This is a genomic window from Sphingomonas beigongshangi, from assembly GCF_016820445.1.
Classification (GTDB): Bacteria; Pseudomonadota; Alphaproteobacteria; order Sphingomonadales; family Sphingomonadaceae; genus Sphingomonas; species Sphingomonas beigongshangi.
Genome location: NZ_JADHDT010000002.1, coordinates 57672 through 279730, shown reverse-complemented (window position 1 = coordinate 279730; position 222059 = coordinate 57672). Strand labels below are relative to the sequence as shown.

226 protein-coding genes, 4 tRNA genes and 1 riboswitch (2 of these 231 cut by a window edge) are annotated in these 222059 nt (G+C 68.4%); of the genes, 114 read left to right on the top strand and 116 right to left on the bottom strand.

Annotated features, from left to right (window positions below):
* From IQ292_RS04555 to IQ292_RS04535, 5 genes are all read right to left on the bottom strand, one after another.
* Positions 1-404 carry the 5' portion of a helix-turn-helix domain-containing protein gene (locus tag IQ292_RS04555; protein ID WP_203309124.1) on the bottom strand. Its footprint begins 40 nt before the window's first position, so 404 of the gene's 444 nt are visible here — the first part of the coding sequence; its start codon is at positions 402-404; its stop codon lies beyond the left edge, outside the window.
* Between the two features lie 2 nt (positions 405-406).
* Complete coding sequence (locus tag IQ292_RS04550) at positions 407-853, bottom strand: hypothetical protein (RefSeq protein ID WP_203309123.1); 447 nt, start codon at positions 851-853, stop codon at positions 407-409.
* 2 nt (positions 854-855) lie between these two features.
* Positions 856-1224 carry a hypothetical protein gene (locus IQ292_RS04545; protein WP_203309122.1) on the bottom strand — a complete coding sequence of 123 codons (369 nt, stop codon included), beginning with the start codon at positions 1222-1224 and terminating at the stop codon, positions 856-858.
* A gap of 29 nt (positions 1225-1253) precedes the next feature.
* Entirely contained in the window at positions 1254-1826 is a 573-nt protein-coding gene (locus tag IQ292_RS04540; RefSeq protein WP_203309121.1) for a helix-turn-helix domain-containing protein, read from the bottom strand.
* A 146-nt stretch (positions 1827-1972) separates the two neighbouring features.
* Positions 1973-2932 carry a helix-turn-helix domain-containing protein gene (locus tag IQ292_RS04535; protein ID WP_203309120.1) on the bottom strand — a complete coding sequence of 320 codons (960 nt, stop codon included), beginning with the start codon at positions 2930-2932 and terminating at the stop codon, positions 1973-1975.
* 355 nt (positions 2933-3287) lie between these two features.
* On the opposite strand from IQ292_RS04535, the gene IQ292_RS04530 reads away from it, so the two are divergent.
* Positions 3288-3557: a hypothetical protein gene (locus tag IQ292_RS04530; protein ID WP_203309119.1), complete on the top strand. Its 270-nt coding sequence runs from the start codon at positions 3288-3290 to the stop codon at positions 3555-3557.
* A gap of 132 nt (positions 3558-3689) precedes the next feature.
* Here the strand turns inward: IQ292_RS04530 and IQ292_RS04525 are convergent.
* Positions 3690-3763 (bottom strand) — tRNA-Gln (locus IQ292_RS04525).
* A gap of 158 nt (positions 3764-3921) precedes the next feature.
* Here IQ292_RS04525 and IQ292_RS04520 point away from each other — a divergent pair.
* Positions 3922-4968 carry a Ppx/GppA phosphatase family protein gene (locus IQ292_RS04520; protein WP_203309118.1) on the top strand — a complete coding sequence of 349 codons (1047 nt, stop codon included), beginning with the start codon at positions 3922-3924 and terminating at the stop codon, positions 4966-4968.
* Positions 4969-4996: 28 nt separating this feature from the next.
* Positions 4997-5668: an RlmE family RNA methyltransferase gene (locus tag IQ292_RS04515; protein ID WP_203309117.1), complete on the top strand. Its 672-nt coding sequence runs from the start codon at positions 4997-4999 to the stop codon at positions 5666-5668.
* A 215-nt stretch (positions 5669-5883) separates the two neighbouring features.
* Here the strand turns inward: IQ292_RS04515 and rpoZ are convergent, their stop codons facing one another.
* Positions 5884-6228: a DNA-directed RNA polymerase subunit omega gene (gene rpoZ / locus IQ292_RS04510; protein WP_115378194.1), complete on the bottom strand. Its 345-nt coding sequence runs from the start codon at positions 6226-6228 to the stop codon at positions 5884-5886.
* Positions 6229-6500: 272 nt separating this feature from the next.
* Here rpoZ and IQ292_RS04505 point away from each other — a divergent pair, with 272 nt between their 5' ends.
* Positions 6501-7688 (top strand): phospholipase D-like domain-containing protein, encoded by a 1188-nt coding sequence (locus tag IQ292_RS04505; protein ID WP_203309116.1) that lies wholly within the window; start codon positions 6501-6503, stop codon positions 7686-7688.
* Here IQ292_RS04505 and IQ292_RS04500 read toward each other — a convergent pair.
* A complete protein-coding gene (locus IQ292_RS04500) occupies positions 7619-8170 on the bottom strand; it encodes a MarR family winged helix-turn-helix transcriptional regulator (RefSeq protein WP_203309115.1) in 552 nt (183 codons plus the stop codon). The genes IQ292_RS04505 and IQ292_RS04500 overlap by 70 nt on opposite strands.
* 88 nt (positions 8171-8258) lie before the next feature.
* Positions 8259-8873 carry a class I SAM-dependent methyltransferase gene (locus IQ292_RS04495; protein ID WP_203309114.1) on the bottom strand — a complete coding sequence of 205 codons (615 nt, stop codon included), beginning with the start codon at positions 8871-8873 and terminating at the stop codon, positions 8259-8261.
* Positions 8874-9084: 211 nt separating this feature from the next.
* Between IQ292_RS04495 and IQ292_RS04490 the strand changes: the two genes are divergently transcribed.
* Together IQ292_RS04490 and IQ292_RS04485 are read left to right on the top strand one after the other, a co-directional pair.
* Positions 9085-9408: an antibiotic biosynthesis monooxygenase family protein gene (locus IQ292_RS04490; protein ID WP_203309113.1), complete on the top strand. Its 324-nt coding sequence runs from the start codon at positions 9085-9087 to the stop codon at positions 9406-9408.
* On the top strand, positions 9405-10688 hold the full coding sequence (locus IQ292_RS04485; RefSeq protein ID WP_203309112.1) for an MFS transporter: 1284 nt from the start codon (positions 9405-9407) through the stop codon (positions 10686-10688). Before IQ292_RS04490 ends, IQ292_RS04485 begins: the two co-directional genes overlap by 4 nt.
* A 155-nt stretch (positions 10689-10843) precedes the next feature.
* Here the strand turns inward: IQ292_RS04485 and IQ292_RS04480 are convergent, their stop codons facing one another.
* Positions 10844-13117, bottom strand: a complete 2274-nt coding sequence (locus IQ292_RS04480; RefSeq protein WP_203309111.1) for a CDC48 family AAA ATPase — start codon at positions 13115-13117, stop codon at positions 10844-10846.
* A 284-nt stretch (positions 13118-13401) separates the two neighbouring features.
* On the opposite strand from IQ292_RS04480, the gene IQ292_RS04475 reads away from it, so the two are divergent.
* Both IQ292_RS04475 and IQ292_RS04470 read left to right on the top strand, forming a co-directional pair.
* Positions 13402-14295 carry a LysR substrate-binding domain-containing protein gene (locus IQ292_RS04475; RefSeq protein ID WP_203309110.1) on the top strand — a complete coding sequence of 298 codons (894 nt, stop codon included), beginning with the start codon at positions 13402-13404 and terminating at the stop codon, positions 14293-14295.
* 73 nt (positions 14296-14368) lie between these two features.
* Complete coding sequence (locus IQ292_RS04470) at positions 14369-14539, top strand: Flp family type IVb pilin (RefSeq protein WP_238940794.1); 171 nt, start codon at positions 14369-14371, stop codon at positions 14537-14539.
* 45 nt (positions 14540-14584) lie between these two features.
* Here the strand turns inward: IQ292_RS04470 and IQ292_RS04465 are convergent, their stop codons facing one another.
* Entirely contained in the window at positions 14585-15058 is a 474-nt protein-coding gene (locus IQ292_RS04465) for a peptidylprolyl isomerase (RefSeq protein WP_203309109.1), read from the bottom strand.
* A 107-nt stretch (positions 15059-15165) separates the two neighbouring features.
* Between IQ292_RS04465 and mgtE the strand changes: the two genes are divergently transcribed.
* Both mgtE and IQ292_RS04455 read left to right on the top strand, forming a co-directional pair.
* Positions 15166-16572, top strand: a complete 1407-nt coding sequence (gene mgtE, locus IQ292_RS04460) for a magnesium transporter (RefSeq protein WP_203309108.1) — start codon at positions 15166-15168, stop codon at positions 16570-16572.
* A gap of 84 nt (positions 16573-16656) precedes the next feature.
* Positions 16657-17061 (top strand): DUF1489 family protein, encoded by a 405-nt coding sequence (locus tag IQ292_RS04455; RefSeq protein WP_203309107.1) that lies wholly within the window; start codon positions 16657-16659, stop codon positions 17059-17061.
* 4 nt (positions 17062-17065) lie between these two features.
* Here the strand turns inward: IQ292_RS04455 and IQ292_RS04450 are convergent, their stop codons facing one another.
* Entirely contained in the window at positions 17066-18841 is a 1776-nt protein-coding gene (locus IQ292_RS04450) for a thiamine pyrophosphate-requiring protein (protein WP_203309356.1), read from the bottom strand.
* Positions 18842-19060: 219 nt separating this feature from the next.
* On the opposite strand from IQ292_RS04450, the gene IQ292_RS04445 reads away from it, so the two are divergent.
* The 3 genes from IQ292_RS04445 (at position 19061) to IQ292_RS04435 (ending at position 24787) form a co-directional block, all read left to right on the top strand.
* Positions 19061-20161: a serine hydrolase gene (locus tag IQ292_RS04445; protein ID WP_203309355.1), complete on the top strand. Its 1101-nt coding sequence runs from the start codon at positions 19061-19063 to the stop codon at positions 20159-20161.
* 290 nt (positions 20162-20451) lie between these two features.
* The gene (gene polA / locus IQ292_RS04440; protein ID WP_203309106.1) at positions 20452-23217 is read left to right on the top strand and encodes a DNA polymerase I; all 2766 of its coding nucleotides are present in this window, start codon (positions 20452-20454) and stop codon (positions 23215-23217) included.
* A gap of 52 nt (positions 23218-23269) precedes the next feature.
* A complete protein-coding gene (locus IQ292_RS04435; RefSeq protein WP_203309354.1) occupies positions 23270-24787 on the top strand; it encodes a lipopolysaccharide biosynthesis protein in 1518 nt (505 codons plus the stop codon).
* 250 nt (positions 24788-25037) lie between these two features.
* On the opposite strand, the gene IQ292_RS04430 is transcribed toward IQ292_RS04435, so the two are convergent.
* Positions 25038-25760, bottom strand: a complete 723-nt coding sequence (locus tag IQ292_RS04430; RefSeq protein WP_287980108.1) for a hypothetical protein — start codon at positions 25758-25760, stop codon at positions 25038-25040.
* A 203-nt stretch (positions 25761-25963) separates the two neighbouring features.
* On the opposite strand from IQ292_RS04430, the gene IQ292_RS04425 reads away from it, so the two are divergent.
* The 4 genes from IQ292_RS04425 to holA all read left to right on the top strand — a co-directional run bounded on the left by IQ292_RS04425 (position 25964) and on the right by holA (position 30559).
* Positions 25964-26401, top strand: coding sequence for a DUF3576 domain-containing protein (locus IQ292_RS04425; protein ID WP_203309105.1), 438 nt, complete (start codon positions 25964-25966; stop codon positions 26399-26401).
* Positions 26402-26515: 114 nt separating this feature from the next.
* Positions 26516-29026: a leucine--tRNA ligase gene (gene leuS, locus IQ292_RS04420; RefSeq protein WP_203309104.1), complete on the top strand. Its 2511-nt coding sequence runs from the start codon at positions 26516-26518 to the stop codon at positions 29024-29026.
* Positions 29023-29523, top strand: a complete 501-nt coding sequence (lptE, locus tag IQ292_RS04415) for an LPS assembly lipoprotein LptE (protein ID WP_203309103.1) — start codon at positions 29023-29025, stop codon at positions 29521-29523. The genes leuS and lptE overlap by 4 nt, the downstream gene beginning before the upstream one ends.
* 16 nt (positions 29524-29539) lie before the next feature.
* Positions 29540-30559 (top strand): DNA polymerase III subunit delta, encoded by a 1020-nt coding sequence (gene holA, locus IQ292_RS04410; RefSeq protein WP_203309102.1) that lies wholly within the window; start codon positions 29540-29542, stop codon positions 30557-30559.
* A gap of 140 nt (positions 30560-30699) precedes the next feature.
* Here holA and IQ292_RS04405 read toward each other — a convergent pair whose 3' ends face one another.
* The 6 genes from IQ292_RS04405 to IQ292_RS04380 are packed head-to-tail and all read right to left on the bottom strand — an operon-like array spanning position 30700 to position 36387.
* Positions 30700-31605, bottom strand: a complete 906-nt coding sequence (locus IQ292_RS04405) for a ParB/RepB/Spo0J family partition protein (protein ID WP_203309101.1) — start codon at positions 31603-31605, stop codon at positions 30700-30702.
* Complete coding sequence (locus tag IQ292_RS04400; RefSeq protein WP_203309100.1) at positions 31602-32381, bottom strand: AAA family ATPase; 780 nt, start codon at positions 32379-32381, stop codon at positions 31602-31604. Before IQ292_RS04400 ends, IQ292_RS04405 begins: the two co-directional genes overlap by 4 nt.
* A complete protein-coding gene (gene rsmG, locus IQ292_RS04395; RefSeq protein WP_203309099.1) occupies positions 32378-32983 on the bottom strand; it encodes a 16S rRNA (guanine(527)-N(7))-methyltransferase RsmG in 606 nt (201 codons plus the stop codon). The genes IQ292_RS04400 and rsmG overlap by 4 nt, the downstream gene beginning before the upstream one ends.
* The gene (gene mnmG, locus IQ292_RS04390; protein WP_203309098.1) at positions 32980-34815 is read right to left on the bottom strand and encodes a tRNA uridine-5-carboxymethylaminomethyl(34) synthesis enzyme MnmG; all 1836 of its coding nucleotides are present in this window, start codon (positions 34813-34815) and stop codon (positions 32980-32982) included. Before mnmG ends, rsmG begins: the two co-directional genes overlap by 4 nt.
* Before the next feature lie 54 nt (positions 34816-34869).
* A complete protein-coding gene (mnmE, locus tag IQ292_RS04385) occupies positions 34870-36144 on the bottom strand; it encodes a tRNA uridine-5-carboxymethylaminomethyl(34) synthesis GTPase MnmE (protein ID WP_203309097.1) in 1275 nt (424 codons plus the stop codon).
* Positions 36145-36147: 3 nt separating this feature from the next.
* A complete protein-coding gene (locus tag IQ292_RS04380) occupies positions 36148-36387 on the bottom strand; it encodes a DUF6489 family protein (RefSeq protein ID WP_203309096.1) in 240 nt (79 codons plus the stop codon).
* A gap of 71 nt (positions 36388-36458) precedes the next feature.
* On the opposite strand from IQ292_RS04380, the gene IQ292_RS04375 reads away from it, so the two are divergent.
* Positions 36459-37160 (top strand): dienelactone hydrolase family protein, encoded by a 702-nt coding sequence (locus IQ292_RS04375; protein ID WP_203309095.1) that lies wholly within the window; start codon positions 36459-36461, stop codon positions 37158-37160.
* A 36-nt stretch (positions 37161-37196) separates the two neighbouring features.
* On the opposite strand, the gene IQ292_RS04370 is transcribed toward IQ292_RS04375, so the two are convergent.
* The 4 genes from IQ292_RS04370 to hemE form a co-directional block, all read right to left on the bottom strand.
* Positions 37197-37889 carry a TerC family protein gene (locus IQ292_RS04370; protein ID WP_203309352.1) on the bottom strand — a complete coding sequence of 231 codons (693 nt, stop codon included), beginning with the start codon at positions 37887-37889 and terminating at the stop codon, positions 37197-37199.
* 152 nt (positions 37890-38041) lie between these two features.
* Positions 38042-39298 carry a transcription termination factor Rho gene (gene rho / locus IQ292_RS04365; RefSeq protein WP_203309094.1) on the bottom strand — a complete coding sequence of 419 codons (1257 nt, stop codon included), beginning with the start codon at positions 39296-39298 and terminating at the stop codon, positions 38042-38044.
* A 282-nt stretch (positions 39299-39580) separates the two neighbouring features.
* A complete protein-coding gene (locus IQ292_RS04360) occupies positions 39581-40027 on the bottom strand; it encodes a CopD family protein (RefSeq protein ID WP_203309093.1) in 447 nt (148 codons plus the stop codon).
* A gap of 84 nt (positions 40028-40111) precedes the next feature.
* Positions 40112-41131: a uroporphyrinogen decarboxylase gene (gene hemE, locus IQ292_RS04355; protein WP_203309092.1), complete on the bottom strand. Its 1020-nt coding sequence runs from the start codon at positions 41129-41131 to the stop codon at positions 40112-40114.
* Between the two features lie 395 nt (positions 41132-41526).
* Here hemE and IQ292_RS04350 point away from each other — a divergent pair, with 395 nt between their 5' ends.
* From IQ292_RS04350 to IQ292_RS04300, 11 genes are all read left to right on the top strand, one after another.
* Positions 41527-42342 (top strand): pyruvate, water dikinase regulatory protein, encoded by an 816-nt coding sequence (locus IQ292_RS04350; protein ID WP_203309091.1) that lies wholly within the window; start codon positions 41527-41529, stop codon positions 42340-42342.
* 49 nt (positions 42343-42391) lie between these two features.
* Positions 42392-42985: a Maf family protein gene (locus IQ292_RS04345; RefSeq protein ID WP_203309090.1), complete on the top strand. Its 594-nt coding sequence runs from the start codon at positions 42392-42394 to the stop codon at positions 42983-42985.
* Positions 42982-43806 (top strand): shikimate dehydrogenase family protein, encoded by an 825-nt coding sequence (locus tag IQ292_RS04340; RefSeq protein WP_203309089.1) that lies wholly within the window; start codon positions 42982-42984, stop codon positions 43804-43806. Before IQ292_RS04345 ends, IQ292_RS04340 begins: the two co-directional genes overlap by 4 nt.
* On the top strand, positions 43803-44399 hold the full coding sequence (gene coaE, locus IQ292_RS04335; RefSeq protein WP_203309088.1) for a dephospho-CoA kinase: 597 nt from the start codon (positions 43803-43805) through the stop codon (positions 44397-44399). The genes IQ292_RS04340 and coaE overlap by 4 nt, the downstream gene beginning before the upstream one ends.
* Before the next feature lie 7 nt (positions 44400-44406).
* Positions 44407-45099: a DNA polymerase III subunit epsilon gene (dnaQ, locus tag IQ292_RS04330; RefSeq protein WP_203309087.1), complete on the top strand. Its 693-nt coding sequence runs from the start codon at positions 44407-44409 to the stop codon at positions 45097-45099.
* A gap of 52 nt (positions 45100-45151) precedes the next feature.
* Entirely contained in the window at positions 45152-45745 is a 594-nt protein-coding gene (hpf, locus tag IQ292_RS04325) for a ribosome hibernation-promoting factor, HPF/YfiA family (protein ID WP_203309086.1), read from the top strand.
* A 57-nt stretch (positions 45746-45802) separates the two neighbouring features.
* Positions 45803-46267: a PTS sugar transporter subunit IIA gene (locus tag IQ292_RS04320; RefSeq protein ID WP_203309085.1), complete on the top strand. Its 465-nt coding sequence runs from the start codon at positions 45803-45805 to the stop codon at positions 46265-46267.
* A complete protein-coding gene (locus IQ292_RS04315; protein WP_203309084.1) occupies positions 46254-46721 on the top strand; it encodes a PaaI family thioesterase in 468 nt (155 codons plus the stop codon). The genes IQ292_RS04320 and IQ292_RS04315 overlap by 14 nt, the downstream gene beginning before the upstream one ends.
* The gene (locus IQ292_RS04310; RefSeq protein ID WP_203309083.1) at positions 46718-47044 is read left to right on the top strand and encodes a DUF1491 family protein; all 327 of its coding nucleotides are present in this window, start codon (positions 46718-46720) and stop codon (positions 47042-47044) included. The genes IQ292_RS04315 and IQ292_RS04310 overlap by 4 nt, the downstream gene beginning before the upstream one ends.
* A 156-nt stretch (positions 47045-47200) precedes the next feature.
* Positions 47201-47896 (top strand): cell wall hydrolase, encoded by a 696-nt coding sequence (locus tag IQ292_RS04305; RefSeq protein ID WP_203309082.1) that lies wholly within the window; start codon positions 47201-47203, stop codon positions 47894-47896.
* Positions 47897-47948: 52 nt separating this feature from the next.
* Positions 47949-48440, top strand: a complete 492-nt coding sequence (locus tag IQ292_RS04300; RefSeq protein ID WP_203309081.1) for an MmcB family DNA repair protein — start codon at positions 47949-47951, stop codon at positions 48438-48440.
* 73 nt (positions 48441-48513) lie between these two features.
* Here the strand turns inward: IQ292_RS04300 and ribA are convergent, their stop codons facing one another.
* The 4 genes from ribA to IQ292_RS04280 all read right to left on the bottom strand — a co-directional run bounded on the left by ribA (position 48514) and on the right by IQ292_RS04280 (position 53727).
* Entirely contained in the window at positions 48514-49575 is a 1062-nt protein-coding gene (gene ribA, locus IQ292_RS04295; protein ID WP_203309080.1) for a GTP cyclohydrolase II, read from the bottom strand.
* Positions 49572-50354 (bottom strand): exodeoxyribonuclease III, encoded by a 783-nt coding sequence (locus IQ292_RS04290; protein WP_203309079.1) that lies wholly within the window; start codon positions 50352-50354, stop codon positions 49572-49574. The genes ribA and IQ292_RS04290 overlap by 4 nt, the downstream gene beginning before the upstream one ends.
* Positions 50355-50612: 258 nt before the next feature.
* A complete protein-coding gene (locus tag IQ292_RS04285) occupies positions 50613-51224 on the bottom strand; it encodes a LolA family protein (RefSeq protein WP_203309078.1) in 612 nt (203 codons plus the stop codon).
* Between the two features lie 172 nt (positions 51225-51396).
* Positions 51397-53727, bottom strand: coding sequence for an FtsK/SpoIIIE family DNA translocase (locus IQ292_RS04280; protein WP_203309077.1), 2331 nt, complete (start codon positions 53725-53727; stop codon positions 51397-51399).
* A 128-nt stretch (positions 53728-53855) separates the two neighbouring features.
* Between IQ292_RS04280 and IQ292_RS04275 the strand changes: the two genes are divergently transcribed.
* On the top strand, positions 53856-55097 hold the full coding sequence (locus IQ292_RS04275; RefSeq protein ID WP_203309076.1) for a UbiH/UbiF/VisC/COQ6 family ubiquinone biosynthesis hydroxylase: 1242 nt from the start codon (positions 53856-53858) through the stop codon (positions 55095-55097).
* A 16-nt stretch (positions 55098-55113) separates the two neighbouring features.
* On the opposite strand, the gene IQ292_RS04270 is transcribed toward IQ292_RS04275, so the two are convergent.
* The 6 genes from IQ292_RS04270 to IQ292_RS04245 all read right to left on the bottom strand — a co-directional run bounded on the left by IQ292_RS04270 (position 55114) and on the right by IQ292_RS04245 (position 59789).
* Entirely contained in the window at positions 55114-55593 is a 480-nt protein-coding gene (locus IQ292_RS04270) for a hypothetical protein (protein WP_203309075.1), read from the bottom strand.
* Between the two features lie 87 nt (positions 55594-55680).
* Positions 55681-56880 carry a glycerophosphodiester phosphodiesterase family protein gene (locus IQ292_RS04265; RefSeq protein ID WP_203309074.1) on the bottom strand — a complete coding sequence of 400 codons (1200 nt, stop codon included), beginning with the start codon at positions 56878-56880 and terminating at the stop codon, positions 55681-55683.
* A gap of 409 nt (positions 56881-57289) precedes the next feature.
* Positions 57290-57493, bottom strand: coding sequence for a Trm112 family protein (locus IQ292_RS04260; RefSeq protein WP_203309073.1), 204 nt, complete (start codon positions 57491-57493; stop codon positions 57290-57292).
* The gene (locus IQ292_RS04255; protein ID WP_203309072.1) at positions 57490-58101 is read right to left on the bottom strand and encodes an LON peptidase substrate-binding domain-containing protein; all 612 of its coding nucleotides are present in this window, start codon (positions 58099-58101) and stop codon (positions 57490-57492) included. The genes IQ292_RS04260 and IQ292_RS04255 overlap by 4 nt, the downstream gene beginning before the upstream one ends.
* An 8-nt stretch (positions 58102-58109) precedes the next feature.
* Positions 58110-59003, bottom strand: coding sequence for a tetratricopeptide repeat protein (locus tag IQ292_RS04250; RefSeq protein WP_203309351.1), 894 nt, complete (start codon positions 59001-59003; stop codon positions 58110-58112).
* 291 nt (positions 59004-59294) lie between these two features.
* Complete coding sequence (locus IQ292_RS04245) at positions 59295-59789, bottom strand: outer membrane protein assembly factor BamE (RefSeq protein ID WP_203309071.1); 495 nt, start codon at positions 59787-59789, stop codon at positions 59295-59297.
* 144 nt (positions 59790-59933) lie between these two features.
* Here IQ292_RS04245 and IQ292_RS04240 point away from each other — a divergent pair, with 144 nt between their 5' ends.
* Together IQ292_RS04240 and IQ292_RS04235 are read left to right on the top strand one after the other, a co-directional pair.
* Positions 59934-60452, top strand: coding sequence for a ubiquinol-cytochrome C chaperone family protein (locus tag IQ292_RS04240; protein ID WP_338057584.1), 519 nt, complete (start codon positions 59934-59936; stop codon positions 60450-60452).
* Complete coding sequence (locus tag IQ292_RS04235; RefSeq protein WP_203309069.1) at positions 60449-60967, top strand: YceD family protein; 519 nt, start codon at positions 60449-60451, stop codon at positions 60965-60967. Before IQ292_RS04240 ends, IQ292_RS04235 begins: the two co-directional genes overlap by 4 nt.
* Before the next feature lie 51 nt (positions 60968-61018).
* Here the strand turns inward: IQ292_RS04235 and IQ292_RS04230 are convergent, their stop codons facing one another.
* A complete protein-coding gene (locus IQ292_RS04230) occupies positions 61019-61558 on the bottom strand; it encodes a SixA phosphatase family protein (protein WP_203309068.1) in 540 nt (179 codons plus the stop codon).
* Between the two features lie 39 nt (positions 61559-61597).
* A complete protein-coding gene (locus IQ292_RS04225; RefSeq protein WP_203309067.1) occupies positions 61598-64297 on the bottom strand; it encodes a helicase C-terminal domain-containing protein in 2700 nt (899 codons plus the stop codon).
* Between the two features lie 109 nt (positions 64298-64406).
* Between IQ292_RS04225 and IQ292_RS04220 the strand changes: the two genes are divergently transcribed.
* The 5 genes from IQ292_RS04220 to IQ292_RS04200 all read left to right on the top strand — a co-directional run bounded on the left by IQ292_RS04220 (position 64407) and on the right by IQ292_RS04200 (position 69856).
* Positions 64407-64712, top strand: coding sequence for a hypothetical protein (locus IQ292_RS04220; RefSeq protein ID WP_203309066.1), 306 nt, complete (start codon positions 64407-64409; stop codon positions 64710-64712).
* Positions 64713-64771: 59 nt separating this feature from the next.
* Positions 64772-66352: a lysine--tRNA ligase gene (locus IQ292_RS04215; RefSeq protein WP_203309065.1), complete on the top strand. Its 1581-nt coding sequence runs from the start codon at positions 64772-64774 to the stop codon at positions 66350-66352.
* 96 nt (positions 66353-66448) lie between these two features.
* Positions 66449-67648 carry a Na+/H+ antiporter NhaA gene (gene nhaA / locus IQ292_RS04210; protein ID WP_203309064.1) on the top strand — a complete coding sequence of 400 codons (1200 nt, stop codon included), beginning with the start codon at positions 66449-66451 and terminating at the stop codon, positions 67646-67648.
* Positions 67645-68649 (top strand): histone deacetylase family protein, encoded by a 1005-nt coding sequence (locus tag IQ292_RS04205; RefSeq protein WP_203309063.1) that lies wholly within the window; start codon positions 67645-67647, stop codon positions 68647-68649. The genes nhaA and IQ292_RS04205 overlap by 4 nt, the downstream gene beginning before the upstream one ends.
* Entirely contained in the window at positions 68621-69856 is a 1236-nt protein-coding gene (locus tag IQ292_RS04200; protein WP_203309062.1) for an MFS transporter, read from the top strand. The genes IQ292_RS04205 and IQ292_RS04200 overlap by 29 nt, the downstream gene beginning before the upstream one ends.
* 56 nt (positions 69857-69912) lie before the next feature.
* Here the strand turns inward: IQ292_RS04200 and purH are convergent, their stop codons facing one another.
* The 4 genes from purH to IQ292_RS04180 all read right to left on the bottom strand — a co-directional run bounded on the left by purH (position 69913) and on the right by IQ292_RS04180 (position 75414).
* Positions 69913-71475, bottom strand: a complete 1563-nt coding sequence (purH, locus tag IQ292_RS04195; RefSeq protein WP_203309061.1) for a bifunctional phosphoribosylaminoimidazolecarboxamide formyltransferase/IMP cyclohydrolase — start codon at positions 71473-71475, stop codon at positions 69913-69915.
* Positions 71476-71635: 160 nt separating this feature from the next.
* On the bottom strand, positions 71636-73372 hold the full coding sequence (locus IQ292_RS04190; protein WP_203309060.1) for a heparinase II/III family protein: 1737 nt from the start codon (positions 73370-73372) through the stop codon (positions 71636-71638).
* Positions 73369-74025, bottom strand: coding sequence for a ribulose-phosphate 3-epimerase (gene rpe, locus IQ292_RS04185; RefSeq protein WP_203309059.1), 657 nt, complete (start codon positions 74023-74025; stop codon positions 73369-73371). Before rpe ends, IQ292_RS04190 begins: the two co-directional genes overlap by 4 nt.
* Before the next feature lie 69 nt (positions 74026-74094).
* Positions 74095-75414, bottom strand: a complete 1320-nt coding sequence (locus IQ292_RS04180) for an RsmB/NOP family class I SAM-dependent RNA methyltransferase (RefSeq protein ID WP_275298272.1) — start codon at positions 75412-75414, stop codon at positions 74095-74097.
* A 117-nt stretch (positions 75415-75531) separates the two neighbouring features.
* Between IQ292_RS04180 and IQ292_RS04175 the strand changes: the two genes are divergently transcribed.
* Together IQ292_RS04175 and IQ292_RS04170 are read left to right on the top strand one after the other, a co-directional pair.
* A complete protein-coding gene (locus tag IQ292_RS04175; RefSeq protein WP_203309057.1) occupies positions 75532-75693 on the top strand; it encodes a DUF1674 domain-containing protein in 162 nt (53 codons plus the stop codon).
* A 96-nt stretch (positions 75694-75789) separates the two neighbouring features.
* Positions 75790-77622 carry an AsmA family protein gene (locus IQ292_RS04170; protein WP_203309056.1) on the top strand — a complete coding sequence of 611 codons (1833 nt, stop codon included), beginning with the start codon at positions 75790-75792 and terminating at the stop codon, positions 77620-77622.
* Between the two features lie 53 nt (positions 77623-77675).
* On the opposite strand, the gene IQ292_RS04165 is transcribed toward IQ292_RS04170, so the two are convergent.
* Together IQ292_RS04165 and tsaD are read right to left on the bottom strand one after the other, a co-directional pair.
* Positions 77676-78647, bottom strand: coding sequence for an NAD(P)H-dependent glycerol-3-phosphate dehydrogenase (locus tag IQ292_RS04165; RefSeq protein ID WP_203309055.1), 972 nt, complete (start codon positions 78645-78647; stop codon positions 77676-77678).
* The gene (tsaD, locus tag IQ292_RS04160) at positions 78644-79672 is read right to left on the bottom strand and encodes a tRNA (adenosine(37)-N6)-threonylcarbamoyltransferase complex transferase subunit TsaD (protein WP_203309054.1); all 1029 of its coding nucleotides are present in this window, start codon (positions 79670-79672) and stop codon (positions 78644-78646) included. Before tsaD ends, IQ292_RS04165 begins: the two co-directional genes overlap by 4 nt.
* Positions 79673-79758: 86 nt before the next feature.
* On the opposite strand from tsaD, the gene hemC reads away from it, so the two are divergent.
* Genes hemC through IQ292_RS04145 form a run of 3 tightly spaced genes read left to right on the top strand, consistent with a single transcriptional unit; the run spans position 79759 to position 82252 of the window.
* A complete protein-coding gene (gene hemC, locus IQ292_RS04155; protein ID WP_338057583.1) occupies positions 79759-80673 on the top strand; it encodes a hydroxymethylbilane synthase in 915 nt (304 codons plus the stop codon).
* Complete coding sequence (locus IQ292_RS04150) at positions 80673-81353, top strand: uroporphyrinogen-III synthase (protein ID WP_203309052.1); 681 nt, start codon at positions 80673-80675, stop codon at positions 81351-81353. The genes hemC and IQ292_RS04150 overlap by 1 nt, the downstream gene beginning before the upstream one ends.
* A complete protein-coding gene (locus IQ292_RS04145; RefSeq protein ID WP_238940792.1) occupies positions 81350-82252 on the top strand; it encodes a hypothetical protein in 903 nt (300 codons plus the stop codon). Before IQ292_RS04150 ends, IQ292_RS04145 begins: the two co-directional genes overlap by 4 nt.
* 3 nt (positions 82253-82255) lie before the next feature.
* On the opposite strand, the gene IQ292_RS04140 is transcribed toward IQ292_RS04145, so the two are convergent.
* Positions 82256-83044 carry a DUF72 domain-containing protein gene (locus tag IQ292_RS04140; protein WP_203309051.1) on the bottom strand — a complete coding sequence of 263 codons (789 nt, stop codon included), beginning with the start codon at positions 83042-83044 and terminating at the stop codon, positions 82256-82258.
* Positions 83045-83290: 246 nt separating this feature from the next.
* A tRNA-Gly gene (locus tag IQ292_RS04135) sits at positions 83291-83365 on the bottom strand.
* Between the two features lie 140 nt (positions 83366-83505).
* Between IQ292_RS04135 and IQ292_RS04130 the strand changes: the two genes are divergently transcribed.
* The 8 genes from IQ292_RS04130 to IQ292_RS04095 all read left to right on the top strand — a co-directional run bounded on the left by IQ292_RS04130 (position 83506) and on the right by IQ292_RS04095 (position 95118).
* Positions 83506-84267, top strand: coding sequence for an ImuA family protein (locus IQ292_RS04130; RefSeq protein WP_203309050.1), 762 nt, complete (start codon positions 83506-83508; stop codon positions 84265-84267).
* On the top strand, positions 84161-85714 hold the full coding sequence (locus tag IQ292_RS04125; RefSeq protein ID WP_238940791.1) for a Y-family DNA polymerase: 1554 nt from the start codon (positions 84161-84163) through the stop codon (positions 85712-85714). The genes IQ292_RS04130 and IQ292_RS04125 overlap by 107 nt, the downstream gene beginning before the upstream one ends.
* The gene (locus IQ292_RS04120; protein ID WP_203309049.1) at positions 85711-89076 is read left to right on the top strand and encodes an error-prone DNA polymerase; all 3366 of its coding nucleotides are present in this window, start codon (positions 85711-85713) and stop codon (positions 89074-89076) included. The genes IQ292_RS04125 and IQ292_RS04120 overlap by 4 nt, the downstream gene beginning before the upstream one ends.
* A gap of 119 nt (positions 89077-89195) precedes the next feature.
* Entirely contained in the window at positions 89196-90578 is a 1383-nt protein-coding gene (locus IQ292_RS04115) for a glycosyl transferase family protein (protein ID WP_338057582.1), read from the top strand.
* Between the two features lie 509 nt (positions 90579-91087).
* Positions 91088-91615, top strand: a complete 528-nt coding sequence (locus IQ292_RS17595; protein WP_287979224.1) for a hypothetical protein — start codon at positions 91088-91090, stop codon at positions 91613-91615.
* 41 nt (positions 91616-91656) lie between these two features.
* Positions 91657-92571, top strand: a complete 915-nt coding sequence (locus tag IQ292_RS04105) for a sulfite exporter TauE/SafE family protein (protein WP_203309047.1) — start codon at positions 91657-91659, stop codon at positions 92569-92571.
* Positions 92571-93338, top strand: a complete 768-nt coding sequence (locus IQ292_RS04100; RefSeq protein ID WP_203309046.1) for a TIGR02186 family protein — start codon at positions 92571-92573, stop codon at positions 93336-93338. Before IQ292_RS04105 ends, IQ292_RS04100 begins: the two co-directional genes overlap by 1 nt.
* Before the next feature lie 94 nt (positions 93339-93432).
* Entirely contained in the window at positions 93433-95118 is a 1686-nt protein-coding gene (locus IQ292_RS04095) for an ATP-binding protein (RefSeq protein WP_203309045.1), read from the top strand.
* A 145-nt stretch (positions 95119-95263) separates the two neighbouring features.
* Here the strand turns inward: IQ292_RS04095 and IQ292_RS04090 are convergent, their stop codons facing one another.
* On the bottom strand, positions 95264-96796 hold the full coding sequence (locus IQ292_RS04090) for a M23 family metallopeptidase (RefSeq protein WP_203309044.1): 1533 nt from the start codon (positions 96794-96796) through the stop codon (positions 95264-95266).
* Positions 96797-97121: 325 nt separating this feature from the next.
* On the opposite strand from IQ292_RS04090, the gene IQ292_RS04085 reads away from it, so the two are divergent.
* The 7 genes from IQ292_RS04085 (at position 97122) to IQ292_RS04055 (ending at position 103577) form a co-directional block, all read left to right on the top strand.
* Entirely contained in the window at positions 97122-99593 is a 2472-nt protein-coding gene (locus tag IQ292_RS04085) for a helicase-related protein (protein WP_203309043.1), read from the top strand.
* The gene (locus tag IQ292_RS04080) at positions 99586-99906 is read left to right on the top strand and encodes an RNA-binding S4 domain-containing protein (RefSeq protein ID WP_238940790.1); all 321 of its coding nucleotides are present in this window, start codon (positions 99586-99588) and stop codon (positions 99904-99906) included. Before IQ292_RS04085 ends, IQ292_RS04080 begins: the two co-directional genes overlap by 8 nt.
* Positions 99907-99983: 77 nt before the next feature.
* Positions 99984-100325 carry a ferredoxin FdxA gene (gene fdxA / locus IQ292_RS04075; protein ID WP_203309042.1) on the top strand — a complete coding sequence of 114 codons (342 nt, stop codon included), beginning with the start codon at positions 99984-99986 and terminating at the stop codon, positions 100323-100325.
* A 251-nt stretch (positions 100326-100576) separates the two neighbouring features.
* A complete protein-coding gene (locus tag IQ292_RS04070) occupies positions 100577-101110 on the top strand; it encodes a CarD family transcriptional regulator (RefSeq protein WP_115378114.1) in 534 nt (177 codons plus the stop codon).
* A 116-nt stretch (positions 101111-101226) separates the two neighbouring features.
* On the top strand, positions 101227-101976 hold the full coding sequence (locus IQ292_RS04065) for a head GIN domain-containing protein (RefSeq protein WP_203309041.1): 750 nt from the start codon (positions 101227-101229) through the stop codon (positions 101974-101976).
* A gap of 94 nt (positions 101977-102070) precedes the next feature.
* On the top strand, positions 102071-102811 hold the full coding sequence (locus IQ292_RS04060) for a head GIN domain-containing protein (protein ID WP_203309346.1): 741 nt from the start codon (positions 102071-102073) through the stop codon (positions 102809-102811).
* 55 nt (positions 102812-102866) lie between these two features.
* Positions 102867-103577: a GIN domain-containing protein gene (locus IQ292_RS04055; RefSeq protein WP_203309040.1), complete on the top strand. Its 711-nt coding sequence runs from the start codon at positions 102867-102869 to the stop codon at positions 103575-103577.
* A 22-nt stretch (positions 103578-103599) separates the two neighbouring features.
* On the opposite strand, the gene nadB is transcribed toward IQ292_RS04055, so the two are convergent.
* From nadB to IQ292_RS04040, 3 genes are all read right to left on the bottom strand, one after another.
* The gene (nadB, locus tag IQ292_RS04050) at positions 103600-105180 is read right to left on the bottom strand and encodes an L-aspartate oxidase (RefSeq protein ID WP_203309039.1); all 1581 of its coding nucleotides are present in this window, start codon (positions 105178-105180) and stop codon (positions 103600-103602) included.
* A 142-nt stretch (positions 105181-105322) separates the two neighbouring features.
* A complete protein-coding gene (locus IQ292_RS04045) occupies positions 105323-105706 on the bottom strand; it encodes an endonuclease domain-containing protein (RefSeq protein WP_203309038.1) in 384 nt (127 codons plus the stop codon).
* 174 nt (positions 105707-105880) lie between these two features.
* On the bottom strand, positions 105881-106825 hold the full coding sequence (locus IQ292_RS04040) for an ABC transporter ATP-binding protein (protein ID WP_203309037.1): 945 nt from the start codon (positions 106823-106825) through the stop codon (positions 105881-105883).
* Between the two features lie 116 nt (positions 106826-106941).
* Here IQ292_RS04040 and IQ292_RS04035 point away from each other — a divergent pair, with 116 nt between their 5' ends.
* Both IQ292_RS04035 and tldD read left to right on the top strand, forming a co-directional pair.
* Positions 106942-107184: a zinc-finger domain-containing protein gene (locus IQ292_RS04035; protein ID WP_203309036.1), complete on the top strand. Its 243-nt coding sequence runs from the start codon at positions 106942-106944 to the stop codon at positions 107182-107184.
* A 64-nt stretch (positions 107185-107248) separates the two neighbouring features.
* Entirely contained in the window at positions 107249-108676 is a 1428-nt protein-coding gene (gene tldD / locus IQ292_RS04030; RefSeq protein ID WP_203309035.1) for a metalloprotease TldD, read from the top strand.
* A 4-nt stretch (positions 108677-108680) separates the two neighbouring features.
* On the opposite strand, the gene IQ292_RS04025 is transcribed toward tldD, so the two are convergent.
* Positions 108681-108983, bottom strand: a complete 303-nt coding sequence (locus tag IQ292_RS04025; protein ID WP_338057581.1) for a CcdB family protein — start codon at positions 108981-108983, stop codon at positions 108681-108683.
* Entirely contained in the window at positions 108977-109222 is a 246-nt protein-coding gene (locus IQ292_RS04020; RefSeq protein ID WP_203309034.1) for a type II toxin-antitoxin system CcdA family antitoxin, read from the bottom strand. Before IQ292_RS04020 ends, IQ292_RS04025 begins: the two co-directional genes overlap by 7 nt.
* Before the next feature lie 49 nt (positions 109223-109271).
* On the opposite strand from IQ292_RS04020, the gene IQ292_RS04015 reads away from it, so the two are divergent.
* From IQ292_RS04015 to IQ292_RS04000, 4 genes are all read left to right on the top strand, one after another.
* The gene (locus IQ292_RS04015; protein ID WP_203309033.1) at positions 109272-109820 is read left to right on the top strand and encodes a pyridoxamine 5'-phosphate oxidase family protein; all 549 of its coding nucleotides are present in this window, start codon (positions 109272-109274) and stop codon (positions 109818-109820) included.
* Positions 109820-110020, top strand: a complete 201-nt coding sequence (locus IQ292_RS04010) for a putative signal transducing protein (RefSeq protein ID WP_203309032.1) — start codon at positions 109820-109822, stop codon at positions 110018-110020. The genes IQ292_RS04015 and IQ292_RS04010 overlap by 1 nt, the downstream gene beginning before the upstream one ends.
* A 142-nt stretch (positions 110021-110162) precedes the next feature.
* The gene (locus tag IQ292_RS04005) at positions 110163-110501 is read left to right on the top strand and encodes a P-II family nitrogen regulator (RefSeq protein WP_203309031.1); all 339 of its coding nucleotides are present in this window, start codon (positions 110163-110165) and stop codon (positions 110499-110501) included.
* Positions 110502-110512: 11 nt separating this feature from the next.
* Complete coding sequence (locus tag IQ292_RS04000; RefSeq protein WP_203309030.1) at positions 110513-111949, top strand: ammonium transporter; 1437 nt, start codon at positions 110513-110515, stop codon at positions 111947-111949.
* A 238-nt stretch (positions 111950-112187) separates the two neighbouring features.
* Here the strand turns inward: IQ292_RS04000 and IQ292_RS03995 are convergent, their stop codons facing one another.
* The 7 genes from IQ292_RS03995 to IQ292_RS03965 form a co-directional block, all read right to left on the bottom strand.
* Entirely contained in the window at positions 112188-112595 is a 408-nt protein-coding gene (locus IQ292_RS03995) for a hypothetical protein (protein ID WP_203309029.1), read from the bottom strand.
* Positions 112592-113053: a protein tyrosine phosphatase family protein gene (locus tag IQ292_RS03990; protein WP_203309028.1), complete on the bottom strand. Its 462-nt coding sequence runs from the start codon at positions 113051-113053 to the stop codon at positions 112592-112594. The genes IQ292_RS03995 and IQ292_RS03990 overlap by 4 nt, the downstream gene beginning before the upstream one ends.
* Positions 113054-113135: 82 nt before the next feature.
* Complete coding sequence (gene recQ, locus IQ292_RS03985; RefSeq protein WP_203309027.1) at positions 113136-114902, bottom strand: DNA helicase RecQ; 1767 nt, start codon at positions 114900-114902, stop codon at positions 113136-113138.
* Positions 114903-115149: 247 nt separating this feature from the next.
* Entirely contained in the window at positions 115150-115389 is a 240-nt protein-coding gene (locus tag IQ292_RS03980) for a hypothetical protein (protein ID WP_203309026.1), read from the bottom strand.
* Positions 115386-116156 (bottom strand): gamma-glutamyl-gamma-aminobutyrate hydrolase family protein, encoded by a 771-nt coding sequence (locus IQ292_RS03975; RefSeq protein WP_203309025.1) that lies wholly within the window; start codon positions 116154-116156, stop codon positions 115386-115388. The genes IQ292_RS03980 and IQ292_RS03975 overlap by 4 nt, the downstream gene beginning before the upstream one ends.
* The gene (gene epsC / locus IQ292_RS03970) at positions 116153-117124 is read right to left on the bottom strand and encodes a serine O-acetyltransferase EpsC (protein WP_203309024.1); all 972 of its coding nucleotides are present in this window, start codon (positions 117122-117124) and stop codon (positions 116153-116155) included. The genes IQ292_RS03975 and epsC overlap by 4 nt, the downstream gene beginning before the upstream one ends.
* 71 nt (positions 117125-117195) lie before the next feature.
* Positions 117196-117747, bottom strand: coding sequence for a thiamine phosphate synthase (locus IQ292_RS03965; protein WP_287979190.1), 552 nt, complete (start codon positions 117745-117747; stop codon positions 117196-117198).
* Between the two features lie 21 nt (positions 117748-117768).
* Between IQ292_RS03965 and IQ292_RS03960 the strand changes: the two genes are divergently transcribed.
* Both IQ292_RS03960 and IQ292_RS03955 read left to right on the top strand, forming a co-directional pair.
* Positions 117769-118443 carry a YggS family pyridoxal phosphate-dependent enzyme gene (locus tag IQ292_RS03960; protein WP_203309023.1) on the top strand — a complete coding sequence of 225 codons (675 nt, stop codon included), beginning with the start codon at positions 117769-117771 and terminating at the stop codon, positions 118441-118443.
* Positions 118440-119105 (top strand): HAD family hydrolase, encoded by a 666-nt coding sequence (locus IQ292_RS03955; RefSeq protein ID WP_203309022.1) that lies wholly within the window; start codon positions 118440-118442, stop codon positions 119103-119105. Before IQ292_RS03960 ends, IQ292_RS03955 begins: the two co-directional genes overlap by 4 nt.
* A gap of 7 nt (positions 119106-119112) precedes the next feature.
* Here the strand turns inward: IQ292_RS03955 and IQ292_RS03950 are convergent, their stop codons facing one another.
* Positions 119113-119721, bottom strand: a complete 609-nt coding sequence (locus IQ292_RS03950) for an ankyrin repeat domain-containing protein (RefSeq protein WP_203309021.1) — start codon at positions 119719-119721, stop codon at positions 119113-119115.
* Between the two features lie 76 nt (positions 119722-119797).
* Between IQ292_RS03950 and IQ292_RS03945 the strand changes: the two genes are divergently transcribed.
* From IQ292_RS03945 to IQ292_RS03935, 3 genes are read left to right on the top strand one after another with little or no spacing between them, the layout of a single operon-like run.
* Positions 119798-120388, top strand: coding sequence for an SCO family protein (locus IQ292_RS03945; RefSeq protein ID WP_203309020.1), 591 nt, complete (start codon positions 119798-119800; stop codon positions 120386-120388).
* A complete protein-coding gene (locus IQ292_RS03940) occupies positions 120385-120813 on the top strand; it encodes a YcgN family cysteine cluster protein (RefSeq protein ID WP_203309019.1) in 429 nt (142 codons plus the stop codon). The genes IQ292_RS03945 and IQ292_RS03940 overlap by 4 nt, the downstream gene beginning before the upstream one ends.
* 10 nt (positions 120814-120823) lie before the next feature.
* Entirely contained in the window at positions 120824-121498 is a 675-nt protein-coding gene (locus tag IQ292_RS03935) for a YgjP-like metallopeptidase domain-containing protein (protein ID WP_203309018.1), read from the top strand.
* On the opposite strand, the gene IQ292_RS03930 is transcribed toward IQ292_RS03935, so the two are convergent.
* From IQ292_RS03930 to IQ292_RS03910, 5 genes are all read right to left on the bottom strand, one after another.
* Positions 121471-123612, bottom strand: coding sequence for a transglycosylase domain-containing protein (locus IQ292_RS03930; RefSeq protein ID WP_203309017.1), 2142 nt, complete (start codon positions 123610-123612; stop codon positions 121471-121473). The genes IQ292_RS03935 and IQ292_RS03930 overlap by 28 nt on opposite strands.
* A 154-nt stretch (positions 123613-123766) precedes the next feature.
* Positions 123767-124180 carry a peptide-methionine (R)-S-oxide reductase MsrB gene (gene msrB / locus IQ292_RS03925; RefSeq protein ID WP_203309016.1) on the bottom strand — a complete coding sequence of 138 codons (414 nt, stop codon included), beginning with the start codon at positions 124178-124180 and terminating at the stop codon, positions 123767-123769.
* Between the two features lie 31 nt (positions 124181-124211).
* The gene (locus tag IQ292_RS03920; protein WP_203309015.1) at positions 124212-125294 is read right to left on the bottom strand and encodes an NAD(P)/FAD-dependent oxidoreductase; all 1083 of its coding nucleotides are present in this window, start codon (positions 125292-125294) and stop codon (positions 124212-124214) included.
* The gene (locus IQ292_RS03915) at positions 125273-125962 is read right to left on the bottom strand and encodes a methyltransferase domain-containing protein (RefSeq protein WP_203309014.1); all 690 of its coding nucleotides are present in this window, start codon (positions 125960-125962) and stop codon (positions 125273-125275) included. The genes IQ292_RS03920 and IQ292_RS03915 overlap by 22 nt, the downstream gene beginning before the upstream one ends.
* Positions 125959-127002, bottom strand: a complete 1044-nt coding sequence (locus IQ292_RS03910; protein ID WP_238940789.1) for a type III polyketide synthase — start codon at positions 127000-127002, stop codon at positions 125959-125961. The genes IQ292_RS03915 and IQ292_RS03910 overlap by 4 nt, the downstream gene beginning before the upstream one ends.
* 246 nt (positions 127003-127248) lie before the next feature.
* On the opposite strand from IQ292_RS03910, the gene IQ292_RS03905 reads away from it, so the two are divergent.
* Positions 127249-127716, top strand: coding sequence for a helix-turn-helix domain-containing protein (locus tag IQ292_RS03905; RefSeq protein ID WP_203309012.1), 468 nt, complete (start codon positions 127249-127251; stop codon positions 127714-127716).
* A 295-nt stretch (positions 127717-128011) separates the two neighbouring features.
* Complete coding sequence (locus IQ292_RS03900) at positions 128012-128611, top strand: PilZ domain-containing protein (RefSeq protein WP_203309011.1); 600 nt, start codon at positions 128012-128014, stop codon at positions 128609-128611.
* Positions 128612-128648: 37 nt separating this feature from the next.
* Here IQ292_RS03900 and IQ292_RS03895 read toward each other — a convergent pair.
* Positions 128649-128735, bottom strand: a tRNA-Leu gene (locus IQ292_RS03895).
* Between the two features lie 145 nt (positions 128736-128880).
* On the bottom strand, positions 128881-129618 hold the full coding sequence (locus IQ292_RS03890) for an MJ0042-type zinc finger domain-containing protein (protein WP_203309010.1): 738 nt from the start codon (positions 129616-129618) through the stop codon (positions 128881-128883).
* 177 nt (positions 129619-129795) lie between these two features.
* Here IQ292_RS03890 and ftsE point away from each other — a divergent pair, with 177 nt between their 5' ends.
* The 4 genes from ftsE to IQ292_RS03870 are packed head-to-tail and all read left to right on the top strand — an operon-like array spanning position 129796 to position 132624.
* On the top strand, positions 129796-130506 hold the full coding sequence (gene ftsE, locus IQ292_RS03885; protein WP_203309009.1) for a cell division ATP-binding protein FtsE: 711 nt from the start codon (positions 129796-129798) through the stop codon (positions 130504-130506).
* Positions 130503-131408: a cell division protein FtsX gene (locus tag IQ292_RS03880; RefSeq protein ID WP_338057580.1), complete on the top strand. Its 906-nt coding sequence runs from the start codon at positions 130503-130505 to the stop codon at positions 131406-131408. The genes ftsE and IQ292_RS03880 overlap by 4 nt, the downstream gene beginning before the upstream one ends.
* Positions 131405-131941 carry a YdcF family protein gene (locus IQ292_RS03875; protein WP_203309008.1) on the top strand — a complete coding sequence of 179 codons (537 nt, stop codon included), beginning with the start codon at positions 131405-131407 and terminating at the stop codon, positions 131939-131941. The genes IQ292_RS03880 and IQ292_RS03875 overlap by 4 nt, the downstream gene beginning before the upstream one ends.
* Complete coding sequence (locus IQ292_RS03870; protein WP_338057579.1) at positions 131938-132624, top strand: lysophospholipid acyltransferase family protein; 687 nt, start codon at positions 131938-131940, stop codon at positions 132622-132624. Before IQ292_RS03875 ends, IQ292_RS03870 begins: the two co-directional genes overlap by 4 nt.
* Before the next feature lie 36 nt (positions 132625-132660).
* Here the strand turns inward: IQ292_RS03870 and IQ292_RS03865 are convergent, their stop codons facing one another.
* Together IQ292_RS03865 and hisC are read right to left on the bottom strand one after the other, a co-directional pair.
* Positions 132661-133566, bottom strand: coding sequence for a prephenate/arogenate dehydrogenase family protein (locus tag IQ292_RS03865; protein WP_203309006.1), 906 nt, complete (start codon positions 133564-133566; stop codon positions 132661-132663).
* Between the two features lie 2 nt (positions 133567-133568).
* Positions 133569-134660 carry a histidinol-phosphate transaminase gene (hisC, locus tag IQ292_RS03860; protein WP_203309005.1) on the bottom strand — a complete coding sequence of 364 codons (1092 nt, stop codon included), beginning with the start codon at positions 134658-134660 and terminating at the stop codon, positions 133569-133571.
* A gap of 110 nt (positions 134661-134770) precedes the next feature.
* On the opposite strand from hisC, the gene metX reads away from it, so the two are divergent.
* The 3 genes from metX to IQ292_RS03845 all read left to right on the top strand — a co-directional run bounded on the left by metX (position 134771) and on the right by IQ292_RS03845 (position 136961).
* Entirely contained in the window at positions 134771-135889 is a 1119-nt protein-coding gene (gene metX, locus IQ292_RS03855; RefSeq protein ID WP_203309004.1) for a homoserine O-acetyltransferase MetX, read from the top strand.
* Positions 135886-136485 (top strand): methionine biosynthesis protein MetW, encoded by a 600-nt coding sequence (metW, locus tag IQ292_RS03850; RefSeq protein ID WP_203309003.1) that lies wholly within the window; start codon positions 135886-135888, stop codon positions 136483-136485. The genes metX and metW overlap by 4 nt, the downstream gene beginning before the upstream one ends.
* A gap of 71 nt (positions 136486-136556) precedes the next feature.
* Positions 136557-136961 (top strand): response regulator, encoded by a 405-nt coding sequence (locus tag IQ292_RS03845; protein WP_203309002.1) that lies wholly within the window; start codon positions 136557-136559, stop codon positions 136959-136961.
* A gap of 52 nt (positions 136962-137013) precedes the next feature.
* On the opposite strand, the gene IQ292_RS03840 is transcribed toward IQ292_RS03845, so the two are convergent.
* From IQ292_RS03840 to IQ292_RS03815, 6 genes are all read right to left on the bottom strand, one after another.
* Positions 137014-138492 carry a sensor histidine kinase gene (locus IQ292_RS03840; protein ID WP_203309342.1) on the bottom strand — a complete coding sequence of 493 codons (1479 nt, stop codon included), beginning with the start codon at positions 138490-138492 and terminating at the stop codon, positions 137014-137016.
* 65 nt (positions 138493-138557) lie between these two features.
* The gene (ssb, locus tag IQ292_RS03835) at positions 138558-139142 is read right to left on the bottom strand and encodes a single-stranded DNA-binding protein (RefSeq protein ID WP_203309001.1); all 585 of its coding nucleotides are present in this window, start codon (positions 139140-139142) and stop codon (positions 138558-138560) included.
* A gap of 9 nt (positions 139143-139151) precedes the next feature.
* Positions 139152-141017 (bottom strand): ferrous iron transporter B, encoded by a 1866-nt coding sequence (gene feoB / locus IQ292_RS03830; RefSeq protein ID WP_203309000.1) that lies wholly within the window; start codon positions 141015-141017, stop codon positions 139152-139154.
* Between the two features lie 13 nt (positions 141018-141030).
* Positions 141031-141291, bottom strand: coding sequence for a FeoA family protein (locus IQ292_RS03825; protein WP_374758622.1), 261 nt, complete (start codon positions 141289-141291; stop codon positions 141031-141033).
* Positions 141292-141375: 84 nt separating this feature from the next.
* Positions 141376-142029: a COQ9 family protein gene (locus IQ292_RS03820; protein ID WP_203308998.1), complete on the bottom strand. Its 654-nt coding sequence runs from the start codon at positions 142027-142029 to the stop codon at positions 141376-141378.
* On the bottom strand, positions 142026-142880 hold the full coding sequence (locus IQ292_RS03815; protein ID WP_238940820.1) for a DMT family transporter: 855 nt from the start codon (positions 142878-142880) through the stop codon (positions 142026-142028). Before IQ292_RS03815 ends, IQ292_RS03820 begins: the two co-directional genes overlap by 4 nt.
* Before the next feature lie 204 nt (positions 142881-143084).
* Here IQ292_RS03815 and IQ292_RS03810 point away from each other — a divergent pair, with 204 nt between their 5' ends.
* On the top strand, positions 143085-144158 hold the full coding sequence (locus tag IQ292_RS03810) for an alkene reductase (RefSeq protein WP_203308996.1): 1074 nt from the start codon (positions 143085-143087) through the stop codon (positions 144156-144158).
* Positions 144159-144191: 33 nt separating this feature from the next.
* On the opposite strand, the gene IQ292_RS03805 is transcribed toward IQ292_RS03810, so the two are convergent.
* The 10 genes from IQ292_RS03805 to IQ292_RS03760 all read right to left on the bottom strand — a co-directional run bounded on the left by IQ292_RS03805 (position 144192) and on the right by IQ292_RS03760 (position 151489).
* Positions 144192-144623 carry a hypothetical protein gene (locus IQ292_RS03805; protein WP_203308995.1) on the bottom strand — a complete coding sequence of 144 codons (432 nt, stop codon included), beginning with the start codon at positions 144621-144623 and terminating at the stop codon, positions 144192-144194.
* Entirely contained in the window at positions 144620-145159 is a 540-nt protein-coding gene (locus tag IQ292_RS03800; protein ID WP_203308994.1) for a GNAT family N-acetyltransferase, read from the bottom strand. Before IQ292_RS03800 ends, IQ292_RS03805 begins: the two co-directional genes overlap by 4 nt.
* 2 nt (positions 145160-145161) lie before the next feature.
* Complete coding sequence (gene ribH, locus IQ292_RS03795) at positions 145162-145581, bottom strand: 6,7-dimethyl-8-ribityllumazine synthase (protein ID WP_203308993.1); 420 nt, start codon at positions 145579-145581, stop codon at positions 145162-145164.
* A 14-nt stretch (positions 145582-145595) separates the two neighbouring features.
* Entirely contained in the window at positions 145596-146726 is a 1131-nt protein-coding gene (gene ribB / locus IQ292_RS03790; RefSeq protein ID WP_203308992.1) for a 3,4-dihydroxy-2-butanone-4-phosphate synthase, read from the bottom strand.
* Positions 146710-147333 carry a riboflavin synthase gene (locus tag IQ292_RS03785; protein WP_203308991.1) on the bottom strand — a complete coding sequence of 208 codons (624 nt, stop codon included), beginning with the start codon at positions 147331-147333 and terminating at the stop codon, positions 146710-146712. Before IQ292_RS03785 ends, ribB begins: the two co-directional genes overlap by 17 nt.
* Positions 147318-148319, bottom strand: coding sequence for a bifunctional diaminohydroxyphosphoribosylaminopyrimidine deaminase/5-amino-6-(5-phosphoribosylamino)uracil reductase RibD (ribD, locus tag IQ292_RS03780; protein ID WP_203308990.1), 1002 nt, complete (start codon positions 148317-148319; stop codon positions 147318-147320). Before ribD ends, IQ292_RS03785 begins: the two co-directional genes overlap by 16 nt.
* A 41-nt stretch (positions 148320-148360) precedes the next feature.
* Positions 148361-148708 (bottom strand): hypothetical protein, encoded by a 348-nt coding sequence (locus tag IQ292_RS03775; RefSeq protein ID WP_203308989.1) that lies wholly within the window; start codon positions 148706-148708, stop codon positions 148361-148363.
* A gap of 51 nt (positions 148709-148759) precedes the next feature.
* A complete protein-coding gene (locus tag IQ292_RS03770; RefSeq protein WP_203308988.1) occupies positions 148760-149437 on the bottom strand; it encodes an energy transducer TonB in 678 nt (225 codons plus the stop codon).
* Positions 149438-149563: 126 nt separating this feature from the next.
* Positions 149564-150082: a hypothetical protein gene (locus IQ292_RS03765; protein WP_203308987.1), complete on the bottom strand. Its 519-nt coding sequence runs from the start codon at positions 150080-150082 to the stop codon at positions 149564-149566.
* 72 nt (positions 150083-150154) lie between these two features.
* Positions 150155-151489, bottom strand: a complete 1335-nt coding sequence (locus tag IQ292_RS03760; protein WP_203308986.1) for a glutamate--tRNA ligase — start codon at positions 151487-151489, stop codon at positions 150155-150157.
* 101 nt (positions 151490-151590) lie between these two features.
* Between IQ292_RS03760 and IQ292_RS03755 the strand changes: the two genes are divergently transcribed.
* The gene (locus tag IQ292_RS03755) at positions 151591-152526 is read left to right on the top strand and encodes a ribose-phosphate pyrophosphokinase (protein ID WP_203308985.1); all 936 of its coding nucleotides are present in this window, start codon (positions 151591-151593) and stop codon (positions 152524-152526) included.
* A gap of 36 nt (positions 152527-152562) precedes the next feature.
* On the opposite strand, the gene IQ292_RS03750 is transcribed toward IQ292_RS03755, so the two are convergent.
* Together IQ292_RS03750 and IQ292_RS03745 are read right to left on the bottom strand one after the other, a co-directional pair.
* Positions 152563-152895, bottom strand: a complete 333-nt coding sequence (locus IQ292_RS03750; RefSeq protein WP_203308984.1) for a pilus assembly protein PilZ — start codon at positions 152893-152895, stop codon at positions 152563-152565.
* 25 nt (positions 152896-152920) lie between these two features.
* Positions 152921-153448 carry a sterol desaturase family protein gene (locus IQ292_RS03745; protein ID WP_203308983.1) on the bottom strand — a complete coding sequence of 176 codons (528 nt, stop codon included), beginning with the start codon at positions 153446-153448 and terminating at the stop codon, positions 152921-152923.
* A gap of 131 nt (positions 153449-153579) precedes the next feature.
* Here IQ292_RS03745 and sucC point away from each other — a divergent pair, with 131 nt between their 5' ends.
* The 8 genes from sucC to IQ292_RS03705 all read left to right on the top strand — a co-directional run bounded on the left by sucC (position 153580) and on the right by IQ292_RS03705 (position 160221).
* Entirely contained in the window at positions 153580-154779 is a 1200-nt protein-coding gene (gene sucC, locus IQ292_RS03740; protein ID WP_203308982.1) for an ADP-forming succinate--CoA ligase subunit beta, read from the top strand.
* A gap of 198 nt (positions 154780-154977) precedes the next feature.
* Complete coding sequence (locus IQ292_RS03735) at positions 154978-155736, top strand: electron transfer flavoprotein subunit beta/FixA family protein (protein WP_203308981.1); 759 nt, start codon at positions 154978-154980, stop codon at positions 155734-155736.
* Complete coding sequence (locus tag IQ292_RS03730; RefSeq protein WP_203308980.1) at positions 155733-156662, top strand: electron transfer flavoprotein subunit alpha/FixB family protein; 930 nt, start codon at positions 155733-155735, stop codon at positions 156660-156662. The genes IQ292_RS03735 and IQ292_RS03730 overlap by 4 nt, the downstream gene beginning before the upstream one ends.
* A 260-nt stretch (positions 156663-156922) precedes the next feature.
* A complete protein-coding gene (locus IQ292_RS03725; protein ID WP_203308979.1) occupies positions 156923-157216 on the top strand; it encodes a metalloregulator ArsR/SmtB family transcription factor in 294 nt (97 codons plus the stop codon).
* On the top strand, positions 157213-157872 hold the full coding sequence (locus IQ292_RS03720; RefSeq protein WP_203308978.1) for an SdpI family protein: 660 nt from the start codon (positions 157213-157215) through the stop codon (positions 157870-157872). Before IQ292_RS03725 ends, IQ292_RS03720 begins: the two co-directional genes overlap by 4 nt.
* Before the next feature lie 28 nt (positions 157873-157900).
* On the top strand, positions 157901-158839 hold the full coding sequence (locus IQ292_RS03715) for an alpha/beta hydrolase (RefSeq protein ID WP_203308977.1): 939 nt from the start codon (positions 157901-157903) through the stop codon (positions 158837-158839).
* A gap of 61 nt (positions 158840-158900) precedes the next feature.
* Positions 158901-159824: a hypothetical protein gene (locus IQ292_RS03710; protein WP_203308976.1), complete on the top strand. Its 924-nt coding sequence runs from the start codon at positions 158901-158903 to the stop codon at positions 159822-159824.
* 127 nt (positions 159825-159951) lie between these two features.
* Complete coding sequence (locus IQ292_RS03705; protein ID WP_203308975.1) at positions 159952-160221, top strand: GNAT family N-acetyltransferase; 270 nt, start codon at positions 159952-159954, stop codon at positions 160219-160221.
* Positions 160222-160349: 128 nt separating this feature from the next.
* Here the strand turns inward: IQ292_RS03705 and IQ292_RS03700 are convergent, their stop codons facing one another.
* Positions 160350-162170: an ABCB family ABC transporter ATP-binding protein/permease gene (locus tag IQ292_RS03700; protein WP_203308974.1), complete on the bottom strand. Its 1821-nt coding sequence runs from the start codon at positions 162168-162170 to the stop codon at positions 160350-160352.
* A 94-nt stretch (positions 162171-162264) separates the two neighbouring features.
* Between IQ292_RS03700 and IQ292_RS03695 the strand changes: the two genes are divergently transcribed.
* On the top strand, positions 162265-162495 hold the full coding sequence (locus IQ292_RS03695) for a hypothetical protein (RefSeq protein ID WP_203308973.1): 231 nt from the start codon (positions 162265-162267) through the stop codon (positions 162493-162495).
* Positions 162496-162537: 42 nt separating this feature from the next.
* On the opposite strand, the gene IQ292_RS03690 is transcribed toward IQ292_RS03695, so the two are convergent.
* The 6 genes from IQ292_RS03690 to crtY form a co-directional block, all read right to left on the bottom strand.
* A complete protein-coding gene (locus IQ292_RS03690) occupies positions 162538-163485 on the bottom strand; it encodes a phytoene/squalene synthase family protein (protein WP_203308972.1) in 948 nt (315 codons plus the stop codon).
* A complete protein-coding gene (locus IQ292_RS03685; protein WP_203308971.1) occupies positions 163482-164063 on the bottom strand; it encodes an LOG family protein in 582 nt (193 codons plus the stop codon). Before IQ292_RS03685 ends, IQ292_RS03690 begins: the two co-directional genes overlap by 4 nt.
* A 160-nt stretch (positions 164064-164223) precedes the next feature.
* Positions 164224-164673, bottom strand: a complete 450-nt coding sequence (locus IQ292_RS03680) for a VOC family protein (RefSeq protein WP_287979117.1) — start codon at positions 164671-164673, stop codon at positions 164224-164226.
* 82 nt (positions 164674-164755) lie between these two features.
* Positions 164756-165472, bottom strand: coding sequence for an MgtC/SapB family protein (locus IQ292_RS03675; RefSeq protein WP_203308970.1), 717 nt, complete (start codon positions 165470-165472; stop codon positions 164756-164758).
* Between the two features lie 53 nt (positions 165473-165525).
* On the bottom strand, positions 165526-167007 hold the full coding sequence (locus IQ292_RS03670; protein WP_203308969.1) for a phytoene desaturase: 1482 nt from the start codon (positions 167005-167007) through the stop codon (positions 165526-165528).
* On the bottom strand, positions 167007-168170 hold the full coding sequence (gene crtY, locus IQ292_RS03665; RefSeq protein WP_203308968.1) for a lycopene beta-cyclase CrtY: 1164 nt from the start codon (positions 168168-168170) through the stop codon (positions 167007-167009). Before crtY ends, IQ292_RS03670 begins: the two co-directional genes overlap by 1 nt.
* Positions 168171-168436: 266 nt before the next feature.
* On the opposite strand from crtY, the gene IQ292_RS03660 reads away from it, so the two are divergent.
* The 7 genes from IQ292_RS03660 to thiC all read left to right on the top strand — a co-directional run bounded on the left by IQ292_RS03660 (position 168437) and on the right by thiC (position 175492).
* On the top strand, positions 168437-168949 hold the full coding sequence (locus IQ292_RS03660; protein WP_203308967.1) for a GNAT family N-acetyltransferase: 513 nt from the start codon (positions 168437-168439) through the stop codon (positions 168947-168949).
* A gap of 120 nt (positions 168950-169069) precedes the next feature.
* Entirely contained in the window at positions 169070-169873 is an 804-nt protein-coding gene (locus tag IQ292_RS03655) for a sterol desaturase family protein (protein WP_203308966.1), read from the top strand.
* The gene (locus tag IQ292_RS03650) at positions 169842-170228 is read left to right on the top strand and encodes a DUF2141 domain-containing protein (RefSeq protein WP_238940818.1); all 387 of its coding nucleotides are present in this window, start codon (positions 169842-169844) and stop codon (positions 170226-170228) included. The genes IQ292_RS03655 and IQ292_RS03650 overlap by 32 nt, the downstream gene beginning before the upstream one ends.
* Before the next feature lie 67 nt (positions 170229-170295).
* The gene (locus IQ292_RS03645) at positions 170296-171174 is read left to right on the top strand and encodes a MipA/OmpV family protein (protein WP_203308964.1); all 879 of its coding nucleotides are present in this window, start codon (positions 170296-170298) and stop codon (positions 171172-171174) included.
* A 173-nt stretch (positions 171175-171347) separates the two neighbouring features.
* Positions 171348-172382 (top strand): ferritin-like domain-containing protein, encoded by a 1035-nt coding sequence (locus IQ292_RS03640; protein WP_203308963.1) that lies wholly within the window; start codon positions 171348-171350, stop codon positions 172380-172382.
* A 19-nt stretch (positions 172383-172401) separates the two neighbouring features.
* Positions 172402-173382 carry a ferritin-like domain-containing protein gene (locus IQ292_RS03635; RefSeq protein ID WP_203308962.1) on the top strand — a complete coding sequence of 327 codons (981 nt, stop codon included), beginning with the start codon at positions 172402-172404 and terminating at the stop codon, positions 173380-173382.
* Between the two features lie 87 nt (positions 173383-173469).
* A riboswitch (TPP riboswitch) is annotated at positions 173470-173580 on the top strand.
* A 64-nt stretch (positions 173581-173644) separates the two neighbouring features.
* Positions 173645-175492, top strand: a complete 1848-nt coding sequence (gene thiC, locus IQ292_RS03630) for a phosphomethylpyrimidine synthase ThiC (protein WP_203308961.1) — start codon at positions 173645-173647, stop codon at positions 175490-175492.
* Positions 175493-175609: 117 nt separating this feature from the next.
* Here thiC and ung read toward each other — a convergent pair whose 3' ends face one another.
* Both ung and IQ292_RS03620 read right to left on the bottom strand, forming a co-directional pair.
* Positions 175610-176305 (bottom strand): uracil-DNA glycosylase, encoded by a 696-nt coding sequence (gene ung, locus IQ292_RS03625; protein ID WP_203308960.1) that lies wholly within the window; start codon positions 176303-176305, stop codon positions 175610-175612.
* A 144-nt stretch (positions 176306-176449) separates the two neighbouring features.
* Positions 176450-177751, bottom strand: a complete 1302-nt coding sequence (locus IQ292_RS03620) for a S41 family peptidase (RefSeq protein ID WP_238940788.1) — start codon at positions 177749-177751, stop codon at positions 176450-176452.
* Between the two features lie 291 nt (positions 177752-178042).
* Here IQ292_RS03620 and IQ292_RS03615 point away from each other — a divergent pair, with 291 nt between their 5' ends.
* Positions 178043-178558: a YciE/YciF ferroxidase family protein gene (locus IQ292_RS03615; protein ID WP_203308958.1), complete on the top strand. Its 516-nt coding sequence runs from the start codon at positions 178043-178045 to the stop codon at positions 178556-178558.
* Between the two features lie 191 nt (positions 178559-178749).
* Here IQ292_RS03615 and IQ292_RS03610 read toward each other — a convergent pair whose 3' ends face one another.
* The 7 genes from IQ292_RS03610 to IQ292_RS03580 all read right to left on the bottom strand — a co-directional run bounded on the left by IQ292_RS03610 (position 178750) and on the right by IQ292_RS03580 (position 184539).
* Positions 178750-179370: a MarC family protein gene (locus IQ292_RS03610; RefSeq protein WP_203308957.1), complete on the bottom strand. Its 621-nt coding sequence runs from the start codon at positions 179368-179370 to the stop codon at positions 178750-178752.
* On the bottom strand, positions 179367-180254 hold the full coding sequence (gene folD / locus IQ292_RS03605) for a bifunctional methylenetetrahydrofolate dehydrogenase/methenyltetrahydrofolate cyclohydrolase FolD (RefSeq protein WP_203308956.1): 888 nt from the start codon (positions 180252-180254) through the stop codon (positions 179367-179369). The genes IQ292_RS03610 and folD overlap by 4 nt, the downstream gene beginning before the upstream one ends.
* Positions 180251-180553 carry a DUF167 domain-containing protein gene (locus IQ292_RS03600; RefSeq protein ID WP_203308955.1) on the bottom strand — a complete coding sequence of 101 codons (303 nt, stop codon included), beginning with the start codon at positions 180551-180553 and terminating at the stop codon, positions 180251-180253. Before IQ292_RS03600 ends, folD begins: the two co-directional genes overlap by 4 nt.
* 7 nt (positions 180554-180560) lie before the next feature.
* On the bottom strand, positions 180561-180869 hold the full coding sequence (locus IQ292_RS03595) for a YggT family protein (protein WP_203308954.1): 309 nt from the start codon (positions 180867-180869) through the stop codon (positions 180561-180563).
* 82 nt (positions 180870-180951) lie between these two features.
* The gene (locus IQ292_RS03590; protein ID WP_203308953.1) at positions 180952-182793 is read right to left on the bottom strand and encodes an ABC transporter ATP-binding protein; all 1842 of its coding nucleotides are present in this window, start codon (positions 182791-182793) and stop codon (positions 180952-180954) included.
* A 95-nt stretch (positions 182794-182888) separates the two neighbouring features.
* On the bottom strand, positions 182889-183788 hold the full coding sequence (gene argB / locus IQ292_RS03585) for an acetylglutamate kinase (RefSeq protein ID WP_203308952.1): 900 nt from the start codon (positions 183786-183788) through the stop codon (positions 182889-182891).
* 73 nt (positions 183789-183861) lie between these two features.
* Positions 183862-184539 carry a queuosine precursor transporter gene (locus IQ292_RS03580; protein WP_203308951.1) on the bottom strand — a complete coding sequence of 226 codons (678 nt, stop codon included), beginning with the start codon at positions 184537-184539 and terminating at the stop codon, positions 183862-183864.
* A gap of 230 nt (positions 184540-184769) precedes the next feature.
* Between IQ292_RS03580 and IQ292_RS03575 the strand changes: the two genes are divergently transcribed.
* Together IQ292_RS03575 and IQ292_RS03570 are read left to right on the top strand one after the other, a co-directional pair.
* Entirely contained in the window at positions 184770-186104 is a 1335-nt protein-coding gene (locus IQ292_RS03575) for a NupC/NupG family nucleoside CNT transporter (RefSeq protein ID WP_203308950.1), read from the top strand.
* Between the two features lie 16 nt (positions 186105-186120).
* Complete coding sequence (locus tag IQ292_RS03570; RefSeq protein WP_203308949.1) at positions 186121-187461, top strand: amino acid permease; 1341 nt, start codon at positions 186121-186123, stop codon at positions 187459-187461.
* Between the two features lie 30 nt (positions 187462-187491).
* Here the strand turns inward: IQ292_RS03570 and IQ292_RS03565 are convergent, their stop codons facing one another.
* Together IQ292_RS03565 and IQ292_RS03560 are read right to left on the bottom strand one after the other, a co-directional pair.
* A complete protein-coding gene (locus tag IQ292_RS03565) occupies positions 187492-187638 on the bottom strand; it encodes a hypothetical protein (RefSeq protein ID WP_198665907.1) in 147 nt (48 codons plus the stop codon).
* An 11-nt stretch (positions 187639-187649) separates the two neighbouring features.
* Positions 187650-188519, bottom strand: coding sequence for a 3-hydroxybutyryl-CoA dehydrogenase (locus tag IQ292_RS03560; protein ID WP_203308948.1), 870 nt, complete (start codon positions 188517-188519; stop codon positions 187650-187652).
* A gap of 82 nt (positions 188520-188601) precedes the next feature.
* On the opposite strand from IQ292_RS03560, the gene IQ292_RS03555 reads away from it, so the two are divergent.
* The gene (locus IQ292_RS03555; RefSeq protein WP_238940787.1) at positions 188602-189480 is read left to right on the top strand and encodes a CPBP family intramembrane glutamic endopeptidase; all 879 of its coding nucleotides are present in this window, start codon (positions 188602-188604) and stop codon (positions 189478-189480) included.
* Entirely contained in the window at positions 189477-190562 is a 1086-nt protein-coding gene (locus IQ292_RS03550; protein WP_203308947.1) for a DUF1176 domain-containing protein, read from the top strand. Before IQ292_RS03555 ends, IQ292_RS03550 begins: the two co-directional genes overlap by 4 nt.
* Before the next feature lie 30 nt (positions 190563-190592).
* On the opposite strand, the gene egtD is transcribed toward IQ292_RS03550, so the two are convergent.
* The 5 genes from egtD to gluQRS all read right to left on the bottom strand — a co-directional run bounded on the left by egtD (position 190593) and on the right by gluQRS (position 194633).
* Positions 190593-191570: an L-histidine N(alpha)-methyltransferase gene (gene egtD / locus IQ292_RS03545; RefSeq protein ID WP_203308946.1), complete on the bottom strand. Its 978-nt coding sequence runs from the start codon at positions 191568-191570 to the stop codon at positions 190593-190595.
* Complete coding sequence (gene egtB, locus IQ292_RS03540; RefSeq protein WP_203308945.1) at positions 191570-192820, bottom strand: ergothioneine biosynthesis protein EgtB; 1251 nt, start codon at positions 192818-192820, stop codon at positions 191570-191572. The genes egtD and egtB overlap by 1 nt, the downstream gene beginning before the upstream one ends.
* Positions 192821-192954: 134 nt before the next feature.
* Positions 192955-193500 carry a cob(I)yrinic acid a,c-diamide adenosyltransferase gene (locus IQ292_RS03535; protein ID WP_203308944.1) on the bottom strand — a complete coding sequence of 182 codons (546 nt, stop codon included), beginning with the start codon at positions 193498-193500 and terminating at the stop codon, positions 192955-192957.
* 16 nt (positions 193501-193516) lie between these two features.
* Positions 193517-193747: a twin transmembrane helix small protein gene (locus IQ292_RS03530; RefSeq protein WP_203308943.1), complete on the bottom strand. Its 231-nt coding sequence runs from the start codon at positions 193745-193747 to the stop codon at positions 193517-193519.
* A 10-nt stretch (positions 193748-193757) separates the two neighbouring features.
* Positions 193758-194633 carry a tRNA glutamyl-Q(34) synthetase GluQRS gene (gluQRS, locus tag IQ292_RS03525; RefSeq protein ID WP_203308942.1) on the bottom strand — a complete coding sequence of 292 codons (876 nt, stop codon included), beginning with the start codon at positions 194631-194633 and terminating at the stop codon, positions 193758-193760.
* 119 nt (positions 194634-194752) lie between these two features.
* Between gluQRS and IQ292_RS03520 the strand changes: the two genes are divergently transcribed.
* From IQ292_RS03520 to ppc, 3 genes are all read left to right on the top strand, one after another.
* The gene (locus tag IQ292_RS03520) at positions 194753-195319 is read left to right on the top strand and encodes an HNH endonuclease (protein WP_203308941.1); all 567 of its coding nucleotides are present in this window, start codon (positions 194753-194755) and stop codon (positions 195317-195319) included.
* An 11-nt stretch (positions 195320-195330) separates the two neighbouring features.
* Positions 195331-195804 carry an EF-hand domain-containing protein gene (locus IQ292_RS03515; protein WP_238940786.1) on the top strand — a complete coding sequence of 158 codons (474 nt, stop codon included), beginning with the start codon at positions 195331-195333 and terminating at the stop codon, positions 195802-195804.
* Positions 195805-195904: 100 nt separating this feature from the next.
* A complete protein-coding gene (ppc, locus tag IQ292_RS03510) occupies positions 195905-198595 on the top strand; it encodes a phosphoenolpyruvate carboxylase (protein WP_203308940.1) in 2691 nt (896 codons plus the stop codon).
* Between the two features lie 38 nt (positions 198596-198633).
* Here ppc and IQ292_RS03505 read toward each other — a convergent pair whose 3' ends face one another.
* Genes IQ292_RS03505 through IQ292_RS03485 form a run of 5 tightly spaced genes read right to left on the bottom strand, consistent with a single transcriptional unit; the run spans position 198634 to position 203048 of the window.
* Complete coding sequence (locus IQ292_RS03505) at positions 198634-199482, bottom strand: aspartyl protease family protein (protein ID WP_203308939.1); 849 nt, start codon at positions 199480-199482, stop codon at positions 198634-198636.
* Between the two features lie 48 nt (positions 199483-199530).
* Positions 199531-200010: a hypothetical protein gene (locus IQ292_RS03500; RefSeq protein WP_203308938.1), complete on the bottom strand. Its 480-nt coding sequence runs from the start codon at positions 200008-200010 to the stop codon at positions 199531-199533.
* Positions 200007-200411 (bottom strand): acyl-CoA thioesterase, encoded by a 405-nt coding sequence (locus IQ292_RS03495; protein WP_203308937.1) that lies wholly within the window; start codon positions 200409-200411, stop codon positions 200007-200009. The genes IQ292_RS03500 and IQ292_RS03495 overlap by 4 nt, the downstream gene beginning before the upstream one ends.
* Positions 200408-200971: a DedA family protein gene (locus IQ292_RS03490; protein ID WP_203308936.1), complete on the bottom strand. Its 564-nt coding sequence runs from the start codon at positions 200969-200971 to the stop codon at positions 200408-200410. Before IQ292_RS03490 ends, IQ292_RS03495 begins: the two co-directional genes overlap by 4 nt.
* A 7-nt stretch (positions 200972-200978) precedes the next feature.
* Positions 200979-203048 carry a S9 family peptidase gene (locus IQ292_RS03485; RefSeq protein ID WP_203308935.1) on the bottom strand — a complete coding sequence of 690 codons (2070 nt, stop codon included), beginning with the start codon at positions 203046-203048 and terminating at the stop codon, positions 200979-200981.
* An 83-nt stretch (positions 203049-203131) separates the two neighbouring features.
* Here IQ292_RS03485 and IQ292_RS03480 point away from each other — a divergent pair, with 83 nt between their 5' ends.
* Both IQ292_RS03480 and IQ292_RS03475 read left to right on the top strand, forming a co-directional pair.
* Complete coding sequence (locus IQ292_RS03480) at positions 203132-203755, top strand: DUF2238 domain-containing protein (RefSeq protein ID WP_203308934.1); 624 nt, start codon at positions 203132-203134, stop codon at positions 203753-203755.
* 196 nt (positions 203756-203951) lie between these two features.
* Positions 203952-204890 (top strand): DUF808 domain-containing protein, encoded by a 939-nt coding sequence (locus IQ292_RS03475; protein WP_203308933.1) that lies wholly within the window; start codon positions 203952-203954, stop codon positions 204888-204890.
* A 138-nt stretch (positions 204891-205028) separates the two neighbouring features.
* Here the strand turns inward: IQ292_RS03475 and IQ292_RS03470 are convergent, their stop codons facing one another.
* The gene (locus IQ292_RS03470) at positions 205029-206963 is read right to left on the bottom strand and encodes a methyl-accepting chemotaxis protein (RefSeq protein WP_203308932.1); all 1935 of its coding nucleotides are present in this window, start codon (positions 206961-206963) and stop codon (positions 205029-205031) included.
* 258 nt (positions 206964-207221) lie between these two features.
* Between IQ292_RS03470 and IQ292_RS03465 the strand changes: the two genes are divergently transcribed.
* The 4 genes from IQ292_RS03465 to IQ292_RS03450 all read left to right on the top strand — a co-directional run bounded on the left by IQ292_RS03465 (position 207222) and on the right by IQ292_RS03450 (position 210198).
* A complete protein-coding gene (locus tag IQ292_RS03465; protein WP_203308931.1) occupies positions 207222-209045 on the top strand; it encodes an aminopeptidase P family protein in 1824 nt (607 codons plus the stop codon).
* Complete coding sequence (locus IQ292_RS03460) at positions 209012-209149, top strand: hypothetical protein (protein WP_203308930.1); 138 nt, start codon at positions 209012-209014, stop codon at positions 209147-209149. Before IQ292_RS03465 ends, IQ292_RS03460 begins: the two co-directional genes overlap by 34 nt.
* A 196-nt stretch (positions 209150-209345) precedes the next feature.
* Positions 209346-209420, top strand: a tRNA-Thr gene (locus tag IQ292_RS03455).
* A gap of 436 nt (positions 209421-209856) precedes the next feature.
* Complete coding sequence (locus IQ292_RS03450; protein WP_203308929.1) at positions 209857-210198, top strand: DUF5818 domain-containing protein; 342 nt, start codon at positions 209857-209859, stop codon at positions 210196-210198.
* 2 nt (positions 210199-210200) lie between these two features.
* Here the strand turns inward: IQ292_RS03450 and IQ292_RS03445 are convergent, their stop codons facing one another.
* A complete protein-coding gene (locus IQ292_RS03445; protein WP_203308928.1) occupies positions 210201-210560 on the bottom strand; it encodes a hypothetical protein in 360 nt (119 codons plus the stop codon).
* Positions 210561-210667: 107 nt separating this feature from the next.
* Here IQ292_RS03445 and IQ292_RS03440 point away from each other — a divergent pair, with 107 nt between their 5' ends.
* The gene (locus tag IQ292_RS03440; protein ID WP_203308927.1) at positions 210668-211003 is read left to right on the top strand and encodes a hypothetical protein; all 336 of its coding nucleotides are present in this window, start codon (positions 210668-210670) and stop codon (positions 211001-211003) included.
* Between the two features lie 72 nt (positions 211004-211075).
* Here IQ292_RS03440 and IQ292_RS03435 read toward each other — a convergent pair whose 3' ends face one another.
* Positions 211076-211993: a LysR family transcriptional regulator gene (locus IQ292_RS03435; protein WP_203308926.1), complete on the bottom strand. Its 918-nt coding sequence runs from the start codon at positions 211991-211993 to the stop codon at positions 211076-211078.
* Between the two features lie 164 nt (positions 211994-212157).
* Between IQ292_RS03435 and IQ292_RS03430 the strand changes: the two genes are divergently transcribed.
* Together IQ292_RS03430 and IQ292_RS03425 are read left to right on the top strand one after the other, a co-directional pair.
* Positions 212158-213330 carry an MFS transporter gene (locus IQ292_RS03430; RefSeq protein WP_203308925.1) on the top strand — a complete coding sequence of 391 codons (1173 nt, stop codon included), beginning with the start codon at positions 212158-212160 and terminating at the stop codon, positions 213328-213330.
* 160 nt (positions 213331-213490) lie between these two features.
* A complete protein-coding gene (locus IQ292_RS03425) occupies positions 213491-214384 on the top strand; it encodes a Gfo/Idh/MocA family protein (protein ID WP_203308924.1) in 894 nt (297 codons plus the stop codon).
* Between the two features lie 96 nt (positions 214385-214480).
* On the opposite strand, the gene IQ292_RS03420 is transcribed toward IQ292_RS03425, so the two are convergent.
* Entirely contained in the window at positions 214481-217546 is a 3066-nt protein-coding gene (locus IQ292_RS03420; protein ID WP_203308923.1) for a TonB-dependent receptor domain-containing protein, read from the bottom strand.
* A gap of 526 nt (positions 217547-218072) precedes the next feature.
* Between IQ292_RS03420 and IQ292_RS03415 the strand changes: the two genes are divergently transcribed.
* Both IQ292_RS03415 and IQ292_RS03410 read left to right on the top strand, forming a co-directional pair.
* Positions 218073-220532, top strand: coding sequence for a PAS domain-containing protein (locus tag IQ292_RS03415; protein WP_338057578.1), 2460 nt, complete (start codon positions 218073-218075; stop codon positions 220530-220532).
* 174 nt (positions 220533-220706) lie between these two features.
* Positions 220707-222059: the 5' portion of a GH1 family beta-glucosidase gene (locus IQ292_RS03410; protein ID WP_203308921.1), read on the top strand. 78 nt of this gene lie beyond the right edge of the window; the window shows 1353 of its 1431 coding nt (coding positions 1-1353); its start codon is at positions 220707-220709; its stop codon lies beyond the right edge, outside the window.

The following is a 222059-nucleotide window of genomic DNA, read 5'->3' as shown; positions in this document are numbered from 1 at the left end:
GCACTGAGGGTCATCCACCAGCGACGTCGGTCGGTCGTATCAGCCGTACGGACGACGAGCCCACGCTGGTCGAGCATGTTGAGCCAGCGGAGCGCCGTCGCTTGCGGCACGGCGGCGGCGATGCAGGCGTCCGATACGCTGACGCGCCGTCCCGCCCCTTGCGCGACATAGAGGTCGAGCAACATGTCCCAGGCCGGATCCGCGAAGAGATCGCGATGGGCCTCGGCGCCCGTCCGTGCGGCCAGTCGCACCCGCCGCACCATCTGCGCGACGGCCAGCGCATCGGATCGCGGTAGCCCACGTCCCTCGGTTCCGCCGCTCGCGCGCTCCCCCGGCTGCCGCGGCAGGGCCACCTGCGGGCGAGATTCGTCGACCGCCCAATGCCGCGGCTGCTCCATATCCATTGTCACCAACTCCAGTCCCGCTGACGGCCGGAAATCGCGGCGCGGCGCGCATGCCGCACGACGCCGGCAAGCAGGATCAACACGGCCAGCCAACCCGGCGCGGCGAGCGCAATGGCATAGGCCTGGCGCACGATCCCCGGGTCGATCAGCTTGATAAGATGGGTCAGCACCGCGACACCCTGCGCCGCGAAGGCAGCGATCGGCCAGAACCGGTCGGCTCGCAGCAGGACGACCGTCACCCCCACCAATACCGCAATGTCGATTGCGGCGACGTAGGGTTCTATCCGCGCAAAGCGCGCGGGCATTCCCGAATAGCCCGCCATCGTGGCGACATAGGCAAGCGCGAACATGCCCGCGACAATCTTTTCCGGTTGTCCTCCACGCCACCCCGCCAGCACAACCGTCGCCAGCAGCAGCAGCGTGAAGGCGATGACGTTCGGACCGGGCATTGTCAGGCGGCGCGGATCGCGACGACGTTGCCCTGGTTGGCACCCGAACCCGATGGCCGCTGCTCGGGCGGCGGGCAATCCGACGCGTCACCGAACATCGTCGGGTCGAGACCCATGGTCGCAGGCAATTCGGCGGCGAGCTTGTGCGCCATGACGAACTCCTCGCGTGCCTCGATCTGGGCGGCGAGCGACTTGGCGATCTTGCGAATCATCGGCACGCCCGTGCCCATTGCGACACCGGTGGCGGCGCGCTGCTCGAGCACGGTGGCAAGTAGTCGCGCGGTTCGTGCGGCGGCAAGGTCGGCGGCCTGTTCGGCCGGAATGAAAGCGTCACGCACGGTGTGCGCGGCGACGGCGACGTCCTGGCTCATGGTCTGCCTTTCGCGACGGGCCGACCGGTTCAGCGTCGGCCCGAGTGGTTTGTCCCTGATGGCGCGAGGCTGGATCGCCACGCGCTCAATTGTTCGATGGCGGCCCCGAGCCCGGCGATCGCCAGACACAGGAGGATGAGCGAAAGGAGCGCCACGCCCATCCGCTGGAGCGGGTCGAGACGATTGCGCCTCGGCAGCTCCGGCACCGCCACGGCAGGAAGTGGCAGGTCGCCGATCGGTTCGACCAGTCGCGAAAACTCCGTAGGCGATTTCTCCGGAACCGGATCCGCCGGGAGAGCGGGGGGCGGCGCGGCCTGCGGGAACGGTGCGTCGAGAGGCACCGCCGTGACCATACGTGCGGCCTCGCGGCGGCTGGGCGCGCCCAGGATGGTCATCGCGCGCTCGATGTGCGTGTTGACCGTGCTCGGGGAGATGCCGAGTTCCTCGGCGATCTGCTCCGTCTTCTTCAGTTCGGCGACGCGACGCAGGCAGTCGATCTGCCGCTGCGAGAGCTTGGCGAGCGCCTTGTCGCGATCCGAGGAAGACGATGATTCGATCATGAGCCTGCGCGCTTTATGCGATCCGAAACCAGAGGTCTGCAACGTCGGCGGGCTCTTGCGAAAAATGATCCCGGTCTGCCGGGGGCGAGGCGGAGGCAAAGGCGAAGATCGGCTTCGCGCAGACGGGCCAACATGGCGATGCGCCCATGAATGCGGATGCGCGCCTGTCCGCATCCTGACGACGGGTCCTATCGACGCGTCTCTCGCGGCAGGCAGCCGAATCGAGCGCGATATCGGGCGGAGAAGTCGCTCATGTGGACAAAGCCCCAGCGACGGGCGCTGGCGCTGATCGTGTCGCCGTCGTCGACGAGCAGATCGGCATGGACCCGGTCCAGGCGCCGGGCGATCAGATACTGGATCGGGCTACATCCGATCCGGCGCTTGAACGCGGACTGCAGGCCCCTCACGCTCAGTCCGGCGGCCTGCGCGATATCGCGAAGGGTGACGGCACGTTGCAGGTTGCCCTCGATGAAATCGATCGCCCGCCGCACCGCGCGGCCGGTCGGATCCGGCGTACGTTCCGAGCTCGGCCGCCCCAATAGGGGCCAATTGCCGACGAGCTGGTAGAGAAGCACCTCCTGCAGCAGCGGCGTGATCATGTCGAAATCGTCGTTCGCCGCGACCAGACGCTTCTGCAACGACTCGATTGTCGCCCGTACCGACAGAAGGCCCGGGGTCTGGACGTCGACAACGCTTTCGAACACGGGAACGGTGGCGCTATCCGGTCCGAACATCGCACGACAGGCCGCCATCACCGCATCGCGGCCCACGGTCGCGCTGATCGCGCAGAATCCGGGTGTCGCCTGACCTATGCGCATGGCATCGAAAGACGTGAGAATCGCCTGGCTGGGCCCGGCGATCCGATCCCGCCCCTTTCGATCGAACTGTACCATCGCCCCCCGATCGACAAACCGGATCGTGACCAGTTCGGCTTCCATCTTCGGCTTCGTCATGAAGCCCGACCGGCTCTCGGTGCGCCAGACGCTCAGCGTCTTGCTCTGGCTTCCCTCGAACGACAGATGGACGGACTTGCCGGGCGGCGCGAAGCTGACTGCGAGCCCGCCGCCGGCATTGATGGAATCCAGTTGCCCGGTGTCCGTCACGGCATGATGGAACGCCGGCTGGGGCCGCCAGTCGCTTTCTCTCATGCTATCCTGCCGAGCGGCCTTGCCGCATCGCCTTGTCTGCCGAGCATACGCCCTCCTCAGCTCGGTTCATACTTGACATGTGTTATAAGTGCAACACTGGTCGGCCGCGCGGATGCAATTTCCGCGCAGGCACCATGCGCCATCGAGGCTCACGTCCGCTTCAAATCGCTGGAATGATGCAAAGATCACGCAGATGATGCCGGCGAGGCAATGCGCAAGTATCACCCTCTCACCCGGAAATCCGCGTTTCGCGCGTGCGTCCTATAGCCAAGCTTCGAATGTTGACTAAATATTTGGATTTGTGACGCGTCGTGCAGCGAAGCGATGCGACTCCGAACACTTCGAGGGGAGATTCATGATCACGCGCGCCAATGACGCCATTCGTCATCTTCACCTTGCTGCGTCTGTCCTGGACGACGTTGACGTGGGCGCCGCGATTTGCCACATTCAGCTGGCGATCGACTTGATCCAGAGCGAAATCGATGCCGTCGAGACCTATCGCGCCGCACCGGCATGCAGAAATATGCGCGGCGATCACCGGCTCGACGTCACTCCTGCGACCGGGAGAGCCGCTGGCGAACACGTGCCGCAGCATGAGACCCGAGCGAGCCTGATGCGCAATTGATTCAGGGGGGCGGCGACTGGCTGAATGTCGCCGTCACGGGCGCGGCGCAGGGGTCGCAATGGCCGAGCTCGCGCGGAGCGACAGCCGGACGTGGCGAAGCCCGCCTTGCACTATTCTGAGATAACGATGTCCTGGATGCCCCGTGAGGATTCGAACCTCAATTGACGGAGTCAGAGTCCGTAGTCTTACCTTTAGACGACGGGGCAACAGGCAGCGGCCTCTAGTCGGGCCGGTGTCGGCTGTCAACGGGGCCTGTCCGCTCGGCTTGTCGCAAGCGCGCGCGCACGCTACCTAGGGGGCAAGCACCGAACGGGCCACACGTTGCCCGCGACGGCAGAACAGAAATGAAAGAGTCACCACGGCCATGGGGGATCGTTCCGCCCGAGAGCCGTACCGGCAGGCCAGGCCTGCCCGTCCGGCGCCGATCCGGCCGCAACGCGGCCGCTGGTCCGACGCGCAGGCCTTCGCTGCGCTGGATCTCGGCACCAATAATTGCCGCCTGCTGATCGCGCGCCCGCAAGGCGACGGTTTCGCGGTCATCGACGCCTTCTCACGCATCGTGCGGCTGGGCGAGGGTCTTGCCGCGACCGGACGCCTCTCCGATGCCGCGATCGAACGCACGATCGCGGCGCTGCGTGTCTGTTCGGACAAGCTCAAGCGCCGCAACGTGACGCTTGCTCGCTCGGTCGCGACGGAGGCATGTCGCCGCGCTGCCAATGGTCCGGAATTCATCGCCCGCGCCTATCGCGAGACGGGTATCCACCTCGACATCATCTCCGCCGAGGAAGAGGCGCGCCTCGCAGTGCTCGGCTGCCATGCGCTCATCGAGCCGGGCGATGATCCCGCGCTCGTCTTCGACATCGGCGGCGGATCGACCGAGCTCGTGCTGATCGATACGCCGCGCGGCGCGATGCCGCGGGTACTCGACTGGCATTCCGCGCCCTGGGGCGTCGTCTCGCTGACGGAAAGCGCCGGAGGCACCGCGACGGCGGAGGCCGACCGATTGGCCGCCTACGCGCGCATGCGCGCCACGGTTGCGGAAAGTTTCGCCGCTTTCGCATCGCGCCTGCCGAAAACCGTCCGACGGCCGCGGCTGCTCGGTACCAGCGGGACGGTGACGACGTTGGGCAGCGTGCATCTGGGGCTCAGCCATTACGACCGTGCGCAGGTCGATGGTCTGATCGTCCCTGCCGAGGCGATGCGGCGCATCAGCGCCGACCTGTCGCGGATGGCGATCAACGAGCGCGCGCAGCTCGCCTGCATCGGTAGCGAACGTGCCGATCTCGTCGTCGCGGGCTGCGCGATACTGGAGACCATTCTCGACCTCTGGCCTGCAGAACGGCTGGGTATCGCGGACCGCGGTATCCGCGAGGGGATTTTACGCCGTCTGATGGGGAGCCCACGGCCGTGACCGATGTGATGATGACGAGCGCGCCCCGATGAGCCGCGATGGCGGCGGCCTACGCACCCGCGTCAAGACGGCGCGCGGCCGCACGGCGCAGTCGACGCGCTGGCTCGAACGCCAGCTTAACGACCCCTATGTGCGGCGCGCCAAGGCGGAGGGCTATCGCAGCCGCGCCGCGTACAAGCTGATCGAGCTGGACGAACGATTCGGCATCATCCGCCACGCAAAGCGCGTCGTCGACCTCGGCATCGCGCCGGGCGGCTGGAGCCAGGTAATTAAGCGCCGGCTGCCCAAGGCGGAGGTGGTCGGGATCGACCTGCTGCCCGTCGATCCGATCGACGGCGTCACGATTTTCCAGATGGATTTCCTGGACGATGCCGCACCGGGATTGTTGATGGACGCCCTTGGGGGAGCCCCCGATCTGGTCCTGTCCGACATGGCAGCGAATACTGTCGGCCATCCGCAGACCGACGCGCTGCGCACCATGGCGCTGGTCGAAACTGCCCTGGCTTTCGCCCAGGACGTGCTGGCGCCCGGCGGCACGTTCGTCGCCAAGGTCTTCGCGGGGGGCGCGGATTCGACGCTGGTCGCGGAGATGAAGCGCGCATTCGCCACGGTGAAACATGCCAAACCGCCCTCAAGTCGCAAGGGTTCGGTCGAATGGTTCGTCGTCGCGCAGGGTTTCAAGGGCCGTAAGGCGGAATAGCAGCGCCCGCCTATCGCGGAGAACCGCGATGGGGACCCGGGACGCCCGAAGCAACGGTGGCACGCTCAAAACGCAAACGACGCGGCCAGGCCGCGTCGTCAGAAGGGCAGTGGTCAGAAGGGCAGTGCTGGCCCCCGCGTCTAAAAGGACGGCCGTTTTCGCCGGGCGGGGATCGGAGCGGGGTCGGACCCACCCGTGCCCCCCGCCGCCCCGGATCAGCCCTCGTAATCGGCGCCCAGATTCTGGTTACGCGGCGGCGCGGCTGCAGTGAGCCGCAGCGCCTCGGCCGACGCGCTGAGCGAGCCGACCGCATCGACCTCATCATCGTCGTCGATCTGCACGCGCTGCAGGCTGCCGACGACCGATTCCTCGAGGTGATCGGGGCGCACGGTCTCCTCGGCGATCTCGCGCAGCGCGACGACGGGATTCTTGTCGCGATCGCGGTCGAGCGTCAGCTCGGCGCCGCCGGAAATCTGGCGGGCGCGCTGCGCCGCGAACAGCACGAGGTCGAAGCGGTTGGGAACCTTGTCGACGCAATCCTCGACAGTGACGCGCGCCATGGACGCTTTCCTTCGCAAATACCGATGATGGAAAGCCGGGCCTCTAGCAACCCACGCCCGCAAAGTCAAAGAAAGGGCTAGACCCCCTGCTTCCCGGCGCCCCGTCTCTGCGATCCGGACGATTTTGCCGCTGCCCGAGGATGGACGGGCTTCGGCACATGCGCCGCGCCGATACCCCCACCGCCAACAAACAGGATGCGCTGCCTGCAACATCAAGGCGATCCGCTTCGTTGCCCCTTCCCGCGTCCCGAGAGAGGAGCCATCGTCGCATCATGGCAGACCAGCCCGATGCACCCGTCGCACAACCGGTTTTCCGCGTCGCGGGCAACCGACTGACGCTGCTCGATACGGGGCCGCGGCGGCTCGACGCGTTGCTGACGCTGATCGACGAGGCGGCGATCTCGCTGCGCATCCTCTATTACATCTACGCCGACGACGACACGGGACGACGCGTCAACGCCGCCTTGATCGCCGCCGCCCGACGCGGCGTGAAGGTCGCGCTGATCGTCGACGGCTTCGGCAGCGAGGACCGTCCGTCCTTCTTCGCGCCCCTGACGGCGGCCGGCGTGACGTTATGCCGCTTCTCGCCTCGGTTCGGCCGCCGCTATCTGCTCCGCAACCACCAGAAGCTGGCTCTCGCCGACGCGGAGACGGCGCCGCAATCGCGGATCATCGTCGGCGGATTCAATGTCGAGGACGATTATTTCGGCACGCCCGCCGACGCAGCATGGCGCGACCTCGGCCTGCTCGTCGCCGGACCGGCTGCCGCACGGCTGGCAGGCTATTTCGACGCGCTGCTCGACTGGGCCGCCCGTCCCGACGGCAAATTGCGTCAACTCAATCGCGCGCTGGCGCACTGGAGCGAATCGGAAGGCGCGATGCGCTGGCTGATCGGTGGTCCGACGCGACGACTGTCGCCCTGGGCACGTGCCGTTCGCCACGACATGCGCCACGGCCGACGGATCGACGTGATCGCCGCCTATTTCACGCCCTCGCCGACGATGCTGCGACGACTCGACAAGGCCGGGCGGCGGCGCGCGCGCGTCCGCGTCGTCACGGCCGCCAAATCCGACAATGCGGCGACGATCGCCGCAGCGCGCTTCACCTACGCCGGGTTGCTGCGGAAAAACGTCGAGATCTATGAATATCAGCCGACCAAGCTGCACACCAAACTCTACGTCATCGACGACGCGGTCTATATCGGCTCGGCCAATTTCGACATGCGCAGCCTGTTCATCAACCTAGAACTGATGCTGCGCATCGAGGACGCCGCGTTTGCCGACAAGGTTCGCGCCTATGTCGAGGGCGAGGTCGCACGCTCGGTGCATGTCACGCCTGACTGGTACAAGGCGCATACCGGCTGGTTGCAGCGCCTTCGTCAGTTCGCCGCCTATCTGCTGATCGCGGTCGTCGATCCTGGGGTATCGCGCGGGTTGAATTTCGGGATCGAGGACGTCTGACCGTCTAGCGAGGCGAGGCCGTTGCGCGCCGGTTCCGGAATCAAGGATTCCAGAACCTTCCAATATCCTCCGACCGCTTCCTGCCCCGCTTCGATATAGGCGGCCGCCATCCGGTCGCGCTGCTCCTCATAGAGCGTCGCTTCGAGCTGCCGCCCCGCCGCCGTCAGGCGGAGCAGGCGATTGCGCCGGTCGTTTTCCCCATGCCGCACCGCGACGAGCTGCCGCTCGATCAGATCGCGCATGACGCGGCTGAGCGACTGTTTGGTGATCCCCAGGAGCTCGAGCAGTTCACCGACGGTGATGTCCGGCTTGCGGCCGATGAAGTAAAGCGCGCGGTGGTGCGCACGACCGAGACCCATTTCGGCCAGCTTCTCGTCCGCAGTCCGCACGAAACGCGACTGCGCGAACATCATCAGTTCCATGCCGCGGCGGATCGCGGCGTCATGCAGGAAAAGGGCGGGGGTAACGCGGCTTCCATCCATCGGCCGACGCTAGCGCAACCTATGATAGGCGTGAAGCCTCCCCGCCCCTGATTTCGTATTTAAATTTCAATTCATGCGTTGCGAAGGATCAATCCTTCCAAGCCCAATACAGCTGCGCGGGGGGAACGTTCCACCATTCCATGTCGTGATCGATGGTCTGGAAGTGCGGGGTCAGGAAGTCCTTCACCTTGGGTGAGAACTGGTAGACGAGGAACGCACCGCCAGGCCGGATGACACGCTGCGTCGCGGCGGCGATCGCGGGGCCTACCCCGGCGGGCAGGGTAGAAAAGGGAAGCCCGGACAATACATAGTCCGCCTTTTCGTGGCCGTGATCCTGTACGATTCTTTCGACATCTGCGGCCGAGCCGTGCACCGCGAAGAAACGTGAGTCGGTGATGACGTGGTTCAGATAGTTGATGAAGTCGGGATTGGTGTCGATCGCGATCAGGATCGCATCGGGCGCCATCCGGTCGAGGATGGGACGGCAGAAGGTGCCGACACCCGGACCGTATTCCACGAAGACCTTGCACGTCGCCCAATCGACGGGCTTGAGCATCTTTCGGATAAGCTTGTCCGACGACGGTATGATCGAGCCGACCATCACGGGATGCTTCAGGAAGCCCTGAAAGAACATCGCCACCGGGCTGGGAACGCCAGCCGGACGGGTACGTGAGCGCCGGGTGGCGGTGGTCGAACTGGGCATCGTCTTCCTTGGTCTCGTGGTTGTCCCGAAAAGGACGCACAACGGCAATCCCCGTGCCACGAATGTGAAACAGCTGGCAAGACCATGGGTTGCTCGGTCGGGCGCGTTTGACGGCAAAGATGCGGGGTTGCGAGACGGGTGACGCTGCGCCAAGCCTTTGCGACGCGACGCCCGGCCGGGGCGGAAGCGTCTTGCTAGGGGCGCGATCGAGATGGGCGGCACACGCCAGGGACAGGTGGCGGTGATCTTCACGTCCCGGCGTACCCGGGACGACGATGCGGGCTATGAAGAAGCGGCCGCGGCAATGGACGCGCTGGCCGCGCGCCAGCCGGGATATTGCGGCATCGACAGTGCAAGGGGTGCGGACGGCTTCGGCATCACGGTCAGCTACTGGGAGGACGAAGCGGCGGCGCTCGCCTGGCGCGACCATCCCGATCATGCGACGACACGCGCGGCGGGGCGGGCGCTTTGGTATGACGACTATAGCGTCACCGTCTGCACCGTCGCGCGCGACTATCGCTGGCACCGCGCATGAGCCGCGCCGTCTCTTCGCTCGATCGCCGCTTCGCGTTGCTGTTCGTCGTGATGCTGACGATCGCCGCCGGCAATACCGCCCTGCAATCGGTGTTGCCGGCTCTCGGTCGCGCGCTTGGCGTGGCGGACCAAGCGGTCGCGGCCGCCTTTTCGGTATCCGCGTTGCTGTGGGTGATCGCCGCACCCTTCTGGGCGGCTCGATCCGATACGCACGGGCGTCGCGCGATGATCCTGATCGGTCTTGCCGGCTTCGCAACGTCGCTGCTGCTGTGCGGCAGTTTTCTGGCGGCTGGTATCAATGGCTGGATCGGCGGTACCGCCGCGTTCGGGCTCTTCATCCTCGGTCGGCTGATCTACGGAAGCTGCGGTTCGGCAGCCCCTCCGGCGGTGCAGGCGCTGGTCGCGGGAGAGACCGGGCGGGAGGAGCGGACGCGCGCGCTCACGTTGCTCGCGTCCGCCTTCGGGCTCGGTACGATCCTCGGGCCGGCGATCGCGCCCTATCTGTTGCTCGGCCATATCGGCACCATCGAGATCGGGCTTGCGGGGCCGGCCTTCGTCTTCGCCGGCTTCGGCATCGTCGTGGCGCTGGCGGTGCGCGCAATTCTACCAGACGACCACCTGGGTGCGCACCCGGGCCACGGTGCCTCGTCGGCCTATCCGTCCATCGGCGGCGCACCCACGGGCGCCAGTATCGCCGCCGCGACGCAGCCACATGCGGAGGCGGTGCGCTTCGCCGATCCGCGGGTGCGCGCGTGGATGATCGCCGGGCTCGTCGCCGGCCATGCCCAAGCGGTCGCGAGCCAGGTGATCGGCTTTCTCGTTATCGATCGTCTTCACCTCGCGCCGGCCGCCGCGCTGGAGCCGACGGGTATCGTGCTGATGATGGGCGCGGGGGCCGCACTGCTCGTGCAATGGGGAGTGATCCCGCTCCTCGGGCTCAGTCCGCGGCGTCTGGTACTGGTCGGCGCGTTGCTCGCGGCGACCGGGTGTGCGCTAACGGGGCTTGCCACCTCGCTCTACGGCATCGCCACTGCCTACGCGCTGGCGAGCCTCGGATTCGGCTTCACCCGACCCGGTTTCACCGCAGGCGCCAGTCTGGCGGTCGGTCCGGCAGCCCAGGGTTCGGTCGCGGGCAAGGTGACCAGCGTCAATGGCGCCAGCTTCGTGCTCGGCCCTTCGATCGGCATCGGGCTATACGAGTTCGCCCATCCCGCGCCCTACCTCATCGTCGCGGGCGCACTGCTCCTTCTCGCGGGCTACGGCTGGCGCGCCTTGCGCTGAAACGGTGATGGGGCGGCGGCAGAGCCTGGTCCATTTGTGTAAATGCAGCGCCGGCTTTGACCCCCCGTTGAGCCGCCGACACCGTTGATCCGGCATGAGCGGCGTGGTGGGAGCGAGGGCCGCCACCGCCCAATCAAGCCTTGCTCGACCACACCTTAATCGGCCTTGCGCGTCGGCATCGCAAATCCGATCGGCTGGATCGCCGCCGCCTCCTGCTTCAGCCGCGCGGCGATCTGTTCATAGTCCTTTTCCATCTCTGGCGTCACGCTGGCGCGCGCCTCGCCCAGCGCATCCTCGAAGTCGCTCATATAGACCTCCTGCGCCGTCACCGACCGGCGCAACGCGATCAGGCCCGCACGACGGACGACATCTTCCAGATCCGCTCCGGTAAACCGGTCGGTCCGCGTGGCGATCACGTCCAGATCGACGTCCGCCGCGAGCGGCATCTTGCCCGTCTGAATTGCGAGAATGCGTCGCCGACCCTCCTTATCGGGCACGCCGACATAGATAAGCTCATCGAAGCGGCCGGGTCGCAGCAGCGCAGGATCGACGAGGTTGGGGCGGTTCGTCGCGCCGATGACGACGACCGACTGCAACTCCTCCAGCCCGTCCATCTCCGCGAGAATGGTGTTGACGACGCGCTCGGTCACCTGCGGCTCGCCGAGGCCGCCGCCGCGGGCGGGCACGAGGCTATCGAGTTCATCGATGAAGATCACCGTCGGCGCGACCTGGCGCGCGCGCGCGAACAGCCGGCTGATCTGCTGCTCGCTCTCGCCGTACCATTTGCTCAGCAGGTCGCTCGACTTGGTCGCGATGAAGTTCGCCTCCGCCTCGCGGGCCACCGCCTTGGCGAGCAGCGTCTTGCCCGTGCCTGGCGGCCCATAGAGCAGGAAGCCCTTTGCCGGCCGGATCCCGAGGCGCCGGAAAGCATCCGGGTTCTTCAGCGGCAGCTCGACCCCCTCCTTCAGCCGTTCCTGCGCCTTGTCGAGGCCGCCGACGTCCTCCCAGCGGACGCGCGGCGCCTCCACCATCACCTCCCGCATCGCGCTCGGCTGGACGCGCTTCAGTGCCTCGAGGAAATCGTCGCGGGTTACCGACAGCGTGTCGAGCACCTCCGCGGGGATGGTACGCTCCTCGAGGTTGAGGCGCGGCATGATCCGCCGCACCGCCTCGATCGCGGCCTCGCGCGTCAGCGCGGCGAGATCGGCGCCGACGAAGCCATAGGTGGTGCGCGACAGCTCGGCGAGGTCGACGCCATCCGCGAGCGGCATGCCGCGCGTATGGATGCCCAGGATTTCGCGCCGCCCGCGTTCGTCGGGCACGCCCACTACGATCTCGCGGTCGAAGCGGCCGGGTCGGCGCAGGGCCTCGTCGATCGCCTCGGGCCGGTTGGTCGCGGCGATCACGACCAGATTGGCGCGCGCCTCCAGCCCGTCCATCAGCGTCAGCAATTGCGCGACGACCCGCTTCTCCGCCTCCCCCTGCACGTTGCCGCGCTTCGGTGCGATCGAGTCGATCTCGTCGATGAATACGATCGAGGGCGCGCTCTTCGCCGCCTCCTCGAAGATCTCACGCAGTCGACCTTCCGATTCGCCATAGGCCGATCCCATGATCTCCGGACCGTTGATTAGGAAGAATTGCGCGTCGCTCTCGTTGGCGACCGCGCGCGCCAGCCGAGTCTTGCCGGTGCCCGGGGGCCCATAGAGCAACAGGCCCTTGGGCGGCTCGACGCCGAGCCGCTCGAACAATTCGGGATAGCGCAGCGGCAGCTCCACCATCTCGCGCAACTGATCGATCGTCGTCGCCATGCCGCCGATGTCGTCATAGGTGACGTCGGCACGCCGCGCCTGCTGCGGCTCCTCATATTCCGGGCGTAGTTCGACCTCGGTATTCTCGTCGATATGGACGACGCCCTTGGGGCTCGCCGACACGACCGCAAGCCGGATTTCCTGCAAGGCATAGGCGGGCGCGTTCATGAACTGCTGCACGCCCGGCGGCATGTTGGTGACGCGTTGCTGCCCGGCGGTGGCGACGATGTCGCCCTGCGCCAGCGGCCGGCCGAAGAAGGTGCGCTTCAGCGCCTGCACCGATCCCTGCAGGCGCAGGTTCTGCTGCGCCGGCGCGAAGACAACGCGCGTCGCCGGCTTCGATTCGACCCGGCGCACCTCGACGAAGTCGCCCGCGCCCACGCCGGCGTTCGCCCGCTGCAGGCCATCGATGCGCAGCACGTCGATGCCCTCGTCCTCGGGATAGGGACCGACCGCACGCGCGGGCGTCGACTGTTTGCCGACGATCTCGATCACGTCGCCCTCGCCGATGCCCAGGGCCGCCATCAGGCTGCGCGGCAGATGCGCAAGGCCCCGGCCCGAATCCTCCGGGCGTGCGTTCGCCACCTGGATCTTGCGCTGAGGTGCATCGCCTTCGGCCATGATCTGTCCTTCTGCCGTCGAAAATGGAGTTCGAAGCGCGCGAGGTAGGAAGCCGGTTCCGGCGATGCGACCCCGGGAGCCCGGGCTGCAGGACAAAAAAAGGGCCGCGTCCAGAAAGGAGCGGCCCGTGAAAGTTTTTAGGAGAGGATGCCTGAAAGGCCCGGTCCGTTTGCGGCGAGCCCGCCCATGTTGCAAGTGCGAAGAACGCAGGTTATGATTGCATAAGTTGCAATCGTCGTCTGCCTGTCGGTGCGTCCGGCTGGGCGGGCAAGAGGGTAGGAAGCATGCGCAGGCTGCCGCCGCTGGGGGCGATCGAGGCGTTCGTGCAGGTGGCGCGGCTCGGGTCGGTGAAGGCCGCGGCCGCCGAACTCGCCCTGTCGGCGCCCGCGCTCAGCCGTCGCGTCCAGTCGCTTGAGCGGTTCGTCGACAGGCCCCTGTTCGAACGACGACATCAGGCGATGACGCTCAACGTCGACGGCGAGCGGCTGCTCGCCCAACTTGCCCCCCTGCTCGACTCGCTGTCCGACGCGGTCGAATCGCTGACCGGCACGGTCGAGGTGCTTCGCGTGCGGCTGGGCGTGTTGCCATTATTCGCGTCGCAGCGCCTGTTCCCGCACCTCGGCAAATTGCGTCACGAACATCCCGAATTGCATCTCGACATCGACACGGCGGGGCATGGCGTCGTGCGGCTCGGGGAGGGATTGGACGCGGTGATCGCACTCGCGCGGGAGATCGAACCGTCGCTCTATGCCAAGCGGCTCGACCGCAACTCCGTCTATGTCATCGGTGCGCGCACGCTGCTGGAGGGCCCCGACCCGGTGACGCGACCCGAGCAATTGTCGCGGCTGACCGCCCTCATCCACCGCGAAATGCCCGATACCATCTCCGCGTGGCGCGACGCGATCGGCCTGGGCGACGTCGAACCGCTTGCGACCGATTATTTCGATTCGGGCGTACTGATGCTCGAGGCCGCGGCGCAGGGCCTTGGCGTCGCCTTCATGCACGCCAGCCATTTCGAGAATGCCAAGGACCCGCGCCTCGTCCGGCTTTTCGATATCGAGGTCGACAGTCCCTACAGCCATTGGTTCGTCTGCCGCCCACGGGCGTTGCAGCAGCGCCCGGTGCGGCTGTTCCACGACTGGCTCATCCGGACGCTCGGGGAGCACGGATCCGACTGATCGGATGACAGGCTTAACGCAGCGTCAAGAATTCGCCCGCACATGCCCCCCGGCAAACGGGAGCGAAAGTGCAATGATTCGAATTGTCAGGGCGTTGATCGGCAGTCGGCAGGGCGCGACTGCGATCGAATACGGCCTCATCGCGGCGCTGATCGCCATTGCCGCGATCGCGTCGATGAAGGGGCTCGGCGGCAAGCTTCAGACGACCTTCGGCAACGTCACGTCGAACCTGAAGGCCAGCTGACATCGTCGGTGGCGGACCGGCGCGACGACCGGTCCGCCGGCCGCGTCAGGCCGCGCGTGCCTTGACGATCTTGCCGGGATTCGCGGGCGGCTCGCCCTTCGGCAGCGCGTCGACCAGCTCCATGCCGTCGGTCACCTCGCCCCAGACGGTATATTGACCGTCGAGGAAGCGCGCGTCGTCGAAGCAGATGAAGAACTGGCTATTCGCCGAGTTCGGATCCATCGTCCGCGCCATCGAGCAGACGCCGCGCACGTGCGGCTCCTTCGAGAATTCCTGCTTCAGGTTCGGCTTGTCGGAACCCGACATGCCGGTCCCGGTCGGATCACCGCCCTGCGCCATGAAGCCGGGGATGACGCGATGAAAGACGACGCCGTCGTAGAAGCCCTCGTTGGCCAGTTCCGCGATGCGCGCGACGTGGCTCGGCGCCAAGTCCGGACGCAGGCGGATCGTGACGTCGCCGCCCTCGCCGTCGTTGGTGTCGAGCGTGAGCGTCAGCGTCTGATATTCGGTGTCGGCCATGATCGGCTCCTCTTGTTGCTGGCGCGCAGGTAGTGTCGCTTCGTCCCGCTGGCAAATCGCAAAGGCTGCGGGTAAGGCCGGCCCGCGCGAACCGGAGGGAGGTAGCGATGAGCGAGCACGAACTTCCCGAGGTGATCGACGAGGACGGCGAGACCGAGCTCGACGAGGACGACCGCCTGCGCCCCGAATTCGTCGATGCGGTGCTCGAGGCGGTCCGCGACCATAATGACGAGGAAGCGCGCGACCTCGTCGAGCCGCTCCATCCCGCCGATCTTGCCGACCTGTTCGAGATCGTGCCCGAGGACGATCGCGGTCCCCTCGCCCGCGCCGTCGCCGACCAGCTGAACGGCGACGTCTTTGCGGAAATGAACGACTATGTCCGCGAGACGCTGATCGATGCGCTGGAGCCGCATCAGGTCGCGGACATCGCCGCTGCGCTGGATACCGACGACGCGGTCGCGATCATCGAGGACATGGACGAGGACGAGCAGCGCGCGGTACTGCGCGCGCTCGACCCCGATGATCGCGCCGCGATCGAGGAGGCGCTGTCCTACCCCGAGGAATCCGCAGGCCGCCTGATGCAGCGCGAGCTGATCGCGGTGCCCGAGCATTGGACCGTCGGCGACGTTATCGACTTCCTGCGCAGCCACGAGGAACTCACGACCGATTTCTGGGAGATCTTCGTGGTCGATGCGGGCCACCACCCGGTAGGGACCTGCCAGCTGTCGTGGATCCTGCGCACGCCCCGCGGCATCGCCATGTCGGACGTGATGAAGCGCGAGCAGACGCTGATCCCGGTCGACATGGACCAGGAGGAGGTCGCGCTGCGCTTCCAGAAATACGCGCTGATCTCCGCTGCGGTGGTGGACGACGACGAGCGGCTGGTCGGTATGATCACGGTCGACGACATCGTCCACATCATCCAGCAGGAGGCGGGCGAGGACGCGCTGCGCCTGTCCGGCGCGGGCGAGGGCGACATCAACGAGCCGATCCGGCTGACCGTGCGCAGCCGCGTCGCCTGGCTGGTCGTCAACCTCGGCGCGACGATCCTCTCCGCTTCCGTCGTCGGCCTCTTCCAGGGCGAGATCGGCCGCTTCGCGCTGCTTGCTGCGCTCATGCCCATCGTTTCCGCGCTCGGCGGCAATGCCGGCACGCAGACGCTCGCCGTCGTCGTGCGGGCGCTGGCGACCAACCAGCTGACCAGTTCGAACACCGTCCGCATGCTGCTGCGCGAGTTCCGCATCGCCTTGTGCAACGGCGTCGCGCTGGGCCTGGTCGGCGCGCTCGGTAGCTACGTGATCCTCGGCAACGCGCAATTGTCCATCGTCTTCGCGCTCGCGATGATGATCAACAGCCTCGTCGCCGGACTCGTCGGCGTGATCGTGCCCGTCGCCCTCGACAAGGCCAACGTCGACCCCGCCGTGTCCTCGGCGGTGTTCGTGACGACGGCGACCGACGTGATGGGTTTTTTCTCCTTCCTCGGCCTTGCGACACTGTGGGGTCTCGGCGGCTGACCGTCCTATCGCTGCCGGTCTTCTCGACGCACGGGTCGCAGCCCGACTTGCCACTCCTAAGCCCCTGACCCACATGGGCAGCACATGGCCCTGCACCTCACCAAAGTGGCGTTCGGCGCGACCAGCGTCGACCAGCTCGCCGATCGCCTCGCCCTGCGCGCCAAGGATGGTCCGGTCTTCCTGACGACGCGCTACCTGCCCAAGCGGCACGAAGAGGTCGCGGGGCAAGGATCGCTGTTCTGGATCGTCAAGCACCAGCTCGTCGCGCGCTCGCCGATCCTGGCCTTCGGCGAGGCGGAAGGCGGGCGCGTGGCGATCCACATCGACCCGGCGCTGGTCATCGTCCAGTCGCGGCCCAAGCGCGCGCACCAGGGGTGGCGATACCTCGAAGCGGGCGATGCGCCCGCCGACCTGGGCGGCGACGCCACGGGCCTGGCCGGCCTGCCCCCGGCGCTCGTCGGCAAGCTCGCCGAGCTCGCGCTGATCTGAGCCCTCAGCCGGTCAGTTCCTTGAACAGCTGGCGGGCGGTGTCGGCGATCACCTGTCCCGCGCCCCGGTCACCCTTCGCCATCGACGTCATGAAGGCCTTTGCCTGCGCCAGCGTCACGTGCGGCGGCAGCGGCGCGACATTAGGGTCGGTCTTCACTTCCAGCACCACTGGACGATCGGACGCCAGTGCCGCATCCCAGGCCGCGGCCAGGTCGTCCGGATCGTCGACGAATATGCCCCTGAGCCCGATCATCTCGGCGAATCTGGCATAAGGCACGTCGGGCAGGTCCTGCGTCGTCTCGAAACGGGGGTTGCCCTCCATCACGCGCTGTTCCCACGTCACCTCGTTCAGATCCTGGTTGTTGAACACGCAGACGACGAAGCGCGGATCGGACCAGCGCTGCCAGTATTTCTGGACGGTGATCATCTCGGCGAGATTGTTCATCTGCATCGCGCCGTCGCCGACCAGCGCGACGACCGGCCGTTCCGGATAGGCGAACTTCGCCGCAATGGCATAGGGAACCGCCGCGCCCATCGACGCAAGTCCGCCCGACAGCGACGACCGCTGGCCGCGCTTCACCTTGAAATCACGCGCATACCAATTGGCGCAGCTGCCCGAGTCCGACGTCACGATCGCGTTCGCGGGCAGGCGTGGCGACATCTCCCACACCACCCGCTGCGGATTGACCGGATTCGCCGCGGCATGCGCACGCTCCTCCAATGTCTGCCACCATGTCGCGACATTCGCCTCGATCCCGGTCAGCCAGCTGCGATCACCCTTCGCCTCGACCAGCGGGATCAGCGCTTCGAGCGTCTCCTTCGCGCCGCCGTGCAGCGGCACGTCCGCCGGATAGCGCAGCGACAGCATGCCGGCGTCGACATCGATCTGCACGCAGCGCACCTGTCCGTCGGGTGGCAGGAATTCGGCCCAGGGAAAACCGGTGCCGATCATCAACAGCGTGTCGCAGTCCTGCATCATGTCCCAGGACGGCTTGGTACCGAGAAGGCCGATCGCCCCCGTGACAAAGGGCAATTCGTCGCTGAGCACGTCCTTGCCGAGCAACGCCTTGGCGACGCCCGCGCCGAGCAGGCCGGCGATGCGTTCCACCTCGTCCGCGGCATCTCGAGCGCCCGCGCCGATCAGGACGGCGACGCGCTTGCCGGCGTTGAGGATGTCGGCAGCACGGCGCAGCTCGGAGGGTTGCGGCACGATGCGCGGCCGGACGTAGCCGGGTCCGGATCGGGTGAAGCCGTGCGCGACCTTGGGATCGCTGTACGGCTCGTCCTGCACGTCCTTGGGCAGCACGACGACGCCGACGCCGTTGCGCGCCAGGGCACTGCGGATCGACCGGTCGGTGACATGGCGCACCTGCGCGGGTGCCGTCACCTCCTGCACATGATCGGCGACGTCCGCGAAAATGCGGTCGAGGTTGAGCTCCTGCTGGTAGCTGGCGCCGCGGACCGTCGTCTCTGCCTGCCCGGCGATCGCGAAGACCGGGGCATGATCCAGCTTGGCGTCGTACAGGCCGGTCAGCAGGTGCGTCGCGCCTGGCCCGCCGGTCGACAGGCAGACGCCGATCTCGCCGGTGAACTTGGCATGCGCGCTCGCCATGAATGCGGCCATCTCCTCGTGCCGCACCTGGACGAACTCGATGCCTTCGCCCTTGCGCTCGGCGCGCTGCAACGCGCCGAGCACGCCGTTGATGCCATCGCCGGAATAGCCGTAGATACGCGTGACGCCCCAGGCCTTCAGGCGCTCGACGAAAAAGTCGCTGGTCATCTCGGCCACGGGGCATCTCCTTGCGAAAACGGTGGTAATCGCCGGAGAACGGGTGCCTGACGCCATGGTTGCGCCGTGCGGCGGCGGTTGGTCGCTTCCTGCGGTTCGCCGCGCCGCAGCGGCGGCTCGTCGCACCGTGCGCCGTCGCCGGTTTCGCGCGATGATCTGGCGGATATGGATCGGGCTACCGCTCTCGCGATGGGGCCATTCAATATCCGTATGTATGCGTTTGGCCGGTCGGCTCCTCTCCTTCTCCTTTCGCTCGCCGCGGCTTGCGGTTCGACATCGCATCCGGCGGGCAGCACCCGGGCTCCGGTGACGACGCCGCCGGCGGAGATATCGATCCCGATTCCCGCCGCCGCCCCCCCTGCCCGCCGCGTTGCGCCAGCGCAGCTGAGCCAGGCGATCCAGCGGCTTGCCGACGGTTTCGACGGCAAGTTCGGGATTGCCATTCGCGGCGTGGACGAGGGCTGGACCGTCGCCTCGCCCGGCGCGCGCACGCGCATGCCCCAGCAATCGGTGAGCAAATTGTGGGTGGCGATGACGCTGCTCGACCTGCGCGACCAGGGCAAGGCACGTCTGGACGACCCGATCGTCGTCAGAACCGAGGACCTGACGCTCTTCCATCAGCCGATCGCGATGCTGGTGAAGGGCGATGGCTATCACACCACGGTCGGCGAATTGCTCAAACGCGCGCTGACGATGAGCGACAACACCGCCAACGACCGGCTGCTCACCTATGTCGGCGGCCCCGCCGCCGTCCGCGCGATGATCGAGCGCAAGCAGCTCGGCGACATCCGTTTCGGTCCGGGCGAACGTCTGCTTCAAGCGAAGACGGCGGGCCTGACCTGGAACCAGGCGACGATGTCGAAGGGCAACGGCTTCGAACTCGCGCGCTCGCGCCTCGCGCCCGAAGTTCGTGCCGCAGCGCTCGACGCCTATGTCAACGATCCGCCCGACGGCGCGGCGCCGCTCGCGATCGCGGACGCGCTCGCGCGCCTTGCGCGGGGGGAGTTGTTCACCGAGACCTCGACCCGCATCCTGCTCGATACGATGGGGGCTTCGATCACCGGCCGCGCCCGGCTGCGCTCGGCGCTGCCGGCGGGTTGGAAGATCGCACACAAGACCGGGACGGGGCAGGATCTCGGCAGCCGCAACGCCGGCTTCAACGATGTCGGCCTGCTCACCGCACCCGACGGGCGCCGCTATGCGATCGCGGTCATGATCGGCGACAGCCGCCGACCGATCCGCGAACGGCAGCAGCTGATCGCGGGCGTCGCCGCCGCCGTGGCGGACTATGCGGAGGGATCGCGCCGCTGACGGTCGCTGTCGCTGACGAAGCCCGCGTCGACAAGGCGGCGCGGGGCGCTAGGCGCGGATGGGGACGCCAGTCGACGCGGTCCTCTCCCGTGTGCAGTCCGGCGAGGCTGGATCGGCGCGGCACCGCGTCCCCGCAAGGGGATCGGAATCCGGTCGCCTAGTCACCACGCCGCGCCCCGCACATCCAGGGTCGCCGACAGCGACACGAAGGCCACAGTCCCGCGACTTCGGTACGGCCGGCGTCGAGATGGATTGGCCCCCTTCCCGCGATCCGCTAAGCGGCAGGGGCGATGCCCCATCTCTATCTCGTCGACGGCTCGGGCTATATCTTCCGTGCCTATCACCGGCTGCCGCCGCTCACCAACAAGCATGGCGAGCCGGTAGGCGCCGTCTATGGCTATACGACGATGCTGTGGAAGCTCGCCGACGATCTGCACAAGGCGGACGGCCCCACGCACATGGCGGTCATCCTCGACAAGTCGAGCCAGACGTTCCGCAACGAACTCTACGACCAGTACAAGGCGCATCGTCCGCCGCCGCCGGAGGATCTGGTTCCCCAGTTCCCGATGATCCGCGACGCGACGCGCGCCTTCTCGCTTCCCTGTATCGAGGAACAGGGCTGGGAGGCGGACGACCTGATCGCGAGCTATACCAAGGCGGCGCTGGCGCAGGGCTGGCAGGTGACGATCGTCAGTTCCGACAAGGACCTGATGCAATTGATGACCGATCCGTCGGTCGACATGCTCGACACGATGAACAACCGTCGTCTCGGGCCGGAGGCGGTGGTCGAGAAATTCGGTGTCGGGCCGGAGAAGCTCGGCGACGTGCTGGCGTTGATGGGCGACAGCGTCGACAACGTGCCCGGCGTGCCCGGCGTCGGCCCCAAGACGGCGGCAAAGCTCATCCTGGAGCATGGCGACGTCGAGGGCGTGCTCGCCGCGGCGGACGGCATGAAGAAGGGCAAGCTGCGCGAGAATCTCATCGACCATGCCGAGGCGGCGCGGCTGAGCCGCAAGCTGGTCGAACTGGCGTGCGACGTGCCGCTGCCGCAGCCGCTGGAGGAATTGTCGCTGGCGGACGGCATTCCGGACGCACCGTTGCGGGCGTTCCTGGAGCATCACGGTTTCCGCTCCCTCCTGACGCGACTGGGAGAGGTCGCGGATGCGCCGGTGCCCGAATCGGCCACCGACGTCGCGTTCGACGACGAGGAGCCCGCCTGCAACCACGACGGCTATGAGACGGTCGTCGACGTCGCGGCGCTCGACCGGTGGATACAGGTCGCGCGCCATCAGGGCTGGGTCGCGATCGATACCGAGACGACCGCCAAGGACCCGATGCTTGCCGAGCTGGTCGGGGTGTCGATGGCACTCGCGCCCAATCTCGCCTGCTACGTGCCCCTTGCCCATGGGGGGACCGACATGTTCGCCGAACGGCCGCCGCAGCTGGACATAACGGAAGCGCTGGCGAAGCTGAAGCCGCTCCTCGAGGACCCGAGCGTTCTCAAGATCGGGCACAACCTCAAATACGACATGATCGTGCTCGGCCGGCGCGGCATCGGGGTCGCGCCCTATGACGACACGATCGTGATGAGCTTCGACCTGGACGCGGGGCTGCACGGCCACGCCATGGACGAGCTTGCCGCGACGCATCTGTCGCACAGCTGCATCGCCTACAAGGACGTCGTCGGCACGGGCAAAAAGGCGCTGGGGTTCCACGAGGTCGATCTGAAGGCCGCGACGCGTTACGCCGCGGAGGATGCGGACGTCACCTTGCGTCTCTGGCGGCGGTTCGCGGCGCGCCTGCCGGTCGAGGGTGGCACGCGCATCTACCAGATGGTCGATCGCCCGCTCGTCTCCGTGATCGCGCGGATGGAGCAGCGCGGCATCAAGGTCGATCGTGAGACGCTGGCGCAGCTCTCCGGTACGTTCTCGACGCAGATCGCCGCACTGGAGGAAACCGTCCACGCGCTCGCCGGCGGCCCCTTCACGATCGGCAGCCCGAAGCAGCTGGGCGACGTGTTGTTCGAACGCATGGGGCTGAAGGGCGGCCGCAAGGGCAAGAGCGGCGTCTATTCGACCGACGTCACCGAGCTGGAGCGGCTGGCGGCGGACAAGGATTCGCCTGGCGCGGCGATGGCGACGAAGGTGCTCGAGTGGCGTCAGCTCACCAAGCTGAAGAACACCTATACCGATACGCTCCAGGAGCAGATCAATCCGACGACGGGCCGCGTTCACACCAGCTATTCGCTGACCGGCGCCCAGACCGGACGTCTTTCCTCCACCGACCCGAACCTGCAGAACATTCCGATCCGCACCGAGGTCGGGCGGCAGATCCGCGACGCCTTCGTCGCCGAGCCGGGCAACGTCATCCTCGCCGCCGACTATTCGCAGATCGAGTTGCGGCTGGCGGCGCATATGGCGGACGTGCCGCAGCTGCGCGAGGCCTTCGCCCGTGGCGACGACATCCACAGCCTGACCGCGCAGGAGCTTTTCGGCGAAGTGACGCGCGATACGCGCGCCAGCGCCAAGACGATCAACTTCGCGATCCTCTATGGCATCAGCCGCTGGGGCCTCGCCGGCCGCCTCGACATCGGCGCCGACGAGGCGCAGGCGATGATCGACCGCTATTTCGATCGTTTTCCCGGCATCAACCGATATATCGCCGAGACGCTGACGCAGGTGCGCGAGCGCGGTTTCACGGAAACCTTGTTCGGCCGGAAGACCCATTTCCCCCGCATCCGCAGCAAGGTGCAGCACGAGCGGCAGGGCGCGGAACGCGCCGCGATCAACGCTCCGATCCAGGGAACGAGCGCGGACATCATCAAGCGCGCGATGGTGCGGATGGAGCCGGCGCTTGCCGAAGCCGGCCTCTCGCAGGTGCGCATGCTGCTGCAGGTGCATGACGAACTCGTCTTCGAGCTGCCGGAAGGCGATGTCGCACGTGCCAAGCCGGTGATCGAACACGTCATGGCGACGGCCGCGGAGCCGGCGATCCGGCTCAGCGTACCGCTGGGGATCGAGATCGGCGTCGGTCCCAGCTGGGGAGCCGCGCATTGATCGCCCTTACGGACGGCTTTGCCCCCTGCGTTCCGACGGTCCTTCGCCGATGATGTCCAAGAATCAGGATATCGACGCGCTGGCCAAGGGCGGGCGCACCAATATCGCGGGGTTCATCCTGCGTCTTGCCGCACGCATCCCGTTCCTGTTCATCGCGGGCCGCCTCTACGGCGCCGATCTCGTCGGCCGGTTCGCCCTTGCGGTGGTGGTGGTCGAACTTGCCGCCCTGCTCGCGACGCTGGGCCTCAAGCGCGGACTGGCGCAGGCGCTGTCCTCGGCGGACGATCGGTCGCACGTCGACGTCGTCTGGGACGCTCTGGCGGTCGCCTTCCTCGCATCGATCGCCGCAAGCGCGGTGCTGATCGCCTTTCCCGAGGTGATGTACGCCAACACGCAGGTCACGGGGCTCGACCGATTCCTGCCCTGCATCATCGTCGCGGTCGCCTGGTCCGACGTCAGCCTCGCCGCGCTCGCCTATCGTCATGACGTCAAGGCCGCCGTCACGGCGCGTGCGGTGGTGGAACCGTGGACGATCTCGATCGCCGCCTGGGCCTTCTCCTTCGTCACGATCAAGGACGGGCTCGTCCTTTCCTATGTCGCTTCGATGACCGCGGCGCTGATCGCCAGCATCGTGCCGTTCCTGCGCAGCTATGGCCTGCCGCACGACTGGTCGCCGCGTCCGGGCGCCTTGTTCGCGCTGGCCCGCGCCAACGCCCCGCTTGCCGGTGCGGACGCGCTGGAATGGGGAAGCCGCAATGTGGATCGCTTCATCCTGGGCATGGCGTTCGAACCCAAGGTGGTCGGTATCTATTACATGGCCCAGCAGGTCGCGAGCTTGCCGCAGAAGCTCAAGACGAGCTTCGACCCCATCCTGGGGCCCGTCATCACGCAAAGCCTGGCGATCGGCGATCGCGCCGCCATCGCCAACCAGGTGCGGCAGGTCGCCTTCTGGATCATGGCGGCGCAAGGCTGCCTGGCGTTGATGGGTTCGATCCCCGGCGAAGCGGTGATGGGCGTCGTCGGGCCGCAGTTCGTGGCGGGCAGCTATGCCTTGGGCTTTCTGCTCGCCGCGGAAGTGCTCGCCTCCACCGGCGCGGTGTGCGAATCGGCGCTGGTCTATACCGCGCGTCATCGCAATCTGATGATATCCACCGCGATGCTGGGCGTGCAGATCCTGCTCAGCATCGGCTTCATCGTGGCCGCCCGCCGCCTAGGCTGGCCCGAGACATGGCAGGCCGCCGGCCCCGCGCTCGCCCTGATGCTGAGCGTCGGCATGACGTCGCTGATCAAGGCGCGGCTGCTGGGCCGCATCCTCGGGGCGCCCGTGTCGCCGTGGCGCTGGACGCTCGCGGGTGCTGCCGTCGCGGCGATCGTCGTGGGCACCGCATTCACCATGCTGCCGCATCGGCTCGAATGGGCAGAGCTTCTGTTCGGCGAACCCGCGATCGCGGGGACCTATCTGCTGATCCTGTGGAAATTCGCCTTCGGCCCCGGCGACCGTACCCTTTTTGGGAAGATGCCGCGCGCGGAGAATGCCACCTTGCCCAACGTGGGCGCGCCCGTCCCCTGATTGGATCATACATGGCTCGATCAGCGCTGCGAACGGCCCTGGCGTGGCAGGCGTTTGCCGGTTGCGGTCATCCGTCATGCCGTGCCAGCCAAGGCCGCGGTCGGCGTCTGGCTGGTCAGGAAGATCGGGTGGCCGCGAACATGCGATTTTCCGCGACGAGCACGATTTGCGGAGGATTTGGACAGCGCGAACCCCAGCCGCATGTGGCGCCGGCAGTTGGACGCCAAAGGCGAAAGCGCCTCAGATCCGCTTAGAAGCGGAAGGCCGTGCCCACGTATACCGACTGGCTGTCGCGATGATCGTCGTCGCCCAGCCGCGCCAGCCGCTCGCGATCCGACCGATAGCGCATGCCCGCAGTCAGATCGATATGCCGCGTCAGCGAGTAGGAACTCGACAGATCGACCGAATAGCTCGGTGCCTCCTCGACGAGCTTGCTCGTTCCCGCCAGCGGACGATCGGTGGTCGCGGTCAGTCTGCTGCTCGCGCGGCCGGCCTTGTAGGTCAGCGCGACGTCGGTCGTCTCGCGGCTACCCGGCTGCGGGCCCATGTCCAAGTGCGATACGTCGCCGGACAGCGAGAAGCGCTTCCACGCCACGGACGCGCCGAGGCTGTACGCGCTCGGCTGGATGCCCAGGGTGGCAGGCTTGGCCAGGCCGGCGCGGCTGGCATCGGCGGCGGCGAGCGCGACGCGGTTCGAGCGCGCGCGCACGGCCACGGTGATCGCGCGCTTGTCCTGCGTCGATTCCGCCGGCGTGAACCGGAACGCCGTGTCGTCGAGACCGGCACGTGCCATCACGGCCGCAAGGCGCGGATCGGCGGCTGCCGGCGTGAAGGCACCGGAAAAGCGGAGCGGGGCGGCGATACGGCGCACGCCCTGCGCCTTCTCCGCGGCACCGAATGCGGGTGCGACAGCGATGCCGGTGACGACAAGCGCCCCCGCCATCAATGCAGCCATCGCACGCTTCGTGCTCACGAGTCGAACCCCATCAGAATCCCGCAGCAACGCGCCTACCACGATTCGGCCGCACGCCAACATGCCCAACCGTGTCACGGCCGCATCATTTTGTCCGACTGTTGCATCAGACACACAGGTTGTCTCATCGGCACGGCTTCTTGCGGGCGCATCGGCGCGCCTGTAGGGATGAAAGGGATTTCTCGACCAAGGACTACCCGCCCATGATCCGCCCGTTGCGCACCGCCCTCATGGTCGCCGTCGTCGCACTGCCGCTTGCCGCATGCGGCGGCCGCAGCGGCACGGCCCAGGCCGATCTCGCCGCGTCGAAAGTTACGACGATCGGCGTCAATTCCTACCTGTGGCGCGCCAGCCTCGATACCCTGTCGTTCATGCCTCTGGTGCAGACCGACTCGAACGGCGGTGTCATCGTCACCGACTGGTACGTGAATCCGCAGGTGCCGACCGAGCGGATGAAGGTCACCGTGTCCATCCTCGACCAGGATCTGCGCGCGGACGCGGTACGTGTCGCGGCGCTGCGCGAGGTCAATCGCGGCGGTCAGTGGGTATCCGCGCCGGTCGCCGCCGCGACGACCCAGAAGCTCGAGGATATCATCCTGACCAAGGCGCGGGACCTGCGCCGTGCGTCTATCGCCGGCTGAGGCCGGAGGCGATGCCGGGGCCAGGATCGGGCGAGCAGCGCGCGGCGTTGTTTCCCGGACGCCGCCCGGCACCGCATGAAGCGCAGCCGAAAACATGAATGGAGTTCAGCCCACGTGGCATCACGCTTCAACGCACTGAAGGCGGACGCCGCCTGGCAGGCGATCTGGGACGACCGTCGCACGTTCGCGGCGAAGGACGATAGCGGCAAGCCGCAGAGCTATGTGCTGGAGATGTTCCCCTATCCGTCGGGGCGCATCCACATGGGGCATGTCCGCAACTATACGATGGGCGACGTACTGGCCCGCTATCGTCGCATGCGCGGCTATGAAGTGCTGCACCCGATGGGCTGGGACGCATTCGGCATGCCTGCCGAGAATGCCGCCATGGAGAAGGGCGTGCATCCGGGCACCTGGACCCGCGCCAATATCGCGACGATGAAGGCGCAGCTCAAGCGGCTCGGCTTCGCGCTGGACTGGACGCGCGAACTGGCGACGTGCGAGCCCGAGTATTACGGGCACGAGCAGGCGCTGTTCCTCGACATGTTCGCGAACGGACTCGTCTATCGCAAGGAATCCGCGGTCAACTGGGATCCGGTCGACATGACCGTGCTCGCCAACGAGCAAGTGATCGACGGGCGCGGCTGGCGATCCGGCGCACTGGTCGAGAAGCGCAAGCTGAGCCAGTGGTTCCTCAAGATCACGGACTTCGCCGACGAGCTGATCGAGGGGCTTGGCGATCTCAAGGACTGGCCGGACAAGGTCAAGCTGATGCAGGAGAACTGGATCGGCAAGAGCCAGGGCCTGCAATTCCGCTTCGACCTGTCGAACGGCGAATCCGTCGAGGTCTTCTCGACCCGCCCGGACACGATCTTCGGTGCAAGCTTCGTCGCGGTCGCGGCCGATCACCCGATCGCACAGGCTCTGGCTGATCGGCCCGACGTGGCGGCGTTCATCGAGCGCTGCAAACAGGGCGGCACCACCGCCGCGGAGCTCGAGACGCAGGAAAAGCTCGGCTTCGACACCGGTCTGACCGCCGCGCATCCGCTCGACCCCGATTGGCGTCTGCCCGTCTTCATCGCGAATTTCGTGCTGATGGACTATGGAACCGGCGCCGTCTTCGGTGTGCCGGCCCATGACCAGCGCGACCTCGATTTCGCGCGTAAATACGCGCTGCCCGTACGCCGCGTGGTGTCCGAGGGCGAGCGGACGGATCCGGCCTTCGACGGCGACGAAGCCTATACCGGGCCGGGCACGATCGTGAATTCGCGGTTCCTCGACGGCATGGACATCGAGGATGCCAAGCGCGCGGTGATACGCCGCGCCGAAGAGGACGGCTGGGGCAAGGGATCGACCGTCTATCGCCTGCGCGACTGGGGCGTCAGCCGCCAGCGTTACTGGGGTACGCCGATCCCGATCATCCATTGCGCCGCCTGCGGCGCCGTGCCGGTCCCCAAGGAGCAGCTGCCCGTCCGCCTGCCGGAAGATGTGACGTTCGACGTTCCCGGCAATCCGCTCGACCGGCATCCGACGTGGAAGCACGTCCCCTGCCCGTCCTGCGGCGGCGAAGCGCTGCGCGAAACCGACACGCTCGACACGTTCGCCGATTCCAGCTGGTACTTCATCCGCTTCGCCAGCCAGCCCGACGACAAACCCTTCGACCGGGCGGTGGCGGAAAGCTGGCTACCCGTCGGCCAGTATATCGGCGGCGTCGAGCATGCGATTCTCCACCTGCTCTACGCGCGGTTCTGGACCCGCGCGCTCCGGCATATCGGCATGCTCGATATCGCGGAGCCGTTCACCGGCCTGTTCACGCAGGGCATGGTGACGCACGAGACCTATAAATCCTCCGACGGTCGCTGGCTCTCCCCGGCGGAGGTCGAAAACGGCATCGAAATCGCGACCGGTCAGCCGATTCAGGTCGGCCGCGTCGAGAAGATGTCCAAGTCCAAGAAGAACACCGTCGATCCCGAACCGATCGTCGACCAATATGGCGCGGACGCGACGCGTTGGTTCATGCTGTCGGATTCGCCGCCGGAGCGGGACCTGCCCTGGTCGGAAGCGGGCATCGAGGGGTCGTGGCGGTTCGTCCAGCGGCTTTGGCGCTTGTTCGACGCCGATCCGGCAGAACCCGGTGAAGGCGGCGACCCCGCGCTCGACCGCAAGCTTCATCAGACGATCCAGGGCGTCGGCGCAGACATCGAAGCGCTGGCCTTCAACAAGGCCGTCGCCAAATTGTACGAACTGACCAGCGCCATCGAGAAGGCCGCCCCGTCGCCATCGCGCAGCAACGCGATCCATGGGCTGATGCTGCTGGTCGCCCCGATGGTACCGCATATCGCCGAGGAGGCGTGGGCGAAGAAGGGGGCGGAGAACGGCTTCGATGGCCTGATCGCCGACGCATCCTGGCCAGAGGTGGATGCGGCGCTTCTCATAGAGGATGAGATGACGATCGCGGTGCAGGTCAACGGCAAGCTGCGCGACACGCTGACCCTTCCGAAGACCATGGCGAAGGAGGACGTCGAGGCAGCCGCCCTTGCCTCCGACAAGATCGTCCGCACCCTCGAGGGCAAGGCCCCCAAGAAGGTGATCGTCGTTCCGGGCCGGCTGGTGAACATCGTCGCATGATGACTCGGCTCATCCTTCCCCTGCTGCTGCTGGCGCCGCTCACCGCCTGCGGCCTGCATCCGCTCTATGCGGGGGGTGCCGGTGGCAGCGTCGCTCAGACGCTGGCGGCGGTCGACGTTTCGCCGATCCAGGGCAAATCCGGCTGGCTGATGGCAAACGCGCTGCGGGACCGGCTCGCCGCCTCGGGCACTCCGCGCTACCGCCTTGACGTCAAGCTCGACGATTCGATCGCGGGCCTTGGCGTACGGCGTGACGACAGCGTGACCCGCGAGCGACGGACGCTCCGGGCACGGTATCAGCTCGTCGATCTCAGCGATGGCGCGGTGATGCTCGACGCGACGGCCGGGTCGGACGCCGGCATCGATGTCATCGCGTCGTCGGAATATGCGACCATCGCCGCCGAAAATACCGCGCTGGAACGGTTGTCGGGCATCGTCGCCGACCAGATCGTCGCGAAGCTAGCGTTGTACGCCCGGCGCCGTCAGCCGGCGCGCTGATGCGGCTGGCGCGCCCGTGAAGGCCAATGCGCGCGATATCCGCGCCGCGATGGAACGTCCGTCTCCGGACATGCGTCTGTTTCTGCTGCATGGACCGGATGCATCGGCGGCGGCCGAACTCGCCGGCCGACTGGCGCATGCGATGGGCCCGGATGCGGAACGGATCGATCTGGACGGGGCGATGCTGAAGGGCGACCCGGCCCGGCTCGTCGACGAGGCCGCCGCCTTGTCGCTGTTCGGTGGCGCCCGCCATATCCGGATAGCGTCGGTCGGAGAGGAAAGCCTCGACGCCCTGTCGGCCCTGTTGAACGCCGATCATGCCGGCAACCCGGTGGTTGCCCTCGCGCCGACGGTCAAGTCGACGGCGAAGATCGTCAAACTGGCGATCGACAGTCCCCGGGCCATGGCATTCGCCTGCTACGAACCCAGCGCCGCCGATCTGGAGAAGCTGGCGGCGACGCTGCTACGCGACGCTGGCATGCGGCCGCATGGCGCGGTGACGCATCGGCTTGCCGCCGCCTGCGCCGGGGATCGCGCCATCCTTGCCAAGGAAATCGACAAGCTTGCGCTGTTCCTCGATGCGGCGCCCGATCGCCCGAGGGATGCGGATGAGGCCGCGCTCGATGCGATCGGCGCCGACCTCGGGGAAGCCGAGATGGGGAGCGTGATCGAGGCGATCGTGGCCGGGCGGACCGCCGTCCTCGGCGCCGAACTCGTCCGCCTCAACGAGGCGGGCACGTCGCCGATACCATGGCTGCGTCTGCTCGCGCGTCGGCTGATGACCCTGGCCGAGATGCGGGCGGACATCGACGGCGGCGCTACGCAGGACAGCGTCTTCAAGCGTCACCGGATATTCTTCCGCGAGGAGGCGGCGACCGCGCAGGCCTTGCGCCGCTGGACGCCCGCGATGTTGGCGACCGCGTTGATGCGCGTCCGCCACGCCGAGCGCGCGGTGATGGCGAGCGGCAATGCGGGCAGCGTGGTCGCGGACCATGCCATGACCGAACTCACCCGCGGCGTCGAGCGCCGCGGCTAGTGTGCGATCCAGCGAGGCTGGATCAGCGCGGTACCGGTCCTCACCCACCCCCGGATGGTCTTTCACGACAGGCTGCGTAGGCGGCCGGATATGGGTGCGGGCGGGTACCGCTTCCACGTACGTGGATCAAACGCCAGGGTTCAGATCGTGTCGCCCGTCAATCGCTGGCAGATCATGTCGAGCTGGTCGAGCGTCGAATAGCTGAGCGTCAGCGTACCGCCCTTCTCGCCGAACGCGACGCGCACTCCGAGACCGAGAAGGTCGGACAGCTGCCGTTCCAGCGCGGCGATGTCCGCATCGGGTTCCGGCGCGGCGACGCGCGTCGCAGGCCTGCCGCCCGCGCGCTCGGGCTTGGCCCCCTTTGCGAGCTTCTCCGTCTCCCGGACCGAGAGGCCACGGGCTATGACCTGCTCGGCAAGTCCTTCGACATCGCGCGATCCCAGCAGCGCGCGCGCATGTCCCATCGATAGCGATCCATCGGTGACACGCGCCTGGACCGGATCCGGCAATTCGAGCAACCGCAGCAGATTGGCGACGTGGCTACGCGACTTGTGCACGATTTTGGCCAGCGCCTCCTGCGTATGGCCGTATTCTCCCGCGAGCCTTTGATAAGCTTGCGCTTCTTCTATCGCATTGAGATCCTGCCGCTGGATGTTCTCGATCAGCGCGATCTCGAGCGTTTGCGCGTCGTCGAATTCGCGGACGACGACGGGCACTTCGTGCAACCGCGCCCGCTGCGCCGCGCGCCACCGTCGCTCGCCCGCGACGATCTGATAATCGTGCCCATGCGGGCGCACGACGATGGGCTGGATCAATCCGCGGGCGGAGATCGAAGCCGCCAGTTCATCGAGGGCCGCCTCATCGAAATGACGACGCGGCTGGTCCGGATGCGGCGACAGCGCGCTCACCGGCAGCATGCGTACCCCTGACGGTACCGGCGCCGTGCCATCGCGCGAGATTGGCGCCTCGCTCGCCATTTCGCCCAACAGGGCGGAAAGGCCCCTTCCCAACCCTGCCGGTCGTTGCCGCTTTCCCTGCTCGCTCATGCCGCGACCGCCTGTTGCGGCAGACGCGCGATCAGCTCGCGCGCAAGGTCGATATAGGCCTGCGATCCGGAGCAGCGATGATCGTAGATCAACGCGGGCAGTCCGTGGCTCGGCGCCTCCGAAAGGCGGACGTTACGCGGAATGACGGTGTCGAACACGACCCGCCCCAACACCGCGCGGACATCGGCGGCAACCTGTTCGGTCAGCCTGTTGCGACGGTCGTACATGGTGAGCGCGACCCCCAGGATGGCGAGGCCGGGGTTGAACCGCTCGCGGATGCGTTCGACCGTCGTCAGCAATTGCGACAGGCCTTCGAGCGCGAAGAACTCGCATTGTAGCGGCACGAGCAGCTTGTCGGCCGCAACCATCGCGTTGATCGTCAGAAGACCAAGGGAGGGCGGGCAATCGATCAGCACGATGTCCCACGCATTGCTGGCACGCCGCAGAGCATGGTCGAGCCGATGCGTACGCGCATCGAACTCGACCAGCTCGATCTCTGCGCCGGACAGGTCGACGGTCGCCGGGACGAGGTCGAGCCGCGGCACGCGCGTCGCTACCACCGCATCGCCGACCTCGGCCTCGCCGACCAGGACGTGATAGCTGGAGCGGGCGCGCTGCGACTGGCCGATCCCCAGTCCGGTGGAGGCATTTCCCTGGGAATCCAGATCGATCAACAGCACGCGCTTTCCGGTTGCCGCAAGCGCCGTCCCGAGGTTGATCGCACTGGTCGTCTTGCCGACCCCGCCCTTCTGATTAGCGACCGCTATGACCGTCACGCTCTTCGCTCTCCCACCACGATCGACGATCCCGCGTCGGTCAGGCTTTGTTTCACGTGAAACATCCAGTGACGATTCTGCCGCAACGCCGCGAGGTGATCCGCCTCCAATCGCCCGCGCGGCAGGATCCAACGCGTCCCCGCTGTGGCGCAATGCTCGGCCGCATGCAAAAGCTTTTCGACAGACGCGACCGCGCGCGCACTGATGACATCGAACCGGCCGTCGACCTGTTCGACCTTGGCCTGGAGGATCCGTCCCCCCGCGATACCCAGCGTGTCGACGCACTGCTGGAGAAATTCGACACGCCGCCGACGGGGCTCCACCATCGTCACTTTGGCGTCGCTAAGGATGGCGACGACGACCCCGGGGAATCCACCGCCCGTTCCGATATCGAGCCACGAGGTGAACGGCTTCCCCACCAGCTCGATCAGTTGCGCCGAGTCCAATGCATGGCGCACCCAGATCGTATCGATCGTCGATGGCGCGATCAGGTTCTGCTGCGCATTTTCTAGTCTCACGCGATCGAGGAATCGCGCCACCAGATCCGTCTTCGCGTCACCGAAACGGGTGGCGATCCATGTCCGTGCTTCGTCCTCGGTCACGCCGCCATCCTCTGCGCGTGCAAGTAGATCGCAGACAGGGCAGCCGGTGTGATCCCGCGCACCCTACCCGCCGCGCCCAGCGTCTCGGGCCGCGCCAGCCGCAACCGATCCACCATCTCGTTGGACAGGCCAGGGATCGACGCATAGTCGAGCGACGGCGGCAGCGCCACGTGTTCATCCCGGCGCATCCGCGCGATCTCCTCCGCCTGCCGCTCAAGATAGGGCGCATAGCGCGCGTCTTCGACCAGCTCGTTGATCACGTCGAGCGGCGCGATATCGGATAGGGTCGGCAGGAACGCGTCGAGGGCGACACCGGGCAGGCGCATCCACTCGAACAGGCTGCGGCGACTGCCGTCCTGGGCAACGGTCACACCAGCATTCGCCAGCGCCGTGGCGGTGAACGAGGTGGCGAGTTCGGCGCGGACGCGCGCGCGTGCACTCTCCCGCGCCTCCCGATGGGCGATCCTCGCGTCACCCAGGCAATCGAGGGACGATGCGATCGCACCCAGCCGTGTCTCCGCGTTGTCGGCGCGCAACGACAGACGATATTCCGCGCGTGCGGTCAGCATGCGATAGGGTTCCGTCACCCCCTGGAGGACGAGGTCGTCGATCATGACGCCGATGTAGCTCGTCGCGCGGTCGAGCACGCACGGTTGCCGGTCGCAGGCGTCGGCGGCGGCATTCAGTCCGGCGATCAGCCCCTGCCCCGCGGCCTCTTCGTATCCGGTGGTGCCGTTGATCTGGCCGGCGCAATAGACGCCTGGTATCGCGCGCAATGCCAATCGCGGATCGAGGCTGCGCGGGTCGAGATAGTCATATTCCACGGCATAGCCAGGAACCGTGATACGGGTCCGCTCCAGGCCCGGAATGGTCGCGATCAGCGTCGTCTGTACATCGACCGGCAGCGATGTGGAAAGGCCGTTGGGATAAACGGTCGCATCATCAAGGCCCTCAGGCTCCAGGAAAATCTGATGCCCGTCCCGATCGCCGAAACGGTGGATCTTGTCCTCGATCGACGGACAATAGCGCGGCCCCTGCCCCTCGATCGCGCCGCCGAACAACGGCGATCGGTCGAGGCCGGCGCGTATGGCATCGTGCGTCGCGGCGTTGGTACGCGTGACCGCACACGCAACCTGCGGATTGAGCCGGCCCGTCGTCATCGAAGACATTGTCCATGGCTCGGCGTCCGACCTCTGCTCCTCCAATCGCGCCCAATCGATCGTCCTCCCGTCGAGGCGGGGCGGGGTTCCGGTCTTCAACCGTTCCATCGGCAAGCCGAGGGATCGCAACTGGTCAGCAAGCCGCTTCGCGGGTCGTTCGCCAAGGCGACCGCCCTCTTCCCGCTCCTCGCCGCGAAACATCTTGGCGCCGAGGAAGGTACCGGTAGCGAGGACGACGGTCCGGCCCGGTATCCGGCCTCCGTCAGATAGCTCCACACCTGCCGCCCGACCGTGCTCGATCAGGAGCGCTTCGACGTCGCCCTCGACGATCTGCAATGCGGGGAATGCGGCGAGCATGGTTTGTATCGCGCGACTGTACAGCCTTCGATCTGCCTGGACCCTCGGTCCCTGTACGGCCGCTCCCTTGCTGCGGTTGAGCATGCGATAGTGGATTGCGGCGGCATCCGCCGCCCGGGCGATAAGCCCGTCAAACGCGTCGACTTCGCGGACGATATGCCCCTTGCCCAACCCCCCTATCGCAGGGTTGCAGGACATGGCGCCAACCATCGTGGCATCGAAACTGACAAGGGCGGTACGCGCGCCTCGCCGCGCGGCGGCAGCGGCTGCCTCGGTCCCGGCATGTCCGCCGCCGACCACGATCACATCGAACATGACCGACGCCTAGGTTACGCCGCGGCCGAGGTCAAAACTGTTCCACGTGGAACATCACTTACCAATGCAAAACCGTCGGAACAGTGAGTCGAGCATTGCCTCGGTGGCATCGATACCGAGGATCGTACCAAGCGCACGCGTCGCAACCCGGAGGTCCTCCGCAATGAGAAGCGCGTCTAACGGCGGCTCTGCGATGGCCGCCATCGCGACCGATACGGCATTGCGTTCATCCGCGCGTAGCGCAGCCATGTCGCTCCTGGGCACCAGCCGCTCTGCTCGATCGGCGATGAGGTCCCACAAAGCGGCGATGCTCGCGCGATCGTCCCGCGACACCGCCAGGATACGGTGCTCCGGAACCGCTTCACGCCCCCTCTCGTCCGCACGGCTGTGCAGCCAGATCGCATCGGTGCGGGGCGGCACATCATCACCCAGCCAGACCAATATGTCGGCGCCATCAATCGCAGATCCTGCCAGTCCCACACCGATCTTCTCGATGGGATCGTCCGTTGCGGTCAGGCCGGCCGTGTCCGTCAGGACGAAAGCCAAGCCCGCGCGGACGACCTGCACTTCGATGCGATCGCGCGTGGTCCCGGCAATCGGACTGACGATGGCCACCTCGCGCTGGCTGAGCAGGTTGATCAGCGTCGATTTGCCACTGTTCGGTGGGCCGGCCAGAACGACATGAATGCCGTCGCGAAGCCGTTCCACCGGCGGTTCCGAAAGTACCGCGGCGAGTTCCCGGGCCAACGCCGCCATCGCGTCGCGCACGCGGATCAACGGATCGGCTTCGACCGCGACATCGCCCTCATCCGCGAAGTCCAGTTGCGCCTCGACCATCGCGGCCAACATGGCGAGCCGATCGAGCCATCCGTTGACCAATTGACTGACGATCCCCTCGGCCGCGCGCAAAGCCACGACCCGCTGACGTTCCGTATCTGCGGACAGCAGATCGGCGAGACCCCGGGCTTCCGCAAGATCGATACGGCCATTGCCGAGCGCGCGCCGCGTGAACTCCCCGGCCTCGGCCGGGCGCAGGCCATCGATCCGGCCCAGCGCCGTGAGCAAGGCCGCGACGACGGCGCGACCGCCATGACAGTGCAATTCGGCAAGATCCTCGCCGGTCGCACTCTGCGGGCCTGGGAAGCAGACGACCAACGCTCGGTCGAGCAGATTGCCGTCATCGTCACGCAGCGCACGTACGCGCGCCTCCCGGGCGGCGGGCAATGATCCCGCCAGACGCATTACCGCGGCGAATGCCTCGGCGCCGCTGATCCGGATTACCGCGATACCCGCCGGCGGCGCCCCGCTCGACAATGCGAAGATTGTCAACGCTCAGCCCTTCTTGGTGCCGCTCCCGACTTGCTCGAACAGCTGCCGCCACATCGTCATGCCCGCCTCACCCATGGGCGCCCAGCTCTTCATCATATTCTCGAGCAGCTCCGGCCTGACCTGGCCGTTCATCGCCTCGAGTAGCGAGGCGACATAGCGATCGTGGACGGGTGTAAGATCGGGCAATCCCATCGCGCGGCGCGCCTCTTCCGGGGTCAGATCCACGTCCACCGTCACCTTCATCGCATGCATCCCGTTGCAGCCCTGTCGCGTTTGACATAGCCCAGCCGGACCCGGCTTGCGAGAGGACCTCCATGACGAAGACCATCACCATCGATACACTCGATAACGACGGCCAGTTTCCCGCCTATGTCGCCCAACCCGAAGGGGCGCCGAAGGCCGCAATCATCGTGATCCAGGAAATCTTCGGCATCAACGCAGGGATCCGTCGCAAGGCGGACACGCTGGCCGAGGCCGGCTACCTCGCCATTGCCCCCGAATTGTTCTGGCGTTTCGCGCCAGGCGTTGAGCTCGACCCCGATGTTCCGAACGAGATGCAGCAGGCGCTCGAACTGATGGGGAAGTTCGATCAGGACGCAGGGATCCGCGACATCGAGGCGACGATCCGCACTGCCCGCACGATGTTGCCCCACGGCGGCAAGGTAGGCGCCGTAGGCTATTGCCTGGGCGGCCGCCTCGCCTTCATGACCGCCGCACGTACCGATGTCGATGCGTCGGTCGGCTATTACGGGGTCGGCATCGACGGCCTGCTCGGCGAGAAGCATGCGATTGCCAATCCCGTCCTGTTGCATGTGCCGGAGGAGGACCATTTCGTCGACAAGGATGCGCAGAAGCGCATGCACGAGGGGTTGGATGATCACCCGAAGGTGACGCTGTACGACTACCCCGGCGAGGACCACGGCTTCGCGACGGAATTCGGCCAACGTCGCTCCGACGCATCGGCCAAGCTGGCGGACGATCGCACCGCCGCCTTCTTCGCCGAACATCTCGGCTGACACAGAAAGGGGGGCTTATCGCCCCCCTTCCCTACTTCAGAACAATGTCGCCAGTCCGACCTGCGGATCGACGACACCCTCGTAGATCATCTTGCCGGCGACATAGAGGATCACGAGCAAGCCGACATAGGCGATCCAGCGATAGCGCTCGATATAGCGGGCGATGAGGTTCGCGGCGATGCCCATCAGCGCCACCGACAGCAGCAGGCCGATGATGAGGATGCCCGGATGCTCGCGCGCGGCCCCGGCAACGGCGAGGACGTTGTCGAGGCTCATCGACACGTCGGCCACCGCGACGGCCCAGGCCGCACCGATGAACGTCTTGGCGGGACGCACCGCCGCCCCCTCGCCATCGATCTCCTGCGCGCCGCTGTCATGGCGGATTTCCCGCCACATCTTCCAGGCAACCCATAGCAGCAGGATTCCGCCCGCAAAGATCAGCCCGATCAGCCCGAGCAACCAACTGACGACCAGGGCAAAGGCGATGCGCAGCACCAGGGCTGCGATGATGCCGATCAGGATGACCTTCTTGCGCTGGTCGGCGGGCAGCCCTGCCGCAAGTGCCCCGACGACGATCGCATTGTCGCCCGCAAGGACCACGTCGATCATCAGCACCTGCAGGAATGCGGTCAGCGCGGCAGGCGAGGTGATGTTCGAGAAGTCGTTGACGATATGCTGCCAGATCTCGGCAGGCGATCCTGCGCCGGCCGCGGCGGCGGCGCTCAGCATGGCGATGACGGACAAAGGTACGGCTCCCCGGTTGTGATGAGATTTCCATGAACGAAGCGGCGCGCGAAAGCCATCAAGCCTTCGCGCGCCGCTCGGGTTCCACATCGTCGACGCGGCGGGCGGGATACGATGCCCCCGCCAGCCGCGACCGGCTATTGGTTCATGCTGTCGAAGAAATCCTCGTTGGTCTTGGAGTTCTTCATCTTGTCGAGCAGGAACTCCATCGCGTCGATCGTGCCCATCTGCATCAGAATGCGGCGCAGCACCCACTGCTTCGACAGCTTGTCCTTGTCGACGAGCAGCTCTTCCTTGCGGGTGCCGCTCTTGCCCACGTCCAGCGCCGGGAAGACGCGCTTGTCGGCAACCTTGCGGTCGAGCACGATCTCGGAATTGCCGGTGCCCTTGAATTCCTCGAAGATCACCTCGTCCATGCGGCTGCCGGTGTCGATGAGCGCCGTGGCGATGATCGACAGAGAACCGCCTTCCTCGATATTGCGCGCCGCACCGAAGAACCGCTTCGGCCGCTGGAGGGCATTGGCGTCGACACCGCCGGTCAGCACCTTGCCCGACGAAGGCACGACGGTGTTGTAGGCACGGCCGAGACGCGTGATCGAGTCGAGCAGGATCACGACGTCCTTCTTATGCTCGACGAGGCGCTTCGCCTTTTCGATCACCATCTCCGCGACCGCGACGTGGCGTTGCGCCGGCTCGTCAAAGGTCGAGGAGACGACCTCGCCCTTCACGCTGCGCTGCATGTCGGTGACTTCTTCCGGACGCTCGTCGATCAGCAGGACGAGCAGGAACACCTCGGGATGATTGTCGGTGATCGCCTTGGCGATGTTCTGCAGCATCACCGTCTTGCCGACGCGGGGCGGCGCGACGATCAGCGTGCGCTGACCCTTGCCCTGCGGCGAGACGATGTCGATGACGCGCGCCGACTTGTCCTTCTGCGTCGGATCGGCGGGATCGAGCCGCAGCTTCGATTCCGGATAGAGCGGCGTCAGATTGTCGAAATTGACGCGGTGGCGAACCGCATCGGGATCATCGAAGTTGACGCTGGTGAGGCGGGTGATCGCGAAATAGCGCTCGCCGTCCTTGGGCGCGCGGATCTCGCCTTCCACCGTGTCACCGGTGCGCAGACCCCATTTGCGGACCTGATTGGGGGAAACGTAGATATCGTCCGGCCCGGCGAGATAATTCGCCTCGGGCGACCGCAGGAAGCCGAAGCCGTCGGGCAGGACCTCGATCGTGCCGAGACCCATGATCTGGTCGCCGTTTTCCGCCTGAACCTTCAGGATCGCGAAAAGCAGGTCCTGCTTGCGCAGCGTCGAGGCGCTCTCGACCCCAAGCTCCTCGGCCATGCTGACCAGTTCGGCGGGCGTCTTTTTCTTCAAGTCTTTGAGATGCATGGAAGGTTTTTCCGGATGCGGATGCGGGGGGAGAAAGCTTGGCGGGGCGAAGGAACCGCGAACTGTGCCGAAGCTGGAGGGAGGAGGCGCGAAGGACCGGCAGGACGCCGCTCCGCACGCCCGTCAGGAGGTAAGCGCCGGCGCTGGCTGCGTCAAGCGTGGAACAGACGATCCGGGTGGCGCGACCGGCAAGGGGCCCCTGCCCACATCGAGGCCGGGAGGCGCGACCGCGCTACGCTGTCCCGCTCCCTTCGTATTGCCCCCCAGGACCGCGCGTCGCGGTCAGAACGGCTTCACGAAGGCAAGTATGACGATGGCGATGCCGAGCAGCGCGGGAACCTCGTTGACCATGCGCAGTGTCTTGCCGCTCAGCCGCATCTCGCCCCGTCCCAGCCGCTTCGCGTAGCCGACCGCCCAGCCGTGATAGCCCGACAGGATCAGGACGAGCAGCAGCTTGGCGTGCAGCCATCCAGCCCCCCATTGCTGGCTGACGGTCGCCAGGGTCACGCCCAGCAGCCATACGCCGACCATGGCGGGCGTCAGGATGATACCGCGCAGCTTTCCCTCGCGCTCCCGCCACAATGCCGCCTCCGCATCGCGGCCGGCGACCAGCGCCTCCTGATGGTAGACCAGATAGCGCGGCAGCATGAACATGCCCGCCATCCAGAAGATCACCAGGATGACATGGATCGCGACGATCCAGGGGTAATGCGCCTGCAGCCAGTCCATCGAACGGTCCCTTCCTTCAACGGCGCGTCATGCCGGAACATGGTGCGGAAGACGAGGGCGGCGATTGCGCGTGCCGCCCGTCGCTCATCCGCCCCTCACCCGCGCGATCAACCGCTCGACATGCGCGATCGGCGTGTGCTGGCCGATGCCGTGGCCGAGGTTGAAGACGTGCGGACGATCCGGGAAGGCCGCCAGTACGCGATCGATCCCCGCCTCCAGCGCATCGCCCCCGGCAAGAAGGGCGAGCGGGTCGAGATTGCCCTGCACGGCCATGCCCTGCGGCAGCGCGGCGTCCGCCCAGCCGGGATCGACCGTCTCGTCCAGCCCGATCGCATCCACGCCCGTTTCCCGCGCATAGGCCGGCAGCTTGCCGCCGATCCCCTTCGGAAAGCCGATGATGCAGGCGTCGGGGCAGCGCGCGCGCAGGCCCGCGACGATCGCCGCATTGGGTGCGATCACCCACCGCTCGAACTGGTCGGGCGACAGACTGCCCGCCCAGCTGTCGAACAGTTGCACCGCCTCGACACCGCTTTCGATCTGGCGCGCAAGATAGTCGATCGTCGTGGCGACGATCGCGTCGATGATCGCGCCGAAGCCAGCCGGCTCGCGATAGGCGAAGGCGCGGGTTTCGCTCTGGTCCCTCGAGCCCTGTCCGGCGACCATATAGGTCGCGACGGTCCAGGGCGATCCGGCGAACCCCAGGAAGCTGGTCTCGGCCGGCAGCATCGCGGCCACGCGGGCGACCGTGGCATAGACGGGCTCCAGCCGCTCGGGAACGCGCGCGAGTGCCTCGAGCTGCGCATCGATCAGCGGCGGGGCGAGGCGAGGCCCCTCCCCCGGACCGAACGTCAGATCCTGGCCCAGCGCCCAGGGGACCATGAGGATGTCGGAGAAGAGGATCGCGCCGTCGAAGCCGAAGCGGCGGATCGGCTGCATCGTCACCTCCGCCGCCGCGACCGGGTCTGTCGCTAGCGCGAGGAAGCCGCCCTTCTCCGCCCGCAGCGCGCGATATTCCGGCAGATACCGTCCCGCCTGGCGCATGAGCCAGATCGGAGGCACGGATTGGCGAACCCCCTTCAGCGCGGCGAGCAACGGCTTGTTCACAGGGTCGGTCAGGGCCTTCTTCCTATATAAGAAGATTCAAGAAAGAGGATGATGAAGAGGTTGGCACGTGGGTAACGGGATAAAGCGTTTCATCCCGTAATCACCCACAGCTTGACCGGCAAGGATCGGCGGAACGCCGTCGATTCGGGCGCCCGCATTCCCGACTCCCACAGGCTGTGGATAACTTTGCTCCCTGTGGACGCGGATGTGGATGAAATGCGGCTTTTCCACGGGGCGGCGGTCGCTTGGCCGGGTGGCAAAGTTGCCCTATTCGTTGCCCCCATGTTTTCCACAGATCGGTGCCGGGGCGTGGAGCGATCCACCCTCACGAGTCCCACCCTCACGCATCGACGCCCGCGGCGCTGCTCCCCCCGTCCGGCGGAAGGCCGCAGCCGATGATGCGCCTTCATCTGCACCTGCTGTCGGACTCGACGGGCGAGACGCTGGAGAACATCGCCAAGGCGGCGCTGGCCCAATATGACGACGTCGAGACGGTGCGCCATTTCTGGCCGATGGTGCGGACCGAGGCGCATCTGGAGCGCATCCTTCAGGAGATCGCGCAGAACCCCGGCCTCGTCATCTATACGCTGGTCAATCCCGCGACGCGGCGCAATCTGGAGCAACGGTGCCTGGCCCTCGGCCTGCCCGCGGTGGCGCCGCTCGACCCGGTCAACGACGCCCTGTCGGGCCTGCTGGGCCAGCAGGCAAAGGCCCGTCCGGGGCGGCAGCACGCGCTCGACGCCGCCTATTTCGCGCGTGTCGATGCCATCCAGTGGACGATCGCGCATGATGACGGCATCGCCTGGGAGGATTGGGAGGAAGCCGACATCGTGCTGGCCGGCGTATCGCGCTCGTCCAAGACGCCGACCTCCATCTATCTCGCCAACCGCGGCTGGAAGACCGCGAACATTCCGATCGTCGTCGAAAGTCCGCCGCCCAGGACGCTGTTCGATCTCAAGCGGCCGCTGGTCGTCGGCTTGACCACCAGCGCCGATCGCCTGATCCAGATCCGCCGCAATCGCCTGTTGTCGCTCAACCAACAGCCCGACACGCCCTATGTCGAGGAACAGGCGGTGACGCGCGAGATCGCCTATGCGCGTCGGATGTTCGCCGACAATGGCTGGCCGGTGATCGACGTCACCCGCCGTTCGATCGAAGAGACGGCGGCGGCGATCATCGCGCTGGCCAACCAGCGTTCGCTGAAGGATTGATCCGCAGGGCGCCTTCGACAAGTTCGCCGGCGCAACCTAGATGACACGTATGACCCCTCTCCTTCTCGCCTCCCAAAGCGCCTCACGCCGGGCGATGCTGACCGCCGCCGGCGTGCCGTTCGAAGCGACCGCCGCCGGTGTCGACGAAGAGGCGGCCAAGGCGAGCCTCGCCGATCTGAAGGCGCGGGACCTCGCCGATGCCTTGGCCGAACTGAAGGCGATCAAGGTTTCGACCCGTGCGCCGCAGCGGCTGGTGCTGGGCAGCGACAGCGTCGTCGCGCTCGCCGACGGCAGCCTGCTCGACAAGCCGACCAGCCGCGACGAGGCGGCGGACCATCTGTCACGATTGAGCGGCAGCGTGCACCAGCTGTGGAGTGCGGCCGTCATCGCGGAGGATGGCCGCCCGGTATGGCGGCACGTCGAGGCGGCGAAGATGCACGTCCGCCCCCTCTCCCCGGCCTTCATCGACCACTATCTCGACATGGAATGGCCCGCGATCAGCGGCTGCGTCGGCTGCTACCGGATCGAGGGGCCGGGTGCGCAGCTCTTCTCGCGGATCGAGGGCAGCCAGTTCACCGTGCTCGGCCTGCCCTTGCTGGCCGTGCTGGATTATCTGCGCGTGCGAAAGGTGATGCCGTCATGACTGCCAGCCGCCGTCCCTATGCCGAGGTGATCGGCGACCCGATCGCGCAGTCCAAGTCGCCGATCATCCATGGATTCTGGCTCGAAGCGCTCGGCCTGGAGGCGGATTATCGCAAGACGCTGGTCACGGTGGACGAGCTGCCCGCCTTTTTCGCAGAACGCCGTGCCGATCCCGACTGGCGCGGGTGCAACATCACCATGCCGCACAAGCTCGCTGCGCTCGACCATGTCGAGGATCGCGGTGACGTGCGCGGCGGCATTGGCGCGATCAACACGGTCTTCCGCGCGGAGGATGGCGGCGCGGTCGGCACGAATACCGATGCGGGCGGCTTTTACGCACCGCTCGCCGGCTTCGACCTCGTCGGCAAGGCGGTGACGGTGATCGGCGCGGGCGGTGCGGCGCGCGCGGTGCTGTTCGCGCTGGCGCGCATGGGGGTCGGACCCGTCACCGTGATGAACCGCAATAGCTTGAAAGCGGGTGCGTTGCTCGCCGGTTTCGGGCTGAAGGGGCAGGCACGGCCACTCACCCACCCGCTGGCGGCGGATACCGCATTATTGGTCAACGCCAGCACGCTCGGCATGGCCGGCCAGCCGCCGCTCGACGTCGATCTGGCCCCGCTGCGCGAGGATGCGATCGTCTACGACATCGTCTATTCGCCGCTGGAGACCGACCTTCTCGCCCAGGCGAACGATCGTGGACTGGAAACGGTCGACGGTCTGGAAATGCTGATCGGTCAGGCAGCGCTGGCGTTCGAGCTGTTCTTCGGCGCCGAGCCGCCGCGCGACCGGGACGACGCCCTGCGCGAGCTGTTGACGGCATGACGCTGCTGCTCGGCCTGACCGGGTCGATCGGCATGGGCAAGTCGACCGTCGCCGCGATGATGGCGGCGGAGGGCGTGCCCGTGTTCGACGCCGATGCGGCCGTTCATCGGCTGCAGGGGCCCGGCGGTGGCGTGGTGGCGGCGATAGAGGCGGCTTTCCCGGGGACGACTGGACCGGCGGGTGTCGATCGCGCGGCGTTGGGCGCTGCGGTTCTGCACGATGCGGCGGCAATGCGGCGGCTGGAGAACATCGTCCATCCGGCGGTCGCGACGGAGCGTCTGGCGTTCCTCGCTGCCAATGCCGGGGCGCCTGTCGTGATCCTCGACGTGCCCCTGCTGTTCGAAACGGGTGGCGATGCGAAGGTCGATGCGGTGGCGGTGGTTTCCGCCCCCGCCGAGGTGCAGCGCGCCCGCGTGCTCATGCGACCGGGCATGTCGGCGGCGAAGCTCGACGCGATCCTCGCGCGGCAGTTGCCCGATGCGGAGAAACGCGCGCGCGCCGATTTCGTCATCCCGACCGGTGGCTCGCTCGACGCGACGCGGGCGGCGGTGCGCGATGTCCTCGCTTGCATGCGGACGCGCGCGGGCGGATAACGCTGGCATGCGCGAGATCGTGTTCGATACCGAAACCACCGGCCTGAGCTTCGCCGGGGGTGACCGCCTCGTCGAGATCGGCTGCGTCGAGCTGATCAACCGCGTCGAGACGGGGCGCACATTCCACGCTTATTACCATCCCGAGCGGAGCATGCCGGCGGAGGCACAGGCGGTGCACGGCATCTCCGATGCGTTTCTGTCCGACAAGCCGCTGTTCGGCGCGGCGGTGGAGGCGCTTATCGAGTTCCTGGGCGATGCGCCTCTGATCGCCCACAATGCCGGTTTCGACTTCAGCTTCATCAACGGTGAACTCGGCCGCTGCGGACGCGAGCTCATCGGCATGCACCGCATGGTCGATACTCTGGCGATCGCGCGTCAGAAGCATCCCGGTGCCAAGCATACGCTTGATGCGCTCTGCTCGCGCTTCGGCATCGATCGCTCGCACCGCGTGCTGCACGGCGCGCTGCTCGACGCGCAACTGCTCGCGCAGGTCTATGTCGAACTGATGGGCGGTCGCCAGATCGGGCTGGGCCTCGTCAGCGAAAGCGTCGGCGGGGCGGCGGCCGAAATCGTCGCGCGCCGGCCCAGTGTCGTCCGGCCGCCGCGGCGCTTCGTCGCACCCGAGGCGGAACTTGCGGTGCATGCCGCGTTTGTTGCTACGTTGGACGATCCATTGTGGGGGGCAGGATCGTCCGCATGACATCACCCCGGGCGAAGGCCAACAGGTCCGCCCCAACATCATGGAGAACACGATGGATATCCGGATTTCTGGTCACCAGGTCGCCACCGGCGACGCGCTCAAGGATCATGTGAGCGACCGGCTTCAGGGTATCGCCACGAAGTATTTCGCCCGTGCCATTTCATCCGAAGTCACGTTCGGAAAGGGGCCGCACGACGTCGGATTTAAGTGTGATATCGTCATGCACGTGACGCGCGGTCTCGTCCTCAAGGGCCGCCACGAAGCGCAGGACGCGCATCTCGCCTTCGACGGCGCGGCGGAAAAGATCGACAAGCAATTGCGCCGCTATTCGCGCCGCTTGAAGGACCGCAATGCGAGCGAAGTCGTCCAGCTGCAGGAGGACGCCGGCTATGACAATAGCGCGGGCTACACGCTGTTCCAGGAGCCGGCGGAGGACGAGGCGGGCGACGCGCCGCTGATCGTCGCGGAGACGCGGGTCGACGTGCCCGATGCCAGCGTGTCCGACGCGGTGATGATGCTCGACCTGCGCAACACTGCCGCCCTGCTCTTCCGCAATGCCGGCACAGGGGCGTACAACATGGTCTATCGTCGTGGTGACGGCACGATCGGCTGGGTCGAGCCCCAGCGGGTACAGGCCGGCAGCTGACCTTTCCTGCCCCCGCCGGACCCGTTATGGGGCCGGCGGGGCTTCCGACGAGTATGCATGAGCGATTTCAGTGATCTGCTGCGGCCCGATGCCGTCCATACGGACGTGGCCGTCGCCAACAAGAAGACGCTGTTCGCGCAGCTCGCCTCGGCCGCGGGCGCGCTTGGCCTGGACGCGCGGCTGGTCGCCGAGCGGTTGGCGGCGCGCGAGAAGCTCGGATCCACCGGCTTCGGCGGTGGCGTGGCGATCCCGCACGCGCGCCTGCCGGACCTCGATGCCGTTACCGGCGTGTTCCTGCGCTTGCCGCAGCCGATCGAATTCGATGCGGTCGACGATCTGCCGGTGGACCTCGTGTTTCTGCTCCTGTCGCCGGAGGATGCCGGCGCGGACCATCTGAAGGCGCTCGCCCGCGTGTCGCGGCGCCTGCGCGATCGCGCATTCTTGGCAAAGTTGCGCGGCGCAGGGTCCCCGGACGCGCTCTATGCCCTGTTCACGGCAGAACTTGCGCATGGCGCCGCCTGAGCCGGGCAGCGCGGCGCAGGATGCGCATTTCCGCGCGCTCGAATCGCTCTATGCCGCAGCACCGATCAACCGGCTGTTCGATTCCCGCCTGGAGATCGCCGAGCCGGGTATGGCTCGCATCCATTTCACGCTGGGCGAGCAGCATTTCCACGCTGCCGGGGCGGTGCATGGCACCAGCTATTTCAAGATGCTCGACGACGCAGCCTTCTACGCGGCGAACAGCCTCGTCACCGATCGCTTCCTGTTAACCACGGCGTTCAACCTGCTGCTGACCCGGCCGCTGCGCGCGGGTCCGGTGGTGGCGGAGGGGCGCTGGATCAGCGGCAAACGCCGGGTCTATGTCGCGGACGCGCGGCTGATCGATGCCGAGGGCGAGGAAGCCGCACGCGGGACGGGTACCTTCATGCGCTCGCAAATCCCTCTTTCCGGCCTTCCCGGCTATCGTGCGGCATGAGCGGCCGGCTTCCGGCGCACCTCGCGGTCGGTGCCTTGCTACGCCGGGTCAACGATGCCGGCGGATTGGCGGTCGTGCGCGCTAGGGGGGATGCGCAGGCTGGGGGCGTGCTGATCCTCATCGCCGGCCGTGACGGGTCCGAACGGGCGATCGAGCATGGATTCGACCTGGATGGGTCAGCGATACTGCGTGATTCGACTCCATCCGGACCTATCGAGGACTATTGGCGCCGGCGGCGCGAGCGGGACCCCGACCTGTGGGTGATCGAACTGGATATCGCGGACGCTGAACGGTTCGCCGCTGAAACGATCCTGAACGATTGACGAATGACAGCCCTGTGACGCACGCGACGCGCACGTTTTAAGCGCGTTGTGCTGTGCCCGGGTGCGATCCGGGTCGGTTACGCAGTCGGGGGGAAGCCCGGACGATGCCCTTCGGGGGCATCGGGTCCGTGATCCAACCGCACATTGATAGTGTTGATGACCGTTCTCCAGCGCGCCGCCACCTTCGCGGCGATGACTTTCTCCCTGGTCGGGTTGCTTGGCAACAGCTCGCCCGGCCGCGCCACGGACCTCGATCGCAAGGTCCTCTCGGCGCTTCAGACGGCCGCTCCGTCTGCTGCCAACCCCCTCCTCCCCGCCGTTGTTCCCGTCGATGCCGCTGCCGTCGCGCCGCAGGCTCCGGTGAATCAGGCAAAGCCCGCCACCTACTTCGTCCAGCAGCTCCCCACCCAGACCGTCGCGGATGATGGGGCTGACGACGAGTTTGACACGCTGGCCGATGCGGTCGCCGCGCAGGACGGCGCAGACGTCACCGACGCCGAGCGTTGCCTGGCCGGCGCGATCTATTTCGAGGCCAAGGGCGAACCGCTTGCCGGTCAGCTCGCCGTCGCCAACGTGATCATCAACCGCACCAAGTCGGGACGTTTCCCGTCGGACGTCTGCGCCGTCGTGAAGCAGCGCGGCCAATTCGCCTTCGTGCGCGGAGGCCAGATCCCCACGATCGACCAGGCCCGCGCGGCCTATCGCACGGCGATCGCGGTCGCCAAGGTCGCCATGGACGCGGCCTGGGACAGCCCCGCCCCGCAGGCGCTGTACTTCAACACGCCGAACCGTCGCCCGGGCGGCAACCTCACCAAGATCGCTATGATCGGCAACCACGTCTTCTATCGCTGATCGGTACGCTGGCGGGGCTTGCCCCGTTCGTCAAATGTTCTAAGCCGGGGTCATGCTCGACATGGCTCCGGCTTCGTGTTTGGACGGCGGCGATCCTGCGATCTGTGCCGCCGACGTGGCGCGTGGCGTCACGCGCATGCTGCTGCGCCACGATCTCACCACGATGGGCGAGGTCCCGCTCGACGGCGGACGGCGCGCCGACCTGATGGCGATCGACGCCCGCGGGCAACTCGTGATCGTCGAGATCAAGGTGTCGCGTGCGGATCTGCTCGGCGACGGCAAGTGGCCCGATTATCTTGCGCATTGCGACCGTTATTACTGGGCGGTGCCGGCCGGTTTCGATTTGTCGCCGCTGAACGGCCCCGCTTTCCTGCCGGAACGGACGGGCGTGATCGTGGCGGACCGCTACGATGCGGCGATCGTCCGCGAGGCGCACACGACGCCGCTTCCCGCGCATGCGCGCAAGCGGTGCACCTTAGCCTTTGCCCGTCGCGCCGCACGGCGACTGACGGGACTGATCGATCCCGATGCCATCACGGGATAGACGTCGCAAGCCGGTGTCGGGCATCTGATCGACATCGTGGATCAGCTACCGCCGCCGCCCGCTGAATCGCAAATTAGAGCTGGTGCCCGGTGCGATCGCGCTTTGTGGCGAGATACCGGGCGTTGTGCGGATTGGCGGGCAGGGCGTGGGGTACGCGTTCCGTCACCGCCACGCCTGCAGCTTCCAGGCCCGTGACCTTCGAAGGGTTGTTGGTCAGCAACCGCACGCGGTCCTGGCCGAGCAGCACGAGCATCTGCGCCGCCACGCCGAAGTCGCGCGCGTCGATGGCGAAGCCGAGGCGCGTGTTCGCATCGACCGTGTCGAACCCCTGGTCCTGCAAGGCATAGGCGCGCAGCTTGTTGACCAGCCCGATGCCTCGCCCTTCCTGCCGCAGATACAACAGGATGCCCCAGCCGCTCGCCTTGATCGCGCGGATCGCGGCCTGCAGCTGCGGCCCGCAATCGCACTTCAGACTGCCCAGCGCATCACCGGTGAGGCATTCGCTGTGCAGGCGCACCAGGGGCGGCCTGCCGTCCGGTTGCCCGATCAGCAGCGCGACGTGATCGTCCGCGCTCTCGGGCGAGCGGAAGGCGACGATCTCCGCATCTTCCGCCCCGTCGACCGGCAGGCGCGCGCGCGTTGCCAGCGTCAGCCGCCGGGAATCCTCGTGCGCATCGATATCGGCCGGGGTGATCGTGATTTCCGGATCACGCCCGTCGACGAAGAAGGCGGGCAGCAGGCCCGCGATCCGCGCCAGGCGAAGCGCCGCCGCAGCCGCTTGCGGATGGGCAACCGGAAGGCTGCGCCATGGCCCTTTCAGCGGCGTGGCGAGATCAAGGCTGGGATCCGCGAGGGCGGTGGCGCCCGCAAAGTCGAGCCAGGGTGCGCGCTCGATCAGGACCGGCAGGTCGGGATCGGCCGCATCGCGCTGGTTGGCGAGCTTCAGCGTCACCGCCCGTCCGGACGAGATAAGGACCGCCGATCGTCCGTCCGGATCGAAGTCGGCGAGGCGCCCCGCGTCACTCGTCTCGATCGCCAGCAGCGTCAGCCCGTCGATCGCGATCGGCCATCCCCGGCGCAGCGCGTCGACAGCCCGCGCGGCGGCGCGGGGACGTGGCGCGGGCGGAGGCGTCAAAAGGCGAACTCGGTCATGATCGGCACGTGATCCGACGGCTTTTCCCAACTGCGGCAGGACTCGAACACCGTGTGCGCGACGGCCTGGCGCGCGACGTCGCCGGTCGCCCACATATGGTCCAGCCGCCGGCCGCGATCGTTCTTCGTCCAGTCGGGCGAGCGGTAGCTCCACCAGGTGTGGAGCCGTGCCGGCGCCGGATGGAAATGGCGACCGAGGTCGACCCAGTCGTTCGACGTCATGAGGCCATCCAGCGCCTGGACTTCGATCGGCGTGTGGCTGACCACCTTGAGCAAGGCCTTGTGGCTCCACACGTCGCTGGGCAGCGGGGCGATGTTGAAGTCGCCCGTCAGGATCGTCGGACAGGCGAGGCTGCGCGACCATTCGGTCATGCGCGCCACGAAATCGAGCTTCTGGCCGAATTTCGGATTGACCTCCCGATCCGGTTCGTCGCCGCCGGCGGGCACGTAGACGTTCTCCAGCCGCACACCGTTCGACAGGCGGACGCCGACGTGGCGCGCCTCGCGGTTCGCCTGCCAGTCAAGCCGGTCGTCCTCCGCGATCGGCACGCGGCTGACGATCGCGACGCCATGGTGCATCCGCTGCCCGTGGACGACGCGATGGACGTAGCCGTGGCTTTCGAACAGATCGTGCGGGAAGTCTTCGTCGACGACCTTGGTTTCCTGCAGGCACAGGATGTCCGGCGCCGCCTCGGTCAGAAATTGTGCGACGATGGCCGAACGGAATCGGACCGAATTGATGTTCCAGGAGGCGATTTTCACGGCCACGCATCTAGGCCGCGCGGAAGAGGGCGGCAAGGTGCGGGCATATCCGCCGATCCACGCTGTCGCAGCGTCGCCAAAAGCAAAGGCCCCCGCTCCGGGGGCATGGAGCGAGGGCCGACCTGGTGTTGGTCACGCAGGCGGGAAGTGGTCGTTCGGTCCGGGCAACAGGGGGAAAAATCCCGGACACCCCACATCCGCGACCCCTGTTTAGGACCGCAAACCTGTCGCTTGCATGAATGGGTCCGATAAATTCGTTCAGTTTCGCGTCGAGCTGCGCCGCGGATCGTTCCAGCGGAACGTCCCGTCGCTCACCGGCACGCCGAACTTCTGGTTCGACAGGCGGATCGTCGTCCGGTTGTTCTGGCTGTCCAGCGCGACCCAGCCCTGCAGCATCAGTCCTGCGGGGGCGGCACCGTCGCGTTGGAAGATCAGCGTGATCCTGCCATATTCGGGGTGGTTGGGATCGTTCGCCTCGATCGACACGACCTGCGGATTGCCGGTCGGCACCACTTTCGCATAGCGGGATATGTCGCGGCTGGGGTCGAGCAGCACGCCCAGCGGTGAATTCTTGATCGGCCAGCGCTGCACCTGTCGCACCGAATAATCGATGAAGGTCAGTGCCCCGCCCTCCGCGACGATGAGGATCGGCACGCCTTTCTCATATTGGAAGCGCAGCTTGCCCGGCCGCTTCAGCGTGAAGGTGCCGGTCAGCACCTTGCCGTTGCGGTCGGTCTGCGTGAAGTCCGCGGTCATCGTCGTCAGCGCCTGCAAGTGGCGCTGCACCATGGCGAGGTCGCCGGTCGACTGGGCGGCGAGGGCGACTGGCGTGGTGAGCGCGGCGGCAACGGCGAAGGCGTGGCGGATCATGCGGGTCCTGTTGGCAGAGAGGCGTTGAATAGCCGCTTAACCGGTAACGAGCGCTGTGGGTCCGTGCTGCGCGTGTCCGGCGCCGCGGTGCTCCTGTCGACGCGCCAGCGCAGGGTCGCACGCGCGGCCGATTGCCGGTCCTGCGGTTCCGCGCGTACCGGAACGTGGCCGATCAGATCGCATGCCCCTCCGCATCGCGCAGCACCTCGCGTCGGCCGACGTGGTCGGGACGGCCGACGATACCGTCCTTCTCCATCCGCTCGATCAGGCGGGCGGCGGAATTGTAGCCGATGCGCAGCTGCCGCTGCAGCCAGCTGGTCGATGCCTTCTGCGATTCGCAGACGAGCTGGATCGCCTGGCGATATTGCTGATCCTCGGCCGAATCCTCGCCGATCGGCGCACCTTCGAGCGTGTAGCTCTCCTCGGGCTCCTCGGTGACGGAGCTGATATAGTCGGGCTGACCCTGGCCGCGCCAGTGATCCGCGACCGCGCGAACCTCGTCGTCGCTGACGAATGGGCCGTGAACGCGCACGATGCCCTTGCCGCCCGGCATGTACAGCATGTCGCCGCGCCCGAGCAGCTGCTCCGCGCCCTGTTCGCCCAGAATGGTGCGCGAATCGATCTTGCTGGTGACGTGGAAGCTGATCCGCGTCGGCAGATTTGCCTTGATGACGCCGGTGATGACGTCGACGGAGGGGCGCTGCGTCGCCATGATCAGATGGATGCCCGCCGCGCGTGCCTTCTGCGCCAGGCGCTGGATCAAGAACTCCACCTCCTTGCCGGCGGTCATCATCAGGTCGGCGAGCTCGTCGACGATGACGACGATCTGGGGCAGGGGTTCGTAGTCGAGTTGCTCCTCCTCATAGACCGGCTGGCCCGTATCGGGGTGATAGCCGGTCTGGACGCGGCGGCCGAGCCGCTGGCCCTTGGCCTTGGCGGCGCGGACCTTGTCGTTGAAGCCGGCGAGGCTGCGCACGCCGACGGACGACATCTGGCGATACCGGTCCTCCATCGTCTCCACCGCCCATTTGAGGGCGCGCACCGCCTTGGCGGGATCGGTCACGACGGGGGAGAGCAGGTGCGGGATGTCGTCGTAGACGCTCAGTTCCAGCATCTTCGGATCGATCATGATCATGCGGCACTGTTCGGGGGTGAGCCGATAGAGCAACGACATGATCATGCAGTTGAGGCCGACCGACTTGCCCGAGCCGGTGGTACCGGCGACGAGCAGGTGCGGCATCGGCGCGAGATCGGCGATCACCGGATCACCGGCGATGTTCTTGCCCAGGATGATCGGCAGCTGCGCGGCCTGATCCTCGAACGTCTGGCTGCCGACCAATTCGTGCAGGCTGACCATCTCGCGCTTTGCGTTGGGCAGCTCGATGCCGATCACATTGCGACCCGGTATCACCGCGACGCGCGCCGAGACGGCGGACATGTTGCGCGCGATATCGTCGGCGAGCGCGATGACGCGACTGGCCTTGATACCCGGCGCGGGCTCCAGCTCGTACATCGTGACGACGGGCCCGGGCCGCACCTCGGTGATCGCGCCCTGCACCTTGAAATCGTCCAGCACGTTCTCGAGCAGCCGCGCATTGCGCTCCAGCGACGCCTTGTCGATGGCCGCCTTGGGCGCCGGCGGGGCGGGGGTGAGCAGATCGATCTCGGGCAGGGCGTAGCTGTGGTCGAGCGCGAGCTGCGCCTGCTTGGGTTTTGCCGTCGCCGCGGAGGGCGCCAGGTTTCGGTCGGCGATCACCGGCGCGGGACGAGGGTCGGGCGTGGCGACCGCACGGGGCTCGATAGCCTTGCGCTTGAGGTCGAGCGGTTCCTCCTCCTCGTCTTCGTCTGCATCGTCATAGGCATCGAACGGCAGGTCCGCGCCCTCCGCATCGACGCTCGCCCGGCGTCGGCGCAGGCGGAAGCGGCGATCGCCCAGCTCGATCTCCAGGCTCTTCGCCCAGATGACGACACCGGCAACCCCGAACGCCAGGCCGATACCGCGCGCAGCCCAACGCTCGGCGGCGGGATGGTTGATGAACGACAGCGCCCATTCGACGAGGCGCGACACCGACAGGCCGATCACCCCGCCCCAGCCGGCCGGTAGCGCCAGCACCGCGCTGTCGGACACGAAGGCGAGGGCGCTCGCCATCAGCGCGACGCCGATCGTCGCCCCGCGGAGCATCCGCACCCAGCGACCGACGGGCTGGTCTCGCCACAGCCGCATCGCCATCATCGGCAGTACGGGCAGCAACAGCGCGACTGCCGGGCCGAACAAGGTCAGCACCAGATCGGCGAACCAGGCGCCGGGCGGACCCGCCAGATTGGCGACGGGGCTGCCCGATGCGGTATTGAGCGCGGCGTCGCTCGCCCGATAGCTCGCCAGCGCCAGCACCGTCAGCGCGGTGGCCAGGAACAGCGCCAGCGCCGACACCAGCGCGCCGCCGCGCACCGCGCCCGCCTTCACGGTCTCACGCAACAAGCCTGGCTGCGCACGGCTCGCCATTGCCTCAAATCCTTATCACTATGCCGGAATGCCCCCTGGATTCATCGGCCCAAGCAGGGGCGACGTCAAGCAGGCGACGGTGGACCTGGCCGTTGGCACCCGTCGTTTGGACGCGTAGGAGAAGCGCCATGGACACGCCCACACAGCCATCCGCAGCGAAGGCGGACGTCATCATTCTCGGCGGCGGCCTCGTCGGTGCGACGCTCGCGCTGGCGCTCGACGCGCATGGCCTCACCAGCATCGTCGTCGATCCCGCCGATCCCGCGGTGACGCTGGCGCCCGGCTTCGACGGCCGCGCGTCCGCGATCGCGAGCGCGAGCGGGCGAATGCTCGATGCGATCGGTGTCGGCGCGGCACTGGCAGGGCAGGGCTGCGCCATTCGCCAGATCCGCGTCAGCGACGGTCTCAAGCCGGGCAAGCTCGACTTCATTCCGGACGCGACTGACGATGCGCTCGGCACGATGTACGAGAACAAGCTGCTGCGCCGTACGCTGTTCGAGGCGGCGAGCGCGGCAGCGGGGGTAAGCCTGCGCATGAAGACACGCGCGACGGAGGTGCGGCGCGAGGCGGCGGGCGTCACCGCGGTCCTGTCCGACGACAGCGTGGTCACCGCACCCCTGCTCGTCGCGGCGGAAGGGCGACAGTCGCCGACGCGGCAGGCGGCGGGGATTGCGGTCGCACGCTGGCAGTACGATCATGCCGCGATCGTGGGTGCGTTCCATCACGAGCACGATCACGAAAATATCGCCTATGAGATATTCTATCCCGCCGGGCCCTTCGCGCTCCTGCCGCTGCCCGACGACGCGATCGGACACCGCTCCGCGATCGTCTGGTCGGTGACGGCGAAGGACGGCGCGGGACTGGTCAAACTCTCCGACCGCGCTTTCCTGGCCGAGGCGGAAAAGGCCATGGGCGGCTTTCTCGGCGCGTTGTCGGATGCCAGCCCGCGCGCAAGCTATCCGCTTGGCTTCCACCATGCGGCCCGGATCACGGCGGAGCGGCTCGTATTGGTTGGCGACGCCGGGCATGGCATCCACCCGATCGCGGGGCAGGGGCTCAACCTCGGGTTCCGCGATGTCGCCACGCTGGCGGAGGTGCTCGTCGAGGGGAAGCGGCTCGGCCTCGACCTGGGCGATGCGGCGCTCCTCGACCGCTACCAGCGGTGGCGCGGGCTCGACACGTTCATGGTCGCCGCCGCGACGGATGGTCTTACCCGCCTGTTCGGTATCCCGGGCAGGGCCGCGAGTGCGGTCCGTCGCTTCGGCATCAGCGCCGTCGACCGGCTGCCGCCGCTCAAGGACCGTTTCATGGCGGAAGCTCGGGGCGAATCGGGCGACTTGCCGAAGCTGCTGCAAGGCCTGATGATCTAGACGCGGTCGATCGTCGTCATCGCTCTTGCGGGCTTGCCGCCGCCGGTGGTGGGGCGATCGGCACCCGGAGCGACATCTCGCCGTCGGGCGGTTGATCGATCGTCATCGTGCCGAGCGGTTTAAGGCCGTGGCTGGTCAGGAACCGCTCCATGTTGCCGTGATACGGCGTTTCCGCCGCCTGCCACGTCCTGGAAACATTGGCGGGGCCGAAGGTCGCCTGAAAGGTGCACTCGGGTCCGCAGACGATCCGCCCGTTGTACAGCATCGGAAAAGCCTTGGTGGTCGCGTCCGCCAGCTGGCGAGGCCCGGGAAGGGGCAGGGGATGGTCACCGTCGGGGAGAGGCGGCGAGGCCGGCGGTACACCGCGCGCGTCCGACGGGGGCGGGGTGTCGACCACCTCGACGCTGGCCGAACGCCTTTCCGACGACCGTGGCCAGCGCAGGCATGCGATCGTCACGACGGCGCATGCCAGCAGGATCGCCAAAACCATCGTCATCCTTCGACCTTTCGGCACGCTATCCCCCATGAGCCATTGGGCGGGATGGAAGCCGGGCAGGTGGACCGACCCGGCTCCCTCCGATCGTCAGTTGGTGATGACGCTCTCGTTGCGCCGGCCGGCAAAGAACAGTTGCTCCTTCGCGGTCAGGGGGTCGTCGGTGATGATGTAGCTGAACGACTGATTGCCGACGTGCATCTGCCAGTCCAGGCTTTCCCGATTGTCCGCCGTCTCCTGCCCGAAGCCCTTGCTCGACGTCCACAGCCAGAATTGCGGCCCCGTGCAGCAATGACCGTCCAGCGCGTAATACATCTTGTTCGTGGTTTCCGGCACGGGCTGGTAAGAACCGAGGACCTTCACCGGCCCCGGCCGCGTCCGCCACGCCATATAGGTATTGAGGATGTTGTTGAGCGGGTAGCGCAGGGAGGAGTCATATTGCTTCAGCAGCAGTTCGGTCGCGTAGACATACGGCTTGTTGTAGTAGCTCTGCCAGTTCGACAGGCTCGACGCGGGGCCGTTGCTCGCGTCGATATGCGCGGGCGTGAACACCGGAATGAGCCGGAAGCGCGACAGTTCGTTCGTCGGGACGATCAGCTGCGACTCGAACATCCAGGGTGCCTCGCCCAGCGCGCCGGTCTGCATCTTGAAATAGACCCAGCGTTCCGCGGGTGTTCCCCAGGCATTGGTGTAGCGCTTGACGATCGACCAAGCGGCCCGCGCCGTCGTGGCGTCCCGGATGTCGAGGAAGAGCACCATCGAGATCTTATTGTCCTTCATCGCCTGAAGCATCTGGTCGAGCGTCTCGACATAGCTCGACTGGGTGACGGCGCCGTTCAGATCGGGCCGCCGCAGTCGGATGTTCGTGACGGTCCCCGGATAGGAATCGACCGCGGGATTGCTGCCCCGCCCCGAATAGGGGTCGTAAACACCGAAGGGCGACGAATAGGATTCCATCGTCAGCCGGCCGAGGTTGGAATCGTGCATCAATACGACCCTTCCCGACTGGTCGAGGCGGATATCCAGCTCCGAGCATTCGATGCCGCGGGATGCCGCCAGCTTCACCGCGGCGAACGTGTTCTCCGCATAATCCTGCATCCAGCTGTCCGAATTGCGGCCCGTGATGGTCCCATGAAGACCGCGATGTGCGCAGACGATCGTCATGTCGTTACGCGCGTTGAGCAGCAGATTGCCAATCTTGTCCGTATTGTAATATTGCGCATTGGCCGCCGTGCCTGTCACGAGCAGCGTCACCAGCGCCATCAATATTCTGACTATGATCTTTGGCATGACTATAACCCTCCCGAATCTATGGTTGATTTCCGGATCAGGGATTGTGCCTTGCACAGACCGACGTCGGGCGTTGAGGCCGTGAACATCCACCAAGACATTGCAAGACGCGCACAATCTCACGCAAGGGCGTTGACGATGCATTCGTCGGCAGACCAAGTATCGATATGGCGCCTCCGTCCAACCGGTTGGTGACGAATGGAATACGTTTCAGGAAAATAAATCGGATTCCCGAAGCCCTCGGAACCCTGCGCAGAATGATTCTGACTAGCGTATCAAATATTTTGACAAGCGAAATCAGGCCGATGGCTAGTAATAGTCATCAGCGCCGCGGGACTGGGAAATACTAGTCGCGTTGTCGCGTTTTTCCGATGCGCCGCTAGGCGCCATCGGCCCATTCCGTCGTCTCTCAGTCGGGCGTCACCGCCGAGTCGCCGATCGGCCGCGCCTCTTCTGGCAGCATCACCGGCACGCCGTCGCGAATCGGGTAGGCGAGACCCGCCGCAGCGCTGACCAGTTCCCGGCGCTGGGCATCGTAGCGCAAGGGCTGGCGCGTCACCGGACAGACGAGCTTGTCGAGCAGCCAGGGATCGAGAGCCGCCGCTTCGGTCATTGCAGCGTCACCCGGTCCTCGCCGTCGTGGCGCCCGAAGAATTGCATCAATTGGATGATCAGCTCGGCGCGCTGTTCCAGATCCGGCGCCTCGAGCAACGCCTGCTTGGCGGCGGCGTCGAAGGGGGCGATCTGGGCGATGCCGTTGACGAGGCTCTGGTCGTCAAGCCGCGCGACGCCGTCCCAGTCGACGGCATAGCCCTGCAGGTCGGCGAAGCGACGCGACTCGCTCTCCAGGGCGGCGCGGCGACCCAGAGACAACAGGTCGTCCTGTGCGACCGGCAGGATCTCCGCCTCGACCTGGCGGAATGGCGTCGTGACATCGAGTTCGCGCAGCGGTCGGAACAACGCGACGCCCTCCAGCACCAGATTGTAGCGCCCGTCGTCAAGCGCCTCGACCTCGGCGATCCGCCCGACGCAACCCAGGCCGTATAGCGCCGGTCGATCGCCGTCGCCGTTGGGCTGGATCATGCCGATGCGCCGATCGCGCGCCATCGCGTCCGACACCATCGCACGGTAGCGCGGCTCGAAGATGTGCAGCGGCAGGTGCATGCCAGGGAACAGCAGCGCGCCCGGCAGGGGAAAGATCGAGAGGCGGGTGGCGGGCATGGCGTGCCTCAGCCGAAGAGGATCGCCGACAGGCGCCGGCGCTGCGTCGAGACCCATGGGTCCATCATGCCGACCACTTCGAACAGCTTGAGCAATTGCTGACGCGCCGCGCCGTCGTGCCATTCGCGATCGGCGGCGACGATATGGAGCAGATTGTCCGCCGCGCCGTCACGATCGCCAGCCGCCATCTGCGCATTGGCGAGCGCGAACCGGCGCTCGTGGTCGTCCGGGTTTGCCGCGACCTCGGCCTGCAGGCCCGCGAAATCGTCGGCCGGCGGCGCGGACTGCGCGAGCGCGAGCGCCGCCCTGGCCCGGTCGATGCCCGGATCCTTGATCTCCGCCGGCAATGCGTCGATCGCCGCCTGGGCCGCCTCTGTCTGTCCCAGCGCGACGAGCGCACGAATGCGACCCGACAGCACCGCCGGGTGATCGGGCGCCATGTCGGCGATCTGGTCGAAGATGGACAAGGCGCGCTCTGCGTCGCCGCCGGCCAGCACGTCCTCGCCCATCGCGATCAGCGGCTCGATCTCCGCCGCGGCATCCGCCGCCTCCGACTGGATCGGCAATTGCTTGAGCAACTGGTCGAGGATCACGCGCAGCTGCGACTCGGTGCGCGCGCTGGTCAGGTCCGCGACCAGCTGCCCCTGGAACATCGCATAGACGGTGGGAATGGAGCGAATCTGGAATTGGCTGGCGATGAACTGGTTCTTGTCGGTGTCGACCTTGGCGAGCACCACGCCCTTGTCCGCATAGGCGGCGGCGACCTTTTCCAGCACCGGCGCGAGCGCCTTGCATGGCCCGCACCATTCTGCCCAGAAATCCAGGATCACCAGCTTGGTCATCGACGGTTCGACGACGTCGCGGCGGAACTCCTCGACGGCGGTCTTCTCGGCGGGGGACATGCCTAGGGTGGCCAAGGTTTACGCTCCTGTTCGTGATCCGCGCCCATGTGGGGCGGCGGATCGCGAAGGTCAAACCGCGGCCCGTCTTTGAGCCGGCGATCGCATCACGCGACAATCGCGCGCCAGGATCAGAACCAATTGGCGCGACCGGCGTTCTGAGTACCTGATCCCACCCCTTTCGGGATCAGTGCCGTTTCCAAGCGCGGCACGGCCGCGCCGATGCGTAGCAGGCGGCGCGGCCAACGCGCGGGGGACAGACTAGGCGGCGGATGCGTGTGGGCCAATGCCCGATCAGGGGCCGGTCCGACCCCCACCACCGCCGCCGGGACCACCCGCGCCGGTTCCGGCAGCACCCACCGTGCCGATATTGCCGAACAGATCCTCGAAGAAGCCGCGCTTGCGCCCCAGCGTCGGCGTCGTCTTGCCATAGGGGCTGATGCTCGCGACCTCGTCGACGCCGGTCCGCGTGATAGACGTCACCGTGCCGGCCTGGTCGAAGCTGATCTTCAGCGCGATCTGGTCGCGCGCCTTCGGCGTCTGGAAATTCAGGTTCCGGCTGTCGCGTGCGACATAATACCAGTCGTTCGGCGGGAACTGGCTCGCGATCGTCGGCCGGCCGAGGGTGGCGGCGACCGACTGGCGGTTGTCGACGCCGGGCTGGATCGCGTTCACGAGGTCGACGTCGATGATATAGCCCTGGTGCGAACGCAGCGGGACGCACGCGCCGGTCATCAGGGTCAGCCCGAGGCCCGCGACCAGGCACGAACGGGCAAAGGATACGCTCATCACATTCTCCAGCGGCGGCAACGGCCGGCAGCGGCAAGGCCGATTGCATCGCCCGCCGATCGCCTCGATATGCGAGGAACGAAGAGGCATCAAGCACGGGGTTGCGGCAAGGCTTGCCGGCGCCAGGCGGAAGAGGGTGACGGCGTGGGATTGTGGACAAGATTGTTCGGCCGCTCGCGGAACGAGGCGCTGCCGCTCTACAATGCGATCGTGGCGCGCGGGCGCGCCGACCATTGGTATCTGGCGGGGGGCGTGCCCGATACGCTCGACGGCCGGTTCGACATGATCGCCACCGTCCTCGCGGTGGTCCTGCTCCGGCTGGAGGAAGAAGCGCAGGCACCAGAGGTCGCGACGCCGCTTTCGGTGCAACTGACCGAGCGCTTCGTTGACGACATGGACGCGCAATTGCGCCAGATCGGTATCGGCGACCTCGTCGTCGGCAAGCAGATGGGCAAGATGATGAGCCTGCTCGGCGGCCGCCTCGGCGCCTATCGGGACGGTTTCGTGGCCAGCGACCTCGGCCCGGCGCTGGTCCGCAACCTGTATCGCGGCGCGGCGCCGGGTGATGATGCGCTCGCCCATGTGGCGCAGGCGCTGAGCGATTTCAGGGCCCGCCTGGCCGCCACGCCCCTCGACCACCTCGCCGCCGGAGACCTGCCGTGACCCCCGAATTCAGTCGCCCCGAGCGGATCGACACGATCGGCGACCGCGATCGCGACGTCGCGATCGCGGCCAACGAGACCGAGCGCGCGGCATTGGCCGAGCGTTTCGGCCTCATCGCCATCGAGGGGCTGGAAGCACGCTTTGCAATCCGGCGCGAGGCGGCCGGCATCGCCGCACGCGGCCGCGTCACGGCGCGCGTTATCCAGGCCTGTTCGGTGACGGGCGATCCGATCCCGGCGAACGTCGACGAGCCCGTCGCCCTGCTGTTCGTCACCGCGCTGGGCGAGGGCGAAGAGGTGGAGCTCGATGCCGGCGACCTCGACACGGTCGAATATGACGGTGGCGCGGTGGATCTGGGCGAAGCGGCGGCGGAGACGATGGCGCTGGCGCTTGATCCCTTTCCACGCAGCCCGGGCGCGGAGGCGGCGCTGCGCGCGGCCGGCGTGATCAGCGAGGAAGAGGCCGGCCCGTTCGGTGCGCTCTCGGGACTGAAAGCGCAGCTGGAGAAGAAATAGCGGTGCCACCCCTTGCCAGCCCGTCGAACGCCGCGGCGGCGAGATGAGGGGCTATCGTTCGTCCGGCCCCAGCGTCGGATCGAGGTCGCGCGGGCGGACGAACCGTGTCAGCGTCCCGCAGCCGTCGGCGACGTCCGCCCAATGGTCGACCGGGAAGGTCATTTCTGCAAGGGTCGCGGTCGGATATTTGGCCTCGACCGCGCCGCGCAGCGCGCCTGCATCCTCCGGCACCAGCATCAGCACCAGATCCTCCAGCCCCGGATTGTGCCCCACCAGCAGCACGCGCGCCGCCCCGTCGTCGAAACCGTGCACGACGTCGAGCAACGTCGCCGCCGAGGCGAGATAGACGCGCCGATCCCATTCGGGCGCAAGCTTGCGCCCATAGCCCGCCTCGATCGCATCCAGCGTCTCGCCCACCCGGATGGCGGGAGAGGCGACGATATGGTCGAAGGCGAAGCCCGCGTCGCGCATGTGGCGGCCCATCACCTCCGCCGCGCGCCGTCCCTTGGCATTCAGCGGTCGGTCGAAATCACGCGCCACGGGATCGTCCCAGCCCGACTTGGCGTGGCGCAGCAGCGTCAGCGTCTTCATCGCGCGTCTCCCGTCGGCCAGGGGCTGATCCCCCCGGGCTCAGCCGTCATGCGCGGCCTCATGCCCCATGATCGAAGGCAAGGAAAGCCGGGATGCGACCCGCGCGACCGCCTCGTCCAACGTCACCCGGCTGATGGCGACGCCCGGCGGAAAGGCGGTCAGCAACCGCGACGGGCAGGCGGCAGACAGCATGACGAAGGCGCCGCGGTCGTCGGCGCGCCGGATCAGCCGACCGAACGCCTGGGCGAGGCGCGCCCGCACGATCCGGTCGTCATAGGCGCTGCCGCCGCCGGCCAGCCGTCGCGCGGCATGCAGCACGCTCGGCTTGGGCCAGGGCACGCCCTCCATGACGACGAGGCGCAGCGACCGGCCTGGCACGTCGACGCCATCGCGCAGCGCATCGGTGCCGAGCAGCGAGGCGGCGGGATCGTCGCGAAAGATGTCGACCAACGTTCCGGTGTCGATCGGATCGACGTGCTGCGCATGGAGCGGCAGCCCCTCGCGCGCCAGTCGGTCCGCGATGCGTGCATGCACCCCGCGCAGACGGCGGATCGCGGTGAACAGGCCCAGCGTGCCGCCACCCGCCGCGACGATCAGTCGCGCATAGGCGTTGGCAAGTGCCGGCAGGTCGCCGCGCTTGACGTCGGTGACGATCAGCACCTCCGCCTGGTTGGGATAGTCGAAGGGACTTGCCGCCTCGAATCGCGCCGGCGCGCGGGCGAGATGCGGCGCGCCGACCCTGGCTTCCGCCGTCGTCCAGTCGCCGCCGCCCGTCAGCGTCGCGGAGGTGACGAGCGCGCCGTGCGCGGGCTCCAGCACGACTTTCGCGAAGGGCCGCGTCGGGTCGAGCCAGTGGCGGTGCAGCCCCATGTCGTATTCGCGCCCCTCGATACGGTCGACCGCGAGCCAGTCGACGAAATCCGGGTCGACGGGACCGCCGACGCGCGCGAGCAGCGCCAGCCAGCCGGCCACCGTCTCGGCGCGCCATCCGATCGACGCGATCGCGCCCTCGATCCGCGCGCGGGCCGGCGCGTCCATCCAGTCGGGCGCCTCCGCCAGCACCGCCTCCAGCCGCTTGCCAAGCGTGACGAGCGGACGGACCAGCGCGTCGAGCGCGGCGGCGGCGGGCGCGGCCGCCTCGATCAGTTCGGGGGTCGGCTCCGCGATCTCGGTCTCCAGCCCGTATCCGGCGTCGCCCGGCTGCTCGGCGCGGGCATAGGTCAGGCCGCGTACCGCGGCGAGCAGGCGCTCGATCGGTCCGAACGGCGCACCTTCCGCGATCCGCCCGAGCCAGCCGTCGCTGGCGAGATGCCGCGCCGCATCGACCGCATCCTGGATCGCCAGACCACCTTGCTCGTCATAGCTCGCGACGTCGGACAGCCGTGCCTGCAGGCCGCGCCGACGGCCGCGTCCGCCGCTTTCCGGACCGAGGATCCAGCGCCTGAGTTCGATCGTCTCCTGCCCGGTCAGCGCGGCCGCGAACATCGAGTCGGCGGCGTCGAACAGGTGATGCCCCTCGTCGAAGACGTAGCGGGTCGGCCGTGTCGCGGTCTCTCGCCCGCGCGCGGCATTGACCATCACCAGCGCGTGATTGGCGATGACCAGATCGGCATCGGCGGAGGCGCGCGCCGCATGCTCGATGAAGCATTTGCGATAATGCGGACAGCCCGCATAGACGCATTCCCCGCGCCGGTCGGTCAGCGCGGCCGGGCCGTTGCGCCGGAACAGCGTCGGCAGCCAGCCCGGCAGATCGCCGCCGACCATGTCGCCGTCCGCGCTATAGGCGGCCCAGCGCGCGACGAGCTGCGCCAGCACGGCGGCCCGTCCCGCGAAACCGCCCTGTAACGCGTCTTCGAGGTTAAGCAGACACAGGTAATTCTCGCGCCCCTTGCGCGTCACCACCTTTGCCTTGCGCGTCGCGGCGTCGGGAAACAGCCGTACCGTTTCCTGCGCCAACTGGCGCTGCAGCGCCTTGGTATAGGTGGACAGCCACACCGCGCCGCCCGCGCGTTCCGCCCATAGCGAGGCGGGCGCGAGATAGCCCAGGGTCTTGCCGATCCCGGTCCCGGCCTCGGCGAGGACGAGGTTTGGCGCATCGCGTATGGCACGCGGCGCGAAGGCCGCGCTGGCGGCGGCGGCGAAGGCGCGCTGACCCGGGCGTTCCTCCGCGCCATGGCCCGTCAGGTCGACCAGCCGCGCCTCGGCCTCGACGGTGGGAATGGAGACGGAGCGCGGGGCGGGGCGGGGGGCGCCCTCTTCCCATTCGGGCAGCGCGCCGAACAGCCAGCGCTCATGCTCCTTGGGCTTGGCGATCAACGGGGCGAGCGCGGGCGCCCATGGCCAGCGCAGCCTCGTCAGCGCCTGTACCGCGCTCCAGGCGCCTTCGCGTTCCGGCCATTCGCCCGCGGGGACCGCGAGCAGCGCCGCCGCCGCCTCGCGCAGGAAGGCGGCGACATCCTCGTCGCCGTCGGGCGGCGACAGGTCGACCGCGCGCGCCAGTCCCTTCGGGGTAGGCACGGCGAAGCGCGCCGGATGCAGGAAGGCGAACAGCTCGAGCAGGTCGAGCCCCGACAGCTCCGCATAGCCCAGCCTTTGTCCGACGAGAGGCGCGTTCAGCAGGATCACCGGCGTGTCCGCGGCGATACCGATCGCCTCGCCGCGCGACAGCGCGCGCGTCCCCTCCGCGGTCGCGAGCCAGATGCCGCCGTGGCTGGCGTGGAGGGCGGGATAGGGGAGCACGCGCTGGCATGCCTTAACCAGCTGGAACACATTGGCAACCAGCCTGCGTTGAAACCCGTCGGCCCGTCGCTCGTTCGGCACGCACCATCGGTCGGAGGAGGACCTTTTCATGCGTAAGATGTTGCTCGCGCTCAGCGCGGTTTCGCTCACCCTGCCGGCCAGCCTCGTGCTGCCGACCAGCGCCGCGCAGGCGCGCCATCACCATCGCCATTACGAGCGCGGCTATCATCACGTCCGCCGCTGCAGCTATTCGGGCGGCACCACGGGCCTGGTCGCGGGCGGCGTCGGCGGTGCGCTGGTCGGCAATTCCGTGCTCGGCCATGGCGCACTCGGCACGATCGCAGGCGGCGTCGGCGGCGCCCTGGCCGGCCGCGCGATCGACCGCTCGATCACTGCGCATCGCCGCTGCCGCTGAGCGGCTGAAAACTCCGGCGTTGCCGTGACCGCGTCGGGGGCTTAGTCCCCCGGCGCATCATGACCGACGACCTTCGCACCATCGCGCTCGCATCCAAGGCCTGGCCCTATGAAGAGGCGCGCAAGCTTCTCAAGCGGTGGCCGGACGGCAAGCCCGGTGGCGCGCCGATCCTGTTCGAAACCGGCTATGGCCCGTCGGGTCTACCGCACATCGGCACGTTCAACGAAGTCCTGCGCACGACGATGGTGCGCAATGCCTTCAAGGAATTGAGCGACCAGCCGACGCGTCTGATCGCGTTCAGCGACGACATGGACGGGCTGCGCAAGGTGCCCGACAACGTGCCCAACGGCGCGATGCTCGCCGAGCATCTCGGCAAGCCGCTGACGCGCATCCCCGATCCGTTCGGCAAGTTCGACAGCTTCGCCGCGCACAACAACGCGATGTTGCGTGCGTTTCTCGACCGTTACGGCTTCGACTACGAATTCGCCTCGTCGACCGACTATTATACGTCCGGGCGCTTCGACGACGCGCTGAAGGGCGTGCTGCGTCACTATCAGGGCATCATGGACGTGATGCTGCCGACGCTGCGCAGCGAACGGCGCGCCACCTATTCGCCGATCCTGCCGATCAGTCCCGTCACCGGCGTCGTGCTGCAGGTGCCGGTCGAGGTCGTCGACGCCGAAGCCGGCACGATCGCCTTCGTCGACGAGAGCGGCGAGCGGGTCGTCCAGTCGGCGCTGGGCGGGTTGTCGAAGCTGCAGTGGAAGGTCGATTGGGCGATGCGCTGGGTCGCGCTCGACGTCGATTACGAGATGGCGGGCAAGGACCTGATCGATTCGGTCGTCCAGTCGTCCAAGATCGCGCGCGTGCTCGGCGGCCGCCCGCCCGAAGGTTTCAACTACGAGATGTTCCTCGACGAAAAGGGCGAGAAGATCTCCAAGTCGAAGGGCAACGGCCTGTCGATCGACCAGTGGCTGACCTATGGTCCGGAGGAGAGCCTGGCCTTCTTCGCCTATCGCGAGCCGAAGAAGGCGAAGCAGCTGCATTTCGGCGTCATCCCGCGCGCGGTCGACGACTATTGGCAGTTCCGCGGCAACTACCCCAATCAGCCGCTCGCGCAGAAGCTCGGGAATCCGGTGCATCATATCCATGCCGGCGAGGTTCCGGCGGAAGCGCTGCCCGTCACCTTCGGTCTGTTGCTCAACCTCGTCGGCGTGATGGGCGGCGATGCGACTCGCGAGCAGGTTTGGGGCTATCTGGCCAATTACGTCGGCGACGCGACGCCGGAGCGTTATCCCGCGCTCGACCGGCTGATCGGCCATGCGCTGGCCTATGCCCGCGACTTCGTCGCGCCGACGCTGCACCGGCGCGCCCCCGAGGGGATGGAGATCGAGGCGCTGCGCCGGCTCGATGCCGACCTCGCCGCGCTGCCCGAGGGCGCGGGGGCGGAGGACATTCAGAACATCGTGTACGAGATCGGCAAGACGGCGGGCTTCGCCGAGCTGCGCGACTGGTTCAAGGCGCTGTACGAAACGCTGCTAGGCTCCAGCCAGGGTCCGCGCATGGGCAGCTTCATCGCGCTCTATGGCGTCGCGAACAGCCGCAAGCTGATTGCGGAGGCGCTGACCAAAGCGGCCTGACCCGCAGCCGTCGCGCGCGGTTCGGTCGCTTGCGCGGATACGGGCCCGGCGCGGGTTGGACTTGCCTCCGCCCGCGAAGCCGGTACCCGGGGGAAGATGAGCATTCTGCCCCACCGGGCGCGATCGGCGCTGCGCACGTTTCTGTCCAGCGAGGCGGCGGCGGGCATCATCCTGATCGCGGCGGCGGCCATAGCCTTGATCCTGGCCAACGTGCCCGCGACCGCCCCCGGCTATGCCGCTCTGCTCGACCTCAGGACCGGCCCGCTGCTGTCGCCCGAGCACGGGGCGATGACGGTGCATCTCTGGATCAACGACGGGCTGATGGCCGTCTTCTTCCTGCTCGTCGGCCTGGAGATCAAGCGCGAGCTGGTCGACGGCCAGCTCGCCAGCGCCGCCGATCGGCGCCTGCCGTTCCTGGCCGCCGCGGCGGGCATGATCGTGCCTGCGCTCGTGTTTCTGGCGGTGACCGGGTCCGACCGGGCCCTGCAGCCCGGCTGGGCGATTCCCGCCGCGACCGACATAGCCTTCGCGATCGGCGCGCTCGCCTTGCTCGGGCCGCGCGTGCCGCCACAGCTCAAGCTGCTCCTCGCGACGATCGCGATCGTCGATGACATGGGCGCGGTCGCGATCATCGCGGTCGCCTATACCGATCACGTCGATGCGATGGCGCTTGGCGTCGCGGCCGCCACGGTCGCCGGGCTGTACGTCCTGAACCGGCGTGGCGTCCTGACCTTGTGGCCCTATCTGCTCGGCTTCGCGGCGCTGTGGCTCGCGATCTTCATGTCGGGCATCCACGCGACCATCGCGGGCGTCGCGACCGCCGCGCTGATCCCCTTCCGCGCGACGTCCGATGCGGCCGATCATCGCGGGTCGCCGCTGCATCGGCTCGAGCACGCGCTGTCGCCCTGGGTCGCGTTCGTCGTCGTGCCGCTGTTCGGCCTTGCCAATGCCGGCGTGCCGCTCGCGAACACCAGTCTGGCGACGCTTGTCGAGCCGCTCGTGCTCGGCATCGCGCTGGGCCTGTTCGTCGGCAAACAGGCGGGGATCTTCGCCGCGATCTGGCTTGCGGACCGGCTCCGCATCGCGCGCCGCCCGCACGGTGTGTCGTGGCGCCAGCTCTATGGGATGGCGCTGGTTGCAGGCATCGGGTTCACGATGAGCCTGTTCATCGGGGGCCTGGCCTTTACCGACCCGGCGCTGCTCGACCGGGTCAAGGTCGGCGTGCTTGCCGGGTCGATCGCTTCCGCGCTCGCCGGCATGGCGCTGCTCGCCACGGCGCGGAGACGGGACGCATGAAAATCTTCCACCACCCCGACCAGGCGCTCCACGCGCCGACACACGAATTCCACAACGGCGCGCTCGCACCGCATGCCGAGGTTCCCGGGCGGATCGCCAACATCCTCGCCGTCATCGGCCCGACGCAGCAGCCCGACGATGCGGGGATCGATCCGATCCACGCCGTGCATTCGCCCGCCTATTGCGCGATGCTACGCGACGTTCCCCGGCTCTGGCGCGAGGCGGGGCGTGCCGGCGACGCGATCCCCTACGCCTTTCCGGTCGTCGGTCGTCGACCATTGTCGTTGACTCGCGTCGATGCGCTGCTCGGCGCGCATGCGATGGACAGCGTCACGCCGGTGACGCCCGATACCTGGGCCGCCACCTACGGCAGCGCACAGGCCGCGCTGGCCGCGACGCGCGCGGTGCTGGCGGGGGAGCGGGCCGCCTTCGCGCTCTGCCGCCCGCCGGGTCATCATGCCGGTCCGGATTATTGCGGCGGCTATTGCTACCTCAACCACGCCGCGATCGCGGCACAGTCGGCGCGCGATGCGGGGGTTGCGCGCGTGGCGATCCTCGACATCGACTATCATCACGGCAACGGCACGCAGGACATCTTCTGGCGCCGGGGCGACGTCTTCTACGCGTCGCTGCACGCCGATCCCGCGACCGATTTTCCCTTCTACTGGGGGCATGCCGACGAGCACGGGGAAGGCGACGGCTTCGGCACGACGCGCAATCTGCCGTTGCCGCGCGGGACCGACGGAGCGGCGTTTCGCGCCGCGCAGGATCGGGCGCTGAAGGCCATCGCGGACTTCGACCCGGGCTTGCTGATCGTCAGCTTCGGCGCGGACACGTGGGAGGGCGACCCGATCTCCGCCTTCCGCATCGCGACCGGGGACTATCGGGGGATCGCATCGGACATCGCCGCGTTCGGCTGGCCGACGGCGATCATCATGGAGGGCGGATATGCCGTCGACGCGCTCGGCACCAATGTCGCGGCCTTCCTCTCCGGCTTCTGACCTTCATCGCCAGGGCAGCGCCGCCTATCGTCACCTGACCCTGGCGATGCTCTTCGCGGGATTCTCGACCTTTTCGCTGCTCTATGCGGTGCAGCCGCTGCTGCCTTTGTTCGCGCGCGACTATCGGCTGAGCGCGGAGGGCGCGTCGCTCGCCGTATCGCTGGCGACCGGGCCGCTGGCGATCGGCATCCTGTTCGCCGGCATCATCAGCGACCGGGTCGGTCGCCGGCCGATCATGATCGGGGCGATGTTCGCGGCGGGTGCGCTGACGCTCGCCGCCGGGCTCGTACCGGGCTGGCACGGCCTGCTCGCGCTGCGGCTGCTCACCGGTCTTGCGCTCGCCGGCGTGCCGGCGGTGGCGATGGCCTATGTCTCCGAGGAAGTGCATGCCGACTCCGTCGGCGCGGCGATGGGGCTGTACATTGCGGGCAGCGGCATCGGCGGCATGGGCGGGCGGCTGGTCGCCAGCCTGGTTTCCGACGTGGCCGGCTGGCGCTGGGCCCTGGCGGCGGTGGGCATCGCCGGCCTTCTGATGGCGGAGACGTTCCGTCGCCTCGCACCCGCGTCGCGCGGGTTCGTACCGGGTGGGCGGGTCGGCGGCGGGCTGCTTGCGCTCGTCCGCGACGCGGCGCTGCCCGTGCTCTATGCCGAGGCGTTCGTGCTGATGGGCGTGTTCGTCACCGTCTACAATTATGCCGGGTTCCGTCTCGTCGCGCCGCCCTATGCGCTCAGCCAGGCGGCGGTCGGCGCCGTGTTCCTTCTCTACATATTGGGATCGCTGAGCTCGGCCTGGTTCGGCACCCAGGCGGGACGCATCGGCCGGCGGCGGATGTTCTGGATCCCGGTCGTGTTGCTGCTCGCCGGTCTCGCGATCGGGGCGGCGCGCCCGCTACCGCTCGTCGTCGCGGGCATCGCGCTCGTGACGATCGGCTTCTTCGGTGCGCATTCGATCGCCAGCGCCTGGGTCGGCCGCCGCGCGCGCAGCCAGCGCGGCCAGGCGGCGGCCCTCTACCTCTTCTTCTATTATCTCGGCTCGAGCGTGCTGGGGTCGGCGGGCGGCCTCGCCTGGACGCATCGCGGCTGGCCTGGCGTCACGCTGTTCTGCGGCATCCTCGCGCTGCTGGCGCTGGCAGGCGGCGCGTGGCTCGCGCGCGTCCCGCCATTGCCCGATCCCGAGGAGACCGGGGTTTCTCCCGTCGAGGCCTGACGTCCTCCCCGGGCGGGGTGAGGGCCGGTACCGCTTCCGCGTACGTGGATCAAATTCTAGTGGCGGAAGTGCCGCATGCCGGTGAAGACCATCGCCAGGCCCGCCGCATCGGCGGCGGCGATCACCTCGTCGTCGCGGATCGAGCCGCCCGGCTGGATCACCGCGGTCGCGCCCGCCTCCACCGCCGCCATCAACCCATCGGCAAAGGGGAAGAAGGCATCCGACGCCACCGCCGATCCGATCGTGCGCGGTTCGGACCAGCCCGCCTTGTCGGCCGCATCCTTCGCCTTCCATGCGGCGATGCGCGCCGACTCGAGCCGGTTCATCTGGCCGGCACCTATGCCCGCGGTCGCACCATCCTTCGCATAGACGATCGCATTCGACTTGACGTGCTTGGCCACCGTCCAGGCAAAGCGGCAATCGGCCAGTTCCCGCGCGGTCGGCTGCCGCCGGGTGACGACCTTCAGCTCGCCCGGAACACCAGCATCGCGGTCCTGTACCAGCCAGCCGCCCGCGATCGACTTGGCGAACAGTCCCGCGCGCCGCGCGTCGGGCAGGTCGCCGGTCAGCAGCAGGCGGAGGTTCTTCTTGGCCGCGAACAGGGCCAGCGCCTCCTCGTCCGCGTCCGGTGCCACGACGACCTCGGTGAAAATGCCGGTGATCGCCCTGGCCGTCGCGGCGTCGAGCGGGCGATTGACCGCGATGATGCCGCCGAACGCCGACACCGTGTCGCAGGCGAAGGCCTCGGCATAGGCCTGCTCGAGACTTGCCGCGGTCGCCACGCCGCAGGGATTGGCGTGCTTGACGATCACGCAGGTGGGCGCCGCCTCGCGGAACTCGGCGACGAGTTCCAGCGCCGCGTCGGCGTCGTTTAGATTGTTGTAGGAAAGGTCCTTGCCCTGCACCTGCCGGGCCTGGCCGATGCCGGCCACGCCGTCGTTGGCGGTGTAGAAGGCCGCCGACTGGTGCGGGTTCTCGCCATAGCGCAGCGACGCCGCGCGCTTCAGCGTCACGGGCAGGACCGGCGGGAACGCCTCGCCCTGGTCGACCGTGCCGAACCAGCGCGCGATGGCACCGTCATAGGCCGCCGTCGCGGCGAAAGCCTTCGCCGCAAAGACGCGCCGCTGGTCCAACGTCGTCTCCCCCGCCTCCAGGGCGGCATAGTCCGCCGGATCGGTGACTATCGCGACATAGGCATGGTTCTTCGCCGCCGAGCGCACCATGCTCGGGCCGCCGATGTCGATGTTCTCGATCACCGTATCGCGGTCGGCGCCGCGGGCGACCGTCGCCTCGAACGGATAGAGGTTGACCACGACCAGATCGATCGCGCCGATGCCGTGCGCCGCCATCGCCGCGGCATGGTCGGGATCGTCGCGCACCGCGAGCAGGCCGCCATGGACCATCGGGTGCAGCGTCTTGACGCGGCCATCCATCATCTCCGGAAAGCCGGTGAGGTCGCTGACGTCGCGCACGTCCAGACCCGCCTCGCGAAGCGTTTTCGCGGTACCGCCGGTCGAAACCAGCTCGACACCCTTGGCCGCGAGACCGCGTGCCAGATCGACGACGCCCGTCTTGTCGGATACGGACAGCAGGGCGCGGCGGATGCGGATCGTCGACATGAGAGGCCTTCTCGGGGGGAGGAAACGTGCGCGCTCCCCTAGCGGGGGATGGGACGCGGGAACAGATGCGAGTTGCGCCCGACGATCTCCGATCGGCTCTCCGTGGGGCCAGCCGGCATCACCGTCGGTCGGGCCGGACGGGAACCACAGCGCTCGCCGTTCAGATCGCGCGCTTCAGCGCCCAGCTGACGTTGGCGCCGCCAGCGGGCGCTTCGCCCGTCACCACCAGCTGCTGCGTCGTCACCGGCCGCCCGTCGCCGTCGATCCACAGCGAGTCCTCGATGCCGAGCGCGCCGCCGCGGCAGCGGAACTGCCACAGCGCGCCGCCGGGCAGGCGCAGGATCGCCGCCAGGCCGTCTGCGGTCGCTGACGCCTCCACCCCGGCGCCCAGATGAAAGCGGATCGCAAAGCCGGTGTTGCCGCTCTTGCGCTTGCGTCCCTGCGGCAGCAGCGCGTCCTCGCCGCGCAGCTCGCGCCCGTCACCCGTCAGCATGAGCTGGCGGCGATGGACGAAGCCCCAGCGGCGGACATAGCCGTCGTGGCTCGCCTCGATCCGGCTCGCGGTGTCGGATTCCTGCCGGCTCAGCTCGACCTCGGCGACGCCGCGGCCCAGCGTGCCGTCGCTCAGGATCGCGGTCGAGTTGCTGTCGGACAGGGTCAGCGTCGCATGCGCCGCCGTGGTCCGCAGCGCCTCGGCGAGGGATGCCGGCAGCTGCGCCACCGACGCGCGCGCGCCGCCGCAGTTGACCACGATGCGCGCCGGCCCGTCGGAGAATTCGAAGGCAAGCGTGGAGGCGCAGCCCCCCGCCACCATCTTGGCCACCGGCGGCGGCGCGGCATCGACGATCAGCACCGCCGTACCCGCCGCCAGCCGCTGATAGCCCCAGTCGCGCGCCTGGCGCAGGGGGCGGGTGCGCACGCCGCTCGCGTCGATCACCGCCGCGATCTGCTCCGCGGTGGCGGGTCCGCCGCCCTGCCAGCTCGAAAGCGCCCGGTCGCCGTGCATCACCCCGAGCAGCGCGGGCACCATGCGGGTCAGCGCTGCCTCGGCCGGCGCGAACAAGGGTTCCCGGCGCGCGGCATAGACTTCGCGCAGGGTGGCGATCAGCTGGATCGTATCGAGCAGCATCGCGGGGCTGCGCGATACCGAGCCGCCGTCCTCCGTCAGGCCGGTCTGCAGCGCGCGCGCCAATCCCGCTTCGCCGAAATCCTTGCGCGGGTCGCCACCGGGGATCAGCAGCCCCGCCGCGACGACGCCGCACCAGGCGGCGACGCGCGGCGCACCCGGCGCGGCCTTGTCCGCACCGCGGTCGAGATGGCGCGCGCCGCGGGCCAGCGTGTTGAGGACGCTGGAGCGATAGACGAGATCGGTCGACGACAGGATCAGCGGCGCGTGCGCGGTCCAGTAAAGAATGCGCCGTCCCCACAGGTCGGGGCGCCACGCCAGCGCGTCGACCTTGTCCGCATAGTCGGCGAGCCAGCGCCCCATGAGGTGCTCGGCGACGGGAGATCCCTGCGCCCGCGTCGCGACGGTGGACAGGTCACGCAACCAGGCGAAGCTATGCACATATTCCGCGAACGGCTTGCCCCAGTCACGCCGGCGGAAATCGAGCGCGTCGATCGGATGCGCCTCGCCGCGGAAGGCGATCTCGCCGCGCAGCAGCGCCTGGCCGCGCTTCGCGTCGCCCATCACGGGATCGTCGGGCACGGCGATCAGCTTGAGCGGGTAACGCCCCCTCAGCCGCATCGCATGGATCGGCGTGCGCCACGTCAGCCGGTGGAAATGCTCGCTCAGCCGTTCGGCAAGGCTCAGACCCTTGTCGCCGCCGACGCGCATCAGCCGTCGGCCTTCCTGGATCGAGTCGGGCGCCAGGTTCGGCGGCAGCGCGTCGCTCATCCCCGCAGGGCCGCGATATTGGCCGCATAGGCATCGGGTCCGCCGCGGAACACCGCTGTGCCCGCGACCAGCGCATCCGCGCCCGCCTCGATACAGCGCCTGGCGTGGATCGCGTCGACGCCGCCGTCGACCTCCAGGTCGATCGCACGGCCGGTCATGTCGATCATCTTGCGGATCGCGGCGATCTTCTTGAGCTGGCTGTCGATGAAGCTCTGGCCGCCGAAGCCGGGGTTGACGCTCATCACCAGCACCAGATCGACCATGTCGATCAGATAGTCGAGCATCTTGGCGGGCGTCGCGGGGTTGAGTACGACGCCGGCGCGCTTGCCCAGCGACTTGATATGCTGGACGGTACGGTGGATGTGCGGGCCGGCCTCCGGATGCACCGTCAGCGTGTCCGCGCCCGCCTCGGCGAAGGCGTCCAGATAGACGTCGACGGGCGAGATCATCAGGTGGACGTCGAACGGCTTGGCGGTGTGCGGGCGTAGCGCCTTCACCACCGCGGGCCCGATGGTGATGTTGGGGACGAAATGTCCGTCCATGACGTCGATATGGATCCAGTCGGCCCCCGCCGCGTCGATCGCGCGGACTTCCTCGCCCAGCTTGGCGAAATCGGCGGACAGGATCGACGGGGCGATACGGACGGGCTGCATGGTGGCTCTCTAGTCGCAGGGATGGTGATTACAACACCTACTCCCCTTCCGGACGCGGAACGGAAGGGATCATTCCTGCCGCCGCAGGCGCGCGATGAAGAAGCCGTCGCATCCGCCCGCTTGCGCCAGCATGCCCGGCAGCGTGCGGACGTAACCGCCCTGCGCGACCGGCACGCCCTCCGGCAGCAGCGTCGCGTCGGGCGGATCGATCGCATAATCCGGACGGGCCGCGAGGAACCGCTCCAGCTGCATCTCGCCCTCGGCGGGTTCCAGGCTGCACGTCGCATAGACCAGGCTGCCGCCCGGCTTCACCCACTCCGCCGCCCGCGCGAAGATACGCGCCTGCAGCGTGGCCATCTCCGCGATGACGCGATCGTGCGCGCGATACAGCACGTCGGGATGGCGACGGAAGATGCCCGTCGCGCTGCACGGCGCGTCGATCAGCACCGCATCGACCGGTGCGTCTGGCTGCCACAGCAGGACGTCGCCGGCGATCACCTCCGCCTTCAGCCGCGTGCGGTACAGATTCTCCCGCAGCCGCTTGATCCGGCTCGGCGATACGTCCAGCGCCGCGACGCCAAATCCCGCCGCCGCCAGTTGCAGCGTCTTGCCGCCCGGCGCGGCGCAAAGGTCGATCGCACGCGCGCCCTCGCGGCTCGGCCCATTCGCCACGAGCAGCCGCGCAGGGATCGAGGCGGCGATGTCCTGCACCCACCAACGCCCTTCCGCATAGCCGGGCAGCTCGGCGACGGGCGCCGCATCGTGCAGCCGGACATGGCCGGGCATCAGGCTTGTGCCGCCCAGCACCTGCGCCCAATGCGCGGTCTCGCCGGCGTCGGCGAGCGTCAGATCGAGCGGCGGCGGCGCGGCGATCGCGGTTTCGGCGCCCGCGACCATCGCCTCGCCCCAGGCGGTCTGCCATCGCGCCTCGACAGCGGGCGGCAGGGTCGGCGTCTCGGGCAGCAGCACGCCCGCGCGGACGATCGCGCCGAACACGCCATGGACCAGCTTGCGCGGGCCGCCGTCGACCAGCGGCAGGACGGTTGAAATGGCGGCATGATGGGGGGTGCCGAGCACGAGCGCCTGCACCAATGCGATGCGCAGCGCCATGCGCGCCTTGGCATCGTCGGGCAGCGGCCGCTCCGTCACCGAATCGATCATCGCGTCGAGATCGGGCAGGCGGCGCAGCACCTCGGCGGCGATGGCATGGGCCAGGCCCCGGTCGGGGCCGTAGATATGCCGCGTCGCGCTGACGAGCGCCGCCTCCAGCGGTTCGCCGCGGCGCAATACCGCGTCGAGCAGGCGCAGCGCGGCCCGCCGGGTCGCGGTGCCGAGCGGTTCGGCATTGCTGGCCGAGATGGGTTTCTTTCCGGAAGGGGGACGCGCCAAACTTGTGATCCTGGGATGAAATACCGATGTGATGGCCCGCCTTAGCGCTCGTTCGGACATCGTGCCACGCACGTTGTCCGCCGCGCCAAAGAGGCGACGAGAGACCGGAGACGCAAGATGGCCCAGCGCCCCTCGCACGTGAAGCCGCCCGCCTATCTGTCCAAGAGCCCGCCCGTGCCAAAGCCGCAGGCGACCGACCGGCCTGCGGAGGATCCGCTGGGCAAGGATCCCGTGCGCTATGGCGACTGGGAACTGAAGGGCATCGCGATCGACTTCTGACGGAGCCGGTTCCGATCGCGCGCGTCGCTGCGGGAGGAGGGCCGAAGCGGAACCAACGCCAAGGCTCGCGCGTCGCATCGGCATGAGCAGGGGGCAATGAACAGGGCCGGGCGGGTCGCCGCCATCGTCGTCGCGATCGTCGCGGGTCTCCTCTTCCTCGTCGCGCTTTTCCCCTGGGAGATGCTGCACGGGATCGTCGCCGACCGGCTGACCAAGCGCTTCGGGCGTCCGGTGACCATCGGCAGCATGGCGCGCCTCGACACGATCGGCTTCACGCCGACGATCGCGGTGCGCGACGTGCGCATACCACAGGCGGACTGGGCGGGTTCGGGCGATTTCCTGCGTCTGCGCGAGGCGCGCGTGACCTTCCCGGTCTGGCCGTTGCTCTCCGGCACCTTCCAGCCACGGGACATCCGGGTCAGCGGACTCGCACTCGCCCTGGTCCGCGCAGCCGACGGTCGCACGAACTGGTCGCGGCCTGGCGCGGCGGAGAGCGGCGGCGCCTCGACCGACCTGCGCGGGCTCACCGTTCGCGACAGCATGATCAGCTATCGCGACGCCAAGCGCGACCGCGACGCGCGATTGTCCTTCGTCTCCGACACGAATGGCCTGCGCGCCAGCGGCACCGGGACGATCCGGGGCGCGTCCGTACGGCTCGCGTTCGCCGGCGCCGCCGTGACCCAGGCGCGGCCCGGCCCCTGGCCCTTCACCGCGCGGATCGATGGTGCCGCCCTGGCGATGGCGGCGCGCGGCACGATGGATCGGCCGCTCGACACCGACCGGATGACGCTCGACCTCGTCACGCGGGCCGCCGATCTCAAGCTGATCGACGCGGTGATCGAGGCGGGATTGTTCGGCACGCAGCCGGTCGCGCTGCGCGCCCATGTCCGCCACGACGCGCCGGACTGGACCGTCACCGGCCTGACCGGCACGATCGGTCGTTCCGACATTGCGGGCCATGTCACGGTGATGAAGCGGGACGGCCGCACCAGGTTGACCGGCGCCATCGCGTCGCGACGGTTCGATTTCGATGATCTCGCCTCCGACGCCGGGCGCGCGGCGGCCCGTGCGCAGGAGGCGCGGATCGGGCCGCGCGTGATTCCGGATACGCCGATCAGCCTCGCCAACCTGGACTCGACCGACGGCACGATCGACGTCCGCATCGCGCGCGTGGTCAGCGCGGGCGGCGATACCGGGGTCACCGGGCTGAGCGGCACGCTTTCCCTCGACCACCAGACGCTCACCGTCGCGCCGCTCGCCATCCGTCTGGCCGGAGGCAGGGCGTCGGGACGCGCGATCGTCGATCAGCGCGGCGGCGCGGCGCATCCGACGCTTCGCCTCGACCTGGCGATGATCGGCAGCCGCCTCGAATTGCTGGCCGGGCAGGGCGATGTCGCCGGCCGCATTCGAGCCCGTGCCCGGCTGACCGGCCGCGGCGATACGATCCGCAGCGCGATCGCGCATGCGGACGGCCATGTCGGGCTTGTCGTTCAGGACGGCACGCTGCCGGCGAAATATGCCGCCGCGCTCGGTTTCGACGCGGGGCGGGCGCTGACGATCGGCGACGATCGGCAAGCCCGCCTGCGCTGCGTCGTCCTCGGCCTGCCCATCGTGCAAGGGCACGGAACCGTGCGTCCGCTCGTCGTCGACACCAGCCTCAGCCGGATGAACGGCGTCGGCAGCATCGTCTTTCCCGCGGAAGCGATCGCGATCCGCCTGACCGGCGCGCCAAAGCAGCGCAGCCTGTTGCGTCTCCCCGGCAGCGCGTCGCTGTCCGGGACGCTCAGCGCGCCGCAGCTCGTCGTACCCAGGGAAACCAAGTCCGTCGGCAACATCTTCAAGGCGATCGGCCGCGCTATCACCGGCCATCAGGGGCCGCTCGCCAGCGACGCCGATTGCAATGCCCTCGCGAGACAGGCCCTTCGCTGAACGCGCGCGGTGCGGGCTGCGGGGGCGCAGCGCGCCGCCCTTCGCCGGCTGGGTTATTCGCGGCGGAGCGGTCGTGCCAGCAGCGCGCCGATCACATGTTCGCGCGGCTCGCCCTCGAGGAGTCGGCAGACCGCCTCCGTCACAGGCATGTCGACGTGCGCAGCGGCCGCCGCCTCGCGCAGCACCGGCGCGGTGAAGGCGCCTTCCGCGACCGTCCGCCGATCGGCAAGAAGTTCCGTCGCGGAGCGCCCCTTGCCGAGGCCGACGCCGAGCGAGAAGTTGCGGCTGCTCGTCGACGAACAGGTCAGCACCAGATCGCCGAGCCCCGACAGGCCAGCCAGCGTCTCCGCGCGCGCGCCACGCGCCAGTCCGAAGCGCGTCATTTCCGCAAAGCCGCGTGCGATCAATGCGGCGCGCGCGTTCTGGCCCAGGCCCGCGCCCTCGACCACGCCACATGCGATCGCCAGCACGTTCTTGACCGCGCCACCGATCTCGGCGCCGATCACGTCGTCGCTCGCATAGGGCCGGAAATGCGGCGCAGCGAGCCGCGCGGCGAGCGCCTGGCCCAAGGCTTCGTCCGATGCCGCCAGCGTCACCGCGGTGGGCAGCCCCGCAGCCACTTCATGCGCGAAGGTCGGGCCCGAAAGAACGGCGACGGGCGCGCGCGGATGCACCGACCGCGCGACCTCGCCGACCAGCAGGCGCGTCTTGGCCTCGATTCCCTTCGCGCACAGCACCAGGGGCGTCGTCCCTACCGCCGTCTCGGCCAGCACGGCGCGCACGTGCTGCGCCGGCGCGACGACGAGCAGCGCATCGCATTCGGCCAAGGCGCCGAGGCTGCCCGTCGCGCGGATCGAAGGCGACAACGGTACGCCGGCGAGGAACAGGCGATTCTCGTGCGCGTCGTTGATCCCCGCCACCACGTCGGGCTCGCGTGCCCACAGGAGCACGGGCTCGCCGCGGTACGCCGCCACCTGCGCAAGCGCCGTGCCCCATGCGCCGCCGCCGATCACACCGATCTTCATGCCTTCACTCCTGCGCCGCGCACGGCCTCTGCGTCGGGGTCGAGCGGCCAGCGCGCGCGTGCCGGCGTGTCGAGCGGGTCGGTGAGCCCGGCGGCGAACCGCTCTGCGCCCGCCCATGCGATCATCGCCGCATTGTCGGTGCACAGCCACAGCGGCGGCGCGACGAAACGCAGGCCATGGTCTTCGGCCAGTGCCTGCAACGCGGCGCGCACCGCCGTGTTGGCGGCGACGCCGCCCGCCACGACCAAGGCGGTCGCGGGAATGCCGGCGATTCCGCGGCGGGTCCGGTCGATCAGGCAATCGACCACTGCCGCCTGGAAGGAGGCGGCGATATCTTCCGGTGCATGCTGGCCGACGGCGCGCGCCACCGCGCTCTTGAGGCCCGCGAAGCTGAAATGCGGCTCGGCCGATCCCTTCAGCGGGCGCGGCAGGGGTACGACCGGCCGACCGTGCGCGGCCGCGCGCTCGACCGCCGGACCGCCGGGAAATCCCAGGCCGAGCAGTTTGGCGGTCTTGTCGAACGCCTCACCCGCGGCATCGTCGATCGTCGTCGCGATCCGCCGATAGCGGGCGACGCCTTCGACGAGCAGCAGCTGGCAATGGCCGCCCGACACGAGCAGCAGCAGATAGGGAAAGGCGAGGTCGGGGTCGGACAGCCGCGGGCTGAGCGCATGGCCTTCGAGATGATTGACCGCGACCAGCGGCTTGCCGACCGCATGGGCGAGCGCCTTGCCGGTGACGAGGCCGACCATGACCCCGCCGATCAGTCCCGGTCCAGCCGTCGCGGCGATCGCATCGACCTGGTCGAGCCGCAGCCCCGCATCGTCCAGCGCGGCCGCGATCAGCGGCTCCAGCGCCTCGACATGCGCGCGTGCCGCGATTTCAGGCACTACCCCGCCGAACGGCGCATGATGCGCTTCCTGTCCCGCCAGGCGATGCGCCAGCACCCGGCGGTCGCCGGTCACCAGCGCGGCGGCGGTCTCGTCGCACGAGGATTCGAGGCCAAGGATGATCGATGCAGCCATGCTGCAGGCCCTTACGCGCTCGCGCGAAACTTGTCGAAGCCCCGCGCTTTCGCCATGGCGGCCGGGTACGGCAGGAAGGGCAAGGGGTGACCGTCAAGTTCAGGCTCGGCACGCGCGGCTCTCCGCTGGCGCTGACGCAGGCGAGCATGGTGCGCGACGCCCTGTGCGCGCGCCACGGTTGGCCGGTCGACGCGGTCGAGCTGGTCGTCGTCCGCACCACCGGCGATCGGGTGCAGGACCGTGCGCTCGCGGAGATCGGCGGCAAGGCGCTGTGGACGAAGGAGCTCGATCGCGCCCTCCTCGATCGCGAGATCGACGCCTGCGTCCACTCGATGAAGGACGTCGAGACCTTCCGACCCGATGCGATCGCCATCGCCGCGATGCTGCCGCGTGCCGACGTGCGCGATCGCCTGATCGGTGCGGCCGAGATCGCCGCGCTGCCGCCCGCCGCGGTGGTCGGCACCAGCAGTCCGCGCCGTCGCGCGCAGCTGCTCCGCCAGCGGCCGGACCTTCGCATCGTGCTGTTCCGCGGCAACGTGGATACCCGATTGGCCAAGCTGGCGGCGGGGGAGGCGGATGCGACGCTGCTCGCGGCGGCGGGGCTCGACCGGCTGGGTCGCGATACGATCGGCTATGCCATCCCGACGGACGCGATGCTTCCCGCACCGGCACAGGGTGCGGTCGGCATCGAGGTCCGCGCCGCCGACGCCGCCGCGCGGGCGATCGTTGCCGCGATCGACGATGCGGTGACGCACCGCTGCGTCCTGGCGGAGCGTGCGCTGCTCGCCGCGCTGCGTGCCGATTGCCATTCGCCGGTCGCCGCGCTTGCCTCCGTCGCCGGCACGACGCTGTCGCTGCGCGCCGAGTTGCTGGCCGAGGATGGCGGCGCGTTCGTCGAGGGACATGCGGAGGGGATGATCGGCGAGGCGATCGCCGCCGAACTTGCCGGAGACCTGCTGTCGCGCGCGCCCGATCGCGTCCGGCGCCTGTTCGGCGGCTGATGGGCTTCCTCGTCGTCCGACCCGAACCCGGCAATGCGCGGACCCTCGCGCGCCTGCGGGCGGCCGGCGGCGATGCGCTGGGGTGGCCGCTGTTCGCCGTCGAACCGGTCGAATGGGCTCCCCCCGATCCCGCGACGTTCGATTCGCTGCTGGTGACGAGCGCCCAGGCGATCCGGCACGCCGGTCCGCAATTGCGGATGCTGGCGATGATGCCGGTGATCGCGGTCGGACACGCCACGGCGTCGGTGGCGCGTGCGGCCGGGCTGCAAGTCTCGATCACCGGCACGCGCGATGTCGCCGCCGTACTGACGACGGCGGCCGAGGCCGGGCTCGTCCGTCCGCTCCATCTCGCCGGACGGGACCATGTCGCGACCGGGTCGCCCACCGCGATCGTCTATGACAGCGTCGCGCTGCCCGTGGACGCCGCCGCCTTCGCCGCGGCAGCGGCGGGGCGGCTCGTGCTCCTGCATTCCGCCCGCGCGGCCCGACGCGTCGCCGCGTTGATCCCGCAGGGCGAACGGCACGACGCGTCGATCGTGGCGCTGAGCCCCGCGGTCGCGTGCGCGGCGGGATCGGGCTGGCGTGCGGTGGCGGCGGCAGCGCAGCCGGTCGACGCGACGCTCGTCGCGCTTGCACAATCGATTGACCGTGCGGCGGGGGGCGGGGATAAGACGCTATGACCGACCATGTGCCGATCGACGCGATGCGTTCGCGCGCCCCGCGAAACGGCATCCAAGCGGGTGTCGTCATCCTGTTGGCGCTACTCGCTTTTGTCGCAGGCATCGGGCTTGCGGCCTATGCGATGAAGCGAATCGCCTGGTTTGGCGGCGCGCCCGTGCAGGCAAGGCGGCAGGCGGTCGCCGAACCGTCCGGCTTCTCGCCGTCGCAGCCGGTCAACGCCAATGACGAGGGTGCCGCGCCGGACGCAGCCGCGCTTGCGTCGCGGCAGGCGATGCTCGCCGGCCAGCTTTCTTCGATCGAGGCGCGTACCGCCACGGTGACGACGGAAGCGAATGCCGCCGCCGGGCAGGCGGCGCGCGCGGAGGGCGTGCTCGTCGCGGTCGCGACACGACGCGCGCTCGACCGCGGAACCGGGCTCGGGTATCTCGAGGAGCAGCTCCGCACGCGCTTCGGCGCCAGCCAGCCGCGGGCGGTCGCGGAGGTCATCGCGGCCGCGCGCCAGCCGGTGACGCTGGAGGATCTGCGCCAGGGCCTCGATGCGATCGCGCCGCAGATCCAGACGATCGGCAGCAGCGATCTGATCGTGAGCCTTCGCCAGGAGCTCGGCAGCCTCGTCGTCCTGCGTCGTGCCGACACGCCCTCGCCGCGTCCGGCCGACCGGCTGGCGCGCGCCCGCCGGCTGCTCGAGGGCGGGCAGGTCGAGGCGGCGCGGGCGGAGGTGCTGCGCATGCCGGGCGCCCGCAACGCCGGCAACTGGCTCTCCGCAGCGGGCCGCTACGTCGCGGCGCGCCAGGCACTCGACCGGATCGAGACGACGGCGCTCAGCATGCCCGCGCCGACACCCGTGGCACCCGCGCCTCAGCCGACGGCGCCGGCGGTGACCACGGACGGCGTCTGATCGTCAGCCCATCCGCTCGATCAGCGCCATCGCGCCATGGGGGGCGCGGATCTTGGCGCCGTTGATGAAGAAGATGAATGTGTCCCGCGCTTCGCGGGGCGGCGTGTCGGGGCTGGCATAGGGCAGGCCCGGCGGCTGTTCCCCCGCCGCCCAGCCGCGTGCGATCCCGGCCCAGCGATCGAGCGCCGGATCACTGTAGCCGTTCGGCTGCGCGTCCTCGGCCTGTTCCAGTCGCGCGTACACGAAGTCCCCGGTCACGTCGGCGATGGCCGGATAGTCGGCGGAGTCGGCGAAGGCGATCGCCACCCCGGAGTCGCGTGCCATCGCGACGAAGGCCGGATCGGCGAAGCTTTCGTGCCGCACCTGCACCGCATGGCGGAGCGTGACGCCGGCATGGGTTCTAGGCAGCAGCGCAAGGAAGGCGCGCATGTCGTCGGGATCGAAACGCTTGGTCGCCATGAATTGCCACAGGATGGGGCCCAGCCGGTCGCCAAGCTCGACGATGCCCTGTCCGACGAACCGCTCGATTGCTTCGCCGGCGTCCGCCAGCACCTTGCGGTTGGTACAGTATCGCGATGCCTTGAGCGTGAAGACGAAGCCGTCGGGTACGCTTGCCGCCCAGGCGGCGAAACTCTGCGGCTTGAAGCGGGAATAATAGGTGCCGTTGATCTCGATCGCGGTCATCCTGGATGCGGCATATTCCAGCTCGCGCTTTTGCGGCCATCTTTCGGGGTAGAAGCTTCCCCGCCACGGCTCGTAGGTCCAGCCGCCGATCCCGATTCGAATGGTCATGGTCGTGGTATACGCGCAGGGCGCGGTCATGGGTGAGCCGTCGCTATGTCGCGTCGGCGACAGAATGCGTGCCCGAAATTCCCCGGCTGGCGGCTTCGCTGATGTGCGATCCAGCTAAACCGGATCGGGCCGCCGCCGCTTCCACGCACGGGGATCAGACTCTATCCACGCAAAGCAGCGTCCGCGTCGATGGGGAACAGATGGCTTCGCGAGAAGCCCGGCATGTCCGGCAAGTCTTCGAGAGACTGGAGCGGGCGAAGGGATTCGAACCCTCGACCCCAACCTTGGCAAGGTTGTGCTCTACCCCTGAGCTACGCCCGCTCTGGCGCCTTGAGCCGGCGAACCGGCTGGGTGAGGCGCGGCCACTAGCAGGGGGTCCGAGGGTGCGCAAGCATCTTGTGCATGCGCAGCGAAAGATTCCGTCTTGGCGACTCGCTATGTAGAACATTACAAGAACATATATGCCCGACTCGACTGCCTTGATCGCCCGGCTGCGGCGCATTGCCGCGGGTACGGCCATGCTGCAAGCCACATCGGCCAGCCCCGACGGCTGGCTGAAACGTGGCCTGGCGCGTGGGCAACTGCATGAAATCTATGCGGTTCAGGCGGAAGATGGCGCGAGCGGCGCGGGATTCGGCATCGCCACGGCGCTCGCCGCCCGCGCCCTGCCGCTGTTCTGGCTGAGGACGGAGGCGGCGGAGCAGGCCCAGGGTCGGCCGCATGCCGGCGGACTGGCCGAATTGGGGCTCGGCGCCGATTCGCTGGTGTTGGGTATCCTGCCCGACGAATCGGCGTTGCTGCGCGCTTCCGCGGATGCGGCGCGTTGCGCGGGACTCGGCACGCTGTTGGTCGAAACGGTGGGCCCCGCACGCGGGCTGGACCTCACCGCGACCCGGCGGCTGATGTTGGCGGCGGAAGGATCGGGCGTGACCGTGCTGTCGCTGCGCGTCGCGGCGACGCCCGCGCCCAGCGCCGCCGCGACGCGCTGGAGCGTGCGGGCGGCGCCGTCGCGTGCGCTGGAGGCGGATGCGCCCGGCGTACCGGCCTTCGACGTCGAATGCCTGCGTCGCCGCGGCGGCCCGGCGGGCGAGAGTTGGCGTGTGGAATGGGATCGAGATGCCCAGAGTTTCCGTGGCGCGCCGGTATCTGGCGCTGGTCTTTCCGTGGCTGCCGATCGAACGGTTGCGCACCACCCGGCCGCACCTGTTCGCCGGTCGGGATGAGACGCCTGTCGCGTTCACCGAAACGGTCGGCAATGCGACCCGGCTCACCGCGGTGAACCTGGCGGCGGCGCGCCTGGGGTTGGAGCCGGGGCTGACGCTTGCCGACGCCCGGGCGCGCGTGCCCGAGCTCGAAGCGTTTCCCGCCGATCCCCATGCCGATCTGGACTGGCTGGAGCGACTGGCGGAAGGCTGTGCCCGCTACAGTCCTACCGTCGCGCTGGTGCCGCCGTCCGCACTCGTCGTCGACATCGCGGGCTGTACCCATGCTTTCGACGGCGAGCGGCCGCTGGCGGCGGACGTGGAGGGGCGGATGGCAAGGCGCGGCATCCTCGTCCGCCATGCCTTCGGCGACACGCCGGAGATCGCGCTGGCCCTCGCCCGCTATGCCGGAGGTCCCGCGCCGGACGAGAAGAGCGCGGTGCGCCGCCTCCCCGTCGCGGCACTGGAACTCGATCCCGACGATGCGGTCGCGCTCGCGCGCGCCGGCCTGAAGACGGTCGGCGACGTGATGGCGCGGCCGCTTGCCGGCATCGCCGCACGCTTCGGGGCAGACGCCGCGACCGCGGTCCGTCGCCTGTCGGGAGAGGTGCAGACGCCGGTCAAGCCATGGGTCCGCCAGGCGCCGGTGATCGCCGAACGCCGCTTTGCCGAACCGATCGCCCGGACCGAGCATGTGCTGGCGGTGATCGCCGATCTTGCCGGCGAGGCGGCGGCGATGCTCGAGACCCGTCATCAGGGTGGCCGTCGCTGGATCGCGCGATTGTTCCGCGCCGACGGTCACGTCCAGCCGCTCCCCATCGAAACCGGGCAGCCGACCCGCGACGTGCCGTTGTTGATGCGGCTGTTCGCCGAGCGGATCGACGCACTCGCCGATCCGCTCGATCCCGGCTTCGGCTATGACCTCGTCCGTCTCGACGTCGCACTTGCCGAACGCCTCGATGCCGCGCAGCTCCAGCTCGAGGGCGGGGAGGGCGGCACCGAGCAGCTCGCCGGTCTGGTCGATCGACTGTCGACGCGGCTCGGGCGCAACCGGCTGCGCCGTTTCGTGCCCCGCGACAGCCATATTCCCGAACAGGCCGAATTGATGCTGCCCGCCACGGCGCCCGCAGCCGCCGCGGCGGCATGGCCGCAACCCGAGGAGGGAGAGCCGCCGATGCGGCCGATCTATCTGTTCGATCCGCCCCAGCCGATCGAGAGCGTGATGGCCGAAGTGCCCGACGGCCCGCCGCATCGCTTTCGCTGGCGCCGCCGGCTGCACGAGGTCGCGCGCGCCGAAGGGCCCGAGCGGATCGCCGGCGAATGGTGGCGGCGTCACGATGCGACCATCCCGACCCGCGACTATTACCGGGTGGAGGATCGCCGCGGTCGGCGTTTCTGGATATTCCGTCATGGCCTGCATGGAGAAACGGAAGATCCGCGCTGGTATCTACACGGCCTGTTCGCATGATCGGCCCCGTCCGCGCGATGGGTGAGGCGCCGCGCTTCGCCGAACTCGTCGCCGCGACGCATTATTCCTTCCTCCATGGCGCGAGTGCGCCGTCGGACATGGTATCTCGTGCGGTCAAGCTCGGCTTCGCGGGGATCGGAATCGCCGATCGGAATACTGTCGCGGGGGTCGTGCGCGCCTATGACGCGCTGCAGCGCGCGAACAAGGGGCTGCTCGGTGCGCGCCTGCCATCCTACGATTTCAAGCTGGCGGTGGGCGCCAGGCTGGTCTTCGTCGACGGGACGCAGGACATCGTCGCCTATCCCGCCACCCGCCATGGCTGGGGACGGCTGACCCGGCTTCTCACCACGGGCAACCGGCGGGCCGTGAAGGGCGGCTGCATCCTCGGGATCGGCGACCTCGTCCGGCACGCGGACGATCTGTTGCTCATCGTGCTGCCGTACAGCAGCATCGGCGATACGCCCCCGATACCCCATCCGGACGCGGCGCAGGGGCCGCTGCCGCCGCGTCGCGGCGATGCGAGCCTCGCCGCGACGCTGACGCGGCTGCGCGCCGTCGCGGCCGGGCGGCTGTGGCTGGGCGTTTCGATGCCGCGCGGGGGTCGCGACCGGCGCAGTCTGCTGCGCCTGGCGCGCCTTGCCGACACCGCCGGCGTTCCGCTGCTTGCCACCGCGGACGCGCTCTACGCCAGCCCCGACGCGCGTGCGCTTCACGACATCGTGACCTGCATCCGCGAAGGCGTCACGGTGCAGCGCGCCGGGCGGCTGCTCGCCGCCAATGCCGAACGGCACCTGAAGGCGCCGGAGGAGATCGCGCGCCTCTTCGACGGCTGGCCGGCGGCGGTGGCGCAAAGCGGCGTGTTGCTGGACCGGATCGATTTCGACCTTGGCCAACTGCGATACGAATATCCGCACGAACCGGTGCCGATGGGCTGGGATGCGCACGACTGGCTCGAACATCTCGTCTGGCAGACCGCACTCGACCGCTACCAGGACCGCGTTCCCGACAAGATGCTGGGTCTTCTCCGCGACGAGTTCGCGCTGATCCGGGAAAAGGAATATGCCTATTATTTCCTGACCGTTTACGACGTCGTCCGCTACGCGCGCAGCATCGAGCCGCCGATCTTGTGCCAGGGGCGCGGGTCGGCGGCCAATTCGGCGGTCTGCTTTCTGCTGGGCGTCACGTCGGTCGATCCGATGGAGCACGATCTCTTGTTTTCGCGCTTCGTCTCCGCCGAGCGCGACGAACCCCCCGACATCGACGTGGATTTCGAACACGAGCGGCGCGAGGAGGTGATGCAGTACATCTACCGGCGCTACGGCCGTCACCGCGCTGCGATCGCGGCGACGGTGATCCACTATCGGCCGCGCTCCGCGGTACGCGAGGTCGGCAAGGCGCTTGGCCTGACCGAGGATGTGACGCAGCGGCTGACCAGTACCGTCTGGGGCAGCTATGCCGGCAGGTTCGAGGAGAAGCATCTGGCGGAAAGCGGGCTGGACCCGGATTCGCCGGAGATCGTGCGGCTATACGGCCTGGTCGAGCAGCTGCTCGAATTTCCGCGCCACCTGTCGCAGCATGTCGGCGGCTTCGTTCTCACCCAGGGGCGGCTCGACGAGACGGTGCCCATCCACAATGGCGCGATGAAGGACCGTACCTTCATCGAATGGGACAAGGACGACATCGATTGCCTGGGCCTGATGAAGGTCGACGTGCTCGCGCTCGGCATGTTGACCTGCATCCGCAAGGCGTTCGACCTGATGCGCATGCACGGACTGGGCGATCCCGCGCTCGATACGGTGGCGATGGCGGAGGACGACGCGGTCTACGACATGCTGTGCAAGGGGGATAGTATCGGCGTATTCCAGGTGGAAAGCCGGGCGCAGATCAACATGCTGCCCCGCCTCCGCCCGCGCCGGCTCTACGACCTCGTCGTTCAGGTCGCGATCGTCCGGCCCGGCCCGATCGAGGGGGACATGGTGCACCCCTATCTGCGCCGCCGGGCCGGCAAGGAGGCGGCCGACCTGCCTTCGCCGGACCCCCGCTTCGGCCCGGCGGACGAACTGCAGACCCTGCTCAAGGATACGTATGGCGTGCCGCTGTTCCAGGAACAGGCGATGAAGCTCGCCATCGTCGCTGCGGAGTTCACGCCCGAAGAGGCGAACCAGCTGCGGCGTGCGATGGCGACGTTCCGCAACGTCGGCGGCATGCACAATTTCCACGCCAAGCTCGTCGAAGGCATGGCACGCCGGGGGTATCAGCGCGACTTCGCCGAGCGGTGCTTCAAGCAGATCGAGGGGTTCGGCTCCTATGGATTTCCCGAAAGTCATGCACTCAGCTTCGCGCGGCTGGTCTATGTCTCGAGCTGGATCAAATGCTTCCACCCGGCGGTCTTCTGTGCCGCCATCCTGAATTCCCAACCGATGGGCTTCTATGCGCCCGCGCAACTCGTGCAGGATGCGCGCGCGCATGACGTCGTGGTGCGGCCGGTCGACGTCAATGCCAGTGCATGGGACACCGTTTTGGAACGCTGCGAAGACGGCAAGCTCGCGGTGCGGCTCGGCTTTCGCCAGATCGACGGTTTTCGCGAGGATTGGGCGCGTCCGATCGTGACCGCGCGCGTCGACCGTCCTTTCGAGGGCGTGGAGGCGCTTGCCGCACGCGTCGACCTGCCGCCGCGCGCGTTGCGGCTGCTCGCGGACGCCGATGCTTTCCGTTCGATCGCGCTACCGCGACGCGACGCCTTGTGGGAGGTGCGTCGTACGCCGCCCCGTCAACTCGCCCTGTTCGCCGCCGCCGATGCACCGGAAATGGCGGCGGAACCTTGCTCCGCGCTTCCGGCGATGCCGGCCAGCGAGGAGGTGGCGACGGATTATCAGACCACACGTCTGTCGCTCAAGGATCATCCGATGCGCTTCCTGCGCCCGATGTTCGCGGCGGAAGGCGTGCTGTCGAGCGAACAGGCCGCAGGCGCCCGTGACGGCCGGCGGACCCGCGTCGCCGGCGTCGTGCTGGTCCGCCAGCGACCCGGCAAGGGGAATGCGATCTTCGTGACGATCGAGGACGAGACAGGAATCACCAATGCGCTTCTGTGGGCGCGGGATTTCGAGGCGAATCGACGGGTCGTCATGGCCGCGCGGTTGCTGGTCCTGGAGGGCGTCATCCAGCGCAGCGAAGAAGGCGTCGTCCACCTGATGACCACGCGCGCCTACGACCGCACCCACGAATTGGCGCGCCTGTCCCGGGGGGACGTCGATTCGATGATCCGGTCAAAGCCGATCATGGCGCAGGATTCGCGCGGTCAAAGCGGCCGCGGCCACCCGCGCGACGTCAGGATCCTGCCGAAGTCACGGGATTTCCACTGATACCCAAGCGAAGCCAACATGATCCATAATGGACCATAATAATAGGGTCCGCCGGGCCATCTTGGCTTAAGACATTGTCCGAAACGGATGTGATTTCATCTTCGGTATGGGGGCCGCAGGTGTTGAAGCAAAGTCTCGTCGTGATCGACGTGCTTGCGCGCGAGACGATGCTGTTCGCCGCCGCAGGCCTGTTGATCGGCGGCATCGACGATGCGCTGGTCGATCTCTGCTTCCTGGGATGGTATGTCGCCGACACCGCGCGTTGCCGACCTGTTCAGCGCGCATGGTCGGCCCTGCCCGATGCGCAGGGGCCGCTGGTCGTGTTCGTGGCCGCATGGGACGAGGTCGCGGTGATCGGACATATGCTCGCCGCCGCGGTTCAGCGGTTCGAGCATCCCGACTATCGCATCTACGTCGGCCTTTATCCGAACGATCGTCCGACGATCGCCGCTGCCGCGGCGGTTGCTGCGACCGATCCTCGCATCCGGCTGGTCATCGGCGATCTGCCCGGACCGACGACCAAGGCGGGGTGCCTGAACACCGTGTGGCGTGCCTTGTGCGACGACGAACGTCGCCAGGGCTTCCGCGCGCGTGCGGTCGTGCTGCACGATGCGGAAGATGTCGTGCATGCAAGGGAGCTTTCGACATTCGATACGTTGATCGATCGTTATGCCGTCGTCCAACTGCCGGTCCTGCCGCTGATCCGCCGGGGATCGCTGGTCTCGGGCCATTATGCGGACGAGTTCGCCTATGCCCATGGCGTACAGCAGATCGTTCGCAACCGCCTCGGCGCCGCGATGCCGCTCGCCGGGACGGGGTGCGCCATTGCGCGCGATATGCTCGGCCGGCTGGCCGATGAGCGGGGCGGAGATCCCTTCGATGCCGCGAGCCTGACGGAAGATTACGAGATGGGCCTCAGGATCGGCGAACTGCACGGGCGATCGGCTTTCGTGCGCCTGCGCGATCCTGTCGACGGCTCCCTGATCGCGGTGCGAGCCTATTTCCCCGAAACGCTGCAAGCGGCCACCCGACAGAAGGCGCGGTGGATGACGGGCATCGCGCTTGCGGGGTGGGACCGCACCGGATGGGCGCGTCCCCATGCTCTAGGCGACCACTGGATGCGGATGCGCGACCGGCGCGCGTTGCTTTCCGTGCTGGTCCTCGCGATCGCCTATGCCGCGATCCTCCTATGGGGCGCCAGTCTGCTGCTGCATCTGGCGACCGGCCGAGTGGGCGACGCTGCCTATCTGGCGCCTTGGCTGGCGGTCTCCACGACGGGGCTGCTCGGCTGGCGGATCGCGATGCGGATCGTCTGCACCGGCCGAACCTATGGTGGTAGGGAGGCCCTGCGATCGGTGCCGCGGTTCTTCGTCGGCAACGTCGTCGCGCTCGTCGCCGCGCCGCGCGCGCTCGCCCGCTACGTGCGGCTGCTGCGCGGGGGCACCGTCGCCTGGGACAAGACCAGCCATGCCTTTCCGGACGGCACCACGCTACCGAAGTGAAGGGTCGGCCGCTTCGCTTCCTCGCCGGCGCGCTGGCGATATGGGTATTCGCGCGCAGCGCCGCCCTGTGGCCCGTCGGGCACCAGGCGGATGCGGTGGCCCCGCCGGCGCCGATCCCGTCGGCGATCGCCGCGATCGCGTTGCGTACCACGCAGGCGAGGCGGGTCGCGCAAGCGGCCATGACGCCTCGTGCGGACCCGAGGAGCCGCCTTTCCAACAACGAACGTGCAGCACATGGCAAGACGGATCACCGATCACGAGGGGCCGGCACAATCCACGATGCCGTGCCGACGACGTCGCTGACAGAGCAGAAAGTGGCGTCGGGGGAGGATCGCGCCGCGTCTCAAGCCATCTTGCCGATACCGGTCGCGCCACCTCCAGCGGCGAGACCCCCTTCCATCACGGCAAGACGTGGACGGCTGGCCGCCAGCCTTTGGGGCATCGTCCGCGGCGGATCGAGCAGCGCACTGCTGGGCGGTCAATTGGGCGGATCGCAGGCGGGACTGCGCGTGACCTACGCTCTCGACAGGGGGCGGCGCCTCGCGCTGGCGGCTCGATTGTCGACACCGCTGAATGGTGCGGGACGAGAGGCTGCGATCGGCATCGACTGGCAGCCCACCGCCGTTCCCATCCACCTGATCGCCGAGCGCCGCATGGCGCTGGATGGCGGCAGGGGCGGTCCGATGCTGGGCGTGATAGGCGGCTTCGGCCCCACCGCGATCAGGGGCAGTTGGCGGGCGGAAGGATATGCCCAGGCAGGCATCATCCGCCGCGACGCCGCCGAGGGTTTTGCGGACGGCTCCCTCCGGATCACGCGGTCCGTGGTCGATCGCGATGGCGTGCGCGTCGATATCGGCGGCGGCGTCTGGGGCGGCATCCAGCGCGGCGCGCGACGGCTGGATCTCGGACCGACGCTCGGCCTGTCGCTGCCCGCAGGGGCCCGCCGCCTGCGCATCGCCGCGGATTGGCGTCAGCGGATCGCGGGCGAGGCGCGTCCGGGATCGGGTCCCGCGATCAGCCTGGGCAGCGACTTTTAGGGGGTGCGGGCACCCGCCGGCTGCGCCTATAACGCCAGCCCGTGGACCTGTATCTTCCCATCGCCAACCTGTCCGTCAACGCGCTGGTGATCGTGCTGCTGGGTGGCGGCGTCGGTTTGTTGTCGGGAATGTTCGGCGTCGGTGGCGGCTTTCTGACCACGCCGTTGCTGATCATCTATGGCATTCCGCCGACCGTGGCGGCCGCGTCCTCCGCCAGCCAGGTGACGGGCGCCAGCGTCTCGGGCGTCTTCGCCCATTTCCACCGCGGCGGGGTGGATGTGAAGATGGGCGGCGTCCTGGTCGCCGGCGGCGTCCTCGGCAGCTTCGCGGGGGCCTGGATCTTCCGGCTGCTGCAGCGCAGCGGCCAGATCGATACGGTGATCGGCGTCATCTACGTGCTAATGCTGGGTTTCATCGGCTTCACCATGGCGCGCGAGTCGATCGTCGCGATCGGTGTCAGCCGCGGCGGCCTGAAGCCGCGCCCCCGCAAGCGCCGCCATCATCCGCTCGTCGCCGCTCTGCCGCTGCGCACGCGATTCTATGCGTCGGGCCTGTACATTTCGCCGCTCGCCCCCCTGCTGCTCGGGTTCGGTACCGGCATATTGACCATCCTGTTGGGTATCGGCGGCGGCTTCATCCTGGTGCCGGCGATGATCTATCTTCTGGGCATGGCGACCAGCGTCGTGGTGGGGACGAGCCTTTTCCAGACGCTGTTCGTCACCGCCATCGCGACGATGGTCCATGCGACCACGACCAAGGCGGTCGATATCGTGCTCGCCGCCTTGCTGCTGGTCGGTTCGGTGACCGGCGCGCAGCTGGGCGCACGGTTCGCGACCAAGGTGAAGCCGGAATATCTGCGTCTGGCGCTGGCGATCATGGTGCTGCTCGTCGGGCTGCGCATCCTGCTCGGCCTCGTCTGGCGTCCCGAGGACATCTTTTCGGTCGAGCTCACGTGATGCGCGCGGCGCTCGCCGTCCTGGCCCCGCTGCTGATGGCGCAGTCGGTGCCCGACGCCAAACCGGAGCTGGTCCCCGACGTCTCGCAGCGCAATATCGAAATCGCCTACAGCTTCACGGGCGCGGAACTGCTGCTGTTCGGCGCGATCCTCTACCCGGGCGGCCGGCGCCCCGCCGGACAGGCGCCGACCGACATCGTCGTCGTCGTGAAGGGACCGACGCAGTCGATCCTCGTCCGGCAAAAGGAAAAGATCGCCGGCATCTGGGTCAATGCGAAGAGCCAGCGCTACAGTTCGGCACCGTCCTTCTATGCGCTCGCCTCCTCGCGCCCGATCGAGCGGATCGTCGACGAGCGAACGCGCGCGATCTACGAACTGGGGCTAGGCAGCCTGCAGCTATCCCCCGGCGCGGGCACGCTGAGCGACGTACAGGAGCGGTTCCAGCAGGGTCTCGTCGACCTGAAGCGGCGGAGCGGCCTGTATGTCGAGGCACCGCATGCGGTCGAGATCACCGATGGCGTGCTCTATCGCGCGCGCTTGACGATTCCCGCGCGCGTTCCGGTCGGGCGGTTCAGCGCGGAGACGTTCCTGATCCGCGACGGACGGGTGCTGGCGGCGGCGGTACGCGACATCGACATCCGCAAGTCGGGGTTCGAGCGGTTCGTCGCGCGTGCGGCGGACCGGTCGGCTATCCTCTACGGGCTGACCGCCGTCGCGCTGTCGATCGCGCTGGGCTATGCGGCCGGCATGGTCGCACGACGCATGTGAGGATGGCGGAGATTCCGCCGAAATGACCACCTTACGCTATCTTAACCGCTGCGCGGGCATAGCCTAGGTCCGATATGCTTAGAGGCGCGATGTGATGAGTGAGATGCCTGGCCCGCGTGCGTTCGAGAACGCCGTTCCCCTGGGCTATGGCGCGGCGGCGCTACGCGGCGGATCGGGTCCCCTGACTCCCATCGGGTGCGTCACGTCCGTCGGCGGCAGCGGCAGCCGCGTTCTGCTCGATCGGGCGAGCCTCGATCTCGTCAGCGCGGATGGCGATCCGGTCATTGCGGCCGCCGGACAGGTCGGCGGTCAGATCAAGATGCGCGTTGCGGGCGCCTGGCTGATCGCAAATGTCCGCAGCCTGTCGCTGCAACAGGGCGTCGGCCAGGACTGGGTCGCGGCAGACATCGACTTCTTAGGGGAGGGCGACGAGGAGCGCCTGACCGGCAAGCTCTACAATTTCCGGCGCGGCGTCACGCGCTATCCGGTGCCGGGATGCGAGGTGTTCCCGATCAGCACCGCCGACCTGCGCCAGATCTATTCGGCGGCCGATCAACCGCATGTCGAGGTCGGCCACGTCCATCCCACCCGCGACGTGCGGGCGGCGCTGTACATTGATGCCATGCTCGGCAAGCATTTCGCGCTCGTCGGATCGACCGGTACCGGCAAGTCGACCGCGGCCGCGCTGATCCTTCACCGCATCTGCCAGATGGCGCCGCAGGGCCATGTGGTGATGATCGACCCGCATGGCGAATATGCCGCGGCTTTTCGCCACACCGGGGCGATCTTCGATGTCGGCAACCTCGCCATGCCGTACTGGCTGATGAATTTCGAAGAGCATTGCGAGGTCTTCGTCACCAGTGCCGGTGCCGAGCGCCAGATCGATGCCGATATCCTCGCCAAATGCCTGCTGGCCGCCCGCGCCAAGAACCGGCTCGGGCAGGAGATCGCCAAGCTGACCGTGGACGCGCCGATCCCCTATCTTCTTTCCGACCTGACGCAGTTGATCCAGGCCGAGATGGGCAAGCTGGACCGCGCCGGCGATACCGCGCCCTATCTGCGCCTCAAGACCAAGATCGACGAGATCAAGGCCGACCCGCGCTATTCGTTCATGTTCTCGGGCATGCTGGTCGCCGACACGATGGCGGATTTCCTGGCGCGGATCTTCCGGATGCCGGGGGACGGCCGGCCGATCTCCATCGTCGACGTATCGGGCGTACCGTCGGAAATCACCGCCGTCGTCGTCGCGGTGCTCAGCCGCATGACGTTCGACTATGCGATCTGGTCGCGCAACGAGCCGCAACGGCCGATCCTGCTCGTTTGCGAGGAAGCACACCGCTACATTCCCGCCGGGCGCAACGAAAAGGGCACCGCGGTCGGTCGCATCCTCGGTCGCATCGCCAAGGAAGGCCGTAAATATGGCGTCAGCCTGGGGCTGATCACGCAGCGGCCCTCCGATCTCGAGGAGGGCGTGCTGTCGCAATGCGGCACGATCATCGCCATGCGGCTCAACAACGAGCGCGACCAGGCCTTCGTTCGCGCGGCGATGCCGGAGGGCGCACGCGGGTTTCTCGATGCCATTCCGGCGCTGCGCAACCGAGAGTGCATCGTCTGCGGCGAGGGCGTGTCGATACCGATCCGCGTCAGCTTCGACGCCCTGGAGGAAAGCAAGCGTCCGGCATCGGGCGATCCGCTCTTCTCGCAGCTGTGGCGCGATGCGGGCGGCGAGGATTCGATCCTGGAGCGGACGATCCGGCGCTGGCGTGCGCAGGGACGCTAGGGCGGGCACCGTCCCGATCCCGCCTCGCGGGATCGCGCGCTAAACCGTCTCGCGCGACTGCGACGGAAGAAATGTCGGAAGGCTGCAGATCGGTGGCATCGCGATGTGGGCGGCGTCTCGCATACGCCGCCGACCCGATCGCCGATCAGCCGGCGTGGTCGACCCGGACCGAAAGCAGCCCAGCGACCCAGTTGCGGAACCGACGGCGCTCCGGACCCGACAGCGTCTGGGTCGTGGCGAAGGAGATCGATCGCGGATTGATCGTCTGTCCGTTCCGCCACACTTCCCAATGGAGGTGCGGGCCGGTCGACAAGCCCGTCGAGCCGACATAGCCGATCACCTGCCCCTGGCGGACATGCTGGCCGCGCGCCACCGCGATGCGGCTCATATGGCCATAGCCGCTGGCGAGGCCTGCGGGGTGGGCGAGCTTGACGAAATTGCCATAGCCGCCGGAGCGGCCGGCGGATTGCACCGTGCCGTCGAGCACCGCGTAGATCGGGGCGCCATAGGGCGCACCGATGTCCAGCCCCTTGTGCATGCGCATGAAGCCGAGCAACGGATGCATGCGAAGGCCGAAGGAAGAGGTGATGCGTCCGGCGACGGGCATGCCCATCGTACCGTGGCGTTCCGCCTGGCCGTTGGCGTCGAACCAGGTGGGGTGATCCCCGTCGGCGCCATCGTCGTCGCCATTGCCCTGCTGCCAGCGAACGAGCTGTACCGCGCGGCGGCTCTGGTCGATGCCGGCGAACAGCAGCTTGCCGAGCCGCACTTCGCCGGTCGCCGCGCGTTCGCGCTCGACGATCAGGTCGAACGTGTCGGCGGCATGGACGTCGCGTCCGATCGACAGGCGGGTTGCGAGCGCTTTGATGTACGTTTCCACGATACGCGCAGGCACACCGGCGGCGCGCGCCGAACGGTACAGACTTGAGCCAACGAGACCCTGAATCCGCAGCGGCGTGGCGTCGATCGCGATCGGCTGGCGCGTCAGCGCGAGGCCGTCGCCGGCGCGATTGAGGGTGACGTTGAGGTCGAACCGCGCGCGCATCGCGAGCTTGTCGAGCGGGCGCGCGACCGTCCTGTTCGGACGCCGGCCGAGCGTGAGCGCGATGCGCGTGCCGGGCGCGATCGAGTCGAGGTCCGTGGTCTGGCCGATAAGCTCGGCGGCGGCGCGCGCATCCGTACGACCGACGCCGGCCCTGACGAGGACGCGGTCCAGCGCGTCGCCCTCTCCCAGCGTCGCGCTGAGCTCGACCTGCGGCCGCTCCGGCGCCTCGGCAAGCGGCGCGACGAGGTCGCCCGCCGCCATGCGCCGACCGGTGTCACCGCCCCAGGCGAGCGGCGCGATGCCCTGGGCGCGCGTTTCCTCCCACGCGGTGCCGGCGAGCGGCGCGGGCACGGCGCCCACCAACGGACGGTCGAACCCGGGCGACACCATCCACGCCGCAGCGATCAGGCCGCCCAGCGTGCCCAGGCCGCGCCACCATTGGCGGCTGCCGATCTGCGACCCGAGGTCGGGGACCCAATCGACATCGTGCGTCGCATCGAGCACGGCGGCATGAAGGCGGGCGAGCAGCGAGGTCGGCGCCGGGCCACGCGACGCCGACGCCGCGAGGCCTGGCGGCGTGCGCGATGCACCGCCACCGGCAAGTTCCAGACCCTGATCGTTGCGCAGGAACACGCGTGCGACGCCCCAAAAAGCCCTTCGATCGCCGCGCTATCCCCCCGGCGTGGGATGAAGCGTTGTGGGGATGACGTGCTAAAGTCAAATTAACCGGTCGATCCCCGGCGCTTCGCTGCGATGGATTGTGGTCGACCTGCGGCGGTTCGAAACCCCGCGAAAGCGAGCGTCCGGCCTGGCGACACGCGCCTTGCCGCCTGCACCGCCGCCGGCACCGCCGCCGCTCGCCGGCGCGGACGCGTCGATCGTCCCGATCATCCGGACCGGCGGTGACGGGTAGCTTTGCGTTATTGCGTTCGTCCGCGCGAATGCCGATGTTGCGGACATGTCAGGTGGCGTCACCGCGGTCCTGGGACCGACCAATACCGGCAAGACCCACCTGGCGGTCGAGCGGATGTGCGGCCATTCGAGCGGCATCATGGGGTTTCCGCTGCGCCTGCTGGCGCGGGAGGTCTATGACCGGATCGTCGCACAGAAGGGCGCGGACAAGGTCGCGCTGGTGACGGGCGAGGAAAAGATCGTTCCCCCCCATGCGCGCTGGTTTCTCTGCACCGCGGAAAGCATGCCCGAGCACGACGCGGCCTTCGTCGCGCTGGACGAGGCGCAGTTGGGCACCGATCCGGAACGCGGCCACGTCTTCACCGACCGCCTGCTGCGCCGACGCGGGCGCGAGGAGACGATGATCCTCGGGTCGGAAGCGCTGCGGCCGATGGTGCGCGCGCTCGTGCCCGATGCGGAGATCATCGGCCGGCCGCGTTTCTCCAGGCTCACCTACGCCGGGGCCAAGAAGATCAGCCGCCTGCCCAAGCGCTCCGCCATCGTCGCGTTCAGCGCGGAGGAGGTCTATGCCGTCGCGGAGATGCTGCGCCGGTTGCGCGGCGGGGCGGCGGTGGTGATGGGCGCGCTGTCGCCGCGCACGCGCAATGCGCAGGTGGCGATGTTCCAGGCGGGCGAGGTGGATTACCTCGTCGCCACGGACGCGATCGGCATGGGCCTCAACATGGATGTCGCGCATGTCGCCTTCGCCGGCCTGTCCAAGTTCGACGGGCGGCGGCAGCGGCGGCTCACGGTGGCGGAGATGGCGCAGATCGCGGGCCGCGCCGGGCGCCACCAGCGTGACGGCACCTTCGGTGCGATCACCGAGGAAGGCCCCGGTGCCTTCCTGCCCGAAGAGGTGCTGGCGATCGAGGAGCATCGCTTCAAGCCGATCGAGCATATGTACTGGCGCAGCGGCACGCCCGACTTCTCGAGCGTCGATGCGCTGATCGCCAGCCTCGAACGGCGGCCGGAGCCCGGCGTCCTGATCGCGGCCCCGCAGGCGATGGACCTGGCGGTGCTGAAGCGATTGGCGGACGAGACCTGGGTCCGTGACCGCGCGCGCGGCGGCGCGATGGTCAAGCGTCTGTGGGCCGCCTGCGGATTGCCTGATTTCCGCAAGCTCGGCCTCGATCCCCATGCCCGCTTCGTCGCGCGGCTGTTCGGCTATCTGTCCGAGGGGCGCATGGTCGTGCCGCATCAGTGGTTCGCCGACGAGATCGCGCGGCTCGACACGATCGCGGGGGATGTCGAGACGATCGCTGGACGGATCGCGGCGATCCGCACCTATGCCTATATCGCCCATCGCGCCGACTGGCTGGCGGAACCGCAGCTGTGGGCGGAGCGGACGCGGAGCATCGAGGAGCGCCTGTCCGACGGCCTGCACGCGAGCCTGACGCAACGGTTCGTCGACAAGCGCACGACCGCGCTCATCCGCCGGATCGGTGCAGACGCGGGGGTCCTGCCGGTGACGATCGGCCCGGAGGGCGAGGTGCTGGTCGAGGATCATGCGATCGGCCGGCTGGACGGTTTCCGCTTCACCGTCGATCCCGCCGCGCGCGCGGGCGACCGCCGGCTGCTCCTCGCCGCGGCCGAGAAAAGGCTGGTCGGCGAGCGCGGGCGGCGGGCCGAGGCGCTGGTCGCGGCGGAGGATGCCGCCTTCTCCCTGACGGACGACGCGGTGTCGTGGCAGGGTCATGTCGTCGCGCGGCTGGTTGCCGGCCCGTCGCTGGCGCGGCCGCAACTGAAGCTCGACCGCGATCTCGACTGCCTCGACAAGGCGCAGCGTATGGCGGTGCAGGCGCGGCTGCAGACATGGCTTTCGGCGACGCTGGCGAAACGCGTGCCCGCGCTGGTCGCACTGGCGGACATCGCGCGCGACGCGGGCGCGACGCCCCACCTGCGCGTCGTCGCCGGCGAACTGGAGGCGGTCGGCGGCCTGTCGCCCCGCCTCGCGCTGCACGAGCCGCTCGCCGCGCTGTCTTCGGAGGAGCGCAAGCGTTTGCGCAGGGCGGGCGTGACGATCGGCGCGCTCGACCTGTTCGACCCGCGCCTGCTCAAGCCCGCGGCGGCGGGATGGCGGCGGACGCTGCTGGGCCTGCGCGGTGTCCCGCCGGCGCTGGCGCGGGAGGGGGCAACGGTGCTGGCGCGCGGGGCGGCGGGCGCCGTGCCGGCGGCGGGGTTCCGGCCGCTCGGAGCGCAGGCGGTGCGCATCGATCTGGTCGAGCGGATCGCGCGGGCCGCCCATGACGCACGCGAGGGTCGCAAGCCTTTCGCACCCGATCCGGCGCTGGCGACCTCGATGGGGCTTGAATCCGCGACGGTCGCGCGGTTGATGGCGGAACTGGGGTTTCAGCCGGCCCGCGGTGCGGAGCCGGGCTGGGTCTGGCGGGGTCGGCGTGCGCCGCGTGCGGCGGCGCGGCCGACGCCGGTGCCGACCGGCGCGTTCGCTGCGCTGGCGGGATGGCGGCACCATGGTTGACGGCGGGCCAGGCGGCGGCACGATGCGGCTCGACCGCTTCCTGTGGTTCGTCCGGCTCGCCAAGACGCGGGAGCGGGCGCAGGCGATGGCGAGCGACGGCCATCTGCGGATCGACGGGCGTGCGATCGACCGGGCGCATGCGCCGGTGCGTGTCGGCAATATCCTGACCTTCGCGCTGCATGGCGAGGTGCGCGTGCTGCGCGTGGAGGCCCTGCCCGCGCGTCGCGGGCCGGCGCCGGAAGCGCGCTCCTGCTACCAGGATCTCGTCGCCGGCGATGCTGCGAACCTCTCGCAAGCCGCCGCGATCGATTGACGCGGGGCGGAACGCGGCATAGCAGCCGGCCGTTCGTGAACAAGACGCCCGCCATTCGGGCGCGCGAGGGAGTCCCCATGACCTACGTCGTCACCGATGCCTGCATCCGCTGCAAGTATATGGACTGTGTCGAGGTATGTCCGGTCGACTGCTTCTACGAGGGCGAGAACATGCTCGTCATCAACCCGTCGGAATGCATCGATTGCGGCGTGTGCGAACCGGAATGCCCGGCCGAGGCGATCCTGCCCGATACCGAGAGCGGTCTGGAACAGTGGCTGGAACTCAACAGCACCTTCTCCGCGCAATGGCCCAACGTCACGCGCAAGCTCGACCAGACCCCGCCCGATGCGGATGCGATGAAGGGTGTCGAAGGCAAGTACGACAAGTTCTTCTCGCCGGAGCCCGGCAAAGGCGACTGAGCTTGGCCGTGGCGGCACGGAAAGGCTGATTTTTTTATCCGATCCGGCGATCGGACAGGCGATCTGCCTCATCTGCACTGGTAATTTTGTTGCGAGCGTGTTAAATGGTCCGTGACGGGCGCGACCTAGCGCGCCGCCCGCCGGAGACGTTCGTACCAACCATCCTCGCGCCGTTTGGCTCCACGGATCTTTCCTTCGGGGCCGGGCGGCTTTCCTTTGCGGGTGATGGGACTTTGTAGAAAGGCCCGTTCATGGCTGCCAAGGCATTGTCCTTCGATGTCGGTGATTACGTAGTTTATCCGAAGCATGGCGTCGGCCGTGTGATCGAGCTGCAGAAGCAGGAGATCGCCGGGACCAGCCTGGAGCTCTATGTCCTCCGCTTCGAGAAGGAGCGCATGACGCTGCGCGTTCCGACCAACAAGGCCGAGTCGGTCGGCATGCGCAAACTGTCGTCGGACAAGACCATGCGCGAGGCGATGGAGACGCTGAAGGGCAAGCCCAAGGTCAAGCGGACCATGTGGTCGCGCCGGGCGCAGGAATATGAGGCGAAGATCAACTCGGGCGACCTGGCGTCGATCGCCGAAGTCGTGCGCGACCTGTTCCGGGCCGACGACCAGCCCGAGCAGAGCTATTCCGAGCGGCAGATCTTCGAGGCTGCGTGCAGCCGCCTGGCGCGCGAGCTCGCCGCCATGGAGCAGATCGACGAGCCGAAGGCGCAGGAGAAGATCCTCGAGATCCTGCGCGCCGCGGCCGCGATCTACAACAAGGAGAAGGTGCCGGCCTGATCCGGCATCCCTTCTGCCAAGCAGAAAAAGGGCGGTCCCGGTGGGGCCGCCTTTTTTCGTTTACGCACGTAATTGTCGGCTGTATTAGAGAAATACAACAGTTGGAGAGACCGACCATGACGCGTGCCGTGACCTTGCTTCTGTCGATCGCGCTGCCCTTTGCGGCGCCGCTCGCCGGCACCGACGCCGCGGAGCGCGATCGTGGCCCCGGACTTGCCGGCCAGCGCCAGGGTGCCGGTTTCGTCTATCCCGGCGCGCGCGGGTTCGACGGCGTCTCGCTGGGCGGGGCCGCCCGCGTCGAGGTGCGCCATGGTCCGGCCTGGTCGGTCCTGGTCGAGGGACCGGCGGCCGCGCTCGCCAATTTCCGCGTCGCGGTCGAGGGGCACACGCTGCAACTGGGGCGCCGGTACGACGGGCGCGACGACGGCGCGCTGCAGAAGCAGATCGTGGTGCGCGTGACGCTGCCCAGACTGTCCAGTGCGTCGGTCGGCGGATCGGGACAGATGCGGCTCGATCGCGCCGAAGGCGACTCGGTGTCGCTGAGCGTCGGCGGATCCGGCGGCCTGCGCGTCGATCGGCTGGAGGCGCGCAACGCGGACCTGAACGTCGGCGGATCGGGGTCGATCGCCACCGCCGGCCAGGTCGGGGCGCTGACGGCGAACGTCGGCGGATCGGGCGGCGTGGACGCGCCCGGGCTGCGCGCCGCGCGCGCGAGCGTGTCGGTCGGCGGTTCGGGCAATGTGCATGTCGCCGTCGTCGGACCCGCGGACGTCTCGCTGGCGGGCAGCGGCAGCGTCGACCTTGGTCCGCAGGCCCGCTGCTCGATCAGCAAGGTGGGCAGCGGCACAGTGCGCTGCGGCCGCTGAGTACTCAGCGGCACGGTGCGCTGCGGCCGCTGAGTACGCTTGCGCACAATCCCTGCGTGTATTATAAAACCAATACACGCAGGGAGAAACGGTGATGCGGACGGTGGCGATCCTGATGGTGGCGGGCGTGCTGGGCGCCTGTTCGGCGCGTGAGACGGGTGACGAGGTCGCCGCCTCGGGCGGCGGCACGTCGCGCAGCTATGCCGCGCGCGACTTTACCGGACTCCTGCTGAAGGGCGGCGACGATGTCGACGTGCGCGTCGGCACGGGCTTTTCCGTGCGTGCGGAGGGGCCGGGCGGCGAACTCGATACGCTGCGCATCGCGCGCGACGGCGACACGCTGGTGATCGGCCGGCGCCAGCGCACGCTGATCGGGTGGAGCAGCCGCAAGGATGCGGTGAAGGTCTATGTGACGATGCCGCGCCTCGCCGCCGCGACGCTGGCGGGATCGGGAACGATGGCGGTCGACCGTATCGAGGGCGGCAGCTTCGAGGGCACGCTGGCGGGATCGGGCGATCTCAACATCGCCGCGCTCGCGACCGATGCCGCGACGCTGTCGATCGCGGGATCGGGCGACGTCCATGCGGGCGGCGCGATCAAGCAGCTGCGCGTATCGATCGCCGGATCGGGCAGCCTCGACGCGGCCGGGCTGAAGGCGCAGTCCGCGGAGGTGTCGATCGCCGGATCGGGCGACGTGCGTGCATCGGTCGCCGGCGATGCCAAGGTGAACATGATCGGGTCTGGCGACGTCACGCTCGGCGCGTCGGCGCGTTGCAGGGTGTCGAAGCTGGGATCGGGCACGGTGCAATGCGGGAGCATGGCGACCGAACGCTGAAGGCCGGTCGCGGCACGGCTTGTCGGCGGGCGCGCATGATGCGACCGTGGCGGGCATGACCGCCCACACCCTCCTGCCGCTCGTCGTCCTCCTGTCGCTGTCGACCCCCGCGGTTGCGGAGGAGCGGCGCATCGGCCTCGGCAGCTTCGAGCGCGTGCGGGTCGAAGGTCCCTATCGCGTCACGATCGCGACGGGGGCCTCGCCGGGTGCGACGGTGCGCGGTGCGGGAGGCCTCGACGGCGTCGAACTGCGCGCGGACGGCGGCACGCTGGTGCTGCGGCGCGCCGGGGGCACGGACTGGGCGGAACGACGCGCCGATGCGAGCGGGCCGGTGACGGTCGCGCTGACGACGCCCGCGCTCGCATCGGTCTCGGCGAGCGGTGGGGCGGAGGTCAGCGTGACGCGCATGGCGGCCGCGCGCGTCGACGTGGCGCTCGGCGGCGGCGGGCGGATCGCGGTCGATACGGTGACGGCGGACCAATTGGGCGTCCAGCTGATCGGCGACGGACAGATCCGCATCGGGGCCGGCAAGGTGGCGGCGGCGCGGCTGACCGCGAGCGGGACGGGCGCCATCGATGCGGGCGGCGTCGATGCGGGGGACGCCAAGGTCTACCTCGCCGGATCGGGCGCGATCACCGCGCGGGCGCGCTACACGGCGAGCGTGTCCAACGCGGGACTCGGCACGGTCAGCATTGCTGGCCAGCCCAAATGTCGCCTGATCGGACAGCCGGCGGGAACCGTGACGTGCGGCGCGGGGACCCGCTAGCGCGCGGGACGGACGTGGGTCGTCACGGCACGAGCACGGTGTCGACCGCCTCGGGCAGGGTTTCCGGCCAGTCGCGCGTATAGTGCAGGCCGCGGCTTTCGTGGCGGTGCAGCGCCGAGCGGACGATGAGCTCGGCGGTCTGGAGCAGGTTGCGCAGTTCGATAAGGTCGGGCGTCACGCGGAAATGGCCGTAGTAATCGGCGACCTCCTCCGTCAGCATCGCGATCCGGTGCTGCGCGCGCTCCAGCCGCTTGGTGGTGCGCACGATGCCGACGTAATTCCACATGAACCGCCGGATCTCCGTCCAGTTCTGCTTGATCACCACCTCCTCGTCCGAATCGGTGACGCGGCTTTCGTCCCAGGGGCGGATCTTCGGCACCGGGGGCAGCGCGTCCCAATGCGCGGCGATGTGATTGGCGCACGCCTCGCCGAACACGAAACATTCGAGCAGCGAGTTCGAGGCGAGGCGATTGGCGCCGTGCAGCCCGCTCTCGGTGCATTCGCCGGCCGCGTAGAGGCCCGGCAGGTCGGTCCGCCCGTCGCGGTCGATGACGATGCCGCCGCAGGTATAATGCTGCGCCGGGACGACGGGGATCGGCTGCGTCGTCATGTCGATGCCGAGGCCGATCAGCTTTTCGTGGATATTGGGGAAATGGCCGCGCACGAAGTCGGCGGGCATGTGGCTGATGTCGAGGTGAACATAGTCCAGGCCGTATCGCTTGATCTCCGCGTCGATCGCGCGAGCGACGACGTCGCGCGGTGCCAGCTCCATCCTGACCGCGTCATAATACGCCATGAATCGCTTGCCCGTGGTCGGGTTGATCAGCCGGCCGCCCTCGCCGCGTACGGCCTCGGTGATCAGGAAGTTCTTGACCTCGAGGTTGTACAGGCAGGTCGGGTGGAACTGCATCATCTCCATGTTGGAGACGCGGCAGCCCGCCCGCCATGCCATCGCGATCCCATCCCCCGTCGCCCCGCGCGGCGCGGTGGAGAAGAGATAGGTGCGGCCCGCGCCGCCGGTGGCGAGGATCGTCGCCTTGGCGGTATAGAGGTTCACGTCGCCCGTGCGCCGGTCGACCGCATAGACGCCCCAGACATTGCCCGCGCCCGAATAGCGTTCCTCGTGCCGGCTGGTGGCGAGGTCGATCGCGACCTGGTCCGGGACCAGCGTGATGTTGGGATGCGACTCCGCCGCCCGCTGCAGCGCCTCCTGCACGGCCCAGCCGGTGGCGTCGGCGACATGCACGATGCGGCGGTGCGAATGGCCGCCCTCGCGCGTCAGGTGCAAGGCGTTGCCTTCCGTGGCGAAGGGCACGCCGAGCCCGATCAGCCGCTCGATCGCGGCGGGCGCGTGCTCGACGACGAACTCGACGACGTCGCGGTCGTTGAGTCCGGCGCCCGCGACCATCGTGTCCTCGACATGATGGTCGAACGTATCGCCCGGTTCGAGAACCGCGGCGATCCCGCCCTGCGCCCAGGCGGTGGACCCGTCGTTAAGCGCGCCCTTCGCCAGCACGGTGACGCGGAAGCGCGGGGCGAGGGTGAGCGCCGCGGTCAACCCGGCGGCGCCGGAGCCGATGATGAGGATGTCGGACTGGGTCATCGAGGGAACGCTATACACGCCTCTCCGGCCTGCGGGAGAGGGTGGGATCGGGCCTGTCCGCAGGCGCGGTGGTCGGGGGCAGCGGTGATGGCGGAGATGCAGGCGCCCGAGCCGGGAATGGGCGCTGCCGATATGAATCCCGTCATCGGCTCCCCTCCCGCTTGCGGGAGGGGTCGGTGGTGGGCCCGTCGGCAATCGCGGCGACGATGGCGGAGATTACGCCCTCCACATGGCCGAGCACGTCCGCGTTGGTGAAGCGCAGCACGCGATATCCCTGGCCGATCATGTAGCGGTCGCGCCGCAGGTCGTCCTGATCGGATAGGTGCGATTCGCCGTCCAGTTCGACGACCAGCTTCCGTCGCCGGCACAGGAAGTCACAGAAATAGGGCCCCAGTGGCATCTGGCGGCTGAACTTGGCGCCGAGCTTGCCGGCGTCGATTTGCTGCCAGAGCATGCGTTCCGCCGGCGTCGCCTGGTTGCGGAGTTCCCTTGCACGGGCGGTATCGCGGGGCGTCCATTCGGGCATCACTCAGGCCCACCCCCAGCCCCTCCCGCAGGCGGGAGGGGAGAAGAAGAGGAAGCCCCTCCCGCAGGCGGGAGGGGAGAAGAGGAAGCCCCTCCCGCAGCCGCGAGGGGGGAAGAAGGGAGAGCCCCTGTCGCAGACGCGAGGGGTGTTTGGCGCGATCGTTGCCGCCGCGGGTCACCCGTGCGATCGCGTCAGGCTGAGGAACACGTCCTCAAGATCCGCCTCGCGCGTCGTGACGTCGACGATGCCCAGGCCTTCCCGCGTCACCGCCGCCAGGACCTCGCCGGCGTTGACCTTGTCCTTGCTGTAGGTGATCTCCAGCGTCCGCGCGCCCTTCAGCACGATCTTCTCGAAACACGGTGCCGCCGGCGCCTGGGTCAGGTCGCGGTCGACGGTGACCGCGACCAGCTTTTCCTGCGCCTTGCCGACCAGCTCGCGCGTCGGTTCGTTCGCGACCAGACGTCCCTGGTTGATGATCGCGATCCGGTCGCACAGCTCCTCGGCTTCCTCGAGATAGTGCGTGGTCAGCACGACCGTGACACCCGCCTGATTGAGCTGGCGGACATAGGCCCAGAGCTGCTGGCGCAACTCGATGTCGACGCCCGCCGTCGGCTCGTCGAGCACCAGCACCGGCGGCGAATGGACCATCGCCTTGGCGACCATCAGCCGCCGCTTCATGCCGCCCGACAGGGTGCGGGCATAGGCGTTCGCCTTGTCCTCCAGATGCACCGCGCGCAGCAGGTCCATGCTGTGCCGCGCCGCCTTGGGCACGCCATACAGGCCGGCCTGGATCTCCAGCGTCTCGACCGGCGTGAAGAAGGGGTCGAACAGGATCTCCTGATTGACGATCCCGATCGACGCCTTGGCGTTGCGGGGGTGTTCGTCGATGTCGAAGCCCCAGATGCTCGCCGATCCGCTCGTCTTGTTGACCAGACCGGCGAGGATGTTGATCAGCGTCGACTTGCCGGCGCCATTGGGGCCGAGCAGGCCGAAGATCTGGCCGCGCGGCACGTCGAACGTCACTCCGTCGAGCGCCTGCTTGGGCGGGCCACCTTTCACCCCCGCATAGGTCTTGCACATGTCGCGGATCGAGATGGCGGCTTCGAGGGGCTCGGTCATGCCGCATCGCATAGGCGCAAGCGGGGCGAGGTGGAAGCGCAAGGCGTGTCGAATCGGAAAGGGGCGCATCGTCGGGGCTCTTGCGGGGGCATGGGCTAACGCGCTATCGCGCGCCCATGCTGCCGCCGCCCGAAGTCGTCCGTGTCTCCCAACGCCGCGTCGCCTGCGACGGCGCCACCGACATTCCCGACGGGGCCGCACTCGGCCATCCGCGCGTCTTCCTGCAGATCGACGAGCATGGCTATATCGACTGCGGCTATTGCGACCGTCGCTTCGTGCTGATCGGTGGCCCCGCCGACGGCGTCGACCCGGCGACGCTTCCCGATATCTCGGAAGGCGCCAGCCCCAGCGTGCGATAAGCGTCCGGGCGAAGCGGGCCGCGCGCCCGCTAGCCTAAAGGGTATGCATCCCTATATTGGAGGCATGACCGCCTCCGCCGATCCCCGCTCGTTCCTGTACCGCGACCAGCTGACGCCGGAGGCCGCCCAGCGTCTGACCGCCGAGGCGCTCGGCCGTGCCGACGACGGCGAGCTCTACCTGCAATATCGCCGGTCGGAGGCGTTCGGCTTCGACGACGGCCGGCTCAAGACGGCGAGCTATGACACGGGGGCCGGCTTCGGCCTGCGCGCCGTATCGGGGGAAATGACCGCCTTCGCGCATGCCAATGAACTGAGCGAGGCGGCCATCCGGCGCGCCGGCGAGACGATGGCGCTGATCGATCCCTCGACGGCGGCGCGGGCGCCGGCGCCGCAGGGGACCAACCACCGGCTCTATACCGACGCCGATCCGCTCGATCTGGTGCCGTTCGCCGACAAGGTGAACCTGTGCCAGTCGATCGATGCGGCGGCGCGTGCGCGCGACCCGCGCGTCGCGCAGGTCTCCGTCGGCCTGTCGGGCAGCTGGAGCGTGGTCGAGATCGTCCGCCCCGACGGGTTCGTCGCGACCGACGTGCGCCCGCTGGTGCGGCTCAACGTGTCGATCGTCGCGGAGGCGAACGGCCGGCGCGAGACGGGCAGTTTCGGGATCGGCGGCCGCTATCTCTACGATCGGCTGGTCGATCCGGCGACGTGGAACCGCGCGATCGACGAGGCGCTGGCGCAGGCGCTGGTCAATCTCGAATCGGTCGCGGCGCCCGCGGGCGAGATGACCGTGCTGCTCGGGCCGGGCTGGCCCGGCGTCCTGCTGCACGAGGCGATCGGCCACGGGCTGGAGGGCGACTTCAACCGCAAGGGCACCAGCGCCTTCTCGGGCCGTATCGGCGATCGCGTCGCCGCGCCGGGCATCACCATCGTCGACGACGGCTCGATCCCCGACCGGCGCGGGTCGCTGTCGATCGACGACGAGGGAACGCCGACGCGCGAAACGGTGCTGATCGAGGACGGTATCCTCAAGGGCTATATGCAGGACCGGCTGAACGCCCGGCTGATGGGCGTCGCCGCGACGGGCAACGGCCGGCGCGAAAGTTTCGCGCATGCGCCGATGCCGCGGATGACCAACACCTTCATGAAGGCGGGGCGCGACGATCCGGCGGAGCTGCTCGGCCGCGTGAAGTCGGGTATCTTCGCCAAGAGTTTCGGCGGCGGACAGGTCGACATCGTGTCGGGCAAGTTCGTCTTTTCGTGCACCGAGGCCTATCGGATCGAGGACGGCCGGCTCGGCGCGCCGATCAAGGGCGCGACGCTGATCGGCGACGGACCGACCGTGCTGACCAAGGTGACGGGCATCGGCAACGACTTCGCGCTCGACGAGGGCATCGGGGTGTGCGGCAAGGGCGGGCAGAGCGTGCCGGCCGGTGTCGGACAGCCGACGCTGCTGGTTGAGGGGCTGACGGTGGGCGGAACGGCGGCGTGAGGGGTCAGAAGCCGTTCAGCAGAAAATCGAGCGCGGATTTGATCGTCCATTCCTGATCGGCCAACGAACCGACGGGCGTGCGCAGCAGCCGGGCGTCGACCGTCGTCGCGAAGTGCGTCGCGAGAAGCCAGCGCTCCCCGTTCAACGTCACCAGCGGATCGAGACGCTGGACCACGGCGGCGCCGTCCGTTGGTGAGATCAAGGGAAGGACCAGCCGGGTGGCGTGAACAGACGCGAGCGGGGACTGCACGTCGACGACCTGGATGCCATCGGGCAACCGATAGACATCGAATTGCGTGGTCACCACGTGCGATATTTTTCCAACGGGTTGCCGTTCTCTTCGTACCAGCGGTTCCAGCCCTGAATGGCGGTGGCATTATCTTCCTGCCAGCGGGCTGCCTGCGCCTTCCGGGTAGCCTCGCGGATGGCCGCCTCGCTGACCTGAGACAGGTTGATGCCGACCTCCCTCGCCATCGCCACGATGCCCGTGTCGAGCGAGAGGTTGACGGACCTGCGCTTGCCCGAGGGCACCGGATCGTGCTTCATGCGCGCAGAGGCTATGCGCATGGATGATGCGCGTCAATCGGAGCCGGCCATGTCCCAGTTCTTTCCTGCCATCACCGAGGATCACGCTGCCTTCATCGCGCGCCAGCCCGTGTTCTTCGTCGCGACCGCGGCGGAGGGGGCGCGGATCAACCTCAGCCCCAAGGGGATGGACAGCTTTCGAGTCCTTGCGCCTGATCGGGTCGCCTATCTCGATGTCGCGGGGTCGGGGAACGAGACGAACGCCCATCTCGCGGCGGACGGGCGGATCACGATCATGTTCTGCGCCTTCGACAATCCGGCGCTGATCCTGCAGCTGTACGGGCGCGGGCGGGCGGTGCTGCCGCAGGACGTCGACTGGATGGCGACCGCGGCGGCCTTCACGCTGCTGCCCGGCACGCGGCAGATCTTCGTCGTCGAGGTGGAAAGCGTGCAGACCTCGTGCGGCTGGGGCGTGCCCCATATGGCGTTCGAGCGCGAGCGGCAGACACTGTCCAAATATCATGCCGCGCACGACGATGCGGCGCGGTTCGCCAAATATGCGGTGCGCGGGCACAGCATCGACGGCCTGCCGGTGCGCAACCCGACGGCCGCCGCCTGATGGCGCTCGCCGAGCTCGGGCGGTTCGACCGCAACCTCGCCAACATCCTGGTCGGTCGGCTGGCGGCGGAGGGCATTCCGGCGATCGCGTTCGACGGCGGCGCGAGTATCGCGGACGGCAGCTATCTGCTGATCCCGGTGCGGGTGATGGTCGACGCCGACGACCTGGACGCGGCACGGGGGATCGTCGGCGCTGCCTGATTTTCGGGCAGCGGAGCGGGCTTGCCTCTATTTTGACCGCAACGGACCTGTTCCAATGACCTTGATCGGGTTGCTTCCCTCCTGAAGGCCAATTGGCACGCTGTTTGCGACGCGCCCCGTCGGGTCAATCGAGGGGGCATGGATGAAGCTGGTCATTGCCATCATCAAGCCGTTCAAGCTGGACGAGGTGCGCGAGGCGCTCACCACGCTCGGCGTCGCGGGCATGACGGTCACCGAGGTCAAGGGGTTCGGTCGCCAGAAGGGGCAGACCGAAATCTATCGGGGCGCGGAATACAGCACCAACATGGTGCCCAAGATCAAGATCGAGGTGGTCTGTGCCGCCGCGCTCGCCGACCGGGTGGTCGAGGCGATCCAGGCGTCGGCCAACACCGGCGCGATCGGTGACGGAAAGATCTTCGTGCTCGACGTCGGCCAGGCGGTGCGCATCCGCACCGGCGAAACCGACGATTCGGCGCTGTGAAGGGGGAATCGATGAAACTCACGCAAAAGTTCGCGGGTGCGGGCGCGCTTCTCGCCGGCACCCTCGCCGCCGCCCCCGCATGGGCACAGGCCGCCGCGGCGGCCCCGGTCAAGGCGCCCACCGCCGCGCAGATGGCGACGATGGTCAACAAGGGCGATACGACCTGGATGCTGATCTCGTCGGCGCTTGTGCTGATGATGTCGGTGCCCGCGCTCGCGCTGTTCTACGGCGGTCTGGTGCGGACCAAGAACATGCTCAGCGTGCTGATGCAGGTGTTCATGATCGTCAGCGTCGCCAGCCTCGTCTGGGTCTGCTGGGGCTATAGCATCGCCTTCACCTCGGGCGGCGACAACCACTTCTTCGGCGGCCTTTCCAAGGCGTTCCTGATGGGCGTCAGCGGCACGACCTATGCCGCGACCTTCTCCAACAACGTCTACATCCCCGAATTCGCCTATGTCTGCTTCCAGATGACCTTCGCCTGCATCACGCCGGCGCTGATCGTCGGCGCGTTCGCGGAGCGGGTGAAGTTCACGCCGCTGATCCTGTTCGTCGTCGCCTGGCTGACGATCGTCTATTTTCCGATCGCGCACATGGTCTGGTACTGGGCAGGCCCGGACTTCCTGCCCGACGCGAAGACCGATGGCGGCTATCTGTTCAACCTGGGCGCGATCGACTTCGCGGGCGGCACGGTGGTGCACATCAACGCCGGCATCGCGGGCTTCGTCGGCTGCCTGATCATGGGGCCGCGCATGGGCTACAAGAAGGAGCCGATGCCGCCGCACTCGCTGACCATGACGATGATCGGCGCCTCGCTGCTGTGGGTCGGCTGGTTCGGCTTCAACGCCGGCTCCAACCTGGAGGCGAACGGCGTCACCGCGGTGGCCTTCATCAACACCTTCGTCGCCACCGCCGCTGCGGCGGTCGCCTGGGCGGTGATCGAGCAGGTCGTGCACAAGAAGCCGTCGCTGCTGGGCGCGGCGACGGGCGCGGTCGCCGGCCTCGTCGCGATCACCCCGGCGTCCGGCTTCGGCGGCCCGATGACCTCGATCGTGCTCGGCTTCGTCGTGTCGGCGGTCTGCTTCTTCTTCGTCACGACGGTGAAGAACAAGTTCGGCTATGACGATACGCTCGACGTGTTCGGCGTCCACTGCGTCGGCGGCATCGTCGGCGCGCTCGGCACCGCAGTCGTCGCCTCGCCGGCGCTCGGCGGCCAGGGCGTGTTCGACTATACCGTCTTCCCCGCGGCGTTCGATGCGGCCAGCTATCATATCGGCGCTCAGTTCCTGAAGCAGGTCCAGGCGGTGGTCATCACCCTGGTCTGGTCGGGCGGCGTCTCGGCGGTGCTGTTCTACGCGCTGAAGCTGACCACGGGTCTGCGCCCGGCGCCGGAGGTCGAAGCCGAGGGCCTCGACATCAACGAGCATGGCGAGCGCGCCTACAATTACTGATGGATCGGGCGCGGGGGCTTGAGGCCCCCGCCCCCCACGACGTTCCTCCTGCGGACGACCCTGACCCGGTACGGCGACGTACCGGGTCTTTTTTTCCCGATCCGCGCCCGGCGCCATCGCGGCGGACATGACAGGGCCCTCGGGACCGCGAGGGCGGTATGGCCCTCACCGCCGGCGCGCCACGGATGTGCGCCGACGACGCAGCGCCTCCGTCAAGGCGCGCGCGGATCGCGCGATCTCAGCCCTTGCGCAGGTCGCCCGGAGCGAGCCGGCGGATATCCAGTGCGTCGACGCCAGCAACCGTGACCGTGCCGAGTTTGCGGTCGCCCGTCTCGACGACGATGCCCGACGGGGTCGAGCGCAACGCGCCCCAGGCGACCTCGCGCACCATGACCCTCTGTCCCAGTCGGCGCAGCGCCGCGACGCGCCCGCGCGCGTCGACCGCGAGCGCGCCCGCGCCGTCGGCACCCACCACCGCCCCCTGCGTGGCGAAGCCCGCCAGCGCCGCGTCGGCGGCGGCGGCGGCATCCTCCGGACTGTCGATCCGTCCGGGCCGGCTGCGGCGCCATGCCCAGAAGGCACATGCCAGCACCGGCACCGCCGCGCCCGCAGCGGCGGCGGCGATCGGAAGCGCGGCGTCCGTCATGCGTCGTGCGGCGTCTCGGCAGAGGGGGCGGCGCCTGCGAGCGCGTCCAGCGTGGGTCGCATCCCGCCGATGTCGTAGCCGGCGGCACGCGCCTGCATCACGAGCAGTTCGGGATTGCGCCCCGCCTTCGCCGCGGCGAGCGCCCACAGGTTGCAGCTGCGCGTGCCCGATCGGCAATAGGCGAGCACCGGACCGTCGGCCGCGGCGAGCGCCGCTGCCATCGCGTCGAGCTGCGGATGCGAGAAACCGGCGTGCGTCACCGGAATCGCCGCATAGGCGAGCCCCGCCTCTTCCGCGGCGGCACGAATCGTCTCGCCCGAGGGCTGCCCCGGCTCTTCCTCGTCGGGACGGTTGTTGACGATCGCGACGAAGCCGGCGGCCTTGATGGCGGCGATGTCCTCCGGCGTGATCTGCGGTGCCACGCTGACGCGGTCGTTGATGGTGCGAATGTCGGCCATGCGAGGCCTTTACGCGATCGGTCGAGAGGCGTCAGCCCAAATTGGGTGGCTGGAGCCATCCTTTGCGCGGCGCGCGCGTGCGTCAGGCGGCGTCGCGGATCACCTGCAGGAAGGCATCCCCATAGGCATCGAGCTTGCGCGCGCCGATGCCGGACAGCACCGCCAGCTCCGCCCGGCTGGTCGGTCGCCGCGCGGCCATGTCGCGCAGCACCGAATCGTGGAAGATGACATAGGGCGGCACGCCGGCATCCTTGGCGATGTCGCGGCGACGCGCGCGCAAGGCCTCGAACAGCGGATGGTCGGCGGGATTGGCGACGGTCGGCGCCTCGCCGCGCTTCTTCGACCGCAGGCGCTTGGGCGGGATGACGAGCGACAGCCGCTCGCCGCCTTTGAGCAGACCGCGGGCACCCGGTCCGAATTCGAGACCGCCATGCGCGTTGGTCCGCAGGGCATCGCGCAGCAACAGCGCGCGATGGACCGGCTTGACCAGCGCGACCTCGTCGCCGTGCACGATACCCCAGACGGACAGGCCCTCATGTCCGTTCATCAGGCTGCGGTCCGTGGACTGGCCCAGCAGCACCTGCTCGATATAGCCGGCGCCGAACATCTGGCCGGTGCGGAACACCGCGGAGAGGAATTTCTGGGCGGTCGTCGTCGCGTCGACCGCGTCGGGGCTGCCCAGGCAATTGTCGCAATTGCCGCAATCCTCCGCCAGCTCCTCGCCGAAATGGCGCAGCAGGATGCGGCGGCGGCAGCCGGCGGTCTCGACCAATGCGGCGAGCGCGGTCAGGCGCGTGCGCTCACCCGCTTGCCGTTCGGGTTCGACCTCGCCGATCCGCTGGCGGGCGCGGGCGAAATCCTCCGCCCCCCAGAACAGGTGCGCCACCGCAGGATCGCCGTCGCGACCGGCGCGGCCGGTCTCCTGATAATAGGCCTCGATCGACTTGGGCAGGCCGGCATGCGCGACGAAGCGGACGTCGGGCTTGTCGATGCCCATGCCGAAGGCGACAGTGGCGCAGATCACCATGTCCTCCGACGCGACGAAGTCGGCCTGGTTCTTCGCGCGGATGTGCGGCTCCAGCCCGGCGTGATAGGCGCGCGTCGGCCGGCCGGTGCGCGCGAGCGCCTCCGCCAGCTTCTCGGTCGCGGCGCGCGTCTGCGCATAGACGATGCCGGGGCCGGGCGTGGCGGCGATGACGTCGGCGATCTGCTTGTTGGTGTTGGCCTTTGGCGTGATGCTGTAGCGGATGTTGGGCCTGTCGAAGCCCGAGACGATCAGCCCGTCGCGCGGGATGCCGAGCTGTTGCAGGATGTCGGCGCGGGTGTGCGCATCGGCGGTCGCGGTCAGCGCGAGGCGGGGAACGTCCGGAAAGGCGTCCATCAGCGGTTCGAGAAGCCGATAGTCGGGCCGGAAATCATGGCCCCATTCGCTGACGCAATGCGCCTCGTCGATCGCGAACAGGCTGAGCTTCGCGCTGCCCAGCAGCTCACGGAAATGGCCGGACGAGGCACGCTCGGGCGCGACGTAGAGCAGGTCGAGCGCGCCGGCACGGAAGCGCGCGATCGTCTCGGCGCGATTGTCGTCGGCGCTGGTCAGCGTACCGGCCCGGATGCCGACCGCCTCCGCGCTGCGCAACTGGTCGTGCATCAGCGCGATCAGCGGGCTCACCACCACGCAGGTCCCTTCGAGCATCACCGAGGGCAATTGGTAGCAGAGCGACTTGCCCGCGCCCGTCGGCATGACGCCGAGCGTCCGCTCACCCGCGAGCACGCGGGCGACCACGTCCTCCTGCACGCCCCGGAATGCCGGAAAGCCGAAGACGCGCTGCAGGGTGGGGAGGGGATCCATCGCGCGGCGATATAGAGTTTGATCCACGTGCGTGAAAGCGGTACCGGCCCCCGCCCGCACCCGGCCGCCCATCCAAGATAGGCTGATCGGGCGGCCGGGTGCGGGTGGGGGCCGGTACCGCGCCCATCCGGCTATGCTGGATCGCACGGCAGCCACGGCGGGCGGCAGGAAAAAGGCGGCCCGGCACCAGCAATGCCGAGCCGCCAGGAACGCCTAGGGAGCTATCCAGGCGTGTTCGAAAAAAGGATCAGAGCGCGTTCGTCGCGGCGGCGTTGCCGGGGACGTCGGCGGGCAGCGCCTGATTGTCCGCCGGCGCATCGAGATTGCCGCCATCGGTGACGATAGCGTCATTCCCCGCCCCGCCTTCCTCGTTGAGGGTCAGCGTCTCGTCGGCCGCGGCGGCGTTGTTCACGGCGCCGTTGCTGCCGCAGGCGGCGAGGCCGAGCGTCGTGGCGACAGCGAACGGCAGGAGGAAGCGTGTTTTCATTGGTAATCTCCCTGTTGAAAATGATGCCCGCGCACGCCGGCGCCGAGCAGAGTGAAGAAGGCGCGGCTGGCGGGCGATCGCCCGCAATCCCATTCGGGATGCCATTGCACGCCGAGGATCGCGGACCCGCACGGGCAGGCGGACACCGCCTCGATCAGTCCGTCTTCGGCTCCGGTCGCCTCGACCGACAAACCCGCGCCGAGCCGGTCGATGCCCTGTTGGTGAACCGAATTGACGCGCAGCCGCCGTGCCCCGGTCGCGGTGGCGAGCCGGCCGCTCGCGGGAAGCTCGACATCGTGGGCATGATCGAACAGCGCATCATAATCGCCGTCCCAGGCCCCGGGATGGTGCGAGGTGACGGGGCCGAGCGAGCCGCCGAACAGGACGTTGATCTCCTGCAGACCGCGACAGATGCCGAAGACCGGCTTGCCCGCGTCGATCATCCGTCCGGCGAGACCGAGCGCAACCGTGTCGCGATCGCGATCGATCGTCTGACCGTCGGGCAGCGCCGCGCCGCCGTAGCGCTCCGGCGCGACATGCGAGCGCGCACCGGTCAGCAACAGCCCGTCCAGCATCGCGGCGAGACGGGGCAGGTCGACCGCTTCCGGTATCGCTGGGATCAGGAGCACGCTGGCGTCCGCAAGCGCGGTCAGCGGCGCGACGAACCGGCTGGCGACCGCCTGGACCGGTCGTCCGGCCTGTTCATTGCAGCAGACGATGCCGACCAGCGGACGGACGCCGTTCAGCGATCGCTGCTGGCCGGTCATGCGGCAGGTTCCGCGAGCACGCCGAGCAGCGCGTGCGCGGCACCGCGCGGCAGCACCCGGGCTTCGGGCTGGGTCACCACCGCACCCTCCGGGACATCGGTCAACAGCCAGACATTGCCGCCGATCGTCGCGCCGGCGCCGATCGTGACGCGGCCCAGGATCGTCGCGCCGGCATAGATGACGACATCGTCGCCGATGATCGGATGCCGTGCATAGCGGGTGCGGGGCCCGTCGCCACCGAGGCCGAGCGGCGTGCGCGCGCCCAGCGTGACATGCTGGTACAGCCGTACGCGATTCCCGACGATCGCGGTTTCGCCGATCACGACCCCCGTGCCGTGATCGATGAAGAAGCGTTCGCCGATCGTCGCGCCCGGGTGGATGTCGATGCCGGTACGCGCATTGGCGAGTTCCGAGATCAGTCGCGCGACGATCGGCGCGCCGAGTGCGTGGAGCGGATGCGCCAGCCGGTGATGCAGGCTGGCGATCGCGCCCGGATAGCAGAGCAGGATCTCGTCGGTGCTGCGCGCGGCGGGATCGCCGACGAAGGCCGCGTCGATATCGCTGTCGACGAGGCGCCGGATCTCGGCGAGCTGCGCGGCGAACAGGCGCACGATCGTCGCGGGCTGGTCGGCGTCGAAGCGGGCGTCGCTTTCGGCTTGCCAATAGCCGAGCTCGTGCGCGACCTCGCGCTCCAGCTCGGCGAAGGCGGCGGTGATGCGCGCGGCGACGAACCGATCCTCCTCGATCCGCGTGCCGCGGAGCTGCCCGAGCCGGCGCGGGTAGAGCGCTTCGGACAAATGGATGACGATCCGCTCGACGGCGCCGAGCGACGGGAACCGTGCCTGGCGATGCGCTTCGCTTTGCCGCGCGCGCCAGGCGTCGCGTGCGGCGCCGAGCGCCGCGACCGCGTCGCTGATCGACGCCCCGGCAAGGGGGCGCGCGATCCCGAAAGGAAGAGCGTGTCCCATCGCCCGCAAGGTTATCCCATCGGAATAGTGGGAATAGGAAGAAAAGCTTTGTGCCGATCAAGCAGGCCTGGTCAGGCGATGGTCGCCCGGGACGTTGCCCGGGACGTCGCGCCGGACAGGGCGTCGATCGCCGCCCACCCGTCAAAGCCGACGTGACGCAGGCGCAGGAACCGCCGTGGCGTCATGCCGCCGAGCGCGATCGTTGCCACCGGCATGCCCCGCGCGATTGCTGCCGCGCGTCGGCTGCCGAGCGGCCGCGCGCCCGGGTGGGATCGGGTGGGGTAGACAGGAGACACGAACAGATAGCGTGCGCCGGCGCGGGCGCCTGCGACGGCTTGCCTGCGGTCGTGCGCGGCATGCGTCAGCGGTCGACGGCCGCCATGGCCGGGCGCTCCCGGCAGGTCGCCCGCGGCGGAGATGCGCAATCGGCGCGCGGCGGCGATCCGGCGGACGCGCAGGAACAGTGCATGGCGATCGGCGCGCGGCAGATCACGATGGCGGAAGACGACGCCCGCGCCGGGCGGAAGCGCCCGCAGCGCGGCGACCGGGTCGTCCGGCATGCGCGGGTCGGTCATCAGCCAGGCGGCGCGCATCGGGTTCAGATTGCGGTTCAGATCGCGCACGGCGCCGCTATAGCGGCACGCATGACCGAGACCAATTCTCCCCTCGACACGACGCGCGCGCAAATCGCGCAGGCAGCGAAGCTTGCCGGCCGCAAGCCCGGCGACGTCACGCTCATCGCCGTCTCCAAGACGCATGCCGCCGCCGCGATCCGGCCGCTGCTCGACGCCGGCCACCGAGTGTTCGGCGAGAATCGCGTGCAGGAGGCGGCGACGAAATGGCCGGAGCTGCGTGCGGCCTATCCCGGCGTCGAACTGCATCTCGTCGGTCAGCTGCAATCGAACAAGGCCGACGAGGCGGTGGCGCTGTTCGACGCGATCCACAGCGTCGATCGCCCCTCGCTCGTCGACGCGCTGGCGAAGGCGATGGACAAGGCCGGACGCCGTCCCGCCTGCTTCGTCCAGGTCAATATCGGCGAGGAGGCGCAGAAGGGCGGATGTGCGATTCCCGACCTGCCGGCTTTGATCGACCAGGCCAGGGCCGTGGGCCTGCCGGTCGCCGGGCTGATGTGCGTCCCCCCGGCGGACATCGAGCCCGCGCCCTATTTCGCACTGCTCGCCAAGTTGGCGCGCGATCATGGGCTGGACGGGCTCAGCATGGGCATGTCGGCGGACTATTCGACGGCGGTGACGCTGGGCGCGACGCATGTGCGGGTGGGCAGCGCCCTGTTCGGCGCGCGCGCGAGCGCGACGGCGTGAGGTTCGAGGGCATCCTGTTCGATTTCGACGGCGTGCTGATCGAAAGCGAATATGCGGGCAACCGGCACCTCGCCGAACTGCTCACCGCGGCCGGCCATCCGACGACGCCGGAGGATTCGATGGCGCATTTCATGGGACTGTCGGGCGAGGATTTTCGCGACGCGATCCGGCGCTGGATCGGCGGGCCGCTGCCGGCGAACTTCGAGGCGGCGCGCGCCGCCGAGGATGCGCGCGCCATGGCGGAGGGCGTCGGCGCGGTGGAGGGCGCGGTCGCGTTCGTCCGGTCGCTGCCGCGCGACCTGCCGAAGGCGGTCGTCTCGTCCAGCCATACCGCGTGGATCCGCCGCCACCTCGACCATATCGGCCTAGGCGACGCGTTCGGCGATCATGTCTACAGCGGTCGCGAGCATGTCGCGAAGGGCAAGCCGGCGCCCGACCTCTATTGGTACGGCGCGAAGGCGATCGGCGTGCCGATCGAACGCTGCGCGATCCTGGAGGATTCGCCGGTCGGCGCGACGGGGGCGGTCGCCTCCGGCGGCTATGTCATCGGCGTGTGCGCCGGCACGCATTGCGGCATCGGCCACGCCGACCGGCTGCGTGCGATCGGCGTCGATGCGATCGCGGCGGATTTCGCGGCGGTGGCGACGCTGGTGGGGCTGTAAGCCCCGCCTACAGCTTGGGACCCGCCACTGCCGCGCGCGACTTCTTGGGCAGGTCCTTGAACAGCGCGACCAGCGCCGGATTGCGCGCGTCGCGGATCGCGTAGTCACGCGCCGACATGCCGGCAAGATTGTCGGTCTGATCCGGGTCGGCGCCCTTCGCGAGCAGGACGCGGGTGAGTTCGACGTCGCGATTGTTGACCGCCAGGATCAGCGGCGTCTGCCCCTGGCCGTTCGCGAGATTCGGATTGGCCTTGTAGCCGAGCAGCAGTGAGACGAGATCCTCGCGCCCCGCCATCACCGCCAGGATCAGCGGCGTATTGCCCTTTGCGTCGCGGATGTTCGGGTCAGCCTTATGCTGCAGCAGATATTGCATGTAGAGCGTGCCGGCGTGGCTGGTGAGGATGTGCAGCGCGCCCTTGCCGGTGGTCACCTGCTTGGTGTTGATGATCGTGCTGCCCGGCGCCTCGATCATGTCGGTGACCGTCTTGCCGTCCTCCTTGTCGATCGCCGACAGGAATTTGTAGCTTTCCGACTGCTGCTGCGCAGCGACGGGAACGGCGGTGGCGGCAAGAGCGGCGGCGGGGATGGCGGCGGAGAGAAGGCGGCGGGCGTTCATCGATGGTCCCTTGGCAAAGACGGGCGCGCAAGTGGGCTTGCCCGGCCGTCGGTAACAGATCATGGCTGGCGTGGTCATGAACATTCTGCGTCGCCTTCCGCTCGCCGCCGCGCTTCTCCTCGCCGCCTGCCACGGCGGCAGCGCCAAACCCGGGGAGCCGCCGCTCGCCGGCGCGAAGATCGGCGGGGCGTTTTCGCTGACCGATCAGGACGGGCATCAGGTCACCGACCGCAGCTTCGCGGGCAAGTACCGGATCATGTACTTCGGCTACACCTTCTGCCCCGACGTGTGTCCGACCGACATGGCGACGGTCGGACAGGCGATGGCGCTGCTGGCGAAGAAGGACCCGGCTCTCGCGGCGAAGGTCGTGCCGGTCTTCGTCACCGTCGATCCGGAGCGCGACACGCCGGCGGTGCTCAAGCGGTTCGTCGCGGCCTTCTCCCCGACGATGGTCGGACTGACCGGCAGCCCCCAGGCGATCGCCGCGCTGGCGCAGGCTTATGGCGTCTTTTCGGGCAAGGGCGAGACGCAGCCGGGCGGCGGCTATCTGGTGAACCACAGCCGCGCCACCTATCTGATGGATCCGGACGGCAAGCCGCTGGCGCTGCTGCCCGCCGACAAGGGGCCGCAGGCGGTGGCCGACGAGATCGAACGCTGGGCGAAATGACGAAATTCTGGGAGTTGCCGATCGAGCAGCTCGACCGCGGGCAATGGGAAGCCTTGTGCGACGGCTGCGGCAAATGCTGCATCCACAAGCTGGAGGACGAGGAGACGGGCGAGGTCTATCCGACCAACGTCGCCTGCCGACTGCTCGACCGGCGCACCGGCTTCTGCTCCGACTACAAGAATCGGCGCGCCTATGTGCCGGAATGCGTGCGGCTGACCGCGGGCAACGTCCGCGACATCGACTGGCTGCCGTCGACCTGCGCCTATCGGCTGCGCGCCGAGGGGCGGCCGCTGCCTGACTGGCATTATCTGATCTCCGGCGACCGCGAGAGCGTGCATGCGGCGGGACAGTCGGTGCGCGGCTGGACGGTCAGCGAGGACGAGGTCGGCGACCTCGAAAACCACGTCGTCGATCGCGCGCTGTAGGACGGACGGCGTGACGGACATCGAGGTCGTCCGCCACCCGACCGCGCGGCGCATCCGGCTGGTCGTCGATCCGGCGAACGGCACCGTACGACTGGTGCTGCCAAGGCGCGCGGCGATGAAACCGGCCCTCGCCTGGGCACAGGGCAAGGCGGACTGGATCGCCGCCCAGCGCGCGGCCCTGCCGCAGGCGGTGCCCTTCGCACCCGGCGCGGTGCTGAGCGTGGCCGACGAGACGCTGACGATCGGCTGGACGGCGGGCAGCCGGCGGCGCGTCGAGCGGATCGGCGACACGCTGTCGCTGTCCGGCCCGATCGAGACTCTGCCCCGCCGGGTCGAAGCGTGGCTGCGCGCGCGGGCACTCGAGACGCTGTCGGCGGAGACCGCGCATTATGCCGCCAAAGCGGGCGTCACCGTGTCGAAGGTCGCGATCGGGGACGCGCGCGGTCGTTGGGGTAGCTGCGCGGGGGACGGAACGATCCGATACAGCTGGCGGCTGATCCTCGCCCCAGCCTGGGTGCGACGCGCGACCGTCGCGCACGAGGTGGCGCACCGCGTCCACATGGACCATTCGCCCGCCTTCCACGCGGTGGTCGCGCGGCTCTACGAGGGCGATGCGACCGCCGCGCGCGCCTGGCTGCGCGCGCACGGCGCAGCGCTTCACTGGGTCGGGCGATCGTCCGGCTGACGCTGCGGGGGCAGGTCGCCGCGCGGTAGCGGCTGGCGGACCGGCGGCGGCGCGTTGCGGCGGTCGTCGCGGGGAGCGGCGTCGCGGCCCGTGACCCGATCGATCAGGTCGTCGAGCTGCTGTTGCGGCTGTGTCCGCGACGGCGGGCCGGGCTGTGGAGCCGGCGTGCTGCCGTCACCGTCCTGCTCGTCGCCGACCGTCGCCTGGGGGGGAAGCGGGTTGCCGTCCGGATCGACCATCGCGGCGCCATTGTCCGGCTGGCCGAAATAGCTCTCCTCGTCCGGCTCCAGCTGCCATTCCGGCAAGGTCACCTGCGTATCGAACTGTTCGATCGGGCGGTTCGCGACCGCCTGCTTCATATAGTCGGCGAAGGCGCGCGCCGGCGCGGTGCCGCCGTGCAGCCCGGAAACCGGGCGCGCGTCGTCGCGGCCCATCCAAACGCCCGTCGTCAGCCCCGACGAGAAGCCGAGGAACCAGCCGTCCTTCAGCGAGGTCGTCGTGCCCGTCTTACCCGCGACCGGGCGGCCGATCTGCGCGGCGCGGCCGGTGCCGGTGTTCACCGTGGTCTGCAGCAGGTCGATCATCTCGGCCGCGACATAGGGGGCGACCAGCACGTGGCTGCGATCGACCTCGTGCGTGTAGATCGTCTGGCCGTTGGCGGTGACCCGGGTGATGCCATAGGGCGCGATGGCGACGCCCTTCGCGCCGACGCTGGCGAAGGCGCGCGTCATGTCGATCAGCCGCACGTCCGACGTACCGAGCACCATCGCGGGATGGGTGTTGATCGGGGTCGTGATGCCGAAACGCCGGGCCATGTCGGCGACGGTGGTGAAGCCCACCTCCTGCCCCAGCTTGGCCGCCACGGTGTTGAGCGAATAGGCGAATGCGGTGCGCAGGCTGACGGGGCCGGAATTATGGCGCGAATCGTTGCGCGGGCTCCAGCCGTCGATCGTCACGGGCTCGTCGACGATCGTGTCCTCGGGCTTGTGACCGGCTTCCAGCGCCGCGAGGTAGACGAACAGCTTGAACGCCGAGCCCGGCTGGCGCACCGCCTGCGTGGCGCGATTGTAGATCGAGGTGATGTAATCCTTGCCGCCGACCATCGCGCGCACGGCGCCGTCACGGTCGAGGCTGACCAGCGCACCCTGCACGCCGTCGGGCGCATTGGCGCGGATCGCGGCGTCGGCCGCCTTCTGCATCGCCGGGTCGAGCGTCGTCCATACCTCGAGCGGCGCCTGCGTCTCGTCGATCAGCGTATCGAGCTGGGGCAGCGCCCAGTCGGTGAAGTAGCGCGCCGAATTCTGCTGCTTTTCCGGCGTCAGCTTGAGGTCGGCGACGTCCGCCGCGTCCGCTTCCGCCTGGGAGATATCGCCGGCGCGCACCATCTGCTGCAGCACGACCCCGGCGCGGCCCTTGGCCGCATCGACGTCCGCGGTCGGCGAATAGTTGGACGGCGCCTTGACCAGGCCGGCGATCACCGCAGCCTCGCCGAGGCTCAAGCTGTTCGCGCTGTGACCGAAGAATTTGCGGGAGGCCGCGTCGATCCCATAGGTGCCGCCGCCATAGTACATCTTGTTCAGATACAGCTCGAGGATCTCGTCCTTCGAGAATTTGCGCTCGAGCGCCAGCGCGAGGATCCACTCGCGGAACTTGCGGCCGAACTTCTTCTGGTTGTTCAGGAAGACGTTGCGCGCCAGCTGCTGCGTGATGGTCGAGCCGCCCTGCACCCAGTGGCCGCGTTCGTAGCGGACCTGGACCGACCGGAGGATGCCGATCGGGTCGACGCCGGGATGGCTGCGGAAACGGCGATCCTCCACTGCAACGGTCGCCTCGCGCATCACCTGCGGGATCTGGCCATAGGCCAGCCACTCGCCATAGCTCGGCCCGAGCGAGGCGATCACCGTGCCGTCGGCGGCATGGACGCGGATCATCTGGCCGTTGGGCGACGACTTGAGCTGGTCGAAGCTCGGCAGCTGCGAGCGGGCGACATAGACGGCGATGACGAGCGCGCCGAATGCGAGCACGGCAAGGCCGACCAGAAGCTGGAGCGTGACGATCAGCCGGCGGCGCCAGGGGGATCGCGGGGCGGGGCGGGGGGTACGCGCACGGGCCATGAGCAGGCGACGCAGATACGCGCTCGTGTGCGATCCAGCAAGGCTGGATCGAGGCGGTGTCGGCCCTCACCGCCCATCCAGGATACGCTGTGCGGGCGGCCGGCATCGCGTCCGAGCAATCGGATCGGACTCCGACCCGCGCGGCGGCAAGCGATCAGACAGATGTCTCCGGCACCGGACGAGCGCGGAATTCCAGTGCGACGCTGTTGATGCAGTAGCGCCGCCCCGTCGGCGGCGGTCCATCGTCGAATTGATGGCCCAGATGGCTGTCGCAGCGCGCGCAGCGCGTCTCGGTCCGGGTCGTGCCATGGTGCGTATCGCTGTGATCGGTGATCCGGTCGGATGCGACGGGACGGGTAAAGCCTGGCCAGCCGCACCCCGCGTCAAACTTGTCGGCCGAATCGAAGAGGTCGAGGTGGCACGCGACGCAATGGTAAAGCCCGTCGGCCCTGTTGTCGGTGAGCGTGCCGGAATAGGCCGGCTCGGTGCCGGCCTCGCGCAGAACGTGATATTGCGCGGGGGAGAGACGCTTGCGCCACTCTGCCTCTGACACGTTCAGCTGGTCCATACGCTCGTTCTTCCGCCCGATATCCGATGCGTCAAGGTCGCTGGCCGACCCTCGTCATCTGCGCCACCCAGCCGACGAGCGATGTCGGGATGACGGGAAGGAACCTGGCTGCACGGCGGCTTTCGGCCAGTCGACGCGCCGCGCCGGCGATCGCGATGGGGGCGGCGATGCGTCGTGCGAAGCGCGCCTGCCAGTCCGGCGCGCTTTCGCCGCGCAGCCGCGCCTGGCCTGCTCCGATGCCGCTCGCGATCGCGATGCCCATCCCCTCGCCGGCGAGCGAGGGAATGACGCCGGCCTGGTCGCCTAGGCGGTACAGCCCCTGCTCCGTCGTCCGCGCCCGCCAGCCATAGGGAACATTGGCGATGGCATCGACGGGCGGGTCCGCCGTCAGGTCCGCGAGCCGCTCCGCCAGGACGGGTGCCTCGCGCGCCAGTTCGGCGAGCAGCGCGGCGGGGCTTCCGGCCTCGTTCAGGCGCGAGCGATGCACGGCGAGGCACAGGTTCGCGCTGCCATCCTCCTGCAGGACGAGCCCGACATAGCCGCGGTCGAACAGGTGCAGTTCGACCCGGCCCGCCATTGCCGCGCGGTTGGCAGCGGAGGGCGACAGGCGCACGCGCAGGCCGAGCGTCGGATCATCGCCCCGGGCGCCGGCCGGTCGTGCCGATCCGCGCAGGTCGTGCTTGCCGGTGGCGAGGAAGATTGCGTCGCCCGCCATTTCCCCGCCGTCCGCGAGACGCGCGACACCGTTCTCCAGCGTGCGGACCGTGACCCCTATCTCCACCGCCGCGCCCGCGCGCACCGCGGCGTCGCGCAGCAGGCCGTCCAGGCGTCGCCGCGAGACGCCCATGCCGCCGCCGGGCAGCGTCGCGGTGCGACGGTGCCGTCCGGCGAACAGCGCGACGGTATCGATCGGGTCTCCGCCGAGCGTGGCGGGATCCACCCCGAGCGTGGCCAGCCGCTCCAGCGTACGCCAGCTGACGAAGCCGCCGCAGATCGCGTCCGCCGCCGCATGGCGTTCGAGCACGACCGGCCGCACGCCGCCGCGCGCCAGCGTGATCGCCGCCGCACTGCCGGCCGGGCCGCCGCCGACGATCAGCGCAGGCGTTCGACGCATAGCCGGAACGGAAAGGCGCGGAAGACGCGCGCATCGGACACGCCGGCGGCGGCGAGCAGCGGTTGCCACTCCCCGGGCCGATAGCTGCGCGCGATCGACAGGCGCCCGTCGTGGCGGACGATCGGATGCCAGCGGGCGAGGCGGGCGAGCAGCGGGAAGCCGGCATGGGCGAAGGCATGACGATGCAGATCGTTGACGAACCAGCCCGCGCGCGCCTCTTCTTCCATGAAGCGCAGGAACGCGACGAGCTGGTCGCGGGTCATGTGATGCGCAACGAGACTGCTGATGACGACGTCCCAGCCCTGTCCCGAAAGAGCGGCGTAGTCGCCGGTGATATAGCGTATGGGTGCATCGGCGGGCGTATGCCGACGCGCTGCCGCCTCGCTGCGAGGATTGAGGTCGATGCCGACGAGATCGACCGCGATCCGCCGGCGGCGCGCCCAGGCGGCGATCGCGCGCAGCATGTCGCCGTCCCCGAAGCCGACGTCGAGCAGCCGCAGCCGGTCGCGCCCGGCGCTTGCGCGATCGAGGAAGGCGAGCGTCGGACGCCGCGCGAGGGTGACGCTGTTGACGCGCGCCAGATCGGCGACGACGGCGGCATAGACGTCGCCGGGCAGGTCGTCGGCGTCCATGCGCTCTTCTTCCTGGGCGCGATGGGCCAGGTTCATCCGACATGCTCCAGCGCCAGTCCCTCGGCGGCAAGGCCCGGACCGAAGGCGAGCGCGACGCCCTGTCGTTGCGGCGGCGGATCCGCGAGCATCGCCGCCAGCACGGCCATCAGCGTGACCGACGACATGTTGCCCTTTTCGGCGAGCACACGCCGCGACTGGGCCAGTGCGTCGGGCGGCAGCGCCAAGGCATGGCCGACGGCGTCGAGGATGGATCGCCCGCCGGCATGGACCGCCCAGAAAAGCTCTGCCGGCGGCACGCCGCCCGTGACACGCGCGACAAACGCTGGATCCGCGAGCGCGTGGCCGATCCGCCCCGGCACGGCACCGTCCAGATGCATGGCGAAGCCCTGGTCGGTGATCGTCCAGCGGATGAGGTCGGCGCTGTCGGGCAAGGCGGCGGCAAAGGGGGTGCCGAGCGCGATCCCACCGGCTTCGGACGTCACCAGCGCGGCGGCGGCACCGTCTCCGAACTGGAGCATCGCGAGCAGCGGTTCGATCGCATGCGTGTCCTGCAGGTGCAGGGTCGACAACTCCACGGTGACGACGAGCACGCGCGCCATCGGCTCCGACCGGACGATGTGACGTGCCGTGCGTAGGGCCGCGGCCGCGGCGTAGCAGCCCATGAAGCCGATCAGCGTCCGTTCCACGGACGGGGAAAGGCCGAGCGACCGTGCCAGGATCTGGTCGATCCCCGGTGCCACGAACCCGGTACAGCTGGCGACGACGAGATGGGTGATCCCGCCGCAGTCGATCCGCTGCGCCAGGGCTTCGACCGCGTCCCGCGCAAGGGCGGGCGCGCGATCCGCATAGACGGCCATCCGCGCCTCGGTCCCGGGCATGCGGCCCGCGTAGAAGCCCCCCGGCCCGACCGGATCGGCGAGCACGGACCAGCGATGGCCGATCCCCGCCCGCGACGCCATGCGCCGAAAGACGGGCCGCATGGCGGGATCGATCCGCGCCGATGCCCAGTCGATGAAGGCATGGTGGATGTCATGCGGGGGAGTAGCGGTACCGATGGCACGAACGAAGGCGGACAACTTGGGCCTTTCACTAAAAACTGCCCGCGCCGGGCGAGCCCGGGGGACAGCTTTGCATAACGCGCGGCGGCGGCGAACGCCGCATGGTGCCGCCATCCCCCGGTCTTCGCGTACTTATCCCGTCGAATGCCTCCGTTTTGAAGCAAAAGGAACCATAAACCGAATTGGCGATATATCGGAATGAACTTGTTTTTATTCGCTGGCGAATGATAGTTCGCCTATCCGCTGGCAGCCGGGGAGAGCTTCGTGGCGAATGAATCCATCGCAACGCTGGTAAAGGATCTGAGCACGCAATTGTCCGCGATCGCGGTTGAATTTGGCGGGCGTGCGGATCGTCTGGCGCGACAGACATCGCTGTCGGCGCACGCGACGAACCGCGATGCAAGCGACATCGCACGACAGTTGCTCGCACAGCGCAGCGCGCGCTTCGACTATCTGCCGGCCGAATTGTTTCACGAGCCGGCCTGGGACATGCTGCTGGCGCTGTTCGTCGCGCACGAGGAACGGCAGACGATGAACGTCAAGACGCTGGTCGGGAGCGCCAATGCGCCGGTGACGACGTCGCAGCGCTGGATCGATCATCTGCACAAGCTCAAGCTGATCGACCGCGTGATCGACCCGACCGACCGCCGCCGGATGGAGATCTCGCTCAGCGACACGGGCCACGCGGCGGTCCTCGCATATCTTCAGCGGCTCGGCGCGGACGGTCGCTGAGACCGCCGGGTCCGCATCCGACGCCTGCAATCGCATCCGATCCGGAGGATTGATAGGGCCGCTGCCGGAACCGGTTCCACCGAGGGGCGACATCGCACCCGTTCTGGTTCGGTAGCGGTTGATTAACCCCGGCGCCTCATCATCGGCGCCCTGATGAATGCGGGCGCTTTCGCGTGCCGGGGGGCTGTCGGTCACGTCGACCGGCCGGCGCATGCCGGCCTGGAGACGGCAGAAACCGACGATCATGGTCCGCCGGCGCGAACGCGCGATCCGCGGTCGGCGCAAGGGCACCATGATGCAGACTTCTCCAGCCTCTGTCACGCCGCAGGAGGCGCTGGACCGGCGTAGCGGACAGCGCCACGCGCTCGTCCTGCTTATCGGCAAGGTCCGTCATGCCGGTCGGGAGGCGGCCTGTCTCGTCCACGACATATCGGCGGGCGGCATGAAGGTGCGGTTCACCGAACCGCATCGCGTCGACGACCGGCTGGAGATCGAGGTGCGCGGCCTGCCGCCCGTCCGTGGCACCATACGCTGGGTGAATGGATGCAAGGGCGGCGTGGAATTCGACGCGCCGCAGGACCTGGCGCGCGTGTTCCGCCTCCGCGACGACGACGGACATGTCATGCGCACGCCGCGGTTCGCGATGGAGGCGAGCGGCACGCTCCGCCTGCTCGAGCGCCGCTGGGCGGTCGACATCCTCGATATCTCGCCCGGCGGCGCGAAGCTGGAAGGCGAGACGGGCGCGGAAATCGGCCAGGCCGGCAGCATCACTTTGCCCGACCTGCCGACGCCGGTCTTCGGCGTCGTCTGCTGGACGCAGGATAAAAAGCTGGGCTTCCGCTTTTCGAGCCCGCTGACGCTCGACATGCTCGCGCGCGTCCTGGGCTGCTGCTGATCTTTTGAAGCCCTTCTTCACCGCCGGCGAAGAAGGATGGTGCGGTCGAGAAGACTCGAACTTCCACGGCCTTTCGGCCACAACGACCTCAACGTTGCGCGTCTACCAGTTCCGCCACGACCGCACGTGATAAGAACACCGGATCGACCGGCGTCTGGCAGGCGCAGGCCCCTAGCAAAGGCGATCGGGTTGCGCAACGCCCCTTTTGCGGCTGCGGCGAAAACAGGCGAAAAGACCGGCGCGGCGGACGATCGGCCGGCAGGGCGCGATCAGCGCCCGTCCTCGCCCGCGAAGCTTAACTCCAGCCGCTTCGAATTGGACGGCACGTCGAGCTTCGCCGAATTGAAGTCGATCGCGCCGCCAGGGGCGAGCGTGCGCTGCTGCGGCGTGATCGTCCAGCTGTAGACGATCCGCCCCTGCGCATCGCGCAGTTCGGCGCGCACGTCGGGTACGCGCTGTCGCTCGGCCGACGGATTGGTGATCTGTCCGCTCACGGCGAAGAGTTCCGACCCGTTCTCCAGCTCGCGCCGCTCGATCGGATTGTCCTTGATCTTGAGCGGCGATTCGGTGGCGACCGGCAGGCCCGCGCGCGACAGCAGGCCCGGTGCGCCGACCCACACGATCGCCGCGACGCCGGCCAGCATCAGCAGACCCGCGAGGATCGCGATGACCGTCCAGCGCTTCGACGGGTCGCGGCGCGGGCGGAAGGGCGGGCGGTGCGCGAAGGCGTCATAGGCGGGCGCGGTGACGATCGGATCCGGCTCGACGAAGGGCGGCGGAGGCGAGGGGGCGGCAGGCGACGGCGACACCCGATCCGGCTGGTCCGCGTCCGCGGGCGACGCAAGCGGGGCTGCGGCGAGCGGTTGGGCATCGGGGATGGGCGCCGGCGGCGGGTCCTGGAACCAGCTATGGCGGCAGTTCGCGCAGCGCACCGTACGCCCGTCGACGCCAATCGCGCTGTCGGGGACCAGGTAACGCGTTCGGCATTCGGGACATTCGAGGATCATGCGAGCAGCGCTTTACGGGAACCGGCGGCCGCCAGTGGCCACGAACGGTACGAATCTAAGCACGCGTCCGCCTGCCGTGGCAAGCTTGAAGCCGCACGCAGGTCATGCGAAGGCTGATGAAACCGGCAGGACGGCCTGCGACGGCACCTTTTGGAAGAAGCGGTCCCAGCCACGCGCATGGCGAATATCGTCCAGTTCGAGAATGTGGGCCTCCGCTATGGCACCGGGCCGGAGACGCTGTCCGACATCAGCTTCACGCTGGGCAGTGGCGCCTTCTATTTCCTGACCGGCGCCAGCGGCGCGGGCAAGACGTCGCTGCTCAAGCTGCTCTACCTGGCGCAGCGGCCGAGCCGCGGCATCATCAGGCTGTTCGGCGAGGACGCGGTGACGATGCCGCGCGGGCGCCTGCCCGGGTTCCGTCGGCGGATCGGCGTCGTGTTCCAGGATTTCCGGCTGGTGCCGCACCTGTCGGCCTGGGACAATATCGCGCTGCCGCTGCGGGTCGCCGGCATGCCGGAGGAAGACCTGGAGCAGCCTGTGCGCGAGATGCTCGCCTGGGTCGGTCTGGGCGAACGCGCGGGCGCCAAGCCTGCGACGCTGTCGGGCGGCGAACAGCAGCGCGTCGCGATCGCCCGCGCGGTGATCGGGCGGCCGGAAATCCTGGTCGCGGACGAGCCGACGGGCAATGTTGATCCGGACATGGCGGACCGGCTGATCCACCTGTTCGATTCGCTCAATCGTCTCGGCACGACCGTCGTCGTCGCCACGCACGATTTCCAGCTGCTCGCTCGCGTACCGGGCGCGCAGATGATGCGGCTGGACAAGGGACGGCTGCTCGATCCGACGGGAGCGCTGCGGTACCCGCCCCCGCCGCGGGGCGAATCGTGATCGCGTTCGGCACGCGCGGCGGAGAGACCCGGCGCGGCGGCGCGGATCGCCGCGTGCTCGACGAGGCGGGAACGCTGCGCGCGATGACCTGGGTCATGGCCATCATGCTGTTCCTGACCCTGCTCGCCGCGGCAGCGGGGCTCGGCACGCGCCAAGCGGCCACCGCGCTGGAGCGGCAGCTCGCCGGCCGGATGACCGTGCAGGTGGTGGAAGGCAGCCCGGCGAAGCGCGACACGATCGCCGCGCAAATGGTGGCCGCCCTGAAGGCGTTGCCGCAGGTCCGGCGCGTGATGCCGGTCGACCGGGCCGAGCTGACCCGCCTGCTGGCGCCCTGGCTGGGTGCTGCCGGCGCCGATGCGGATCTGCCGATGCCGGCGATGATCGACGTCGACCTCATCGCCGATGCAGACCCGGCGGCCGTCGTCGCGGCGGTCCGGCGGATCGACGCGGCCAGCCGCGTCGACCGGCATGCCAGCTGGATGTCGCCGGTCAGCGGCCTGATGGCGACGGTGACCTGGCTGGCGTTCGGCCTGGTCGCGCTGATGCTGTCGGCGACCGCGGCCGTGGTGGTGCTGGCGGCGCGCGCCGGGCTGGAGACGCATCGCGCGACGATCGAGATCATGCACATGCTCGGCAGCACCGACGTGCAGGTCGCGCGCCTGTTCCAGCGACGGATCGCGCGCGATGCCGCACTTGGCGCCATCGGCGGCGGCGTGCTGGCGATGGGCGTGCTCGCCCTGGTCGCGGCGCGCGTCGCCGCGGTCGGTTCCGACCTGCTGGGCAGCGCCACATTGGCGCCGGCAGACTGGACGATATTGCTGCTGCTCCCCGTCGCATTCGTCCTGCTGGCGACCCTGGCAGCGCGGATCGCCGTGCTCGCAGCCTTGCGGAAGACGTTGTGATCGTCCGCGCGCTCGGCGTCGTCGCACTCGGCTGGTGCCTGGGCTTCGCGGCCTTCATGCTGCTGCTGCCGCGGCCGCTGGAGGGCTATACGACCGACGCGATCGTCGTACCCACGGGTGGCGCAGGCCGGATCGATCGCGGCATCGCGCTGCTCAAGGCGCATCAGGCACACCGGATGCTCGTCACGGGTGTCGCGCCGGGCGTACGCCCCGTCGACCTGGCGCGGGAATACGACACGTCGCCCGCGCTGTTCGCCTGTTGCATCGACCTGGGCGCCGACGCGGTCGACACGCGGACCAACGCGGAAGAGACGAAGGCGTGGGTCGCCGCGCACGGCTATCGGACGATCCGTCTCGTGTCGTCCGACTGGCACGTGCCGCGCGCGAAGATGGAACTGGCCGCGGTGCTGGGGCCGAAGACGACGATCCTCGGCGACGGTGTGCCGAGCAGCCCCAGGATGGGAACGTTGATCAACGAATATAACAAGCTGCTCCTTCGGCGTGTGGCGCTATGGCTGGGTGTCGGCCTGTGAGCGGCTGGTTGCGCACCACGGCGTTCCGGATCGCCTTCTATGGCCTATCGGTGCCGATCGTGCTCGCCTCGCCGATAGCGGCGCTGTTCGGGCGCCGCGCCATGATCGCCCATGCGCATGGCTGGGCGCGGCTCCATCGCGGACTGACACGCCACCTGCTCGGCATCCACGTACGCGTCGAGGGCGTGGTGCCGGCCCGCGCGGTGCTCTACGCGGCGAAGCACGAGGCCATGTTCGAGACGCTGGAGCTCCAGCTGATCCTCGGCGGCCCCGCAATGGTGCTGAAGCGCGAGCTGGCGCGCATCCCGCTATGGGGTTGGGCGGCGCAGCGGTACGGCGCGATCGTCGCAGACCGGGCGGCGTCCGCCTCGGCGCTGCGCAGCATGATGCGCGACGCGCGCGCGCTGACCGCCGAGGGACGATCGATCCTGATCTATCCGGAAGGGACGCGCGTCGCGCCGGGCGCGCGGCCGCCGCTGCAATCGGGTTTCGCGGGCCTGTACCGCACGCTGGGCCTGCCCGTCGTACCCATCGCGCTGGATGCGGGACGCGTGTGGCCGCGGCATGGCGCGAAGCGATCGGGCATTGTGACGATCCTGATCGGCGCGCCCATCCCGCCCGGCCTGCCGCGCGCCGAGATCGAGGCGCAGGTCCATGCCGCGATCAACGTGCTGAACGACTGAGCGCGACGGCCCGCGTCGATCAGGTCGGCGCCAAGCTCAGTGCGCACGCCCGAAATCGGGGGCCGGGTCGTCCTGCCCCTGGTCGATGATCGCGCGGCGGATGGCGCGGGTGCGCGTGAACAGATCGAACAGGGCGTCGCCGTCGCCCCAGCGGATCGCGCGCTGCAGCATCGTGACGTCCTCCGTCAGCCGCTGGAGGATTTCGAGCACCGCCTCCCGGTTGTTCAGGAAGACGTCGCGCCACATCGTCGGGTCCGACGCGGCGATGCGGGTGAAATCGCGGAAACCGCCGGCGGAATAGGCGATCACCTCGCTTTGCGTCACCTGTTCAAGATCGGACGCGGTGCCGACGATCGCATAGGCGATGAGATGCGGCACGTGACTGGTGACGGCGAGGACGCGGTCGTGATGGTCGGCGGACATCTCCTCCACCCTCGCGCCCAGCGCCTCCCAGAAGGCGCGCACGCGGGCGGTGGCGATCGACGGCGTCGTCCCGTCGGGGGTCAGGATGCACCAGCGGCCGCGGAACAGGCTGGCGAACCCCGATTCGGGGCCACTGTGCTCGGTACCGGCGACGGGATGGCCGGGCACGACCGCGGCGTGCGGCAGCGCGGCGCGGATCGCCGCCGCGACGCTGGCCTTGGCACCGCCGACGTCGGTGACGATCGCCTCGGCGGGAAGATCGTCGGCGATCGCCGCCGCGGCGGCGCCGATCGCCCCGACCGGCACGCAAAGCACGACGAGCTCCGCATCGATCACCGCGGTGCCGGCGGTGTTGGCCACATCATCGCACAGGTCGATGCGGATCGCCGTTTCCCGCACCGACGGATCCGCGTCATAGCCCGTCACGCGCACGGTCGGGCTGTAGGCGCGCAGGGCCCGCGCGATCGACGAGCCGATCAGCCCCAGACCGATGACGGTGACCCGCGCGAACGGCACCATGGTTATGCCTTGCCAGCCTCGGTGCGCAGCACCTCGACCACCGCGCGCATGTCCTCCTCCGAACCGATCGTGATGCGCAGGGCGTCCGGAAGGCCCTGGCCGGGCAGCCAGCGCGTCGCATAGCCCGAAGCCATCAACGCCTGATAGGCCGTCTCGGCGCGCAGCGGCCCCGCGAAGGTCACCAGGACGAAATTCGCCTTGGACGGTACGGCGCGCAGGCCGGGAATGCTCTCGACCGCGTGCGCGAACCAGCCACGCCATTCACGATTGTGCTCGCGGCTGCGCGTCACGAAATCCGTGTCGGCGAGCGCCGCGATGGCGGCGCGCTGCGCGCCGATACCGAAGGAGAAGGGCGCGCGGATGCGATGCATCGCGTCGATAATGGCAGGGGCGGCATAGCCCCAGCCGATCCGCTCCGCGGCAAGGCCGAAGATCTTCGAGAAGGTCCGCGTGACGAGGACGTTCGGCTCGGTACGCGCCAGGTCGAGGCCGCCGTCGTCGTCCTCCGGCTCCAGATATTCGGTATAGGCCTGGTCGAGCACCAGCAGGATGTCCTTGCGCAGGCCCGCGTGCAGCCGCGCGATGTCCACCCTTGGCGTATAGGTGCCGGTCGGATTGTTGGGGTTGGCCACGAACACGACGCGCGTGCGGTCGGTCACCGCGGCCAGGATCGCGTCGACGTCGGTCGCATAGTCCGCGTCGGGCGCGATCACCGGCGTCGCGCCGACGCGACGGGTGGCGATCTCGTAGACCGCGAAGCCGTACCGGACGTGGATGATCTCGTCGCCGACCCCGGCGAAGGCGCCAGCCGCGAGGTGCAGCACCTCGTCCGAACCGGTACCATAGACGATCCGGTCCGCTTCGATGCCGTAATGCGCCGCGATCTTGGCGCGCAGTTCGACGGCGGCGGCGTCCGGGTAGCGTTCCAGCTCGGTCGCGGCGCTGCGATAGGCGTCGCGCGCGGACTCGGGCGTGCCGAGCGGATTTTCATTGGAGGACAGCTTGATGACGCGGCGCCCGTCGTCCGCGGTGGCGCGGCCGGGGACATAGGGGGCGATGCCGAGGATCCAGGGCTTGGGAGCAGGTGCGGTCATGGCCGCGTGCTCTAGGCGGGATTGCGGGGCAAGCCAATCCTCGCGGGGCGCTCGCAGCCGCGGCGCGACGCGTCTTGTATTGCCCCGCGCGCCGCCGTAGCGAACCGCGCATGTCTGACGATCAGCGCTTCGGGCTGTCCCGCCGTGCGACGCTGCCCGGGCCGCTGCGGCTCGACGGGGGCGCACTGCTGTCGCCCGTCGACATCGGCTACGAGACCTACGGCACGCTCGCGCCCGACGGCGGGAATGCGGTGCTCGTCTGCCACGCGCTGACCGGCGACCAGCATGTCGCCTCCGTCCACCCGCGCACCGGCAAGCCGGGCTGGTGGACGCGGATGATCGGCCCCGGCCGGCCGATCGATCCGTCGCGGGATTTCGTCATCTGCACCAACGTCATCGGCAGCTGCATGGGCTCGTCCGGCCCGGCGACGGACAATCCCGCGACCGGGCGGCCATGGGCGATGGGCTTCCCGGTCATCACGATCCGCGACATGGTGCGGGCGCAGGCGCTGCTGCTCGATCACCTCGGGGTCGTCACGCTAAAGGCGGTCGTCGGCGGCTCGATGGGCGGGATGCAGGCGCTCAGCTGGGCCGCGACCTTCCCCGATCGCGTGCGCGCCGCGGTGGTGATCGCCTCGACCGCCCGGCACTCGGCGCAGAACATTGCCTTCCACGAAGTGGGCCGGCAGGCGATCATGGCCGACCCCAAATGGAACGGCGGCGACTATTATAGCGGCGAACCGCCCGCGGCGGGCCTCGCCGTGGCACGGATGGCGGCGCATATCACCTACCTGTCCGAGGCGGGACTGACGGAGAAGTTCGGACGGCGGTTGCAGGCGCGCGACGCGAAGAGCTTCGGATTCGACGCGGATTTCCAGGTGGAAAGCTATCTGCGGCATCAGGGGCTCGCCTTCGTCGACCGCTTCGATGCGAACAGCTACCTCTACATCACGCGCGCGCTCGACTATTTCGACCTGGCGGAGGAGCACGGCGGACTGCTCGCCAACGCCTTTCGCCGCACGGCGACGCGGTTCTGCGTGATCAGCTTCGATACGGACTGGCTGTATCCGACGCTGGAATCGCGCAACATCGTGCAGGCGCTCAATGCCGCTGGCGCGGCGGTGAGCTTCGTCGAACTGTCCAGTCCCTATGGCCATGACGCCTTCCTGCTCGACGCGCCGGAGATGAACCGCGTCGTCGACGGCTTCTTGAGGGGCGGCCGCGCATGAGCCTGCGTCCCGATCTCGCGGTGATCGCCGGCCATGTCGCGCGCGGCACGCGGGTCCTGGACGTCGGGTGCGGCGACGGTGCGCTGATGGCGGCGCTGCGGGACGAACGCGGGTGCGACGCGCGGGGGCTGGAGATCGACGCCGGCAACGTCGCCGCAGCCGTGGCGCGCGGACTCTCGGTAATCCAGGGCGACGCCGACGTGGATCTCGCAGGCTATCCCGACGACAGCTTTGACTATGCGATCCTCAGCCAGACGCTGCAGACCGCCCGCGCGCCCGACGTGGTTCTCGACCATCTGTTGCGGATCGGGCGCCGTGCCTTCGTCAGCTTCCCCAATTTCGCGCAATGGCGGGTGCGGCTGTCGCTGCTGTGGGGAGGGCGGATGCCGGTGACGCGGCAGCTGCCGCAGCAATGGTACGATACCCCGAATATCCACCATCTGACGATCGACGATTTTCGCGCCTTTTTGCAGGATCGGGGCATAAGGGTGGAGGGCGCATGGTTCCTCTCGGGGGATCGGCAGCGCAGCTCGGCCGCCGCCAACCTGCTCGCCCAGCACGCCGTGTTCCTGCTGCAACGCGCGCCGGGGAATTGACCGACATTTCCGACCGGCCCGGAACAAAGCGCGCGTAGCGTGGTTTGGCCATGCCAAAGCCGGAAAGAGTGATGACCAAGACCGCCCTGATCGTCGAAGATGAGATTTTCGTCGCGCTCGATCTGGAGCGGATTCTGCTCGACGCCGGCTATCGTGTCGCGGCGATCGCGGCAGACAGCGAGAGCGCGATCGAGGCTGCGCCCGAATGCGGTTTCGCGTTCGTCGACGTCAACCTGCGCGACGGAGCCACTGGGCCGGAGATCGCACGCCGCATCGCGCAGGACTATGGCGTGAAGGTGGTGTTCGTCACCGCCAATCCCGCGCAGATCGACGGCGCGGCCGAATGCGCGCTAGGCTATATCCGCAAGCCGTTCAGCGAGGCGGCGATCCTTGCCGCGGCGGCGCTCGCGACGGACGATCACGAAGCGCACGACGCAGCCAACGACGACGTCGTGATGCTGAGATCTAGTGTGTGATCCAGCACCGCTGGATCGGCGCGGTGCCGATTCCACGCACGTTGATCAGACTCTAGCCACGGCTGAAGGACGGCAGCGGCACCGTCACAGTTGCTGACAGCCCGTCTTCGTTCCAGCGCCGCGCGACCGTCCCGCCAAGCTGGCGGACCGCCGACAGTTCGATCAGCTGGCTGCCGAAACCGTCCGACCGCTCCGGCGCCGCGACGGGCGGGCCGCCATGCTCGACCCATTCCAGCGTCACCTCGTCATCGGAACGCGCGATGGTGACGATCACCTCGCCGTCGTCCGCCGAGAGCGCGCCATATTTGCTCGCGTTGGTGGCGAGCTCGTGGAACAGCAGCGCAAGCGGCGTCGTGGATCGGTCGTCGATGACGATGTCGTCGCCCGCAATCCGGATCGGCAGGCGGTCGCCACGCCGGTAGGGCTCGAACAGCTCCCCCAGAAGGCCGTGCAGGCTGTCCTGCTGCACCGCGGCCCGCGCGCTCGTCGCGCTGTGCGGGCGGACGAAGTCATGGGCACGGCCGAGCGCGGTGATCCGTTCGCGAAGGTCCGCCGCGGTCGCGGCGAATTCCGGCTTGCCGCGGGCGGCGAAGGAGATGAGGCCGGAGACGACCGCGAAGATGTTCTTGATGCGGTGCGACAGCTCCTGGCTTACGATCTCCCGCTCTTCCAGCGCGAGTTTCTGCTCGTGGATGTCGGTGCAGGTACCGAACCAGCGCGTGATGCGCCCCTCCGCATCGCGGATCGGCAGCGCGCGCCCCAGCACCCAGCGGTAGGTGCCGTCGTGGTGGCGCAGGCGATATTCGATCTGATACGGCGCACCCGTCTCCAGGCTGTGCCGCCAGATCGTCCAGGCGCGGTCCTGGTCGTCGGGATGGAACATGTCGTTCCAGCCCTCGCCATCGGTCGACCCGGGCGGCGTGCCGGTGAATTCATACCAGCGCGCGTTGTAATAATCGTGATAGCCGTCGGGCAGCGTCGACCATACCATCTGCGGCATCGTGTCGGCGAGCGTGCGGAAGCGATCCTCGCTGTCGGTCAGCGCGCGTGCGGCGACGTCCGCTTCGTCACGCCGCTGCGTCGCATCGCGATGATCCGAGAGGCGCGCCATCACATTGGCGGCGAGCACCTCCAGCCCCTGCATCTGCAAGGGGGTGAGTCCGTCGCGGGGCTTGTCGTCGAGGACGCACAGCGCGCCCAGCGGTACGTCATTGTCTCCGCGCAGCGGCACGCCCGCGTAGAACCGGACGAAGGGCGCATCCGTGACGAGCGGGTTGGCGACGAACCGCAGATCGTCGTGCGTATCGGGTACGATCAGCGCGCGCTCGGTCCGGATCGTATGGTCGCAGAAGGAGATGGCGCGCGACGTCCCTTCCAGCGCCAGTCCCGTTCTGGCGAGGAAGAGCTGTTCCTGATCCTCGACCAGGGTGACCAATGCGATCGGCGCGTCGCACAGCGCCGCCGCGAAATCCGTGATCTGCTTGAGGGCGACGGATTCACGCAGCGCGCGCGGCTGGTAGCTGGCGAGCATCGCCAGGCGCGCGCGTTCGTCGATCCGCCAGCCGGGCGCCGTGGGCGCGGGAACCTCGTCCACGATCAGAACGGCACGTCATCGTCGAGATCGTCGGCGAACCCACCCGGCTGTCCGGCGCCGAAGCCGCCGCCGCCGCCACGGTTGCCGCCGGACTGGCCGCCGCCATAGCCGCCGCCGCGGCTTCCGCCGCCACCGCCACCACCGCCGCCATAGCCGCCCGACGAGCCGCCGCCGAAATCATCGCCGCCGCCCCATTCGTCGCCGCCGCTACGGCCGCCACCGCCCTGGCCGCCACCGGGTCCGTCGAGCATCGTCAGCACGGAGTTGAATCCCTGCAGCACGATCTCGGTGGAATATTTGTCGTTGCCCTGCTGATCCTGCCATTTGCGGGTCTGCAGCTGGCCCTCGATATAGACCTTGGAGCCCTTGCGCAGGAACCGCTCGGCGACGTTGGCGAGGCCCTCGTTGAAGATCGCGACCGAATGCCATTCGGTCTTTTCCTTGCGCTCGCCGGTGTTGCGGTCCTTCCACGATTCGGACGTCGCGATCCGCAGGTTCACAACCTTGCCGCCGTTCTGGAACGAACGCGACTCGGGGTCGCGCCCCAGGTTGCCGACGAGAATGACCTTGTTGACGCTGCCTGCCATGAGATCCTCTTAGAGGCCGGCAAACGTTGCCAGCCAGAATGTGATCCCCGCCATGACATAGGCCGCCGCAAAAAGGTAGCCGACCATGAACAGCGGCCATTTCCAGCCGTTGGTTTCACGGCGTGTCACCGCGATCGTCGAAATGCACTGCGGCGCGAAAACGAACCACATCAGAAAAGCAAGCGCGGTCGGCAGGCTCCAGCGGCCGCGGATCTGGTCGGTGATCCGGTCGGTGCCCTTCCCGTCGCTGTCGTCGATCGCATAGACGGTGCCGATCGCGGAGACCGCCACCTCGCGCGCCGCCATCGCCGGCAGCAGTGCAAGCGCGATGTCGCGGTTGAAGCCGATCGGCTTCACGACCTGCTCGATGCCGTGGCCGATCCGGCCGGCGATCGAATAGTCGACCGGGCTGATGCCGCTGCCGACCGGCGGCTTCGGGAACGAGAGCAGCAGCCACAGCACCATCGTCGTCGCGGCGATGGTCGTGCCCGCGCGCTTGAGGAACACGAGCGCGCGCTGCCACAGACCGAGCGCGATGTCGCCGAGGCGCGGCACCTGATATTTGGGCATCTCCATCATGAAGCCCGACGACGCGCCCTTGGTCACCGTCCGGCGCAGCACGAGCGCGGCGACATAGGCGCCGGCGATGCCGATGAGCAGCAGCCCGAACATGACGAGGCCCTGCAGCCGGACGAAGGGCAGCACCTGCGTGTCGGGGATCATCGCGCCGATGATCAGCGTGTAGACCGGCCAGCGCGCGCTGCACGTCATCAGCGGCGCGATCAGGATCGTGGTCAGCCGGTCCTTCTCGTCCTCGATGGTCCGCGTCGCCATGATTCCCGGCACCGCACAGGCGAAGCTGGAGAGGAGCGGGATGAAGGCGCGACCCGACAGGCCCACGGTCGCCATCAGCCGGTCCATCTGAAAGGCCGCCCGCACCATGTAGCCCGACGATTCGAGCACGAGGATGAACAGGAACAGGATCAGGATCTGCGGCAGGAACACGACGACCGCGCCGACGCCCGCGATCAGGCCGTCCGCGAGCAGCGAGCGCAGGAAGCCGTCGGGCAGGTGCGCGGCGACCAGCCCCTGCAGCCCGGCGAAGCCGGCGTCGATCGCATCGGCCGGGATCTTGGCCCAGGTGAAGACCGCCTGGAACATGACGAAGAGGATCGTCGCCAGCAGCAGCGGACCGCCGATGGGGTGCAAGGCGACCGCGTCGAGCAGATGCATCCAGCGCCGGCCGCTCGTCTCCGCCACCGTCGCCGCGGTGGCGATGCGCCGGGCGCGGCGCTGCAGCGTGACGATGTCGTCCTGCACGCTGCCGTCGGAGGGTCGAAGCGGCACGACGCCTGTCACCGGCACGACGGCGCGGGCGAGCGCCTCGCGCAAATCCTCAAGCCCGCGTCGGCGCACCGCCACGGTGGGGATGACCGGCACGCCCAGTTCGCGCTCGAGCACCGCCGCATCGAGCGTCAGGCCGTCGCGTTCCGCGAGGTCGATCATGTTGAGCGCGACGACCACCGGCAGGCCGAGCGCGATCAGCTGGAGTGTGAAGCGCAGATGATTGTCGAGATTGGCGGCGTCGACGACGACGATCAGCGCATCGGGGAGCCGCTCCAGCCCGCTCTTGCCGGTGACCACGTCGCGCGTGACCCGTTCGTCTGGGCTCGACGGGTCGAGGCTGTAGGCGCCGGGCAGGTCGATCAATTCGACCGGGCGGCCGTCCGCGAGGGCGAGTCGGCCCGAATGGCGCTCCACCGTCACGCCGGGATAATTGCCGACCTTCTGCCGCGCGCCGGTCAGGGCGTTGAAAAGCGCGCTCTTGCCGGCATTGGGGTTGCCGACCAGCGCGACCAGCGGCGGATGTTCCATCGCGGGGTGAGGCTTATTCGGCAGGTAGCGGGATCGTCACCTGGATCGCGGCGGCGACCGCACGGCGCAGCGCCACCGTCATCCGGCCGATGCGGCAGGCGATCGGCCCGCCGCCCAGGCGCGCCCGGTGCAGCACCTCCACCGGCACGCCCTCGTCAAAGCCGAGTTCGCGCAGGCGGCGCGCTTCCGGCGGCGAAAGACGGGTCCAGTCGATCGCATCGACCGTGGCGGCGTGATGGCGCGGCAGCGTCTCGAGGTTCAGCTTTGACAACACCAGGCCTGTATAAGCACAATGAGATTGATTATCAATTACCGTCCGTCGCATCGTACCCGTCCGTGCGGGACGGGGCGCCCGGGATCATACGACCGGATACCGCAGCCGTCCGATGAAGCGGGACAGGCTGGGGCGATGGTCGGCGCGACGGATCATGCCCGCCTTCGCTTTTTCGAACCGCATGATCCCCTCGATCCGCCGGCCGAGGAACGCGCGCGTATCGGCGAAGCCGTCGCTCTCGTCGTCGAGAAACACCGTCACCGTCGCGGCATAGACGCCGAGCAGGATCGTCCGCTTGGTATAGTGATTGTAGTCGGTGGCCGTGTCGCCCGCCTGGCGCCATATAGCGTCGACGCTGCGCCAGCCGAGTCGGGCTGCGCGCGCGACGTTCTGCGGCATCGCGAGGATCGCGAGCGCGCGGCGCAGCGCCTCGCGGTCCTGCGCCATGGTGGTCAGGCGCGCGGTGACGAGTTCGCTGATCCGGGCGCGGATCGGCATCGCCTTCAGCGATTCCGGCGGCAGGGCGCGCGTCATTTCCGCGTCGACATGCGCAAACCAGGCGTCGATCATGCCGACCGCGCCGTCCCGGAACGCGAGTCGCGCGATGTCGCGGTCGATGCCCGCCGCGTCCGCCGCCATGTCGCGCGCGGCATCGCCCCAGCCATCGAACGCCGCATTGGCGGCGATGCCCGGCGCGAGCGCCAAGCGGATTTCGTCGAGCGTCAGATCCTCGGTCATGCCAGTTCCTCCTGCGCCTCCGGCGCGCGCGGCGCAACCTCGCCCCGGCGGACGAGCACCAGTGCCGTCGCCACCAACGCGACGCCGATCCAGTCGGCTCCGTGCAGCCGCTCGCCATAGGCGATCCAGCCGACGGTGCCGGCGACGATCGGCTGGATCAACAGTGCGATGCCGACGACGAGCGGCGACAATTGGCCGATCGCGAAGATCATCAGTCCCTGGCCGATCACCTGACTGACCAGGGCGAGGCCGATCAGCGGGGTCCAGGCGTGCGGCATGATCGCCTCGCCGAGCACGGCGGCATAGATGAAGAGCGGCAGCACGCTGGCCGTGGAGGCGAGGGCGAGCGCGGGGAGCGACGCCATGGTTTCGCGGATGCGCGCCATCAGCGCGATATAGATCGTGTAGAGCAGGCCTGCGAGGATGCAGAGCAGGTCGCCGGCCAGATTGCGCGGATCGAGCTGGTACGAGCGGCCGAGCAGCAGGGCGGCGCCGGCGGCGGCGAGCGCGAGCGCGAAGGCCTGCCCGCGCGTCGGCCAGGCGCGCGCGACGAGGAAGCCGTACAGCGGATAGACGAGGATCGCGCAATTGCCGAACAGGGTCGCATTGGCGAGCGTCGTGCGGACGATGCCGAGGTGCCAGCTGCCGAGGTCGCCGGCGAATCCGATCCCGGCGATGACGAGCAAGGCGACCAGGCCGCGCGGCAGCCGCATCGGCCGCGCGCCGCCCGCGAGCGCGAGCATCGCGAGGAACGGCACCGCCAGCGTGATCCGCCAGAAGGCCGCCGCGACGGGGCCGACGTCGGCGAGCCGGACGAACCACGGACCGAAGGCGAGCATCACGTTCGCCATGACGAGCGCGGCGAAGGCGAGCGGATGCGCGACCGGGCTCGCCGCTGGCACGACCGTCCCGCCGTCGGTACGAGACGACAATGCGGACCCGCTTCCCCTGATCTGCGTTACCCTGCCAACAGTTTTTCTTTGCCACCGATCCTGATGCATGCCCCGCTGTAGCGTCCTATCTGCCGTGCGTCAGGCAACAAAAGGGAATGTCCGATGCCAACGCTCTTCGATCCGATCCAACTGGGCGATATCGCCGCTGCCAATCGCGTCGTCATGGCGCCGCTGACCCGCGGCCGTGCGACCGACGATCACGTGCCGACCGAAGTCATGATCGACTATTACCGTCAGCGCGCGGGCGCGGGGCTGATCATCACCGAGGGAACGGGCGTCAGCCGGCTTGGCCTCGGCTGGCCCAATGCGCCGGGCCTCTGGACCGACGCGCAGGTCGAGGCGTGGAAGCCGGTGACCGAGGCGGTGCACCAGGCGGGCGGCAAGATCGTCGCGCAGATCTGGCACATGGGCCGGTTGGCGCGCCCGGACGTGACCGGCCAGCAGCCGCTGTCGTCGTCCGCGACGCGCGCGCCCTATCACAAGCCCGAGAATCCCTATGCCGAGGCGAAGGCGGCGACGCTCGACGACATCCGCCGCGCGCAGGACGAATATGCCGATGCCGCCCGTGCCGCGATTCGCGCCGGTTTCGACGGCGTGCAGCTGCATGGCGCGAATGGCTATCTGATCGACCAGTTCCTGCGCGACGGGACCAACCAGCGCGACGACGATTACGGCGGCAGCCCCGAAAACCGCATCCGCTTCATGCAGGAGGCCGTGGCGCGCGTCATCGACGCGATCGGCGCCGGCCGCACCGGCATCCGTCTGTCGCCCAACGGCGAGACGCAGGGCGCGGACGACAGCGATCCCGCCAGCGTCTTCATCCCCGCGGCGAAGGCGCTCGACGCGCTCGGCATCGCCTTCCTCGAACTGCGCGAGCAGGGTCCCGACGGCACGTTCGGCAAGACCGACGTGCCCAAGCTGAGCCCGCAGATCCGCAAGGTGTTCGGCGGCCCGCTCATCCTCAACCAGGATTACGAGAAGGACAGCGCGCAGGCGGATCTCGACTCGGACGTCGCGGACGCGATCGCCTTCGGTCGCAAGTTCATCGCCAACCCGGATCTGGTCGAGCGCCTGCGCCGGGACGCGCCGTTGAACCAGGACGATCCGAAGACCTGGTATACAAAGGGGCCGGAGGGGTACACCGACTATCCGGCGCTCGAGACCGAAGCGGCGTGACGCAGTCTCCCCTTCCGCGCGCGGAAGGGGGGATCAGCTTGCCTGGCGGACGCGATCGTCCAGCCAGGCGGTGACGGGGCGGCGGATCGCCGCACGCGCCTTGTCCTGGGCCAGCACCGGCAGGATCAGCAGGATCGCCGGCCAGAAGACGGCCGTGACGATCAGGGCGGTCGCCGCAAGCACGGTGGCCGCCGCCGCGATCGCCGCGATCCGCGCGCTTGCCGGGTCGAGCCGCACCATCCTCGGGCCGTGGTCGTCATAGAGCCGGTGCGTGGTCAGTTTGCTCGACCCGTCGAAGCTGATCTTGCGGAGCCCGGTCAGGGACGTCTTCGTAACAGGGGCCGAACCGCGCGAGGCGGGCGGTTTGGCTCGCCTGCGCTCATCCACGCCCGCGCGCAGGTCGATGACCTCCAGCCGCCGGCCGCGCTCCACGACCTTCCAGCGGGAGGGCGGCGGCGTCATCATGCGCGGCGCCGCGCCCGCCAGTCTGCCGCATCCTGCCCCCAGGCGTCGACGCGATACGCCTCGAGCGGAGGCGGCAGCGTCACCGGGCCGCCGTTGGTCGACCCCAGCCGCTTGGCCAGCGCGATCGAGCTGTGGTTGTCGGGATCGATCGTGTGGATGATCCGCGTCCACCCGAGCACGTCGACGGCATAATCCATCGCCGCGCAGGCGGCCTCATGCGCATAGCCGCGGCCGGCGAAGCGGCCGAGGATGCCCCAGCCGATCTCGGTGCCCGGCCAGCCTTCGGGCTGGTGCGGACCGACGCGGCCGACCCAGGCGCCGCTGTCGCGCTCGATGACCGAGAACATCGAGAAGCCGCGCACCATCCAGGCACCGGCCATGGTACACAGGTGGCGCCACGCCACCTCGCGCGGCTGGACGCCGCCCAGAAAGCGCATGGTCTCCGGTTCGCCGTAGAAGGCGACATAGCCCTCAAGATCCTCGCCGTTCAGCGGCCGCAGCATCAGCCGCGGCGTGAAGAGGACAGGGCCGAGCATCGTCAGCCGAGCCGGTGCTTCAGTGCGAGCATCGCCAGCGCCGCCTCCGCCGCGCCGCCGCCCTTGTCGAGCTGCGCCGGATCGGCGCGGCGGATCGCCTGCTCCTCGTTCTCGGTGGTCAGGATGCCGTTGCCGATCGGCAGCCCGTCCATCGTCAGGGCCATGATGCCGCGCGCGCTCTCATTCGAGACGATTTCGAAATGATAGGTTTCGCCGCGGATGACGACGCCGAGCGCGACATAGGCGTCATATTGCCCGGTCTCCGCCGCCATCGCGAGCGCGCCGGGTACCTCGAGCGCGCCGGGAACGGTGACGGTGGCGTGGCTGTGTCCCGCCGCCTCGATCGCCGCGCGGGCGCCGGCAAGCAGCATGTCGTTCAGATGGTCGTAGAAGCGCGCTTCCACGATGAGCACATGGGCCATGAGGATTCCTTCGGTCAGTCGATCGGCCGTTCGCCGACGATCGACAGGCCATAGCCGTCGAGCCCGACGAGCGTGTGATGCGTGTTGGTCAGCAGCACCATCTCCTCGACCCCGAGCTCGGTCAGGATCATCGCGCCGACCCCGTAATCACGCAGTTCGTCCATCTCGGCCGGCGCAAGCGTTCCCGCCTTCGCCTGCAGCGCGACGGTGAACTGGTCGGGCCGGGGGCGGTTGATGACGACGACGACGCCGGCACCTTCCTCGCCGATGATCTCCATCGATCGGCGCAGCAGCTCGGCGCGACCGCCGCGCTCGCCGAAGATGTCGGCGAAGGGCGACAGGGCGTGCATGCGCACCAGCGTCGGCCTGGCAGGATCGACCTTGCCCTTCACCAGCGCGATCTGCTCGGAGCCGGTCGCCTTGTTCCAGAAGGTCATCGCGGTCCACTCGCCGCCCCAGTCGCTGACGAACCGGGCCTCGGCGCGCTTCTCCACCAGATGATCGTGGCGGCGACGATAGGCGATCAGGTCGCGGATCGTGCCGATCTTCAGGTTGTGGCGCTGCGCGAACGCGACCAGGTCGTCGAGCCGCGCCATGGTCCCGTCCTCGTTCATGATCTCGCAGATCACGCCCGACGGATTGAGGCCGGCGAGGCGCGAGACGTCGACCGCCGCCTCCGTATGACCAGTGCGGACGAGGACGCCGCCGTCGCGCGCGACGAGCGGAAAGACGTGTCCGGGCGTCACGATCTCGTCGCGGCCCTTGGACGCGTCGATCGCGACGGCGATCGTGCGTGCGCGATCCGCGGCGGAGATCCCCGTCGTCACGCCGTCACGCGCCTCGATCGAGGTGGTGAAGGCGGTCTCGTAGCGCGTGCCGTTGTTGCGGCTCATCAGCGACAGGCCGAGTTCCTCGACGCGCCGCTTGGTCAGCGCAAGGCAGACGAGGCCGCGGCCGTGCGTCGCCATGAAATTGATCTTCTCCGGCGTCGCCATCTGCGCCGGGATGACGAGATCGCCCTCGTTCTCGCGGTCCTCGTCGTCGACCAGGATGAACATCCGGCCATTTCGGGCCTCGTCGATGATCTCCTCCGGCGAGGAGAGGAAGGCGTGGCGCAGCGACGCCACCTTAGCGGGACTGGCCACGGTAATGCTCCATGCGTTGCAGATAGCGGGCGAGAACGTCGATCTCGATGTTGACGCGCTGGCCCGCCGCCAGCGTGCCGAGCGTCGTCACCGCCTGGGTGTGCGGGATCACGTTGACCGCGAAATGCGTCGAGTCGCCCTTGTCCTCCACCGCATTGACGGTGAGGGAGACGCCGTCGACGGTGATCGATCCCTTGGTGGCGATGAACGGCGCAAGGTCGGCGGGCACCGCGAAGCCGATGCGATGCGAATCGCCGTCCGGGCAGATGCCCATCACGGTCGCGACACCGTCGACATGGCCGGTGACGATATGGCCGCCGAGTTCGTCGCCCAGCTTCATCGCGCGTTCGAGGTTGAGGCGCCGACCCTCCTGCCACTGATCGGCCGTGCGCGCGATCGTTTCTCCGGAGACGTCGACCGCGAACCAGCCTTTGCCGTCGGGGCCGGGGCCCTTGTCGACGACGGTCAGGCAGACGCCGGAACAGGCGATGGACGCGCCGAGGTCGATCCCCGCCGTGTCATAGGACGTGGAGATGCGGAAACGGGCGTCGCCGCGGTGCTCTACCGCCTCGATCGTTCCGATGTCGCTGACTATGCCGGTGAACATGGGATGCGCTCGTAGACCTCGAGCCGATCGCTGCCAAGCGCGCGTGCATCCTGGCATCGCCAGCGGCCGTGTGCCCCTGCCAGGTCGGCAAGACCGATGTCGCCGATCGCCGGCAGCCCGGCGCCGATGACGATCGGCGCGCGATACAGGAGCAGACGGTCGACGAGGTCCGCCGCGAGAAAGGCGGCCGCGGTGGCCGCACCGCCTTCGACCAGAAGATGATCGCCCGGAAGGTCGGCTATCGCGGCCGGATCGGCGATGACGATGGGGCCGGGTTCGTCCTCCGCTGCGTCGAAGGCGAGATGCGGCGAAGCCGTCACCGATCGGGCGCGCGACGTGAGGACCACCCGCCGGGGGCTGTGTCGCTCCAGCCCGGGCAACCGCACGTCGAGGACCGGCCGATCGACCTGCCAGGTGCCGCGACCGACGAGGATCGTCTCATGCCGGCTGCGTTCGAGATGCGCGTGCGCGCGCGCCGCCGACCCCGTGATCCAGCGGCTGGTGCCGTCCGGCAGCGCGATCCGCCCGTCGAGCGATGTGGCGAGCTTGAGCGTCACATACGGACGGCCGAGCCTGCGGCGCGTCAGGAACCCCGCCATGCTGCGTGCCGCCTCGTCTGCGCCGATCCCATGTTCGACCGCAATGCCGGCCTCGGACAACAGGGCGAAACCGGCGCCGTCCGTGCGCGGATCCGGGTCTCGCAGCGCGGCGACGACTCGCGCCACCTCCGCCGCGACGAGCAGCGCCGCGCAGGCGGGGCCGCGGTGGCTGGCATGCGCGCAAGGTTCCAGCGTGACGAAGGCCGTGGCGCCACGGGCGTGGTCGCCGGCCTGGGCAAGTGCCATCGCCTCGGCATGGGGACGGCCGCCCGGCTGCGTCCAGCCACGCCCGACGACCCGGCCGCCACGCACCAGGACACAGCCGACATTGGGATTGGGCGCCGTCGACCCGCGAGTCCGCTCGGCCAGCGCGAGCGCGGCCGCCATCCAACGCGAATCGCCTTGGGCGGTCGTGGTTTCGCCAGCCCTTACAGCCCCCATTTGTTCATGGCGTCATCCGCCTTCTTGAACTGCGCGCGCATCTTGTCGACGCGGGCATTGTATTCGTCGATGCGCTTGTCCTGCGCGACCTTGTCGATCGCCTGCTGGGCGCGGATCTGCGCGTCGGTGCGATCGGCAGTCCACTGCTGGACATAGATGATCTGCGGCGGCTTGGGCGGGATGTCGTAATCGTTGCGCGCGAAGGCGTAGACGAAGAATCCGGTGATCGCGACCGCTGCGGCGAGGAAGCCGAGCTCGTGACGCTCGCGGCCGGCCAGGAAAAGGCGCAGGTCCTTGTAGGCACGAACCGGCGAAAAGCGGCTGAAGAACTGCATGACACCAAGATAGGAGGACCGGCGCGCCGCGACCAGCCCTCCCGCGTCGGGTCAGGATTCCTCGAGGACGAAGCGCAACGTCATCGTCCGCCACGCCTCTTCGGGCACGCCGCCGCGCGTCGCCGGCCGGAACCGCCAGCGCGACAGCGCCTGCGTCCGGGCCGCGTTCCAGAATGCGTCGCTCGTCGCGTCGACGCGTTCGATCAGCTTGACGCGGCCATCAACGCCGATCAGCACGCGCACCGTCACGCGGCCCTCGCGCCCGGCGCGTCGTTCCGCAGCGGGATAGGGCGGCTGGAGCGCATCGGCGTAGCGCGGATCGACACTCGGCGCGATCAGCGGCGGCAGCGGCGTCGCGGTCGGGCCGGGATCGGGCTTCGCGACGGTGTCAGTGCCGATCCGGTCGGTGAACGGCTGCGGCACGACCGGCGGTTCGACGACGGTCATAACGGGGTCGGTAATCGTCTGCACGATTTGCTTGGGCGCGACGATCGTCTCGTCCGGTACGCGCGCCCGGACATCGTGCGGCTTGGGATTCGATTCGGGTGGCGGCGGTGGTGGGTCGGTCGGTACGGTGAAGATATCGATCGGCTCGCCCTTCGGCGGCGCGGGCATGACGTGCGGGGCGGCGAATATCAGCGCGGCGACGAGGCCGGCATTGATCGCGACGGCGGCGGTGAGTCCCGAGGGACTGAAGCGGGTCGGCTTGGCGTAGCGGTCGGCGTACATGGAACCCTCTCCTCAATAGACAATGATAAGCGTCATCCAATCTCCTGCAGGAAATGAAATGTTACATCATCACGCTTTGGGGTCAAGCGGCGTCGAACCGGCCATCGGCGGCTTCCCGGCGGACTGTCAGCGGGCGATGCGGGCGGCGGCCGAGTCGAGCGCGCGGGTATGACCCGCACGTTCGGCGGCGCTGAGGAATCCTTGCGTGCGGACTTCGTCGGCGATCGCCTGGCGAACGCGACGCAGATCCCGGTGCAGCATGGCCGCGCGATGCGGCGGCAGGTGGCGCGCGTCGATCGTGCGCGACAGGCTGGCGATTCGCTGGCCGAAGCGATCCTGCTGCGCGCGATCGACATGCCAGGCGTTGCGGGTCCTGTTCGCCTCTAGCCCGGTTCCGCGGACCGAGTGGACCAACAGCGCTTGTGTGGCCAGGCGGCCGCGCAGGCGCGGTGCGGGCAGCGCGCCGAACCGCGCGGGATCGAACCGGACGAAACACCCTGTCGTATGCGCCAGCGCCTGCAGTCGCTCGTCCATCCGCTGCGCCGGCCAATCGACCGTGAATGGACCGGACGTGCACGCCGCGGCGGCCGGCGCGGCGACGAGCAGGCCGGCGGACGACAGCACAAGGGCAAGCAGGTAGCGCATGGGCGGACTCCGCATCGCGAATGGATATCAGGTCGAACGTGTCGGCGGCGTGAGCGCTCCATTAGGCTCCCGTCATGAAGCGGCGCGGCGCAGGCGCTCCACGCTGCGCCCCGCGCCGATCAACGGCAGCAGCGCGGCCATGTCCGGACCCTGGTCGCGACCGGTAAGCGCCTGCCGCAGCGGAAGGAACAGCGCCTTGCCCTTTCGGCCCGTCGTTTCCTTGAGGCTGTTGGTCAAAGCGTGCCAGGGGTCGCCCGCCCAGTCGATCGTCTCCGCCGCCTTCGCGGCCGCGGCCAGATAGTCCCGCGTCTCCGCGTCGAATGCCGGTGCGTCGACGGGACCCTCGATGACCTGCCACCAGTCGTCCGCATCGGCGATGCGCGTCAGATTGGGGCGCACGGCGTCCCATTCCGCCGACCCCATTCCGGCGGGCAGACGCGATCGCACCGATTCATAAGGCAACTGATGGACGATGCGTGCGCTGATCTGCGCGAGTTCCGCTTCGTCGAAACGGGCGGGCGCGCGGCCGTACCGCGCGAAATCCAGCGTCGCGATCAGCGGCGCGGGATCGACGATCGGCTCGACCGGATCACTGGTGCCCAGCCGCGCCAGCAGGGCGATGACCGCCTGCGGCTCGATGCCTTCGTCGCGGAAATGATCGACCCCGAGCGAGCCGAGCCGCTTGGACAATTTGCCTTCCGCGCCCGTCAGCAGCGCGGCATGCCCGAAGCGCGGCGGCGCGACTCCCATCGCGGCGAACATCTGCAGCTGCAATGCCGTGTTCGAGACATGATCCTCCCCGCGCACGACATGGGTGATGCCGAGGTCGGCGTCGTCGATCGCCGACGGCAGCATGTAGAGCCAGGACCCGTCCGCGCGGCGGATGACCGGATCGCTCATCGTCGCAGGCTCGAACCGCTGGGTCCCGCGGATCAGGTCGTCCCAGACGATCGGCGCGTCGTGATCCAGCCGGAACCGCCAGTGCGGCCGGACGCCGTCGGCTTCCAGCCTCGCCCGGTCTGCATCGCTCAGGCGGAGCGCCGCGCGGTCGTAGACCGGCGGCAGGCCGCGGCCCAGCAGCACCTTGCGCTTGAGGTCGAGTTCCTGCGCGCTTTCATAGGCCGGATAGATGCGCCCGGCGCTCACGAGCGCATCGAAGCGCGTCTGGTACAGGGCGAACCGCTCCGACTGCCGCACCTCCAGGTCCGGCATCAGCCCGAGCCAGGCCAGGTCGGCGCGGATCGCCTCGACATACCGCTCCTCCGAACGCTCCGCGTCGGTATCGTCGATCCGCAGCACGAAGCGGCCGCGGTCGCGCCTCGCGAGCATCCAGTTCTGGAGCGCGGCGCGGATGTTGCCGACGTGAAGCAGGCCGGTGGGCGAGGGCGCGAAGCGGGTGACCGTCATGCCCGTCCGCCTAGTCAGCCCGGGCGACGCGAACAAGCATGCTTCCGCTTCGCGGCAGGGACGCCTAAGGGACCTCGCCATCCGAACGGGTGGAGCGACGCATGAAACTGATGACCGGCAATTCGAACCTTCCGCTGGCGAAGGCGATCGCGGGCTATCTGGAGCTGCCGCTGACCGAGGCGCTGGTGCGCCGCTTCGCCGACGAGGAAATCTTCGTCGAGATCCAGGAGAACGTGCGCGGCGAGGACGTGTTCGTCATCCAGTCGACCGGTTTTCCCGCCAACGACAATCTGATGGAGCTGCTGATCATCATCGACGCGCTGAAGCGCGCGTCGGCGAAGCGGATCACCGCGGTCATCCCGTACATGGGCTATGCGCGCCAGGACCGGAAACCCGGCCCCCGCACGCCGATCTCGGCGAAGCTGGTCGCCAATCTGATCACCGTCGCCGGCGCGGATCGCGTGCTGTCGGTCGACCTGCACGCCGGCCAGATCCAGGGATTCTTCGATATCCCGACGGACAACCTCTATGCCGCGCCGGTGATGAGCGCCGATATCCATGCGCGGTTCGCGGGGCGGAACCTGATGGTCGTCTCGCCCGACGTCGGCGGCGTGGTGCGGGCGCGCCAGCTCGCCAAGCGGCTCGACAATGCGCCGCTCGCCATCGTCGACAAGCGGCGCGAGCGCGCCGGCGAGTCGGAGGTGATGAACATCATCGGCGACGTCGAGGGACGTTTCTGCATCCTGATCGACGATATCGTCGATTCGGCGGGTACCCTGTGCAACGCCGCCGCGGCGCTGCGCGAGGCGGGGGCGGAGGATGTCGTCGCCTATGTGACGCACGGCGTGCTGTCCGGTGGCGCCGTCGCGCGGGTGGAAGGATCGGCGCTGCGCGAGCTGGTCATCACCGATTCGATCGGCAACCACGATTCGATCGGCAAGGTGGACAGGATCCGTCATCTTCCCATCGCGCCGCTGCTGGGCGAGGCGATCAAGCGGATCGCGGACGAGACGAGCGTGTCGTCGCTGTTCGACTGAGGGCGTCGATTCCCGGCTTCCGCGCCGGGTCTCGGCTCAGCGCTGCGACAGGGCGATGATGTGCTCGAAAACCGCCGGGTGCAGTGGCTTGGCGAAGGCGCACCCATATTGGAACTTGTCGCGCCACGCGACCACGGCTTCCAGTCCTGCCAGCCCGGGAAGCGTCAGCCACACGACGGTGCCGGGCCATAGCGTGAAGCTGGTTTCCGCCCGGAAGCCGGACAGCGAGAGGTCGCTGACGTCGATCTCGAACCGCGTCTGGCCGCGATCGCGCAGGTGCGCGCGCATGCGGACGACCTTGCGCAGCGACTGGCGATGGTCGCCGCCATCCAGCGATTCGATCGGCCCGGTGAAGCTCGGCTGTTCCATGGCCGCCGGCATAGCCCGATGAAGGTTACTTTTCTGCCAACGGTCTTTCCGGCTGCGCGGCAGTGGGCGCCCGTACCCCCGCGCGGTGCCGGCGCTTCAGTTCCGCCTTGAGCGACTCGGGCTTCGGGGCGACGAGAAAGCCGAAGCTCACCGTGCCGTGCTTGGTCTCCACGACGTGATGCAGGCGGTGCGCCTGGATGATCCGCTTCATATAGGCGGATTTCGGCAGGTATCGGGTCGGCAGCCGCTTGTGCACGATGACGTCGTGGAAGCCGAAATAGATCGCGCCATAAGCGGCGATGCCCGCGCCGATCCAAGTGAAGCCCGGCCACCAGCCGAGCTGCACGCCGCCCAGGATCATGACGAACGACGGCACCGCGAAGATCGCGGCATACAGGTCGTTGAGCTCCCAGTTGCCGTGGCGCGGCCGGTGATGGCTCTCGTGCAGGAACCAGCCGGGGCCATGCATGATCCATCGGTGCGCGGCATAGGCAAAGGCCTCCATGCCGACCACGGTCGCGAGGAATAAGAGGATGCCGACGACCCAGGACATAGGTGTTCCAACTATTGCGATGCACTTGCAATAAGACGGGCGATGCCCGAAAATGCGGGGTGGATTCGAGTGGCCGCCTGTGCGAAGGGCGTGCGCAACTCTCCATATAGTAGCATGAGGCGAGGCAGGCCATGAACATTCACGAATATCAAGCCAAGGAACTGCTGGCGAAGTTCGGCGTGCCCGTTCCGGCCGGCTTCGCCGCGATGAGCGTCGAGGAGGCGGTCGAGGCCTCGAAGAAGCTGCCCGGGCCGCTGTACGTGGTGAAGGCGCAGATCCACGCCGGCGGCCGCGGCAAGGGCAAGTTCAAGGAGCTGCCCGCCGAAGCCAAGGGCGGTGTCCGCCTCGCCAAGACCGAGGACGAGGTCCGCCACGCGGCGACCGAGATGCTGGGCAACACGCTGGTCACCATCCAGACCGGCGAGGCCGGCAAGCAGGTCAACCGCCTGTACGTCACCGACGGCGTCGACATCGCCAAGGAATTCTACCTCGCGCTGCTGGTCGATCGCGCTACCGGCCGCGTCGCCTTCGTCGTGTCGACCGAGGGCGGCATGGACATCGAGGAGGTCGCGCATTCGACCCCCGAGAAGATCCACACCTTCGCCGTCGATCCCGCGACCGGTTTCCAGCCGCACCACGGCCGCGCCGTCGCGAAGGCGCTCGGCCTGACCGGCGACCTCGCCAAGCAGGCGCAGAGCCTGGCGTCGAAGGTCTATGACGCCTTCCTCGGCACCGACGCCGCCCAGATCGAGATCAATCCGCTCGCCGTCACCGATGACAACAAGCTGATGGTGCTCGACGCCAAGGTCGGCTTCGATTCGAACGCGATGTTCCGCCACAAGGACCTCGCCGCGCTGCGCGACGAGACCGAGGAGGATCCGGCCGAGATCGAGGCGTCGAAGTACGACCTCGCCTATATCAAGCTCGACGGCGACATCGGCTGCATGGTCAACGGCGCCGGCCTCGCCATGGCGACGATGGACATCATCAAGCTGAACGGCATGTTCCCGGCCAACTTCCTCGACGTCGGCGGCGGCGCCAACAAGGAGAAGGTCACCGCGGCGTTCAAGATCATCCTCAAGGATCCGAACGTGAAGGGCATCCTGGTCAACATCTTCGGTGGCATCATGCGCTGCGACATCATCGCCGACGGCATCGTCGCGGCGGCGAAGGAAGTGAACCTGCAGGTTCCGCTGGTCGTCCGCCTCGAAGGGACGAACGTCGAGAAGGGCAAGGAAATCCTCGCCAATTCGGGGCTCGCCATCGTGCCGGCCAACGATCTCGGCGACGCGGCGAAGAAGATCGTCGCGGAGGTCCAGAAGGCGGCGTGATGCTTCCCGTCTCCTGACCGATCAAATTGCACGGGCTCGGACACCATGTCCGGGCCCGATGCGTTTGGCGGGCAAGGATGCCGTAGCGGCAGCCACGCTTTTCCGTACTGAACTTGCGAAAACGGCGGAAAACCGCCATATACGCCGCCGATACGGAGCCTTCGAACGGCTCCGGCGGCCAAGACTGGAAGGACGCTGATGAAGGTGCTGGTCCCGGTCAAGCGCGTGCTTGACTATAACGTGAAGCCCCGGGTGAAGGCGGACGGGACGGGGGTCGACCTCGCCAACGTCAAGATGAGCATGAATCCGTTCGACGAGATCGCCGTCGAGGAAGCGATCCGTCTGAAGGAAGGCAAGAACGGGGGAGGCGTGACCGAGATCGTCGTCGTGTCGATCGGCGAGCAGAAGGCGCAGGAGACGATCCGTACCGCGCTGGCGATGGGCGCCGATCGCGGAATCCTCGTCACCAGCGACGAGAAGGTCGAGCCGCTCGGTGTCGCCAAGATCCTGGCGAAGATCGTCGAGGAGGAACAGCCCAGCCTCGTCATCCTCGGCAAGCAGGCGATCGACGACGACAACAACCAGACCGGCCAGATGCTCGCCGGCCTGCTCGGCTGGGGACAGGGGACGTTCGCGTCCAAGGTCGAGCTGGCCGCCGACAGCGTCACCGTCACGCGCGAGGTCGACGGCGGCCTCGAGACGGACCGGTTCACGCTGCCCGCGATCGTCACCACCGACCTGCGCCTCAACGAGCCGCGCTACGCCTCGCTGCCCAACATCATGAAGGCCAAGTCGAAGCCGCTCGCAACGAAGACGGCGGCCGATTACGGCGTCGACGTCACCCCGCGCATCAAGACGCTCAAGGTCGTCGAGCCGGCCAAGCGCAGCGCCGGCGTCAAGGTCGCCGACGTCGACGAACTGGTCATGAAGCTGCAAGCGATGGGGATTGCCAAGTGAAGACGCTCGTCTGGGTCGAACACGACGGCACGGCCGTCAAGGATGCTACGCTCGCCGCGGTAACCGCCGCGTCCAAACTGGGCGAGGTGCATCTGCTCGTCGCCGGCCAGGGCGTCGACGGCGTCGCGCAGGCGGCGGCGAAGATCGCCGGGGTGGGCAAGGTCCATGTCGCCGACGACGCGGCTTATGCGCACCAGATCGCGGAAAATGTCGCGCCGCTTGTCGCCCAGCTGATGGGCGATCACGACGCGTTCGTGGCCGCTGCGACGACCACCGCCAAGAACCTGTGCCCGCGCGTCGCCGCGCTGCTCGACGTCATGCAGATCAGCGACATCCTGTCGGTCGAGGGTGAGGATACGTTCACGCGTCCGATCTACGCCGGCAACGCGATCGCGACCGTGCAGACGTCGGACGCCAAGAAGGTGATCACCGTGCGCGGCACCGCCTTTGAAAAGGCGGCGGCGGAAGGTGGCAGCGCGACGATCGAGGCGGTCTCCTCGACCGGTGACAAGGGCATCGCGACCTTCGTCGATGCGGAGATCGCGCAGAATGCGCGTCCCGAATTGACCAGCGCCAAGATCATCGTGTCGGGCGGCCGCGCGCTGCAGAACGGCGAGAACTTCCACGCGCTGATCGAGCCGCTGGCCGACAAGCTCGGCGCGGGTGTCGGCGCCAGCCGCGCCGCGGTCGACGCGGGCTTCGTCCCCAACGATTATCAGGTCGGCCAGACCGGCAAGATCGTCGCGCCCGAGGTCTATATCGCGGTCGGCATTTCCGGCGCGATCCAGCATCTGGCCGGCATGAAGGATTCCAAGACGATCATCGCGATCAACAAGGACGAGGATGCGCCGATCTTCCAGGTCGCCGACATCGGCCTCGTCGGCGACCTGTTCAAGGTCGTCCCCGAGCTGACCGAAAAGCTCTGATCGGGGCCGGCGGCGGATGCGGCTGTGCCGCCGCCCGCCGATGCCGGGATGCGACGGACATCATGCGGCGCGGGGCCATCCCCGCGCCGTTTTTTGCGCGCGCTCCCGACGAGCCGAACCGATCGTCCATGTGTCGGAACAGCTTGGGCGCAGTGCATCGATCCGCCCGACGTGATCCTGCCCGGACAAGCCACGACCCCTGGCTTGCCTTTGTTAGCCGATAAGCTTATTAGTCTATCAGCTAATGAGTCGTCGTTGACATGGACAGCCTGTTCGAAGCCCTGGCGCATCCGACGCGCCGCCGCATCCTGGAGCTGCTGAAAGGCGGCGGGATGAGCGCGGGCGCGATCGCCGAGCGATTCGACGTGTCCAAGCCGACGATGTCGGGTCATTTCGCGAAGCTGCGCGCCGCCGGGCTGGTGCAGGCGGAGATTCGCGGCACGAGCACGATCTACACGCTCAACCTGTCGACGCTGGAGGAGGTGATGATGGCCTTCATGGCGCGGCTCGGCGTGGGCGATGACGCGACGGAGCCGAGGGAGGAGAGCGCATGACATTCCGGGATCTGAAGATCGCATCTGTGCTGGTCGTCGTCGGCATGGCGCTGGTCGCCGTGCTCGCACTCCAGCGACTGCCGTCAGGCGCACAGTTGGCGACGCATTGGGACATCGACGGCAACGTCAACGGCACCATGCCCGCTGCGGTGGCATTGTTCTTCGGTGTGGGCGTCACCGCCGCCGTCAGCCTCGTGCTGGCCGCCGTCCCCGCGCTGGAGCCGCTGCAGGACAGGATGGCGGCGAGCGCGCCGGTCTATCGCGCGGCGTGGATGGGCACGCTGGTGCTGATGGCCGTCGTCGAGGCGAAGATCGCGGCCCCGGCATTCGGTTGGGCGCTTCCGGCGATGCTGCCGCTGGCGGGCGCAGGACTGTTGCTGATCGTGATCGGCAACGTCCTGCCGAAGTCGCGGCCCAGCTTCTTCGTCGGCATCCGCACGCCATGGACGTTGACCGACACGGACAATTGGGTCGCGACGCACCGCCTAGGCGGCAGGACGATGATGCTGGGTGGGCTGTTGCTCGTCGCGGCAGGGCTGCTGCCGCTGTCCGCCGCAGTCCGGATGGCAGTGCTCGTCTCGGCGATCGGCGTGGCGATCGTGCCGCCGATCGTCTTTTCCTGGTGGTTCTGGCGGCGACACGGTGTGCGCGGCTGATCGACATTCTTGAGGGGGAGCCTGGATCATGTTGCTTTTCGCTGCGGCGCTTGCCGCTTCGGTCAATGGCGGGGATATCGCGGCGGCGGGACCGCTGGGGCCGCTGAAGGGTAGCTATGTCGACGCCGGCAAGGGGACACCCGTCGTTCTGATCCTGCCAGGCTCCGGCCCGACCGATCGCGACGGCAACAATCCGATGGGCGTCAAGGCCGCACCCTACCGCCTTCTGGCGGAAGGTTTGGCGGCACGCGGCGTGTCGAGCGTCAGGATCGACAAGCGCGGCCTGTTCGCCAGTGCCGGTGCCGTGACGGACGGGAATGCGGTGACACTGGACGATTATGTCCATGATACCGCCGCCTGGATCGCTGCGATCCGCGCCCGGACCGGTGCGGGTTGCGTCTGGCTGCTCGGCCATAGCGAGGGCGGTCTGATCGCGCTCGCGGCAGCGGCCGGCGGGACGAAGGACGTGTGCGGATTGGTGCTGGTCGCCGCGCCGGGGCGGCCGCTCGCGGCGATCATGCGCGAGCAATTGCATGCCAATCCCGCCAACGCGCCGCTGCTGCCGGCGGCCGACGGCGCGCTCGACGCGCTGGCGGCCGGCCGGCGCGTCGATCCGGCAACCTTGCCCGCGCCGCTGCAGGGACTGTTCCGCGCCGACATCCAAGGCTTCCTGATCAGCCTGTTCCATGCCGATCCGGCAAAGCTCGCGGCGAAGGTGCGGCAGCCGATGCTGATCGTACAGGGCGCGCGCGACCTGCAGGTGACGGAGGCGGACGCACAGGCGCTGAAGGCCGCATCGCCCCGCGCGAAGCTGGCGCTGCTGCCCGGCGTCAACCATGTGCTGAAACAGGTCGACGGCGACGCGCGTGCGGCGAACCTGGCGACCTACGCCGATCCCGAACTGCCGCTCGCTGCGGGCGTGGTACCGACCATCGCGGACTTCATCGTCGCACCGAATCGGCCATAATTCCGCCACCGAAACGACATCGGGTTCCTCCCTTTTGCGCGGATAACCCAAGGGAGAGTGCGTGGTGAAACGGTGGATGGCGGTGGCGGCCCTGACGACGATCGGCGCCGCGCCGGCGGAACGGGTGGTGCGGATCGACGATCCCTTCGTGGCGGTAAGCGTCAACGGTGCAGCTTTTCGGGTGCGAATCGATCCGGCCGCACCGAACATGCCGCTTATCGCGAAGACAGCGGATCGCGGCGCGAAATCCCGGAGAATGGGAATATCCTACGTCTTCGGGGTCGGATCGACGACCATCGTGGCCGACACCGAGGTGGCGCGCGTCGATTATGGCGCTGGCCCCGTCAAGCAGAGGATCGGTCGCACGCGACAGCCCTTCGCCGCGGTCGCGCCGCAGGGCAGCATCGGACCCGGCGGCCTGCCCGAACCCGTCGTCCGCTTTGTCCTGCACGCCCCGCTCGTCGGCGAGCGCACGGTGACGATGGCGATGGTACGACCTGGCTTTCCCGAAACGCTGTTCGGCAGCGGCTGGGCGGCGTCGGAGGCACAGATCATGTTCGATGGCGCACCGCTGCGCGTGCGCATCGATCCGCTGCATCCTCGTACGCTCGCGACCGCCGGCGCGGCGGTGCGTATCGCGCGGCACAACGACGGAACGCTATCCGGCGAGGCGGTATCGACCGAGATCCGGTTCGGCATCGAACGGCCGGTGCGGACGATGACGCTCGCCCGCCCACTGGCGATTGGACCGCTGGCGATCGATCGGCTCGGCGTGCGCATCGCCGACAACGGCAAGGCCGATGCGATCCGCGAGGCGGATTCCGGGCCGGTCAAGACGGACCCGGACGAGATCGTTGTCACGGCATCGGGGAAGAAGCGTGACCTTCGTCGCGATGTCGTGTCGCTTGGGGCGGATGTGCTCGCGCGATGTTCGTCGATCGTCTTCGATCGGGCGGCGGCGGTGATCCGACTGACCTGCGCCTAGGATCGGCCGTATGACCCGCCCTCGACACCTGGACGCCACCGCCGGGTCTCGCCGAGTGCGCGGGGGAGTTCCGTCGGCGGCCGTTTTCCCGCCGCAACCGTACGCGACGCAAGCGCGTTCCTGTCGCATGACCGATGTCGTCGACAACAAGGCCGCCCACCGCTTCGAACTCACGGTCGACGGCGGGACCGCGATCGCCGCCTATGCGCTGGAGGACGACCACATCGTCTTCACGCATACCGAGGTGCCGCCCGCACTCGAGGGGCGGGGAATAGCCAGTCGTCTGGTAGAGGGTGCGCTGGAACAGGTTCGCGGGCGGGGTCTCAAGGTCGTGCCGGCCTGCGCCTTTGTCGCGGCCTATATCCGACGTCATCCGGACGCGGCGGAGCTGGCGTAAGCCGCACGCTAAGCCCGCCTAGCGGGCACGCTGTGACGAGGGGCGGTAAATACCGACCACGGTGCGGACGATCGGGCGCGTCGATCCTGCGCTAAGCCATCCATATCCCCGGTCATTCCACTCTCCGGTCACTCGGCGGCCATGTCCTGCGCCCGGCGTTCCTGCGCCTGCCGTGCCCACATCTCCGCATAGAGCCCATTCCGGCGCAGCAGTTCGGCATGTGTGCCCATTTCCGCGACGCGGCCGCCGTCGAGCACGACGATGCGATCCGCATGAACGATCGTCGACAGGCGATGCGCGATCACGATCGTCGTACGCCCCTGCTCGATCGCCTCCAGCGTGCCGAGGATCTCGTCTTCCGTGCGGCTGTCGAGCGCGCTCGTCGCTTCGTCGAGGATCAGGATCGGCGGGTTCTTGAGCAGGGTCCGGGCGATCGCGACGCGCTGCTTCTCGCCGCCCGATAGCTTGAGTCCGCGCTCCCCGACGCGGGTGGCATAGCCGTCGGGCTGGCGGTCGATGAAGCCGGCGATGGCGGCGCCGCGCGCGGCGGCGGCGACGTCCGTCTCGCTGGCGCCCTCGCGGCCATAGGCGATGTTGTAGCCGATCGTCTCGTTGAACAGCACCGTGTCCTGCGGCACGATGCCGATCGCCGCGCGTAGGGAGGCCTGGGTCACGCCGCGGATATCCTGGCCGTCGATCGTGATGCTGCCCTCGCCGACGTCGTAGAAGCGGTAGAGCAGCCGCGCGAGCGTCGACTTGCCCGCGCCCGACGGCCCCACCACCGCGACGGTCGCACCCGCGGGCACGTCGAGGTCGAGGCCGTTCAGGATGGTCCGTTCGGGATCATAGCCGAAGCGCACGCCCGCGAACCGCACATGTCCCTTGGTCACCACCAGCGGTGCGGCATCCGGTGCGTCGACGACGTCGGCGGGGGTGTCGATCAGCTCGAACATCGCCGCCATGTCGATCACCCCCTGGCGGATCGTGCGGTAGACCATGCCGAGCAGGTCGAGCGGCCGGAACAGCTGGCTGAGCAGGGTGGATACGAGCACGACGTCGCCCGACGATGCCTGCCCCTGCCACCAGCGCCATGCGACGAACGCCATGCCGGCGCCCATCATCAGGTTGGTGATCAAGGCCTGGCCGATGTTGAGCCAGGCGAGGCTGTTCTCCGACTTGGTGGCGGCCTGCGCATAGGCGCTGATCGCGGCGTCGTAGCGGCGCGCCTCGCGCTCCTCAGCGCCGAAATATTTCACCGTCTCGAAGTTGAGCAGCGAATCGACCGCATGCGCGACCGCGCCGGTGTCGAGATCGTTCATCCGCGCGCGCAGGGCGTTGCGCCAGTCGGTGACCAGCCGCGTGAAGACGATGTAGCCCGCGACCATCACCACCGTCGCGACGACGAGTTGCCAGCCGAAGCTCTTGCCGAAGATGCCCAGGACGAGCGCAAGCTCGAGGATCGTCGGCGCGATGTTGAACAGGATGAAATAGAGCATCGTATCGATGCTCTTGGTGCCGCGCTCGACGACCTTGGTGACCGCGCCGGTGCGCCGCTCCAGATGGAAGCGCAGCGACAGGCCGTGCAGATGGCGGAAGACGGCGGCCGCCAGCCGGCGCGTCGCGTCCTGGCCGACGCGCTCGAACACCGCGTTGCGCAGATTGTCGAACAGCGTCGTGCCGAACCGCGCCGCGGCATAGCCGCAGACGAGAAGCACGATCAGCGTGATCGCGCCGCGATCGCCCGCCGACAGGCGATCGACCGCATATTTCAACGAATAGGAGACGCCGAAGACCTGGACGAACTTGCTGACCACGACGAGCATCATCGCCCCGACGATGCGCGCCTTCAGCCCCGGCTGGCCGGCGGGCCAGAGGTAGGGGAGGAAGCGGCGGAGCGTGGGGAGCAGCGGCTGGTCGGCGCGCGTCTGGACGGTGGGATCGGGCGGCATCGCCCCGACATGTAGGGGCCCGAGCGCGCCCACGGAAGCGCACCGGGAACATAACAAGCCTCTCGCTGGTTTTTCCCAACGAGTGGAGGCGGTTATGCAGGCTGTATTCTACGTCATGGCAATCATGGGCTGCGGCGACGGCAACGTCCAGTGCAGCGAGGCACGGGTCGTCCCGGTGCAATATCATTCCATGGCGGAATGCCGCGCGGCATTGCCGGTCCAGCTGTCCCGCAACACGGACATCGATTTTCCGGAGATCAGCGCGCTCTGCCGCTCGGCCAGCGCACAGATGGCCAAGGCCGACACCAGGCCGGCGCGTTCCTGACCAACCCTCTTCGCGATCTGCCTCCAAAGCAAAAGCGCGACGTCAGCGGGGCCGCAGCCACAATCCCGACGGTCGCGGGGTGTCCGGGATGTCCTTGCGTCGTGCTGCCTCGCCCTTGGCTCTCACCATGAAAGCGAGCTTGTCCGCCGTCGAGGTCGTCACCCGCGCATCCCACGCGGCCGCGCCGCGTGACGCGACCGTTCGGCCGATCGCGCCATAGATGTGTGCGGCCGCGAGGACAGCCCATGCCGACCGGCGCGACAGCGCGCGGGTGCCGACGCGCGCGCTCGCCTCGAAGGCGGCGGCCGCGTCGGTCATCCGCCGCGCCATCGCCACCAGCGCGGGGCGGTGCTCGGGCGCCATGTAACGATCCGCCGGCACGCCCAATTCGTCCAGCCAATCCTGCGGCAGGTAGCATCGCCCTGCCTCGGCGTCCTCGGCGAGGTCGCGCGCGATATTGGCGAGCTGGAAGGCGAGGCCGAGATCGCAGGCGCGGTCTAGCACCGCGTCTTCATCCGGCGACACGCCCATGATCACCGCCATCATGCAGCCGACGACGCCGGCGACGTGATAACAATAGCGGTACAGGTCGTCCTCGGAACGCGGTCGCCAGCCGTCCCCGTCGAGGCGGAAGCCCGCGATCAGGTCGTGCGCGAAGCGTGGCGGCAGCCGCGTCTCCGCCGCGACGATGCGAAGCGCGTCGAAGGCGGGAATGCCGATCGTTTCGCCCGCCAGCGCCGCATCCGTCAGCGTCGCCATCGCGGCGATCCGGCGCGGTGCGTCGTCGATCGCGGTCATGCCATGGCCGTGGTCCTGACCGTCGGCGATGTCGTCGCAGGCGCGGCACCAGGCGTAGAGCAGCCAGGCCCGCTCGCGCGTCGGGCGATCGAACAACAGGCTGGCGGCGGCGAAACTCTTCGACCCGCGCGCGATCGACTCGCGCGCCGTCGCGACGATGGCGTCGCGGCTGGGGCCGCCGGCGCGGCTCAAAGGTCGCTGTGGCTCATGCGCACGATCGGCTGGGTCGGGACATGCGCGGCCATGCCGTCAAGCAGGGCTTCGAGCGTGTCGCCGACGATCAGCAGGTCGCGGTGCTGCGGGCGCAGGAAGCCGACCTCCGCCATCTTTCCCCAGAAGGCGATGAGGTGATCGTAATAGCCCGTGGTGTTGAGCAGCCCGACGGGCTTGGCATGGTAGCCGAGTTGCGCCCAGCTCAGCGCCTCCCACAGTTCGTCCATCGTCCCGGTGCCGCCGGGGATGGTGACGAAGCCGTCGGACAGGTCGGTGAACGCCTGCTTGCGCTGGTGCATGCCGGTGACGACATGCAGTTCGGTCAGGCCGCGATGCGCGACCTCGGCGTCGACCAGCGCCTGGGGGATGATGCCGATCACCTCGCCGCCCGCGGCCAGCGCCCCGTCGGCGACCGCGCCCATCAGACCGAGGCGTCCACCGCCATAGACGACGCCGATGCCGCGGTCGGCCAGGGTTGCGCCGACGGCGCGAGCAGTGTCGATGTAGAGCGGGTCGGCGGGGGTGGCGGAGCCGCAGTAGATGGCGAGACGCTTCATGGCTGCGGCGCTAGGCCATGGGGCCGCAGGGGGCAAGCGGCCGGTGGCCCTATCGCTGGCACGGATATCCCACTCCCGTCACGGGCCGCATGCCGGGGATTGCTCGGTTGCCCGTATCGCCAGGGCACGCCTCGCGGAAAGGAAGCGTCACGGGCTCCGGCTAGGGCTTGGGTTGCCACAATTCGATCTTCGTCCCGTCCGGATCGACGATCCAGGCGAACTTGCCGCTGGGATCGTCGTCGTCGCGCTTCAGGATGGGAACATTCTTCGCCTTCAGCCGGTCGAGGAAAGCGGCAAGATCGTCGACGGCGAAATTCAGCATGAACTCCCGCTTCGACGGCTCCATATAGGCGGATCCGTCCTTGAGGACGTTGAACGTCAGCACCGGGGGATGACCGGGTGCGTCATAGCGCAACATCGCGCCGCCCCAGGCCTCGACCCTGATGCCCAGGACATCGCGGTACCAGGCCATCAATGCCTTGGGGTCCTTGCTTCGGATGAAGATCCCGCCGACGCCGGTGATCCTGCCCTGCGGTTCCGCGGAGACCATCACGGGCGCCAGAGCGGCGACGAGGAAGAGAGCAAGCGATAGCTCGGGACGAATGTGCACGGCATCGGCTCCCCCGCATTGGTGCCCGGGTGCTATGGCGGGGCCGAGAAGCTGGCAAGCCGGCCGCTGCCCCCTCCCGCATTCAATCGTGCGTCTGCACGTCCCAGGTCGCGTGGTCGATGCCGTGGTGCGCGGCGAGATGCGCGACGATCGCGTCGAGATCGGCGTCGATCGCGGCGGTGCTGACGAGCGTGGCGACGATGTCGACATGCTCCGCCGTCCGCTCGACGAGGTCGGTGTCGGCGACAGGGTAGCGCATCAATTCCAGATGATCGACCAGCAGGTCGCGCACGGCGGGCGCGCGGTCCGGATCGGTGCTGACCGTTACCGAATAGGTCGCCTCCAGGACGCCGCCGACCAGCGGGATGCGGTTGATCGCGTTGACGACGGGACGCAGAAGCGTGTTGCCCGCGACGACGAAGACGGTCAGCGTCGCCGCCTCCGCGAGCATGTCCGTCCCCGCCGCCGCGCCGACCGCAGCGGAGCACCAGAGCGTGGCGGCGGTGTTGAGGCCGCGCACGTTCATTCCCTCCTTCATGATCACGCCTGCGCCCAGGAAGCCGATGCCGGAGACGACGTAGGCGATGACGCGGATCGCCTCCGCATTGCCGGCGAGCCGCTGGGCGAGATCGACGAAGGCGGCGGCGCCGAGCGCGACGAGCGCGTTGGTGCGCAGCCCCGCATTGCGCTGGCGATATTGCCGTTCCGCCCCGATCAGCGCGCCGAGCACCAACGCCGCGGCATAGCTGACCAGCGTGTCGAGATAGGCGTGGAGGTCGAACGTCTGGGTAAAGTGCATCTGGGCCGCCCGGCAGAACCGTGGCGGCCCCATAGCGGGGCAGCGCTAGCCGGTCACCCCTCCAGCATCAGGGCGGCGGTCGCCTTGGCACTGCCGACGACACCCGGGATGCCCGCACCGGGGTGCGTGCCCGCGCCGACGAAATAGAGGTTCGGAATGGCATCGTCGCGATTGTGGACGCGGAAATAGGCACTCTGGGTCAGGATCGGCTCGAGGCTGAAGGCGGATCCCATGTGCGCGTTGAGATCCTGCGCGAAATCCTTCGGCGCATAGCTGAACTTGGTGACGATCCGCTCGTGGATGTCGGGGATCAGGCGCCGGCCGACCTCGTCCAGGATGCGCTTCTCCAGGATTGGCCCGATCTCGTCCCAGTCGACCGGGAACTTGCCCATGTGCGGTACGGGTGCGAGCGCGTAGAAGGTCGAATGCCCCTCCGGCGCGAGCGCGGGGTCGGTGACGGTCGGATGGTGCAGATAGAGCGAGAAATCCTCCGCCAGCACGCCGTGGTCGTATATGTCCTCGAGCAGCCCCTTATAGCGCGGTCCGAACAGGATCATGTGGTGCGGGATGCCCGGCCAGGTGCCCTTGATGCCGAAATGGACGACGAACAGCGACGGCGAATAGCGCTTGCGCTCCAGCCGGCCGCGCGTGCGCTGGGCGCTGCGCGAGCCGGACAGGAGATCGCGATAGGCATGCATGATGTCGCCGTTGCATGCCACCGCATCGGCGTCGCTGCGCCAGCCGCTGGCGCAGGCGACGCCGGTCGCGCGGTCGCCCAAAGTCTCGATCTGTACGACCGGATCGCCCAGGCGGAGCGTGCCGCCGATCCGCTCGAAATGCGCGACCATGCCGGCGACCAGCCGGTTGGTGCCTCCGCGCGCGAACCAGACGCCGCCGTCGCGCTCGAGCTTGTGGATGAGCGCGTAGATCGCGCTGGTCGTCATCGGATTGCCGCCGACGAGCAGCGTATGGAAGCTTAGCGCCTGGCGCAGTCGTTCGTCCGCGACGAACTTCGACACGATGGAATAGACCGAGCGCCACGCCTGGTATTTCGCCAGCGCCGGCGCCGCCTTCACCATCGAGGCGAAGTCGAGGAAGGCGACGTGGCCGAGCTTCTCATAGCCTTCGTGGTAGACGCCCGCGGCATAGTCGAGGAAATGCGCATAGCCCGACACGTCGGCGGGGTTGAGGCGCGCGATCTCCTGCCGCAACGCGACGTCGTCGTTCGAATAGTCGAAGTTGGTGCCGTCAGGCCAGTTGAGCCGGTAGAAGGGCGTCACGGGCTCCAGCGTCACGTCGTCGGCGATGTCGCGGCCGGTCAGCGCCCAGAGTTCCGCGAGGCAGGCGGGATCGGTGATCACCGTCGGGCCGGCGTCGAAGGTGAAGCCGTCCTTCTCCCAATAATAGGCACGGCCGCCGGGCTTGTCGCGCGCCTCGACGATCGTGGTCTCGACCCCGGCGGATTGCAGGCGGATGGCGAGCGCAAGGCCGCCGAACCCGGCTCCGACGACGATGGCGCGACGCGGCTTGGCCATCAGCGGCCTCCCGCCAGCGCGCGCACCGCCCGCGCGATCGGCACCGGCGGCTTCCCGATAAGTACCCTGGCCTTGTCCGTCATCGTCGATCGTCCCGCATAGAATCGGCCTATAAGTCCCGCGTCGAGGCGGTAGAAGCGCTCCAGCACACGGTAGCGTTCCTGGGGTTCGGCGGCCTTGAACAGCATGGCGTCGAGCATGCGGTAGAAGCCGCGCCCGCGCCAGAGGTCCTTGGCATGATCGTACGTCGTCGCGTGCAGCGCGGGGCCCGAAAGGTCGCGGCGCGTCGCAATCATCGCCGCGGTCCGCACCGCATCGGGCAGCGAATAGCCGGTGGTCGGATGGAACAGGCCGGCACGCATGCCGACCTTCGCCACGCCCGTGCCGCTGGACCGCCAATAAGCGTCGAAATCGCCGCCGATCGCGACGGGCAGCACGCCCGTTTCCTCATGGCCGTCGTCGGTGTCGCCGTGCCAGCCGTGCGCGGTGGCATAGGCGCTGATCCGGTCGCGGATCGACGGCACGTCGAGGTCGGGCGTATCGCTGTAATAGGTATCCTCGACGAACATCCGCGTCGGCGAGAAGGGCAGGCAATAGACGAAGCGGTAGCCATCGATCTGGGGCACGGTGGCGTCCATCACCACGGGTCGTTCCACATCGTGCGGTTCGGCGAGGGACAGCGTGCGTCCCACGAACTTCTGCCAGCCGAGATCGAGGCGTGACAGGTCGCCGGGACCGCGCGCGTCGATGACGCCGCGCGCCTCCACCCGGTCGCCATCGCCGAGCACGACCGCAGTCGCGGAACAGGCGAGCACACGCCGCCCGGTCATCAGCGCATGCGCGGGGAGCCGTTCGCGCACGACCGCGTCGAGCCGCGCGCTGGTGAGCGAGTAATAGGTCTCGTCCAGCGTGCGGGCATGGGCGGGGAAAGCGATGTCATAGCCGCGCCAGGCATGGACGACGAGCGGCGCGAGCAGCCAGCGATCCTCGGCCGCGACATCGCTGCCGAAGAAGGACCAGACGTGGTTGCCGCCCAGCGTGTCCGCCTCCTCGACGATTCGCACGTCGAGCGTCGGATGCCTGGCCGCCAGCGCGAGCGCGACCAGCGACCCCGCCAGCCCACCGCCGACGACCGCCACGTCGCAAGGGATCGTCCTACCCATCGCCGATCCGCCTAACGCAAGATGCGCAGGCCGAGAACCGTCTTATCGCGCATCGTCGTCGCGTCCATGCGCATGGACGGCTAGCCTGGCCGAGGTGAGGCCGGTGGCGTCCCCGGCGTGCCGCAATGGTCCGGTAATGACAGGCGACTCCGGCCGCCGGGCGGGATGACGGCGCACGCGCACCGTCGGGCGTGATCTGCGGGCGCTCGACAGGCCGGCAATGCCGACGCATCTTCGGCGGCATGCTCCCCGCCGTGCTCCCTGCAATGCTCCATGCCCCCATGCTGTCGACCGATCGTCTGGTCCTCGATCGCCACCGCCCCGACGATCTCGACGCGCTTGCCGCCCTGTGGGCCGATCCGGCGGTCTACGGCCCGATCGGGGTCGCCGCGCGATCGCGGGAGGAGGTATGGATACGCCTGCTGCGGCATGTCGGCATGTGGGCGACGTTCGGCTATGGATCGTGGGTGGTGCGCGCGAGCCGCGACGGGCCGGCGGTCGGCGAACTGGGTCTGATCGAGGCGCGACGCGCGCTCGATCCGCCACTGACCCTGCCGGAGATGGGCTGGATGATCGCACCCGAGCTGCACGGACGCGGGTTCGCGGGCGAGGCGATGGGCGCGGCGCTCGCCTGGAGCGACGCGAACGGCATCGCGCGCACGACCTGCATCATCGGTACCGACAATGCGCCGTCGCTACGACTCGCGGCGCGCCTCGGTTATCGGCCGCTGCGCGAGGCGCCCTATCACGGCAAGACGGTGGCCGTGCTCGAACGATGACGCGGCGCCCGCCTCGCCGCGGCGCGATCTGACGCCGGGCGTGACGCCGCGCGTTCCTGCCGATCCCTGCGACGGACGGAGGCGACTTTTACGTCCCGATCGGCTAGACGATGCGACGCAATGGTGCTGCTTCTCCTCTCCGCGCTGGCGATGACGGCGATCGTCGGCGTCCGCTACCTCATCGTCTCGGGCGCCTTCGCGGCGGCGACGCGAGTCCGGCATCCCGGCCTCTATCGCGGCCTGGACGCGCAGATGCGGCGCGAGATCGGCTGGAGCCTCGCCTCCGCCGCCATCTACGGCATTCCCGCCGGCGTGCTGGCCTGGGGCTGGCAGCATCATGGCTGGACGCGCGTCTACGCGGACGTGCATGCCTATCCGATCTGGTACCTGCCGGTGTCGGTGCTGCTCTACCTGTTCCTGCACGACAGCTGGTTCTACTGGACGCACCGCTGGATGCACCGGCCGGCGGTGTTCCGCGTCGCCCATGCGGTCCATCACGACAGCCGCCCGCCGACCGCCTGGGCAGCCATGGCCTTCCACCCGATCGAGGCGGTGACGGGTGCTGTGGCCATTCCGCTACTGGTCCTCGCAATTCCGATCCATGTCAGTGCTTTGGGTTTCGTGCTCACGGTGATGACGGTAATGGGGGTGACCAATCACATGGGCTGGGAAATCTTTCCCAGGTTCATGTGGCATGGGCGGCTGGGGGGCTGGCTCATCACCGCAAGTCATCATCAGCGCCACCATGAGCAATATGGGTGCAATTATGGTCTCTATTTCCGCTTCTGGGATCGTCTGTGCGGCACGGACCGCGGCATCGGCGATTTCGCGCGGGCGCATGCGAAGGCAGCGCGGCGCGGCGGCGCTGGGACTGTCGGCGGCGTCGGTGCTGCTGCTCGGCGCGACGCCGGTCGCGCGGCTTGACGTCGCGGTCGACCAGGTCCGGTCCGCGAAGGGCATGCTGCGCGTCTGCCTGACCGCCGATCCGGACAATTTCCCCGCCTGCGTCGACGATGCCGACGCGGTGACGCGCTCGATCCCGGCCGGAACGCATGCGCTGTCGTTCGCGGGACTGCCGCGCGGTACCTATGCCATCGCGGTGATCCACGACGAGAACAACAACGCGAAGCTTGATACCTTCGCCGGCATCCCGCGCGAGGGCTTCGGCTTTTCGCGCAATCCGCCGATCCGCTTCGGCGCGCCGCGCTTCACGGCGGCGCGTTTCACGCTCGCAGGTGATGCAGATCGGCAACAGATTCGGATGCGCTACATCCTCTGACCGCAACGGCCGGATCGTTTCGCGTAAACGGGGCGTTGCGGGACCGTAACAGGTTGGAGCCAGATTCGTGTCCCGTAAGCTTTCCGCGCCGCTGGCGTTTTCGCTCGCCCTGATCGCCGCGCCCGCGGCGGCGCAGGTCGCCACTCCCGACGCCGGCGGCACGCAGAAACCGGCTGCCGACATGAATATCGGTGGCGACAGCATCACCATCGGCCTGGGCGCCGCCTACCTGCCCGACTATGAAGGGTCGGACCACTATAGCTTCACCCCCGCGCCCGGCGCGATCGGCACGGTGAAGGGGCACGACTTCGTACTGGCGGGCAATCGCGTCAGCTTCGACCTGGTCCCCAATCGCAACGACAATGGCATCGAACTGCAGGCTGGGCCGATCGCGGTGCTCAACCTCAATCGTGCCAGCCTGCGCGGGATCGACGACCCACGCGTGCGCGCGCTGGGCAAGGTCGGCACCGCGGTCGAGCTCGGCGGCTACGTCGGCGTCGGCAAGACGGGCATCGTCACCAGCCCCTACGACCGCTTGTCCGTGTCCGTCAGCTATCGCCACGACGTCGCGGGCGTGCACGACAGCGGCATCTGGCAGCCGTCGGTCAATTACTTCACGCCGCTCAGCCTCAAGGCCGCCGTCGGTCTGTTCGCGACGGCGGAACATGCCGACAGCGGCTATGCGCGCAGCTATTTCGGCGTCACCCCGGCGCAGAGCGTGCGCAGCGGCTTCGTCGCGTATCGCCCGCGCGGCGGGTGGAAGGACTGGTCGATCGGCGGGCTCGGCACCTATGCGCTGACCGGCAACCTGCTGCACGGCTTCAAGCTGGTCGGCGGGGTCACCTATGGCCGGATGCTGGGCGACTTCGCCGACAGCCCGCTGGTGAGCGTCGCGGGATCGAAGACGCAGTGGCTGGGCGCCCTGGGCGTCGCCTATACCTTCTGACGGCGGTGCGGCGCTCTCCCCCGTGCCGGCCGGATGGCCTGCCCGGACGGGTCTCAAGGTGCCGCGCCAAAACGCGGATTTGCCGTGCTTTCGCTTGACGCGCGGCCTGTGATGCGGAACGGCTGACGGCCCATGCGGGGCCCGGCCTCGCGCGTGAAGGGGAGATCCCGAGTATGACCGACAGCCTGGATGTGACCGCGGCGCTGGACGCGCGCGCGCTGCGGCGCGACGATCGCCGCGCTTTCTTCAAATCGGCGCTGGGCGCGGTCGCGGTGGGCGCCGCGGGTGCCGCGACGCTGGGGCTGGCCGGCGAGGCCGCGGCGCAAAGCGCGACGGTCACCGACGCCGACGTGCTCAACTTCGCGCTCAATCTCGAGTATCTCGAGGCGCAATTCTACAGCTTCGCGGCGAACGGCGTCGGCCTGTCCAACAGCTTGCTGACCGGCACCGGCACGCAGGGCGCGGTATTGGGCGGTAGCGCGGTCAACTTCGGCGGCGACGCCACCGTCAGCGCCAGCGACGCGGCGATCATCGGTAACTTCGCGCGCGAAATCGCGGCCGACGAGGCGGCGCACGTCGCCTTCCTGCGCTCGGCGCTCGGCAGTTCGGCGATCGCGCAGCCGACCATCGACCTGTCGGCCTCGCCGACCAGTGCCTTTTCGAAGGCGGCCGCGGCCGCCGGTCTCATCGCGACCGGCGCGGTCTTCGATCCCTTCGCCAGCGTGCAGAATTTCCTCTACGCGGCCTTCCTGTTCGAGGATGTCGGCGTCACCGCCTACAAGGGCGCCTCGACGCTGCTGACCAGCAAGACCTATCTCGAGGCGGCGGCCGGCATCCTGGCGACGGAGGCCTATCACGCGGCGATCGTGCGCGAGGAACTGTATCGCCTCGGCCTCGGCAATGCGGCGATCATCACCCAGGTCGGCCAGCTCAGCGATGCGCGCGACGCACTCGACGGCCAGACCGACATCGACCAGGGCATCGCCGAGACCTCAACCACGATCACCAACGCCGATGCGTCGACCACGTCGGTTCAGGTCGCTCACATCGTGCCAGCCGACGCCAATGCGATCGCCTACAGCCGCACGCCGGGGCAGGTGCTCAACATCGCCTATCTGACCAGCGCGCAGGCGACATCGGGCGGGTTCTTCCCGAACGGCGTCAACGGCAACGTCAAGCAAAGCGCGGCCAGCGCGGCTTCGGCCTGATTCAGCGGAGTATCGTCCCATGACCGATTTTTCGAGCCATCAGGTCGTCGATGCGATCGCCGCGCGCCGTGCCGAACGCCGGACCTTCCTGCGTTATGCCGGCGGCGCCGCGGCCGCGAGCGGCGGCCTGGCGCTGTTGTCCGCGTGCGGCGGCAGCAACACCGGCAACACCCCCGCGCCGTCGCCGAGCGCCTCGGCGACCGACCTGACCGGGGATTTCAACGTCCTCAACTTCGCGCTCAACCTCGAATATCTCGAGGCCCAGTTCTACAGCTATGCCGCTTATGGAACCGGCCTGTCGGCGGGGCTGACCGGCGGCGTCGGCACGCTCGGCACCGTCACTGGCGGTCAGAAAGCGACTCTGAGCGACACGGTCACCAAATATGCGCGCGAGATCGCGGCCGACGAGGCGGCGCACGTCGGCTTCCTGCGCGCGACGATCGGCTCGTCGGCGATCGCCATGCCCGCGATCAATATCGGCGGCGATGCGAACGGCGCGTTCACCGCGGCGGCGCTCGCGGCCGGCCTGATCCAGCAGGGTCAGACGTTCAATCCCTATGCCAGCGACGTCAATTTCCTGCTCGCCGCCTTCCTGCTCGAGGACGTCGGGGTCAGCGCCTACAAGGGCGCGGCGCCGCTGCTGCAGACCAAGGTGTATATCGAAGCCGCGGCCGGCATCCTGGCGACGGAGGCCTATCATGCCGGCCTGATCCGCACGTTGCTCTATCGCCAGGGCGTGTCGACCAACACGATCTTCGCGCAGGTCCAGCAGCTCAGCGACGCGCGCGACAGCCTCGACGGGGTGCCCGACATCGACCAGGGCATCGGCAATGCGACGACGTCGAACATCGTGCCGACCGACAGCAACGGCATCGTGTTCAGCCGCTCGACGGGGCAGGTGCTCAACATCGCCTATCTCAACAAGTCGCAGGTCAAGTCGGGCGGTTTCTTCCCGAGCGGGGTGAACGGCACGATCTTCAATTCGGCCAGCAACGGCTGACGCGCGACCCCTTGGCATCGTCACGGGCCGTTCCCCTTGCGGGAGCGGCCCTTTTCATTTGGCGTCCGGGGATAAGGCGCGTAGACAGGCGCCACCCCGGGGGAGCGCTGATCCTGCGCTTGAGAGGGAGGCCGGAGCCTCCGACCCGCCGAACCTGATCCGGCTGACACCGGCGTAGGGAGGGCGTCGCTGCGAGAAGTGCCGGTCCGGTCGACCGGCGTGCATGCGAGCCGCTCCTTGCGATAGCAAGGAGATGCGCGACATGGCCGATATTCCCGCCCGCACCGAACTCAAGGTCACCACCGGCCCGATCCGCGGCAGCCGCAAGATCCACGTGGGGCCGCTGGGCGTGGCGATGCGCGCGATCGATCTAGATCCGTCGTCGGGGGAGCCGCCCCTCAACGTCTATGACACGTCGGGGCCGTACAGCGATCCGGCGGCGCGCATCGACATCATGGCCGGCCTGCCGCAGCTGCGCCGACAGTGGATCGAGGCGCGGGGCGATGTCGAGTCCTATGACGGGCGCGAGGTGCGGCCCGAGGACAATGGCCAGCTCGGCCCCGACCGCTCCGGCGGCGTGCCGCAATTCCCCAACACCGTCCGCCGCCCCCTGCGTGCCAGGGCAGGCGCCAACGTCAGCCAGATGCATTATGCGCGCCGCGGCATCGTGACGCCCGAGATGGAATATGTGGCGACGCGCGAGAATCTCGGTCGCGAGATGCTTCGCGAATATGCGCGTGACGGCAACAGCTTCGGCGCCGCGATCCCCGATTACGTGACGCCGGAATTCGTCCGCGACGAGGTCGCCCGGGGCCGCGCCATCATCCCCAACAACATCAACCATCCCGAAACCGAGCCGATGGCGATCGGTCGCAACTTCCTCGTCAAGATCAACGCCAACATCGGCAACAGCGCGGTCGCCAGCAACGTCGCGACCGAGGTGGACAAGCTCGTCTGGGCGATCCGCTGGGGCGCAGACACGGTGATGGATCTGTCGACCGGCCGCAACATCCACGACACGCGCGAATGGATCATCCGCAACAGCCCGGTGCCGATCGGCACCGTGCCCATCTATCAGGCGCTGGAAAAGGTCGGCGGCATCGCCGAGGACCTGACCTGGGAGATCTTCCGCGACACGCTGATCGAGCAGGCGGAGCAGGGCGTCGACTATTTCACCATCCACGCCGGCGTCCGCCTGCCCTACGTCCCGCTCACCGCGAAGCGCGTCACCGGCATCGTCAGCCGCGGCGGCAGCATCATGGCGAAGTGGTGCCTCGCGCATCACAAGGAAAGCTTCCTCTACGAGCGTTTCGACGAGATCACCGAGATCATGAAGGCGTATGACATCGCCTATTCGCTCGGCGACGGCCTGCGCCCGGGCAGCATCGCCGATGCGAACGACGAGGCGCAATTCGCCGAACTCTACACGCTGGGCGAACTGACCAAGCGCGCGTGGCAGCAGGACGTGCAGGTGATGATCGAGGGCCCCGGCCACGTGCCGATGCACAAGATTAAGGAGAACATGGACAAGCAGCTGGAAGCGTGCGGCGAGGCGCCCTTCTATACATTGGGGCCGCTCACCACGGACATCGCGCCCGGCTATGACCATATCACCAGCGGCATCGGCGCGGCGATGATCGGCTGGTACGGTACGGCGATGCTCTGCTACGTCACGCCCAAGGAGCATCTCGGCCTGCCCGACCGCGACGACGTGAAGGTCGGCGTGGTGACCTACAAGCTCGCCGCCCATGCCGCCGATCTCGCCAAGGGTCATCCGGCCGCCAAGATGCGCGACGACGCGTTGAGCCGCGCCCGCTTCGAATTCCGCTGGCGCGACCAGTTCAACCTGAGCCTCGATCCGGAGACGGCGGAGCAGTACCACGACCAGACGCTCCCCGCGGAAGGTGCCAAGACGGCGCACTTCTGCTCGATGTGCGGCCCCAAATTCTGCAGCATGAAGATCACGCAGGAGGTGCGGGACTTCGCCGCCAAGCAGAATGCGCCAGTCGAGACGTTCGTTGCCGCCGAAGACGCTGAAGCCGGCATGGCGAAGATGAGCGAGACGTTCCGGGAAAAGGGCGGGGAGGTCTACCTGCCGGCCGCCGAATAAGGCGGTCCGGGAATTGGAAGCGCGCCGGCCGCGGGCGGCATCGGGACGGGCACGCGGCCGCCGCATGCGTAGCGGCGGTGTGTCGCGTCCTCGGCCGGGACGCAGGTCCGGCGGCGCTCAGACCGGCGGCAGCGCCCAGTCGATGCGCCCGCGGCCATGGGCTTCGAGGAAGGCGTTGGCCTTGCTGAAGTGACCGGTGCCGAACCACCCCGTATGCGCGGAGAGGGGCGAGGGATGGGGTGCCTTCAGCACCAGATGGCGGCCGCCGCGCGACACATCCGCCACGAACGCCGCCTTTTTCTGCGCGTAGCTGCCCCAGAGCATGAAGACGACGGGCTCGTCCTTTGCCGCGACGAGCCGGACGATCGCATCGGTGAACGCCTCCCAGCCGCGCCCGCGGTGGGAGGCGGCGCGCGCCTGCTCGACCGTCAGAACGCTGTTGAGCAGCAACACGCCCTGCCGGGCCCAATGTTCGAGGAAGCCGTGCGGTGCCGGCGCGATGCCGCAATCGCTCTTCAGTTCCTTGTAGATGTTGACGAGGCTGGGCGGCGTCTTGACGCCGGGGCGGACGGAGAAGCACAGGCCGTGCGCCTGGCCCGGCCCGTGATACGGGTCCTGCCCCAGGATGACGGCGCGGACGTCGGATAGCGGCGTCAGCTCCAACGCCCGAAACCGGTCCTCGCGGGGCGGGAAGACATGCCTTCCCGCCGCTTCCTCTGCCCGCAGATAATCGCGCAGCGCCGTCATCTCGGGCGTGTCCAAGGCGGTCCGGAGGGGCTCGAGCCAGCTTGGGTCCATGCGGGGATCGGTCATGCGCGCGGCCTTACCGTTGGCCCGGCGCCGTGATCAACCGGGTGGATGGCCTCGCGACGCGCCATGCGCCAGACCCCGATCCACGTGCGTGGAAGCGGCGCCCGAATTCGCCCCTCGCCCGATCCAGCCTTGCTGGATCATACATTAGTAAAGTCCCGGGACGTCGCGTTGCGCGGGCGAGAGCGTCTGCAGATCCTGGACGATCGGCTCACGACCGCCTGCCGCCTGCGCGGTGACGCCGGTACTCGCACTTGCCGTGATCGGCGTGCAGCTCTTGCCCTGCAGGAAGTCGAGCGCGGCGCGCGTCGAGGCCTCGCGCGGATCGCCCATCGCATAGCGGATGTCGTCGCCGGCCCGGCAGCTCGCCTCTACCGTGCCGACCAGGCCGGTGTAGTAGCCACCCTGACGGTTGGCGTTCTGGATGGCGAGCGCGATCACGCGCAGCCGATCGTCGCATTGCGTCAGGTCGAGACCGATCTGGCCGACGGGCTTGCCATAGGTGTTGCCGCCGATCAGCCCGACATTGGCGTGCAGATAGGGGATCATCGCGTTGATCACGAGCTCGCTGGCGGACGCCGTGCCGCTCGTGCCGATGAAGGCGAGGCGGGTCGGCGCGATCGACTGGGGCTGCGGATTGAAATAGCGCGTCGTGTTGTTGCTCGCCTTCTCCGGCCGGAAGCTGACATAGTCGAAGACTTCGGAGGTCTGGCGATTGGCGCCGAGCAGGTCGCCGATCAGTTCCGCCGTCGCCAGCGCGCCCCCGCCGTTGTAGCGGAAGTCGATCACCACATTGGTGATCCCCGCCGCACGGAATTGCGCGAAGGCGTCGCGCAGCGACTGGTCGGCCGCCGGGATGAAGGTGCGCAGGTTGAGATAGCCATATTGCTGGCCGCCGTCGGTGATCACCTGCGCCCCATAGCGTGGGGAAACCGCCGGCAGGTTGAAGTCCGCCTTGGTCACCGCCACGGTGCGGGTGCCGCTGGCGTCGCGAACCTGCAGATAGCGCACCGTGCCCGCGGTCGACGGCCCCAGCGCGTCGTTGAGCGCGGTGCCGCCCTGCGCATACAGATTGGTGACCGAGGTCAGGTTGCCGCTCGACGCGCCGATCGCGAGGATCTCCGCGCCGCGATCGATGCCGGCGGCGAGGCCAGGCGCGCCCTCGAACGCCTCGGTGACGTAGAGCCGCGCGCCTTGGCTGGTGTCCAGGCTGAAGCGCAGACCGAAACCGGCGGTCGCCCCCGATGCGTTATAGGCATTCTCCTGCGCGATCGAGGTCAGGTAGGTGAAATAGCGGTCCTTGCCCTGCGCGCGCGCGGTCGCGGTCAGCGCGTCGAGATAGGCGCTGACGGTAGAGTAGGGCGAGGGATCGAGACTGGCGGGCAGGGTGTCCGGGAACAGATACCATTCGCGTACCTGCGAGGCGACCCAGTTCTGCCGATCGCGCAACGAGCATCCCGCGACGCTTGCGGAGGACGTGCTGGCGGTCGTCCCGCCAGACGTATCGCCACCGCCCCCTCCACCACAGCCCGAAAGCAAGGCCACCAACGCGATCGATCCTGCCCAACGCGATACCATGTCCGTCCCCTCCGGCCGGGGCACACGCCCGACCCTGACCAAGGTTAGGCAGATTTCCCCGCAACCGCCAAGCGCCAAAGTTCGTTTAAACCATCAAGTTATCGCAATGACGCCGCGATCGTTGCAGCCCCGTCATGAAGATTTCATCCTGGAGTAAAGATCATGGGCCTATTCAGCAAAGACATCGCCTCGATGCAGGATTTGTACGTCCATCAGCTTCAGGACGTTTATTACGCCGAGCAGCAGATCACCAAGGCGCTGCCCAAGATGATCGAGAAGGCGACCGACACGCAGCTGCGGCAGGGATTCGAGCAGCATCTGCGCGAGACCGAAGGGCAGATCGAGCGGCTGCGTCGCGTGTTCGAGATCGAGGGGCTTCAGCCCAAGGGGGTCACGTGCCCAGCGATCGACGGCATCATCAAGGAGGCAGACGAGGTCGCGGGCGAGGTGTCGGACAAGGCGGTGCTGGATGCGGCGCTCACCGCGGCAGCGCAGGCGGTCGAACATTATGAGATCAGCCGCTACGGCACGCTCGTCACCTGGGCCGAACAATTGGGCCGCAGCGAGTGCGCCGCGATCCTGCGCGAGACGCTCGAGGAAGAAAAGGCGACCGACGCCAAGCTGACCGAACTCGCCACCGCAAAGCTCAACGCACGCGCGGGGATGGTAGAGGCCTGAAGTCTGATTCATGTGCATGGAAACGGCGCCTGCCCTTAGCCCACCCGGCCGCCCATCCACGATTCGCTGTGTGGGTGGCCGGTGGGGGTGGGGTGCGGCATCGCCCCCGATCCTGCCTCGCTGGATCGCATGGGAAGAACCGCCAGCCGCGACGCTTCCGGCCTTTCCGGGCGGAGCGTCGCGCGCGACGTTCAGCGTAGGCTGACCTGAAGGCCGTCCATTACGAACTGCACCGCGAGCGCGGCGAGCAAGACACCCAGCAGACGCGTGATCACCGCCTCGATGCGAGTACCAAGCAGCCGCATCAGCGGGCCGGCGGCAAGGAGCGCAAGCAGCGTCAGCAGCAGCATGGTCGCCATCGCGGCGAGCACGACGAGCGAGGCCTCCAGCCCGTCGCTGCGCGCCATCAGCAGCATCACGGTGGCGATCGAGCCCGGCCCGGCGATCATCGGCATCGCCATCGGGAAGATCGACACGTCGTCCGCCTCGGGGTCGTGCGCCACCTTTGCCGCGCGATCCTCGCGCCGCTGCGTGCGCTTTTCGAAGACCATCTCGAGCGCGATCAGGAACAGCATGATGCCGCCGGCGATCCGGAAGCTTGCCAGGCTGATGCCGAGGCCATGCAGCAGTTTCTCTCCGACGAGCGCGAAGACGAGCAGGATGATCGACGAGACGGTGACGGCGCGCACCGCCATCGCGCGGCGGTGCACCGGCGAAGCGCCGGCGGACAGGCCGGCATAGATGGGCGCGCAGCCCAGTGGGTCGATGACGACGAAGAAGGTGATGACCGACGAGACGAAGAGCTCGATCACAGCGCCAGCCCCTCGTCCGCAATCCCTTCGCGGCGGCAGGCGGATACGTAGGTGTTGCGGATCAGGCAGGCGATCGTCATCGGCCCGACCCCGCCGGGTACGGGGGTGATCGCGCCCGCGACCTGACGGGCGGCCGCGAAGTCCACGTCGCCGACCAGGCCGGTATCGGTGCGGTTGATGCCGACGTCGATCACGCTCGCGCCGGGCTTGATCCAGTCACCCTGCACGAAGCCGGGGATGCCCACCGCGGCGACGACGATGTCGGCGCGGCGGACGTGATCGGCGATGTCGCGCGTCCGGCTGTGCGTGACGGTGACGGTGCAGCTTTGCTGGAGCAGCAATTGCGCCATCGGCTTGCCGACGATGTTCGACCGGCCGATGACCACCGCCTCCATGCCCGCCAGGCTGGTGTGGACGTCGCGGAGCAGCAGCAGGCAGCCGAGCGGCGTGCAGGGCACGAATCCCTCGGCCCCGATCGCGAGTCTGCCGGCATTGACGGGATGGAAGCCGTCCACGTCCTTGTCCGGGTCGATCGCGAGCAATACCGCCTGGGTGTCGATATGCGCGGGCAGCGGCAGCTGGACCAGGATGCCGTCGACGGCGGGATCGGCGTTCAGCCGCGCCACCAGGTCGAGCAGCACGTCCGATGTCGTGTCGGCGGGCAGGCGATGCTCGAAGCTCTCCATGCCAGCCTCGCGGGTCGCCTTGCCCTTCGACCGGACATAGACCGCGCTGGCGGCATCCTCGCCCACGAGCACGACCGCCAGGCCGGGCGCGCGGCCGGTCGCGGCGCGAAACGGCGCGACACGGGTGGCGATGTCGGCACGCAGGGCGGCGGCGCGCGCCTTGCCGTCGATGAGAGTCGCGGGGGCGGTGTCGGTCATGGCCCGGCCTCATAGAGCCGGGCGGCGGTTTCCGCCAGCACCGCGGCGTCGCCGGCGATTCGCAGCCGCTTCAACCGCGACGTGTCGCCCGCGACCAGCGTCACCGACCGGCGCGGCACGCCGAACGTTTCGGCGACGAGTGCGATCAGCGCCGCATTCGCCTTGCCATCCACCGGTGCGGCCGCGAGCCGGGCGGCAAGATGCGCCTCGATCCCGGCGGTCAGGCTGTCGCGGCCGCCGCGCGGCGTGACGCGTACCGCGATCTCCAGTCCGTCGCCGACGCGCCGCCACGCGGGCATGGCGGGCTCACACGGTGGCGGAAGAGACGACGCCGATCGCCAGGTTGCGCAGGATGATGTCGCCGATCGCGATCAGGATCAGCACCACCATCGGCGAGAAATCGATCCCGCCCGTGTTCGGCAGCAAGCGCCGGATCGGCCGGTACATCGGCTCCGTCAGCCGATCGAGCCCTTGGTAGAGCGAGCGGATGAAGTTGTTCGACGTGTTGATGACGTTGAACGCGATCAGCAGCGACAGGATGAACTGCACGAAGATGATCCACCAGACGACGTCGAGCAGCACCTGGAGGATCTGGATGAGGGTCAGCGCGAACACGCGGGGCCTTTCGTGGAAACGGTAGCGTTACGATGTAGCGTGCCGGACGCACGGGGAACAGGGGCGGTTCCGCGGAGGGCGGTCATCGCGCGCGTGCCCGCCGCCACGCGGCCTGGAGGCGGTCGCCGATCAACGTGCCCGTATCGGAGACGAGGCGCAGCCGGCCCCGGGCCGCGGATTGCTCCAGCCCCTCTGCCTGTCGCGCCCAGAGGGCGCGGAACGCGCCGTCGGGCCGCGCGAGCAGCGCCTGCGGCGGCCCGTCCTCGACGATCCGGCCTGCCTCGACGACGATGACACGGTCAAAGCCGGCGATCGTCGATAGCCGGTGCGCGACCGCGAGCACGGTCCTCCCGGCCATCAGCGCGTCAAGCCCGCGTTGCACCTCCAGTTCCGATTCGGTGTCGAGTGCGCTCGTCGCTTCGTCGAGGAGCACGATTCGCGCGTCCTTCAGGAAGGCGCGCGCGATGCCGATCCGCTGGCGCTGCCCGCCCGACAGGCTGGTGCCGCGCTCGCCGACGATGCTGTCGTAGCCGTGCGGGAGGTGGCGGATGAAATCGTCGCACCCGGCGGCCTCGGCGGCGCGGTACACCTCTTCGTCGCTCGCGTCCGGCCGCGCGAAGCGGATATTCTCCATGACGGTACGGTGGAAGAGCAGCACCTCCTGCGGCACCACCGCGAGCGCGTCGCTGAGACTGTCCAGCGTGACGCGGTCGATCCGCTGGCCGTCGACCGACACCGCGCCCGCCTGCGGATCGTAGAAGCGCTGGACGAGCTGAAGGATCGACGACTTGCCGGCGCCCGACGGGCCGACGATGCCGACCGTCTGCCCGGCGGGTACCTCCAGCGACAGATCGTGCACCACCGGGCGGCGGGGATCGTAGCCGAAGGTGACGTGGTCGAGCCGCACGCTGCCCTCGCCGGCGCGCAGCCGGACCGCATCGGGCGCGTCGGCCAGCGCCTGCGGCACGCCGATGATGTCGAGCGTCTCGCGCAGGTAGCTGAACTGCTGGCTGGTATCGATCAGCGCCATGGCGAGATCGCGCGACCCGTGCAGGATGCGAAAGGTCATCGTGCTGATCACGACGACGTCACCGGTGGAAATGGCCCCCGCCGACCAGCGGCCGATCGCCCAGATCAAGGTGCCGCCGACCAGGATCGCCAGCGCGGCATCGTGCAGGCCGCGCATCTGCTCGACGAAGAACCAGCCACGTCGCTGCGCCGCCGCTTCCTCGTGCAGGAAGTCGCGCAGCCGGTCGAGCTCGCGGTCGCGCGCCGCAAAGGCCTTCACCACCCAGATGTTGCCGATCAGGTCGACCAGCTCGCCGCCGACCACGCCCGCACGCTCGGCGAACTCGCGATGATGGATATGGCCCTTGAGCCCGAGCAGCACGAGCGCGCCGGTGACGATCAGGAAGATCGCGCCCAGCACCGCCGCCATGCGCGGATCGATCGACACGAAGATCAGGATCGCGCCCGCGAAGGCGATCAACGGCGGCGTCACCTCTTGCAGCAGGCGGTGGATGAGCGCGCCGAAGATGCCGGCGAGGCCGGAGATGCGGTGCCCGAGCGATCCCGCGCGCTGGCTCTGGAAGAATTGCAGCTGATGGCCCGTCAGGTAATCGACCATGTCGAGCCGGATCCCGACGCCCGACACGACCGTCGCATGGCCCAGAGTTAGCGCGGCCGCGCGCTGCAACGCGCTTTCCAGCACGACCAGCCCGACGAAGGCGGCGAGCGCCTGATAGACATGGGTACGCGCCTCGCCGCCCGTCGTCATCGCGTCGACGAGCATCTTCATCGCATATTGAACGCCGACCGATCCGGTCGACGCCGCCGCCACGAGGACAGCGAGGCCGAGGAACATCCACGGGCGCGCCGCGACATAATGCCACAGGAAGCGGCCCGGACTGGCCAGGAAGGGCATCGTTTGCCACCTTGCTGTTGCTGCACTGCAACATAGGTGGGGCCAATCCGGGATCAAGTCGATCCCGCGACGGACGGACGGAGCCGCCGGCGCGTTCAGGCGTGGACCAACGTCCCCGCGCCCGCGCTCGTGAAGATCTCGAGCAGCATCGCATGCGGCACGCGGCCATCGAGGATCACGGCGGCATCGACGCCCGCCTCGACCGCCGCGACGCAGGTCTCGACCTTGGGGATCATGCCGCCGGAGATCGTGCCGTCGGCCTTCAGCCCGGCGATCCGGTCGGCGTCGAGGTCGGTCAGCAGCGTGCCGGCCTTGTCGAGCACGCCGGCGACGTCGGTGAGCAGGAAGAAGCGCGCGGCGCCGAGCGCACCGGCGATGGCGCCGGCCATCGTGTCGGCGTTGATGTTGTAGGTTTCGCCGTCCGCGCCCATCGCGATCGGCGCAACGACGGGGATGATCCCGCTCGCCGACAATTGATCGATGATGGTGCGGTCGACCGCCACCGGCTCTCCGACGAAGCCGAGATCGACGTGCCGCTCGATCCCCTGTAGCGGATCTGGCGCATCGCGGCCGACCTTGGCGGCGGTGACGAAGCCGGCATCCTTGCCGGAGATGCCGACCGCCCGGCCACCGGCCTTGCCGATCCAGGCGACGATTTCCTTGTTGATCGATCCGGCGAGCACCATCTCGGCGATGTCCGCGGTCTCGCGATCGGTGACGCGCAGGCCGTCGACGAAGCGGGATTCGACGCCCAGCCGCTTCAGCATCGCGCCGATCTGGGGACCGCCGCCGTGGACGACGACCGGATTGATGCCCACCGCCTTGAGCAGCACGACGTCCTCCGCGAAATCGCGCGCGAGTTCGGGGTCGCCCATCGCATGGCCGCCGTATTTCACGACGAACGTCTTGCCGGCGTAGCGCTGCAGATAGGGCAAGGCCTCGGTCAGCGTCTCGGCCTTGGCGAGCAGCGCCGCGCGGGAGGGGGAGTCGGTCATATCCGGCGCTTTAGCGGGCCACGGGGGGCGGGAACAGAGGCTTGTCCTCCTCGCTCCGGCGACCCCGCAAGGGTCATCCGCGTGCGTCGAGGCGCTTGCCGATGCCGACGAACAGATAGATCAGCGGCGGCACCAGGATCGCCGACAGCGTCACCTTGGCGATCATCTGGCCGATGATCAGCGGCCCGATCGGGAATTCGCCGTAGAAGGCGATCGTCACGAACAGCAACGTGTCGACGACCTGGCTGAGCATGCTGGCGATCGCGGCACGCAGCCAGAGCAGCCGACTGCCTTCCGACCCCTTCAGCGCGGCGAAGATCGTGACGTTGAGCGTCTGCGACACGCCATAAGCGACGATGCCGCCGAGCCAGATGCGCCAGGTGGATCCCAGGATCAGCTGGATCGCGTCGCGGTTGGCGGGCAGCATCGCCGGCGACGGCGGCAGCATCCACACGATCCACGACAGCAGCAGCGAGACGAGCAACGGCACGAAGCCGACGCGGACCAGGCGGTTGGCGACATGGCTGCCGTGCAGCTCGGCGACGGCGCTCGACGTGACGACGAGTAGCAGGAAGGCGAAGATGCCGGCCTCGACCGCGAGCGGTCCTCCCAGGAACAGGCGGCCGATCTCCGAGATTGGCCAGGGCGCCACCTGTTTGTTGCCGAGCACGCCGGCGATGCACACCATCCCCCCGTAGAAGATCGAATAGGCGAAAAGCGAGGGGGCAATGCCGCGCGTGGGGGTGTCCATCGGCTCGACGCTAGCCGGTTTCGCGGGACGGGCAAAGACTTCCGCTGCCATCGACCCGCCGGGAGAGGGGGGCGGCCGCGCCGGCACAGACAGGGTATCCGGGCTATGTCCCCGCCCCCGCATCGGGGATCGGCATATGCACTTCCCCCTAGCCCCCGGAAAAAGCGCGTGTATGGTGGATCGACGCTGCCGGGGGGCCGCGTCCCCCTTTTCCACACCCGGACGCATCCATGAATCGTATCCTGATCGGCGTTGCCGGCATCCTCGTCATCCTCGGCATCGCCTTCGCGCTGTCGACCGATCGCCGCGCGATCCGGCTGCGCGTCGTCGGAGCGGCCTTTGCCTTGCAGGCGCTGATCGCGGTGATGGTGCTGTACTGGACTCCCGGCCGCGCCGCGCTGGCGGGTGCATCGGCGGGCGTCGCCGCGTTGCTCGGCTATTCGCAGAAGGGCACCGAATTCCTGTTCGGCAATCTCGCCAGCCCGACCGTCGGCGGACATTCCTTCGCCATCGCCGCGCTGCCGGTGATCATCTTCTTCGCCAGCCTCGTCTCGATCCTCTATTATCTGGGCATCATGCAGCTGATCGTGCGCTGGATCGGCGGCGCGATCGAGAAGGTGGTCGGCACCAGCAAGGTCGAGAGCCTGTGCGCCGCGGCCAACATCTTCGTGGGGCAGAGCGAGAGCCCGCTCGTCATCCGCCCCTATCTCGCCGGCCTGACGCCGCCGCAGGTGTTCACGGTGATGACCAGCGGCATGGCCGGCGTCGCCGGCACGATCCTGGCGGCCTATGCGTCGATGGGGATCAGCATCGACTATCTGCTCGCGGCGAGCTTCATGGCGGCACCGGGCGGCATCCTGATGGCGAAGATCATCATGCCCGACCGCAGCGTTCCCCCCGAGGGCGAACTGCCGCTGGGCGACCTGCCCGACGAGGACCGCCAGATCGCGCTCGCGGAAAGCCGGGTGAGCGGCAAGGGCCCCGCCGCCCTGCTGCCGGAGGGCACGCCCGGCGAGCCTTTGCCCGAGGCCACCCATGATGAAGAGAAGCCGGCGAACCTGATCATGGCGGCCGCGCAGGGCGCGCAGACGGGCGTGCGGCTCGCCGTCGCGGTCGGCGCGATGGTGCTGGCGTTCGTCGCGCTGGTCGCGCTGGCCAACGGCCTGCTCGGTGGCATCGGCAGCCTGTTCGGCCATCCCGAGCTGAGCTTCCAGGGGCTGCTCGGCTATGTCTTCCAGCCGGTGATGTTCCTGCTCAACGTGCCGTGGAACGAGGCGGGGATCGCCGGTGGCCTGTTCGGCGAGAAGATCGTGCTCAACGAGTTCGTGGCCTATATCGACCTCGGCAAGCAGGCTGCGCAGCTCAGCCCGCATACGATCGCGGTGGTCACCTTCGCATTGTGCGGTTTCGCCAATTTCTCGTCGATCGCGATCCAGATGGCGGTGACGGGCAGCCTCGCGCCGAACCAGCGGCCGACTATCGCGCGGCTGGGCATTCGCGCCCTGCTCGCCGGCAGTCTCGCCAATCTGATGTCGGCGGCGCTCGCCGGCCTGCTGATCGGCTGATCCGCTGACCGGGCCGATGTCTGCGGGACGGACGGAGGCGGGGCTGCGCCGTGCCCTCGGCGCGGGACAGCTCGCGATGATCGCGATCGGCGGCGCGGTCGGCACCGGCTTGTTCCTGGGCAGCGGGTTCGCCATCCAGCTCGCGGGACCGGCGGTCCTGTTGAGCTATGCGATCGGCGGCGCGATCACGCTCGCGCTGATGGGGTGCCTTGCCGAAATGACGGTGGCCGATCCGGCCACCGGCGCCTTCGGCCTGCTCGCGGAACGCCATCTCGGCGCCTACGCCGGCTTCCTCGTCCGCTATGCCTATCTCGCCGCCAATGTGCTCGCGGTGGGCACGGAGGTGACCGCCGTCGCCATCTACATGCGTTACTGGGCGCCGGACGTGCCGGGGCTGGTCTGGATCCTCGGCTTTTCCGCCGCCCTGCTCGCCGTAAACTTCGCCAGCGTGCGCGCGTTCGGCGCGGTCGAATACGTCTTCTCCGCGATCAAGGTCGTCGCGATCCTCGGCTTCGTCGCGGGTGGCCTGCTGGTGATCGCGCGCGCGGGCAGCGGCGCCGCGGTCGCCCATTATACCGCGCGCGGCGGACTCCTGCCCAACGGCTGGTGGGGGATGGCGCAGGCGGTGATCGTCGCGCTGTTCAGTTACATCAGCATCGAGATGATCGCGGTCGCCGCCGGCGAGGCGGCCGAGCCCGAGCGCGCGATCGTCCGCGCCTTCCGGGCGACGATGCTGCGACTCGCGCTCTTCTACCTCGGCAGCCTGGCGGTGATGCTCGCGATCGTGCCGTGGACCGAAGCCGGCACCGCGACTAGCCCCTTCGTCACGGTGATGGCGGCGACGGGCGTGCCCTATGCCGCGGGGGCGATCAATGCGGTGGTGCTGATCGCCGCGCTGTCGGCGATGAACAGCCAGATCTATACCGCGAGCCGGATGCTGTTCAGCCTTGCCGAAAGCGGCCTCGCACCGCGCGGGTTCGCCGCGGTCGACGCGCGGGGCGTGCCGGCGCGCGCGCTGCTCGCCTCGGGCAGCGGCATCGCCGTCGCGGCCGTCGTCTATGCGGCGATGCCGGGGGCGGCGCTCAGCGTGATGATCGCGGTCTCCGTGTTCGGCGCGCTGTTCACCTGGGGCATGATCTTCGCGACGCATCTCGCCTTCCGCGCGCGCGTCGGGGCGCCGGCGGCGTTCCGCATGTGGGGCTACCCCTGGACGAGCCTCGCCGGCCTGGCGGGAATCGTCGCGGCGCTGGCGATCACGCCGTTGACGGCGGCGTTCGGTGCGACTTTGCTCTATGGCCTGCCCTTCGTGGCCCTGCTGTCGGGCATCTACGCGCTCTGGCTGCGCGGGCGCGGCTGAACCGTCCGAAGGGAGGGGGGCTTTCGCCCCTCACTCCCCCGTGCGCGTCTTGACCTTGTTGGGCAGGTCCTTGCCCTTGGTCCGCCGCGACGGCAGCTGGACCGGGTTCTTCTTTTTCCATTCGCGGAAGGTCATCGGCCCTTCCGGCGTGTCGACGATCGTGTCGTCGAGGCTCATGTCCCGTCTCCTCAGCGCGTCGGCACCGGCTCCGCGCCCGTGTAATCGTAAAAGCCGCGGCCGGTCTTCCGGCCGTACCAGCCTGCCTCGACATATTTCACGAGCAAGGGTGCCGGCCGGAATTTGGGGTCGCCGGTGCCCTCGAACAACACGCGCGTGATCTCGAGGCAGGTGTCGAGGCCGATGAAGTCGGCCAGCGTCAGCGGCCCCATCGGGTGATTCAGACCCAATTGGCAGCCGAGATCGATGTCACGGATCGTCGCGACGCCCTCTCCCAGCGCGAACACCGCCTCGTTGATGAAGGGCATGAGCACGCGATTGACGATGAAACCAGGTGCGTCGTTCGCGCGCACCACCTGCTTGCCCAGCCTCTCGGCATAGGCCTCGATCGCCGCGACGGTGGCGTCGGAGGTGGCAAGGCCGCGGATGATCTCGATCAACCCCATGACGGGCACGGGATTGAAGAAGTGCACGCCGATGAACCGTGCCGGGTCGGGCGTCGCCTGCGCGAGTCGCGTGATGGGGATCGAGGAGGTGTTCGAGGCGAGGATCGCGCCGTCCTTCATCACTTTGCCCACGTCGGCGAAGATCGCGCGCTTGATCTCCTCGCGTTCCGTCGCCGCCTCGACGATCAGGTCGCAGGCGCCCATGCCGCCGGTGCCCTCCACCGGCGCGATCCGCGCCAGGATCGCGTCGCGCGTCGCGGCATCGATCTTGTCCTTGTCGACCTGGCGCTGCAGCTGCTTGGCGATCCCCGCCTTGCCAGCCTCGGCGCGGTCCTTGGTCACGTCGGTCAGGAGCACGTCATAGCCCGCCGTCGCGCTCACCTGCGCGATGCCCGCGCCCATCTGGCCCGCACCGATCACACCCACTGCCTGCATGCCTGCTCTCCTTTCGCGTTCCTCTAGCGGCTTTCGCGTCCGCCGCCACCAGGTTAGGCTCCGCCGCGCAAGGGGGAGCGGCATGAGGGCGACGATGATCTCGCTGGGCGACGCGGGGGTGCTGGCGCCCGGACGATGGCGCTGGGCACGGGCGCTGGGATGGATGGTACTGCTGTTCGTCGCCGCATCGTTCCTTCTCTATCCCAACTGGCTGCGGCTGTCCGGCCTCGGCCGCGACGTGATCCGGCCGGTGATGACACTCGTCGCCTATCTGGCCTATGCCGCCGCGGTCCGCTGGGGCGAACGGCGCGACCCCGACGAGCTCGCGCCCCGCGCCGCGCTGCCCGAACTGGCGATCGGCCTTGCCGTCGGCACCGGCATGTTCGCACTCGTCTTCACGATCCTGCGGGTCGCGGGCGTCTATACGCTCGCCTCCGGCCAGTGGAGCGATTGGGCGAACGACCTTGCATCCATGCTGCGCGTCGGCTTTGCCGAGGAATTGCTGCTGCGGCTGATCGTCTTCCGGTTGCTGATGCGCGCGGTCGGCCTCTGGGCCGCGCTCGCGGCTTCGGCACTGCTCTTCGGCCTCATGCATCTCGGCAATCCCAATGCCAGCCTCGTCGCCGCCATCGCCATCGCGGTGGAGGCGGGGCTGATGCTCGCCGCTTTCTATCTGCTTACCGGCCGGATATGGATGGCGGTCGGCGTCCATGCCGCATGGAATATCGCGCAGGGGTCGATCTTCGGCGCGCGTGTGTCGGGGGTCGCGGACACGGGCAGCCTCTTCGTCAGTGCCCCTGTCGCGGGCAGTCCGGACTGGCTGAGCGGCGGCGCTTTCGGACCGGAGGCGTCGCTGCCCGCGATGCTCGTCGGCTTCTGCGTCTTCCTGCTGGTCATGGCAGTCGCGTTGCGACGATCGCGGGACGCGCATCCCCGAGGGACAGGAGGCCATCGATCATGACCCGTACCGCATTGCTCGCCGCGCCCGCGCTGCTGCTCGTCGCCTGCTCGGGCCAGCGACCCGGCGACCGTGACTCGGCGCCCGCCACCATGCCGACGGCGGTCGCGACGCCCGGCCGTGTCGCGGCGGCGGCTGCGCCGGTGCCGGTCGACCGCAACGCCGCACCCAGCCCGGGCACGCTCAAGACGTTCGGCGACTGGAGCGTCGGGTGCGACAACGGGCTGTCCTGCACCATGGCGTCACTGCTCCCAGAAGATGGCGTGGGCGAGGGCGTCACGCTCAACCTGACGCGCGATCCGGGGCCGGCGGGTCGCTTCCACGCCGACCTCGGCGAGGGGGCGACCGACGCGAAGGGGCGCATCCCCCCGACGCGGTTCACGGTGGACGGCCGCGACGTGGGAAGCGATGCGGACAGGCTCGCGAGCGCCATGGCGAACGGACAGGTCCTGCAGGTCCCGGGCGGCACCGTGTCGCTGAAGGGCGCGTCCGCCGCATTGCGCTATATCGATGCGATGCAGCATCGTGCGGGCACCGCAACCGCGACGGTGGCGCGCGGCACCGCCCCCGCAACCAGCGTGCCGCCGCCCCCCGCGCTGCCGGCGGTCGACGCGCAACGCTTGTCGCCCCACAGCGCGGCATTGCCCGCTACGGTCGTCGCGGCGATGAACCGGATCGCCCGATGCGAGCTGATGGAGGGGATGGACGGTACGCCTGCCGTCGCGGAACTGCCCGACAAGCGCCTGCTCGCCGTGCTGCCCTGCTCTGCCGGCGCCTACAACGTCATTGGGGCGCTGTTCGTCGTCGACGGCAGCAAGGTCACCCCCGCGGATGTCGACGCGCCGTCCGGCTTCGAAGAGACGGGTGCCGACCCGCAGACGCCGGTGCACAGCGTCGTCAACGGCGATTTCGACGGCGACGCGCTGACCAGCTACGCCAAGGGACGCGGGATAGGCGATTGCGGATCCTCGCAGCGCTTCGCCTGGGACGGCCGGCGGTATCGCCTGATTGAACAGAGCGACATGGGCGAATGCCGCGGCAATCCCAATTTCATCACGACGTGGCGCGCGTCCGTGCGGCGGTGACCGGCCCTTTCGGCGGTCACGCGCACCCGTTCACGGAGCCGGCCGTTCAGCCTGCGCTTCGGCCAGGTACAGGCCGAACTTGCCCTCCGGATCGGTCCATTCGCCGATCGGCGTCCAGCCACCGCTCCGCAGCAGGATGCGGGCATCGCGCGGCCCGTATTTGTGACTGTTCTCGGTGTGGATCGTCTCCCCCGCCTGGATCGCGAAGGCGCGACCGTCGACGGTGAAGGCCGTGTCGCGGGTCGCCTCCAGATGCATCTCGATCCGGGCGCGATCGTCGTTCCACCGCGCGACGTGGCGGAACGCGCCCGGAGGGATCGTCCCGGCAAGCTCGCGGTTGATCCGGTCGAGCAGGTTCATGTTGAAGGCCGCCGTAACGCCGGCGGCATCGTCATAGGCGCTGACCAGCGTCGCCTCGTCCTTGATCCGGTCCATGCCGATCAGCAGCATCGCGCCCAGGCCCAGCGACATGCGCATCGCGCGCAACAGGTCGACCGCCATCAGCGGGATCATGTTGCCGATCGTCGAACCCGGGAAGAAGCCCAGCTTCGGCATGTCCGCCACCGCGGCGGGCAAGGTCAGCGGGCGCATGAAATCCGCCTCGAACGGCAGGACGGTCAGGTCGGGAAAGCCCTGCGACAGCGCGCGCGCCGAGTCGCGCAGGAAGTCGCCGGAGATGTCGATCGGCACATAGGCGGCCGGCTCCACGCAGCGCAGCAGCAACGGCGTCTTGGTCGACGATCCCGATCCGAACTCGACGACCGCGCGTCCCGCGCCGACGATCCTGGCGACGTCCGGACAATGGTCGCGCAGGATCTGCGTTTCCGTGCGGGTCGGATAATATTCGGGCAGGTCGGTGATCGCCTCGAACAGCTCCGAACCGCGGCGGTCGTAGAACCAGCGCGCCGGGATCGCGCGCGGCCGCCGCTCCAGCCCGGCAAGGACATCGGCACGGAATTGCGGATCGGCGAGACTTGCCTGACCGTCCTCGATCTCTGGCTTCAGCATCACATGTCCTTTGCGAGACGGACGCCGGTGAACTGCCAGCGCTGATGGGGATAGAAGAAGTTGCGGTAACTGGCGCGCGCATGGCCGCGCGGGGTGGCGCAGCTGCCGCCCCGGAGCACGAACTGGCCGCTCATGAACTTGCCATTGTATTCGCCGACCGCCCCTTCGCAGGCGGCGAACCCCGGGTAGGGGCGGTATGCGCTTCCCGTCCATTCCCAGACGTCGCCGAAGAACGCGGGGCCCTTCGCGGCGGGACGTGGCTCGACGGGGCCAGCCTCGTCCATCTGGTTGCCGCCCGTCGGATCGTGCGACGCGGCGGCGGCTTCCCATTCGAATTCTGTCGGCAGCCGTGCGCCGGCCCAACTCGCATAGGCATCCGCTTCGTAGAAGCTGACATGCGTCACGGGGGCGGCGGGATCGATGGCGCGGCGACCATCCAGCCCGAAGCGGGTCCAAGTGCCGTCGCGCTCCTCCCAATAGAGCGGCGCGGTCACACCATCCGCCTTCACCCACGCCCAGCCGTCCGACAACCAGTGGCGCGCATCGCGATAGCCGCCGTCCGCGATGAACGCGGCCCATTCGCCGTTGGTCACGGTGCGGTCGGCGATCGCATGCGGTTGCAGCAGCGCGCGGTGGCGCGGCCCCTCGCAGTCGAACGCGAAGCCGGCGCCGGCGTGACCCACCTCGACGATGCCGCCGTCATGCGCGATCCATTCGATGGCACCGGGCATTCCCACCGGCACCTTCGCTGCCGCCGGCCATAGCGCCGGTTCGAGCGGATTCTCGCCGAAGAGATGGAGAATGTCGGTAACGAGCAACTCCTGGTGCTGCTCTTCGTGGTGGCAGCCGAGCGCGACGAGGTCCAGCACGTCGGATGCGAGCATGGGCAGCGCCGCGAGCAAAGCGTCGTCGACATGCGCGCGGTAGGCGCGGACGTCATCCAGCGTCGGGCGCGTGACCATGCCGCGGCGGTGGCGGGCGTGACGGCGGCCCTCCGCCTCGTAGTAACTGTTGAACAGGAACGGCCAGCGTTCGTCGTGCAGCCGATAGCCGGGGACGTGATCGCGCAGCACGAACGTTTCGAAGAACCAGGTGGTGTGCGCCAGATGCCACTTCGTCGGCGAGGCGTCGGGCATCGACTGGACCGTCGCGTCCGCGTCGGACAGCGGCGCCGCGAGCGCGAGGCTGAGCGCACGGACGGACGCGTAACGCCGTGCCAGCGGGCTCGGCGAACGGGCGGCGTTCAACATGGCGGTGCCCCTCCTCAACCGGCCGGCGGATCGATCCAGATCATAAACCGCCCGAACCGCAGGTTGGTTGCAATGCGATCGGCGGCGGGCCGGAATCGTACCGTTCGCAACCTTGTCCTATCGGCAGGGCGCGATCAACGGCTCGCGCCGGGACGCCACAATATGTCGTCCGCGCCACGACCGTTCACCCAGCGGGCGGCGACGAAGAGGTAATCCGACAGACGGTTCAGATAGGCGAGCACCTGGACGCCGGCCTGGGCAGCGACGGCGCTGCGTTCGGCGCGGCGCGTCACCGCGCGCGCCAGATGCAGCGCGGCCGCCGCCGGATGGCCGCCGGGCAGGACGAAGCTGGTCAGCGGCGCCAGGTCCGCGTTGAGCGCATCGATCGCCGCTTCCAGCCGCGCGACCTGTGCCGGGATGATCCGCAGCGCGCCGTCGATGCCGTCCGGCGTCGCGAGGTCGGCGCCGAGATCGAACAGATCGTTCTGGATCGCCAGCAGCGTATCAACCGGACTTGCGCCAGCCAGGGCCGCGACGGCGATGCCGATCGCGCTGTTCGCCTCGTCGACATCGCCGATCGCGGTCATTCGCGGGTCGGCTTTTGACACGCGCGATCCGTCGACCAGCCCGGTCGTACCGGCGTCGCCGGTGCGCGTGTAGATGCGGTTCAGGCGGACCACGAAGGCGGCAGGACGATCAGGTGCGGCCGCCGACGTACAGGATCAGCACGACGATGGTGATCGCCAGCGCCTGGAAGAAGATGCGCATCTGCATCATCTTGTTCGACTTCAGCGACGCGGCGCTCGGGCCTTCGCCGTTCTTCACCTGATCGGTCGATTCCTGGAGGAACGCGATGATCCCCCGCACCAGCGCGACGACGGTGGCGATCATCGCCGCAACCAGCAGGATGGCGAGAAAGGTGTTCATGCATCCCAATCTACGCCTTTGCGTCGGCAAATCCAGTAGGAAGCGCACCCCGACGTAGCAGGTTCGCGAGCGCGCGTCCGTCCTCACCCGCGTCGCGCAGGGCCGCCAGCGTCGGCGCGCGATCGCGCTTGGCGAGGCGTTTGCCGTCCGGACCCGCCAACAGCCGATGGTGGCGGTAGTCGGGGGTGGGAAGCGCGAGCAATGCCTGCAGCAGGCGGTGGATGTCGGTGGCGCGCAGCAGGTCTGCTCCCCGCACGACCTCCGTCACGCCTTGCGCGGCATCGTCGATCGTCACCGCGAGATGGTAGCTCGCCGGGGCGTCCTTGCGCGCGAGAACGATGTCGCCGAACGCCGCGGGATCCGCCTCCTGCGGACCCGCAATGGCGTCCGTCCAGCGCAATGGGCCGGCCACGGCCACCGCCGCGTCCATCGTCAGGCGCCAGGCATGCGGCATGCCGGCCGCGATCCGCGCGGCGCGCTCCTCCCCTGACAGGCGGCGGCAGGTGCCGGGGTAGCAGGTGCCGTCGGGTCCGTGATGCGGTGCGCTGACGCTCTGGGCGATCTCGCGCGCGATGTCGGCGCGCGTGCAGAAGCACGGATAGAGAAGGTTTCGCGCACGCAGCCGTGCAAGCGCGTCTTCATAGAGCGCGAGCCGGTCGGACTGGCGCACCGCCGCGCCGTCCCAAGTGAGCCCGAGCCAGCCGAGGTCGTCGACGATGCCTTGAACATGCTCCTCGCGGCTGCGCGTGCCGTCGATATCCTCGATCCGCAGCAGGAAGCGTCCACCCGCGTCGCGTGCGCGATCATGCGCCTGGATCGCGGAAAACGCATGGCCGAGATGGAGCGCGCCCGTCGGCGACGGTGCGAAGCGCGTGACGAGGGTCATGGCGTGGCGCCATACGGGGCGAAGCGAAACGCTTGACCGCGAATCGCCGGTCGTGCTGTCATACCGGCGTCATCCTCGTGGACGACACGGTCCGCGGGCAAGACCCCGAGGGAGGAGCCGTGTTTCATCCCGATCTTATCCGCCACCCGGACAGTTGCCCGGCGCTGGTGCTGAATGCGGACTATACCCCGCTGTCCTATTATCCGTTGAGCGTCTGGCCGTGGCAGACGGCGATCAAGGCCGTGTTCCTCGATCGGGTGGATATCGTCGCGCACTACGAGCGAGAGGTGCGATCCCCGAACGCGGCGATCAAGCTGCCATCGGTCATTGCGCTCAAACAATATGTCCGTCCGTCGCAATTTCCTGCCTTTACGCGGTTCAACCTGTTCCTGCGCGATCGCTTCGCCTGCCAATATTGCGGCATCGGCCGTGACCTGACGTTCGACCATGTCGTGCCGCGGGCGCAGGGCGGTCGGACGACGTGGGAGAATGTCGTCACCGCCTGTGCGCCGTGCAACCTCAAGAAAGGAGGGCGCACGCCCAAGCAGGCGGCGATGCCTTTGTATGTCGAGCCGATCCGCCCGACCAATTGGCAGCTGCAGGAACATGGCCGCGCATTTCCGCCCAACTATCTCCACGACACGTGGCACGACTGGCTCTATTGGGACGTTGAGCTGGAAGCCTGACGGGAGGAACGATGCGCGCGGCTTTGGTGACAATGGCGGCAGTGGCCGCGCTGCTGGCCGGCTGCGGCAAGCGTGAGGAGCGGCTCGCGGAGGCGGACGCCAATGCCAGCGCGGCGGGGTTCGTGCCGCCCGCGGTGACCAGCCGTATCGATTTCGCCAGCGCGATGGAGCGCCGCTTCCGCACGCTCGACCGCAACGCGGACGACCGGGTGACGCCCGACGAGCTGCCGCGCAAGGGAAGCCGGATCATGGATCTCGACCGCAACAAGGATGGCGCGGTCAGCCAGATCGAATGGAGCGAGGGGACGCTGAAGCGGTTCGACCAGATGGACCTCAACCACGACGGGACGGTGACGTCGGAGGAGGAGGCCGAATGGCGCGCCGCGCGGGACAAGGAACGCGGCGCGAGGACCACGCCCGCCGATTCCGTGATCGGCGATACCGTAGCGAACGTGTCGGGCAACGCCGCCGCGCCCGGGCGATAGGACGGAGACGCACCGCTGCCGCGGTGGACAAGCTGCGCTTGTTCCCGCCCCAGCGCCTCGACGGTTGACCTGGCTTCCGCCGCAGCGCAGCATCGTCGGCATGGCCAGTTCCTCCCCAAATCTGCCGCCCATCGCCAACAACCCCGACGTCCGGTTTCTGGGCGCCAAGCTGGGTGAGGTGATCCGCGGGTACGGAGGCGAGGCGCTGTTCCAGGCGACGGAGGCGATTCGCCGCGCCTCGGTGGAACGGCATCGTGACGGCGGCGACGGCGATGCGATCCAGGCGCTGCTGACCGGCCTGTCGCTCGACGAGACGCTCGATTTCGTCCGCGGATTCATGCTCTTCTCGATGCTCGCCAATCTCGCCGAGGATCGGCAGGGGATCGCCGCCGACAAGGACGCCGACGTCGCCGCCGCGCTCGCGCGGTTGGACGGCGAGGGGATCGACCGGGCGGCGGTGCTGCGCCTGCTCGGCCATGCGCTCGTCGCCCCCGTGCTCACCGCGCATCCGACCGAGGTGCGCCGCAAGAGCATGATCGACCATCGCAACCGCATCGCCGAGCTGATGCGGCTGAAGGACAACGGCGCGGCGGAAACGCCGGACGGCGACCGCGTCGACGATGCGATCGCACGGCAGATCGCCCTGCTGTGGCAGACACGCGTGCTGCGGCGCGAGCGATTGTACGTCACCGACGAGGTAGAGACCGCGCTCAGCTATCTGCGCGACGTGTTCCTCCCCGCGATTCCCGCCCTCTACCAACGCTGGGACCGTGCGTTCGGCGAGCGCGTGCCGAGTTTCCTGCGCCCCGGCAGCTGGATCGGCGGCGACCGCGACGGCAATCCCTTCGTTACCGCCGACAGCCTGCGCACGGCGCTGCGTCGTGCGTGCGAGACCGTGCTCGTCTTTTACATGGATGCCGTCCACGCTTTGGGGGCGGAACTGTCGATCTCGACCGAACATGCCGAGGTCGAGCCTGCGGTCGCCGCACTGGCCGACGCGAGCGGCGACGCGGCGGCCAGCCGCAGCGACGAGCCCTATCGGCGGGCGTTGTCGGGCATCTACGCGCGCCTGGCGGCGACGCATCAGGCGCTGGTCGGCAAGCCGGCGCCGCGGCCCGGGCGCCTGACCGGAGAGGCCTATGCCGATCCGCAGGCGTTCCGTGCCGATCTTGCGGCGCTCGCGCACGGCCTGTCGCAGGGCAGCACGCTCAAGTCGAGCGGCGCGCTCGGCCGGCTGATCCGCGCGGTCGAGACCTTCGGATTCCACCTGGCGACGCTCGACCTGCGCCAGAATTCCGCGGTGCACGAACGCGTCGTCGCAGAGTTGCTCAAGGTCGCCGGCGTCGAGGAGGATTACGGCGCGCTCGACGAGGCGGCGCGCGTGGCGCTGCTGCGTCGCGAGCTGGCGAACGCGCGACCGCTGTCGAGCCGCTATGCCGATTATGCGGAGGAGACGCGGTCCGAGCTCGCCATCGTCGCGGCGGCGGCGGAGGCGCACGACCGCTACGGCGCGGCGTGCATCACCAATTACATCGTCTCGATGGCACAGTCGGTGTCCGACCTGCTCGAGATCAACCTGCTGCTGAAGGAGGTCGGCCTCTATCGCCCGGCCGCGGACGGCGGCGCGCCGACGGCCGCGATCATGGCGGTGCCGCTGTTCGAGACGGTCGGCGATCTCGAAGCCGCACCCGGCATCATGACGGACTGGTTCGCGCTGCCCGAGGTCGCGGCGATCGCCGGGGCCAGGGGTCATCAGGAAGTGATGATCGGCTATTCCGATTCGAACAAGGACGGCGGCTATCTGACCTCGACCTGGCAATTGTCGAAGGCGTCGACGGCGTTGCGTCCGGTCTTCGAGGCGGCGGGAGTCGGCATGCAATTGTTCCACGGCCGCGGCGGCGCGGTCGGGCGGGGCGGCGGCTCGTCCTTCGCGGCGATCCGGGCGCAGCCACCCGGGACGGTACAGGGACGCATCCGCATCACCGAACAGGGCGAAGTGATCGCTGCCAAGTACGGCACGCGCGAAAGCGCGATGACCAATCTGGAAGCGATGGCGTCCGCGACGCTGCTCGCCAGCCTGGAGCCGGCGCGCCTGTCCAACGCGGAGAATGCGGAGTTCGGCGCGGCGATGGATCGCCTGTCGGACACCGCGTTCCATGCCTATCGCGACCTCGTCTATGGTACCGAAGGGTTCCGCACCTTCTTCCGGCAGATGACGCCGATCGGCGAGATCGCAGGCCTGAAGATCGGCAGCCGTCCGGCGAGCCGCAAGAAGTCCGACGCGATCGAGGATCTGCGCGCCATTCCCTGGGTATTCAGCTGGGCGCAGGCGCGGGTCATGCTGCCGGGCTGGTACGGCGTCGGCCAGGCGCTGGACGCGTTCGCCGACAAGGGCCTCCTGCGCGAGATGGCGCAGGGCTGGCCGCTGTTCGCCTCCACCCTCGCCAACATGGAGATGGTCCTGGCGAAGTCGGACATCGACATCGCCGCGCATTATGCGGACCTGGTCGAGGATGCGGACCTGCGCGACCATGTCTTCGGCCGCATCCGCGACGGCTGGCATCGCACGGTCGACGGCCTGCTCGATGCGACCGGACAGACCCGCCTGCTGGAGAAGCATCCGGCGCTCGACGCGTCGATCCGCCTGCGCCTGCCCTATATCGAACCGCTCAATCTGTTGCAGATCGAGCTGATGAAACGGCATCGCGCAGGGGAAGACGATCCACGGATCGGCGAGGGTATCCTGCTGTCGATCAACGCGGTGGCGACGGCGCTGCGCAACAGCGGGTGAGGGCCGGCGCCGCCTCGATCCAGCTCGCAGGATCGCAGCTAGGACCGGACGGCCGGCTGAACCCAGCCGCGCCCGCTCTTCAGGTCGAGGGTGAGGTCCCATTGGCCCAGGAACTGCATGCCGATGTTGCCATCGATGATCATGCCCGGAAAGACCCGCGCCTTGCCGGCATGGACGACTCCTGGTGCGATCTCGGCGCGGATCGGCTGCGCGTCCTTCGTATCCGCCCGGAGTCCGAAGTCGGCGGCATAAGCGGGCGCGACGAAGATGGTCGGGCCGGCGTTGGCGGAATCGAGCTCCATCCAGGCCATGCCTCGCGCCGTCCTTACCCCGATGTTGACGTCGATGCCGCCCTCGTTGAAGCGCGCGAGCCGGATCGGCACCTCGCGACCCTGCCGGATCCGCGCAGCGCGGCCCGCGGCATCCTCCACGACGATGCGGCGGCTGGCGAAGTGCAAGGTGACCGTTTTCCCGTCGAACAGGTCGAGACCGACCGCGCCCGCCAGATGCCCTCCGTCCTGCGCGATCTCTTCGAGGTCGTAGACGATGGTCGAGAAGGCGCGGTACGCCCGGCCTGCCATGGAGAAGGCGACATCGTCGCAGCGCGGCGTGTCAAGCCGCTCGCCGAGCATGCGAAACGCGACCACATTGCCCCAGGGACGACAGCCGATGTCGCGGGCGACTTCGGGACCGATCATCGTCGTGCCCTCGCCCGTGTCGAACAGGAAGGTCCGGCGTTTCCCGCCGACCTCCGCCTCCACGGTGAACTGCTTGCCGCCGAGCAGCGCCATCGGGATCACCGACCGTGCGGCCGGCGCATCGGCAGCGAGCATCGCGGGCGCGCACGCCATGGCGAACAGCGACGAAGTCAGGCGAGCGATGGTCATATGGCGGATATCCTCCCGCCACCAGGTGTAGATCGTTTACAGCTGTAGTCAATGCGCGGTTGCGCTGCTTCGGCCTTTCAGCATCCGATCGCGAAGCGCGACCATATGCGCGAACTGACGGTCGCCGCCTGCAAAATGTTCGGCCTGTTCGCGACGGCGTTCCTCCGCCTTGTTCTCGGCATCGGATTGCGTCCGGGCCTGCCCGGGCGGGGGTGGCGGCGGGGGCGGGCGCATGCATTCGTAGCGCATATGCTGGTCGCGCCGCGCATTGTCCGCGATCGCATGCCTGTAGTCGGCGGCAAGCGGCGTGTGGAGAAGCGAGCGGACGAACGCATCGTCGCGCGCCCGGCGCGCGGCGACATAGGCCTCGACCGTGCCGGGATCGCAATGCGGTACGACGAAGACCTGATAGCGGTCGACCGCCTCGCGGAACTCGGTCCTGGCCCTCGAGTCGATATGCCGCGCCACGATCGCGCACGGCGTCAGCGCCAGGACGACGAGGGTGCAAAGTCGCCATGCCCGGTTCATCGCGGCGCATCCTCCAGAAAGGGTGCGGCCATCTCCGGTCGCACGCGCAGCAACCGCCCCGTCGCGCGATCGATCAGCGCCCAGGTCGTCACCGCCTCCACCTTCACGCGGCCGTCCGGACCGGTGAAGCGGACGTGGCGGTCGAAGCGTGCGCCCTTGGGCGGTTCGGGTACCCAGGTTTCCCCCTGCACCGTCTCGCCGGCCGCGACATTGCCGCGATAGTCGATCTCGTGCCGCGTCACGACCCAGACATAGGCGTCCTGCTGGTCGGGCGGGGCCACCGCGGCCCAATGCGCGACGGCAATATCCTGGATCCAGCGCACCCAGACGGCATTGTTGACATGGCCGAGTTCGTCGATGTCCTCGGGCCGTGCGGTGATGGTGAGCGTGAAGCGGCTCATGCCGGCTGCGCGCGGTTGCGCCACCAATGGATGGCGGCACCGACGACGGCGATCAGCGCCAGCCCGCCGATCAGCCAGGGGAGATGGGCCGACACCTTGCCGATCATCCGTTCGAACGCCTTGCCGAACAGATAGCCGATGCCGGTGAACAGGATGCCCCAGACGATCGCCGACAGGCCATTGACCACGACGAAGGTCTTCGCCGGCACCTTGGTCGTGCCGATGGCGATCGGGCTGACGGTGCGGAAACCGTAGATGAAGCGGAAGGCGAAGATGAAGCCGATCGGCCAGCGCTCCAGCCATTCGGTCGCCTTGGCGAAGGCGGGCTTCTCCTTTGCGCGCTTGACGAGCCGATGGTCGCGGAAGCGACGCCCGAGCGCGAACCACGCCTGATCGGCGGCGAACGAGCCGGTCGCGGTGGCGATCATCGCGCCGACCAGCGGCAGCAGACCCTGGTGCGCGGCGACACCGCCGGCGACGACCACCGTCTCGCCCTCCACCGCCGCGCCGACGAACAACGCCGGCAGGCCGTAATGCGCGATGATCTGCGCGAGCGTCACGCTGCGGTCATTCCTCTATGCCCAGCTGCCAGAGGACGAAGGCATGTTCCTCCGCCGCCTCGCGCAGCGATTCGAACCGGCCGGACTTGCCGCCATGGCCCGCGCCCATGTTGGTCTTGAGCAGCAGGATATTGTCGTCGGTCTTGGTGGCGCGCAGCTTCGCCGCCCATTTCGCCGGTTCCCAATAGGTGACGCGCGGGTCGTTGAGCCCGCCGGAGATGAACAGCGGCGGGTAATCCTGCGCGACCACATTGTCATACGGACTGTAGCTGCGGATCAGGTCGAATGCCGCCTTGTCCTCGATCGGATTGCCCCATTCCGGCCACTCGCCGGGGGTCAGCGGCAGGTCGGCATCCATCATCGTGTTGAGCACGTCGACGAAGGGCACGTCGGCGATCACCGCGCCCCACAAGCCCGGATCGGAATTGACGATCGCGCCCATCAGTTCGCCGCCGGCGGAGCGACCGGCGGTGGCGATGCGACCGGCGCTGGTCCAGCCCTGTTCGATCAATCCCTTCGCCACGTCGACGAAGTCGTTGAACGTGTTCGTCCGCTTGTCCAGCTTGCCGTCGTGATACCATTGCTGGCCCAGGTCGTCGCCGCCGCGGATATGCGCGATGGCATAGGCAAAGCCGCGGTCAAGCAGGCTCAGGCGCCCGGTCGAGAAGCCCGGCGGGATGGCATAGCCATAGGCGCCATAGGCGTAGAGGAAGAGCGGCCGCGACCCGTCGCGGGCGAAGTCCTTCGGATAGACGATCGACACGGGCACCTCGGTGCCGTCGCGGACGGTGATCTTGAGCCGCTCGGTGCGATATGCCGCGCCGTCATAGCCGGAGGGGATCTCCTGCACCTTCAACGTCGTCAGCGTACCGGCCGCGGTGTCATAGTCGTAGACGGTGCCCGGCGTGACCATGGACTCATAGCCCAGCCGGATCACCGTCATGTCATATTCGGGATTGTCGCCGAGCCCCGCGGTATAGCTCGCCTCCGGAAAGGCGATCCGCTCCGCGACGGTCGGCGCGTCATAGCGGTGTATGGCGATCCGATCGAGACCGTCCTCGCGCCCCTCGACCACGAAGAAGTCGCGGAAGCATTCGACGCCGGTCATGTAGAAATGCGGGTCCGGCGCGATCAGCTCGGTCCAGTCGCCGGGGCTCGCGATCGGCGCGGTGACGAGCCGCCACATCGGATCGATGTCGTTGGTATGGATGAACAGCGTGTCGCCGTGCGTATCCACGTCATATTCGCGGCCTTCCTGCCGGGCGGCCACCAGGATCGGCTGCGCGAAGGGGTCGTGCGCGGGGAGCAGCCGCACCTCGCTGGTGACATGGTCCCCGGTGCCGATGATGATCCACTTGCGGTCGCTCGTCTCCGCGACCGCGACGCGATAACCCTCGTCCGCCTCGTGGAACAGTTGGACGTCGTCCTCGACCGGCGTGCCGAGCCGGTGGAATCGCGCATTGTCGGTGCGCCATTGCGCATTGGCGAGGCCGTACAGGAATCCGGAATCGTCCGCCGTCCAGACGATGTCGGACAGCATGCCCTCGATCACCTCGGGAAGGTGCTCGCCCGTCGCCAGGTCCTTGATCCGGACGGTGAACCGCTCGGATCCGTTGTCGTCGATCGCATAGGCGAGCTTGCCGCCGTCGTTCGACACCGCGAAGGCGCCGAGCCGGAAATAGTCCTTGCCCTCCGCAAGCGCGGGTTCGTCGAGCAGCAGCTCGTCGTCGCCGCCGGCGACGGGCCGCCGCCACCATTTGCGATACTGGCCGCCCGTCTCGAACGCGGTCCAGTACAACCAGTCGCCGTCCTTCTGCGGCACGGAGGATTCGTCCTCCTTCATCCGCCCCTTCATCTCCTCGTACAGGCGGTCGACCAGCGGCTGGTGCGGCGCCATCGCCGCCTCGAAATAGGCGTTCTCCGCGGCGAGATAGGCGAGCACGTCGGCGTCGCCGACGTCCGGATAGTCGGGATCCTTCAGCCAGGCATAGGGATCCTCGATCGTCACGCCATGCGCGGTGAAGCTGTGCGGACGACGGTCGGCGACGGGGGACTTGGGCAGGGTCGGATCGGTCATGCGGCCTTCATAACGCGGTGTCCCGCCAAGTCGACGCACGCCGGGAATCGACATTCCGCGTGCCGACGGCAAGATCTTCCGCGATGCATGCCTCCGCTTACACCCGCCGCCTCGTCTGGCTCGGTCTCGTCTGGCTGGTCGGCCTCGGCGTGTCCTTCGCCGTCGCGGCGGACCGCGCGACCTGGGCGCTGGAGGTCGTGCCGGCGCCGATCGTCTTCGCCGCCCTCGTCGCCATGCGCCATCGCTGGCGGGCAAGCGACCTGGCGCTGGCCCTGATCGGCGTACACGGCCTCGTTCTGATGACGGGCGGCGCCTATACCTATGCGAAGGTGCCGATCGGCTTCGCCTTCCGCGACTGGCTGCACCTGGCGCGCAATCCGTTCGATCGGATCGGCCATTTCTGCCAGGGCTTCGTCCCGGCGATCGTGCTGCGCGAACTGGTGATCGGCCTTGGCCTGATCCGTCGCGGCACGTTCCTCGCCCTTGCCGTCCTCGCATTCTGCCTGGCGATCAGCGCCGCCTATGAATTGATCGAGTTCGCGGCCGCCCAGGCGCTGGGGCAGGGGGCCGATGCGTTCCTGGGTACCCAGGGCGATCCCTGGGACACGCAGTGGGACATGCTGACCTGCCTCGTCGGTGCGGCGATCGCGCTGGCCACGCTGTCGCGGATCGACGACCGGCTGATCGCTCCGGCCCGCGATGGCTAGACTTTGATCCAGGTACGTGGACGCGGTACCGGCCCTCACCCCCACCCGGCCGCCCACGCAGCCTATCCTGGATGGGCGGCCGGGTGGGCGTGGGGGCCGATACCGCGCCGATCCAGCCTTGCTGGATCGCACATCAGTTGTCCTCACTGCCGCCGGCGGGCATGAGCGAGCCAAAGACAAAGGGAAGGCCAAGCACATGCCGGGCGGATTGGTGGCGCTGCTAGACGATATCGCGGCGATGGCGAAGCTGTCGGCGGCGAGCCTGGACGATGTCGCGGGTGCGGCCGGCCGCGCGGGCGCGAAGGCGGCGGGCGTGGTGATCGACGATACCGCCGTCACCCCGACCTATGTAACCGGCCTGTCGCCCGCCCGGGAATTGCCGATCATCTGGAAGATCGCCAAGGGCTCGCTGCGCAACAAACTGCTGTTCCTGTTGCCCGCCGCGCTGGTGCTCAGTGCGCTCGCGCCCTGGGCGATCACGCCGATCCTGATGTGCGGCGGCGCCTTCCTGTGCTTCGAGGGGGCGGAGAAGATCCTGGCCGCGCTGACCGGCGGCCACCATGGCGAGGAGAGCGCGGCGATCACCGATGCCAAGGCGCTCGAGGACCGGCAGGTCGCCGGCGCGGTCCGCACCGACCTGATCCTGTCGGGCGAGATCATGGCGATCGCGCTCGGCGAATTGACGGGGGAGACGCTGCTCAACCAGGCGATCGCCCTCGCGCTGGTCGCGGTGGCGATCACGGCGGGCGTCTATGGCCTGGTCGCGCTGATCGTGAAGATGGACGACATCGGCCTGCACCTTGCGCGAAAGCCCGCGACGCGGACGATCGGGCGCGGTCTGGTGGCGGCGATGCCGCGCGTCCTCTCGGCGCTGTCCGTGATCGGCACCGCGGCGATGCTTTGGGTGGGCGGCGGCATCATCGTCCACGGCCTGGAAAGTTTCGGGGTCGCGGCGATCCCGCACGCCATCCATGCCGTGGCGAAAGGCGCGGCGGCGCCGCTCGGCGCGATGGCGAGTGTCGCGCGGTGGCTGATCGGCGCGATCGGCTCCGCGCTGCTGGGGATCGTGGTCGGCGGCGTGATCGTGGGCCTGCTGCATCTGCTGCCCCGCCCGTCCGAGGGCCATTCCGCCTAAGGTCTGACCGACGCGCGTGGAATCGGTACCGGCGCGCACCGTCGCCGGGTCGCCCATTCAGGATACGCCATGTTGGCGGCCGGGGGAGGGTGAGGGCCGGCACCGCCCCGATCCGGCCTTGCCGCGCGTCCGCCGTCGTCAGGCGGCGGTGCTTCGCAGCACCGCGACGATGCGGTCGCATTCCAGCTGCAATGCCTCCGTCCGCTCGCGCATGGTGCTGCTGATGGTGCGGGTGCGCAGCGCGACCGAGGATGTCTGCACGAACGTCTCGCGAAGCGATTGAAACGTGTCCCGCGCCGTCACGGTGCTCCGTTCGATCGCCGCGATCATGCCCCGGATTTCCGCATTCATCCGGTTTTGCGTCGATGTCGTCTCCACCGTCTGCACCGCGGACGCCGCCAGTCGATCGAGCGCGACACGCAACGCGTCGCTGACGCCGACGGCGGACGTGGTCGCCTGGCTGATCTCCTCGATGCGCGTGGCGATCTCCTGCGTCGTGCCGGCGGTCGCCTGGGAGAAGTTTCGCACCTCCTGCGCGACCACCGCGAAGCCGCGGCCCATGTCCCCCGCCCGCGCCGCCTCCATCGCGGCGTTGAGCGCGAGCAGGTTCGTCGCCTGGCTCAGTGCGGCGATTTGCTGGGACGACCGTTCGATCGACGCCACCGATCGGATCAGCGTCTCATTCGCGGCCTGCGCGGTTTCCGAATGGCTTGCCGCCTCGATCGTCGTCTCCGCCGACCGGCGCGCCTCGCCGGCGATCACATCGAGGTTCTCCGCCAAGGCGCGCAGGTTTTCGAGCAACGTGGATGTCGTCTCGCTCGCCTGGGACGAAAGGCTGTGCGCGACCTCCGCCTGACCCTGTTGGTCGACGATGGTCGCGAGCGTCGAGTCCGCACTGGCATCGAGGTCGTTGGCGGCGCTGCGCAGATTGGCGATCAGCGCGCCGACCGTCTGCTGCAGCCGGTCGGCGATCCCTGCCGCTGCGGCGGTCATCTCCCTGCGATGGCGCGCGGCATCGGCGATCCGGCGTTGCGCCTGATCTTCGCCCTCGCGACGGGCCTGTTCCGCCTCGCGCAACGCGGCCTCCGCCGCGCGACGCGCCTCGTCGGCGGCGACACGGGCTTCCTCCGCCGCGACGCGGACCAGTTGCTCCTGCGCGGCGGCGGCGGCAGCGAGGCGCGATTTGGTCGCCAGGTTTCTGCTCAGACGGCGCACGCGCTGGATGAGAGCGCCGGCGACGAACAGGAACGCGGTCAGGAACGCCAGCGTCAGCGGCGCGATTTCCAGCAGCGTCTGCCACGCGGGCGTCAGCCGTCGCCACGCGATCACGCCGAGCGGGCGACCGCGCCAGTCGCGGATCATCGTTGCGGCATCCCCGCCCGGTTCGGCGTCCGCGGGCATCCAGCGCAGGTTCGCGAAGCCGAAGCCGCGTTCCCATTCCGCCAGTATCGACGCGTCGATCACGCGGATGTCGACGAAGATGCGGTACGTGTCCCGACGCCACCGGACGGGTCCCTTTTCCGCCACGATCGGCGAGAAGGCGATCAGCGCCGGCTTGCCGCCGAAACGTCCGATCAGCACCGTCGCGTCGTGCCGCGATCGGACCGCGGCATCGTCCGACGGCAGGCGGTCGAGCAGTGCACGGAGCAGCGAGGGCGCGATCATCCGGTCCAGCGGCGGCGCGGCGCGCTCGGGAATATGGCCGTATAGCGTGCGCCCCGCGGCGTCGATCACATAGCTCCGCCCGATCGGGGTTCCCCATTGCGAGCGCACCCAGCGCATATCCATGGTGCCATAGGCATGGGCGACCGCATCGTCCCAGGCGGCGTTGATATACGTCTCGTTACTGATCCGCGACCGCTCGCGATCGAGCGCACCGGCGATTGTCCCGGCCGCCGTCTGATTGGCCTCGCGATCGGCGCAGAAGACGAGCACGGCGATGATGACCGCAGAGGCAAGCAGCGCGAGCGCCACGAGGCTCAGCAGCAGGCGCGTTATCGCGCTGCTTTCTTCATCGTGTTTCTTGCGCAGCCGGCTGCGGAACAGCCGATGCTGACGTGTCGCCCCCTTCATCCGGCAAGTCATAATCGATTTCTTCTAAAAGCCGGTTAACCCTAGGAAAAGAGCTGCGCCGCACATCAGGTGACCTAGCCTTTTTATTGCTCAAAATGGCGACATCTCCATGTCGATCGCTCCGATATTCCAGAAAAATGCGCGCAAAGGGATAAATTCATGATGCTATCGGACATGAAGACTGTCCTTCAGCCGCCTCTACAGCGCCCCCACGCGCTGTTGCCATTGCCGGGTGGCCGGTCGATAGACGCAGCCGTGATGACCCAGCCTAATTCGCGCGCCGCGCTTCATGCCGCCCGCCTTGCCGCGCTGCGCGGCCGCCTGTCCGCCGACGCGCTCGACGGCTTCGTCCTGCCGCTGACTGACGAGCATATGAGCGAATATGTCGGTGGCTATGCGCAGCGGCTGGCGTGGCTGACCGGCTTCGAGGGGTCGGCCGGCAGCGCCGCGGTCCTGGCGGACCGCGCGGCGATCTTCACCGATGGACGCTATACGCTGCAGGTCCGCGAGCAGGTTTCGCCGTTGGACTGGGACTATGTCGACGTGCCGCAGGACAGTCTGGCCGCCTGGCTGGGTCGCGCGGCGGAGGCGGGGCAGCGGATCGGCTATGATCCCTGGCTGCACACGCGCGATCAGGTGGAGGCGATGCGCGCTGCGCTCGCCGAACGCGGAGCGGCGCTGGTCGCCGTCGCGGACAATCCGATCGACGCGATCTGGACCGATCGGCCCGCGCCTTCGCCCGCGAAGATGGTCCGCTATGACGAGGACCTGGCCGGCCGGTCGTCCGCCGCCAAGCGGGCCGACATCGCGGACTGGCTCGGCGAACGTCGCGCGGATGCGGTGGTGCTGACCGCGCTCGATTCGATCGCCTGGGCGCTCAACGTGCGCGGCGCGGACGTCGCGCATACGCCGGTCGCGCTCTCCTATGCCATCGTCGACGCGGACGGCACGACCGACCTGTTCGTCGCGCCCGAGAAGGTCGACGACGCGTTGCGCCAGCATCTGGGCAATGCGGTGCGCATCCACGATCGAACCGCTTTCGCCGCCGCGCTCGGCGGCTATGCCGGGCGCCGCATCGCCGCCGATCCCGAACGCGCGGTCGCGGCGATCTTCGACGCGCTCGAGGCGGGCGGCGCGACCGTGCTGGCGCTGCGCGATCCGGTCGTGCTGGCCAAGGCGCTGAAGAACCCGGCGGAGGTGGCGGGGCATCGCGCCGCGTCCGTCCGCGACGGCGCGGCGCTGACGCGCTTCCTGCGCTGGGTCGAGACCGAATGCCCCAAGGGCGGCGAAACCGAATTGTCCGCCGCCGCCCGGCTGCTCGCCTTTCGCGAGGAGACGGGGCTGCTGCGCGACACCAGCTTCGACACGATCTCCGCCACGGGGGCCCATGGTGCGAGCCCGCACTATCGCGTCGACGACGAATCGAACGCGCGCATCGTGCCGGGTCAGCTGTACCTCGTCGATTCGGGCGGGCAATATGCGGATGGCACGACCGACGTGACGCGGGTCGTGCCGATCGGTGTGCCCAGCGCGGAGATGCGCGACCGGTTCACCCGTGTGCTCAAGGCGCATATCGCGGTCGCCACCGCGATCTTCCCGGACGGCACGACCGGCGCGCAGATCGACGCCTTCGCACGGCGGCCGCTGTGGGAGGCGGGGCTGGATTTCGCCCATGGCACCGGTCACGGCATCGGCAGCTACCTGTCGGTGCACGAGGGGCCGCAGCGGATCGCGATGCCGACCTATGCCGGTGGCGGAACGCTGGAGCCGTTGCGGGCGGGCATGATGCTGTCGAACGAGCCGGGCTATTACAAGGCGGGCGAATACGGCATCCGCATCGAGAACCTGCTGCTCGTCGTGCCGCGCGCGATCGAGGGGGGCGATCCCGACCGGCGGATGCTGGCGTTCGAGACGCTGACCTTCGCCCCCATCGAACGCGACCTGATCGACCCGGCCCTATTGACGGCGCCCGAGCTTTCGTGGCTCAATGCCTATCACGCCGAGGTCGTCGCAAGGATCGGTCCGGTGCTCGATGGAGAGGACAGGGCATGGCTCGCGTCAAAATGCTCACCGGTCACCTGATCGTCGCCGGGACGATGATCGGCCTATTCACCGCCGGGTCCGGTGTCGCCTATGTCGCGGCGAGCGGGCTCGTTTCCGTCGGATCGCTCGTCACGCACCGCTGATGTGGATCCGCGCAGGTCGCGCGCCTGCGCCTTGCGCCGATGCAGGTTGGCGCGCAGGTTCGCCGCCAGACGGGCAGCACGGGTATCGGCTTCGCTCATCCACCGCCTTATCCCGAAAACGCGGCGGCCTCGCAACCAATCGCTTGACAAGCCGCCCGCCCTCCGCTCTAGGCGCGCTTCCGTCCGACGGACGAGTGCTGCCGTAGCTCAGTGGTAGAGCGCATCCTTGGTAAGGCTGAGGTCGTGAGTTCAATCCTCACCGGCAGCACCATTTTCTCATTGACTTAACCGCCCCTCCGGGGATCGCGATTGGCCCGAAGCCCAAAAAAGGGGTCTTCTGAGGGGTCTTTTTCGCATGGCTGTGCGGCCCTTCCGCATGATCTGAGACTGATCGCAGTTGCGCGAACGACGCTGCGCGAATCGAGCAATTTTGTTGCCTCGCCATCGTCGCTGGCCGATAGTCCCCGGCGAGGCCACCACGCACGGCCTCCGGGGCGTAGTAACCCTGAGCAAGCGGTTGGGCTGCCCGACGTGGCCCAAACATCCTTGACCCTTATGGTCGGGGAGCCTGCGACGTATGTCCAGGGCTTCCCAGCCTAAAGGTCGTAGGGACCGGCTTGCTCGGTTTACTAACTCCCCGATCACCAAGGCTCTTGGGTGAAGTCGAGCGCGGGGGCGTACCGCCATCGACTTCGGGGAGAAGCGGAATGCCACGCGGCACCCGCCACATGCTGACCGGCACGCTCGACTGGGACGAGAGCAACCGCAGCTACGTCCTGCACGCGAAGGACGGCGGCTGTTGGTTCGTCGATATGCCCTGGCGATCGCGCCGCCTGATCGGCCGCGAGGTCACGGTCGAGGGCGTGCGGTCAGGCTTCAATTTGCTCGATGCGGTCCGCATCCGCGACGGGGCGGCGAAGCAGCCGCGGTCGAGGCACCGATCCGCCCTTGCCGGCCTCTTCGCACGACAGCGGCGCCTGGCTCGCATCATCGGCCGCCTCCGCCGCGTCGGCCGCTCGTGCCGCTTGCCGCGGGGGCGTGGCCGCTGACTTCACTGATGGCGCAGCGTCTTCTCGAACCCTTCGTTGGCCTTCGTCATCTTGACGAGCCTGCGCAGATAGGTGCGGACGTGCCGCTCGAAGCGGATATCGTCATGGAGCCCGGTCGCGGGAAATTCGTCCTGCGCGACCAGTTGCTTCAGCCGCGCGGCGAACGCGGCCTGGTCGTTCACGCAGTCGGCCGTCGCGAGCGCGCGGCAGACCCATTCCTCGGCGGCAGCCTTGTCGAAATCGTCGCGCGCCTCGTATCCGCGTCTGTCCGCGGCCGCCTGATCCAGCCGTGATGCCGCCTGGCGGCGTTCCAACCACCTGCGGACCAAGGCCGCGTCCCAAGGCTTCGACCCATCCGTCATCGCTGATCCCCTTCGGTCCGCTGCGACGGAGCCCTGTTGCGGCTTGCTATAGGATGCGAGGGATCGCTCGGCTACAGGTCAGGACCACCAAGACGGCCGGATGGACAATGGCAAGACGTTCAAAACAGGATCCCTATGATCATCTTCCGCAGGAAGACGATACGCCCGCAGCGCCGGTCGCCTGCTGGCTCTGCGGCAGGCCGACGGGCAAGACCATCGTCTGGCACCATCCCGTGCCCAAGAGCCGCGGCGGTCGCGACGTCGTCCCGATGCATCCGATCTGCCAGCAGACCCTGACCGCGAATTTCACCAATTCCGAGCTCCAGCGGCACGGCATGAACGTCGCGGGGCTGCTGGATCACCCCAATGTGCGCAAATTCGTCGATTGGGTCGCCAAGAAGGATCCGGACTTCACGGCCACAATCACCAAGAAGCAACGCTGACGGCCGCGATCCGGCCGGGGAGGGCGCGCGCCCCGTGGCGGACCGGGCGGCGCGTACCGTCCGCCTGCCGGGTCACTGCAGGTTCGAGGCGAGGAAGTCGACGAACACCCGCACGCGCGCCGGCGTGTTCATGCCGCCGACGAAGACGGCGTGGATCTGCTCGACGTCGCCGGGATTGAATGCCTCGAGGATGGGGATCAAGCGGCCGGCGGCGATCGCCTCCGCGACGCTGAACGCCCCCACCCGGGCGATGCCGATGCCTTCCTCGGCGAGCTGGCCCAGCGTCTCCCCGTTATTGGCCTCGATGCTGCCGCGTACCGACAGGGTGAAATCCCGGCCGTGCGCGCGAAACGGCCAGACGGGTTCCGCCCGGCGGAAGTTGAAGTTCAGGCAGGTGTGGCGATGAAGATCGTCGGGCACCTGCGGCGTGCCGTTTCGCTGCAGATAAGCGGGAGAGGCGACGATGACGCGCCGCGTCTCGCCCAGCTTGCGCGCGGTCAGCGTGCTGTCCGGCAGGGGGCCGAAGCGCACCGCTACGTCGGCCTGACCCGCGGCGACGTCGACCAGCGTGTCGGTCAGCGCGATATCGACGAGGATATCCGGGTAGAGCGCGACGAACCTGCCGAGCAGCGGCACCACGCACAGCCGCCCATGGGATAGCGCGGCGCTCACGCGCAGCCTTCCGCGCGGGTTGCCCTGATCGGCGATCTGCTGTTCGGCGTCGTTCAGATCGGCAAGGATGCGGCGCGCGGCCTGGAGGTAGCTCCGGCCCTCCGCGGTCAGCGACAGCGCGCGGGTGGAGCGCAGCAGCAGCCGGACGCCGAGACGTGCCTCGATCCGGTCGATCGATCGCGCCACCGCTGACGGGCTCATGTCGAGCATGCGGCCGGCGGCCGAGAAACTGCCTTGCTCCACGACGGCCGCGAACAGCGCCAGAGCGCGAGCGCGATCCAGCCCCCGGTCCAGTCCCTGCTCCAGCTTTGCATCCATTGCAAAGATCCTCCGCGTCCACGGCGTCTACCAGCCGATGCGACGGGGGTCCATCTGTGCATCAAGTGATGAATGAGGAGTGTTATGGACTTTCGGCATCTTGGACGGTCCGCCTTGGGCGAACCGGCGCGCCGTTCGGACGCGGGCAGCGCGGGGGACGGACGATGAAGCTCAACCCCGGCCTGCTGGCCCTATCGGTCGGCGCATTCGGCATCGGCGTTACCGAGTTCGCGCCCATGGGACTGCTGCCCGTGATCGCGGGCGACCTGCACGTCTCGATCCCCGCCGCCGGGCTGCTGATCAGCGCTTATGCGCTGGGGGTCGTGATCGGGGCCGCGCTGATGACGCTGTCGACGGGGCGCGTGCCGCGCAGGACGCTGCTGATCGGACTCGCCGGTATCTTCACGGCCGGCAATCTGCTGGCGGCGGTGTCGGACAGCTATGCCATGCTACTTGCCGCGCGCATCCTCACCGCCTTCAATCATGGTGCCTTCTTCGGCGTGGGCTCCGTCGTCGCGGCCGGCCTGGTCGCGCCGGAGCGGCGCGCGAGCGCGGTGGCGGCGATGTTCATGGGGTTGACGATCGCCAATGTCGTCGGCGTTCCGCTGGCGACCTGGGCGGGCGAGCATCTCGGTTGGCGCGCCTCGTTCTGGGGCATCGCCGGACTGGGTGTCGCGACCATGGCGGCATTGCGGCTGACGCTGCCGCCGCTACCCGCGCCCGATGGTGGTGACGCGATCGCCGAACTGCGCGTGCTGAAGCGCCCGGTGGTGCTGGCCGCGCTCGCGTTGACCGTGGTGGGCTCCAGCGCGATGTTTACCGTCTTCACCTACATCGCACCGATCCTGCGCGAGGCGACACACGCCTCGCTCGGCTTCGTCACCGCGATGCTGGTCGTCTATGGCCTGGGGCTGACGGTCGGCAACTGGCTGGGCGGCCGCTTCGCCGATCGGTCGGTCGACCGCACGCTGATCGTCACGCTGGCCGCGCTGTCGGCCATCCTCGTCGCGTTCGCCGCGCTGATGACGCATGCCGGGCCGAGCGCCATACTCATCTTCCTGTGGGGCGTGGCGAGCTTCGCGCTGGTGCCGCCGCTACAGGTGCGCGTGATGACCGCGGCCGCCGACGCGCCGAACCTCGCCTCCGCGGTCAACATCGGGGCATTCAACCTCGGCAACGCCGCTGGCGCGGCCCTGGGTGGCGGCGTGATCGCGGCCGGGCTCGGCTTTCCCGCGATCGCGCTCGCCGGGGCGGCGACCTCGTCGATCGGGCTGGCGGCGCTTCTGTTGGCCGGACGTCGATCCGCTGTCCCGGCGCGGACGCCGTGCTACGACTGAGCCGACCCGACGGCGGATGGTCCGGTCTCCTGCCGCATCGCGCGATCCGCGCCGGGCGGCCGGAGACCGGCCATGCGCTACATACTGTTGCGGGAAGCACGCTCGCCGACGTATCGCCCCTGGCGGGCACGGCAAGCGTGCCGCACGGGATTTCCAGACCATGCGCGTGCTCCTGATCGGATTGGGTGACATCGCCTGCAAGGCGTATCTTCCCCTGCTGTCCAGGCGAGCCGACCTCGACATCCACCTGGCCACGCGCGATCCGGTCGTGCTCGACGACGTCGGCGGGTCCTTCCGTCTCCCGCACCGCTACGCCAGCGCTGGCGAGGCGCTTCGCCGCGCGACGTTCGACGCTGCGTTCGTCCATGCCGCCACCGACGCGCATGCGGCGCTCGTCGGCCTCCTGGTCGAGCATGGCATACCCACCTTCGTCGACAAGCCGCTGGCCGACAATCTCGGGGAGGTCGAGGCGCTCGTCGCCCTCGCCCGACGGCGCGCCACGCCGCTCGTGATCGGCTTCAACCGGCGGTTCGCTCCGGATTATGTCGCCCTCCGCGGTACCGGGGCGAACCTCCTGATGATGGAGAAGCATCGTCACGGGCAACCCGACCTGCCGCGTGGCGTCGTGTTCGACGATTTCATCCATGTCGTCGACACGCTGCTGTTCCTCGCGCCGTCACCGGTCCGCCGCCGCACGATCGAAACCCAGGTGATCGACGGCATGCTGCATGCGATCGTTCTGACGTTGGCGGGCGACGGGTTCACCGCCGTCGGAACGATGCATCGGGCCAGCGGGCTCGATGAGGAGCGACTGGACGTCATCGGCGGTAATGTACGCCGCTCCGTGCTGAACCTCGCGGATCGCCTCGACGCGAGCGGGACGGAGAGCCTGTATCGGCGGCCGGATTGGGTCCCGGTCGGACGCCAGCGCGGTTTCGAGGCGATGTGCGACGACTTCCTCCGCGCCGCCCGCGAGCGGCGGCCCGTGGACGAGGCTGCCATCCTGGCGACGCACGAACTCTGCGAAGCCATCGTCCGCCACGCGGAAGGGTGAAAGTCAGGTCTGCCTTCGTGGCCAAGATCCCCCACCCATAAAAAAAGGGGCGGCCTGAAGGCCGCCCCTGGAGATGCTACGGGTTTGAGAACATCCTCAGAACTTGATGTTGGCACCCGCGCTGAAATTGCGGCCGACGAGACCAGCATAATGCCAGCTGCTCAGGTAGTTCGGGTTGCTTGTATAGGCACCCGCCGCAAGCGGTGCGCGCGCGTTGGTCAGATTCTGCACGTTGATGAAGAACCGGAACTGGTCATTCACCTTCACGCCCGCGTTCAGGTCGACGTAGATGAACGGCCGCACGTAGCACTGGTTGGCGCCCGTCTGGCCGGGCGACAGCGAGTTCTTGCACGACAGATCGATCGCACCGGTGGTCTTGTCGGGCGTGATTTCGTCCGCCGCGACCTGCTTGATGCGGCCGACGTAATAGGTCGTCGCGGTCAGCGACCACGGACCGGCCTCGATCGTGTTCTGCCAATTGCCGCGAATACGCGGCGTTCCGCCGCCCGACGACAGTTCGTAAGGACCCAAGGTGCCGGCATACTTCTGTACGACGCGCACGCCGGCCGCGTTCTGGGTCACCAGGTCGAAGCGCAGCACGTCCGTCACGTCCAGACGGCTCGAGAAGCGGACGCCATCGGCCAGCGGAATGTTGGCGGTCGCCTGGAAGTCGAGACCCGAGCTCACCTCATAGTTCGCATTCACGTAAGGTACGGTGAAGACGAGGAGGCGAGGCAGAGCGTTCGGATTCGACGGGTCGGGAGCGTCGATAACGTTGCAGGCATAACCCGAACCTACCGCCGCCAGCGCCGCGCAACCTGCCGTCGAGTTGGTCTGGCTATAGTAGGCCGCGATCGCATCGGCACGCTGCGGACCGCTGACGATCAGGTTCGACTTCTTGATATTGTAGTAATCGACCGACAGGCTGAACCACGGTGCCGGCTGAATGATCGTGCCGAGCGTGACGCTGCGCGACACTTCCGGATTGACGTTCGGGTTGCCCGTCGCGCCGCTGCCGATGTTGTAGCTGGTGGTATAGGCCGGGTTACCCGGATGCGCGTTCACGAAGCTCGTCGGCGGAGTGAACGAGGAGAAGCCCGCATAGCTGCTCGCCGGATTGCTTTCCGCAAACGTCGGCGCGCGGAACCCTTCCGCATAGGTGCCGCGGAATGCGATCTGCTGGATCGGCGTGAACTTGACGCCAACCTTGGGCGAGAAGTGGTTGTAGCCTTCCGAATAGTGATCGTAGCGGCCCGAGACGTTGACGTCGATCGCCTTCACGATCGGCGCGTCGATCTCGAAGAAGCCCGCGGTGACGGTATGCCGACCGGTCGCCGATGAGGTGTTGAGATTGTAGAAGTTCAAGCCGGCGTTCTGGTTGCGGTTGAGCAGCGTCTCGCGCCGCACCTGCCCGCCGATCGCGACGTTGAGGTCACCGCCCGGCAGCGCGAACACCGCCTTGGTGATCGATCCGTCCAGCGCAGCCGTCGTCGAATAGGACTTGGTGAAGACGTCGGGCGAGATCTGGTTGCGCACCGCGGCGGTATTGAGCTGCGGATTGACGAAGTTGTAGGCGCCGGTGTTGACCGCGTTCAGCAGGCCCTGGATGTTGAGGAAGCCATGCTGCGTGACGCCGAAATCGTCGCGTGCATAGACGCCGTCCAGTCGGAAGCCGAAGCCGTCGCCGAACGTGCCCGAGACCCCCGTCGTCGCGCGGTAGACGTTGACATAGCGATCGCTACCGCCGGGGATGTCGCCGAACAGATAGTAGATGCGCGCGGCGCCTTGGCCCGGATTGGCCGCGAAGGCCGCTGCATAGGGGTTGTTCGGGTTGAGACGGCGGTCCGCCGCTGTCGCGCAGTTCACCCCGGAAGCGCAGACATAGACCGGCAGGACGATGCCGGGGCTGCTCGAGGCGAGCGCCGGCGAGCCGCCGAACGGTTGCGTCTGGCGGATGTTGGACGGTGCGCCGGTGATGCTGACTTCCGACCGCGAGAAGCTGCCGGTGGCATAGGCTTCGATGGTGTCGCTGAGACGGACGCTGAGGCGGCCCGTCGCCGAATAGCGCTGCTGGCGCGGCTGGATGATGTTGTATTCGTCGGCGATATTGTGCGCGCAGCCGGTGCCCTGCGACGTCGCGGTGTTGACGGTGAAGGTGCCATAGGGGCAGCTGCCGGGATTGAGCAGCTGATATTGCGGCGTGATCGGCGCACCCACGCCGCCGGCGAGCGGGTTGTTGAGGTCGGTCTGCGTGACGCGGGTCACGACCGCCTGCGGGTTCGACGTCGTCAGCGAGTCATCGTTGCGGTTGCGATCGGTCAGGCCGCTTGGGCGAAGGTCGAGCGTATTGAACGGATAGCCCCGCGAGTTGTTGGTGATGTAGCCGTCGTAGGTGTATTCGCCGTTCAGGTAGACGTTGAAACCCTGCGCCTGATAGTCGCCGTAGCCGGCCGTCAGCGTGGCGCGGTAATGGGAGCCGTCGCCCTTTTCCGTCGTACCGCCCTGCACCGAGCCTTCGAGACCCTTGAAGTGCTTCTTGGTGATCAGGTTGACGACACCACCGATCGCGTCGGCGCCATAGGTCGACGACGCGCCGTCCTTGAGCACTTCGACGCGGTCGACGATGCTGAACGGGATCGAGTTGAGATCGACATAGGCATTGTGGCCGTCGTCGTTTAGCGGGAAATTGGCCGAGCGCAGGCCGTCGATCAGCACGACGGTAGAGGAAACACCGAGGCCACGCAGCGACACCGCGGCGCCGCCGGCCGAGAAGCCGTTGCGGAAGCCGGTCGAGATCGAGCCGGCGCTGTCCGCGGATACCGAGCGGATCGCATCATTGACCGTGGTGATGTTCGCGCGCTCGAGCGTCTGCGTGGTCAGCACCGTCAGTGGCGACAGCGAGGTCGCGTTGGAATTGCGGAACAGCGTACCGGTAACGACGATATCGCCGCCCTGCCCCTGATCGGATTGCGCGCCGGGCGCCGTGGCGTCCTGCTGGTCCTGGATGTCCTGCTGTGCCGGCGTCTGCGGTGTTGCCGCCTGATCGCTCTGCGACGCAGTCGGCGCAGCCGCCTGGGCGAACGCCGGGCCCGTTATCGCGGTGAGAAGCGCGACGGTCGAGATGCCGTTACGCAATACGGAAAACGCAGTCTTACTGAGCATCAGCGATGCCTCCCCAACTTTTCCGGTGATGCGTCGTGTGACACACCTTTGCCGGGCGCGCCTGTTCGGGCGCAGTCCGGCGCGCATGACGACCGCGCAACATTCTGTAAACAACATGAAACATTCGTAAGTACGAATCACGAAGTGTGTTGCTCAGGTGCAACGGTATGCCGTGGTACATCAGTGCTGATAGCCTTTGCTCCCGATAGCAGGCGTAAGTCGGAGCGGCGGTTCGATACGTGTACGGACCGGGCAACCGCTGGCGCATGAGAGTGGCAAGCTTTCCCCCGGCGAGGGGGCCGTGTCCGGGCCGGGTGCGTCACCGAGCGGTCCCCGCGGAACCGGCACCGCAACGGCTCGCCTCCCGCGCCGCGGGGGATGCCTTCCATTTAACGAAAAAACCTGCAACGCATTCGAACTGAAGGCATTTTACCGAACCGTCGCGCGGTGCGATGGCGGCAGGGGCTGATAAAATCACGTTTTCCCTGTGCGGGAGGACATGGTGCGGGAGGATGAGGGAAGGGCTGTGACAGGGGCCGAGGAACAGGCAAGGCAGCTTGCCGCAATGTACGACGCATCGCCGATCGGCCTGGCGGTGATCGACACGGAGCTGCGCTACGTCCGAATCAACGAGCATCTCGCTCGCCTGAACGGCATTCCGGTGGCCGACCATATCGGCCGTACGGTGATGGAGATCATACCCAACCTTTCCGCTCAGGCGCGCGCGGCGTTCGAACGCGTTCTCGCGGGCGAGGAAATGAAGGGGGTCGAAATCTTCGGCCCCACGCCGGCGCGGCCGGACCGGACCAGCGTATGGCGGCAGAATTGGGTACCGATGCGCGATGAGACCGGCACGGTGATCGGTGTCGCCGTCTCCTGCGAGGACATCAGCGAGGAAAGCCGCGCGCGCAAGGCGGTCAAGGCGCTGAACGCGATCAACACCGCGCTTGCCGCCGAGCACGATCTCGAGCGTCTCGTGCAGATGGTCACCGATGCCGGCGTCGAGCTGACCGGCGCGACGGTAGGCGCCTTCTTCCACAACGTGCTCGACGAAAGTGGCGAGCGGCTACACCTGTTCACCCTGACCGGCGCCGATCGCGAGCAATTCACCAAACTTGGACGGCCGCGCGGGACCAAGGTGCTGGAGCCCCTGTTCCGCAACGAGCTGATCCGCGCCGACGACATCACGCGCGATCCCCGCTATGGCGCGAATGCGCCCTATGAGGGCATGCCGCCCGGGCATCCCGTGGTCACCAGCTATCTTGCCGTGCCGGTCGTGTCGGGCGGAGGCAAGGTGCTGGGCGGGCTGCTGTTCGGTCATCCGGAGCCGGGATGCTTCTCGCAGCGGCACGAGGAACTGATCGCCGGCCTGGCCGCGCAGGCGGCGGTCGCCATCGAGAACGCCCGCCTGCTGTCTGCGGTACAGGCGACCAACGAGGCCCTCGAGCAGAGGGTCGCGGAGCGGACCGCGGAACGCGACCGCGCGTGGCGCCTGTCGCGCGACCTGCTGATCACGGTGGACCCGGCCGGTATCTTCCGCTCGGTCAGCCCCGCATGGACGACAATCCTCGGCCACCATCCCTCGGAAGTGGTCGGCCGGAGCTATCGCGATTTCATCCATCCGGACGATATCCCGCGGACCGAGGCGGCGCTGAGCGCGGCATCCGCCGGCGAGGACGTGCCGGTGTTCGAAAACCGCTATCGTACGCGCGACGGTGCGATCCGGCACATCTCGTGGCTGACATCGGTCGCGGGCGGCCGGATCTATGGATCGGGGCGCGACGTGACGGACGCGCGTGCGAAGGACGAGGCGCTGCGCGCGACCGAGGCGGCCCTGCGGCAAAGTCAGAAGATGGAGGCGATGGGCCAGCTGACCGGCGGCGTCGCGCACGACTTCAACAATCTGCTGACGCCGATCCTCGGCAGCCTCGACCTCATCCGCCGCAAGGTGCCCGACGACGCGCGCAGCATGCGCCTGCTCGATGGCGCCATCCAATCCGCGGAGCGTGCCCGGACGCTGGTCCAGCGACTGCTCGCCTTCGCCCGGCGCCAGCCGTTGCAGGCGGATGCCATCGACGTGGCCACGATGGTGCGCGACATTGCCGCCCTGCTGTCGACGACGGTGGGTCCGCAGGTCCAGCTGATCATCGAGACTAAGGAATGTCTGCCCCCCGCACTCGCGGACCGCAATCAGCTGGAAATGGCCTTGCTGAACCTCGCGGTGAACGCGCGCGATGCGATGCCCGGAGGGGGGACGCTGCGCATCGACGTCGGCGACCGGCAGATCGAGGACGGCGATCCACGTCTGCCGCCCGGCGCCTATATCCACCTCAGCGTGACCGATTCGGGTTCGGGCATGGACGCGGAAACGCTGAACCGCGCGATCGAACCCTTCTTCTCGACCAAGGGGCTTGGGCGGGGAAGCGGGCTCGGCCTTTCGATGGTTCATGGCCTTGCAAGTCAGCTGGGCGGCGCGTTCCATTTGACGAGCAGCCCAGGGGCCGGCACCGTCGCGGAGCTGTGGCTACCGGTCAGCACGGTGGAGATCGTTCCGACCGTCACCGCATCGCTCGACCCGGCGCCAGCCTGCAGCGTCGGACTCGTCCTTCTGGTCGACGACGAGGATGCGGTGCGCGCGGCGGCCGCGCAGATGCTGGGCGATCTGGGCTATGCGGTCGTCGAGGCGGATGGCGCCGACGCCGCCCTGCGGCTGGTGGCCGAAGGGCTGTGGCCGGACCTGCTCGTGTCCGACCACCTGATGCCGGGGATGACGGGAACCGACCTGGCGCGGCACCTGCGCGCGCGGCGTCCGGATCTCGGCGTGCTGATCGTGTCGGGCTATGCGGATGTCGAGACGCTGTCGCCCGAGCTTGCCCATCTGTCCAAGCCGTTCCGCCAGGCGGACCTGCAACGGGCGCTGTCCATGCCCAAGGTCTATCCACCGTCCAGAGCACCCACGTCGCACGCGCCCATGCCAGCCGGCTGACCGAGCGATGCGGTAGGGCCTTTGGTATCCGAACCTGGCGCGACCGGAGCGGAGCGGTACCGGCCCTCACGCACGCGGATCAGACCCTGGGCGGGGCGCTCGCGCGCGCTAAGCGCTTCCCTTGCCTCGTAACTTCTGGCACGCTGATAGCGATAACGGAACGAGGGGATGGCAATGGATCGGCGCAGCTTCATCGGGGCGGGCATCGTCGCCGGCGGCATGGCGGCAGGAGGCATGCCGCGCGTCGCGGGCGCGGCGGCCGCCCCGGATCTGGGCTTCCCGAAGGATTTCGTCTGGGGCTGCGCGACCGCCTCCTATCAGATCGAGGGCGCGGTCAAGGCGGACGGGCGGGGACCGACGATCTGGGATACGTTCTCGCACACGCCCGGCAAGACCGCGAACGGCGACACCGGCGATGTCGCCTGCGACAGCTACCATCGCTACGCCGAGGACATCGGGCTGCTCAAGAACCTCGGCGTCAAGGCGTATCGCATGTCGATCGCCTGGTCGCGCATCTTCCCCGAAGGCCGCGGCCAGCCGAATCAGAAGGGCATCGATTACTATAATCGCGTGATCGACGGCCTGCTCGCGGCGGGCATCGCGCCCTATGTCACGATGTTCCACTGGGACCTGCCGCAGGCGCTGCCGGGCGAGTGGCGCAATCGCGACACGGCCAAGGCGTTCGCCGACTATGCCGGCTTCATGGCGGGAAAATTGTCCGATCGTGTCCATCGCTTCATGACGGTGAACGAACTGCGCTGCTTCACCGACCTTGGGCATATGCAGGGCATCCACGCACCGGGCTTGCAACTCCCCGCGGCGGAGGTGAACCAGGTTCGCCACCATGGCGTGCTGGCGCACGGGCTGGGCGTGCAGGCGATCCGCGCGCATGCCAGGGCCGGGACCGAGGTGGGCATCGCGGACAATACGTCGATCTTCGTCCCCGCGATCGAGACGCCGGGGCATATCGCCGCCGCCAAGAAGGCGATGCGCGATGAGAACGCCATGTTCCTGACCGCGATCATGGAAGGCGCCTATCCGCCGGAATATCTCGCCGCCGCCGGCGCGGCCGCGCCCAAGGTGCAGGCGGGCGACATGGCGGCGATCGGAAGCCCGCTCGATTTCGTCGCGCTCAACATCTACACCCCGACCTTCGTCAAGGCCGACCCGTCGGCGCCCCGCGGCTACACGCCGCTGCCGCATCTGCCGCAATCGCCACGCATGGCCTCGCCATGGCTCTATGTCGGGCCGGAGGCTGCCTATTGGGGCGTGCGCGCGGTCAGCGAATTGTGGAAGCCCAAGTCGCTGTTCATTTCGGAGAACGGCACGTCGGCGGACGACGTGCTCAACGCGGCCGGCCTGGACGACGACGCGGATCGCATCATGTACCTGCGCAACTATCTGGGCCAGTTCCGGCGGGCGACCGCGGAAGGCTTCCCGCTGCACGGCTATTTCCTGTGGAGCCTGATGGACAATTTCGAATGGGCGGACGGCTATACCAAGCGGTTCGGCATTCACTACGTCGAC

What these genes read in the sequence shown, in the direction of transcription:
- IQ292_RS04550 (WP_203309123.1), bottom strand. Translation starts at nt 853, where the DNA reads ATGCCCGGTCCGAACGTCATCGCCTTCACGCTGCTGCTGCTGGCGACG.
- IQ292_RS04545 (WP_203309122.1), bottom strand. Translation starts at nt 1,224, where the DNA reads ATGAGCCAGGACGTCGCCGTCGCCGCGCACACCGTGCGTGACGCTTTC.
- IQ292_RS04535 (WP_203309120.1), bottom strand. Translation starts at nt 2,932, where the DNA reads ATGAGAGAAAGCGACTGGCGGCCCCAGCCGGCGTTCCATCATGCCGTG.
- IQ292_RS04530 (WP_203309119.1), top strand. Translation starts at nt 3,288, where the DNA reads ATGATCACGCGCGCCAATGACGCCATTCGTCATCTTCACCTTGCTGCG.
- IQ292_RS04520 (WP_203309118.1), top strand. Translation starts at nt 3,922, where the DNA reads ATGGGGGATCGTTCCGCCCGAGAGCCGTACCGGCAGGCCAGGCCTGCC.
- IQ292_RS04515 (WP_203309117.1), top strand. Translation starts at nt 4,997, where the DNA reads ATGAGCCGCGATGGCGGCGGCCTACGCACCCGCGTCAAGACGGCGCGC.
- rpoZ (WP_115378194.1), bottom strand. Translation starts at nt 6,228, where the DNA reads ATGGCGCGCGTCACTGTCGAGGATTGCGTCGACAAGGTTCCCAACCGC.
- IQ292_RS04505 (WP_203309116.1), top strand. Translation starts at nt 6,501, where the DNA reads ATGGCAGACCAGCCCGATGCACCCGTCGCACAACCGGTTTTCCGCGTC.
- IQ292_RS04500 (WP_203309115.1), bottom strand. Translation starts at nt 8,170, where the DNA reads ATGGATGGAAGCCGCGTTACCCCCGCCCTTTTCCTGCATGACGCCGCG.
- IQ292_RS04495 (WP_203309114.1), bottom strand. Translation starts at nt 8,873, where the DNA reads ATGCCCAGTTCGACCACCGCCACCCGGCGCTCACGTACCCGTCCGGCT.
- IQ292_RS04490 (WP_203309113.1), top strand. Translation starts at nt 9,085, where the DNA reads ATGGGCGGCACACGCCAGGGACAGGTGGCGGTGATCTTCACGTCCCGG.
- IQ292_RS04485 (WP_203309112.1), top strand. Translation starts at nt 9,405, where the DNA reads ATGAGCCGCGCCGTCTCTTCGCTCGATCGCCGCTTCGCGTTGCTGTTC.
- IQ292_RS04480 (WP_203309111.1), bottom strand. Translation starts at nt 13,117, where the DNA reads ATGGCCGAAGGCGATGCACCTCAGCGCAAGATCCAGGTGGCGAACGCA.
- IQ292_RS04475 (WP_203309110.1), top strand. Translation starts at nt 13,402, where the DNA reads ATGCGCAGGCTGCCGCCGCTGGGGGCGATCGAGGCGTTCGTGCAGGTG.
- IQ292_RS04470 (WP_238940794.1), top strand. Translation starts at nt 14,369, where the DNA reads ATGATTCGAATTGTCAGGGCGTTGATCGGCAGTCGGCAGGGCGCGACT.
- IQ292_RS04465 (WP_203309109.1), bottom strand. Translation starts at nt 15,058, where the DNA reads ATGGCCGACACCGAATATCAGACGCTGACGCTCACGCTCGACACCAAC.
- mgtE (WP_203309108.1), top strand. Translation starts at nt 15,166, where the DNA reads ATGAGCGAGCACGAACTTCCCGAGGTGATCGACGAGGACGGCGAGACC.
- IQ292_RS04455 (WP_203309107.1), top strand. Translation starts at nt 16,657, where the DNA reads ATGGCCCTGCACCTCACCAAAGTGGCGTTCGGCGCGACCAGCGTCGAC.
- IQ292_RS04450 (WP_203309356.1), bottom strand. Translation starts at nt 18,841, where the DNA reads ATGACCAGCGACTTTTTCGTCGAGCGCCTGAAGGCCTGGGGCGTCACG.
- IQ292_RS04445 (WP_203309355.1), top strand. Translation starts at nt 19,061, where the DNA reads ATGTATGCGTTTGGCCGGTCGGCTCCTCTCCTTCTCCTTTCGCTCGCC.
- polA (WP_203309106.1), top strand. Translation starts at nt 20,452, where the DNA reads ATGCCCCATCTCTATCTCGTCGACGGCTCGGGCTATATCTTCCGTGCC.
- IQ292_RS04435 (WP_203309354.1), top strand. Translation starts at nt 23,270, where the DNA reads ATGTCCAAGAATCAGGATATCGACGCGCTGGCCAAGGGCGGGCGCACC.
- IQ292_RS04425 (WP_203309105.1), top strand. Translation starts at nt 25,964, where the DNA reads ATGATCCGCCCGTTGCGCACCGCCCTCATGGTCGCCGTCGTCGCACTG.
- lptE (WP_203309103.1), top strand. Translation starts at nt 29,023, where the DNA reads ATGATGACTCGGCTCATCCTTCCCCTGCTGCTGCTGGCGCCGCTCACC.
- IQ292_RS04405 (WP_203309101.1), bottom strand. Translation starts at nt 31,605, where the DNA reads ATGAGCGAGCAGGGAAAGCGGCAACGACCGGCAGGGTTGGGAAGGGGC.
- mnmG (WP_203309098.1), bottom strand. Translation starts at nt 34,815, where the DNA reads ATGTTCGATGTGATCGTGGTCGGCGGCGGACATGCCGGGACCGAGGCA.
- IQ292_RS04380 (WP_203309096.1), bottom strand. Translation starts at nt 36,387, where the DNA reads ATGAAGGTGACGGTGGACGTGGATCTGACCCCGGAAGAGGCGCGCCGC.
- IQ292_RS04375 (WP_203309095.1), top strand. Translation starts at nt 36,459, where the DNA reads ATGACGAAGACCATCACCATCGATACACTCGATAACGACGGCCAGTTT.
- IQ292_RS04370 (WP_203309352.1), bottom strand. Translation starts at nt 37,889, where the DNA reads ATGCTGAGCGCCGCCGCCGCGGCCGGCGCAGGATCGCCTGCCGAGATC.
- rho (WP_203309094.1), bottom strand. Translation starts at nt 39,298, where the DNA reads ATGCATCTCAAAGACTTGAAGAAAAAGACGCCCGCCGAACTGGTCAGC.
- IQ292_RS04360 (WP_203309093.1), bottom strand. Translation starts at nt 40,027, where the DNA reads ATGGACTGGCTGCAGGCGCATTACCCCTGGATCGTCGCGATCCATGTC.
- IQ292_RS04350 (WP_203309091.1), top strand. Translation starts at nt 41,527, where the DNA reads ATGATGCGCCTTCATCTGCACCTGCTGTCGGACTCGACGGGCGAGACG.
- IQ292_RS04345 (WP_203309090.1), top strand. Translation starts at nt 42,392, where the DNA reads ATGACCCCTCTCCTTCTCGCCTCCCAAAGCGCCTCACGCCGGGCGATG.
- IQ292_RS04340 (WP_203309089.1), top strand. Translation starts at nt 42,982, where the DNA reads ATGACTGCCAGCCGCCGTCCCTATGCCGAGGTGATCGGCGACCCGATC.
- coaE (WP_203309088.1), top strand. Translation starts at nt 43,803, where the DNA reads ATGACGCTGCTGCTCGGCCTGACCGGGTCGATCGGCATGGGCAAGTCG.
- dnaQ (WP_203309087.1), top strand. Translation starts at nt 44,407, where the DNA reads ATGCGCGAGATCGTGTTCGATACCGAAACCACCGGCCTGAGCTTCGCC.
- hpf (WP_203309086.1), top strand. Translation starts at nt 45,152, where the DNA reads ATGGATATCCGGATTTCTGGTCACCAGGTCGCCACCGGCGACGCGCTC.
- IQ292_RS04320 (WP_203309085.1), top strand. Translation starts at nt 45,803, where the DNA reads ATGAGCGATTTCAGTGATCTGCTGCGGCCCGATGCCGTCCATACGGAC.
- IQ292_RS04315 (WP_203309084.1), top strand. Translation starts at nt 46,254, where the DNA reads ATGGCGCCGCCTGAGCCGGGCAGCGCGGCGCAGGATGCGCATTTCCGC.
- IQ292_RS04310 (WP_203309083.1), top strand. Translation starts at nt 46,718, where the DNA reads ATGAGCGGCCGGCTTCCGGCGCACCTCGCGGTCGGTGCCTTGCTACGC.
- IQ292_RS04305 (WP_203309082.1), top strand. Translation starts at nt 47,201, where the DNA reads ATGACCGTTCTCCAGCGCGCCGCCACCTTCGCGGCGATGACTTTCTCC.
- IQ292_RS04300 (WP_203309081.1), top strand. Translation starts at nt 47,949, where the DNA reads ATGCTCGACATGGCTCCGGCTTCGTGTTTGGACGGCGGCGATCCTGCG.
- IQ292_RS04285 (WP_203309078.1), bottom strand. Translation starts at nt 51,224, where the DNA reads ATGATCCGCCACGCCTTCGCCGTTGCCGCCGCGCTCACCACGCCAGTC.
- IQ292_RS04280 (WP_203309077.1), bottom strand. Translation starts at nt 53,727, where the DNA reads ATGGCGAGCCGTGCGCAGCCAGGCTTGTTGCGTGAGACCGTGAAGGCG.
- IQ292_RS04275 (WP_203309076.1), top strand. Translation starts at nt 53,856, where the DNA reads ATGGACACGCCCACACAGCCATCCGCAGCGAAGGCGGACGTCATCATT.
- IQ292_RS04270 (WP_203309075.1), bottom strand. Translation starts at nt 55,593, where the DNA reads ATGACGATGGTTTTGGCGATCCTGCTGGCATGCGCCGTCGTGACGATC.
- IQ292_RS04265 (WP_203309074.1), bottom strand. Translation starts at nt 56,880, where the DNA reads ATGCCAAAGATCATAGTCAGAATATTGATGGCGCTGGTGACGCTGCTC.
- IQ292_RS04260 (WP_203309073.1), bottom strand. Translation starts at nt 57,493, where the DNA reads ATGACCGAAGCGGCGGCTCTCGATCCCTGGCTGCTCGACAAGCTCGTC.
- IQ292_RS04255 (WP_203309072.1), bottom strand. Translation starts at nt 58,101, where the DNA reads ATGCCCGCCACCCGCCTCTCGATCTTTCCCCTGCCGGGCGCGCTGCTG.
- IQ292_RS04250 (WP_203309351.1), bottom strand. Translation starts at nt 59,003, where the DNA reads ATGTCCCCCGCCGAGAAGACCGCCGTCGAGGAGTTCCGCCGCGACGTC.
- IQ292_RS04245 (WP_203309071.1), bottom strand. Translation starts at nt 59,789, where the DNA reads ATGAGCGTATCCTTTGCCCGTTCGTGCCTGGTCGCGGGCCTCGGGCTG.
- IQ292_RS04230 (WP_203309068.1), bottom strand. Translation starts at nt 61,558, where the DNA reads ATGAAGACGCTGACGCTGCTGCGCCACGCCAAGTCGGGCTGGGACGAT.
- IQ292_RS04220 (WP_203309066.1), top strand. Translation starts at nt 64,407, where the DNA reads ATGCGTAAGATGTTGCTCGCGCTCAGCGCGGTTTCGCTCACCCTGCCG.
- IQ292_RS04215 (WP_203309065.1), top strand. Translation starts at nt 64,772, where the DNA reads ATGACCGACGACCTTCGCACCATCGCGCTCGCATCCAAGGCCTGGCCC.
- nhaA (WP_203309064.1), top strand. Translation starts at nt 66,449, where the DNA reads ATGAGCATTCTGCCCCACCGGGCGCGATCGGCGCTGCGCACGTTTCTG.
- IQ292_RS04205 (WP_203309063.1), top strand. Translation starts at nt 67,645, where the DNA reads ATGAAAATCTTCCACCACCCCGACCAGGCGCTCCACGCGCCGACACAC.
- IQ292_RS04200 (WP_203309062.1), top strand. Translation starts at nt 68,621, where the DNA reads ATGTCGCGGCCTTCCTCTCCGGCTTCTGACCTTCATCGCCAGGGCAGC.
- purH (WP_203309061.1), bottom strand. Translation starts at nt 71,475, where the DNA reads ATGTCGACGATCCGCATCCGCCGCGCCCTGCTGTCCGTATCCGACAAG.
- IQ292_RS04190 (WP_203309060.1), bottom strand. Translation starts at nt 73,372, where the DNA reads ATGAGCGACGCGCTGCCGCCGAACCTGGCGCCCGACTCGATCCAGGAA.
- rpe (WP_203309059.1), bottom strand. Translation starts at nt 74,025, where the DNA reads ATGCAGCCCGTCCGTATCGCCCCGTCGATCCTGTCCGCCGATTTCGCC.
- IQ292_RS04175 (WP_203309057.1), top strand. Translation starts at nt 75,532, where the DNA reads ATGGCCCAGCGCCCCTCGCACGTGAAGCCGCCCGCCTATCTGTCCAAG.
- IQ292_RS04170 (WP_203309056.1), top strand. Translation starts at nt 75,790, where the DNA reads ATGAACAGGGCCGGGCGGGTCGCCGCCATCGTCGTCGCGATCGTCGCG.
- IQ292_RS04165 (WP_203309055.1), bottom strand. Translation starts at nt 78,647, where the DNA reads ATGAAGATCGGTGTGATCGGCGGCGGCGCATGGGGCACGGCGCTTGCG.
- tsaD (WP_203309054.1), bottom strand. Translation starts at nt 79,672, where the DNA reads ATGGCTGCATCGATCATCCTTGGCCTCGAATCCTCGTGCGACGAGACC.
- IQ292_RS04150 (WP_203309052.1), top strand. Translation starts at nt 80,673, where the DNA reads ATGGGCTTCCTCGTCGTCCGACCCGAACCCGGCAATGCGCGGACCCTC.
- IQ292_RS04145 (WP_238940792.1), top strand. Translation starts at nt 81,350, where the DNA reads ATGACCGACCATGTGCCGATCGACGCGATGCGTTCGCGCGCCCCGCGA.
- IQ292_RS04140 (WP_203309051.1), bottom strand. Translation starts at nt 83,044, where the DNA reads ATGACCATTCGAATCGGGATCGGCGGCTGGACCTACGAGCCGTGGCGG.
- IQ292_RS04130 (WP_203309050.1), top strand. Translation starts at nt 83,506, where the DNA reads ATGCCCGACTCGACTGCCTTGATCGCCCGGCTGCGGCGCATTGCCGCG.
- IQ292_RS04125 (WP_238940791.1), top strand. Translation starts at nt 84,161, where the DNA reads ATGCCCAGAGTTTCCGTGGCGCGCCGGTATCTGGCGCTGGTCTTTCCG.
- IQ292_RS04120 (WP_203309049.1), top strand. Translation starts at nt 85,711, where the DNA reads ATGATCGGCCCCGTCCGCGCGATGGGTGAGGCGCCGCGCTTCGCCGAA.
- IQ292_RS04100 (WP_203309046.1), top strand. Translation starts at nt 92,571, where the DNA reads ATGCGCGCGGCGCTCGCCGTCCTGGCCCCGCTGCTGATGGCGCAGTCG.
- IQ292_RS04095 (WP_203309045.1), top strand. Translation starts at nt 93,433, where the DNA reads ATGAGTGAGATGCCTGGCCCGCGTGCGTTCGAGAACGCCGTTCCCCTG.
- IQ292_RS04085 (WP_203309043.1), top strand. Translation starts at nt 97,122, where the DNA reads ATGTCAGGTGGCGTCACCGCGGTCCTGGGACCGACCAATACCGGCAAG.
- IQ292_RS04080 (WP_238940790.1), top strand. Translation starts at nt 99,586, where the DNA reads ATGGTTGACGGCGGGCCAGGCGGCGGCACGATGCGGCTCGACCGCTTC.
- fdxA (WP_203309042.1), top strand. Translation starts at nt 99,984, where the DNA reads ATGACCTACGTCGTCACCGATGCCTGCATCCGCTGCAAGTATATGGAC.
- IQ292_RS04070 (WP_115378114.1), top strand. Translation starts at nt 100,577, where the DNA reads ATGGCTGCCAAGGCATTGTCCTTCGATGTCGGTGATTACGTAGTTTAT.
- IQ292_RS04065 (WP_203309041.1), top strand. Translation starts at nt 101,227, where the DNA reads ATGACGCGTGCCGTGACCTTGCTTCTGTCGATCGCGCTGCCCTTTGCG.
- IQ292_RS04060 (WP_203309346.1), top strand. Translation starts at nt 102,071, where the DNA reads ATGCGGACGGTGGCGATCCTGATGGTGGCGGGCGTGCTGGGCGCCTGT.
- IQ292_RS04055 (WP_203309040.1), top strand. Translation starts at nt 102,867, where the DNA reads ATGACCGCCCACACCCTCCTGCCGCTCGTCGTCCTCCTGTCGCTGTCG.
- nadB (WP_203309039.1), bottom strand. Translation starts at nt 105,180, where the DNA reads ATGACCCAGTCCGACATCCTCATCATCGGCTCCGGCGCCGCCGGGTTG.
- IQ292_RS04045 (WP_203309038.1), bottom strand. Translation starts at nt 105,706, where the DNA reads ATGCCCGAATGGACGCCCCGCGATACCGCCCGTGCAAGGGAACTCCGC.
- IQ292_RS04040 (WP_203309037.1), bottom strand. Translation starts at nt 106,825, where the DNA reads ATGACCGAGCCCCTCGAAGCCGCCATCTCGATCCGCGACATGTGCAAG.
- IQ292_RS04035 (WP_203309036.1), top strand. Translation starts at nt 106,942, where the DNA reads ATGCTGCCGCCGCCCGAAGTCGTCCGTGTCTCCCAACGCCGCGTCGCC.
- tldD (WP_203309035.1), top strand. Translation starts at nt 107,249, where the DNA reads ATGACCGCCTCCGCCGATCCCCGCTCGTTCCTGTACCGCGACCAGCTG.
- IQ292_RS04020 (WP_203309034.1), bottom strand. Translation starts at nt 109,222, where the DNA reads ATGAAGCACGATCCGGTGCCCTCGGGCAAGCGCAGGTCCGTCAACCTC.
- IQ292_RS04015 (WP_203309033.1), top strand. Translation starts at nt 109,272, where the DNA reads ATGTCCCAGTTCTTTCCTGCCATCACCGAGGATCACGCTGCCTTCATC.
- IQ292_RS04010 (WP_203309032.1), top strand. Translation starts at nt 109,820, where the DNA reads ATGGCGCTCGCCGAGCTCGGGCGGTTCGACCGCAACCTCGCCAACATC.
- IQ292_RS04005 (WP_203309031.1), top strand. Translation starts at nt 110,163, where the DNA reads ATGAAGCTGGTCATTGCCATCATCAAGCCGTTCAAGCTGGACGAGGTG.
- IQ292_RS04000 (WP_203309030.1), top strand. Translation starts at nt 110,513, where the DNA reads ATGAAACTCACGCAAAAGTTCGCGGGTGCGGGCGCGCTTCTCGCCGGC.
- IQ292_RS03995 (WP_203309029.1), bottom strand. Translation starts at nt 112,595, where the DNA reads ATGACGGACGCCGCGCTTCCGATCGCCGCCGCCGCTGCGGGCGCGGCG.
- IQ292_RS03990 (WP_203309028.1), bottom strand. Translation starts at nt 113,053, where the DNA reads ATGGCCGACATTCGCACCATCAACGACCGCGTCAGCGTGGCACCGCAG.
- recQ (WP_203309027.1), bottom strand. Translation starts at nt 114,902, where the DNA reads ATGGATCCCCTCCCCACCCTGCAGCGCGTCTTCGGCTTTCCGGCATTC.
- IQ292_RS03980 (WP_203309026.1), bottom strand. Translation starts at nt 115,389, where the DNA reads ATGAAAACACGCTTCCTCCTGCCGTTCGCTGTCGCCACGACGCTCGGC.
- IQ292_RS03975 (WP_203309025.1), bottom strand. Translation starts at nt 116,156, where the DNA reads ATGACCGGCCAGCAGCGATCGCTGAACGGCGTCCGTCCGCTGGTCGGC.
- epsC (WP_203309024.1), bottom strand. Translation starts at nt 117,124, where the DNA reads ATGGGACACGCTCTTCCTTTCGGGATCGCGCGCCCCCTTGCCGGGGCG.
- IQ292_RS03960 (WP_203309023.1), top strand. Translation starts at nt 117,769, where the DNA reads ATGACCGAGACCAATTCTCCCCTCGACACGACGCGCGCGCAAATCGCG.
- IQ292_RS03950 (WP_203309021.1), bottom strand. Translation starts at nt 119,721, where the DNA reads ATGAACGCCCGCCGCCTTCTCTCCGCCGCCATCCCCGCCGCCGCTCTT.
- IQ292_RS03945 (WP_203309020.1), top strand. Translation starts at nt 119,798, where the DNA reads ATGAACATTCTGCGTCGCCTTCCGCTCGCCGCCGCGCTTCTCCTCGCC.
- IQ292_RS03940 (WP_203309019.1), top strand. Translation starts at nt 120,385, where the DNA reads ATGACGAAATTCTGGGAGTTGCCGATCGAGCAGCTCGACCGCGGGCAA.
- IQ292_RS03930 (WP_203309017.1), bottom strand. Translation starts at nt 123,612, where the DNA reads ATGGCCCGTGCGCGTACCCCCCGCCCCGCCCCGCGATCCCCCTGGCGC.
- msrB (WP_203309016.1), bottom strand. Translation starts at nt 124,180, where the DNA reads ATGGACCAGCTGAACGTGTCAGAGGCAGAGTGGCGCAAGCGTCTCTCC.
- IQ292_RS03920 (WP_203309015.1), bottom strand. Translation starts at nt 125,294, where the DNA reads ATGCGTCGAACGCCTGCGCTGATCGTCGGCGGCGGCCCGGCCGGCAGT.
- IQ292_RS03915 (WP_203309014.1), bottom strand. Translation starts at nt 125,962, where the DNA reads ATGAACCTGGCCCATCGCGCCCAGGAAGAAGAGCGCATGGACGCCGAC.
- IQ292_RS03900 (WP_203309011.1), top strand. Translation starts at nt 128,012, where the DNA reads ATGCAGACTTCTCCAGCCTCTGTCACGCCGCAGGAGGCGCTGGACCGG.
- IQ292_RS03890 (WP_203309010.1), bottom strand. Translation starts at nt 129,618, where the DNA reads ATGATCCTCGAATGTCCCGAATGCCGAACGCGTTACCTGGTCCCCGAC.
- ftsE (WP_203309009.1), top strand. Translation starts at nt 129,796, where the DNA reads ATGGCGAATATCGTCCAGTTCGAGAATGTGGGCCTCCGCTATGGCACC.
- IQ292_RS03865 (WP_203309006.1), bottom strand. Translation starts at nt 133,566, where the DNA reads ATGGTGCCGTTCGCGCGGGTCACCGTCATCGGTCTGGGGCTGATCGGC.
- hisC (WP_203309005.1), bottom strand. Translation starts at nt 134,660, where the DNA reads ATGACCGCACCTGCTCCCAAGCCCTGGATCCTCGGCATCGCCCCCTAT.
- metX (WP_203309004.1), top strand. Translation starts at nt 134,771, where the DNA reads ATGTCTGACGATCAGCGCTTCGGGCTGTCCCGCCGTGCGACGCTGCCC.
- metW (WP_203309003.1), top strand. Translation starts at nt 135,886, where the DNA reads ATGAGCCTGCGTCCCGATCTCGCGGTGATCGCCGGCCATGTCGCGCGC.
- IQ292_RS03845 (WP_203309002.1), top strand. Translation starts at nt 136,557, where the DNA reads ATGACCAAGACCGCCCTGATCGTCGAAGATGAGATTTTCGTCGCGCTC.
- IQ292_RS03840 (WP_203309342.1), bottom strand. Translation starts at nt 138,492, where the DNA reads ATGCTCGCCAGCTACCAGCCGCGCGCGCTGCGTGAATCCGTCGCCCTC.
- ssb (WP_203309001.1), bottom strand. Translation starts at nt 139,142, where the DNA reads ATGGCAGGCAGCGTCAACAAGGTCATTCTCGTCGGCAACCTGGGGCGC.
- feoB (WP_203309000.1), bottom strand. Translation starts at nt 141,017, where the DNA reads ATGGAACATCCGCCGCTGGTCGCGCTGGTCGGCAACCCCAATGCCGGC.
- IQ292_RS03820 (WP_203308998.1), bottom strand. Translation starts at nt 142,029, where the DNA reads ATGACCGAGGATCTGACGCTCGACGAAATCCGCTTGGCGCTCGCGCCG.
- IQ292_RS03815 (WP_238940820.1), bottom strand. Translation starts at nt 142,880, where the DNA reads ATGGCGAACGTGATGCTCGCCTTCGGTCCGTGGTTCGTCCGGCTCGCC.
- IQ292_RS03810 (WP_203308996.1), top strand. Translation starts at nt 143,085, where the DNA reads ATGCCAACGCTCTTCGATCCGATCCAACTGGGCGATATCGCCGCTGCC.
- IQ292_RS03805 (WP_203308995.1), bottom strand. Translation starts at nt 144,623, where the DNA reads ATGATGACGCCGCCGCCCTCCCGCTGGAAGGTCGTGGAGCGCGGCCGG.
- IQ292_RS03800 (WP_203308994.1), bottom strand. Translation starts at nt 145,159, where the DNA reads ATGCTCGGCCCTGTCCTCTTCACGCCGCGGCTGATGCTGCGGCCGCTG.
- ribH (WP_203308993.1), bottom strand. Translation starts at nt 145,581, where the DNA reads ATGGCCCATGTGCTCATCGTGGAAGCGCGCTTCTACGACCATCTGAAC.
- IQ292_RS03785 (WP_203308991.1), bottom strand. Translation starts at nt 147,333, where the DNA reads ATGTTCACCGGCATAGTCAGCGACATCGGAACGATCGAGGCGGTAGAG.
- ribD (WP_203308990.1), bottom strand. Translation starts at nt 148,319, where the DNA reads ATGGCGGCCGCGCTCGCGCTGGCCGAGCGGACTCGCGGGTCGACGGCG.
- IQ292_RS03775 (WP_203308989.1), bottom strand. Translation starts at nt 148,708, where the DNA reads ATGCAGTTCTTCAGCCGCTTTTCGCCGGTTCGTGCCTACAAGGACCTG.
- IQ292_RS03770 (WP_203308988.1), bottom strand. Translation starts at nt 149,437, where the DNA reads ATGTACGCCGACCGCTACGCCAAGCCGACCCGCTTCAGTCCCTCGGGA.
- IQ292_RS03765 (WP_203308987.1), bottom strand. Translation starts at nt 150,082, where the DNA reads ATGCGCTACCTGCTTGCCCTTGTGCTGTCGTCCGCCGGCCTGCTCGTC.
- IQ292_RS03760 (WP_203308986.1), bottom strand. Translation starts at nt 151,489, where the DNA reads ATGACGGTCACCCGCTTCGCGCCCTCGCCCACCGGCCTGCTTCACGTC.
- IQ292_RS03755 (WP_203308985.1), top strand. Translation starts at nt 151,591, where the DNA reads ATGAAACTGATGACCGGCAATTCGAACCTTCCGCTGGCGAAGGCGATC.
- IQ292_RS03750 (WP_203308984.1), bottom strand. Translation starts at nt 152,895, where the DNA reads ATGGAACAGCCGAGCTTCACCGGGCCGATCGAATCGCTGGATGGCGGC.
- IQ292_RS03745 (WP_203308983.1), bottom strand. Translation starts at nt 153,448, where the DNA reads ATGTCCTGGGTCGTCGGCATCCTCTTATTCCTCGCGACCGTGGTCGGC.
- sucC (WP_203308982.1), top strand. Translation starts at nt 153,580, where the DNA reads ATGAACATTCACGAATATCAAGCCAAGGAACTGCTGGCGAAGTTCGGC.
- IQ292_RS03735 (WP_203308981.1), top strand. Translation starts at nt 154,978, where the DNA reads ATGAAGGTGCTGGTCCCGGTCAAGCGCGTGCTTGACTATAACGTGAAG.
- IQ292_RS03725 (WP_203308979.1), top strand. Translation starts at nt 156,923, where the DNA reads ATGGACAGCCTGTTCGAAGCCCTGGCGCATCCGACGCGCCGCCGCATC.
- IQ292_RS03720 (WP_203308978.1), top strand. Translation starts at nt 157,213, where the DNA reads ATGACATTCCGGGATCTGAAGATCGCATCTGTGCTGGTCGTCGTCGGC.
- IQ292_RS03715 (WP_203308977.1), top strand. Translation starts at nt 157,901, where the DNA reads ATGTTGCTTTTCGCTGCGGCGCTTGCCGCTTCGGTCAATGGCGGGGAT.
- IQ292_RS03705 (WP_203308975.1), top strand. Translation starts at nt 159,952, where the DNA reads ATGACCGATGTCGTCGACAACAAGGCCGCCCACCGCTTCGAACTCACG.
- IQ292_RS03700 (WP_203308974.1), bottom strand. Translation starts at nt 162,170, where the DNA reads ATGCCGCCCGATCCCACCGTCCAGACGCGCGCCGACCAGCCGCTGCTC.
- IQ292_RS03695 (WP_203308973.1), top strand. Translation starts at nt 162,265, where the DNA reads ATGCAGGCTGTATTCTACGTCATGGCAATCATGGGCTGCGGCGACGGC.
- IQ292_RS03685 (WP_203308971.1), bottom strand. Translation starts at nt 164,063, where the DNA reads ATGAAGCGTCTCGCCATCTACTGCGGCTCCGCCACCCCCGCCGACCCG.
- IQ292_RS03675 (WP_203308970.1), bottom strand. Translation starts at nt 165,472, where the DNA reads ATGCACTTTACCCAGACGTTCGACCTCCACGCCTATCTCGACACGCTG.
- IQ292_RS03670 (WP_203308969.1), bottom strand. Translation starts at nt 167,007, where the DNA reads ATGGCCAAGCCGCGTCGCGCCATCGTCGTCGGAGCCGGGTTCGGCGGC.
- crtY (WP_203308968.1), bottom strand. Translation starts at nt 168,170, where the DNA reads ATGGGTAGGACGATCCCTTGCGACGTGGCGGTCGTCGGCGGTGGGCTG.
- IQ292_RS03660 (WP_203308967.1), top strand. Translation starts at nt 168,437, where the DNA reads ATGCTCCATGCCCCCATGCTGTCGACCGATCGTCTGGTCCTCGATCGC.
- IQ292_RS03655 (WP_203308966.1), top strand. Translation starts at nt 169,070, where the DNA reads ATGGTGCTGCTTCTCCTCTCCGCGCTGGCGATGACGGCGATCGTCGGC.
- IQ292_RS03640 (WP_203308963.1), top strand. Translation starts at nt 171,348, where the DNA reads ATGACCGACAGCCTGGATGTGACCGCGGCGCTGGACGCGCGCGCGCTG.
- IQ292_RS03635 (WP_203308962.1), top strand. Translation starts at nt 172,402, where the DNA reads ATGACCGATTTTTCGAGCCATCAGGTCGTCGATGCGATCGCCGCGCGC.
- thiC (WP_203308961.1), top strand. Translation starts at nt 173,645, where the DNA reads ATGGCCGATATTCCCGCCCGCACCGAACTCAAGGTCACCACCGGCCCG.
- ung (WP_203308960.1), bottom strand. Translation starts at nt 176,305, where the DNA reads ATGACCGATCCCCGCATGGACCCAAGCTGGCTCGAGCCCCTCCGGACC.
- IQ292_RS03615 (WP_203308958.1), top strand. Translation starts at nt 178,043, where the DNA reads ATGGGCCTATTCAGCAAAGACATCGCCTCGATGCAGGATTTGTACGTC.
- folD (WP_203308956.1), bottom strand. Translation starts at nt 180,254, where the DNA reads ATGACCGACACCGCCCCCGCGACTCTCATCGACGGCAAGGCGCGCGCC.
- IQ292_RS03600 (WP_203308955.1), bottom strand. Translation starts at nt 180,553, where the DNA reads ATGCCCGCGTGGCGGCGCGTCGGCGACGGACTGGAGATCGCGGTACGC.
- IQ292_RS03590 (WP_203308953.1), bottom strand. Translation starts at nt 182,793, where the DNA reads ATGCCCTTCCTGGCCAGTCCGGGCCGCTTCCTGTGGCATTATGTCGCG.
- argB (WP_203308952.1), bottom strand. Translation starts at nt 183,788, where the DNA reads ATGACCGACTCCCCCTCCCGCGCGGCGCTGCTCGCCAAGGCCGAGACG.
- IQ292_RS03580 (WP_203308951.1), bottom strand. Translation starts at nt 184,539, where the DNA reads ATGGACACCCCCACGCGCGGCATTGCCCCCTCGCTTTTCGCCTATTCG.
- IQ292_RS03575 (WP_203308950.1), top strand. Translation starts at nt 184,770, where the DNA reads ATGAATCGTATCCTGATCGGCGTTGCCGGCATCCTCGTCATCCTCGGC.
- IQ292_RS03570 (WP_203308949.1), top strand. Translation starts at nt 186,121, where the DNA reads ATGTCTGCGGGACGGACGGAGGCGGGGCTGCGCCGTGCCCTCGGCGCG.
- IQ292_RS03565 (WP_198665907.1), bottom strand. Translation starts at nt 187,638, where the DNA reads ATGAGCCTCGACGACACGATCGTCGACACGCCGGAAGGGCCGATGACC.
- IQ292_RS03560 (WP_203308948.1), bottom strand. Translation starts at nt 188,519, where the DNA reads ATGCAGGCAGTGGGTGTGATCGGTGCGGGCCAGATGGGCGCGGGCATC.
- IQ292_RS03555 (WP_238940787.1), top strand. Translation starts at nt 188,602, where the DNA reads ATGAGGGCGACGATGATCTCGCTGGGCGACGCGGGGGTGCTGGCGCCC.
- IQ292_RS03550 (WP_203308947.1), top strand. Translation starts at nt 189,477, where the DNA reads ATGACCCGTACCGCATTGCTCGCCGCGCCCGCGCTGCTGCTCGTCGCC.
- egtD (WP_203308946.1), bottom strand. Translation starts at nt 191,570, where the DNA reads ATGCTGAAGCCAGAGATCGAGGACGGTCAGGCAAGTCTCGCCGATCCG.
- egtB (WP_203308945.1), bottom strand. Translation starts at nt 192,820, where the DNA reads ATGTTGAACGCCGCCCGTTCGCCGAGCCCGCTGGCACGGCGTTACGCG.
- IQ292_RS03530 (WP_203308943.1), bottom strand. Translation starts at nt 193,747, where the DNA reads ATGAACACCTTTCTCGCCATCCTGCTGGTTGCGGCGATGATCGCCACC.
- gluQRS (WP_203308942.1), bottom strand. Translation starts at nt 194,633, where the DNA reads ATGACCCTCGTCACGCGCTTCGCACCGTCGCCGACGGGCGCGCTCCAT.
- IQ292_RS03515 (WP_238940786.1), top strand. Translation starts at nt 195,331, where the DNA reads ATGCGCGCGGCTTTGGTGACAATGGCGGCAGTGGCCGCGCTGCTGGCC.
- ppc (WP_203308940.1), top strand. Translation starts at nt 195,905, where the DNA reads ATGGCCAGTTCCTCCCCAAATCTGCCGCCCATCGCCAACAACCCCGAC.
- IQ292_RS03505 (WP_203308939.1), bottom strand. Translation starts at nt 199,482, where the DNA reads ATGACCATCGCTCGCCTGACTTCGTCGCTGTTCGCCATGGCGTGCGCG.
- IQ292_RS03500 (WP_203308938.1), bottom strand. Translation starts at nt 200,010, where the DNA reads ATGAACCGGGCATGGCGACTTTGCACCCTCGTCGTCCTGGCGCTGACG.
- IQ292_RS03495 (WP_203308937.1), bottom strand. Translation starts at nt 200,411, where the DNA reads ATGAGCCGCTTCACGCTCACCATCACCGCACGGCCCGAGGACATCGAC.
- IQ292_RS03485 (WP_203308935.1), bottom strand. Translation starts at nt 203,048, where the DNA reads ATGACCGATCCGACCCTGCCCAAGTCCCCCGTCGCCGACCGTCGTCCG.
- IQ292_RS03480 (WP_203308934.1), top strand. Translation starts at nt 203,132, where the DNA reads ATGCATGCCTCCGCTTACACCCGCCGCCTCGTCTGGCTCGGTCTCGTC.
- IQ292_RS03475 (WP_203308933.1), top strand. Translation starts at nt 203,952, where the DNA reads ATGCCGGGCGGATTGGTGGCGCTGCTAGACGATATCGCGGCGATGGCG.
- IQ292_RS03470 (WP_203308932.1), bottom strand. Translation starts at nt 206,963, where the DNA reads ATGAAGGGGGCGACACGTCAGCATCGGCTGTTCCGCAGCCGGCTGCGC.
- IQ292_RS03465 (WP_203308931.1), top strand. Translation starts at nt 207,222, where the DNA reads ATGACCCAGCCTAATTCGCGCGCCGCGCTTCATGCCGCCCGCCTTGCC.
- IQ292_RS03460 (WP_203308930.1), top strand. Translation starts at nt 209,012, where the DNA reads ATGGCTCGCGTCAAAATGCTCACCGGTCACCTGATCGTCGCCGGGACG.
- IQ292_RS03450 (WP_203308929.1), top strand. Translation starts at nt 209,857, where the DNA reads ATGCCACGCGGCACCCGCCACATGCTGACCGGCACGCTCGACTGGGAC.
- IQ292_RS03445 (WP_203308928.1), bottom strand. Translation starts at nt 210,560, where the DNA reads ATGACGGATGGGTCGAAGCCTTGGGACGCGGCCTTGGTCCGCAGGTGG.
- IQ292_RS03440 (WP_203308927.1), top strand. Translation starts at nt 210,668, where the DNA reads ATGGCAAGACGTTCAAAACAGGATCCCTATGATCATCTTCCGCAGGAA.
- IQ292_RS03435 (WP_203308926.1), bottom strand. Translation starts at nt 211,993, where the DNA reads ATGGATGCAAAGCTGGAGCAGGGACTGGACCGGGGGCTGGATCGCGCT.
- IQ292_RS03430 (WP_203308925.1), top strand. Translation starts at nt 212,158, where the DNA reads ATGAAGCTCAACCCCGGCCTGCTGGCCCTATCGGTCGGCGCATTCGGC.
- IQ292_RS03425 (WP_203308924.1), top strand. Translation starts at nt 213,491, where the DNA reads ATGCGCGTGCTCCTGATCGGATTGGGTGACATCGCCTGCAAGGCGTAT.
- IQ292_RS03420 (WP_203308923.1), bottom strand. Translation starts at nt 217,546, where the DNA reads ATGCTCAGTAAGACTGCGTTTTCCGTATTGCGTAACGGCATCTCGACC.